Genomic DNA, 161,840 nt, shown 5'->3' on the forward strand with positions numbered 1-161,840 from the left:
TAATAGTGATAAAGAGAAAATCCGACTCTCGCAGACCACCACGGCCGAAAGCACCAACCCGCCATTGACCACGACCACTAGCCCAGAACCGACCACCCCAGCACCGCCCCCGCCCACTAACCCCTAAACCGACCATCGCGGCATAGACCCCGACCACTAACACCCAGACCCCCCCAAAGTGCGAACGAAAACCCCCTCGCGCAGCGCCCCCCCCTCTCGCGCTGCGCGCGCCCCCTGGTTACGTCCCGCTCTTCGTCACGATCGGCACCCACGCGCCGCCCTTGACCTGATACATCGTCGACGACGCATTCTTCAACGCGCCATTACTGTCGAAGGCAATCGTGCCCGTAATGCCCGGGAACGAAATAGCCTTCAGCACCGGACGATACACGTTCGGATCGATGGAATTAGCCTTCTGCATGGCATTGATCGCGGCCCACGCAGCGTCATAACCGAACGGCGCATACGAGAGAATCGCCACACCGAAATGCTTCTGGAATTTCTCGGCGAACGCCTTGCCCTGCGGCAGCTTCTCAAGCGGACTGCCGTATTCCCATGCCATCGCACCATCAGAGGCTTCGCCGGCAAGCTTCAGGAAATCCGCATCCATCACGCCACCGCCGCCCACGAACTGCGCATTAATGCCAAGCTGTCTCATCCGCTTCGCCACCGCCGCCGCTTGCCGGTCGAGGCCGCCAAAGAAGATCAGGTCGGTGCCCACACCCTTGAGCGCGGTGAGCTGAGCGCTGAAATCGACGGTCTGGTTGTCACTGTACTGACGCGCGACGATCGTGCCGCCCGCCGCCTTCACCGCTTTCTCGAACTCATCGGCTTCACCCTGGCCGAAGGCCGTCCGGTCGTCGATGATCGAAATCTTCTTCGCCTTCGTCACCGTTACCGCGTACGTTCCGGCGGTCCCGGCGTTCTGGGCATCGCTGGAAATGACAGTAAAGACGTTGTCGAACCCGCGCTGCGTAATGGTCGGATTGGTCGCCGCAGGATCGATCACAGGAATGCCGGCGGTCTGATAGACCTGCGACGCCGGAATCGTCGTGCCCGAATTGAAGTGGCCGACGACAACGGCTACACCGCCATCCACCAGTTTTTGCGCCGCCTGCACGCCGATCCGCGGGTCGGCCTGGTCGTCTTCCGCCTGAATGACAAAGTTGGCCGTCTTGCCGCCAATCTGGATCTTCTTTGCATTCGCTTCATCCAGCGCCAGTTGCACGCCGTTTTGCAGGTCCTTCCCGTAACCGGCGTTCGCGCCCGTCAGCGGGGCGGCAAAGCCGACCTTGACGTCGAACGTGTCGGCAGCGGCGGACAGCGGCAACCCGCCCAAGGTGGCGGCGGCACACGCAAGAATCCAGGCAAGCGGTTTGAGATTGGTTCGAAGATGCATTTTTATTCTCCTTCGGGGTTGAACAGGTCCGGCGAGCAGGGCGGTTAAGTTTCGCTTTCGCGTTTTGGTCTTATCTACACGTTTTCAACTCCATTTCCCGATACACGACTGCACCACGGCGAGCTTCCCGCAAGCAAGACGGGGTTTGCCCGTGCGCCATCATTATCGTGTGGACGAAAAAACCGGTTGAGCTTGTTGAACGAACTCGCGGACGACCAGCAGCAGATGCAATTTAGGAAGCCAAATTAGCGGCGTCTTGGCAGTTCATCGCATCGGCAATGCGGATTTCGGCATAGCGGGTTTAAGCGGATTGCCGAGGCTCGCGGAGCTGGCACTGCCGCCGCCGTGGTTGACGTGCTCCGGCAATACCCTGATGCACCCGATCACCTACCCGGTTCGACCCTGAAGATTGCGGCACAAACCGAACGCGCTTAAACGACAAAGACGTGTGATCTCCTCGTTATTCATATATATCGAATACATTACTAAATTATTTCAAATAAATATGTTAGTAAGCCGTAATAAATTGCTTTTGTAAGGGATTTTTCACCTCTATGTAATTATAATGAGAATCGTTCTCATTTATATTGACGTTCAAACTTTGCGTGGGTACGATTCGCTTCGCCGGTGCCTTCTGGATGGTGGCCCGGAGGACGTTTCAGCGCTGATGTGCGGGGTTATCGCGCATGTCGTCGTAACGTCTTTAGAACAATCAACACGACGCGTTAGTGCCGTCGCAACAAGAAGAGGATTTCGATGCAACCCGTCCAGCTCGCTCCGCGCAAATCGCGACACGATTCGCGCCCTGACGCGACCCTGCGCGCTGCCAACCAGCGCCGTGGTGCGCCTTTTCGCCGGGCAGTGCTCGGTACCAGCCTGGCGTTGTTCGCGCTGGCTTCATCGGCGGCATTCTCGGCGGCATTTGCCGCGGGCGCGCCGGCCAATCCGGACGCAACCCCTTCCGATGCCCCCGAAGCCGACCTGAACATCCAGGCGCAACAGGCGGGTCAGTGGACCGGCACATGGGGTCGCTCCACCCTGCTCGGCGACATGGGCGGCATCCGCTCATTCCTCGGCCAATATGGCGTGACGCTGCAAGCGACGGAAGTATCGGAATATCTGGACAACACGCGCGGTGGCCTGAAAACCGGCGGCACGTATGACGGGCTGACCACCGTTACCCTCGGTCTCGATACGCAAAAGGCCTTCGGCCTGCCGGGCGGCACGTTCAACGCGAGCGCGCTGCAAATTCATGGCCGTAACCTGAGCGAGTTCAACCTCGGTACGCTGAACACCGCGAGCGGGATCGAAGCGCAGGACACCACGCGCCTGTGGGAGCTCTGGTACCAGCAGTCGTTCCTGAACAAACGCGTGGACGTGAAGGTCGGCCAGCAAAGTATTGACCAGGAATTCATGGTCAGCAGCTATGCCGCCACGTTCGTGAACACCATGTTCGGCTGGCCGGGCCTGCCGTCGTATGACATGCCTTCGGGCGGTCCGGCGTATCCGCTGTCCGGACTTGGCGTGCGCGTACGCGGCCAGATCTCGCCTTCATTGACGGCGCTCGCAGGCGTGTTCGACGCAGATCCGCTCGGCAACAACCCGAACAATCTCAGCGGCACGAACTTCAACGTGCATAACGGCGCGATGTATATCGGCGAATTGCAGTACTCGATCAATCAGCCGTCCGATGGCGAGATGGTCGGCGTGCCGCAAAACGGTTTGCCCGGGACGTACAAGATCGGCTTCTGGTACAACAACGAACGCTTCGCTGACCAGAGCACTGACAACACTGGCCTGTCGCTCGCGAATCCGCTGAGCACGGGTACGCCGCAAAACCATAACGGCAACTACAGCTTTTACGCCGTCGCGGATCAGATGATCTGGCGTCCGGACCCCGACGAGCCGCGTAGCATCGGCGTGTTTGCGCGCGTGATGGGCGCGCCGGGCGACCGCAACCTGGTGAGCTTCAGCGCCAACGCGGGCATTGTGATGAAAGCCCCGTTCGCCGGCCGCGACAACGACAGCGTGGGCCTTGGCCTCGCCTACATCAAGGTCGGCAACCACGTGCATGACCTCGATATCGCGGCTGCAGCCGCAAGCGGCGGCCCGTACGGTATCCGCACGCAGGAAACCGCGGTCGAGGCGACCTATCAGTACCAGGTCAATCCGTGGTGGGTCATGCAGGGCGATCTGCAATACACCTTCAACGCGGGCGCCGGCCAGAATCCGAACGATCCCACGCAGCCGTTGCGCAACACGCTCGTCGTCGGCGTGCGCACCACTATCACTTTCTGATCGGCGTGATCTTGAACGCACGCACCCGAGGCTTTTGTATGAAACAACTTATCAAATCCAGAGCGCTTTCGGCCACGCTTTCGACCGCGCGTTTGGCCCTTACGTCAGCGGCGTTGCTGGCTGGCGGTCTTGTCAGCAGCGTGGCGCACGCAGCGCCGATCGGCTTTCTCGAGACGCTGCACAAGCACACCACGCTCATCAACACCGTGCCGTCCAACGGCGACCAGAACCCGTATGCAATCGTGGTCGCGCCGGTATCGTCGGGCACGGTCAAGCAGGGTGACGTGCTGGTAGGCAACTTCAACAACGCCGCGAACCTGCAGGGTACCGGCAGCACGATCATCAACTATCATCCCGACACCAATCAGATGACGGTGTTCGCCACCGTGCCGCGCGACCTGAAGGACTGTCCGGGCGGTATCGGCCTGTCCACCGCGATGACCATGCTGAAGTCGGGCTGGGTGATCATCGGCAGCACGCCAAGCAATGATGGAACGACCGGCACCAAGGGCGCGGGCTGCCTGATCGTGCTCGACAACCAGGGCAAGGTGGCGTCCACTATTGTGAGCGCGAACATCAATGACCCGTGGGGCAACATGGCGGTCGTCGATAACGGCGATCACGCGACGCTGTTCGTGAGCAATGCGGGCTTCGGCGTGGGCGGAGCGGACGGCAACCCGCCGGTGTTCAAGCAGGCGACCATCCTGCGTCTTGACCTCGATATCCCGCAAGGCAAGGCGCCGGTGGTCAAGCAGGAAACGGTGATCGCCAGCGGTTTCGGCGCGCAGGCTGACAAGGGCGTGTTCCTGGTTGGTCCGACGGGCTTGGCGTTATCGCAGGATCAGAAGCTGCTGTATGCGTCCGATGCCATCGGCAACCGCGTGACGGAAATCGATGAACCCATGACCCGCGATACCAGCGCGGGTGTCGGCCGCGAACTGACCGCCGATGGTTTCCTGCATCGGCCGCTCGCGATGGTGACGGCGCCCAACGGTCACTTGTTGGTCACGAATGCGTTGAACGGCCAGGTGGTGGAGATCGATCCGGCGACGGGCAAGCAACTGTATGCACGCTGGATCGATACCGACAAAGCGCAATCGCCGCCGGGCAATGGTGACCTGTTCGGCATCGCGATGACGCCTGAAGGCGATGGTTTTTATTACGTACAGGACGATGTAAACACGCTGGTCCTGGCGAAGTAACGCAAAGCAAGTAAAGTCAAGCAAAGCGAAGTAATTAGCAAAGCAGGGCGACATCATGGCAAACGATCAAGATTCACCACGCCGGCGCTTTCTGAAAGCCGGCGTTGCTGCGGGTGCGGCGTTAGGCGCAGGTTCCGTCGCGCACGCCGCGACCAAGGCACAGTTCAAGCAACCCGTCGACCCGATGCTCGTGGTCGAGCCGTTTTTCGGCGAGCACCAGGCGGGTATCGTGACGCCGCAGCAGAGCCACACCTATGTGGCGTCACTCGATCTGACGACCGACAAACGTGAGGAAGTGATCGGCCTTCTGAAAACGTGGACGGACGCGGCCGCGCGCATGTCGCGTGGCGACACGGCCAAGCCTTTGCCGACCGATGACAAAGCCGCACCCGATTCCGGCGATATCCTCGGCCTCGGTGCAGCGGGCCTCACGATCACGTTCGGTTTCGGCCCGGGGCTTTTCACGCACGAAGGCAAGGATCGCTACGGCCTGGCGAAGCGCCGGCCTGCCGCGCTGGTCGACCTGCCGCGCTTTAACGGCGACCAGTTGCTGCCGCAGAAAACCGGCGGCGACATCCTGATCCAGGCTTGCGCCAACGACGCTCAAGTTGCATTCCATGCCGTGCGCCAACTCTCACGCATGGGCTACGGCATTGTCGCCATGCGCTGGGGTCAGGCGGGTTTCCTCTCCGGTCCGCGTGGCCAGACACCGCGCAACCTGATGGGCTTCAAGGACGGCACCAACAATCCATCGACCGCGCAACCGGCGCTGATGAATCAGTTCGTGTGGGCCAACGCGCCCGACGCGCCGTGGATGAACGGCGGCACGTACACCGTCGTGCGCCGTATCCGTATCACGCTGGAACATTGGGACACAATGGAGCGCGGGTTCCAGGAACAGGTGATGGGCCGCGAGAAATACAGCGGCGCGCCGATCGGCAAGAAGAATGAATTCGATGCGCTGGACCTCGATGCCGCCGATAAAGACGGCAACCAGGTGATCCCGGAAAACTCGCATGTGCGTCTGTCGAACCAGGCGACGAATAACGGTGCGCAGATCCTGCGCCGTTCGTATTCCTACAACGACGGCACCGATTTTTATATCGAGCGGTGGCCGCCGTGGCGCCAGGAAACCGAGTACGACGCGGGGCTGATCTTCGTCGCGCATCAAGCCGATCCGCGCACCGGTTTCATTCCTATCAATGACCGGCTGGCGAAGTTCGACATGATGAATCAGTTCACCACGCACGTGGGCAGCGCGGTGTTCGCGTGCCCGCCGGGCGTGCGGCCGGGGTCGTTTATCGGCGCGGGGCTGTTTGAAGCCTGAATTGAGGCAAGTTGAAGTAATAAAGCACACGCCGGCGGCAAGCCGGCGCACCACAACAAAAGGAATGACTTTAATGAACTCCACACGCTCCCTGCCCGTGCTGCGCACGCTTTGCGGCATCGCGGTGCTGGCTGCCGCAGCGGCATTGCCGCTGAACGCAGAAGCGGCGACGCTGACCCTGTACAACGCGCAACACGAGCAGGTCGTGGCCGCGCTGGCGAAGGACTTCGAGAAGCAAAGCGGCATTTCGGTGAAGGTCCGTAACGGCGAAGGCCCTGCCATGGCGGCGCAACTGGTCGCGGAAGGATCGGCTTCTCCCGCCGATGTCTACTTCACCGAGAATTCGCCCGAACTGATGTTGCTCGACGAGAAAGGCTTGCTCGCCAAGACCGATGCCTCCACGCTCTCGACCATCCCGTCGCGCTACAACTCGCCGCAGGGCGACTGGGTCGGCGTGCTCGCGCGTGAAAACGTGCTGGTCTACAACACGAAGAAGATCGATGCGGCGCAACTGCCGGCATCGCTGATGGATCTGGCCAAGCCGGAATGGAAAGGCAAGGTCGGCATTGCTCCGAGCGATGGCGATTTCCTGCCGGTGGTCAGCGCAGTGATCGCGATGAAGGGCGAAGCGCAAGCGCTGGACTGGCTCAAGGGCCTGAAGAAAAATTCGCAGATCTTCGATGACGACGAAGGCGTGGTGGCAGCAGTGAATCGCGGCGGCGTGGCGACGGGCGTAGTGAACAACTACTACTGGGCGCGCCTGCACGTGCAACTCGGCGACAGCGCGACTCGCAGCGCGATCTATCACTTCGGCAACGGTGACGTGGGCGCGCTTGTGAACGTATCGGGCGCGGCGGTATTGAAGTCGAGCCAGAACCAGAAGGAGGCGCAGCAATTCCTGGCGTATCTCGTCAGCGAGCGAGCGCAGGACCTGATGGCCAAGGGCAAGATCGCGTTCGAATATCCGCTGCATGCAGGTGTTTCTCCCGATCCGCTGCTCAAGCCTTTCGACCAGTTGAGCCCGCCGTCGTTGACGGTTGAACAACTCGGCGATGACAGCAAGGCCGCGAAGCTGATGCGCCAGGCCGGATTACTGTAAGCGTATGCAAGTATGAGCGATGTCGTGAAGGCGGTTGGCGTATCCGCGCTGCCTGAACCCCGCAGCCGCAAACGCGCGCCGCGGGGTTTGCTCGTGGCGGCGGGATTGTGCGCGCTGCTCGTGCTGATGCCGCTCGCCTTCACGGTGTATCGCGCCGTGACGTTCGGCTGGGATGACGCCATCGAGCTGATTTTCAGGCCGCTGGTGGGCGAGCTGCTTATCAACACGCTGTCCATTACCGTGAGCGCCACGCTCGTGTCAGCGGTGGTGGGGACGGCGGCCGCATGGTTTATCGAACGAACGCGTTTGCCGGGGCGGCGTCTTTGGGCTGCGCTCACGGTCGCGCCGCTCGCCATGCCTGCGTTCATCACGAGTTACGCGTGGGTATCGCTGAGCCTCGATTTGCAGGACTTCGCGGGCGCGTTGCTCGTGATTTCCACCGCGTATTTTCCCCTCGTTTATCTGCCTGTCGCCGCCGCCTTGCGCGGCATGGACCCGGCGCTTGAAGAAAGCGCCCGCTCGCTAGGTTGCGGCCGTGTTGGCGTGTTCATGCGTGTGGTGTTGCCGCAATTGCGGCCCGCGCTGCTCGGCGGAATGCTGCTGGTGGCGCTGGGCGTGCTGTCGGAATTCGGCGCGTTCACGCTGCTGCGCTTTCGGACCTTCACTACCCAGATCTACGCCGAATACAGGACGAGCTTCGACAGCAGCGGCGCGTCGGTATTCGCCTGCATCCTCATCGCAATGTGCCTGTTCTGCCTCGCGCTGGAAATGCGCGTGCGCGGCGGCGCACGCTATGAACGCGTCGATCGGGGCGTGAGGCGTGCCGCATTGCGCTACGAACTCGGCGTATGGCGATGGGCGGTGGTCGCCGCGTTTGTCGCGCTGGCGATCGTGACGCTGGGCGTGCCTATCGGCATGATCGGCTTCTGGCTGACGCAAAGCGGCGCTGCGGCCATCACGCCGGCGGAAGTGTCGCCGGAACTGCTGCTCGAATCGACGTTGTCATCGATTGGTTATGGTTGCGCCGCGGCGGTCGTTACCACGCTCGCGTGCGTACCGCTGGCGTTCCTCCTGGTCCGTTTTCCCAGCAGGATCGCGACTACATTCGAACGTATTGTGTTCCTCGCGCAGGGTTTGCCAAGCCTCGTGGTCGCACTGGCGATCGTGTCGCTGGCCGTGCACGCGTTGAGGCCTCTGTATCAAAGCGCTGAACTGCTCGTTGTGGCCTACGCCATTCTGTTCTTGCCGCTCGCGTTGGTCAGCGTGCGCGCGGCGTTTACGCAAGCGCAACCGCGTCTGGAAGAGACCGCTCGGTCGCTTGGGCTAAGCTGGCGCGAAACCGTGCGGCGCGTGCTCTTGCCATTGGCAGGTCCGGGTCTGGGCGCGGGCGCGACGATGGTCTTCATCTCGGTCGTCACCGAACTCAATTCCACGTTATTGCTGTCACCCAGCGGTACACGCACGCTCGCCACGCAAGTCTGGATCGATACGTCCACGCTCGCGTTTGCCGCCGCCGCGCCGTATGCCGCATTGCTCGTGGGCATTTCGCTGGCGGCATCGATCGCGCTGTTTACGTTGCTCGGTCGATCGGCGGTAGCGGGGCGTGCGGCTGTTATAAAAGAAGGTCTACAGGCCGGTTCGCCGCCTGACAAGTAAATCGATATGAGCGAACTTCGCGTTACCAGCCTGACCAAATCCTTCGATGGTCAACCCGTGCTTCATGGCGTCGATTTATCGGTGGAACGCGGCACCCTGCTTGCCCTGCTCGGGCCGTCCGGCAGCGGCAAGACCACGCTGTTGCGGGTGCTCTGCGGCTTCGAACGGGCGGACGCCGGCACGGTTGAAATCGATGGCGTGCGGGTGGCCGGGCCGGGCATTCATGTACCGTCGGAAGCGCGGCGGATAGGCTATGTGCCGCAGGAAGGCGCGCTTTTTCCCCATCTTTCTGTGGCCGATAACATCGTCTTTGGCTTGCCGCGGCAGCAGCGAAGAGCACGGTATCGTGTGGATGAATTGCTGGCGCTGGTCGGCCTGCCCGCTGCGTACGGCGACCGGCCGCCGCAGGCATTGTCCGGTGGCCAGCAGCAGCGCGTTGCGCTTGCGCGCGCACTTGCGCCTTCGCCCTCGCTCGTGATGCTCGACGAACCGTTTTCTTCCCTCGATGCCGCCTTGCGGATCGAAACGCGCGAGGCCGTGACGAACGCGCTTGCGGCCACGGGCGCAACCGCGGTGCTGGTCACGCACGATCAGGCCGAGGCGTTGTCGCTGGGGCACGAGGTCGCGGTGTTGTGGCGCGGCCGTCTCGTGCAGACGGATTCGCCGGAGGCGGTGTATCGGCGGCCGGTGTCGCGTGAGCTGGCGAGTTTTGTCGGCGACGCGGTGATCGTGCCGGGATCGATCGATCATGCGAATTCGAAGCAGGTGGTGTGCGAGTTCGGCACCTTGCCGATCGCACGCGCGATGGCCGCAAGCGATGTCGATGTGATGATCCGGCCGGAGCAGATCCGGATTGTTTCCGATCATCGTTTGAACGGCGATGGTGTTCACGCAGTGGTCGAGAAAGTCGTGTTCTATGGCCACGATGCCAGCGTCATGCTGCGTTCCCTCACGGGCGAGCGCGGGGTGCAGATTCGCGTGGCGGGGCATTCGCATCCGCGTGTCGGCGAGCGCATCGTGCTGTCGGTCGAAGGCGATGTCGTGGCGTATCCCAAGGGGTAATTGAGGGCCGATTCTAATCGCCGGCCGTGTTCCTGGTTTGACAAAGTGCATATACACAACTATTATTGCGTGTATGACTACCCCCGATTTGTCCTACCTCGACTGCAACTGCTTCGCCATCCGTCAGGCGGCACGGTTTGTGTCGCAGCTTTATGAGCGCCACGTCAGCCAGGCAGGCGTGACGGCAGCGCAGTTCACGCTGCTTGCGGCAATCCATCGGCGGCCGGGCGTGACCATGGCGGAACTCGCGGATGCCATGGTGATGGAGCGCACCACGCTGGTCCGGGCGTTGAAACCGTTGCAGCGTGACCGCCTGGTCACGGTCGCGCAGCAAGACGCGAGTACGCGCGCCGTTGCGTTGTCCCTCTCCGACGTCGGCAGAAAGACGCTCGGCGAGGCATCGCTGCGCTGGCGCGAGGCACAGCAGGAATTCGAGGACAAGTTCGGCCGGGAACGCGCCGGGGAACTGAGAAAGTCGCTGCTTGAACTGACATCGATGGAATGAAACAGTCGCCGGCCGTGATGGCTGGCGTTTTTTTGCCTTATTAAGTGCATATGCACTACGGAGATTGGCATGGAAATCAAAGGAAAAGTCGTATTAGTGACGGGCGCGAATCGTGGCCTTGGCGAGCAGTTTGCGAAAGCGTTGCTCGCGGCGGGGGCATCGAAGGTATATGCATCGGCGCGCGATAAAAGCCAGGTCAAAGTGCCCGGCGCGGAAGCGGTGCAGCTCGACGTCACGAATGCGCAGAGCATTGCGGCTGCGGCCGACCGTCTGACCGACGTGCAGGTCGTCATCAACAATGCCGGCGCAATCATTGGCGGTTCGTTGCTCGATAGCGCGTCCATCGACGCCGTGCGCTCGCAGGTCGAGACCAACGCGATCGGTCCGCTTGCCATCACCCAGGCCTTCGCACCGATCCTGAAGCGCAACGGCGGCGGCGCGGTGGTCAACATTCTGTCGGTGCTGAGCTGGCTCACCATCGACAACACGGGTTCGTACAGCGCGTCCAAGTCCGCCGCGTGGGCGATCACGAACGGGTTGCGCACCGAACTGCGCGGGCAGAACACGCTGGTGGTCGGCGTGCATCCGGCGTTTATCGATACCGATATGACCGCGGGAATCGACGCGCCGAAGACATCGCCGGAAGAAGTCGTGCGTCAGGTGCTTGAGGGCATCGAGCAGGGCAAGGAAGAGATTCTTGTCGATGAAGTCGGACGCAGCGTGAAGGCGTCGTTGTCGTCGGCAACACCTGCGTATCTCACGCCGGCGCATTGAGATACGCAGATCAACCAGGAGCGATGAACCATGAGCCAACAACGTGAAATCGTGCTGTGCGAGCCGGTCAGGACCGCGATCGGCGCATTCAACGGCGCGCTGAAAGGCACGCCCGCGACGGAGCTTGGCGCGGCTGTTGTCCGTGAAACCCTGCGGCGTGCCGGGGTTGCGGGACAGGACGTGGACTCCGTCACCTTGGGCAACGTGATCCAGGCGGGCAACCGCATGAATCCGGCGCGTCAGGCGGCGGTGAACGGTGGTTTGCCTGTGGCAGTTCCTGCGCTGACCGTGAACCGCGTGTGCGGCTCGGGCGCACAGGCGATTGTATCGGCGGCTAACGAGATCACCGCCGGTTTCGTGCAGCTCGCGGTGGCGGGCGGCATGGAGAACATGGACCGCGCGCCGTATCTGCTCGATAACGGCCGTTTCGGGTATCGGATGGGCAACGCGGAAATCCACGACAGCATGTTGCGCGATGGTCTCGACGACGCGTTCTCCGGCAAACATTCCGGCTGGCATACGGAAGACCTGGTGACGCAGATGGACATTACGCGCGAAGCGCAGGACCGCTTCGCCGAGCGCTCGCAGCAACGTTTCGCTGCAGCGCAGGCGAAGGGTTGGTTCGCGGCGGAGATTGTCGGCGTTGAGGTGAAGGCGGGCAAGCAAAACGTTATCTTCAATATCGACGAACAGCCGCGCCCGGACACCACGTTCGCGACGTTGAGCAAACTGCGGCCGGCATTTCGCCCCGACGGAACGATCACCGCAGGCAACGCGCCGGGCCTGAACAGCGGTGCAGCGGCGATGCTCGTGGCGGATCGCGCGTTTGCCGAGCGCAAGGGGATCGAGCCATCGGTGCGGCTGGTCGCGTATGGCATTGCGGCGGTCGAACCGGGCATGTTCGGCCTGGGACCGGTGCCTGCCGTGCAGCAGGCGCTGGATCGTGCAGGCTGGAAGCTGGGAGATCTTGAACGTATCGAAATTAACGAAGCGTTCGCCGCCGTGCCTATCGCGGTTGCGCGCAAGCTTGGTTTGCCTGATGACGTCGTGAACCCCGAAGGCGGCGCGATTGCCCATGGCCACGCGATTGGCGCAACCGGCGCGGTGCTGGTCACGCGTCTCGTCCACGCGATGAAACGCGAGGGACTCAAGCGAGCGATGGTGACGTTGTGTATCGGCGGCGGCCAGGGTATTGCGCTGGCGCTGGAAAGCGTTTGATCCGGGTGGGTGAGGGCGAGTTCAGCGCGCTGTCGCTCCAACTTGCTCGACCGCGCGCGCACCCTGGATCCCCACCCGGTGATTGCGGGAAGGCGATCACTGGCCGACGCCGGAACTCCAGCCGATCGTACCGGGCATTTCGGTGGTTCGAGCCCTCTCAGTCAGTCGAACATAGCGGCGTGCTTTCGAATAAACGCCTCGACGGTCATTGGTGGCGTGCCGGTAAGATCCTCGACGACCGTATTCGTGCCTGCGAATACACCGTTCTGGTAATCGACGGCGACTGACATTAAATGCTGGGCAAACGTGTCGCTGAACTTGTCATCGTTATCTAGCCGTTTCTTGAAGAGTTCCAGGTCTATTGGCCGATATGCCACTTCGCGCTTCAAGGCTTTGCTCATCTCCGCTGCAATCTCGTAATGGTTCATCTCTACGGGGCCATGCAATGGATATATCTTTCCTGCGTGCGGCGCAGGATCCCGGAGGATGGCTGCAATGACGCGGCCCTGGTCTTCCGCTGCAATAGGCGCATGCCGCCCCTCGCCGAAAGGAAGTTGCAGCACGCCATCCTTCCTGATGCTTGCCACCTGCCCGGGATAGGTCAGCCATTGCGCGAAAAAGGTAGGGCGAAGGTGCGTAACCGGCGTATCGGACCAGTCAAAGATCCTTTCGGAAATCCAGTGATCGCGCGCGGCATGGCTCTTCGCCTCGCGGCGCGCAGAAATCTGCGACATGTTCACGATTGCGCTGATCCCCGTCTCGCGCGCAGCCTGCGCAAAATAAGCGCTGGCCGAGACGCCGCCTGATTCGATAGGGAACACAAAATAGGCAGAATAGATTCCGTCGAGCGCGCCGCAGACGTCGTCGATATCCGAGAGGTCTCCAACGACGATCTCGACACCCCGCGCCTTCAGCCGTTCAGACCGGTCGTCCTCCTTCCGGACCAATGTCCGAACCAGTTCACCCGCAAGCAGAAGCGCATCCGCCGCGGCCCCGCCGGTATCGCCTGTCGCGCCCGCTACAAAAATTGTCCGGTTAGTCATGGAGCATCTCCAAAAAAATTCTAGTTGGTCCGCGACATCCAGTCGATCCTCAATGAAGGGAACGAGAAGTGACGTCGCAGCTTATGCCTTTCGGTGTAACTTACCTGAGCCTCTTGGGAACGACTCGACAAGACGAGGGAAACAACAGGCCGCGTCGCCTTCTATAGCCCTTTTGCCTCAAGCCACGAACGGATCGCCTGGACAAGTTCGGTCTTGCGCTCGAGCGGGAGCCAGTGGCCGGCGGGCAGGTTCGTTACGGAAAGGTCCTGGCAGGCGCCGCGCATGGGTTCTCCGAGGCGACTGCGGTTGATGTCGGAGATGGCGTCCCAATCGCTGTTGACGAACAACACAGGCTGGCTTATGCGGCCGCCGTCGGGTGCAGCATGGGCATAGGCGATGTTGGCGGTGTCGTTCAGGTACCAGGCATTGACCGAACGGAAACCACTGGCCTGGAACGCCGCGACCAAGGCGTTAAAGTCAGCGGGCGTCCAGAGCGCTGGGTCAGGCGGTGTTGCCGGGGCGCGATGAGCCGAGCCATAACGACCTCCGTTTTTTGTGATCAGGGCGGACGGCGAGACCTGGCCCACGGACGCGGGGTTGCCGCGCCGATAGATCGACGCGAGGGTTGCCGGGATGTCCGCCTCGAAATCGCTAACTGTCTGGCTGAAGTGCGTCAGGTAAAAGCGGAAGTAATCCCACTGCCCGTCCGGATATTGATCGGCGGGATACAACTGACGGTCGATCAGCGGCACGAGATTAGGCAGCGCGAAGCCCTCCGGAAAGTAAGGGACTGAGATCAGCACCACGCCGCGACTGCGCTTCCCGTGGTGCGCGGCTAGCGCTCCGGCCACAGGGCTTCCCCAGTCGTGGCCAACCCAGATTGCCGGGCGCGCGCCCAAATGATCGTGAAGCTCGACCATGTCGTCGACGATCTCGTTCAAGGCGTAGGACTCAGAGGCGGCCGGCGCCGATGAGCCGCCGTAGCCACGCATGTCCGGTGCAACGCAGCGCCAGCCTTCGGACGCGAAGGCCTCGATCTGCGTGCGCCACATGAGGCCGATCCCGGGCCAGCCGTGGAGAAAGATTATCAACGGCCCGTCGGCCGGGCCGGCCTCCAGGTAGCGTGTCGTGTGGCGGCGCGTGCTGAAGCTACGCACGGTCAGGTTAGAGACGTTACTTGAATTAGCGGCGGGGTTTACCGTGCCGCCGGCAGCCACAGATCCAGCCCCAAAAGCTGCTTTACTCATCAGCAGGCTTGCACCAAAGGCGGTTCCACTTTCGAGGAGAGCGCGGCGCGACATAGCTGACATAGCTGACATAGGGAGGTCCCATTTAGTCACGATTGATTATAGGAAAGGCCTGCGGACTCACCTGCTCCGGGTCTGGTCCGCCGCGTTCGCCGGTGTCGCGCGCGCTGATTGCCCGAACTTCCTCTGATACAAAGTACTGGGGATTAATGCCATGACGCCGGATAGATGTCCTTTCCGGGTACCAATCCCGTTGCGAGTCAGGTGGGGATGACGGTTCGCAGGAACTTCACGAGTTGGTCATTGACCACGTCAGGGGCTTCGTGCTGTACCCAGTGGCCGACACCATCGAGTTCGAGACCCCCGACGAGACCGGGAACGCCGGCGCGCATCTGGTCCACGGTAAGCGGATAAAGCTCTTTCAAGCCATCCGCCTTCCCCCAAATGAAAAATGAAGGTTGGGTAATCCTGGCGCCCTTCCACGGAGCGGACAAATAGAAGTACGGTTCGGCGGCTCGATAGTAGTTCAGACCACCGTGAAAGCCGGTGCGCTGGAATTCCGCGACGTTATGAGCGACGTAATCAGGTTCCGCCCATGACGGCAACGGTCCGGGGGCCGCACGGTGAAGGCTTCGTGCGGAATCCATGGGACTCCACCGCGTGTCTGCCGGAGCGGAGCCCGAGGCCCAATACAGAATTCCCGGAATGGTCACCGTGGCGTCGGCCCAGATCTGATCGGCGTCCGGTCGGATCTGTTCGAACATGTAGAAATCATCTTGATGGCCGGACTTCCGCATCTTCTCGAAGACGCTGACATCCCCACGAGGAACGAAAGGCACGCTCAGGCAGAACACAGCCTTAAATCGATCGGGACGCATCAGCGCCGCTTGCCATACGTGGGTTGCACCCCAGTCGTGACCCACGAGGACGGCACTCGGGATCTTCAGCGCATCGAGCAGACCAACCAGGTCACCGACCGTTTGCAGTGGCGTGTACAAGGCTGCGTCCGCCGGAGCCGAGCTGCGTCCGTAGCCGCGCATATCAGGAGCAATTGCTCGATATCCGGCAGATGCGATTGCTTTCATCTGTCGGCGCCACGTATAGGAGGTATCTGGAAATCCGTGGCAGAAGAGAACGGCAGGCCCTTCCCCTTGTTCAGTTACGTGCAAGGTGACGCCATTGGTAGCAATGTCGTACTCCTTGAGGCCCTCGTCGCCGCCAGGGCTCTCTGCTTCAGCCTGTTGACCCAGCAGCAGGCTTGCAGCAACGGCAGTCCCACTCGCGAGGAACGTGCGGCGAGAAATAATTGACCTGGAAACTGAAGCGGATGCTGTGATATTGCCAACCATAGGGTTGCCTCGAATAGAGATGCGTGAACTCGGGAACCCGCTCATGGTAGAACCTGGCAATACAGTCGGAAGGCCGTATATCCGACAATTCTGGCCATACTTGCGCAGTCGTGCGCATCACGTCAGTATCGACAGTAGAATCGCCGCGCGTCAGGCGTGATCGCGAAAGCAATGCCTGAGCGCCGGTTGCCAGCCGCACCAGTGGAATTATTGTGGAAGCTGGCAGATGTGGCGCGTTCGCATCAGTGATATCGCTGATCAATGTGATTCGACAGTCGGCACGGCTCGCGCACTGCGCCGGCATGCAAGGCTTAAAGTTGGCTGTACAACCTTCCAGGATTTGTCATGTTGCGCATCGGCTACATCGTCGTTCCAAACTTCCAGGTCATGATCTTCGGCGGCCTGACGGTGTTTGAAATGGCGAACCGGATGACTAAAGAACCGCACTACGACATACGTCTGATATCTGAAGGCGGAGGACCGGTTCGAAGTTCTCTTGGATATTCGGTTTTGACGGACAGTTTCGATGATGGCGGTTTCGACACGGTAATCATCGGCGGCGTCATTGATGGCGTTTACACGGCGAGCCCCGCACTGGTCGATTATTTAAGAGGAGCGGTGAAAAACACTCGCCGCGTTGCATCAATGTGCACGGGAGCCTTCTTTTTGGCTCAGGCCGGCGTTCTTGACGATCGGCGCGCCACGACCCACTGGGCGCACGCACGCGAATTGCAAACGACGTATCCGAGAATCAACGTCGAAGAAGATCGTATATTTATCGTGGATGGTCCGGTATGGACATCTGCGGGCATGACCGCGGGAACTGATCTCGCGATTTCGATGGTAGAACGGGATCTTGGTGTAAAAATAGCGCGGACTATTGCCAAGCGAATGGTCATGTTCCATCGACGTGCCGGCGGACAGTTACAGCACTCGACGTTGCTGGATCTCGATGCGAAGACCGATAGAATCCAGACCGCATTGGTCTATGCGAAAAGCAATTTGCACACCCCACTGACGGTCGACAGACTCGCTGAAGCTGCCAATTTGAGTGTGCGGCAGTTCACTCGCGCATTTCGTGAGGAGACGGGGCAGTCACCCGCGAAGGCTGTCGAGAATTTGCGGCTGGAAGCTGCGCGTCTCATGGTTGAGCAGGGAAGGTTGCCAATTGACGTCGTTGCACGAGAAACCGGTTTTGCTGATCCCGACAGAATGCGTCGCGCGTTTTTGCGAGCCTTCGGTCAACCGCCCCAGGCTATCCGCCGCAACGCGCGTGGCCATGCGAACGGTTGATATATAAATTCCTCTTCCCACCGGTGGCGACGTACCGTCGCGCCCGGTTAAGCACGAATTGTCGTTCGGTGTACACGGAATTCAGGGTGGGGAACTTACGCTGGTCTAACTGTAACGCGCACAACCTATCTGTCGTCGGCGGCACTATCCTGCCTCCGCGATTTTCATGTTCTGCGGCACAAGCAACGGCATTTTCCGCTTTCGCGTGACGCGGGTCGGTGATAGCGATCGTTAAAAAATCCTACTAAATCAAGGCGTATTTTTTCACCATTTACGGCAACTGACAGCTCCGGGATCGCTCAGGATTGTTGGAGAAACGCGGTCCAGCGCGCTAAGCGGACGAATAACGCGAGAAGTTGGCGGATTACAGCGATAGTCTTTCGCATGGGGACGGGACGCGGACAGTAAGGTGAAAGCTCGTTTGGCGGCCCTTCGGAATCGGCTAGAGCCGGGTGTCGTCATTCTTGTTTTTCGGAGTGCACGAGCTATGAGAATCCCCCTGTCCGCCGGCATTGCCGCGCTGTTCCTGAGCACCAGCGCGCTTGCGCAACAACCGATCGCTTTTCCGATGCGCAGCCAGAGTCCGGCGCAAACCAGTATCGATACCGCCATGTGCTACAGCTACGCCAATCAACATACCGGCGTGGTGATGGCACGCGTGTCCCAGGCGCCTGAAAAGCCGAAGACCGTGAAGCCTGGTGTGGTGCATCCGGTTGCGGTGGCGGCGCCGTTGCCATCGTCGGCGATTGCGATTTCGCCTGGGTCGGCGCCGGTTGCTGCATCGGCGATGGAGGCATCCTCGACGCCCACGCCCGGGGTTGCTGCGGATGCTCGCGCGGCCGCGCACGCAAGTTCGACTTCCGCCGATGCACCTATGCCCGCGTTGCCACCGCCCGAGCCGCCGATGGTTCAGTACTGGCGATCATATGGCGAATGTATGACCGACCGTGGGTATATGGTGCGGTGATTTTTCGCTCGCGCCGGTGGACGGGGATGGGTTTTGGGGTTTTGGGGTTTTGGGGTTAGTGGTTGGGGTTTATGCTGGGGTGGTCGGTTCTGGGGGTGGTGGTCGGGGTCTATGCCGGGGTGGTCGGTTCCGGGGTTAGCGGTCGGAGTCAATGCTGGGTTGCTGCTTTCGGCCGTGGTGGTCTGCAAGAGTCGGATTTTCTCTTTATCACTGTTAGCCACTGTGCGTGGCGGCACGTCATTTCTTTGTCCAAAGCGACAAAGAAACGAAGCAAAGAAAGCGCTTTCAACCACGCTACCCTAAGTGTCCACAGCGTGCAGTTTTGATTCATAGGTGCCCCAAAAGCACGGTGCTCGCCAGAGCGGAGGATGTGTGAACCCCTCCTTCTCCGAACACCGATACCCACACGCTTCGCCACCAGTGATTGAACCTGCCCAAGGGACACCCCGCGCTATCCGCGGACGACCTCCCTCCAAATATGTACGCGACGGACCACGTCGCTAACCACCAAGACACGGCCCACGCGGATGCATCGGGCCGTAGCTGGCGAGAAGAATCGTGCATGCCGCGTAACAACCCACCAAACATGAAGCCGTAAATATGCGTTCGGTCGTGTAGCCCACCAAAAAGCAGCGCACGGTCGGCCAACGCACCAAAAAACGCGGCAGCGAATACGCGTGAGGCCGTGCGGGTCCCTCGGCAATTCGTGCTTGCCCGAGAGCGTACGGGGCGAAGCGTGTTCGTGTCAGGATTCGCGAGAAGGAGGGGTTCAAACATTCTTCGCTCTGGCGAGCACCGTGCTTTTGGGGCACCTATGAATAGAAACTGCACGCTGTGGACACTTAGGGTAGCGGGTTGTAAAAGCGCTTTCTTTGCTTCGTTTCTTTGTCGCTTTGGACAAAGAAATGACGTGCCGCCACGCACAGTGGCTAATAGTGATAAAGAGAAAATCCGACTCAGGCAGACCGCTAACGCCGAAAGCAGCAACCCGGCATAGACCGCGACCGCTAACCCCGGAACCGACCAACCCAGCACTGACCCCGCCCACAGCCCCTGAAAGCATCAACCCTGAGCCCCTAAGCATGTCATGTCAACTCAATACCACCCGTATTACGCTATATTTACAAAAATATAGCGCAGCAAAAAAACGCGAAATACCCGCGGCGGTATCCACAGACCGGTCAAACGAATTTAATGGGTCACGTGTAACCGGCCATCACCCCTGGACGAACTAACAAACAGACGCGCAGAGAATAGTGGGGTTGATAAACCGCGCCACACACCGGTTGAAATAGTCCACAGGCCCTTCAAAATTCATCACGATTTTCCCGTTCCGAGGGATTAAAGCCGTGATTGAAGTGTTTGCCTGTTAGAACCACAACCGCGGTTCCCTGTAGCGAACCCCGAAAGCCGATCACACAAAGAACGGCCTTCCTTGAAAAGTTGGTTTTGTTCAGGAGCACATCATGCAGACCCGGCGTCGATTTATTTTCGCAGGCAGCGTTTTTGCGGCAGCGGCGTTTGCCGCGTTTAATCAACGTCGCGTGTTGGGTGCAACCGGAAAAGGCAGCAGCACCGCCGATGAATCGTTCGAGGTCGTTCACCCTGACGACCAATGGCGCCGTCTGCTGACGCCTGCGCAATACAACGTACTTCGGCACGAAGGCACAGAACGTCCTTACAGCAGCCCTTTGAACGACGAACATCGCAGCGGCACGTTCGCGTGCGCCGGATGCGAGCTCGACGTCTTTTCGTCGCGTACGAAGTTCGACAGCCACACCGGCTGGCCGAGCTTTTGGGCTCCGCTCGACCACGCGGTGGGAACGCATGAGGACTTGTCTTTCGGCGTCTCGCGTACTGAGGTGCATTGCCGGCGTTGCGGTGGGCATCTGGGCCATGTCTTCGATGACGGTCCAAAACCCACAGGTTTGCGCTATTGCATGAACGGCCTGGCAATGACGTTCAAACCCGCCGCTGCCTGAGCGTTATCTAAGCGTTACCCGAGTACGCCGCCTGATCCGCTGCACAAGCTATCGAAACTGCTTTGCGCTGAATCCCGACCACCAAAAGACCTAAGAACCTTCACGCTCATGTTACTCATTGTCCTGGCTTATCTTGGCGGCGCGCTCACTATCCTGAGCCCCTGCATCCTGCCCGTGTTGCCCTTCGTGTTCTCGCGGGCGGATCAACCGTTCGTGCGTAGCGGCCTGCCCTTGCTTGCCGGCATGGCCATCACCTTTGCAGCGGTCGCGACGCTCGCGGCAGTGGGCGGCGGCTGGGTGACGCAGGCGAACCAGTACGGCCGCTGGCTTGCTGTCGCATTGCTGGGTATCTTCGGCTTGACGTTGCTGTTGCCAAGCTTCGCCGAACGCCTCATGCGTCCGTTTGTCAGCGCGGGCAACCGGCTGACCGAATTTGCCCAGGCCGATGGACAACAAGTGCGCGCGAGTTCGTCGTTCCTGCTGGGCATTGCGACCGGCTTGCTGTGGGCGCCATGCGCCGGCCCGATTTTGGGCCTTGTACTGACCGGTGCGGCATTGCGCGGCGCGAGTGTCGGCACGACGCTGCTGCTGGTCGCTTACGCGGCAGGGGCTGCGACGTCGCTGGCGGTGGCGTTGCTCATCGGCGGCCGGGTGTTTGCTGCAATGAAACGCTCGCTGGGGGCGGGCGAGTGGATTCGTCGCGGTATTGGCGCTGCGATGTTGCTCGGTGTTGTCGCCATCTCGTTAGGACTCGATACCGGCGTGCTCGCGCGCGTGTCGACTGTTGCCACGGGCGGCATCGAACAGAAACTGGTGGACCTGTTATCAGGCGGTACGGCGCAGGCCAAGGCTGTCAACAACGAAACGGCGACACCCGCCCAGACCGCCACGGCAACCGATGCCGCCGCCGGACCCGCGATGATGCGTGCAGCCGCTCCCGCCGACGCGCCGCTGTCGCTGCCGGTGGAAGGCGAATTACCGTCGTTGTCCGGCGCCGTTCAATGGCTCAATTCGCCGCCGCTGACGGCGCAGGATTTACGCGGCAAGGTCGTGCTCGTCGATTTCTGGACTTACTCGTGCATCAACTGTTTGCGCTCGTTGCCTTACGTGAAAGCGTGGGCGCAGAAGTATCGTGATCAGGGGCTGGTCGTGATCGGCGTGCATGCGCCCGAGTTTGCATTCGAGCGCAACGTGGACAACGTTAAGCGAGCGACGCACGATCTGGGTGTCGACTATCCGGTTGCCATCGATAACAACTACGCAATCTGGCGTGCATTTGGGAACCAGTACTGGCCGGCGCATTATTTTATCGATGCCAAGGGGCAGATTCGTTTTCATCACTTTGGCGAAGGGGACTACGCGCATTCGGAACAGGTGATCCAGCAGTTGCTGGCGGAAGCCGGTCACGCGAATGCGGGCGCGATGGTCAGCGACGAAACCGTAGCGAAGGGCGTGCAAATGGCCGCCGATAACGCCGACATGCAGTCGCCGGAAACCTATGTAGGCTACGAGCGTGCGGAGAACTTTGCTGACCACGGCGGCGAGTCGCATGACCGCGTTCACACGTATGCGGCGCCTGCTCAACTCGCGCTTAACGACTGGGGTCTGGCGGGTGCATGGAAGGTAGAAGCCGAGCAAGCGACGCTGGCGGCATCGACGGGAACTATCGTTTATCGATTCCACGCGCGTGACTTGCATCTCGTGCTCGGACCAGGAAAGGACAACAAGCCGGTGAGGTTTCGCGTGAGCATCGACGGCGCGGCGCCGGGCGACGCACACGGGTCGGATGTCATGGCCGATGGCACCGGCACGGTCACGGAGCAGCGCTTATATCAACTCGTACGCCAGCCGGGCGATGTAAAAGATCGCACCTTCACCATTGAATTCCTGGATCCTGGTGTCGAGGCATATGCGTTCACGTTCGGTTGAGTGGCGAGAAGCGAACGCATAGGGCGCGGCCTTATGCGTCGTTGAAGCGATAAATCAGCAGGCGGCCTTTATAGGCGGCAGTATCGTCGAAGGCGATTTTATCCAGCCGTTCCTCGCGCATCTGGAAGCCGCGGTCGCCCATTTGCCGGTTGAACGCGGCTCGATTGCCCCGGTCGGGGTCCACGATCCAGACCTCCGCCGCCGCCGACGCATGCAGTCCGATGAACGCGGCGAGCGTTGCGTTGGCATCGCGTTCGTAGAGCAGGTCGCTGCCCATGATCAGGTCGAAGCGGCCATCGACAATACGGCGTCCTGCCTCATCTTCCAGCGTGTCTTCCAACTCGGGGATGGACCAGTTGCCGTGCCGGTATTTCATGGGCGGCAGGTGATTCAGGCGCAGGTTTTTATCGAGGAAGTCTGCGGTCAGTGGATGGCAATCGCTGGCGGTTACGTCCGCGCCGCGACGGTGTCCGACGAGGCTGGCGAGTGCCAGTCCGCAGCCGATTTCGAGAATTCGTTCGTCCAACAATACTGGCCGCAGGGCGAGGCGTGCGGCGAGATGTGCGCCGGATGGCCACAGCATGCCGAATAGCGGCCACATGGCGGAAGAGATGCCGATTCGTTCGGCGTCGCCGGTGGGGTCGGAGAATTGCTGAAGATCCAGCAGCGAGCGAATGATGAGGTCTTCAACGCCAGCAACGGCGATGTTTTGTTGCTTGGTCAGGTAACCGGGCATCAGGGGGGCGCAAAGTGAAGCCGCGCGGGGAGACGGGGACGTAGTATGCGCCAGTTTGGGCGTCGGGGGCCGGGATGTCCCGCGTGCGTGCTGTTTTGGGTGTTCGTGTGAACGACCTTCCTTCGTGTTTGTCCCTATCGCGCCCGCCGGCCTCCACTCCAATAATGTAATCCATTACATCCTGCGGGCTGTGAGTTGAAACAAATGACGGATTCATTTCGCACCGCCGATGAAATCTCGATCTCCGATGTCGCCCAGAAGGCGGGCGTATCGGTCGCGACTGTTTCCCGCGTCCTCAACGGCCACACCAACGTACGTGAACCCACCCGCGACAAAGTGCTCGCAGCGGTTGCGGCCAGCGGGTATCGAATCAATGAACTCGCCCGCAATTTGCGCACTGCCGAAAGCCGCATGCTGCTCACCATGGTTCCCGACTTCGGTAACCCGTTCTACGCCGCCATCGTTCGCGGTATCGACAGCGTCGCCCGTCAAAACGGCTATTTCATGCTGCTCTGCGATACAGGCGCCGATCCTGGCCGCGAGCGCAGTTACTTCGACCTGCTGCGAGGCCGCCGCGCCGACGGCGCCATCTGTCTCGATCCTGCCGCCATTCAGCAGGCGCTAGTCGAGGAAACTGCCACGCTGCCCTGGGTAGCGTGTTGCGAGTTTGATCCCGCGGCAGGCGTGCCGTATGTAGGCATCGACAACTATCAAGCCGCCGGCGATGCAGTACGCTACTTGCTCAGCCAAGGCCACCGGAAAATCGCGCTGATTAATTCGGGCCGAGGCTATTTATATAGCCGCCAGCGCGCAGAGGGCTATCGCGATGCGCTGAGCGCTGCGGGGATCGACGCTGATGCCGCCTGGCAGATCGACCTCGATACCCTCGATTACGCAGCCGGTGAAAGCGCCGCGCGCAAGCTGACACGCCTGCGGCGCAACCGACCGACTGCTGTGTTCGCCGTCTCCGATACCCTCGCCATCGGCGTAATCAACGGCTTGCGGGGCGTCGGCTTGCGCGTGCCGGACGACATGGCCGTAATGGGCTTCGACGATATCGCCGTCGCCGCGCAAATCGATCCGCCGCTGACGACGGTCGCTCAACCCATGCGCGAACTCGGCGAAACCGCCGCGCGCCTGCTGCTCAAACGCCTGCGCGAACCAAACGTACACGTGCCCGGCGTGCTGCTCCCGCACAAGCTGATGATAAGAAGGAGCGCGTGATCATGAGCCTGGCCGTCAGCTTCGACAACATCGAAAAACAGTTCGGACCGGTTCGCGTGCTGCACGGCGTGAGCTTCGACCTCGCACCTGGACGCATCTACGGCTTGCTTGGCGAGAACGGCGCGGGCAAGTCGACGTTGATGAAAATCCTCGCCGGCTATGAACGCCCGAGCGCGGGCACGTTCTCCATCGACGGCGTCGTCAAGTCCTTCGACAGTTCGCGCGATGCCGAAGCCACAGGCATCGTGCTGATCCATCAGGAGCTGAACCTCGCGGATCATTTGAGCATTGTGCAGAACATGTTTCTCGGTCATGAGAAACGGCGCGGCTTCTTCCTCGATGAACCCGCCATGCGCGAAGACGCACGCGCGCGTCTCGCCGATGTCGGCCTGCACAAGCACCCGGATACACGCGTGCGCGACCTGATCGTCGCGGAGAAGCAACTCGTGGAAATCGCCAAGGCCATGCTGCGCGATGCCCGCCTCTTGATCATGGATGAGCCCACCGCCACGCTCACGCCCGCTGAAACGCAACGCCTGTTCGCGTTGATGGCGCGGCTGAAGGACGACGGCGTGACCATCGTTTATATCTCGCACAAGCTCGATGAAGTGGAGCTTGTCACTGACGAGGTCATCGTGATGCGCGATGGCCGTTTCGTCACGCGCGGGTTGACTGCCGAGACCACGCGCCAGCAGATGGCGAACCTGATGGTCGGGCGCGAAGTGTCCGACATGTTCCCCGATAAACCCGTCATCGCCACCGATGCCCGCGTTGCGTTCAAGGTGGATAACGCCTATGTGCCGGGATGGGCGGAGAACGTGAGCTTCTCGGTGCGGGCAGGCGAAGTGTTCGGTTTCGCGGGACTTGTAGGCGCGGGACGCACGGAACTCTTCGAGGGACTGGTCGGCCTGCGGGCGCGCACAGCGGGACGCATCACGCTCGACGGCGAGAGCATCAATCCGCGCGATCCCCGCACCGCGATGAAACATGGCATCACGTACCTGAGCGAGGACCGCAAGGGACGTGGCCTGCACGTCGACATGGAGTTGAAAGACAACCTCACCATGATGACGCTGGAGCGCTACGCGCATCCGCTGCTCGACGCACAAGCAGAACGCGATGCGCTTAAAAAGGCGGTCGGCGATTTCGGTATCCGCACGGGCAACCTGGCGAGCCGTGCGCGCATGTTGTCGGGCGGCAATCAGCAAAAGCTCGCGCTCGCGAAGTTCCTGCACCCCGATCCACGCGTGGTTGTTCTCGACGAGCCCACTCGCGGTGTCGATGTCGGCGCGAAACGCGATATCTATTTCCTGATCCACGCGCTCGCCGCTGAAGGCCGTGCGGTGATCGTCATCTCATCGGAACTGATCGAGCTGATTGGTTTATGCCATCGCGTGGCGGTGATGCGCGGCGGCCAGCTTGTCGCCACGCTTGGGCCCGGACATCTGACTGAAGAGAGGTTGATCGCGCATGCGACCGGCACACACTGAAGGCGTTGAAGGATCGAGCCGGCTGGGCAACATCGCGCGGCGGCTGCACGGCGTCGGGCCACTGCTCGGGCTGGTCGCGCTATGCATAGGCGGCACGCTGCTGAACCCGGATTTCGCCACCTTCGACAACGCGATGAACGTCCTCACGCGAACCTCGTTCATCGGCATCATTGCCGTGGGGATGACCTTCGTGATCATCTCGGGCGGTATCGATCTGTCTGTCGGATCGATGGCCGCATTGATCGCGGGCAGCATGATCTGGATCATGAACGCGCTCGCGCACGGCGTGGGCGGACGCACCCTTGCGCCACTCGCCATTATCGCTGTCGGTGTTGTTTTAGCCCTTGTTTTAGGGGGTCTTTTCGGTTTGGCACATGGCCTGCTCGTGACCAAGGGGCGGATAGAACCGTTCATCGTGACACTGGGGACGCTCGGCATTTTTCGTGCGGTGCTGACGTGGCTCGCGGATGGCGGCGCGCTCACGCTCGACAACAATTTGTCCGATCTCTATGGCCCTGTGTATTACGCCAGCCTCTTCGGCATTCCCGTGCCGATCTGGGTGTTCCTGATCGTCGCAGCGGGCGGCGTGATCGTGCTGAACCGGACCGTGTTCGGGCGGCATGTGCAGGCTATCGGGTCGAACGAACAGGTCGCGCGTTATGCGGCCATTCGCGTCGATACCGTGAAGATAGTCACGTATGTGCTGCTTGGGCTGTGTGTAGGCGTGGCGACCGTGCTGTATGTGCCGCGCCTCGGGTCCGCAACCCCTACGACCGGCCTGCTCTGGGAGCTTGAAGCGATTGCGGCGGTGGTCGTTGGCGGAACCGCGTTAAGGGGGGGCGAAGGGCGCGTGATCGGGACGGTGATCGGCGCGATCCTGTTGTCGGTGATTGCGAACATCCTGAATCTCACCAGCATCATCAGCGTGTATCTCAACGCGGCAGTGCAAGGCGCCGTGATTATTTTCGTAGCGTTTTTACAGCGTGGACGTCGTTGAAGTGTGTTCGAACCGTGCCCTGACATCCTCTCAGGCGCCTGTCAAAACAATGGAGACACAGCATGAAAAACATTCTTCGCGCACTCGGCGCCCCACTCGTTACATTAGCGCTGGCGGCGGGCGCCGTCTCGGCCAACGCTGCCGATAAAGTCACGCTCGGCGTCGCTATCCCGACGGCGACGCACGGCTTCACCGGCGGTATTGTCTGGTGGGCCAACGAGGCTAAAAAGGAACTGGAACAGGCGCATCCTGACCTGAAGATCATCATCAAGACCGCGGCCGGCGCGCCGGAACAAGCGAATCAGTTGCAGGACCTGGTGACGGTGAACAAGATCAACACGCTGGTGATTTTCCCGTTCGAATCGGCTTCCTTGACGCAGCCGGTGGCGCAGGTCAAGAAGAAGGGCGTGTACGTGACCGTGGTGGATCGCGGGCTCACCGATACCAGCGCGCAGGACGCGTACGTAGCCGGCGACAACACCGCATTCGGCAAGCTGCCGGCTGAATATCTCGCGAAGACGATGGACGGCAAGGGCGATATCGTGGCGTTGCGCGGCATCCCGACCACGCTCGATAACGAACGCTGGGCTGCGTTTGAATCGGTGATCAAGCAGCATCCCGACATGAAGATCCTGGATGCCAAATACGCCAACTGGAATCGCGACGACGCGTTCAAGGTCATGCAGGATTACCTGACGCGTTTCAAGCATATCGACGCGGTCTGGGCGGCCGATGACGACATGATGATCGGCGTGCTGAAGGCCATCGATCAGGCGAAGCGTACGGACATCAAGCAGGTATTTGGCGGCGCGGGATCGAAGGAAGCGGTCAAGCGGATCATGGACGGCGACAAGCTCGTGCAGGCGGATGTGTCGTACTCGCCCAAGTTCATCTATGACGCGATCAAGCTCACAGCTGAAGCCCGTTTGAAGGGCGAAAAGTTGCCGCCGACGACCATCATTCCTTCGGTGCTGATCACGAAAGACAACGCCAAACAGTTCTATTATCCGAATTCGCCGTTCTGAATTCCGGGCGGTTTGAACACAGCTACGTTAGCGGATCGATGCTCATGAAAACCATCAAAGGCCCCGCCATTTTCCTGGCGCAGTTTCTAGGCGACACCTTGCCCTTCGATAACCTCGCGCATCTTGCGGGCTGGGCGAAGGGCCTGGGTTACGAAGGTATCCAGGTGCCGTGCGATCCGCGGCTGATCGATCTTGAGCAGGCTGCAAAGAGCGATGCATATTGCGACGATCTGCTTCGCGTAGTGGGCGACGCGGGCGTTAGCATCACGGAGTTATCGACGCATTTGCAGGGGCAGCTCGTCGCGGTTCACCCGGCCTACGACACGCTCTTCGATGGTTTTGCCGCCGCGCATGTCCGCGGCGATCCCAAGGCTCGCACGGCTTGGGCGATCGAACAGGTCGGGTTCGCGGCGGCGGCATCGAAGCGCCTGGGGTTGAGCGCCCATGTGACGTTTTCCGGGGCGTTGGCGTGGCCTTATTTGTATCCGTGGCCGCAGCGTCCACAGGGTCTGGTGGAGGCCGCGTTCGAGGAACTGGCGCGGCGCTGGCGGCCGTTGCTCGATGCCTTCGATCAGGCTGGCGTGGATGTTTGCTACGAGTTGCATCCGGGTGAGGATTTGCATGACGGCGTGACCTTCGATCGTTTTCTTGCTGCTGTCGACCATCATCCGCGCGCGAACATTTTGTTCGATCCGAGTCACTTCTTGCTGCAGCAACTGGACTACCTTCAGTTCATCGATATCTATCACGAACGCATCAAGGCTTTCCATGTGAAGGACGCCGAGTTCCGCCCTAACGGCCGGCAGGGCGTGTACGGCGGTTATTCGGGGTGGGTGGATCGGGCAGGGCGATTCCGGTCGCTGGGCGACGGGCAGATCGACTTTGGAGCGATCTTTTCGAAGATGGCGCAGTACGATTTTCCCGGCTGGGCTGTGCTTGAATGGGAGTGCGCGTTGAAGCATCCGGAGGATGGCGCGCGGGAGGGGGCGGACTATATCCGCAAGCATATTATTCGCGTAGCGGATCGAGCGTTCGATGACTTCGCCGGAAGCGGCGCGAACGGTGAGCAAATACGGGAGGTGCTGGGGTTCGGGCCTTAAAACTCGGGCTTTAAGACTCGGGCCTCAAGACCCGGGTCTTGAAGCACCGAACGCCAGTCCATCACCCTGTCTCCAGGCCGGCCCCGAATTTTCTTAGCCAAGACCCGGCCCAATCAGGATAAAGCTCGTCACGTCGGTCATCGTACGCGGTTGACGACCGGGACGCAGGCGTCCCGCGATTCGAACCAGGGTGCGATCATCAAGGTGAGCAGTGACTGCTCTCGCATACTGTTCCTGATCGAGTACGACGCGGGCCTTGACGATCTCGCCCTCACGCAAGAGCAGCGCCACGACTACCTCGCCGGCCCGATTTCCTTCAATATCGAATTCACCGTTCAGATGCTCGACTGTTCCGATGAAGACGTCGTCGCGGTCACGCTCGACCGCACGCAGTTCCCGGCGCACGTCGTCAATACGCCCGAAGTAATCGCTTCGAATCCTGATGTTCTCACCGGGCGTGGCGTCCTGCGGTAAGGCCACAGTTGTCGCCCAACGAAACGACATATCGATGTTGTTGCGCACGTCGTCATTGTGAAGACGAGTCAGCGCTTCGCAAAGATTCGACGAAACGACTGGCGAGGCCGCTGCCTTTTGCGAATCCACGAAACGGCTCAGCCCGTCCTCTTCGATGGCCCTGACGAGTTGGCGCACGCCATTTCTGGCGGTAAGCATGGTCATGCGCACAAACGAGTCGTTCGCCTGCGCGAGGTCGGGCATGGAAGGCGTTTCCATAGCGTCGACAGGACACGACACGCGGACCACGAAGCTGCCTCGCTCGGTATGTCCGAACCGTGCATGACCGGCAAGCTGTGTAGCTTCCGCCCTGTGCAGACGCGGGTGATGAGTCTGGGGACGCAATACGGTACAGGCCGACGCGAGCAAAATCTGCTCAGCGCCCAGCAGCAACGAAGCGGCGAACGACAAGGGCAGGCCGTCATCAATCGAGCCGCCGCTCGTCACGCGGTAGTAAATGGAGTCGTCACGCGAGATGGCAGCGAGCTGAACCAGATCCGCCAGCTTCATACCCTGCAGGTCTGCGAGCTTGGACAAGGCGAGTTCGCATGCCTCGGCGTAGTCCGGCGCATCCTGATCCATCGGAATAACGATCTGGCGACGCGGCGCGGCGGCGTGATGCATGACGTAAAGACGGTCCACGATGCCATCGGGCAGCGACTCCCATCCCAGCGATTTCACGAAATCACGCAGGCCTGACGGTGATAAATCTTTAATCGCCATGAGGAACTCGATGAGCGGGCGCTTTATAAGCAGGAATTTCGCGGCGCGAGATGCTCGCCATGAGTTTCATAAGACCGGTACCGTCGAACACTTGGTTCTTCGGAATTTTTACCGTAACGCCTGCGTGGTTGTCTGTGGGCGGCGCGCCGCGCAGACTGACCCAGTACGCGCATTTTCGCAGCACGAGTTGCTCGTGGGAGTGTGTCAGCCAGTCTTCGGCTTTCGGCGGCAGGAACAACACGGCAAGTATCCGCGGCGACGCGTGTGTTTCGCGGCGCAGATCGTCGTATTGCTGCGTGCCGGACAGGAAATAGGAGAGCGAGTCGCCGTCGTCGAATGGCGGCTTGATGCTTGCCTTCAGCTGGACCTTGATGTCGACTTCGGTCAGGCTTCCGCCATTCGGAAATGGCTCCCAACCGGTGAGCATGGCATCGATGCCGGCATTGTCATCGTGCCGGTTGCTCGTCTTGCAGTTGACGCCCGCGTGGGATGCAATTGCGTGGAGGTAAGCGTAACTCAACTCCGATTCCCGATTTACTGCTGTGAGCGCTGTTGCCATGATCTTCCCGCAGTTCTGTTATCCATCGACAGGAAAGCATAGGGGAAACATGATTTTTCGACTTGTGGAAAAATTCGCTGCGACAAAATTTGACGCTTTGCTCAGGGCAAAAGAAAACGCCGACGCGAATGCGTCGGCGCAGAACTACCGGAAAGACCAGCCGCTTTTCAGCGGCCTCAGCTTCTTACGACCAGTCGGCGTGGAAACTACCCTTCTTATCCACGCGTTCGAACGTATGCGCACCGAAGAAATCGCGCTGTGCCTGAACCAGATTCGCCGGCAACGTCTCCGACCGGTAACTATCGTAATAAGCCACCGCCGACGAGAACGCCGGCACCGGCACACCCGCCTTCACCGCGGCCACGACCACGTCGCGCAACGCACCCTGATACTTCGTCGCGATGTCGGTGAAATACGGATCGAGCAGCAAGTTGTGCAAGTCCGGGTTGGTCTTGTAAGCGTCCGTGATCTTCTGCAAAAAGCCCGCACGGATAATGCAACCTGCCCGGAAGATCTTCGCGATCTGGCCATATTGCAGGTCCCACTTGTACTCTTCCGACGCCGCGCGCAACTGCGCAAACCCCTGCGCATACGAGACAATCTTGCTCAGGAACAATGCGCGCCGCACGGATTCGACAAACGCATCACGATCGCCATCGAACTTCGGCGACGGTCCCGTCAACTGCTTGCTTGCTTCAACGCGCTGATCCTTCAGCGAAGACAGCACGCGCGCAAACACAGCTTCGGTAATCAGCGGCAACGGAGCGCCAAGGTCAAGCGCATTCTGGCTGGTCCACTTGCCCGTGCCCTTTTGCGCCGCGCGGTCGAGAATGACATCGACCAGATCCTTGCCCGTCTCCTCATCCTTCTTCGAGAAGATCTTCGACGTGATCTCGATCAGGTAACTATCCAGTTCGCCCTTGTTCCACTCGACATACACGCGGCCCAGTTCTTCGTTCGACAAGCCTGCCACGCGCTTGAGCACGTCGTAGCTTTCGGCGATCAACTGCATGTCGCCGTATTCGATCCCGTTATGCACCATCTTCACGTAATGTCCCGCGCCGTCCGGGCCCATGTACGCGACGCACGGTTCGCCGTCCGGCGCCTTGGCAGCGATCTCGGTCAGGATCGGCGCTACCAGGTCATACGCTTCCTTCTGGCCGCCCGGCATGATCGACGGGCCTTTCAACGCGCCTTCCTCACCGCCGGACACACCCGTGCCAATGAAGTGCAGCCCCGACTTGGCAAGGTCGGTGTTGCGGCGGATGGTATCGGTGAAATGGGTGTTGCCGCCGTCGATCAGGATGTCGCCCTTGTCGAGGAGAGGCCGTAGCGAGTCGATGGTGGCGTCGGTGCCCTGGCCGGCCTTGACCATCAGCAGGATGCGGCGCGGTTTTTCAAGCGACTCGACAAATTCTTCCAGCGTGTACGAAGGCACGAGTTTCTTGTCGGGATGCTCGGCTATCAGCTCGTCGGTTTTTTCGCGGCTGCGGTTGTACACGGACACCGCATGTCCGCGGCTCTCGATGTTCAACGCCAGATTGCGTCCCATGACGGCGAGGCCTACAACGCCGATTGCTTGCTTGCTCATGTTTCTCTCCGAATGACCGAAGCGCGGGCGGCTCGTGGCTACACACGCGACGGATGCGATTTGTCAATTGGGGCGGTGCCCGCGACGGCGTTCCGGACAGGCTCTCGCGCCGGGAAACAATGGCGAAAGCGGCACGGACACTACGCGATCGGCCAGTCTGGCTGGCTTTTCTCGCGCGAACGCCGCGCGGAACGCGCAGACGGAGCGAGATTACCACTTTGACACGGCGCTGGCAGACATCGCACGCGCCCGCACGACCGGACAGCGGCTGGACAGCACGTCGGCAGCACGCTGGCCGCAACCGGGCAACACGCCTGACACCGGTCTAGAATGAGCACCCGCGACCCGTTTCAGGCGCGGCGCGACTCGCTTGAACCCAGGCGAAACAGGGCAACCGCATGGCGCTTCGGAAAAAGACTCAGGAAAAGACTCACCCAAGGACTCACCATTACCACGTCTACGTGATCGAACTGGCCGACACCGTCTGGAACGAAGCGCGTTTCCGGCGCGCGAATCCGGGTTACGTGCTCGGCATGCCCTTCGTCTACGTAGGCATGACGGGTATTGATCCTGACGTTCGTTTCGACAAACACAAGGCCGGCATCCAGTCGAACCGGTATGCGCGGGAATTCGGGCTGCGACTGTTGCCGCGGCTCTACGAACTGTATAACCCGATGCCTTACGAAGGTGCGCGGGAGATGGAAGTGGAATTGGCAATTGGCTTGCGGGAAGCCGGATACGGCGTCTGGCAGGCGTAGAAACCAGGCGGCGCCGTCGCATCCGCGGCCGGCGTTCTGATCAGACTAAATGCAAGGAGCGGGACATGCGGATTCTGGTGGTGGGTGCGGGCGCGATTGGCGGCTATTTTGGTGGACGGCTGCTCGACGCGGGCCGCGACGTGACATTCCTCGTGCGCGAGCGGCGGGCCGCGCAACTCGCGCAGACCGGCCTCAACGTGCGCAGCCCGAACGGCGATCTGTCCATACCCAATCCGCCCATCGTGCTGGCGAAAGACGTACGCGAGCCGTTCGACCTGATCCTGCTTAGTTGCAAGGCTTACGACCTCGACGGCGCCATCGAGTCGATAAAAACCTCGGTCGGCCCGAACACCGCCATCCTGCCGATGCTCAACGGCATGCATCACCTCGATGTGCTCGAAGCGCAATTCGGTGCGGAGCGCGTGCTTGGCGGTCAGTGCATCGCGGCCGTGACGCTTGATGCCGACGGCACCATCGTTCACTTGAACAAGCTGCATTCCATGGCGTTCGGCGAGCGCGCAGGGGGTTTATCCCCGCGAATTGAAGCCATCTCGGCACAGTTGTCAGGCGCGCAATTCGACGCGGTAGCCAGCCCCGAGATCATTCAATCGATGTGGGAAAAGTGGGTGTTCCTCGCAACGCTCGCGGCCGGTACGTGCCTGATGCGCGCACCGGTCGGCGACATCATCGCGGCGCCGGGCGGCCAGAAGCTGCTGCTCGATCTCTTCGATGAAGCCCGCGCCATTGCAACCGCGAACGGTTTTACGCCGGGGGAAGCCGTGGTCGCGCGTGCGCGAGGGATGTTCACGGAGCCCGGCTCCACGATCACCGCCTCGATGCTGCGCGATCTGGAGAACGGCGCGCGGATCGAAGCGGACCACGTGGTGGGCGATCTGATTGCGCGTGCCAAAGGGGCTAAAGATGTCCAGGGACCGATCAGCACGCCGGTTTTCTCGACGGCCTACACGCACTTGAAAGCTTACGAATCCCGCCGCGAACGTGGCGACGTCAAGGCTTCGTAAGCCGAATCGGGCGATGAGAACGGGATGGATGCCGTGCTGTTGCCTTTGTTGCCTTTGTTGCCTCGTTGCCTGAAAAAATCCGCATCGCGCTTTAAACAGCCATTCCGTACTTTGAAGCAACGGGCATAACGCGTTACGCTTTGCGCTTCTCAAAAGTAACGCTCGCCGAACCATGCACGATCATGCCTTGCAAGAGCCGCTCGCCCCGCCGACTGTCGCGGAAATTTTTATCGGCTTCCTCACGCTCGGGCTGATCGCGTTCGGCGGCGCGTTGCCGCTTGCACGGCGCGAAATCGTCGAGCGGCGCAAGTGGCTCACCCCCGACGAATTCGTCGATCTGCTGGGCCTGTGCCAGTTTTTGCCGGGCGGCAACGTGATCAACTTCTCGGTTGCGGTCGGCATGAAATTTCGCGGCGTGGCGGGGGCGCTGGCCGGGCTGCTCGGGTTGATCGTGGGGCCTTCGCTGATCGTGATCGGACTCGGCGTGCTGTATCAACGCACGCATCAAGACCCTCATATTCGTCATTTGTTCGCGGGACTCGCTGCGGCGGCCGCTGGCTTGCTGGTGTCGATGGCGATCAAGGTAGCGTGGCCGCTGCGGCACAAACTCTCCATGGCGGCGATCGCAGCCGTAGCGTTCATCGCGATCGCGTTGCTGCGCTTGCCGTTGTTGCCGGTCATGCTCGTGCTCACACCGGTTTCAATTTTCATCGCGTCGCGGGTGAATCGCGAAGTGAAGCCCGAAGCGAATCGGGAAGCGAAGCGCGGGGAGGGCCAATGAATCACGATCTCGTTTCGCTTGCGGCCATTTTCAGCCAGCTTTCACTGCTCGCTTTCGGCGGCGGCAATACCATCCTGCCCGAGATGCAGCGGCAGGTAGTGGACATACATCAGTGGATGTCGAAGGCGGATTTTTCTGCGCTGTTCGCGCTCGCGCAGGCGGCGCCCGGACCGAACATGATGATCGTGACGCTGATCGGCTGGCATGTGGCCGGCTGGCCGGGCGTGCTGGTGACATCGATTGCCAAGTTCGGGCCGTCGTCAATCGTGACGGTCGCGGCCATGCACGCCTGGGAACGCTTCAAGGATCACCCATGGCGTCGGTACGTCCAACTCGGTCTCATACCGATGACAGCCGGCCTGGTCGCGGCGAGTGCGTCGTTGATTGCCGAAGCATCGGACACCCGCTGGATACTCGCGGCCATCACGGCGGTCATCGCGTTCCTGTCGTTCAAGACCAAGCTGCATCCGCTGTGGTTGCTGGCCTTGGGCAGCCTGATCGGGCTGACCGGTTTCGGGCAGTTCTAGACCGGCGTCGACTTTGAAGGCGAAAAGCCGGGCCGGTTGCGGATATGGGCCTTGGGAACAAGGGAGGCGTTGGTCACGCGGCATCGACGAGTTCAGCTATGGCATGAACATCGCGGAAAGTGAATTTGCCGTGCGCAAGCGGCGGTATTGAGAAGGGGAGCAGGACCTTTGCCGCGTCGCTGTGATCGGGCGAAAAGCCGCATCGAGCGCGTCAGGCCGTTGCTGAATAGAATGGCCTGAGTTTCGTTTCGAGGAGAAAGAACTGATGGCGATGACCACTGAATTCGCACTTACTGCGCCGTCTCGCGATGAGATCGACGCACTCGCCGGGCCGACGGTGATCGAATTCGGCACCGCCTGGTGCGGCTATTGCCGTGCGGCCCAGCCGCTGATTGCGGAGGCCTTCCAGGACCACGCCGGTGTCCGGCATTTGAAGATCGAGGATGGCAGCGGCCGCCCGCTCGGCCGCTCATTCCGGGTCAAACTCTGGCCAACGCTGATCTTCCTCGACAACGGGCTGGAGGTCGCGCGGGTCGTGCGGCCGAAAAGTACATCGGAAATCCGCGATGCTTTCGCGCTGATCGACCATCCGGTTTCGCCATGACGAGGGTTTTTACCGATCATTCGGGGCGTGGTGTCCGGGAATATCATCGCTTCGAAGGGTAAAACGGACCACGGGCAAACCGGGCGCGGGAGTTGCGCACGCTGTCTTGCGCGCCGCTTCGGCAATGCGTGCGCGCGACGCCGTCCGCTCCGGCGTTACCCTGACCAGCAGGAGGTTCACCATGCCGCGTTTCGCCGCCAACCTCACCATGATGTACAACGAACACGCGTTCCTCGACCGTTTTGGCGCGGCGGCGCGTGATGGTTTCAAGGCGGTGGAATTCCTGTTTCCCTATGAATTTCCGCCGGCGGAGATCAAGGCCCAGCTCGTGGACAATGGCCTGAAGCAGGTGCTGTTCAACGCGCCACCCGGCGACTGGACGGGCGGTGAACGCGGCCTTGCATCGTTGCCGGGACGCGAGGAGGAGTTCAGCCGGAGCATCGAGATCGCGCTGGACTATGCCGCGGCGCTCGGCAACGACCGGCTCCATGTAATGGCGGGGCTGATGGAAACGCCACAGGCAATGCAACATTCGCGCGAACAGCATCGCGATGTCTATATCAAGAACCTCACGCTGGCCGCCAGCATGGCGCAAACGGCTCGTGTCACCATCGTGATCGAGCCGATCAATACGCGTGACATGCCCGGCTATTTCCTGAACCGGCAAGATGACGCGCAAGCGATCTGCGAAGAGATCGGCTTGCCGAATCTGCAAGTCCAGTTCGATTGCTATCACTGCCAGATCGTCGAAGGCGATCTGGCAGTCAAGCTTCGCCGCGACATGAAACGGCGCAACGCGGGTATCGGCCATATTCAGATTGCCGGCGTGCCCTACCGCAACGAGCCGGATACGGGCGAAGTCAACTATCCGTACCTTTTTGATCTCATCGATTCACTCGGCTATGGCGGGTGGATCGGCTGCGAATATCGGCCGCGCGCAGGCACGTCCGACGGCCTGGGCTGGCTCACGCCGTATCGTCATGCGGGCCGCGCATCATGACCATGCCGATAAGCTCCGATGCGCCATGTCGGGGCCGGTGGTTCGCTTTGATAGCGCTGAATCAAGCGTTGAAACCACCCGCACGACGCTGAAACTTTCTGTGCGGCGTGATAGTCCACGGCAAAAAGCGAGTTCGCTTACGCTTCACGTCACCTGTTTTTTTTCACCCGCGGCGCCCATCGCGATTCGCGATAGATGCTGCTTTCAGGAGAGTTCACATGCAGATCACCGGAGAAATGCTGATCGGTGCCACGGCGGTGCGCGGAAATGACGCTACGCTGCATGCCTTCGATCCGGCGCGCGGCGTTGACTTGAAGCCGGCTTTTAGTGGCGGCGGAGCGTTGGAAGTCGCCCGCGCGGCCGAGCTTGCCGAGCGGGCATTCGATACCTACCGGCTCGCACCGCTCGAAACGCGTGCGCAATTCCTGGAAGCGATTGCGGACAACATCGCTGGGCTCGGCGATACGCTGATCGAACGCGCTCAAGCCGAATCCGCGTTGCCGAAAGCGCGCCTGGAAGGAGAGCGCGCCCGCACGATCGGGCAATTGAAACTGTTCGCATCGCTCGTGCGCGAAGGCCGCTGGCTTTCTGCCACCCTCGATTCACCGCAGCCCGAACGCAAGCCGTTGCCGCGTCCCGACTTGCGTTTGCAGAAGATTCCCGTTGGACCGGTTGCCGTGTTCGGCGCCAGTAATTTTCCGTTGGCGTTTTCGGTAGCGGGAGGCGACACAGCTGCCGCGCTTGCCGCGGGATGCCCCGTGATCGTGAAGTCACATCCGGCGCATCTCGGAACATCGGAGCTGGTCGGGCGCGCGATCCAGAAAGCGGTGGCGGATTCAGGGTTGCCCGACGGCGTGTTCTCGCTCGTAGTTGGCGCGGGCAACGCGATAGGCGAAGCGCTGGTGGCGCATCCGGCTATCAAGTCGGTCGGGTTCACGGGCTCGCGGCGGGGTGGCCTGGCGTTGATCGAGATCGCATCCAGGAGGCGCGAACCGATTCCCGTGTTTGCCGAGATGAGCAGCATCAATCCGTTCTTCGTGCTGCCGGGTGCATTGGCGGCGCGGGCCGAATCGCTCGCGAACGGTTTCGTTGATTCAGTGACGCTCGGGGTCGGTCAGTTCTGCACGAATCCGGGTCTGGTGCTGGCGCTGGAGGGACCGCATTTGCAGGCGTTTATCGATTGTGCCGTGAGTGCTTTCGAAAAGAAGGGCGCTCAGACGATGCTGACGGCGGGCATCGCAGCCGCGTATCAGGAAGGCATTGCGCGGCGCGATGAGTCGGGCGTGGAGCGCGTTGCAACCGGCGCCGAATCCGACGCGTCGTGTCCGGCGCTGCCCGCGCTTTATACCGTGAGCGCCGAGAAATTTCTCGCCACGCCGCAACTCGAGGATGAAATATTCGGACCGACGTCGCTGATCGTGATTTGCCGCAGCGAGGACGAGCTACTGGACTTGGCACGGCGTATTGAAGGCCAGTTGACGGCGACGCTGCAAATGGAAAGCGACGACGTGCCGCTCGCTCGCCGCCTCCTGCCCATCCTAGAACGCAAGGCCGGGCGGATCCTGGCGAACGGTTTTCCGACCGGCGTTGAAGTATCGTATGCCATGGTGCATGGCGGACCGTATCCCGCAACTTCCGATAGCCGCGCGACCTCAGTCGGCGCGATGGCGATCGAACGCTTCTTGCGGCCGGTGTGTTACCAGGACCTGCCGCAGGCTTTGCTGCCGCTTGCACTTCAGGATGACAATCCGCTAAACCTGTGGCGCCTGCGCGATGGCGAACTCGGACCCAACTGAACACGCGAATCAAATGAATCAAACTCAAACAACCAGGAGATGAAAACAGATGGAGCGCCGTTATCCCGATCCCGCCGTCCGAGTACTCGACTCGCGCTTTAACGCGCTGCGTGTCGGCATGGCGTCGGTCGAATGTTTGTATCAGGGGGCTCGCTGGTCGGAGGGCCCGGTCTGGTTCGGCGACAGCCGCACGCTGGTATGGAGCGACATTCCCAACAACCGCATGCTGCGCTGGGACGAGGAAACGGGCGAGGTCCGCCCGTTCCGCAAGCCCTCGAACAATGCCAACGGCAACACTCGTGATCGTGAAGGACGGCTGGTCACGTGTGAGCATCTCACGCGTCGCGTAACACGCACGGAGTACGACGGTTCGATCACCGTGCTTGCCGATCAATACAACGGCAAGCCGCTCAATTCACCGAACGACGTGATCGTGAAATCCGATGGCTCGATCTGGTTCAGCGACCCGACCTTTGGTATCGACGGCTTTTATGAAGGCGAGCGCAAGGACGCTGAGTTGAAACCGGCGGTGTATCGCGTCGATGGCAAGAGCGGCGAGATCACCCTGATGACCGACACGCTCATTGGCCCGAATGGACTCGCATTTTCGCCTGACGAGTCGGTGGTTTATATCGTCGATTCGCGTGCGTCGCCGCGCAAGATCCTCGCCTTCGATGTCTCTAACGATGGCCTTAAGCTGACAAACGAGCGCGAGTTAATCGATGCCGGGCAGGGCACGCCCGACGGTTTTCGCGTGGATGTGCACGGCAACCTGTGGTGCGGCTGGGGCATGGGCAGCGACGAGCTGGATGGCGTCAGGATATTCACGCCGCAAGGTGAGGCGATTGGACATATCGCGCTGCCCGAACGCTGCGCCAACGTGTGTTTTGGAGGCCGTTATCGCAACCGCTTGTTCATGGCGGCGAGTCACGGCCTGTACTCGCTTTACGTCAACACGCAGGGCGTGATCGGCGGTTGAGGTTTCATTGAGGCGCGTGTTTTTCCATCAGCTTTTCCGGCTGCGCAGGCACGACAAAACCGAAGCGGGCGTATAGCGTGTGAGCGCTCGTGGTGGTCAGCATCATCTTGCGCAAGCCCTGCAAGTCCGGATGCGCCAGCAGGCATTCCACCAGCCATGTGCCCAGGCCGTCGCGTTGACGGCCCGGAAGCACAAACACATCGGCGAGATACGCGAAGCTCACGGTATCCGTGATCGCACGCGCATAACCAATCTGCGTGTCGCGATGGAACAGGCCGAATGCCAGCGAATGCGCGGCAGCCCGCTCGACCTGCTCGCGCGAGATGCCGGGTGACCAATAAGCGACCTCGCTCAAGTAGCGGTGCACAACGTCGAAATCGAACGTCCTGATGTCCGTAGTGACGCGATAATCGCCCCTCGACCATTCGGCAGCCATTCAACGCACCTTGTAGATACGGCCGGTTTCAAGACCCTCCACGCTGCGGCTGTATGCCAGCGCAACGCGCGCACCGGACGCCGCTTCGAAGCCGCGAAAATACGGCCCGAACGCTTCACGTGCTTCTTCGAGCATGGTCGCATTCACGACATTGATGCGCAGGCCGCGCGGCAGTTCGATCGCGGCTCCCCGCACGAAACCTTCAATGGCGCCATTGACCGCCGCCGCGCTTGCGCCGTATTTGATGGGTTCGTCGCCCACGATTCCGCTGGTCAGCGTGAACGAGCCGCCATCGTTCAGATAACGTTGCGCGACCAGCACGAGGTTGACCTGGCCCATGAGTTTGTCGTCGAGACCAATGCGGAATTGCTCGGGAGTCATCTGCGAGAGTTCGCCGAAGTGAACATGCCCGGCAGTGGCAACAATGGCATCGACCTGACCGATCGATTTGAACAGCGCATGGATACTGTCGATCTTCGTCAGGTCGACGCGGTGCGCACCTCGCGTGGCGCCGATCTCGATGACTTCGTGACGCGGCTGGAATTCAGAGAAGACGGCGCGGCCGACTGTGCCGGTTGCACCAATGACGGCAATTTTCATGAGAGGCTCATCGAAGAAGAAACGGGCTCTCATTGTGCGTTTTACAGGCGGCTTGAACAAGCATCCCGTCGGTCTTTCTCAAGCGGACTTCAACGTCAACGGGTCGCGTGCGACGCGTCCGGCGAGAGCAGGAAGATCGATGCCGCCAGCTTGAACACCAGCACGACGCCGGTCACGAGCGCGGCAACAGGGAAGGCGCGCCATTCGGCGCCAAGCATGGGGCCAACCAGTACGACCGATGCGAAGCCGAGCACAACGGTAATCCAGCGTGCCCATTGCAGGCGAAACGCCACGCAAACATATAGGCCGCCAATCAACGCACGCGATGCAATCAGCGCGGCAACGGGCTCGCCCGGACCGGTCATCAGCGCCAGCCCCATCTCGGCCCATGACAGGGCGTACGCCAGCCCGAGGCACACCAGTGCAGTGGAAAGCGCACGCTCACGCCACGGTGCGCGCACGCTTTGCGTCTGCTGTAACGCTTCGTTGGAATACGTATTGGTTGTGTTCATGCCGCCCCCCGCCGCCTGGTTTTTCGATGCATCGTGCTGCATTCGTCTGATTCGTGGAAGTCTTATGCATGGGTCGTGCCAGATCGCACGAACGCTGGGAACATCGCTTGCTTTCAACTACCTGGAGTCCGCGCGGCGGCGATTTGCCTGACGAAAGGCCGCCGCTCTTTTCGCGGGTTTATCGGGACTACAGGGCAAAACAACGCAGAAAACAGCGACACGACGCCACGACATTGCAACGATGCTGCATCCGATGGCAGGCTTTACACAGTCCACCGACCAGGAGTCCGGCATGACCACGACGAAACCGAAGGAACAGCACCCGCATTCGCATCGAGAGGAGGAGGACGTCGATCGCGCCGTGGAAGATACCTTTCCCGCCAGCGATCCACCCTCGACGGGCGGCGTGACACGGATTGAATCCGACGACGAGAAGGGCAAGCGCGAAAAGAAATAAGGGAAAATCTCCAAGACAGGAAAGGACCGGAAGCCGCATTGACTAGCTGCTTCCGGTCCTTTCCTTTCACAAACCGCGCCGAGTTATTCCTCGCGCCGCTGGATCTCGATCAGGCGCGATGGCCTGACGTGGTTGATCGCGAAATGCTTGCGGCCTCGCAAGTTGTAACCGTGGGGATCGCGCTCAACGAATTCATACTGCCGCTCCACCTCTTCCACGTCGGGCGCGACCATGCCCTTATCCACCACACTGAAGCCTTCCTCTAATGCGAGCGCCAGCCCGTTGCGCGCCGGACGGCTGTCGAAACCGCCAAGGCCGTCACCTTGTTCAAAGCGCGAATTCACTAGCGTTGCATCCACGCCGACATATGCGTTGGGGTTGTACTCAAGCATGGCTTCGTCGCGCGAGGCGTCGCGATTTTTTCCGTCGGCATCGACGGTATCGTCCAGCGTGCCGTCGTTGAGAACATCCATTGCCTGATGTTCGATGTTGGTCTTGCCGACCGGCCCGGCATGTTCCAGCGATAAATCAGATGTGCCGCCACCCGCTTGCCCGAGCCCGGCTTCGCGTCCCTGCGCTGCTGCCGCCACATCGCCGGGTTTGGCCTTGGCGGTTTCAGTTTCAGGCTTCTTCAGCGGGCTGTCCGCCGCGCGCTGCGTTTGCTTGTCCTGCGATTCGTTGTTCTGTGCGTTGTTCATGGTTCGCTCCGCCTGGTTCAGGTTAACAAAGAGACATCACGCAAGAAGCATTCCGGATGACGGAGTCGGGTCAACCCCGCATTGGAATAAACCACGGGATAAAACAGCAGTAAATGTTCTAAGCCAAATTGATTTTTTTCAACCCAACGAGAGTTTTCTCAAGAGTATGATTTGTTGTTCGCCAGGCCTGCGTGCGCCACCGGACGGCCCCGTGCCGCTTGCCGGATTCGCGCGTTTCAAGCGAGCGGGAGACGACCATCGCGAATCCAGCGGGGCACTTAAAATCAGGGTGACTCATGCAATTTGACGCGGCATTTTCACATCGCGGCTACTTACTCAATTGTGCACCGGCACGTCAGGGCGACGGTTGTTTCCAACCCTACGTGGTCATCTCGCGATCGAGCGACGGTGAACTCGTGGCCAATCGTTTTTTCCCCGCCGACCTGCGCTTTGGCAACGCCGACGAAGCCATTGCACATGCCCGCGACTGGGCGGTCCGATGGATCGATGCCAGCCACGTGAAGGTCGACCCCAAGTCCTGAGCGCGCGCCCGAACGGGTTTCGCGAACAGGCGGCAGTCTTGCAGAAAAACGGTTAATCTCGGGGCATCGTTCAGATCGTGCCGTTCAACGCGGCGTCATCCGCCCAAGCTCCCGACATGCCCAAGACTGTTTCCGTAGAAGATCAATTGCCCTCCCACGAATGGGGCCTCGACAAGATCGTGGCCGACTTGCGGGCATCGCGCGAGCAATTGCATCGCACGCGCCATCCGCTTGGAATCCGCGAATTGCCGTCGCGTGAAGCGATCGTGAAGATCGTCAACGGGCTGCGCTCGGCGCTGTTTCCCACCCATTACGGCGCCGCCGACCTGACCGCCGAAAGCGTGGACTATTACGTCGGCCACACGCTTGAGAGCACCTTGCGCCTGCTCTCCGAACAGATCCGCCGTGCCTTGCGTTTCCTGCCGGAGAACCACGACCTGAGCGATGCCGAACTCGGCGCGCACGCGTTCGGACTGGCGCGTGAATTCGGCACGCAGTTGCCGGCCATCCGGGCGCTGCTGGTAAGCGATATCCAGGCCGCGTTCGCGGGCGACCCCGCCGCGCAGCACATCACGGAGATCCTGCTTTGCTATCCCGGCATCTGGGCCATGACGCATCATCGTCTGGCGCATGCTTTGCATAAGCTCGGCGTGCCCTTGCTCGCGCGCTTTATCAACGAGATCGCGCACTCAGCTACGGGGATCGACATCCATCCGGGCGCGACCATCGGGCCAAGTTTTTTCATCGATCACGGGACGGGCGTGGTGATCGGCGAGACGGCGGTGATCGGCCAGCACGTGCGGGTGTATCAGGCAGTGACGCTGGGCGCAAAGAGTTTTCCGGCGGGCAACGACGGCGTGCTGGTGAAGGGCAACGCGCGCCATCCGGTAGTGGAAGATGACGTGGTGATCTATGCCGGGGCGACCATTCTCGGACGTGTGACCATTGGCCGCGGTTCGGTGATCGGCGGGAACGTGTGGCTTACGCATAGCGTGCCGCCGGGCAGCAACGTCTCGCAAGGCAAGGTCCGCGAAGGCGGTGCGGGCGACGCGCCGGACGATGGCCGCGGCGCGTGAACGTTACATGAGCCTCAGCGAGCTTTTTAGCTGTTCGATACGCTGAACGCGCTCGGATGTCCGACGATGGAAAGGAATTCGCGGCGCGTGGAAGGGTCGTCGCGGAAAGTGCCCAGCATCCGCGATGTCACCATCGACGCACCCGCTTTATGCACACCGCGCGTGGACATGCATTGATGCGTGGCTTCCAGGATGACGCCAACGCCTAGCGGTTGCAGGACTTCTTCCAGCGTGTCGGCAATCTGCGCCGTCATCTTTTCCTGGATCTGCAGACGCTTCGCGAAGGCATCGACCAGCCGCGCCAGCTTCGAAATACCGACCACTCGCTCACGCGGCAAATACGCCACGTGCGCCCGGCCAATGATCGGCACCATGTGATGTTCGCAGTAACTTTCGAAGCGGATGTCCTTGAGGACGATCATCTCGTCGTAACCCTGAACCTCCGAAAAGGTGCGGGCGAGTATCTCGCGAGGATTCTGCGAATAACCCGCGAAGAACTCTTCGTAAGAGCGGATGACGCGCGAAGGAGTATCAACGAGTCCTTCGCGGGCAGGGTTGTCCCCGGCCCAGCGGATCAGAACGCGAACGGCGGCTTCGGCTTCTTCGCGGCTCGGACGATCGGCGTGATCCGTTTGATCGTGGATGTCCGAAGATGCGTTAGGGGAGTTTCGCGTGGCGCTCATCGAGGGCTCCAGATGCAGGGTGCAAAGTCGTGAAGTCCTCATTGTTCCACGTTTTACCGCATGGAAGACCCCGGTGGGATGTCGGGTATGCCTGGGTTAGTCAGGCGGGTAATCAAGTTTTCCCGCCGCCATCGATTCCCGAGCCGGTCTGCCAGACCTTTTTCCCTTCCTCCGACAGCTTGCCCGAACTGTGATGCTTATCCGGTTCTGTCCCTTCCTGCGCAAGATGACCGCCGGGTTGTTCCTGCGCGCGCTGCTTTTCGCCCTTGCGTTGCGCCCGGCGTTCTTCTTGCGATCGGCCTGCGTAGTTGGTGTCTGTCTGCTTGTCCGTCATGTCGCCCTCCTTGAGTGAGTGACATGCAAAGCGGCGCAAGAGCCGTTCCATCGGCGATGGTTGCCCGATGCGCGGTATCAGCGATAGCGGGATAAACGCTCAGGCTGGTTGTCGTGCGCGGGCTTATATAGAGTGGCCGGGCACTCAACCACCGAACCCGAATTGGACTTCCAATTTTCCGCGAAACAGACGTCCGATCTCGTAGAGTTCGTGACCGTTCCTTAACCGCTGGCTTCTGTCAGCGTTTGTGAGCAGTCCGCGGAAGGAACCAACCAACCAGTAGAAGTGCGAATCCGAACGCGAGATTTAACCAATCCATCTGGATTTGCCAGTGCAATTCTGGGTATTGTGCTGCCGTCACCGTGTTACAGATCGAGTGGTATTTTGATCCAATGCAGAATTCGGCATGTCCGTATACCAGCGCATCGACTAAGGCTTTAACGGCGTAAGCAATGATGGCGAGACCTAGCATGAACCGTATCAAGGCTATCCACGAAAAAATAGCAACGAACTGTTTTTGATCCATGCTCAACTCGGCGAGAACGTGCCATACAACGGCGCGTCTGATTGACGCGCTTCACTCATGAACAAGCCGAGCGTGTTAGCCAGTCGACAAGTGCGGGCCACCAGGTGGTTGCGGCCCGAGGCACTTAAGGCAATTACTGACCCGACGCGTGTGCCCTGAGAAACGCCGCGTATCCATTCTGGGTCTTGAGGATCTTTTCGGCGCACTTGTCATAGTCCGACCCTTTCGCGCTGTCCGGGCCATACATGCCGCGGCACTGCGCAAAGAGGGTTAGCGTCGTGCTCGCACCTTTCGCAGCACGAGTTGCCGAAAAGCTGGCCTTGCCCGAACCCGAAGGCACATCGGTGTCGATTGCGACCGCGTCCGCGCGCGTCACAGGCGTATCGGAATGCTGCTCGATGTAGCGTTTGGTGAGCGCCCAGGCGGCGTCGCAGTTCGCCGGTTCGCAATCGACAGCCGCATTGCGTTGAGCGTCGGTAAGGCCGGCTTCGTTGTGGAGGAATTGCTGGGCTTGCGCCGCCTGTTTTTCGGGGGACGAGCAAGCAGTGAGCACAAGCGCAACGAGCGCAAAAACAACGATCTTTTTCACGAATAAAACTTCCCTAGCCAAGTTCGACCACGATTATAGCTGCGCGCCCGAAGCGTTCGCAGTTGCGCTCGAACGACTTGCGCCAAGCATTTCTTGGCCGGGCTGGGCCGCCGTCTCGAAGGCGTGCAATGCATGAGCCAAGGCACTCCCTATTTCATTCGAGATAGTTTATCTAACTCGAACAGCCAATTTATCTGGTTTGTTAGCCCGTCATAAGATAGATATCCTGCTCATAGCGGCGCCGATTCTGGCGTTGGCAACCATAAGCCAGCAAGCGGACACGGAAAGGCATCTTCGAGTCCGCTGACACTTCGCGGTGCTTGACGGTGCTTGTGCCCCCGAAGCCCAATCTCTCTTACTCTTTCCGGCCCGGAGCCGCATGCTCAGTTTTACCGGCGGTCTCGTCCTCTTTGCCGCCCTGCTTCACGCGAGCTGGAACGCGATGCTGCACGGTAACCGCGACCGGTTCCTGTCCATGACTTGGATGAGCATCGCCATCGCGGCGGTCGCAACGCTTGTGGTCCTGTTCACGCCGTGGCCGGCTGATGCAGCCTGGCCGTATATCGTCGCATCGGGGCTCGTGCATATCGTCTACAACGTGAGCCTCGTGCGGTCGTATCGACGCGGCGATCTGGCGCAGGCGTATCCGATCGCGCGCGGTTCGTCGCCGCTGCTTGTCACGATCGGCGCGGCGCTCTTCGCACATGAGGCGATCGGCCCCTTGCACGCGCTCGGCATCGCGATGATATCGGGCGGCATCATCGCGCTCGCGCTGCAGGGACGTCACGTGTCGCGCGCGGGTGTGGTGGCCGCGCTGACGACCGGCGCGACGATCGCGCTCTATACCGTGATCGACGGCATCGGCGTGCGGTTATCCGGCGGCCAGGCGCTCGCTTATACCGCGTGGATGTTCCTGTTCTATTGGCTGATGCCGTTGCTGTTCGTCGCGATGCGTGGGCTCGCGGCGCTGTGGACACCGGTACGCGCGGCGCCAATGGCGATCGGCTCATCGCTTGTCGGCGGCCTGGTGTCGATCGCGGCGTATGGCATCGTGATCTGGGCGTTGCAGTCGGGCGCGATGGGCGCGGTATCGGCGTTGCGCGAGACCAGCGTGGTGTTCGCGGTGCTGATCGGGCGGGTGTTTCTGCGGGAAGAGGTAAGTGGAAAGCGCTGGATCGCGTGCGTGATCGTCGCGGCAGGGGCAGTTTGTCTGGGGCTGTGACCCGGCAAAATTTCAAGTTGCATCCGACGCATTGCTTTGCGCGCAACGATAGAAACTGAGAACCCCTCGCAACCTGTAAACTCTCCTTACGCCCAGCACTTTTCCAGGAGATAAACCACATGCAATCCCCGTGGCGCACCATGGACCGCGCGACCCTCGACGCTGCCTACAGCAATGGCGATCCCCCCGCCGATTTTGAGACCCGCAGCGCAGCCTTCTACGCATCGCATCCCGGGGAACTCGACGTCAGGTACGGACCCGCCCGTCGCGAGCGCTTCGACTTTTTCCCGGTGTCGAGCGCCAAACAATCCTCCGTGCCGACTTTCGTTTTTGTCCACGGCGGTTACTGGCAAAGCTGCGATAAAGAGCTCTGCGCCTTCGTCGCGCAGGGACCGCTTGCCCGTGGCATGAACGTGGTCGTAGCGGAATACACGCTGGCGCCCACCGCTCCGATGACGCAAATTGCCGGCGAGATCGGACGATTACTCGACTTCCTCGTCGAGCAAGGCCACACGACACTCATACTCGGCGGCCATTCCGCGGGCGGTCATCTCACGGCAATGCATCGTCATCATCCGGCGGTCAAATACGCACTGCCCGTTAGCGGCCTCTTCGATCTCGAACCCATCAGCGCAGGCCGGCTGAACGACAAGCTCGGGTTATCGGCGGAGGAAATCACGCGCTTCAGCCCGATGCGGCACATCGCTCACGGAACACCGATGGTCGTCTCCGTCGGCGACGCGGAACTGCCCGAACTCATTCGCCATTCGCATGACTATGCCCACGCATCCGCTGAGGCGGGCGAGCGTGTGACTTACGTGCCGGTGCCTGGAGCAGACCACTTTTCCATTCTCTACGATCTCGCCGACCCCGATGGTGTGCAACTCAAAGCGCTGGCTCAATTGATGGAGAGTTGAAACTAATTCGGAACCCTGATCAAATTTTTTTGATCAGACTTTCGGGAACGGCTTGCTGAGAAATTTCGATCCGGCGAGCCCGAAACGCCAGGGCACGTCCATTGCCTTGGTGATGCCGATGCGCGGTCCGGTCGCGAGCGGATATTCCTCCTCCGGCGCTTCGATAAGAAACGGCGCTTCGAGCAGCGACATGCCGTTATTGCCGTGCGTGATGCCCAATGCTTGCGCGACGCGTCCTGGTCCCGAGCACAAGAGCCTTGATGGTTCGAGGCCGCGCCGTTGACGCATGGCATCGAGACCGGTGAGTGGTTCGATCGCGCGGATCAATACCCCTGCGCCGTGGCCTTCCTCGCGGCAAACGAAGTTCAGGCACCAATGAATTCCATATGAGCGATACACATATGCATGGGCAGCCGGGCCGAACATGACAGCGTTGCGCGGGGTGGGCCCGGAGAAGCTATGCGAGGCCGGATCTTCGCGATCGTAGGCTTCTGTCTCGACGATTCTGCCGCCGACGCCATCGACGGTGAAGATCGCGCCGATCAGGCGGCGCGCGACCTGTTCGGACGGCGCGTTGAAGTCGATGGGTGTCACAGTGCGGGATGATTTGGGCATGATTGAAGGAGGGGTTCACACCGACGGAGTGCTGTGCTGAGTTCGCCATGGCGGCCAGGATTTTTCGTTTGCAGCGAAGGTCCGGCACCTTGATTTTGCCGCCGACGGCATTCTCCGTCCACTAGCGCGCGTGAATCCGCGCGGCAAGGGCACCAGCGGCCGGCCGAATCTCTCAAGCGCCAACACCACCAACCTCTAAACAGCCCGGCTAAACCGCTCCCGCGCCATCACTTTCGATGCAAACCACCAGGCCAGCGCCGCTGTCAGCGACACGGCCGCAGCCATTGCCATCGCCGCATGCATGCCCCGCTCAAACTGATCCGGCGTTGTGAGCATCGCGCCGAAAACCGCGACACCCGGCGCCGCGCCTGTCTGCCGCGCCGAGTTCAGCACGCCGGCCGCAATCCCGGCGCGGTTTTTATCGACGGTATCCATGAGCGAACGCGTGGCCATCGGGGTAATGAGACCGGCGAAAAAACCGATTGCCGGCACCCGGCGCGGGCTCGCGCGGCAATGCCTCGACTGGACCGAGCGGCGGCATCATTTGGCCGGGCCGTTGGGCGGCGCGTTCATGACGCAGCTTTGCGCGAAGGGGTGGCTACGCCGCTTGAAAAATTCCCGGGCCTTGCAGATGACGCCGAAAGGATGGGCCGGGCTCAAAGAACAACTGGGCATTGATGAGCGATGTGTTGAGAAAACCGCTTAGGCTTCAACCTCCCAACCGCACGATATGGCACGCGCGTTGCTGCGCTCGTTACTGGTAATTCAACGACGTTCTCTCAAAGGAGTGTGATCATGCCTGAGAAGAAAACCATCGAACGTGCCCACGCGGCCAAACGTGCGGGGAAATCGTCCAGCACGCAGGCTGGCGCGTTCGTGAAGGAACAGATCGATCACGTGCGCGAAGGCAAGCACGGTGCGAAATCCGCGAAGCAGGCGATCGCGATCGGGTTATCGGAGGCGCGCAGGTCGGGGGTGGGCGTGAAAGCGCCGAAGAAGGGCGCCGCGTCTGCTGCCACTCGCAAGAAAGCCGCGAAGGACACCCACGCCGGTCAGCACAAGACCCAACGCAGCGCGAGCACGGAATCGAAGTCGAAACGTTCCGCGACGTCCACGCGCGTTCTCCAACGTGAGGGCACCAAGGCCGCTTCGCACAAGTCGCTGTCGAAGCAGACGCATGCGAGCGCAAGTCGGCGTTCCGCGACTGACCGCTCGGCTTCCGCCAAGAAGGGCTGGCAGACGCGCCGCAAGGCGGCGTCGAAGGCGGGCGCGGCGCGGCATGCGCGCTAGAGCGTGGTTCGCGCACGTGCGGCGCTTCCACGAAGAAAGGCCGTTCCGGATCAACCAGAACGGCCTTTACGCTTGCATGCCTGCTGGCAGTCGCATGGATCAATGACCGTATGCGGCTATCGAAACCGCGTTATTTCACCGTTTCGAGCACCTTGCGAACTGTGCTGAAAATCTGCTCGATCTGGTCATCTTCAATGATCAGCGGTGGCGAGAACGCAAGAATATCGCTTGTGTAGCGCACCAGAACGCCTGCCTCGAAGCATTTCACGAACGCTTCGTAGGCCCGCGCGCCCGGCGCGCCATCGCGCGATTCCAGTTCGATACCGGCCACCATGCCGAGATTGCGCACGTCCTTCACGTGAGGCGCGTCGCGCAACGCATGAGCGGCGGCTTCGAATTTCGGTGCCTTCGATGCCGCCCGTTCAAACAATTGATCGCGTGCGTACAGGTCAAGCGTGGCGATCGCGGCGGCGGCGGCCATGGGGTGCGCCGAATACGTGTAGCCGTGGAACAGCTCGATACCGTTCGTCGCACCCGCATTGACGATGGTGTCATGCACGTTGCGATGCGCAGCCACCGCGCCCATTGGAATGGCAGCGTTGTTGATAGCTTTTGCCAGCGTCATCAGGTCCGGCGTCACGCCGAAATATTCGGCCGCTGTCGCTTTGCCAAGCCGGCCGAAGCCGGTGATGACCTCATCGAAAATCAGCAGGATGCCGTGCTTCGTGCAGATTTCACGCAGCTTTTGCAGATAACCCTGCGGCGGCACGAGCACCCCCGTCGATCCCGCCAGCGGTTCCACGATCACGGCAGCGATTGTCGATGCATCGTGCAGCGCGACGATGCGTTCGAGTTCATCGGCGAGATGCGCGCCCCACACGGGCTGGCCCTTCGAGAACGCGTTGTGTTCAGGCGCGTGCGTGTGCGGCAGATGGTCGATGCCAGGCAGCAACGCGCCTGAAAACGTCTTGCGGTTCGGCCCAATGCCGCCGACCGAGATGCCGCCGAAACCCACGCCGTGATACCCGCGCTCGCGGCCGATCAGCTTCGTGCGCTGGCCTTCGCCGCGTGCGCGGTGATAGGCGAGGGCGATTTTCAGCGCGGTATCGACGGATTCGGAGCCGGAATTCGTGAAGAAGATGCGGTCGAGGCCTTCCGGCATGATCGCCGCCACCTTCGTGGCCGCTTCGAACGCGAGCGGATGGCCCATCTGGAAGGTCGGCGCGAAGTCGAGCGTGGCGGCTTGCTGCTGGATCGCGGCGACGATTTCATCGCGGCAATGGCCTGCATTCACGCACCACAGGCCGGCGCAGCCGTCCAGAATCTCGCGGCCATCGGTCGCGCGGTAGTACATGCCCTTGGCGCCCTCGATCAGGCGCGGTGCAGCTTTGAACTGCCGGTTGGAGGTGAAAGGCATCCAGAACGACGAAAGGTCGTCGATGACGGGGCGCGAAGTCATGGGAAATCTCCTGTTAGAACACGCAATGTAGTCCTCGATAAAAACCCGCGGCATAGACAGTTGTCCTGTCGCGGAGAGAACTGTGCTGGCAAAATGGTGCAAACTGTATTGGTCATCCATTTTGGGCGGTCAACCTTGATCATCCCTTGATCATCCTCTTCCTGCCGACTCATGATCGAACTTCAGCTGGACCGTGACCGCGCGCAGGCGACGCTCGTCGAACAACTGGTGCGGGCGTTTTCCGGCGCCATCGAGCAGCAGGCATTGCGCGCCGGCGCGTTGCTGCCTTCGGTGCGCCAGCTCGCGCAGGCCGAGCGGCTGAGCACCTTCACGGTAACGGAAGCGTATGGACGTCTCGTGTCGATGGGCCTCGTCATCGCGCGGCGCGGCTCGGGTTATCGGGTGGCGCCGCGAGCGCCGGCCGCTCACAAGCGCGCCGTGGCATGGCAACCGCCGAGCCTCACGGCGACCTGGCTCCTGTCCGATGTCTTCGCCGATCATTCCGTGCCGATCAAAGCCGGCTGCGGCTGGCTGCCCAACGAATGGGTCAATGAAAGCGGGCTGCATCACGCGTTGCGCTCGATCAGCCGCGTGCCGGCGGCGCGCATGGCCGACTACGGGCACCCGTACGGTTTTGCGCCGTTGCGCGAGCGGATTGCCGAGCAACTGGACCGCTATGGTTTGCCCGCCGACCCGGCTACGAACGTGTTGCTGACCGCCGGGGCTACGCAGGCACTCGACCTGATTGTGCGCACGTTACTACGTCCCGGCGATACGGTCATTGTGGAAGATCCGGGTTACTGCAATCTGCTGCAGATCCTGCAACTGGGTGGTCTCGTCGTGCGAGGCGTGCCGCGCACGCCGGCAGGAATCGACAACGACGTGCTTGAGCAACTGGTGATCGAGCATCGTCCCAAGGCCATCTTTCTCAACACGACGCTGCAGAACCCGACCGGTGCGACCTTCGGCATGGCGGCGGCGTTTCGCCTGTTGCAGATCGCGGAACGCTATGGCCTGTGGGTGGTGGAAGACGATGTGAACCGCGAACTCGCGCCGCCCGGTGCGCCGCTTCTGGCCGCCATGGAAGGCTTGAACCGCGTGCTGTACGTCGGCGGATTTTCGAAGACGATCACGCCGGGATTGCGCTGCGGGTATGTGGTCGCCGAGCGTGATGTGCTGCGTGAACTGGCGCGTACAAAGATGGCGGTGGGGCTGACTTCATCGGCGGCGACGGAACGCATTGTCGAGAAGGTGCTGACTGAAGGGCGTTATGCGCGTCACGTGGAATCCGTCACCGAAAAACTCAAGGACGCGCACGTGCAGGTCGAGGACCGGATGGACGCGCTCGGGCTTGAGCTGTTTCATCGGCCGCGTGCAGGCTTGTTCGTGTGGGCACGGTTACCAGTTGAACCCGAACAAGCGAGCGACCTGGCTACGCAGGCGCTGGAAGACGGCATCTGGCTCGCGCCGGGTTCGTACTTCCGTCCGGGTGATGCCGCGAGCAACTGGTTTCGCTTCAACGTGCCGTATTCCACCGACGACGCGTTGTGGGGGTTTATCGAGAAGTGGATCGAACGCTAAAGCGTGATTGCCTGTGATCGTCTGATCCGCCAAATGAAAAAGCCTCGCGAGAATCGAGATTCAAGCGAGGCTTTTTCGCCTTGTGCAACCAGCGTTCGGGCATTGGATCAATCGATCAAACGCCGGCCTGCTGCTTCATCTCCGGAACACGCCGAGCAACAACGTTGCCAGGAAGATCACGATGAAGATGAAGAACAGGATCTTCGCAATTTCGGTTGCACCACTCGCAATACCGCCGAAGCCAAAAAACGCCGCGATAATCGCGATGATGAAAAAGATGACAGCGTATCGAAGCATGAAGCCCTCCAAAGGGTCGATTATCGGATTGGTTTGCGTGCTGGCTTGACGCCTTCGCCGCCTTGACTGCTTGAACTGTGCCGCCAGTGTGCCGCTGTATCCCGCGACGCCCGAACTTAGAGCAACCGCCGTGCCCAGAACCCTCTGCCCCGGAAAATAGGGCGCAAAAAGACTCACGCGCAAAAAAGCCGCACTGCGTTGCGCGAGTGCGGCCTTGGAATACGCGCCAACCGGCGCGGGAATGGAGGAGAAATGTTATCGGCGGGGCTTGCCGTTGTCGGGTTCGTCGTCGAGGTCGTCATCGTCGGCGTGGTTTAGCGCATCCGGCAGTTGGTTCTCGAGTTCATCGCGTTCAATTTGATCGGCGAGATCGAGGGACTTGCGTGTTGCGGGACCGGACGGGCGGTTTGCTCCAGACATGGCGTAACTCCTTGGGAGATTTCAAAGCTGCGCCAACAGCGGCGCGAGTTGATCGGGCAGCAAGCTTCGTACATGCCTGTCGATCCCCCGGGATAACGGAGTGTGCGCATTTCTTGCCGCTTTTTACGGCCAAAGTTGCAATCAGGCTGCATATTTTGCGCGACGGCAGGCATGAACCAGTATGCGCCGCCTACGAAAAAATAGGCTGGATCTGAACCCGGAACCACCAAATCGGCGCGCCGCGCGTGCAACGCCGGAACCACTGGTTACGTGGTTACTTCAATACGTCCGTTATCACGTAACCATGCCATTACGCCAACGCACGCTCGACGATCGGATACAACGACAACACGAGCAGCGTAGCCATTGTCCAGTTGAAAGCGCGCAGCCAGCGCGGTTGCGTGAGCAGGCGCCGCATGGATGTGCCGAACGCGGCCCACAGGGTGATGCACGGCAATCCGACGACGATGAACACCACCGCCATGAAGACGGCATTGAGCGAAAAGCTTGAATGCAAATGGATAGTGGTCGCGGCTGTCAGCACCATCATCCATGCCTTCGGGTTGATCCATTGAAACGCGGCTGCTTCGATAAACCGCATGGGCCGACGCTCGCCGTCGCGAACCTGCATGGTCGCGGAGGTTGCGATCTTCCACGCGAGATACAGCAGGTACGCCACGCTTAAGGTTTCAAGCAACGTGTAAGCCCAGGTGAAACGCGCAAATGCCTGCCCCACGCCGAGACCGACCAGCACCATCAGAATGGCGACGCCAACGCTGATGCCAAGCACATGCGGCACCGTGCGGCGCAATCCGAAGTTCACCCCCGACGCAAGCAGCATGGTGTTGTTCGGACCGGGCGTGATAGTGGTGACGAGCGCGAACAGCACGGCGGCGGGGAGGGCTGTAAGCAAGGCGGCAGTGTCGAGATGCATGGTGTTTCCTGATGTTTCCTGATGTTTCCCTAAGGCGAGAGCTGAGTCGGAATCGGTAGTCCGCTGGCGTCAGTGTATGAGATGTGATCTGTACAGTACCGGTACAGATTATCGAATCATTTCCTGTACGGTGCGGCAGGTTTTGCACAGCGCGCAATCGGGCACTGTGCTTGCAAAAAATTGTCATAGGAACTCTTACTTGATCGACACGATCCATCTCACGTTCAGCGCTTTTTGCGGCCGACAAATCCTTTCGAGGATCCGTTCGAACCCGGTGGCCGCATGAGCACTGAAGCGTTTTTCAACCGGGCTGCAATTGCGACAGCGTTCGGCAAGCTGATCGTTTTAGCCCGCCGATCGACGGCTCGGATTATTTTCCTATCCTTACGAAGGCGATCACGCGGCCATCATGCATGGTGTTCATCTTCGGCTGGGATATCGTATCGACAGCCGCATGCAACTCACGCCGAAAGGTGCCGGCGATGGTTACGCCGACGCGCTCGGCGACTTCCTGCATGATGTTGCGGCGACCCAAAAACGGCTGCGCATTGACATGCTCGCGTGGGATTGCGCGATGCTTCATGCGTTCGGGCGCGAGTGGTTGCCGGTCTGCAAGATGGGATGGCGGACGCACCGGCGGGTCTCGTTCCAGATGGACGGCAAACATCCAATGAGGGCATCACCAGAAGAGGGTGATGATCGACGACAAGCTTGCATTCGTCCACGGCCTCGATCTGACGTGTTCGCACCGGGACACGCCCGAGCATGCCGTTGCGAATCCGCATCGCCGCGATGTGAACGGGCAACCGTATCAACTCTTTCACGATGTCCATACCATGTTCGATGGGCGACGCCGCGCGCGCCATCGGGCCGCTTGCGCGCGAGACGCTTGAGAAGCCCGATGGTCTCGATCTCGCCATTGTCGCGGCAGGCAAGCAGCGCGCACGGCTGCACGGATTTCTCACGACCGGTATCGCCTGATGTTGCCGAGCGTGCCGCGGCTTGAAACGGGTTGCGTGAATGTGCACAGCAAATTGATGGTGATCGACGACGAGCCGATCGATATCGGGGGAGACGGTAGGGTTCACGCGCTCGAGTATGTGAAGTCGCGCGGGATCCTGTGCCGCCCGAAGCGTTGATCGATCCGGAGAAACCGGTCGAGCCGGACGAACGCGTTGGACAGTTCGTGCCGGTCGAGACGCCGCGTCGTTTGATTGGCGGGTTTGTATTGCTCGCGATGGCGATCGTCGGTTTTGCGGCGGCCTGGCATTGGACGCAGCTTGGGCGATACGCTCAATCCGAAAGCGCTCACACAAGTGGCCCAACGTATTGATGTCTTGGCGCTCGCGCCGCTCGCGATCATGCCAGCTTACGTGCTGACCGCAGTGATATCCGTGGCGATCACGCTGCTGACTACATCCACGGGTCTGGTGTTTGACGCAGCCTGGGGCAGCTTTTATGCGCTCGCGGGACGCTCGCTACGGCTGCGGTCAGCTATCTGATGGGCCAATGTCCCGGTCGCGACATCGTGCGGCGCGTGGCGGGAGCGCAGGTGAACAAGTTCAGCGAATGAGGGGTAAAACGCGGCTTGATCGTCGTCGTGATCCTGCGGATCCTGCCATCCGTTGTTCGCTTTGGACCGCATCTGGGTGCATCCGGGCGAGCGTCTTGTACGGGTGGATGTGCATCGAAGTTCGCTTGTCTCAGGTGGTATCGGATCACTATCCGTTGATCGCGCAGCTATCCTTGTCGCCTTAAAAAAGACGGTTGTAACGAAAACCCCTTAAAAAAAGGCTTAGAAACACAAAAAGACTCGCACGAAGTTCAATGGCGCTTGTAGAATCCGGCGTTGATACGGATGCATTCACGCGACCGTATTCTAAAAACACTGACCTCAACAGGTAGGAGAAACATGCCGACTTCCGCAAAAACCGCCGCCAAGAAAGCTGCGACCAAAGCTGCTCCCAAGGCTGCAACGAAGACTGCAGCAGCGCCCGTCAAGAAGGTAGCTGCCAAGAAGGCCGCATCGACGCCGGCTACTGTGGCGAAGAAAGCGGCCGTGAAGACGACGGCAACGCTGTCGCCGATCAAGGACACGTTCACGAAGGCATCGCTCGCCGCGCATCTGGCGGACCGTGCGACTGTCGACCTGAAAGCAGTGAAGGCCGTCTTGTCGGCACTCGAGGACACCATCCTCGGTGCGGTTCACAAGAAGGGTGCAGGCGAGTTCACGCTGTCGGGCCTCTTGAAGATTACGGCGCAAGTCGTGCCGGCGAAGAAGAAGCGCTTCGGCAAGGACCCGTTCTCGGGTGAAGACCGTTGGTTCGATGCAAAGCCGGCGAGCGTGCGTATCAAGGCACGTGCGTTGAAGAAGTTGAAGGACGCCGCAGCGTAAGCTGACGGAACAGCATCGAAGGACTATGGCAGCGCAGGAGTAGAGGCGAACCGTAGTCGAAAAAAAATGGCCGGTTTCCGCGAGGAAACCGGCCATTTTTTTGCCTTCTTCCGATGATGCGAGGCTGGATGACAACGACGTTCGAACGTGACGACTGATGTCCAAACAGCAATTCCTGTCGAGCTCTGCCCGGGTTTCGCGTAACAAAGTGTGGCTTAGCGTGGCGCGAAGGCTCGGCTCAAACCGGCTCTTCAAGGATCACCGTCGACGGTCCCGGCTCACTTTGGCAGCCCGCGTCATAGTCGATGGTATGCGCATCGAAGCGCTGGATCGCGCGCAGGAGGCGAGGCGAGAATGTGGCGCCGAAGCGAGCGATGAGTTGATCGCGTTGTGCGGGACTTGCATGCGCGAGCGTTCGCAGTTCGTCTATCGGGATGCCGACGAAAAGATTCAGCGGAAACGGCGGCGCGGAATCGATGGAAAAATTCGGTGCGCGGATACGCAGCCCGGGTTGAAGATGCGTTCCGAGTTCCATGGTGAAGATGAAGCTGGCGTTATCGGGCGAAGCAGTTTTAGCTTCACTGAGAAGGCGCGGCGCGACGTCTTGAAGCGATGAGATTTCCTGGTCGGTCAGCATGACGAAATCCTTCGAAGAAAAAGCGGTGAGATAGTTTTCGAGCCCACACGCAACACCGCGCTGGAAGTTCGAGAAGGAAAGCAACACCGATGCCGGATAAAAAGCGCGGGTAGGAACGCGCTGTCAATGTCACATTTACGCGGCCATTTACCTGAAACAAGCGCAGTGAGGCAGAGCGTCCAGCCAAGCATAAAAGGCGTGGAAGCCGTACGGCTTTCGCGCCAAAACAGGGGCAACACAATAAAGACCCTTGAAACCTGGGCCGAATTGAATGTCCCCGGCGCGGGTATAACCATCTGAAAACAAACTGAAAGCGGCTCAACCGTCACTCAGTAATGACGGCACGTGGCTTGCTTAAGGCTTGCCCTTACGCTGAACCGTCGCGTGAAAAGAAGAAAAAAGTTCAACAGCAAGAGATTCCCATTCTGTCGACCTGCGACCTGGGGAGTGGCCAGACACTTGTGTCATTCCGCGTTTCAATGAGTGAGAGAGGGCCTGATGCCAGATCAAGACGCACGACCTGACCATAACGAAGACAAGGCCGGGGATGATTCAAACCGCGGCGAGCAAAAAAGCGATAACGATAAAAACGGCGGCCAGGACAAGTCCAACGACAAGTCCAACGGGGAAAAGAAAGGCCCGGGCAAAAAGCCGCTGATCATCCTGGCGATCGTTGTGGTGCTGCTGATCCTGGGTGGTTTGATCTGGTGGTTCGCGACCCGGAATCAGGTCAGTACCGACGATGCGTACACCGACGGCGACGCAGTGACAATCGCGCCGAAGGTCTCGGGCTACGTCGTGGTCATGAACCTCGGCGACAACAAGTTCGTTCACAAGGGCGATCTGCTGATCAAGATCGATCCGCGCGACTATCAGGCTCAACTGGACCAGGCGAATGCCCAACTTGGTCTGGCGAAGGCGCAACTCAACGCGGCTCAAGTGCAACTGGATATTGCCCGCGTGCAATATCCAGCGCAACTGACTCAGGCGAAGGCTCAGGAACAAAGCGCGCAAGCGAGCCTGGCGCAGACCCGCGCGGCTTACGAACGGCAGCGTGCCGTCGATGTCCGGGCGACATCGCAGCAAAATATCGACACTGCGACGGCTCAGCAAAAGAGCGCGCTGGCCAACGTCGCGCAGGCACAGGCGCAGGTGAAAACCGCGAGCCTGGTTCCCCAGCAAATCAGCCAGGCGCAGGCAACGGTAGAGGAACGCCGGCAGCAGGTTGAACAGGCCGAGGCGCAGGTGGAAGCGGCGGCGTTGAACCTGTCTTACACGGAACTGCGCGCGCCTGCGGACGGCTGGGTTACCAAACGCAACGTGCAGTACGGTACTTTCCTGCAGGCGGGCACGTCGATTTTTTCACTCGTGACCACCACGGTCTGGGTCACGGCCAACTTCAAGGAGTCGCAACTCGAGCGCATGCGCCCGGGTGATTCGGTGGATGTATCCGTCGATGCATATCCTGATCTGAAACTGCACGGTCACGTGGATAGTATTCAGCTCGGCAGTGGCTCGCGTTTTTCGGCTTTCCCCGCTGAGAATGCGACGGGAAACTTCGTGAAGATCGTGCAGCGCGTGCCGGTGAAGATCCTGATCGATAGCGGGATGCAGCCTGACCTGCCGCTGCCGCTCGGACTTTCCGTGGTGCCGAAGGTGATGTTGAAATGAGCGACCATTCCGGCTGGAAACCGAAGTCGAATCCCTGGCTGATTGCGGTCGTGGTCACGCTTGCGGCGTTCATGGAAGTGCTCGACACCACCATTGTGAACGTCGCGTTGCCGCACATTTCGGGCGCGATGTCCGCGAGTTACGACGAAGCCACCTGGACGCTGACCGCGTATCTTGTCGCGAACGGCATTGTGCTTCCCATCTCCGCTTTTTTCTCGAAACTGCTGGGACGTAAGCGATATTTCCTGATCTGCATCGGCGCGTTCACGGTCTGTTCGCTGCTGTGCGGCCTGGCCACCGACCTGTGGCAACTGATCGTATTCCGGGTCTTGCAGGGCTTCTTCGGTGGTGGATTACAACCGAACCAGCAGTCCATCATCCTCGATACCTTTCCGCCCGAGCAGCGCGGCCGGGCGTTCTCGATCTCGGCCGTGGCGATCGTGGTGGCGCCGGTGATTGGGCCGACGCTCGGCGGCTGGATCACCGACAACCTCACGTGGCGCTGGGTGTTCTTGATCAACGTGCCGATCGGCGTGATCACGACCATTGCCGTGATGCAGTTTGTTGAAGACCCGCCGTGGGAGCGGAAAAAGGATCGCAAGGAACTGGGGCTCGATTTCATCGGCATTGGATTGATTGCGCTGGGTCTCGGCTGCCTGCAAGTGTTCCTCGATCGCGGCGAGGACGACGACTGGTTCAAGTCGGGTTTCATCACGACCTTCGCGATCCTGTCGGCGATCGGCATAGTCGGCGCGATCTTCTGGTTGCTTTACGCGAAGAAACCGGTGGTCGATCTACGAGTATTCAAGGACAGGAATTTTGCGCTGGGTTCGGTATGCATGGCGGGTTTTGCAACGATCCTTTACGGAAGTGCGGTGCTTGTGCCTCAGCTTGCCCAGCAGCAACTGGGTTATACCGCGACGCTCGCGGGGCTGGTGTTGTCGCCGGGCGCGATGATGATCGTGGCCATCATTCCTGTGGTGAGCAAGCTGATGCCGATCATACAAACCCGCTACCTGGTCGGTTTCGGTTTTTTCCTCATGGCGTGTGCGTTGTTTTATACGCATCACCTGGTGCCGAACATCGACTTCAAGACGTTGACCATGATGCGAAGTTCGCAATCCATCGCCATCGCGTTCCTGTTCGTGCCGATCACCACGCTGGCTTATCTGACGCTGAAAGCATCGGAGAATGCGGACGCTTCCGCGTTGTTCACCATGTTCCGCAACGTGGCGGGATCGATTGGGATTTCGCTCTCCACCGCAGCGATTGTCGAGCGCACGCAGGCGAACATGGCGCACATGGCCGTGCATATGACGCCGTTGAACCCGAACTACAACGATTCGATACAACGTCTCACGCACACGTTGATGGACATGGGGCAGACCATGCAGCAGGCCATGACCACGGCGACCGGGCTGATGTACAAGCAATACATTTCGCAGTCCACGATCCTGGCCTATCTGGACGTGTTCGGCGCGGTGGCGATCTTTGCGTTGTGTTTCGTGCCGATCACCTTTTTCTTTTCGCCGGTGAAAGCCGCGGGTGGCGGGGGAGGGCATTGAGATGAGCAAACGCTTGATTCCGCTGCTGCTTTCCATGCTCGCCGGCGCGTGTTCGGTCGGTCCGAATTTCACGCCGCCCGACGCAAAAGCGCCGGACAACTGGCACGATCTGCAGCGCGCGCAGAACCCGCCCGACGACATGCGCTTCCCCCATGCCAGCGTGCCGTCGCTGGTCGATACCAATGCGGACCCCGATCCTCGCTGGTGGCGGCAATTCAACGATGCCACGCTGGACTCGCTGATCGACCGTGCGGCGGCGGGCAATCTGGATTTGCAGGGCGCGGTGCTGCGCATTGCGGCGGCGCGCGAACAGGCGGTGGTATCGGGGGCGCAGGGGTTGCCGCAAGTCAGTGCGAACGCGAGCTATAAGCGTGAGCAACTGGGCTTGAAGGGCTTGCTGCAATCGCAGGGTGTCTACGACAAGGTCAATGCGCTCGGGTCGAACAGCGCGAGCGCGACCAGCGCCCTGAATTCCTTGACGGCTCCGGTGAACCTGTTCCAGGATGGTTTCGATGCCTCCTGGGAACTTGATCTGTTCGGGCGAGTGCGGCGCTCGGTGGAGTCTGCGAATGCGCAGACGGAGTCGGAGATAGAAAACCGTAACGACGCGCTTGTCTCGCTCGAAGCGGAGGTTGCGCAGACCTATTCGCAGCTGCGCGGGGCGCAACTACTGAAGCGGATCACGCTGGCCGAGATCGATTCGGAGCAGCAGATCCTTGATTTGACCCGTGAACAGGCGCGTGTGGGGCTGACGAGCCAGAGCGACGTGGAGAGCGCGACAGCGCAGGTGGGATCGTTGCAGGCGCAGTTACCGCAGTTCGATGCACAGATTGCGCAGGCGATGAATGGCCTTGCCGTATTGACCGGCAGTGCGCCGGGGGCACTGGATGCGGAGTTGGAGGTGGCGGGGGCTGTGCCGCCGGTGCCGCCGAGCGTACCGATTGGTTTGCCGTCCACGTTGGCGCGGCGGCGTCCTGACGTTCGCCGGGCGGAGAGTGATTTGCATTCGGCGACTGCTGAGATTGGAGTGGCGGTGGCGCAGATGTACCCGGATGTATCGTTGACGGGGACTGTGGGTACGCGTGCTACTCAGGCGAAATATCTGGCGCACTGGTCGAGTTTGTTCTGGACGGTTGGGCCTAGCATTTCGCTGCCGATTTTCGAAGGTGGCGCGTTGCGGGCGAACGTGCGGATAGCGAAGGTGCAGGCGGGTCAGGCGGCGCTGCAATATCGCTCGACGGTGCTGAAGGCGTTGCAGGACGTGGATAACGCGTTGGTATCGTACCGGACGGACCAGGACCGTCGCGAGGCGCTGACGCGTACGGTGGAGGCTAACCGGATCAGTTTGCAGCTTGCGACCGACAGTTACCGGAAGGGGCTGGTGAGTTTCATTACTGTTCTGGATGCGGAGCGGCAGTTGGCTGAGACGCGGCAACAACTGGCGCAATCGACGGTAAGTGTGACGACGGATTTGATCGCTGTATATAAGTCGCTGGGAGGCGGATGGCAGGGCACGCCGGAGGCGGTGGGAGTTCGGTGAGGGGGCAGACAGCACGATGAAAACACTCGCCGAACACAGTTAAGGCCGTGCCGATTCCTTGGCAACTGGTGCTTGCCCGAGAGCGTTGGGGGCGAAGCGTGTTCGTGTCAGGATTCGCGAGAAGGAGGGGTTCAAACATCCTTCGCTCTGGCGAGCACCGTGCTTTTGGGGCACCTATGAATGAAAACTGCACGCTGTGGACACTTAGGGTAGCGGGTTTTAAAAGCGCTTTCTTTGCTTCGTTTCTTTGTCGCTTTGGACAAAGAAATGACGTGCCGCCACGCACAGTGGCTAACAGTGATAAAGAGAAAATCCGACTCACGCAGACCACCACGGCCGAAAGCACCACCCCGGCATAGACCCCGACCGCTAACCCCAAAACCGCCCAACCAAACCACCCCAAACCCCAAGTGCGAACGAACATCCCCTCCGCACCAAAACAGGGCACCCCTTCCACCCCATCACCCCCCCACCGCCCCCACCGCACTCATTTGAAGCAAACTCCCCCCTAACCCGCCAAAACAATGAGTAAAAACAAGTAGTAGAAAAAATGGCACGTCTGTTGCTTAATTGTAGATACTGAAACTACCGAAGCGTCGGACAGGCGTGGCCCAGCTTGAAGAGCGGTATCGAGCGGCATTTCCACGCACAGGCGGCACCAGGCCGCGATCAAAAAAGGACGCAAGATGCAGATCTACGACGAAATGCGTCACGAGGAAACCGTGCGGGCGCACTACGCACGTTTCTCCCGGTGGCTTTCCACTCAAAGCCCCGAAACCATCGCACGCAAGCGCGCGGAAGCCGATCTGCTGTTCAGGCGTGTCGGCATCACGTTTGCCGTGAACGGCGATCTGTCGGGCACTGAGCGCCTGATTCCCTTCGACATGATCCCGCGCATCATCCCTGGCGATGAATGGCGCAAGCTGGAAGCTGGCCTCCGACAGCGGGTACGCGCGTTGAACATGTTTATCCGCGACGTCTACCACGATCACGACATCGTTCGGGCGGGGAAGATTCCCGCCGAGCAGGTGTACACGAACGCGCAATATCGCCCGGAGATGCAGGGCGTGGATGTGCCGCTCGACGTCTACGCGCACGTCGCTGGCGTGGACGTGGTGCGCGCCGGTGACGCAGGCGAGTTCTACGTACTTGAAGATAACCTCCGGGTGCCGTCGGGCGTGTCGTACATGCTCGAAAACCGCAAGATGATGATGCGGCTCTTCCCCGAATTGTTCGTGCAGAACCGCATTGCCCCGGTCGCGCATTATCCGGACCTGCTGCTCGAAACGTTGCGCTCGATCGCACCCGCCGGCGTGGACGACCCCAACGTGGTGGTGCTCACGCCCGGCATGTACAACTCGGCGTACTTCGAGCACTCGTTCCTCGCGCAGCAAATGGGCGTGGAGCTGGTGGAGGGCAAGGACCTCTTCGTCGATGAAAACTACGTGTTCATGCGCACGACGCAAGGGCCGAAACGCGTCGACGTGATCTACCGGCGCCTCGACGATGACTTCATGGACCCGCTCGCGTTCCGCACTGACTCGGCGCTCGGCGTGCCGGGCCTGCTGACGTCGTATCGCGCGGGCCGCGTGGCATTGGCCAACGCGATGGGCACGGGTATCGCCGACGATAAATCCATCTATCCGTTCGTCCCGGACATGATCGAGTTCTATCTCGGCGAAACCCCGATCCTGAACAACGTGCCGACGTTCCAGTGCCGCAAGCCCGACGATCTCGCCTACACGCTCGCGCATCTGCCCGAGCTGGTCGTGAAGGAGGTTCACGGAGCGGGCGGTTACGGCATGCTGGTCGGGCCGGCATCGACGAAAGCCGAAATCGAGGCATTCCGCGAACGCCTGATCGCGCGGCCGGATGGGTATATCGCCCAGCCTACCTTGGCGCTCTCCGCCTGCCCGACCTTCGTGGAATCGGGTATCGCGCCGCGCCATATCGACTTGCGGCCGTTCGTGCTGTCGGGTAAAGAAGTGACGATGGCCGCCGGCGGCCTGACTCGCGTGGCGTTGAAGGAGGGTTCTCTCGTCGTGAATTCGTCGCAGGGCGGCGGCACGAAAGACACCTGGATGGTGGACTAAGCACCCACCGGGATTGTTCGCACGGGCGTGCTTCCAAGCGCTGCGCCCGCGCGCGCCACACAACAACGGAACGCCATCATGATGCTAAGCCGCACAGCCGATCACCTTTTCTGGATGGCTCGCTACATGGAGCGAGCGGAAAATACCGCCCGCATGCTCGACATCAACCTGAAGGGCATGCTGCTGCCGCAGACGCCGGATCAGGCCGCCCGCGCACAACGCTCGGTACTCCGTATTTCGGAACTTGAATCCAGGTTCGAGGAGCGTTTCCCGGGCTCGGATTCGCGCGAAGACATGCTGCACTTCATGGTCGCCGATACCGGCAATCCGTCGAGCATCATTTCGTGCCTGCACGCGGCTCGCGAAAACGCGCGTGCCGTACGCGGGACCCTGACCACGGAAGCGTGGGAGACCATCAATTTCACGTGGCTCGAATTCGGCGAAAAACTCGCCGTGGGCGAGCTGGGAAAAAGCCCCGACATGCTGTTCGAATGGGTCAAGTACCGCTCGAATCTGTGTCGCGGCGTGATGGTCGGCACCGCGCTTCAGGACGACGCCTTCTGGTTCATCCAGCTCGGCATGTACCTGGAACGCGCGGACAACACGGCGCGGATCCTGGACGTGCGTTTCGCCGATGCCGAACCGAACTCGCGCGAAGCCGCCCGTCAACTGGAAGACTTCTACTACTGGACCTCCATCTTGAGTTCAGTGTCCGCGCTGGAAATCTACCGGAAGGTGTATCGCGACGTCGTGACGCCGTCGCGAGTAGTGGAACTGCTTATCCTCAACTCGCAGATGCCGCGCTCGCTGCTGGCGTCGCTGGACGGGGTCTGCGCGACGCTCGACAAGTTGCGCACCAGCGGCTCGAACGAGTGTGAACGTTTCGCCGGCAAGCTGCGCGCGGACGTGCTGTACATGGATATCCGCCAGATCCTTGAAACCGGAGTGCACGCCTATCTGACGCAATTCCTGAAACGGGTCGATGAGCTCGGTGTTCGCGTGATGCGCACCTTCCTCATGTTGCCTCTCGCCTGAACGCATCCGTCCTGGAAACCATCATGCTTCTGACCATTCGTCATCACACAAGCTACCGTTACGCCGTGCCCGTGCAGTACTCCATCCAGCAACTGCGCATGACGCCCGCCAACGGGTCGGCGCAGATGGTGCGGCGCTGGAATATCGACACAGTGGGCAAGCTCGACGTCACCCGCGATGCCTACGCCAACACGCTGCATACGCTGGTGCTGACGAAACCGCATATGGAGATCCATCTTTCCGTGACCGGTCAGGTGGAAACCACGTTGCTCGACGGCGGCCGCCTCAACGACGGTCCCGGCCGGATTCCGCTCCAGCACTACACCTGTGCGACCGCGCTGACCGAGCCGGACGCAGTGATCCGCGAACTCGCGAACTCGGTGCCCAAGCTCGACTCACCGTCGGCGCTGATTGCGCTGGCGGAGAATATTGAAGCCAGGGTGCAGTTCAAGGCGGGCGTAACCGAGGTCACGAGCACGGCTGCTCAGGCGCTGCAGCTCGGTAACGGCGTGTGCCAGGATCACGCTCACATCATGTTGGCGTGCTGCCGCGCCCGGGGCCTCCCGGCGCGCTATGTGAGCGGTTACATCGATCCAGGCGATGTCCCGCACGCGGCAAGCCACGCTTGGGTCGATGTGTGGATCGACGACGGATGGGTGTCGGTGGACGTTACACACACAGCGTTCGCCAGCGGCCGCTACTGCCGGCTCGCGGTTGCGCGCGACTATGAGGCGGCCGCACCTGTGCGCGGCTCGCGCGTGGGCGGCAAGGAAGAGCGCATGAGCGTTGACGTCTCCGTGCAGGCCTCGGCCGACCAGTGAGTGACACGTCGCGGCGCTCGTATTCCTCAGGCGCCGGAACATTCAAGCCGCGCCCCCATCTGCCGATAACTATTAGAAGGTGAGGTGGCGCGGCTTTGTTGACCGCACCTTGACCTGATGACGGGAGGCGGCGCGTTTGGCGGGGGACTCATGCCTGTGCACGAGTCCTCTCAATCAGCCCGATCCGGGCGATGACCCGATTACCCGATTACAATACGTATTTGCTTCTTTCAGGAATTGGACGCATGACTTATTGCGTGGCAATGCGCGTCGACGAAGGACTGGTGTTCCTGTCCGACACCCGCACGAATGCCGGGGTCGACCATGTGAGCGCCGCCCGCAAGATGGCAGTCTTCGAGCAGCCCGGCGACCGCGTCCTCGTGCTCCTCGCCGCGGGTAATCTCGCCCTGACGCAGGCAGTCATGCAACTGCTGTCGGAACCGGCGCCCGAAGATAAACCCACGCTGTATAACGTACCCACCATGGCGGAAGCGGCGCGGCTGGTGGGCGATGCGGTGCGCGAGGTACATCGGCGAGATGCGGCTACGCTTGCGGAATTCAGCGTCGACTTCAATTGCAGCTTCATTCTCGGCGGCCAGATCCGCGGGGCGAATACGCGCCTGTTCATGATTTACTCGGCGGGTAACTTCGTGGAGTCGTCGCAGGTCAGCCCGTATTTCCAGATCGGTGAATCGAAGTACGGCAAGCCGATCATCGATCGCGTTGTCACACCGTCCACGCCGCTGGACGAAGTCGCGAAATGCGCGCTGGTGTCAATGGACTCCACGCTACGGTCCAATTTATCAGTGGGATTACCGCTCGATCTGCTCGTGTATGAGAAGGACGCGTTGCGGGTCACGCGCTTCTCCACAATCGATAACGACAACCACTATTTCCAGATGATTCATCGCACCTGGGGTGAACGGCTGCGGCAGATTTTCGGGGAGATTCCTAATCCGACCTGGGCCGATCCTGCCAATGTGCCGCTACGGGCGCGCGAAACGGTATCGAACGTGCCGCGCGTGACAGGCAGCGATCTGCGGGCCGAACCCGATACGTCAGCGCCGCCGTTTCAGACCTTGATGCAGCCGGAAAGCGGGCAGTCGCAGCATTGAACCGGACTGGGATTGGTCAATTAGTAGATTAGTAGAGGCGGTTTGAGAGCGCGTGCTGGAAACTCTGCAAGACAGGTAGCCTGAACAAGAACGGCCCAATCGGCTTTACGCAGATTGGGCCGTTCTTGTTTTTGGCGTTGTTTTTAGCTTTGGCGTATTGATTGCCGTGAACCGGCGATCAATACCCTGCGCGCATAAAAAAACAGCCATCGGTTTCGCCGATGGCTGTTTTTGAACCGCAGTCGAAATCGGCGCGCTATGCAGTGAACCGCTTGCGCGCCGGGTCCGGCTTTAGAACTTGTGACGAATACCGACGAGCACCATTTCTTGCGAACTCGTACCGGCGAAGCCGAACGAACCGATCGATGCTTGCGCTGCTTGATCTACGCGAACCGTCTGGCCTGCCGCGTTCGTGGTGTACACAGCTTGCGTGCCGCTTGCGTGCTGGTAAGCGCCGACTGCGTAGAAGTCCGTACGCTTGGACACCGTGTAGTCCGCGCCGATACCCACTTGATGGTACTTGGCAGCCGTGTCGCCGCTAGCTTTCTCGTACGTGTAGCCTGCACCGACCAGCAAAGCCGGCGTAAGCTGGTAGTTCGCGAACACGCTGCCGATGTTGTACTTCTGCGTCGACGTGAATGCCGACAAGGCGTCCGGAGCGTATTGCGCATTGCTGTACGAAGCGCCGAGCGTTACCGGGCCGATAGCGTACTGAGCTGCTGCACGAGCGATGCTGAGCGAGTGAGCCGAGGTGTAGCCGCTGTTGATCGGACCGTCGAAAATCGAGTCCGACGACTGGTTGGCGCTCCAGACCGATCCTGCTGCAGCCGTACGGCCTGCGCTCGGGTTGCTTGCGTAGAAGTAACCAGCAGCCAAGCCCAACGGGCCGTTGTTATACGCAACTGCACCGCTCCACGTCTGGCCTTGACCCGTCGTGCCAGCCAGGTTGCTGAAGCCATACAAGCCTTCGAATTGCAGGCCGGCGTAGTTCGGCGAAACATACTTCACCGTGTTCGAAACACGCAAGCTGTTGTCGTAGTTGTCAACGTCGCCCGGCGTACCGACGATCGACGCCCAGTAGTTGTCACCCGTGATGCCTTGCACCATGTCAACAAGCGGATCGTATTGACGACCGATCGTGACGGTACCGAGCTTATCAGCCGTCAAGCCGACGAATGCCTGGCGGCCAAATTCGCGACCACCTTGACCCAATCCGCCCGTATTGAGGTTGAAGCCGTTTTCCAATTGGAAAATTGCCTTCAAACCACCGCCCAAGTCTTCCGTACCCTTCACGCCCCAACGGTCACCGGACAAGTTGCCGGCAAAGAGGCCGACCTGCTTCTCGTTGCCGGACGCGTGGCCAACATAACCAACAGCCTCATCGATCAAGCCATACAGAGTTACGCTGCTTTGCGCGTGAGCCACGCCAGCCGTGCCGAGCAGTGCCAGCGAAAGGGAAGTCAGTGCGAAACGTTTCATCAGGTTCTCCACGCTAGGATTAAATTCGTTGTTGCCGGCGCAGAGAATAACGCAGCGTTACAAAACTTAAGAACTGAAAAATTAAAACATGTCTCGAAAAAAAGACACTTTATGGTCGACCGTGTGATGTCTTGTAAGGCAAGCCTGTCAAGGCTTTAGCCGTTGATTCATCTAGCGAAAGCGCATTAGCATGGATGCCGTCATAAAGTTCCTTTTAACGCAATTGGTTCAGCGAGAATGGGCGCTTTTTATTAGTTTTTTACTAATTCGGCGTTATAAGCGAGGTATGCCGGGAGGCCCTTGCGAGGAAGGCTTTTACAGGCGAGAGGAGCGCTGCGCATGGCTCGGCGAGGGTTTACGCCGGGAGGCGGCCCGACGCAGCCGCGTAGCGTCCGACACCGCGAGATGAGTTCGCGCGTGGCGTATTACCAACACCTTTACTCATTGAGAGCGCCATTTTTGCGTCCAGCGCAACAAACGCGCTGTGCTCACTCGTCGCGGCGAGTCCATGCGACTTGACGAAGTTTCGGCAGTCAAGCTTTTGACACGGAAAACTGTCGTGTCGCGGATTACTCTGGTTTGCGACTTGATTCCGCTCCTGATCCCGCTCGGCTTGACGGCGTTATTCGTCGTTTGCCGCAGGATGATCACGTCCGGCTTCGCGTCCGGTTTCACGTCCCGATAACAGCGCGAGCGCCAAACCTGCGCCGCCGGCCAGCAACACGGCGCGCCACGGATACCGCTTCACCAGGTCATTTGCCTGGACCGCCTTGCGCCCGCAATCCCGCATGGCTTGCGCCGTCACCCGGGTAGCCACGGTCTCCGCACGGGCCAGCTTGCGGCTGAGGGTCAACGCGGTGCTCAACGCCGATACCCGTTTGCGCGCCTGCTGCGTCAAATGCTGCGCGTGTTCAGCCCTTCTTTCGATGGATGCTCGCGAACGTCCCGGCACGACCGTAAAGGCTTTTGTGTTTCCGGGGTTGTCCGTGTCCACACGGCCGGCTCCGGGAACTGTCGAGCCCGCCAGCATCGAGCCGATCTTGGCGCGGCTGCCTAGGGGGACCCGGGTGCTTTGCTGGCCCCACGCACCGCGGGGATCGTGCAAACGTGCTCGCGCGGCTGAAAACTCCGCGCCAAGCAGCAGGACTGCTGCCGAGAAGTACAGCCACATCAGCAACACCGCAAGCGAGCCCGCCGCGCCGAATGAATTCGCCGTGCCCGCGTGAGTCAGGTAGAACGCAAACAGTTTTTTGCCGACCGAAAACAGGATCGCGGCAACAAACCCGCCGACCAGTGCGTCCCGCCATTGCACCCGGCCGTCGGGGAGGAACTTCAGCAGCGCTCCGAACGCAAGCGAGAGAATCACCAGTCCGACCAGCAACTGCACAATGTCGCCGACGATCACGAACGGCGAATTACCCCAAAGCCATTTGCCCACGGCCTGGATGGCGGTATCGAGGACTAGCGAGACGATCAGCAGGAACGCCACCCCCAGCACCAGGCCGAACGAGATCAGCCGCACCCGCACCAGCGCGAAAACGCTGGATTTCTGCTCGCCGGTAAGTGGCCATACGAGGTTCAGCGCGGTGTTGAGCGATGAAAATGTCGCCGATGCACCCAGCGCCAGCAACACGAACGAGATCACGGCGGCGACTCCCGTGCCGCCGCTACGGTGGGCATTCTCGACAATGCTCTGCACGCTCGCCGCGGCCTGATCGCCGAGCAGTCCATTGACGTGATGAAACAACTGACCGCGCGCGGCGTCGGCCCCGAACACCCAGCCGGCCACGGCGATGACCATGACCAGCGTCGGCGCCAGCGAAAACGCGGAGTAGAACGCGATGCTCGCCGCCATGGCGGCACAGCGATCCTCGCCAAATTTCCTGAGCGCGCCCATCACCCAGGATGCGTCCTTTTTCACGGCAGCCTGAATTTTCTCGGTGGACAATGTGCTCATGGAAACCTCAACTTCGCTGATGGTAATGATGATCTTGACGGTTTGTAACGCGTCGGAGCACGATGCGTTCCCACGGCCGTTAAGCCTGCGATCGCGCCACTGCGCGCCGGGACTCATGGAGCATCCGTCATCCCGTCGCAGCTTGGCAACCCAAATCGGGCTCATAGGCCGTTCGGATGCCTTTGGCGCGCACTTTCGTCACCAATCGTTAACTTTGTTTTACGTAGTTCTACGTTTGGGGGCAGTGGGGTTTTCAATCGGCGCGGGAATGGGCACATGTGGGCATGTGAATGGGCGAATGAACGAATGAACGCCACGCCGTCACGAGGTGACATGCATCGCCGAGCCGTTGCAGCCAGCGACAAAACGGACAAACGGACAAACGCGCCCACAACGTCAGGCACGCATGGCGAACCCGTCGAGATAGGCGGCGGGATCTTGTCCGTCCCAGATGCGCCCATCGATCAGCATGTCCGCGCGAATCTCGTCCGGCACGCGAACGTCCGCCAAGGCAGCGGCCTCGCGATACAGCGCCGTCTGGCTGATCGCCGATGCAATGGCGGCGTCGTCGTGAGCGCCGCTCAATAGACCCCATCGGCGATATTGCGTCAGGAACCACAGGCCATCGGACGGTCGTGGATAGTTGACGGCGCCTTTATCGAAGAAGCTAACGGCGAGGGGGCGCTGCTGCCCGGGGAATTGCGCTGCGTCGTACTCGCCGAGCAGCCGCGGCGCGATCAATTCCTGAGGCACACCTAACAGTTCCGGCGCGGCGAGCCACTTGGATATCTCGGCCCGATGCGCGGGGTCGTCAAGCCACCGGCACGCCTCGAGCATGGTCTGGACCAGCGCGCGTGCCGTGTTCGGATAAAGCGCGACAAAATCGCGCCGGCTGGCAAGCACCTTTTCCGGGTGGTCCGGCCAGATCTGGCTCGAAATCGCGACGGTCCTGCCCGCTTGACGCGCCTCGGCAACCGCGTTCCACGGCTCACCGGCACAGAATCCGTCGAGCTGGCCTTCGGCCAACGCATCGACCATTTGCGGCGGCGGGATCACGATGCTGCGAATGTCGCGCAGCGGATGCACGCCAAGAGCTGCGAGCCAGTAGTACAACCACATCGCGTGCGTGCCGGTCGGAAAGGTCTGTGCGAAAACAGGAGGACGGCCGAGCGTCGCAAGCGCCTCCTTCAAATTGCCGCTCCTGCTCAGCGCATCGGCAAGCGGGTTCGACAGAGTGATGGCCTGGCCATTGCGGTTCAGCACCATCAACACAGCCATGTCGCCCTGCGGTCCGCCAATACCGAGCTGCACGCCGTACACGAGCCCATACAGCGCGTGCGCCGCATCGATCTCGCCGGACAACAGCTTGTCGCGCACAGCCGCCCAGGAAGGCTGCCGGCACAACTCGAGCGTCAGGCCGTGGCTGTGGCCAAACTCGAGGATCTTGGCAACGGCGAGCGGGGCGGCATCGCTCAGCGCCACGAAACCCAAACGAATGTGGGTCTTCTCGGGTTGCGCGGACGCGCGGTTCAAAACGGCTTTGGGCGTATTCATGTAGTAGGGCTACCCTAGTAAATCGACCATCGACACCAACTGGCGCGCAACCTCGGCAAGCTTCAGTCCCTCGTCCATCGCGCGCTTGCGCAGCATGGCGTAGGCCTCAGGTTCCGACATCTTGCGCCGGTCCATCAACAGGCGCTTGGCCCGGTCGATCAGCTTGCGGTCGGCGAGTTCATTTTCGGCTTTGGCGAGCCGCTTGCGCAATTGCTCCTCGCGGGCGAAACGCGCCAGCGCGACTTCGAGAATGGGGGCGAGACGCGCGGCCTCCAGGCCTTCGACAAGGTAAGCGCTCACGCCTGCACCGACCGCGGCGTGAATCAGTTGCTGGTCGCCGTCGTTGCTGAACATCAGGACCGGGCGCGGCGCGGTCTCGTTCATCACGGCAAGTTGTTCGAGCGTATCGCGTGAAGGCGATTCAGTATCGATGATGACCACATCCGGGCGCTGTTCCTCCACCACCTTGGGCAATGCCGCGGGGGTCGCGACCTCGGCCAGCATGTCGTAGCCCAGGCGTGCGAGTGCCTGGCGAAGATCGCCAATGGGTTTGTCGGTGTCGGTGACGAGCAGTACGCGAAGCATGGGTCAGGCGCCGGGATAGCTCATGCATGGAATGCTTGACGCAACGCTCTCTGGCGGACGATCAGCGCGCGCCATAAAGACCGCTTTCGCCGCTCGATGCCGTTTGCGCCGGTCAGGCTGCATGCTGAACCGCTTCAGTGATGTCTTGCCATGCGTTGAAGGCGGCATGCTTGTCCACGGCAAGAGCGCCGCTTCCGTTGTGAGTCACCCAATCTACCGCTTCGCTGATCGCATTGCCAACGAGGATCACGGCGGGGCTTCCCAGCCCTTCCTTCACGGCGTCGATAGCCAGGCGGTCCAGCGGTCCAAGCCAGCGCCGCTCGGATGCGGTACCGGCCCATTGAACCACGGCGGCAGGGGTGGATGCCGGTAACGCCGAGAGCAGCGCATGGCAGAGGCTTTCGATGCGCGTCATGCCCATGTAGATCGCGAGCGTCGTGCCGGTCGCAGCGAGTGCGGCCCAGTTGGGTTCGCCATGATCCTGCTTGTGTGCCGTGACGAAGGTCACTCCCTGGCAATGTTCCCGATGCGTCAGCGATATCCCGAGACTCGCGGCCGCTGCAAAGCCCGACGAAATGCCGTTGATGATCTCTACCGGAATCTGCGCGTGGCGCAGTGCTGTGAGTTCTTCGCCCGCGCGTCCGAACAGCAGCGCGTCGCCGCCCTTCACGCGAACCACGTGCAACCCTTTGAGGGCATAACGTTGCATCAGCCGTTGAATGAACGCTTGCGGTGTCGACTTGCAGCCACCGCGCTTGCCGACGCGGATCACGCGCGCGCGGGGCGCAAGCGAGACGATGTCGGGATTGGCGAGATCGTCCAGCAACACGATATCCGCCAGCGCCAATGCTTTGGCGGCTTTGATCGTGAGCAGGTCCAGATCGCCGGGACCGGCGCTAAGCAAGGTGACCTTGCCAGTTGTCATCGTGATGTCCTTTGGCGGCTCGTGAAAGCTTGAGAAAAGCGCAGCCACCGCCGCGTTGCTTAAAAGACCGAAGTTCGGAATGAGCCGCATGGGTCGCGCGTCGCGCAGATCAGATGACCTGCATTCGGGCAATGCGACAACACGGCGCCCCAACGAAAAACGGCATCCGCTCGTGCTCTTGCACGAAGGGACGCCGTTGTCCTGAGTCGCCGATGGTGACCGGCATTCAATCGATAAAACTGTATATCCAAGCGCCCGACATCGTTGCCGCGCACAGCCAGTGACAGGCAATATCCAGGCCAGACGAGTATTGCCCTGGCGCGCCCGGCAACGAACGATGCGGGCAATAACGCGTCCGCCGCACGAAGCTGCGCTCCTTAAGCGTGCCCGCACGAAGAAGGCCCTCTTTGATCTTGCGTAGCGGACCGGAACGCCCCAAGCAGGGTGCCGTTCCACTCGCACGCGGACAGTGCTGCGTCGCACCGCGAGTGTGCGGCGTTGCATCAAAATGCATCGCCCGTAATCGGCTGACAAACGCGCCGCCGAGCGCAAACGCCCGCCAAATATAGAAACGCCGCGTATGGCATGGCCCTTGCAATGAGAGCGTCCATGGACCAACGGCGGTCCGGTTTCATCGCAAGGCTTCAGCAGCGGCCCGTGACGGGCTTTTTGGACAATGGCGTCCCCTGAACTCAGTCATCGGCTGGGTTCACGGGACGCCTTTTTGTTTTGTGGAAAGACAATGGCAGACAAAGCAACCCGGATCGATCTCTTCAGCCTGCGCACCGTGCCCATGCGTGCCTTCCACCTCACGTGGATGGCGTTCTTCGTCTGCTTCTTCGCGTGGTTCGCCTGTGCGCCGCTGATGCCGTTGATCAAGCGCGAGTTCGGCCTGTCCATCGATCAGGTCGCCAATATCAACATCGCAGCGGTTGCCGCGACGATTCTGGTAAGGCTCATCATTGGCCCAATGTGCGACCGCTACGGTCCGCGCAAGGTCTATACGGGGCTGCTGCTCCTCGGTGCATTCCCCGTGTTCGGCGCGGCGCTCTCGGGCGGTTACGAAAGCTTCCTGCTGTGCCGCCTGGGCATTGGCGCCGTGGGTGCGAGCTTCGTTATTACGCAGTACCACACATCTGTGATGTTCGCGCCGAACGTGGTCGGCACGGCCAACGCGACCAGCGCCGGTTGGGGTAATGCCGGGGCCGGCGCGGCGCAAATACTGGTGCCGTTGCTGCTCGCGGGCATGCTCGCGCTCGGCGCCGCAGATGCATCCGCGTGGCGCCTCGCGCTCGTGGTTCCCGGGCTGGCCATGCCGGTGATGGCCTGGTTCTACTGGCGCTTCACGCAGGACTGCCCGCAAGGCAACTTCACGCAGTTGCGTGCGCAAGGCATCACCATCGACGGTGGCAAGAAAGGCGGCTGGGCGAGCTTTCGCACGGCCTGCGCGAACTATCGCGTATGGATGCTTTTCATCACCTATGCGGCTTGCTTTGGCGTCGAAGTGTTCATCCACAACATTGCCGCTATCTATTACGTCGATCACTTTCATCTCTCGCTGAAAGCCGCCGGTGCCGCTGCCGGCAGCTTTGGACTGCTCGCCCTGTTCGCCCGTGCGCTCGGCGGCTGGATATCGGACAAGGCCGCTGCACGTCGCGGTCTGGAAATTCGTTCGACTTTGTTGTTCGCGCTCATAGCGGGCGAAGGTCTTGGGCTGTTATGGTTTTCGCATGCGGATAGCGCGGCGCTCGCCGTGGTCGCCATGCTGAGCTTCGGCCTGTTCACGCACATGGCATGCGGCGCGACGTATGCGCTTGTGCCGTTCATCGACCGCAAGGCGCTGGGCGGCGTGGCGGGGATTATCGGTGCGGGCGGCAACGTGGGAGCGGTGGCCGCCGGCTTCCTGATGAAGGGCTTCGGCAGCGTCCAGCAGACCCTCGCCATGCTCGGCGTGCTGGTCACGTTGTCCGCGCTGTGCGCACTCGCCGTGCGCTTTAGCTCCGAGCACAAGGCACAGGAAGCCGCGCTGCGTGCAGACGCGTTGGGTGTCAATAACAGCATTGCCAATTGAGAGCGTCCGGATCATGAAAATCGTCGTCGTCGGTCATGGCATGGTCGGCCATAAACTCCTTGAATGCCTCGCTGAAAACGCAGCGCACGAGCTTGATATCACCGTGCTATGCGAAGAGCCGCGGCCGGCTTACGACCGCGTGCATCTGTCGGAGTTCTTCTCGGGCAAGACGGCGCAGGACCTGTCGCTGGTCGAGCCGGGATTCTTCGAGCGCGCGCGCGTGCGGCTTGAGCTCAATGCGAAGGCGGTGTCGATCGATCGCGCGGCGCGCACCGTGACGGCGTCGACCGGCGAGGTGCTGGCGTACGACAAGCTGGTGCTCGCTACCGGTTCTTACCCGTTCGTGCCGCCGGTGGCGGGCAATGAGCGTCGTGATTGCTTCGTGTACCGCACCATTGAAGATCTCGAAGCCATGAAGGAATGCGGCGCGCGCTCGAAAACGGGCACGGTGGTAGGCGGCGGACTGCTGGGGCTTGAGTGCGCCAAGGCGTTGCGCGACATGGGCTTGCAGACGCACGTGGTCGAGTTCGCGCCGCGCTTGATGGCCGTGCAGGTTGACGACAGCGGCGCGCGCGTATTGCGCAGCAAGATCGAAGAGCTGGGGGTGACGGTTCATACGCAGAAGAACACCGTAGCCATAGTCGATGGCGAGAACGGCACGCACCGCATGGAGTTCGCCGACGCAAGCCATCTCGACACCGACATGATCGTGTTCTCCGCCGGCATCCGCCCGCGCGATGAGATTGCGCGAATCAGCGGCCTTGAAGTCGGTGCGCGCGGCGGCATTGTGATCGACGACAACTGCCGCACGAGTGACGCCGATATCTATGCGATCGGCGAATGCGCACTCTGGAACGGACAGATATTCGGGCTGGTCGCGCCGGGTTATGACATGGCCCGTGTTGTTGCAAAACAGTTGGCTGGCGAACAGGCTGGTTTCACCGGCGCCGATATGAGCACGAAGCTCAAGCTGATGGGCGTGGACGTGGCGAGTATCGGCGACGCGCACGGCAAGACGCCGGGCAGCCGTGCATACCAGTTCAGCGATGAACGCAAGCAGGTCTACAAGAAACTGGTGGTGTCCGAGTGCGGCAAGTATTTGCTCGGTGGCGTGATGGTCGGCGACGCAGGCGAATACGGCACGCTGTTGCAGATGATGCTGAACCGCATCGAGTTGCCTGATGCACCCGAATTCCTGATTCTCCCTTCCGCCGATGGCAAGCAAAAGCCTGGTCTTGGTGTCGAGGCGCTGCCTGAAGCTGCGCAGATCTGTTCGTGCAACAACGTGTCGAAAGGGCAGATATGCGAGGCGGTCTGCGCGGGTGCAACCAGCATTGGTGCGTTGAAGTCCGCGACCAAGGCCGGCAGTTCGTGCGGCGGTTGTGTGGCGCTGGTCACGCAGGTGATGAAGGCCGAGATGAAAAAGCAAGGGCTCGCAGTTAATAACCACGTATGCGAGCACTTCCCTTACTCGCGTCAGGAGCTTTATCACATGGTGCGCGTCGAGCGCATCGAGACGTTTGGCGCGTTGCTCGCGAAGCATGGCCACGGTCTTGGCTGCGATATCTGCAAGCCGGCTGCCGCCGCGATTCTTGCATCGTGCTGGAACGAGTTCGTGCTGAAGAAAGAGCATGCAAGCCTGCAGGATTCGAACGACTACTATCTCGCGAATATCCAGCGCGACGGCACCTATTCCGTCGTCCCCCGGATGCCCGGTGGCGAGGTCACGCCGGACGGTTTGATCGCCGTCGGCCAGGTCGCAAAAAAGTATGGCCTGTACACCAAGGTCACGGGCGGGGCACGTGTTGACCTGTTCGGCGCGCGGGTTGAACAGCTGCCGCTGATCTGGGAAGAACTGATCGCGGCCGGCTTCGAGTCCGGTCATGCGTACGGCAAGTCGGTGCGGACCGTGAAGTCCTGCGTGGGTTCGACCTGGTGCCGCTATGGCGTGGGCGATTCGGTCGGTCTCGCGATCGACATCGAGAACCGCTACAAGGGTTTGCGCACGCCCCACAAGATCAAGTTCGGCGTCTCCGGATGCACACGCGAATGTGCGGAGGCACAAGGCAAGGACATCGGCGTGATTGCGACCGAGAAGGGGTGGAACCTCTATGTATGCGGCAACGGTGGCATGAAACCGCGCCACGCCGAGCTGCTCGCCTCCGATCTCGACCGTGTCACGCTGATCCAGTACATCGACCGCTTCCTGATGTTCTACATCCGTACCGCGGACCGCCTGCAGCGCACGAGCGTCTGGCGCGACAACCTGGAAGGCGGGCTCGAATACCTGATCGATGTCGTGGTGCGCGACAAGCTTCAGCTTGCCGCGGAACTCGAAGCGGAGATGCAGTACGTGGTCGACACCTACGAATGCGAGTGGAAAAAGGCAGTCAACGATCCGGACACGCGCAAGCGCTTCCGTCATTTCGTGAACAGCGATGAAGCCGATGCGAACGTGAGTTTCGTCGAAGAGCGCGGCCAGATTCGCCCCGCGACGCCGGCTGAGCGGCAACTGAAGCGAATCGACATTCCGGTGGTTGTCGAGACCGTTTGAAGCGCCCGCGAAACACACTGAGGACATCATCATGAACAACGATCGAATCTCAAGCTCATGGGTGCCTGTGTGCCCGCTTGACGACATCGTGCCGAACACTGGCGTCTGTGCGCTCATCAACGGCGAGCAGGTCGCCGTGTTCCATCTCTTCGATGGAACCCCAAGCGTGTACGCGATCGATAACTTCGACCCGGGCTCACAGGCGTCTGTATTGTCGCGCGGACTGATCGGCAATCTGGGCGAGCGCATTGTGGTGGCATCGCCGATCTTCAAGCATCACTATGATCTTCGCACGGGCGAATGCATCGAGATACCGGCGAACTCGGTCAACGCTTTTGCCGCGCGCGTAGAGGACGGCCACGTGTGGGTCGCGGTATGAAGGTGAGCGGGTTCGAGCGTCGGTCATGATCTCCGGCAGCGTAAAAACCGTGTGTCCATACTGCGGCGTTGGCTGCGGCATGGTCTTGCAAGTCGAGAAGGGAGAAGTGGTCAAGGTGTCCGGTGACAAGGAGCATCCGGCCAACTTTGGACGCCTCTGTACCAAGGGTTCGTCGGCGCATGTGGTCTTGCGCAAATCGGGCCGTCTGGAGGGCGCTTTCATTCGCCGCGAACGGGATCGCGACCCGATCCCGTTACCCATGGCGCAAGCGATTTCCGACACCGCTCAGCGCCTGCGTGGGCTGCTTGACGAGCACGGCCCGGACGCGCTTTCGTTCTATGTGTCGGGGCAGATGTCGATCGAGGCGCAGTACCTCGTCAACAAGCTCGCGAAGGGGTTTGTCGGCACCAACAACATAGAGTCCAATTCTCGGCTCTGCATGGCGAGCGCCGGCAGCGGCTACAAACTGTCGCTGGGTGCTGACGGGCCACCGGGCTCGTACGAGGACATCGACCGGGCCAACCTGTTTTTTGTGATCGGCGCGAATATGGCCGACTGCCACCCGATCCTGTTCCTGCGCATGATGGATCGCGTGAAGGCCGGCGCGAAGCTGATCGTGGTGGACCCGCGCCGCAACGCGACTGCCGACAAAGCCAGCCTCTTCATGCAGATCAAGCCGGGCACCGATCTCGCGTTGCTGAACGGCCTGCTGTATCTGCTGCATCGGAACGGTCATACCGATGCTGATTTCATCGCCGAATCGACTGAGGGCTGGGACGCGATGCCTGCCTTTCTGGAGGACTATGCGCCGGATAAGGTGGCTGAGATCACCGGTATTCCCGAAGCGGACATTCGCCGAGCGGCGCAATGGATGGGCGAGGCGCCCGAGTGGATGAGCTGCTGGACCATGGGCCTCAACCAAAGCACGCACGGGACCTGGAATACGAACGCCATCTGCAACCTGCATCTCGCCACGGGCAAGATATGCCGGCCGGGTAGCGGGCCGTTCTCGCTCACGGGGCAGCCCAATGCCATGGGCGGGCGCGAGATGGGTTACATGGGCTCCGGGCTTCCCGGACAACGTTCGGTGCTGGTAGCGGAGGACAGAGATTTCACGGAAGACCTGTGGGGCGTTCCGAAGGGCACACTCAAGACTTCGCTCGGCCAAGGCACCGTGGACATGTTCTCGCGCATGTCGACCGGCGAGATCAAGGCCTGCTGGATCATCTGCACCAATCCTGTTGCAAGCGTGCCGAACCGGCAGACCGTGATTGCGGGGTTGCAGGCCGCGGAGCTGGTCATTGCACAGGACGCCTTCCTCGATACTGAAACCAATCGCTACGCCGATGTCCTTCTGCCGGGCGCGCTGTGGGCTGAGGCCGAAGGCGTGATGATCAACTCCGAGCGCAACATGACGCTCACGCAGAAGGCCATCGAGCCGCCGGGCGCCGCGTTGCCGGACTGGCAGATCATCGCGCGCGTCGCGTGTGAAATGGGTTTCGCCGATGCATTCAGTTATGCATCGGCAGAAGAGGTGTTCGCGGAGATCACCCGGACGTCGAATCTCAAGACGGGCTACGACCTGCGCGGCGCGAGCCATGAACGCTTGCGCGAGACGCCGTTGCAATGGCCCTGTGCACCGGACGTTGCAGCCGATCGCAATCCGGTGCGTTATATCAACGACGGCGTGAGCCAGACGCTCAGGCAAATGCCTGACGGCAGCCGCCCGCGCCTGAGCTTTCCCACTTCAACCGGCAAGGCCGTTTTCTTCGCTCGCCCGCATGTGGCTCCTGCGGAAATGCCTGACAGTGAACGGCCTATCGTGCTGAATACGGGCCGCTTGCAGCACCAGTGGCACACCATGACCAAGACCGGCAAGGTGCCCATGCTGAACAAGCTGAATCCCGCCCCGTTCGTGGAAATTCATCCCGAAGATGCGGCGGCGCTGGGTATCAAGGCGAAGGACGCGGTCGAGATTCGCTCGCGCCGCGGCCGCGCCGTTTTGCCGGCAGTGGTCACCGATCGGGTTCGTGCCGGCAACTGCTTTGCTCCCATGCATTGGAACGACGTCTTTGGCGAAGAACTCTGCATCAACGCCGTGACGAACGACGCGATCGACCCGATATCGCAGCAGCCTGAATTCAAGTTCTGTGCTGTTGCGCTCAGCCGCGTAGCGCCTAAAGCTGACACGGCGAATCCTGAGACGCGTGACGATGCCGCCAGCTCGGAACGCGTTGAGCCCGTCGTTGCCGATCACGCCCGTCCGAACCAGGAACTGGACATGTCCCGTATTGATGCCCTTGCCACGCTGCTCGGTATTCCGAAAACGCCGCCACCCGAACTTAGCGAGACCGAACGCATCTACGTCGACGGTTTCATGAGCGGCCTGCGCTCGACGGAAGGCCGCGGAACAGGTGGCGTGCCGACGTTGCCGCTTGGTGCGCCCGTCGCCCCTGCTACGCGGCTTTGGCTCGATGGTGTCCTCGCGGGGCTCTTCAGCCGCGCTGAAACGGCTATGCCTACGTTGACCGCACCGGTTGCAGCAACCATCGCCGAGTCCTCTGTACGCATTGCGCGGGCGCGGCCAAAAGTCGTGTTGCTGTGGGCTTCTCAGACGGGGAATATCGAATCGTTGACCGAGCGATATGCGACCCAGTTGATGGAGTCCGGCTTCGAAATACGCACCACGTGTATGGCCGACTATGCGGTTTCCGACCTGGAGAAAGCGCAGTACGTTTTGCTGATGACGAGTACGTTCGGCGACGGCGATGCCCCCGATAACGGCGCGAGTTTCTGGACCGGGATCAGTGCCGATAACGCCCCGCGCCTGGATGGCGTGCGCTACGCCGTGCTGGCTTTTGGCGATCGCAACTACGATGCGTTCTGCGGTCACGGCCGCAAGCTCGATGCCCGTTTGCTCGAACGCGGCGGGATACCTTTGCTGGAGCGGGTCGACTGCGATGCCGATTACCAGCCCGCAGCCGACGCTTGGCTCGAGCGGATCGTCGCGCGTATCAAGGAAGAAGATGCGGCCCTGCATGCAGTCCCGGCCGACGGCATGATTCCGGCCGTGCTGCCTGGCACCGCGCCTTCGAAGACCCATCCGGCAGCGTCGCGGCTGGTGAAGAATCTGCGGCTGAACAAGCAGGGCGCGACGAAGGACACGCGTTATTTCTCGCTGGATACCGCTGACTCGGGTCTTGATTATGAGGTCGGCGATGCGCTCGGGGTGTGGCCGAGAAACTGTCCCGAACTGGTCGATGAACTCATCGGACTGAGTGGCCTTAGCGCTGATGCCGCCGTCAATGTGGCGGGCGCGGGTGAGATGCGGCTGGCCGACGCACTCGGCAAGCACTATGAAATAGCGCGCCCGAATCACGACGCGTTGGCGTTCATCGCAGCCCGGACGCGCAACGGTGCAGAGGGTGCGAATGGTGCGAATAATGCATTGGGCAGGCTGCTTCGCGAGGACAACAAGGCGGACTTGAAGAAATGGCTCTGGGGCCAGCAACTGGCTGACGTGCTGCATGAATTCCCGGTGGAGCTTTCAGCCACGGAACTGATCGGCATGCTCAAGCGCATGCAGCCGCGCCTTTACTCGATTGCATCGAGTCCCAAGGCCCACCCTGGCGAGATACACCTGACCGTATCGGCGGTCCGGTATAACAACGGCCGGCGTCAGCGCAAGGGCGTGTCCTCGACCTTTCTGGCCGATCGCGCGGGCGATGCCAGCGTGCCGGTATTCGTGCAGAAATCGGCGCATTTCCGTCTTCCCCATAGTGGCGATGCACCCATGATCATGGTCGGCCCCGGCACCGGCGTGGCCCCGTTCAGGGGCTTCCTGCATGAACGCCTCGCGCGCGGCGACACCGGCCGCAACTGGTTGTTCTTTGGCGAGCAGCATGCCGCCACGGATTATTACTACGGCGATGAACTCGATGAGATGCGCCGCAAGGGTCTGCTGAACCGTCTCGATCTCGCGTTCTCGCGGGATCAGGCCGACAAGATCTATGTGCAGGATCGTATGCGTGAACACGGGGCCGAGCTGTGGTCGTGGCTTGAGGCCGGCGCGCATTTCTATGTCTGCGGTGACGCGGGCCGCATGGCCAAGGACGTTGACGCAGCGCTCAAGTCTGTCGTGGCTCAGCATGCCGGCATGAGCGACGACAAGGCTCAGGAATATGTTAGTGGCATGGTCAGGGACAAGCGTTATGTGCGGGACGTGTATTGAGTTTCGCTTGAGTCACGTGCGAGTTCGGTGATCTCGCTAATCGCGCAACTGCTGCGCCGCGATGTCTTCAAGCGATCTTCCGCGCGTTGGCACGCCCATCAGCACCACTGCCGCCGCACCGATCAGCAGTACGAATGTGGTTGCCCCAAACACGCCTGGAAAGCCCAGCAACGGATACACATACCCAACCAGGATAGGGGCGGCGATCGCGCCTAGCCGACCAATCGATGAAGCCAGCCCTGTGCCGGTTGCGCGGACATCGGTTGGAAAAACCTCGGGCGTGTAGGCGTAGACACCCGCATACGTGCCATTCATGAAGAACGACAGCAGCACGCCGGATAGCATGATGCCCCCGTCGCTACGCGTGAGCGCAAGTCCTAATGCCGAGACGCCTCCCAGCACCATGTACGACGCAATGGTCGCTTGCCGGCCGATCTTTTCGTTCAGCCACGCGCCTGAAAAATAACCCGGTATCTGCGCGATATAGATCACGAGCGAGTAAGAAAAGCTGCGTGTGATCGTCATGCCGTTCTGCACGAGCAGGCTTGGAATCCACGTGAAGAACGCGTAGTAGCTGAAGGTGATCGAAAGCCACATGAGCCACGTCATGGTGGTGATGCGCGCGAGCTTGCGCGACCAGAGGGCCTTCACGTTCGCGAGCACCGAAGCACGTTGCGCCGCGATGGGAACCTCCGCTTCGGCGGCCGCATCGGTTGCCGGCAGGGGTTCCAGTTTCACGCCCGCAGCCATCAATTCGGCTTCCGCCCGCGCGACGATTACCTCGGCTTCCGCGTGCCGCCCGCGCGCGACCAGCCAGCGCGGCGATTCGGGCAACGCGCGTCGCCACCAGAGCAACATTACGATAGGCAAGGCGGTGATTACCATCACCACGCGCCACGCGTTTGGTGCAAGCGGAATCACGAGATAACCAAGCAGCGCAGCCGCCACGAAGCCAAATGAGAAGAAGCCGGCGAGACTGCCCGTGAACGCACCGCGATATCGTCGCGCCACGAACTCCGACAGGAACGGTGCGACGATCGCGCTTTCGGCGCCCGTGCCGAGTCCGGCGACAATGCGTGTCGCGAGAAAGAACGGCCAGTCGTGGGCGGTTGCGCTGGCAAGCGATGCGACGCAGTAGATCACCAGCGCAACCATCATCACGCGCCGCCGTCCGATCAGATCGCCGAGCATGCCTGCGAGCATCGCCCCGAGGAAATAGCCGATGAACGTACCGCTGCCGAGCACGCCCGTCTGCACGCTGCTGAGCGACCACTGCGTGCGCAGCACCGGTAGCAGGAACGCGAGCACGGCGGCGTCCATGGCGTCGAAGGTGTAGCCGAGACCGCCCATCAGCAATAGCCGTCGATGAAACGAAGAAAACGGCATGCGTTCGATACGGGCGGAAATCGTCGACATTGGGTAACGCGCCTCGCTGTCAGGAATGAACGGATTCGGCTGGGGATCCAAGCGTGCTCGGGTCAAGCGTGCTCGAGTTCATCGAAGTGGATGTGACCGCCTTTCATCACGAACGGAATGTGTTCGCCCTGACCGAGCAGGCAGTCGATGGATCGAAGTGGATTGCCGTCCACAACCAGCACATCGGCGAACGCGCCCGGCACGAGGCGGCCGAGTTTGCCCGTCATGCCAAGCACGTCGGCGCCTACCACCGTTGCACTTGCTATGGCTTCAGCCGGCGATAAAACCTCGGCGCGCAGCCGGAATTCATCGCTTTGCAGACGTTGCGATTCACCCAGCAGATCCGTGCCGAAGCCCATGCGCACGCCCGCGCGTTTCATGATTTCGAGCGACCTGAGGCCGGCCTCGTGGACGTCGGCCACCTTCGCCAAGCTCGCTTCGGGCAGGCCGTATTTGCCGCCCTCGCTGGCGAGCGCTTCGTACGTCACCAGCGTGGGAACTACGAAGGCATCGTGCTCGGCAACCAGACGTGCAGTCGCGTCGTCGATGAGATTACCGTGCTCGATCGTGCGCACGCCGCAGCGCACCGCGCGTGCAATCGCGTCGGGCGTGTAGGCGTGAGCCAGTACGTAGGTCTGGCGGCCGCGCGCCTCGGCAACGATCGCGCGGATCTCGTCCTCGGAGTATCCCCATGCACCCACGGGGTCGGTCGGCGAGGCAACACCGCCGGATGCCATGATCTTGATCTGGTCCGCGCCCATCTGGAGTTCTTCACGAACGGCGCGTCGCACCTCGTCTACGCCGTCCGCTACCCGTGTGAGCGCACCGACGCGTACGCAGCAGCCGCAAGGCGCGGCCGGTGGCATGTAGTCGGTGCGCGTACGCATGTCGCCGTGACCGCCGGTCTGGCTCAGTGCGCGGCCGGAGACGAACATGCGTGGGCCTTCGGCAAGTCCGGCTTCCACTGCCTGCTTGAACGGGTAGCCGGCGCCGCCGGCGTCGCGGATGCTGGTAAAGCCGCGACGCAGCATTGCGCGCATCAACGGCACGGCGCGTAGCGTGACAAGCACGTTGGGCAAGGTTGCCACGCGTGGCAGGTTGAACTCGACCGCGATGACATGCACGTGGAGATCGATCAGGCCGGGCATCAACGTCTTGCCTTTCAAATCGATCACGCGGGCACTGGCGGTTTTGATCGGGCGGTCGGAGACTTCCTTGATTCGGCCCTCTTCGACCAATACCTCGTGGCCGGGGATTAGTTCTGGCTGCAACGGGTCCAGCAGCGCGCCGTTGCGAAACAACACCGACGTCATCGCGACTCTCCTGAGAAGGCGGAATCCGGGGCGCGGACTGCGGGAGTGGACGCGCCAGGTTGGCTCGATTGCACGAGCAGGAAACTATACGCCGCGCGTGGGCGAGCGCGCTAGCGTGTCATTAATTGCATAAGAAGTCGTCGCGGAATTGGGTTTCGTTCGCACTCGGGGTTTGGTTTTGGACTTGCCAGATGTGGCTTAGGGCGATGCCAGGTTTTGGGGTTGGCGGTTGGGGTTAGTGGTCGGGGTTGATGTCGGGTTGGTCGGTTCTGGGTTAGCGGTCGGTCGGGTTCAATGCCGGGTTGGTGCTTTCGGCCTTAGTGGTCTGCGTGAGTCGGATTTTCTCTTTACCACTATTAGCCACTGTGCGTGGCGGCACGTCATTTCTTTGTCCAAAGCGACAAAGAAACGAAGCAAAGAAAACGCTTTCAAACCACGCTACCCTAAGTGTCCACAGCGTGCAGTTTTGATTCATAGGTGCCCCAAAAGCACGGTGCTCGCCAGAGCGAAGGATGTTTGAACCCCTCCTTCTCGCGAATCCTGACACGAACACGCTTCGCCCCGTACGCTCTCGGGCAAGCACGAGGCGCCCAGGAACCTGCACGGCCTCACGCGTATCGCTGCCGCGTTTCTTGGAGCGTTGGCCAAGCGTGCGCTGCTTTTTTGGTGGACTACACGGCCGAACGCATACTTACGGCTTCATGTTTGGTGGGCTATTGCGCGACATGCACGATTCTTTTCGCCAGCTACGGCCCGATGCATCCGCGTGGGCCGTGTCTTGGCGGTTAGCGACGTGGTCCGTCGTGTACAAATTCGGCGGGAGGTTGTCCGCGGATAGCGCGGGGTGTCCCTTGGGCAGGTTCAATCACTGGTGGCGAAGCGTGTGGGTATCGGTGTTCGGAGAAGGAGGGGTTCACACATCCGTCGCTCTGGCGAGCACCGTGCTTTTGGGGCACCCATGAATGGAAACTGCACGCTGTGGACACTTAGGGTAGAGCGGTTAAAGCGCTTTCTTTGCTTCGTTTCTTTGTCGCTTTGGACAAAGAAATGACGTGCCGCCACGCACAGTGGCTAATAGTGATAAAGAGAAAATCCGACTCTCGCAGACCACTAACGCTGAAAGCAGCAACCCGGCATAGACTCAGACCGCTAACCCCGGAACCGACCACCCCGGCATAGACCCCGACCACTAACCCCAAAACCGACCAACCCAGCATCGACCCCTGACCACCAAGCGCCAGCAGACCTCATCCACCCCGAGTGCGAACGAAAACCAATTTCGTAGCAACCTCTAAGGAAAAGTGGCAGCGGCTCAATGACCAGCCGCCCGACGTGGAACCGCGCTTAATTTTCTTTGGAAGTCGGCGCGGCAAACGCAGCACTCAGGCGATCCTTGTTAACGACCGGCCTCGAAATGGCCGAGAATCGCGCCCGGATGCGCTTGCGCAGGGGCTCTTCGTAAAACGTGAAAATCACCAGGCTCACCACGACGGCGAACACCATCGCGATCCAGCCATTCGATTGCCTGAACCCCGCTATGTACGCGAGATAGGCAATCGGCACGTGAATCAGATACAGCGAATAACTTGCCTCACCCAGCTTGATAAATGCCCGCCGGTTCAAGACATTGATCACCGGCCGCTCAAGTAGCGCGAGCCCCAGGATCAACGCGGCGAACCACGGCGAGGCGAGATAGAACGCAGGAGAAACCGGCCGCCAGAGCCCAAGAACCGTTAGCGCGATCAACGCGATGCTGACGAGCTTGATGCCCAGTGCGTGGCGACTCACGTCTTGTTGGCGCAATTGATGAAACAGGATGGCGGCGTAGATGCCAACGACGAATTCGAACAGGCGCGTCAGCGGCAGGCCAACGACAAGAAAGCCGCTGCGCGATAGCGGCAGGAAAGTTTGCAGGAACACGATCCAGAGCCCCTGCATCAGGAAGAAGCCGATGCAAGCGAATGTCAGCCAGGCCAAACGCATGGACATCATTTTTCGCAGCATGAGCGGAAACATCAGATAGAAAAACGCTTCGCATGAAACGCTGTCGGATGGTCCGTTCCAGGGCTGGTTGACCGCAGCAAACGGGAACCACGCATTCAGCAACAACAACTGGCACGCGAGACTCACGCCGAGCGACAGGTACACGTGATTCTTCAGCGCATACCACCGCGTGAGCAAGGTCGGATCGTTGCCGTTCAGCAGGTACAGCGTGGTCGGCACGCACAACGCCAGGCCAAGCAATATGCCTGGATAGATACGTGCAAACCGCGCCTGATAGAAGGGCCGCGGGCCCTTCACCGGCAGCTGGTCGCGGTAGGTAAAGGTGAGGATAAATCCGGACAGCACGAAGAACAGGGAAACGGCGGGACGACCCCCATCGACGAAATCGAAGATCTGCGACGAGAGAGGGAGCAGACCAAGTTCTGAGTAATGCGAAACAACTACCGTGATTGCCGCAAGAAAACGGACGCTGGTCAGCGCAGGTAGAGAACCGCCAGACTGGTTTATCGGCGCATGCAAAGTGTTCTCCCGTTTCCCCGCTGTTTTAGCACTTCGGCAGGTTATCACCGTGCGGGCGGGATCAATGTCCGGGAACGCTCACACAGCGAAATTGGCGGACCATTGCGTAACTTTGGCGGCATTCAACGCCATCATGGTGCCCGGCGAACGAGCACTCGAACAGGGCTATGATTGTCCTCGGATAATTCGATTGCAGCATGACCGCTGCATTACTCGCCGGTCCGGCGCATCGCCATCACGATGGCGACAGGCAACGTCCCGGCGTCGGCGCAGCTTGACCGATCAACCCGAATATGGCGTCACGGGTCGTGTGTGGCGCAAAAAAGGAGACCCTGCAATGAGCAGCATGGATGTTGTACAGACAGAGCGTGCGAGCGAAATAGCCAAGCGTGTGGAAGAGTTCGTGCGCACGGTAGTGGTTCCATACGAACGCGATCCGCGTTGCGGCAGTCACGGCCCGAGCGAGGAACTGGTGCGCGAACTGCGCGCCAAGGCGCGCGCTGCGGGCGTTCTCACGCCGCATATCCTTGCCGGAGGCGATCATCTCACGCAACTCGAAACCGCAACCGTCCTGAAACGCTCAGGCTTGTCGCCGCTTGGCCCGGTCGCTGTAAATACCGCCGCGCCGGACGAAGGCAACATGTACCTGATCGGCAAGATCGGCACCGCAGCGCAGAAAGAACGGTTTCTGGCGCCGCTCGTAGCGGGCGATGCACGCTCCGCTTTCTTCATGACGGAACCCGCGTCCGATGGCGGCGCGGGCTCCGATCCCTCCATGCTTCAGACCACGGCCAGACACGATGGCGAGCACTGGGTTATCGATGGCACGAAGGCCTTTATCACCGGTGCCGAAGGGGCGTCGGTCGGCATTGTGATGGCGCGCAGCAACACGGGCGAAGACGGAGACCAGAAGGACGGCAAGGTCAGGGCGACCATGTTTCTTATCGACTTGCCGCATCCCGCCGTTCACCTTGAGCGAATTCTCGACACCATCGACAGTTCAATGCCCGGCGGCCACGCGGTGGTCCGTATCAACGGGTTGCGCGTGCCCGAGAGTCAGGTGCTGGGTGAAGTGCACGAAGGCTTTAAATATGCGCAGATCAGGCTGTCGCCCGCGCGGCTGTCGCATTGCATGCGCTGGCATGGCGCGACCACGCGCGCGCATGAGATCGCGACACACTACGCCTGCACGCGCCGCGCATTCGGCAAGTTGCTGATCGATCACGAAGGCGTGGGGTTCATGCTCGCGGAGAACGTGATCGATTTGCAGCAGGCGGAACTGATGATCGACTGGTGCGCGGCGGTACTCGATGGCGGCTCGCCAGGCACATCCGAAAGTTCGATGGCAAAGGTCGCCGTGGCCGACGCGCTGTTCCGCGTGGCCGACCGCTGCGTGCAGGTCATGGGCGGCACCGGCGTGTCGCGCGACACGGTAGTCGAGCAAGTGTTCCGTGAGATTCGCGCGTTTCGTATCTACGACGGCCCCACGGAAGTACACAAGTGGTCGATCGCCAAGAAGATCAAACGCGACACCCTTTCAGGGCTTAACAGGACTTAAAGCAGCTAACATGCGCTGAAAAGCGCCAGGAGTCTGCCGCCGTCCAAGCAGGGTGTCCATGCTCGCGCCAGATCAGCCGAACAACGCGCGCGCTTGCGAATAGCCGAGCGCGCGATGGGACTCCCACTGGACATCGTCGAAGAACTGGTCAGCGGTTGTTTCATGCGGGAAGTCGGGACTGGTGTTCTTATATTGACGTACGTCGTGAGGGGCGGTCGCGGTCAGGCGGGGTTTGATCGCGAGGATCTGACCGGTGCGCCCGTCCGGAAACGCAACCATCAGGCGAATCGCGAGATAGTCGGGACCTTTTGCAAAAGCATCAAACGATTTGGCAATCAGGCTGGTGTTCAGCCGCAGGCCATCGGGCGAAGAGATCTTGCATGATGACTCGAAAATTTCGATGCCGAAGTCGACGCGAACACGCCGCATCAGGTTGGCCAGGTCGTCGAATACATAATCCGGATCGCACCCGTTGTCGAAGATGACAATGAACGCCAACTGGCGGCGCAGCAATTCGTACGCGCCGGTGTTCTCGAAATGGCCGCCGTCCGTCAGATACCAGCGCCGGCCTCGCGGCCCGTCGAATTGCCCGAGCAGTTCGCTGGTCAGGCAGAACTGCGTACCGAATACCTTCTCGCGAAAAATACGCTTCGGGTCCTTGTCGTCCGGAAGCGGTACACGTGTGCGCGGGCTGCTTTTCGTGCCGTGGCGAAACGGCGCAGAGTACGTGTCCCACCAGTAACCAAGGCGAATGTTGGCAATGCCCAGCAGCAGCGAATAACCCGGACGCGTCATTTGTCCAAGTCCGGTGCTCACCGCCGCGCCCGAGATCGCGATCCAGTCGCCCAGCGTCAGCGACTCGAGCCAGATGTCCGGCGTCGGGTGGCCGGACAGGATGTGCGTAGCGCGCGTGGAGATGTCGTTCGCGCGGTCCCATTCGCATTTCAGCACGCCCAGTTTGGCGCCCACGGTCATGCCGGCTGGCCCGATGCTCATGATCATGCCGCGCGCGCCGCGCTGCACCAGCGACGAATTCCAGTCGATGGTCTTGTTGATCGTCGTGTTGATCAGATGCACCGGCGCGCAACTCTCGCCGTGGTAATAGTGGCCCATCGCAATGTTGTCGCCGGGGACGAGTGACGTGACGTCGCGGCGGTTCGCATGATCGAGCCGGACGCGGTTCGTGGCGCCAATAAACGCGCGCGTCAGGCGCGTGCTATAGAAGCGCTGGTAGGTCGAGAGATTGAGAAATTGGATGCAAAGGCCATCGACGACTGCGAGTATCAGGATGACGAAGCAGGTAAGTCCAAGGAATAGCAGGCCGCCGTGATTGGCATCCCGCCAAGTGCCCGATAAGCCGTCGAGGAGCGCGGTCTTGCTCGCATAGTGCCTTAACGCGGTGTCGGCGGCGCGCGCGGCGATCGACCAGAATGTCAGCGTAATCAACGCGGCGAGTATGGCGGCGACCGAGGCGAGCACGATCTTCGGCACCTTCATGATCTGATCCTTGACGGTGCTGCCCTCCGACAAAAGGAACTTGGCCGCCGCCCAGATCGCCGCGCCGGAACCCGCCAGCACGCCGAGCGAAGCGGGCACGGACGAGGTATCGGCAGAGGTGGCGGCGGTGGCCGCGGCATCGCTCGACGCCAAGAGCATGCACATGTGGCCAGAGAGGACCGGTGCGCATGCATAGCCTATTTGACCGAGAGCATCGATCGCCGCGATGGCGGCAGCCCAGATCATGACCTGGACGGGACCGGAGAAGAATCGATGCCGGCCGATGCGAAGCGGCGTGGTGTACGCGTTCGTCAATGCGTTGCGCAAGCGGTCCGCGAACGCGCGGCTATCGAGGCGGGATGCGGGGCTCGCTCTCGGACCGGCGCGCCACGCAATGCCCGACGTGCCCGGCGAGGCATTGCGGTTCACAAAGGCCCATGCAATAGCGAATGCGATGACGGCAAGAATCTCGGTCAGGATAACGAACCATGAGCCTATTCCAACAAACGAGTAATTAATCGGGGACGATGAGACAGTCGTGGAATGCACCGGAAAAATTGTCCCCGGACGATTGATTTCCACGCTGATCACCGCGATCAAGGTCACCAGGATCAGCGAGGCGGCCGGCAATACTTTGTAGGCCGAGCGGGTTCCCTGGGCGAGATTTTGCGTGAGCCAGTATGCGCGGCTCAAAGGTGAAATGAGCAAGATGGAAATGCCTATTGCGAGGAGGCCCGGAACGGATTTGAGCAACGGATGCCAATGGTAGGCGAAGCGTGCGAAATGAAAGATCGTTTGATTCGCGAGACTGATCGACAGCAGGACGGTCAGCAGCGATACACCAATGACGTATTGCAACGCGAACCAGTTGCGCAGCGAGAACGCAACGGATTGCAGCAGGTCGCTCATACCGTTCGGCACGAGGTAGTTGCAGTTATCGCGCAGGTACGCAATCGGCGTGACCGAGGCGGGCGTGGCCGGGCCTGTCTTTGGGGCGAGCGTAGCGGCTGCCCTCTGTGCGCGCGTTTCGAACTCGCTAGCGGGTGTTTGCGCTTCGCCGCTGCGCAACGTATCGGGAACAAAGAGGCTGCCATAGAACGCGCCGATGTAGCTGCCGCCCGATACCGTCGATACATAGCCGAAGTGCTTCAGCACTTGTTGATCCGCCATGGCTTGAAGGAGGCCGAGCGAGAAGACCGCGCTGCGAATACCGCCGCCCGAGATGGCGAGGCCGGGTATGCCGGCGGCATCGTGCGAGTTGTCGGGATGGTCGTGAGGCAACGGGTCGAGCCCGACCGCTCGCCGATGACGCCGCGCTTGCGCAATTTCGATGCCAATGAAGTCCCGTGGCAGCATGGAGGACGTATCGTTTTCGGCGTTAGCGGCAGAGGGGGCCGATGCAAGCAAGGCCCTGCGCTTTGCAAGCAGGTGGCGTCCGAACAAACAGGCGATGAGCTTCAGCATGGCGGATTTTCCCGAAAAACTTTCGTGAGTCGGACGCTCTAATGCTTTGACGTGTATTCGGTGTTCGTACGGCGCAGACAGGTAAACCGTTGCCATGGCGCGCAATTGTCTGAACAATAACCAGGCTGTTTGCGGTTATTGCGGCGCTTGTCGAATGTACTGCAAAGTGTTTTACGTGGGGAAGGTTTCACGATGACGCGGCAGTGCGTCGATCGATATTGAGCGAATAGCGAGGGGTGATGGCGAGGCTTGGTTCAAGCCCGGACTCGCGCCGCGAGCCGGAGCTTGAACCTTGGTTGAAGCTGTACCGTTCTAGCCGTTCTGCGTGCTGCTTTTGTAGCTTCCCGTGCTGGCGAATCCCTTGAGGATCAGCATCAGGTGGAAGTAGAGCCGTTTGCTGAGCCCGTGGTTGTACGCGTACAGATGCGCAAGGGCGATGCTCAGGGCCTGCATGGGTTGATGGTTGCGTGCATACACCGACACGACAATTGGCACTATCCGCTTGAGCGCCAGTTCACGCGCCGGCTCAAGACTGCTGTCAAGCTTCAGCGACTTAAGAAAGTCGTACGCCAATACAGCTGCGGCGGTGGTCGAGCGCGCCGTGGTCTTGGACATGGATACGTCGGTCTTTCTATAAAACGACACGTACTCCTTGAGGTAATACACCTTCCGGGCTGCAATGCAAATCTGCGCGCCGAACACGAATTCACAGCCGATGCCGTATTGTTTCCTATAGCTGATTTTCTTGACCAGATCCGCATTGGCGAGCCAGCCATTGTTCGGCATCATCTGGATCAGGCCAGTGCGTCCGGGATTGGCTTGCAGGCCAACCACGGCTTCCGTGCGGTGGTAATCCGTATTGAGCTTACGGCTGGCTTCCAGGTCGACGTGCCCGTTATCGTCCATTTGATATTGGTCGCCGAATGCAATTTCCAGATCCGGATAGAGGTTCCAGACGGACAGCAGACGTTCTATGCAGTCCGGGGCGAGCGCATCGTCATCGTGAATCAGGAGGATTTTATCGCCTGTGGCACGCTCGAAAAGGCTGGCGATATTGTCCGCCTGCCCGAGCGGCGGTTCATTCTTGACATAGGAGATACGCGTTTCGTGCAAATACGTTGTATCGATCAGGTTACGCGTGCGGTTATCGCTGGAATCATCACCAATGACTATTTCAATGCTCGCGTGAGTTTGCGCAAGACACGAGGTCAGCGATTCCATCAGCAGTTCGGGGCGGTTGCACGTTGGCAGGCAAATCGAGATTTTGGTCTGTCGCATGATGTCTTCACCGTGGGCTGAATGATTGGATCGACCGGGCGCATTCGGGCTAAGCTAAACCAGGAATAGCGGCGTCGGATGATGGAAAGACTGCGCAAGGACGGGCGGCGTTGATGGTTTTATACGGTTGCGCATTTATTTCGTCAACGCGATTAAATGGCGATAAAATCCGGACTGATTTATTTTTATTTTTTTACCCAACAAACGCTTAAAAATCTTTCATATCTTTGCACGGGTGAATGAGCGCTCGAACGGAGGAGCATTCGAGCGTCCGTGCCGGCGCGATTGCGTTTATTCGCCTTCCAGGTTGTAACCGCTGAACCCCATGAGCGCGGACAAGCGCCCGGTCATCTCGCCGACCATCCTGCAGACCTCGTCGAACTCGGGATTGATCTTTTTATCGATACGTTCCAGATACGGCACGTTGACCGCCGCCACGGCGTCGCCGGCGCTTCCGATCACCGGGAATGCCACATTGGTCACGCCGCGCATTTGGCGGCTGGGCACGATCTCATGTCCGGTCGCGCGAATCTCGTCGAGCAACGCCAGCAAGACCGCCGGTTCCACGTCGTTTTCGCCTTCCACGCGTGTATGCGCGGCGAGCATTCGCTCCCGCTCGGCGAGATCGCGGAAAGCGAGCAACACGTGGCCTGACGAGGTATCGGTTAGCCCCATCACCGCGCCGACTTTCAGCCCGAAGGACCATCGCTCGGGACTATCGACTTGCGCGATGACCGCTACGCGGCCGCTGTGATAGATCGACAAATGACACGACTGCCGCGTCACGTTCGCCAGATCGCGTAACAGTGGCAGCGCCATGGCGGTCAGCGATCGAATGGGCTGTTGCCGGTGCGCCATCTCGAACAGCTTGAGCGTCAGCGTATAGCGGTCGTTGTGATCACCCTGCACATAACCGCGGCGCTCGAGCGTCACGACCATGCGAAAGATTTCGCTTACGGTGCGGCCGAGTTTCACGGACAGTTCGTTGAGCGTGTAACCCTCGGCGGTGTCTACGAGCACGTCGAGAATATCGAGTCCTTTTTCGAGGGCGGGCGCGGCGTAGCGCGGGCCGTCGGTGCTCTCGTCGGACGCGTTCCGGGAAGGTTTTAGAACTGTATTCATGGCAATGTCTTGAGCGAAAGGGAGCGCATCGTCATCAAGCTGAGTGAGATCATCAAAGCGCTTGATCGCGGTTGGCAATACGAGCGGGCAAGCCGAACAGGATCAGCAGGGCCGCGAGGATCAGGACCGCCGCGATAGCGTACAGGCCGCCTGACGGTACGCCTGTCATATCCACCACCTTGCCGACCAGATACGGGCTGATGATGCCGCCCAGATTGCCAATGGAATTGATCAGCGCAATCCCGCCGGCCGCTGCCGTGCCGCTCAGGAACGCAGGCGGCAAGGTCCAGAACACCGGAAGGCAACCGATCGCACCCACTGCGGCAATCACGAGCGAGATCATGGCAAGCGTGGTGTCATGGGCGAAATACGCACTCAGCATGTAACCGATGCCGCCCACGCCGACCGCCAGCCCGAGGTGCCAGCGGCGCTCGCCATGCCGGTCCGAACTCCTGCCGAGCGCCACCATGCCAATGCCCGCTGCCGCATACGGAATCGCGGTCAGCAAACCGATGGTCATCGGACTGGTGATGCCGGTGTTCTTGATCAGTTGCGGCATCCAGAACGTCAGCCCATAGAGTCCCATCAGCATGAAGAGATAGATCAGCGAGAGCAGCAGCGTGCCGGGCTGGCGCATGGCGTCGATGAATTTGTGCGACGTGCCGTGGTCCTCGCGATCCAGATTGGCTTGCAGTACAGCCTTCTCTTCAGCGCTGAGCCACTTCGCGCTGGCAATGCGGTCATCGAGAATGGCCAGCACCAGCAAGCCGAGCAGGGCGGTCGGCAAACCTTCGAGCAGGAACAGCCACTGCCAGCCCGCCAATCCGCCGAGTCCGGCAAAACGGGTCATGATGAAGCCCGACAACGGGCCGCCGATCACGCCCGAGATGGAGATCGACGTCATGAAAAGCGCATTGATACGCGCTCGCCGCTTGGCGGGGAACCAGTACGTGAAGTACAGGATGATGCCCGGCAGAAAGCCTGCTTCGGTCGCGCCAATCACGAAGCGCAGCACGTAGAACCACGTTTCCGAGGTAACGAACATCATCGCGGCCGAGGCGATGCCCCACGAGATCATGATGCGCGCGATCCAGACGCGTGCGCCTACCCGGCTCAGGATCAGGTTGCTGGGAATCTCGAAGATGAAATAGCCCACGAAGAAGATGCTGGCGCCAAAACCGTACGCCGCGTTCGAGAGGCCCAGGTCGCCCTGCATCTGCAGCTTGGCGAAGCTGATGTTGACGCGATCGAAGTAGGCAAAGATGAAGCAGACGATCAGCAACGGCACGATCCGCCACACCGCATTGCGATACGCATTTTCTTCAAGCGCGGCGGCGGTTTCCGGGCTCGCCGCCAGCGGAATAGATCCTGACATGAAGGCATTCTCTTTTTATATTGATAAGCTATACGAATCAATCAGGCTTAATTCGACCAGCCGCCGTCGATCATGTGAATTGTACCGGTGGTGAACGCGGATTCATCGGAGGCAAGATAGGTCACCAGCGCCGCGACTTCTTCCGCCCGCCCAACCCGTCCAATAGGCTGACGTGCGACGAACGCAGCGCGGACCTGCTCCTCGTCCAGATGCGACGCCGCCGCCTGACTCGCGATCCGGCCTCGCAGCGACGGCGACTCGATGGTGCCGGGGCAAATCGCGTTGCAACGAATGGCCTGGCCGATGAAATCGGCGGCCACGGACTTGGTCAAACCGATCACGGCTGCTTTCGATGCGCCATAAACGAAGCGATTCGGCACGCCTTTCACGCTCGACGCCGCGGAGGCCATGTTGATGATCGATGCCCCCTTGCCTGCGTCGATCATGGCCGGGAGGAACGCGCGAATAGTCCGGTACATGGCTTTGACGTTCAGGTCGAAGCTGAAATCCCAGTCCTTGTCCTCGCACTTGAGGATGTTGCCGTCGTGGACGTAGCCGGCGCAGTTGAACAGTACGTCGAGCGGACCGGTTGTCGCGGCGAACGCCTCGACATCGGCGGAATCCAGCACATTCAGGCGCGCAGTGCGCAACGTGGAGCCAGCGCCTGCGTCGTGGGCGAGCTCGGCGAGGGCGCTTTCGTCGATATCGGTTGCCCAGACGTGGGCGCCTTCGGCGGCGAGCATGAGCGCGGAAGCTCGTCCGATGCCTTTGCCGGCAGCCGTCACTACGATGTTTTTGCCTTCGACACGCTTGACCATTGATGCTCCTTTTTCGGTAGTTGGTCCCGTCGATGCGGTTCCCCGCATGGGTTTCGTGTCCAATTTTCACATATGAAAAGAATTTTTATAAGTGAAGGTAAACGCGGAGAGGTATTGCAGGAGGGGTTTTCCGCTTGGGCCGGCAGACGGGATAGGGCGTTCAGCCGATGCGGGCAACAAGCGGCGCCAACGAAAACGACCGCGCGTGATACCGTTCCCCTTTTTCCAGCCAGGAGACGGCCATGCCGACCGGACGAGTAAAGTGGTTCAGCGATGCAAAGGGTTTTGGTTTCATCACGCCGGACGACGGCAGCGAAGAGTTGTTCGCCCATTTCTCGGAGATCAAGACTGAAGGTTTCAAGTCATTGCTCGAGAACCAGAAAGTAAGTTTCGATATTGGCCAGGGCCCAAAGGGCAAGCAGGCGTCGAACATTCAGCCTGCCTGAAACTTCTTGAAGCCCCTTGGAACTCTGCTGAATCCGCCGGCGCGGCTGTTCAGCGTCGTGCCGAGCTGCTAGCTCAACCGACGCCGCACGCTTATCCCGCGTGCCGCTCCGGATGCCGCAGCCGCGAGTTATTGCGTCCATATGAGAAGTAGATCACGAGCCCGATCACCAGCCAGACCACTAGCCGCATCCACGTGACGAGTGGCAAGCCGGTCATGAGCAGCACGCAAAAGAGGATGCCGAGAATCGGTACGACCGGCACGCCTGGCACGCGAAACGGCCGGTTCGCGCCGGAGTCGCTGCGCCGCAGATAGATCACCGCGCCGCACACCAGGACAAAGGCGAAGAGCGTGCCGATGCTCACCATTTCACCCAGCACGCTGATTGGCGTGAACGCCGCGACGATTGCAACAACAGCGCCAATCATGGTCTGGCTGAGGTGGGGCGTCTTCAAACGCGGATGAACCCGCGCGAACAATCCCGGCAGCAAGCCATCCTGCGACATCGTGAAGAAGATGCGGCTTTGCCCATACAACAGCACGAGGATCACGGTCGTCAAACCGGTCAGCGCGCCGATCTTGATGAGGATGGAGAACCAGGTTAGGCCAATCACGTCCACGCCCTTCGCAATAGGATCGGGCACGTTCAATTCGCCATAAGGCACAAGTCCGGTGAGCACCCCCGCCACCGCTATATACAGGATCGTGCAGATCACCAGTGAGCCGAGAATGCCGACCGGCATGTCGCGCTGCGGTCTTTTGGCTTCCTGGGCGCAGGTCGACACCGCATCGAATCCGATGAACGCAAAGAACACGACCGCGGAGCCGCGCAGGATTCCGCTCATGCCGAAGTTGCCGAACTCGCCCGTGTTCGCGGGAATGAACGGATGCCAGTTCCCGGGATGCACGAAGAACACGCCCAGCGCGAGAAACGCCACCACGACAACCAGCTTGATCGCGACCATGATGTTGTTGAGCCGCGCCGACTCCTTGGTCCCCATCACCAGCATGAGCGTAAGGGCGGCGACGATGAAGACGGCCGGCAGATTAACCATTCCCGCCACCGACGTGCCGTCGGCAAGCTTCACCATGGTGCCGGGAGCAGCTGCCAGTTGGGGTGGAAAGGCAATCCCCACGTTACGCAGCAGGCTGACAATATAACCCGACCATCCGACCGCAACGGTGGCCGCGCCCATTGCATATTCGAGGATCAGGTCCCAGCCGATGATCCACGCAAACACTTCGCCCAGCGTGGCATACGTGTAAGTGTAGCTGCTGCCGCAGACGGGCAGCATGGCCGCGAGTTCGGAATAACACAGGCCGACAAACGCGCACGCAATACCGCCCAGTATGAACGACAGGATGATGGCCGGTCCCGCGAACTGCGCAGCGGCCGTGCCTGTCAGCACGAAGATGCCGGCGCCGATGATGGCGCCAATGCCCATTGCCGTGATGCTGAGTGCGCCCAGTGTCTTCGCTAGCGGGCGCTCGCCGCCGTCAGCACTCTTGACGATATCTGCGACGGATTTACGCGCCATGTAACTCGTGTCAGCCATGATGTGTCGCCTCGGTCGTACGTTGGTGGGCACGAATTGAACGGGACGCAATGCCCGGATCAACTTGCGGATCACTACGAAAAACGCTTGATGCAAGACGACTCACGACCCTCACTGCAACGAGTGAATGACGCTGACGGATTAAGTCTATGCCTAATGAAATTTAATGTGAAGCAACGCAATAACCCTATCTTGCGCGGGGCAGCGTGCAAGACAGGTGTGGCATGCGCAGTGCTACGGGGGAGAGTTGATCATCGCGTGAGCACGCGATGTGTTTGCGGCAACGCAGCGTTCCACGAAACCAGGGGAGCTTCGTGGTGAGTCCGTATCAGTGCTTGCGGCGCTCACGTACTGCAGCAGCGAGCGTTTGCAATACCGGTTCGGTTTGCGTCCAGGCGAGGCACGCATCGGTAATGGAGACACCGCGGCGCAGCGGTACACCCGGTTTCAGATCTTGCCGGCCTTCTTCCAGGTGGCTTTCGATCATCACGCCAATAATGCGCTTGTCACCGCCGTTCAGTTGCCGCGCGATGTCCTGACCTACCTCGATCTGGCGAAGATGCGACTTGCCCGAATTCGCATGCGAGCAATCGATCATCACCTGCTCGCGAAGTCCGACTTCCTTGAGTGCGGCACAGGCGGCAGCGACCCCTTCGCTATCGTAGTTCGGTCCCGTCTTGCCGCCGCGCAGGATCACGTGCGCGTCCGCGTTGCCGCGGGTTTCGAAGATGGCAGCCATGCCCATCTTGGTCATGCCCATGAACGCATGGCTCGCATGGGCCGCAACAATGGCGTCTGCCGCGATCTGCACGCCGCCGTCGGTGCCGTTCTTGAAACCGATCGGGCAGCTTAGTCCCGAAGCTAGTTGCCGATGGCTCTGGCTCTCCGTCGTTCGTGCGCCGATAGCGCCCCAGGCAATCAGGTCCGCAATGTACTGCGGGCTTAGCAAGTCGAGAAACTCGGTGCCCGTTGGCAAGCCGATGCCGCTGATGTCGAGCAGCAACTGGCGTGCGCGGCGCAGGCCTTCGTTGATACGAAACGTGCCGTCCAGAAGCGGGTCGTTGATGTAACCCTTCCAGCCCACGGTGGTACGTGGTTTTTCGAAGTACACGCGCATTACGATCAGCAGGTCGTCGCGGAGTTCGTCAGCGGTGGCCTTCAGCAGATGTGCGTATTCAAGCGCCTGGTCATGGTCGTGAATCGAGCACGGTCCTACGACAACGACCAGCCTGTCGTCGCGGCCTTGAATAACGTCGGCAATTTCAACGCGGCTTTTTTCAACCAGCGTCTGCACTGAAAGTGGCACAGGCAGGTCGTCTTGCAGGAGCGCAGGGGAAATCAGCGGACGGACGGCGCCGATGCGGACGTCGTCGATGCGGGTCGTATCTTGCGTCGAGTCGGCACGGCCGGCCTCCTGGTCGTGAAACGGGTTGTCGAGGCGGCTCATGGGATGGTTCTCCGGAAACAGGGTGACAGCCTTGGATTATCGCATTCGGGCCGCGTTTTGGGCGGCAGCCAGGACTGGAACACTGGGTCGTGCGCGGGGTCGGACTTGCTGAAATCCAGTATGTCCGTGAGCGCGAGTGAAATAATCGGCTGGCTGGATCCTGATTCCGTTCAGACCTGTTTCGATAACAACCTCGCAGGTTTACCCTCAATTTAGTCATACTATTTGGAGCTTTTTGCCGTCGTGCTTATGCTATGCGTACGTCGGCCGAGACCGAGGCATCTTTCACTGAACATGGACTATCGACATCTCCAGCAAGGCAAAAGCATGCACGGGCGCATCGTGCAGAACCTCGGCATGGATATCGTCGGCGGCAAGGTTGCGCCCGGCGAACGCCTGCCCGCCGAAGTGCTGCTGTGCGAAACCTATGGCGTGAGCCGCCCGGTCTTGAGGGAAGCAACGCGTGTGCTTGTGGCAAAGGGACTGGTGGTGTCGAAGCCGCGGGTAGGCAGTGTCGTCAGGCCACGGGCCGACTGGCACATGCTTGATCCCGACGTGCTCTACTGGACGCTCAGCAGCGTGCCCGAAGGTGAGTTCTTCCGGTCGCTGCTCACCGTGCGGCGGATCATCGAACCGGCTGCTGCGGCGCTCGCGGCGACAAGCGGCAGCGGCGAGGATCTCGCCCGGATCGAAGCCGCTTACACGCGCATGGAAGCGGCCGCCACCGCGCCCGAATTGCTCGAACCGGATCTGGAGTTTCATCGCGCGATCATGGCCGCCACGCACAACGACATGCTGGCGTACATCGGCAATATGTTGTCGCTTGCCTTGTCCGAATCCATTCGCCTGACCAGCCGTCATCCCGATACTCACGCGCTCTCCTTACCGCGGCACAAGGCGATTCTCACGGCCATTCAAAGCCGCGATCCGCTGGGCGCGCGTCAGGCGAGTCTGGTGCAACTCGAAAGCGCGCGGGTCGATGCGGACAGCGTGCTTGATGAGGGCGATACACGGCACGCTTGAGTCATTGCGTCAGTCTCCATTTAGTGGGAAATATAGTAAGACTATTTGATGGTCGGCCCGGGTTTACTCCGCTGCCTCCCCGAATCGTTGCGAAATATAGTGTGACTATTAAAAACCCCTAAAAGGGCGTCCATTCGACGGCGCCCATTGGCATAGACAAGGAGACGGATGTGGCTGACAAGCTCGTATCCCCCGCTGAAGTTGCAACCGGCACCGGCATGAATTTTCGCTGGACCGTGCTGATATGGCTGGTGGCGGGCGGCATCATCAATTACATCGATCGCGCCAGTCTCTCCATCGCGGCGCCGGAAATGATTCGCGAACTCGGGTTGTCGCGAACGGAGATTGGTTTGCTCGGCACCGTGTTCGCATGGACCTACGCCGTGATGCAATTGCCGGCGGGATGGGTGATCGACCGCTTCGGCGCGAAGAAGGCCTACGCCGTTGCCATGATCTGGTGGAGTGTCGCGACCTACATGACCGGCGTGGTCGGATCGGTCAGCGCGCTGCTCGTGATGCGCGCGCTGCTCGCCGTCGGCGAAGCGCCGTGCTGGCCAACCTCGGCGAAGATCACAGCCGCGTGGTTCCCGACCAAGGAGCGCGGGTTCGCGACGGGCATCTGGGATTCGTCATCGAAATGGGGCCCCGCGCTTGCGCCCGCTGTGCTCGTTGCGTTGATGGTTGCGTTTGGATGGCGCTCGCTATTTCATGTGGCTGGGTTTGTCGGCATCGCGTTCGCCATTGTGTTTCTCTTTCTTTATCGAAATCCCGAGCAGAGCAAGCGGCTTTCGAAGGAAGAGTTCGCTTATATAGAAGCGGGCGGAGGCGGGCGTGAGCGGTCGATCAGCAATTCAACCCACGAGTGGCGCGGACTGTTCACGCACCGCAGCGTGTGGGGCATGATCCTCGGCTACTTCTGCGCGATCTGGCTGTGGAACCTGTTCCTCGTGTTCCTGCCGCTGTATTTGCTTGATCGCTTTCACATATCGTTCGTACAACTGGGTATCTACGCGAGCATTCCGTGGATCGGCGGCGCGGTGGGCGAGATTATCGTGGGGTATCTGACGAAGAAGATGGTTGATCGCGGAATGGCGACGCCCATTGATGCCAAACGCATGTGGATCGTGATCTGCGCGATCGGCGCGGCGGTTTCGGCGGTGGCGATTCCTTTCGTTGACTCATTGGGTGTCACCATCACGCTGATGACGCTGGGCCTTGCGTTCCTCGCGGCGATTATTGGCGCTGCATGGGCGCTGGCGTCGGACGTTGCGCCCAAGTCGATGGTCGCGTCCGTCAGCGCGATCCAGAATTTCGGCGGGTATTTCGGCGGCGCGTTCTCGCCGGTGGTGGCAGGGTTTATCGTCGATAAAACCGGCTCGTATTCGAGCGCGTTGATTTCAGGCGGGTTGATTGCGGGATGCTCGGCGCTGTTTTACTGGTTCATGGTGCGGCGGGTGGTGCCGGAGCGGGGAATGGTTGTTTAACGACGCGGACGAGCCTTCTGATTGCCTGCAATTGTGAATCGCGGCCGAGGTATGTCTTGGCTTAGATGCTGAGTAATCTCAGGTTGAGGGTCTCCTCCAGATCCTGGGTTTGTCCGCAGATCACATGGATAAATATCTGATCGCCTGCAATTTCGTAAATGATGCGTTGCTGATTGGTCAAGACTTGTCTGTATCGATCTGGATAGCCGAGCAGTTCCGGAGGACATGCGCCCGACAAGGGGAAATCTTCAATCTGGAAAATTTTGCTTTGGAGTTGGGTCTTGATCTCGCTCCAGGTTCCCTTCGGTTTGTGTCTGGCGATGTAATCCCGCAGATCAGCCAAGTCTCTTTTGGCCGAGTCGAGGATGGTGAGATTCATTCCCTATCCTTTTCGTCAAGGCAATCCAGCTCGGCAAAAACATCAGTTGCAGATGAAAACTTACCCTCAGCAATCTCTTTTTGGCCCAATGCCAGGATGCGAAGCAGGGCGTTCGTTTGCCGCTGTCGCTCGAATGTATGGATGTCTTGCACCACCAGTTTCGCTTCCCCATTTTGAGTAATGATCAAAGGCTCATGTGTTTCCATAAGTTCCGTCACAATCTTCGCCGCATCACTCTTGAGGTAACTGATGGGTTTGATATTCGAGAGCTTCATATTGGGTCTCAACGATTTTTGCATGAGTCTAAATATAGACTAAATTTAGTCTCATGTCGATCGGTCTTCGCTAAACGCATTGCCCGACAAGCTGTTTTTGCCCTCGATTGATCACGCAAGAAGGCAGTCTCAACGCAGATTGAGACTGCCTTCGCTCTTGCTTTGCCTAAGGCATGCGCTGCAAGGGAGAGAGACTTGATCACGCTCACTGCAACGGCTTTTAGGGGAGCCTACGCGGTCCGCAACGTACCGGATTTTCCCCGATCACGAGCGCCGCGCTGTTAGACCCTCAAACCGCCGTCGCTTTCCCCGATCCAAGATCGGCGCCGGTCGTCGGATCCGAACTCTTGTCCGATGCCGTGCGCGCGGCCATTGCCTGTAAAACATCCACCTCTTCCGCTGACACTCCCACGGTCGCGAGTCCATCTCCGCCATCCACGGCGGGTTGCGGATCTTCCACGAACCTCCAGTCGCCGCCTTCGTTCCACGGTCCGCGCACTGCCGGCTCGTTGCCTTGCGACATGTTGTAGTAGACGCTTGTAAATTCCGGCACCCCCGGTAATTTGCCTTGCGGGAAATTCGGCTGGATGGAATGCAGCGCTTTCTCGAACGACTTCTGATGCGCAATTTCACGCGTCATGAGGAACCCGAGCGCTTCCTGGATACCAGGGTCGTCGGTGACATTGATCAGGCGCTCATACACGATCTTGGCGCGCGCTTCAGCCGCAATATTGGAGCGCAGATCGGCAGTCGGCTCGCCAATGGTGTCAATATAGGCCGCCGTCCACGGCACGCCTGCCGAATTCGTGAGCGCAGGACCGCCGCCGTAGAGAAGGGCGGTGGTGTGAGAGTCGTTGCCGCCAGAAGTCATCGACCGATACAACTCCGCCTCCTGCTCGACCGCTTCGGCCAGTTGACCCTTTGCGCCTTTGTTCAGCATCGCGACGATTGAACCGATGATTTCCAGATGGCTCAGCTCCTCCGTGGCGATATCGAACAGCATGTCCTTGCGGCCCGGATCGTCTTCCCCTACGGCTTGGGTGAAGTAGCGACAGGCTGCGGCGAGCTCGCCCTGCGGGCCGCCGAACTGCTCGAGCAGCAGGTTGGCGAGACCCGGATTCGGCGCGGCGACACGGACGGTGTATTGCAGGCGTTTGTTATGGACAAACATAGGTAGTACTCCTTTAATAGTTTATCGTTCGGCTTTTTTAAGCGCGCGAAAGGCGTGCAGAAGCACGCGAAATCGTCGCGATAAAAACAGAACGAAGGTGGCGAATTGCTCCGGACAGCAACGCGATACAAAAACCTCGTCACACCCAACCCTGGGCGCCCGGGTCTCAGAGCGGCGAAATGCTCTGGCGTACAAGCGGCAATTTCGCCGCGAGGGAAAAGGGACTGCGATGACAACTTCAGCATGGCCCGTTCCTGAGGCGCCGCGGCCCGATTTCCGGCTTCTCCAGACCATGGTGAGTTGGCTAAAAACCTTGACGCACTGCAAAAACCAGCCTATAACCATCTCATTGGATGGTAATGGGATGTTTTTGATGATTCAAAAAATTGAAGTGCTCAGGCCGAAGGGCGGTGAGACGGAGAAGATCACGATCAACCTGGGTCCTGTGGACCTGGGGCAGATCGACCTGCTGGTGGAAGAGGGTTTCTATTCCAACCGCACGGACCTGATTCGCACGGCTATCCGGAATCAACTGGCGACGCACTCTCAGGTGGTGAGCGAAACGGTGACACGGCGCGCGCTGGTGCTGGGCGTGCAGCACTTTTCCAGGCGCGATCTTGAAGCGGCGCGCGCGGCGGGTGAGCGGTTCGACATTCAGGTGCTCGGACTCGCGAGCATTGCTGCCGACGTGTCCGCCGAACTGGCGCTGGACACGATCGCATCGATCGTTGTGCTCGGCGCCTTTCATGCCTCGCCTGCGGTGAAAACTGCGCTGGCCGGCCGGATTGCCTAGTGATGCGGGTAGACAAGCAATAGCAGGGAACAACGGGAAAGATAATGAAAATCAACGAAGCATTCCTGCATTCGATGCAGGATGCAATGAAGCTGCTGCGCGCACGCGGCCCGAAGGAAGCGACGGCGGCGCTGCAGCGTGCACTTGGGGCGCACGCTCAGCCAACACCTCAATCGAATACAGACGTCCCGGCTGTCAAGTATCCGGGAACGTTCACGACTCATACGTTCGCGAACGCCGCAGGTCATCGGAACTACAAGCTCTATGTGCCGAAGCAGCACAGCGGCCAGTCGCTGCCTCTGGTGGTGATGCTGCATGGCTGCACGCAGGACGCCGACGACTTCGCTGCCGGCACGCAAATGAACGCGCTGGCGGAGCGGGACGGATGCATCGTGGTGTATCCGGTGCAGCCGCAGGGGGCGAACGCATCGAAGTGCTGGAACTGGTTCAAGCCCGCCGATCAACGGCGCGACAGCGGCGAGCCGGCACTGATTGCAGGCATCACGCGCGAAGTGATGTCAAAGCACGCCGTGGATTCGTCGCGCGTATTCGTGGCGGGTTTATCGGCGGGTGGGGCGATGGCCGCCATCATGATCCAGGCGTATCCGGATCTTTATGCCGCTGCGTGCGTGCATTCAGGGCTGGCAGTGGGGTCGGCCCACGATTTGCAATCGGCGCTGGCGGCCATGCGAGGCGGGAAGTCATCGGGCGCTCGTCGCGCGGCGGCGCCGAAGCGACCGCTGATCGTGTTTCACGGCGATGCCGACGCAACCGTGCATCCATCAAACGCGGCTGATTTGTTGCGCGGCTTCGGCGCTGAGGCTGTTGTCTTCGACGAGACTTCCCATGTAGAAGCGGGCAAGCGTACGAGCACGGTGGAGCGGCTGAAATCAGTGGACGGAGTTGATGCCGAGTTGTGGCTCATCCATGGCGCGCCGCACGCCTGGGCAGGTGGGAGTGGAAATGGTTCGTACACCGATGCAACGGGTCCGGATGCGAGCACGATCATGATGCGATTTTTCCTCGATCATCCATTTAAAATTTGACCGTAGCATCTTTTAAAAAAGGGGGAACGAGAGCATGCACGAACACGCAAGCGAACGCGATATGGCGCTGTTGCGCGAGGTTATCGCGTTATCGGAGAAGTCAAAACGCGATGGACGGCATCCGTTCGCCGCGCTGATAGCCGATGAAAACGGCCACGTAGTTGCAAGCGCAGGAAACAATTCGATGCCCCCGCTCGGCGATCCGACCCAGCACGCCGAACTGCGCGCCGCGGCTCAGGCAGCGAAAGATCTGACGCCGGAGCAATTGCTGACGTGCACGCTTTATACGAATGCCGAGCCGTGTTGCATGTGCTCGGGCGCGATCTATTGGTGCAACATCGGGCGCGTGGTGTATGCCATGTCCGAGCGGCGCTTGCTGGAGATCACCGGCGATCACCCCGAGAACCCGACGTTCTCGTTACCTTGCCGCGAAGTTTTTGCGCGAGGGCAGAGGACGGTGAGTGTGGTTGGACCGCTTATTGAAGATGAAGCGGCGGTCGTGCACGAAGGATTCTGGACGCGCGAATGACGTGTAATCAGAAACGCGTGCAATAGAAAAGTCTTGTCGATGCAAGACGAAAGGGCCATGCGAGTGGCCCTTTCGTTCATTTGCAAAATTCAACCCGGCAGCGAAAAGCTCCCGATCGCTTCACGCAGCACATCGACCTGATCCTTTAGCGAATGCGCCGCCGCTGCGGCTTCTTCCACCAGCGCCGCGTTCTGCTGCGTCACCTGATCCATTTCACCCACTGCGCGATTCACCTGTTCAATGCCCGCGCTTTGCTCATTCGAAGCGTGGCTGATTTCATCGAGGATCTCGTTCACGCGGCGCACCGAATTCACGATCTCGCCCATCGTCGCGCCCGCGTTCGACACCAGCGACGCACCTTCCTTCACCGTCTCCGTCGATGTCCCTATCAGCGCCTTGATCTCCTTCGCCGCCGTGGCCGATCGCTGTGCGAGACTGCGCACTTCCGCTGCCACCACCGCAAACCCGCGTCCCTGTTCGCCGGCACGCGCAGCTTCCACGGCGGCGTTCAGCGCCAGGATGTTGGTCTGGAACGCGATGCCATCAATCACGCCGATGATGTCGCCAATCTGCTTCGAGCTTTCCGTAATGCGCGTCATGGTGTGAATGACTTGCTCGACTACTCCGCTGCCCCGTTGGGCCACGTCGGCGGCTTCGCCGGCCAGCTTGGCGGCTTGCGTCGCGCTGTTGGCGTTCTGCTTCACGTTCGCCGTCATCTCGTCCATGCTCGACGCGGTCTGTACCAGCGCGGCGGCTTGCTGCTCGGTGCGTTGTGACAGGTCGGTATTGCCCGCTGCAATCTCCGATGCCCCCACGTTGATATTCTCGGTCCCGGTGCGCACCCGCGTGACGGTTTCCACCAGGCCGCTTTGCATCTCGCTCAGCGCGAACATCAGGCTATGCGAATCGCCGATGGCAAGCGGCACGTGCGTGGTCAGGTCGCCGCGCGCAATGCGCTGCGCCGCGCCGACAGCAATCGACGGATCACCGCCGAGTTCACGCTTGATGCTGCGCAACACCAGCAGCATGGCCAGCGAAGCGAGCACGCCGAGCACGGCGGTAATCGCGAACCAGCGCAATGCGCTGGCGTAGAACGCGGCCTCGATGTCGTCGGTGTACATGCCGGTCACGATGTACCAGTCCCACGGGACAAAGTGCTGGGAGAAGCTGAGCTTGGGCACGGGTTTGTCGCTGCCGGGCTTCGACCACAGATAGCTGACAAAGCCACCCTCGGGCGTCGAATTACCGGCGTTCACAATATCGACGAAAAGTCTGTTGCCCGCCGGGTCGGTAAACCCCGCCATGTTCTGGCCATTCATGGACTTCTTGATCGGATGCATGATCATCACCGGGCGCGAGTCGTTGACCGAGATGTATCCGTCTGTACCGTAGCGCATGGCGGCAAGTACTTCCAGCGCCCGCGTTTTGGCTTCTTCTTCCGTGATCGTTTTAGCCGCGGCGAGGCTCTGGAAATGGGCCGTCATGCTCGCGCCCTGGGCAACCAGGGCTTTCAATTGATCACGACGATCGTCCATAGTCGATGAACGGCTTTGCCATGCCCCTATAAATCCGATCGCGACCAGTCCGAGCCATAGCACGGCGATCATCGATCCGAGCTTCTGATTCAATGTCATCTTCTTCATGTTTCCGCCGTTGCCTAGTGTTGAGCCGTCTGATTGAATTTGCGGCGTCGGGCGTTGCCGAACGCTATGCCTGACTTCTTTACGGCAAAGCGGTGGCGGAATGTAGGGGTGGGATAACCCGTACCAAGAGAAATAATCGGTCTGTTCTGGAAGTGTGCGCGTCAGGTTATTCATCAGACAATAAGCATCGTGCGGCGCGTTTAGTCGCGTGTCCGGTCGCACGGCCTCATCAAGCAACCGGACACGTATCGTCTTAACGCTCAGTGGTCAGACGTCGAATCAAAAACTGCTGCGAATCCCCACTCGGCCAACCGCCTGCTTCTGATTGCTTGAAGGATTGAAGCCTGCGATCTGAGCGGCCTGTGCGTCGCCGGCAGCTTTCTGGAATACGCCCAGCGCATACACCGACGTCCGCTTCGACAACGCATACTCGGCCGTCAGGTTGAACTGGTTGTATTTGGGCTGTGCGCCGGTCGCGTGGTCGCGGCCGGTGGTGTAGGTGTAACCCGCGCCTACCGTCACGTCCGGGGTTGGATTAAACAGGCCCGACAACTCGTAGTTCTGGAACGTCGCATCATGTCCGGCGCTGCCTTGCTGGAAAATCGTGTTCGTAAAATCGGCAAGCACGCGCAGCGACGCCAGCACCTGATACGAAGCCCCTACGCCCAGTACCTTCTGCGCCCGCGCTGCGGCGAGGAAGTCGCCATAGACCGCGTTCGTGAAGCCCGGATAGTTCTGGTAGCCCTGTGTGGAGACACCCGGATCGTTGATGCGCAGATATCCCACGCCCGCGCTGACCGGTCCAGCGGCATAGGTCGCTCCCGCGCTGAACGTGGCGTTGTTCGAGAACTGCCCAGCGATGCCGCCTAGTGAATACAGTCCACCGAACGTGAACCCGGCAAAGGTGGGGCTGCGATATTTGATCGCGTTCGAGATAGGGAAACCGTTGTCGGTGTTGTCCATGTCGTTCGGGTGGGCGAAATAATAACCGCCGACGTTGCCGTTGAGCGTATACGGCTCGACGAAATCCACAACGGAGTCCCATTGGCGTCCGAGCGTCACCGTACCGGCCTGTTCGCTCTGAAGACCCACATAAGCATTGCGTGAGAACGCGAGACCGCTGCCAAGGCGTCCCGAGTTGAGGTTGAAGCCGCTTTCAAGGCGGAAGAGGGTTGAAAGGCCGCCGCCCAGATCCTCGGTGCCGCGCACGCCCCAGCGGCTGCCTGCGGTCACACCGGATGCAAGCTGGACGAGATGGCTACCCTGCACGTTGCTGACGATATCGATACCGTCCTCCACGATCCCGTATAACGTGACCGAACTCTGTGCGTGCGCCACGGAGGCAGTGGCCATGATCGGGATGATTGCGGCAAGTTTTTTAATCATATGAACGCCCGTTTATAAAGTTCGACGATGGATTTATTTCGAGGGCATACACTTAGTACAACAAATCTGAAAAAGCGAGCGAATGGCGTGTCAAATTTCGTCCATTCGTTAATTCAAGAGTTGCGTGTTAAGATCGCGAAATTTTATTTCGGATAACTTATGTACTGGGGTATAAGAAAACTCTGAGTTTCCGCTCGACGTTCTTTTGTGAGCGCTCAAACGTGTTCCATCACCAGGCTAGACGCGGCAAACCTCGCGAACACCGGCAATGCCCCGTTGCAGTCCTGCATCGGTCAGCGCGAGCGTCGCGCCAACGCAGGCGCCGAGCGTGGTGCTCGCAACGTGACGGGTATTACGAATGTGGCGAATGGCTGGGAGCTCACGCTTGCGGTTTCATCGACCTGGCGAGCCATTCCCGGCCCTTCAACATGCCGTTCCAGTAGAGCCATGGAAAGACGGCAGTTTTCAGGTACCACGCGAGGGCACGTGGCACGGTCGGGTCGAGCGGGAAGGTCGGCAGCAGCTTGCCGCCATAGCCGAATTCCGCCAGTACAACCTTGCCTTTTTCAACCGTCAGCGGACATGCGCCGTAGCCGTCGTAGTGGGCGGGTAGAGGCTTTTGCTCCCGCGCGGCCAGCAGGTTTTCCGCCACCACGACAATCTGCTTGCGAACGGCCGCGGCCGTTTTTGCGTTAGGCGCTGAACAGGCGTCGCCGAGCGCAAAGATGTCCGGATAACGGGGGTGAATGAGCGTGGCGTGATCGACTTCGCACCAGCCGGCCTTGTCGGCGAGCACGCTCTTGCTGATTACGTCCGGCGGAAGCTGGGGCGGGACGACGTGCAGCATGTCGAACGGTTTGTCGATACGAACTACGTTGCCGGCATTGTCTTTGACGTTGAACGAAGCGACCCGGCGAGCGCCGTCGACGCTCACCAGGTTCGATCCGAACGCAAGCGACGCGTGATACCGCTCGACATATTTCATCAACGACGGCACGAACGCAGCGACTCCGAAAAGGATATCACCGGCAAGGTTGAACTCGACATCGATATGATCGAGCACGCCTTGCTTGAGCCAGTTATCGCAAGACAGGTACAGCGCTTTTTGTGGCGCACCGGCGCATTTGATCGGCATGGCCGGCTGCGTAAAGAGCGCCTTGCCACGCTTGAGTTCATTGACCAGCTTCCACGTGTACGGCGCAAGATCGAATCGATAATTCGACGTCACGCCGTTCTTGCCCAGTGTGTCTTCCAGACCTTCAATTTTCTCCCATGCGAGCCGCAAGCCGGGACAGACGATCAGGTGCCGATAACTGGCGGTTTGCCCATTGTCGAGCCGGACAAGACGCTGCTCGGGCTCGATCGCGCTCGCACTGGCCCGCAGCCAGTGCGCTTTCTTCGGCATGACCGACGACGTCAGCCGCATGGTGTCGTCTATGTTGAAAGCACCGCCGCCGACCAGCGTCCACGCGGGCTGATAGAAATGCCGGTCACTCGGCTCGATGACCGCGATGCGAAGATCGGGCCGTCGGCGCAGCAAGCTCGCCGTCACGCCGATACCCGCAGCGCCGCCGCCAATGACCACCACGTCGAAGGTCTCTGTGTTGCCTGAAGATGCTGCATTCGTGCTCATTGCGGTATTCCTGCTTCCAAGTTCATTTTCTTACCCTGCCCGACTGCCTTAAAACGTGTTCAGCGGAAATTTCAGATAACTTACGCCGTTGGATTCGGCCGGCGGAAAAGCACCCGCGCGGATGTTCAGTTGAATCGAGGGGATGATCAGCGCCGGTGGACCAAGCGTCGCGTCGCGGGCCGTGCGCATGGCGACGAATTCGCTGACAGTGATGCCATCGCGGACGTGGATGTTTGCTGCGCGCTGATCAGCGACCGTGGTTTCCCAGCGCGTTTCACGGCCATCGGGCGGATAGTCATGGCATGCAAACAGACGCGTTTGTGGCGGCAAGCCAAGCAGTTTCCCGATTGATTCGTATAACGTGCCGGCGTCGCCACCGGGAAAATCGCAGCGCGCCGTGCCGACGTCCGGCATGAACAAGGTGTCGCCCATGAACGCCATGTTGTCGAACACGTAGGCGACATCGGCCGGCGTGTGACCGGGAACGTGCATCACACGGCCGGTCAGCGCACCGACCTGGAACGTGTCGCCGTCAGCAAACCATCGGTCGAAAGGCGCGGGGCCGGGCGATATTGACGACATCGGCGGCTCAAGGTTAAAAAGCCGTTCGAACACGACCTGCACCGACCGGATATGTTCGCCGATGGCAATAGCGCCACCCAGTTGTTTCCGGAGATATGCCGCAGCCGAAATGTGGTCGGCATGGGCGTGCGTCTCGAGCAGCCATTGCACCTGCAAGTCCTGCTCGCTTACGAAACGGATCACGCGATCCGCCGAATGTGTCGAAGTGCGGCCGGATTGCGGTTCATAGTCGAGCACCGCGTCGATGATCGCGCAGGGTGAACCGGCTGCCTCATACACCACGTAGGTGATGGTTGAGGTCACCGGGTCCGGGAATGCTTCAACGCATGGCGTCATGACATGCTCCAAAAATTAACAAGAATCGGCCGGATAACTGTGCAGCAAGGTCGCCGCCGCCCGGAAATCCGGCGTCAGCGGCCGGTCGCGATCGAGGAGCGCAAGCTTTCCGGGCAGCGCATGTAGAGGCCCGCGGTGGCCGGCGACAGCGTGAAGCCCGGTTGCTGCTGGCGGCGCAAATCGATGGCCTGGTCCGCGTGAATCCGCTCGATATCCAGCAGCGTGAAGCGGTTGCCGATCTGCTGTCGCACCCGTTCCACCACACGCGATGCATTGGCCACCATGTCCTCGATGTCACCCGCCACCGGCAGATAGTCCACGGATACCGGCATGGCCAGTTCCTTGTTTTCCATAGCCAGCGCGACCGGCGATTTTTCCATCGCCGAACGCGTGCAGGGTTTGATCGATGCCGAGGAAGCGCGACAAGCCGGTCATATGCGGATCGTTCAGCTTGATGATACGTTGCGCCGACGCCAACGAGTTATGAGCAAGGACAAGGCCCGTCTCTTCGAACGACAATACCCACGGCAACGGCTCGAAATTCGCGCTGCGCAGCACCGCGCTGGTCACGCCATTGACCTTCACATAACTGCGCGATTCCTGTGCACGTGCCGAAGTGCAGCGTGACGCCTATGGCGACGCGGGGGCATGGTCTGACGAGTGGAGCTGGACGTCGAGCAGCGTCGTCGATGGCACGCGCGTTTTGTATCAAACCATTCGCGAGCTGGATGCAGTGCCGGCGCCTGCCCGGACGATAACAAGCGGGCATGAGCCCGTAGCGTTCACCAACTGTGAATCCCGCCGCCGCGAGTGTGCTCCTTGAGCGGCATCTGCCAACTGTTTCTCTGGCCGAATCCTTCGGATGCGCGAAGGCAAAGACACGGCTCCCGAGTAATCCGGCGGGAGCCATTGGATCTGAAAAACGTCCACGGTATTGACGCCGAGACTCAAGTCCGAATCCCCCTGTGCCGATAAACAAACATGGCAAGTCGCCGCTGATTTAAACAACCATTGCAAAGCCATGGCGATCAATCCGGCGCTTTTCCCTTTGCGACAAAGTGTTGCGATTTTGCCGACAACCCGCCCAAACGGGCGATCCAGGCATACAGTTAAAGTGTTTTATCAAGTTCAGGTTGCAGTGCGGGAGGTGTGCCATGAAGCGCAGGACAGCTAGACAACTTGTTGCTCAACTTGCAGATTTAAGGTATTCCGCGCGGTGCAGCGCACTGAGAGCGGCGGCGCTCAGCAGGACGATAGCTCAAAGCCCGGATGAAGAAATGGGGCGGAAAGCGGACAGCGTCAAGCAGGAATCGTTTGCCGGAGCAGCACATGAAATCCACGCATGAATATTCGCTACGTACTCAGGTCGACAAATGGCTGGCTCCCGGCCTTTCGACACCGGTTCGTGTCACTGAGTTCAGCCGCACGCGCTTGGGTGGAAGGCGGTATGTCTGCGTAGAAACCGCATTGCCGCCTGGATCGCGCGCGCTGCTTTTCTTTCGACACGACGATGGCTGCTGGTGCGTATTCCCACCGGCGTTGGATAGGCCTAATATGAGTATGGGACGTTTCATAGAACATTGACCGGCGTTGCAGAGATTGAGGGGCGCCAATAGTTCGGGATGCTTATTTCGTTAGACCGTTGGTATAGAGATCGTTGGCCACCAGACGGTGGCAACTAACCGGCTAACTGGCTAACAAAGCGAAAGGCTGATAAGCGGAAAGAAGGAGGATTATGCAGAAACGACAACAACTATATACGCCAACCCCTTAATTAGCGGAAGCGAATAAGCCCATGTCGCCGCGCGAATGCGCGTTCGAACCCCGAGCTGCCGACTTTCCGTGAACTCAAAAGTCCAACGTTGGGAGAGTCACCATGTACATCGGGCTGCTGGTCTCGCAGGTTCGGCAGGTTCAGGAAGTTCACTACCATCCTGACGAAGCATTGTTGATCGATGTCCCGCCCCCGCACCGGCTCGCGTTCTGGCAAAGAATCAGACGTTTGTTCGCGTGAAGCTTGTCTGCGGGAGCGTCATCTAGTGAGTATTAAAACGTCGCAGCGATGCTTGCAAAAGCCGTTTCAGCCACCGGGAAGAAACGCATTCGCTGCGGCGTTCGGTTGCGGCGTCCGGTTTACCGGGCCAAGTTCCACGTTCGAAGTTTTCATTTCAACCCCCGCCAGCGCATTGACTTACGAAACAGTCAGCGAGTCGCCAGAAACACGCAGGGTTAGCGACGCAAGAGATTCGGCATGGTCCGGTCGACCGCAAAAACACGCGACGCCGGATCAGCGAACGTCTCCATTGGAGGTGGGTTCGACAATCGATCGATCCGCAGCCTTGCGCTCGCCATTGGCGGCCGGCGATTGCTGCGGGTGGTCCCGTTCATATTTCTCGTTCTGTTGAACCACGCGGTCCAGCGCTCTTGGTCCATCGGCTTGGGCGCCAAACGATACGGCGGGCAGGATCACGACCGAAGCGGCAATAACCACGGACATAAGCTGTTTCATGATGGGCTCCCGGACCACGCGTTTCATGCAAAGCGTTGCGCGCGTCGAGGAAGATAACGACCCGGCCACTCTCGCACTTCCAACCTATACAAGAGAAATAGCCGTTCAGAACGTTGAGCGATCTCATTGTTCATGACGACGTCTGTGTACGGCTGGTATGACAAGAGTAGACGGAAATACTTAAAAAAACCTTGCAAATATCCGGTGAGTCGAACGAATGCACCGCTCGTGAATGGACAAGCTGCCGGGCTGGTTATCCGGCGTTCTCGGCATCCTCGGCATTCTCGGCGAGCTCAGGCCGCAGCATGGCGCGGCCCAGTAGCTTGCGGGCCTGATCGGTCTGGACATGCTCAAAGGCATCCTCGAAGTCATCGAGCTCCTGAGCGCCAAGTCCGACGTCCGGCGTAACGGCCACTTGCCGCCAGTCCATTACCGCGTCCAGGACTTCCCCAAGGATCCCCTTGGCCTGAGCGTCGGTCAGCGAAAAGTAGGCGCACGTATCCAGAAGCATCTGGACCGATTCAATGGGGCCCGCATCTTCAGTGAGCCACGTCTTGGACTCTCGTACCTTGCCGGGCATCGGGTTCACGTCGAACGCCGGTGAGATGCGCCACAGGCCGTTGCCGTCGTATAGAAAACCGAGGTTCTGCAGATGGTCGTCGGTGTTGGTGATGAGCAGGTTGAACATCAGGCGACGCCATAACTCTCGCGCGTCGTCGTCCGGATGCGAGCACTTTTGCTGCATGACATCGACGATCTCGGTGTACGCGTGGACATTCTGCCGCGAGGCCTGAAGCATGGACGCAGCCGAGAGATAAGGGACGCGCAGGTCGCCGTCCTCCCGGTCAAACCGTTCGATGATCGCGACTGGCGTGTCATTGAGGGTGACGCACCGGGCGTTGGCCGTCGTAATGCCGGCCTGACGCGCGAGCTTGAGCGCCAGCACTTCGGCCCGGGTGACATTGATGGTGTCATTGACGCTTGGAAACTTGCCGATGGCGAGCTTGCCGTTTTCATCCAGTACGGTGCATTTGGGGCGCATCCCGCCGAGCGAGGTGCCTTTGCCTTGCAAGTAGCGCAGGTCCTCAGTGGTTTCCCTGGTCGTCTCGACCGCACGCGTGGCCTTGTACATGCGTTCGAGCTCGATCATTGGCGGCGTTGTGCGCCGGCCTTCATCAACTGTCCTCAGATAGATCCCTTCCTTGCAAAGGCGAAGCGCGCCGATGCGGCTGAAGTCGTCCACTGCACACAGGTAGTCGAGTTCGTTCAGAGGGAGCAGGCGAGGATTGTCCTTGCGGGCCCGCGCGTGGATCCGGTTGATGACACGACGCCCCCATGCGTCAGGCGCCGTGTCGGCCAGTGCGAAGTGAAACACCGAGTCCACGGGGTTGGGCGCTCGACGTGGCTGATAGCCAGGTTCGAGAGGCAGGTCGGGCGAAACGTCAAACCGGTCGGGGTTGGTCAGCCACGTCTCGTCATAAGCAAACTGCGACACTTCGCGCCGTCCCTGGCTTACGTAGTTCAGATGGCCGACAAGCGTACCTGTGGCCCCGAGGTGAACCTCCAGGGCGGTACTGATACCGGGCTTGCCGGACCTGGCAGGTTTGGTTTTCATTCGCTTATGCCGTTAGAACGCTTTGGTGGTTTTCTTGGCGGTTCGTACCCGCTGCGGTAGCTTTTCATCCATCAATGCAAGGCCGATATCGTCCTGGCCGCTGTCGAGGAGGTCATTGAGCCGCTGCAACTCACCGAAAAAATGGAGCGCTCGCACGAGGAAATGCAACTGCACGTGCGGATCACCGTTCTCCATGCGCTTGACGGTATTGAGTCCGGCACCGATGCGCGCGGCGAGCGCTTGCTGCGTCAGCCCTCTGCGGCGGCGCGCTCGATTGAGGTCTTCGCCCAGCTTTGCGAGTGACCGCTGCACTGGAATGGGAAGCGGCTTACCGGCTTTACGGACTCCAGAAGGGCTTTTAAGGGATTTAGTAGACTCCATGTGGGCCATTATAGCAATTTAAAGTGAACGTCATGTGATATTGCGTTTAAAGAACCCCACATGGGCTTTTAAAGGATTTTGTGGCCCTTATGAGGGTCTTTATAGGGATTCTGGTACTTGGCAGCAAGTTCTTCGTTTCCGGTGGTTTTCTCACCGTTTCGACACGCCCAGGCAGAGGAGATCAGACTCTCGCATTCGCCTCCATCGGCCCGTTGGCACAGACACGCCAACGCCTTGCACGATTGCAGGCGCTTGCGAACGATCCGCTCTCGTTGCTAATCGCCAGATCGGTTTCGTTTATCCCGGAAGAGGTTTCGTTAGTCTGCAACCAAAAGAAAACGTCATTGAAAAAAACGTGAGCGCGTGTTTAAGTGCCCGCTGAACGTCGTTTTTCTCGCTCGCCACGAGCGTCACGCGACGGACCTTGGCCGCCAACGTGAATTTCAATGAACGCCGTATTCAAGACTTTTCTCGCGCTGATCCGTCTTCCCGGTTATCCCGGCATTTCCCTCGCAATGTTCCTGTCAGGCATCGCGTCCTCATTCGCGGTGCCGTACACGTCGCTGTTCGGCGCGACCGAGGCGCACATGACGCCGGTTCGGCTAGGCATCTTCATGACGCTGACCGCGGTGAGCAGTGTGATCGTGAGTACCTATCTCGGACGTATCGCCGATCGCCGGACCGATAAAAAACGCATTGTGTTGCTATCCATCGCGGGGTCGGCGCTGGGTTACGCATTGCTGTGCGTCACGCGCAACTACGTGTTGCTGACGATCTTCGGCTGTGTCTTCCTGAGCATCGGCGCGGCGGTGTTCCCGCAACTTTTCACGTTCGGCAAAGCGAGGCTGCACGCGGAAGGCATCGAACATACCGAACTGCCGATGGCCACCTTGCGCACCACACTGTCCTGCGCGTGGGTGTTCGGCCCGGCGGTGGGCGCGATCGTACTGGGGGTATCGGGATTTAATGGACTGTTCTTGTCGGCGGCGGGCGCGTTCGCGGTGGCTGGTTTCATCGTGCTGTGCATGCGTGAACCCAAGGCCTATGACACCTTTGAAGCCGCCGATAAAACCACCAGCGAAATTCCGCCGCAAGCCAAAAACGCGCATGTATATGCCGCGCTGGTGAGTTTTACGCTGATCGGCATGGGCTCGGCGATCGCGACCATCATGCTGCCGGTGCTGATTGTCGATCAGCTGCACGGCACGACCGCGCACGTCGCGCAGATGGTCGGCCTTGGCGCGTTCGCCGAGATTCCGATGATGCTCTTTCTCGGCGGTGCGTCCCGGCGCATCAACAAGGCGAACATGATCGCGTTCGCGTCGCTGTCGCATATCGTGTATTTCGCGGGCATCGCGCTCGCGCCCAACCTGTGGGTGCTCGTGCCGCTACAGATTCTTAACGCCGTCGTGGTCGCGGTGACGTCATGTCTTGGCATGTCGTACTTTCAGGAACTGATGCCTGGCGCGCTGGCCCGGGCGACCACGCTGTTTTTCAACACCATGCGCACCGGCTCCGTGCTGGCGGGCGTTGCGTCGGGATTCGTGGCAGCAACGTGGGGTTATCGCGCGGTGTTCATGTTTTGCGTGTTGCTGGCATCTACCGCGTCGATTGTGCTGTTCATTTTTAACTATCAACGCGGTGCGAAGATTTTCTTCGATCCCACCCGGGAATCTGCCGCCGAAGGCAACGCGGTCACCTCGGTGGTCGCCGTTGGCGAGCAAAACGGAAGCCGTGTCATAACAATGGTTGATAACGAGTCTATTTAGATAGGATGCCCATCCGGTGGCGCGTCGGGATGCTGTGGCTCATCCGGCCGATGTCCGGGCGACGGCGGCGACAGCGGGTCTGCCTCGGGATCGCGGTTTGGATCGGCGAGCGGGTCGGGGATGGGGTTGGTCTGCATGTCGTATCTCGGGTACTGGAAGTTGTTCACGTGGTTCATGAGTGCGCCTCGGTTTGTTCTGTCGTCGATAGTGAATGCCGTGTCCTCCAGCATAGACGCATGCGGACTGAAAGGCAGGTCCGCAAACTCTGGCCGTGCACGTTAAACACGGCCGGGCGCCATGCGGGCAACGGTTCACGCCTGATGGCTCGCGTCCCGCAGCCCGATGGCAATTAAAGGAGTGCCGCTTTCATCCCCGGGACGTCCCTCTAGCTACTACCTTCAGACTACCTTCAGGCCGCCATTTTCCGCAGGCGCACAGGGATCGCCTTGGCCGCCGGCACCTTGCTGCGTTTCGCGTGATGCGACACCGGTATCAGACGATTGCACTCCGGGTAATAGCCCATCACACAGCCGGCGGGGATGTCGAACGCATGCACGCGCAGACCGCCCAATTCGCGCAATACCTCATCCTGCGCGACTGTGATTGCCGTGACCGCGTCGTTTTCGGCTAAGCCCAGCCGGGTCATATCGGCTTGATTCATCAGCAGCACGTCACGCGTGTCATACACGCCGCGGAAACGGTCATCGAGCGAATACACAGTCGTATTGAACTGGCTGTCGCCGCGTGTGGTCATCAGACGCAGCGTGCGTTCGCCGTCGAAGTCCATGTCCGGGTCTTCACCGAAACCATCCGGCACGATGAAATTCGCCTTGCCGGTTTTTGTTTTCCACTCGCGTTTCGCAGCCGGCAACGGCCGATGAAAACCACCAGGCTGCGTCATGCGCCGGTTGAAATCCTTGAACTGCTCGGGGTAGGTGCGCTCGATGGCATCACGAACCAGCCCGTAATTGCCTACCCACGCATCCCAGTCGACATTTGGATTCGGCGGCAGGATCGCCTTCGCCAGCCCGGCGACAATAGCCGGCTCCGACAGCAAGTGTTCACTCGCCGGCTCAGCCATTCCCTTCGATGCGTGAATGCACGCCGTGCTGTCCTCCACGGTCACCGTCTGCTCGCCGCTCGCCTGCCGGTCCATCTCGATCCGGCCAATACAGGGCAGCAAATATGCCGCGCGCCCGTGCACGATATGGCTGCGGTTCAGCTTGGTCGCGATCTGCACGGTGAGCGGCAGTTGCATCCACGCCGGGTCCATTACGCCCTGATCGGGAGTTGCGCGCGCGAAATTGCCACCGAGCCCGATAAACGCGTCGAGATTGCCGTCCCTGACGGCCTCGCAGGTATCCACGGTGGTCAAGCCGGTTTCCTGGGGCGGCTCGAATTGATACAGATCCTTGAGCTTGTCCATGGGGACGAGCTCAGGTTTTTCGGTGATGCCAACGGTTCGCTGCCCCTGCACGTTCGAGTGGCCGCGAATCGGGCAGATCCCGGCTCCCTTCTTGCCGATATTGCCGCCAAGCAGCATCAGGTTCGTGAGCATCTGCACGGCAAGCACGCCTTCCCGATGCTGCGTGATGCCCATGCCGTACAAGATGATCACGGCCTTCGCGCGCGCATATTCGGCCGCGGCCGCTTCGAGTGCGGAGCGGGTTAGCGCTGACATCGACTCGATCTCTTTCCAGTCGGCGGCCCGCATGGCGTCGGCGAACGCGTCGAAACCGTGCGTATGTTCCGCGATGAAATCCGCATCCAGCACGCGTGGTTTGTAGGCTGCACGGGCTTTGTCGTCGGCTTCTATCAGCGACTTGCAAATGCCCGTGATCGCCGCTATGTCGCCGCCGATCTTCACCTGATGGTATTGCGTGCTGATGCAGGTTTCCTCGGTCGAAAGCATTTCCTTTGGCGACTGCGGGTTCGCGAAGCTCACCAGCCCGCGCTCGCGCAATGGATTGAACGTGATGATCTGCGCATTGCGTTTTCGCGCTTCTTGCAGCGGATGCAGCATGCGAGGCGCGTTTGTGCCGGTGTTGTGGCCGAAGAAAAACAGGCAGTCAGCGTGCTCGAAGTCCTCGAGCGTCACTGTTCCAACCGGCACGCCGATGGTGTCGGGCAACGCCACCGACGTGCTCTCGTGGCACATGTTCGAACTGTCCGGCAGGTTGTTGCAACCGTATAAACGGGCAAGCAGCGCGTACATGTAGGAGGTTTCCAGCGACGCGCGGCCCGATGCGTAGAACACCACGCGTTTCGGATCGAAGCTGCGAAGCTTTTCGCCGATCTCATCGAAGGCTTGTTGCCACGGGATGGGCAGATAGCGATCGGTCGCGGCGTCGTAGCGCATGGGGTGGGTCAGCCGGCCTTGCGACTCGAGCTCGAAATCGCTCCAGGCTTCCAGCGCGGCCAAGGTGTGGTGGTCGAAGAACTCGGGCGTCGCGCGTTTGGTCGTGATTTCCCAGGCGGTGGCTTTTGCGCCGTTTTCGCAGAACTCGAACAGATGCGGATCGGCTGGTTTAGCCCACGAGCAACTCACGCACGCAAAACCGTCCGGCTTGTTCTGCTTGAATAGCACCCGCGTGCCGTTCACGGCGACGTGCTCTCGCATAAGTATCGATGAAACGGCTTTGACCGAGCCCCAGCCGCCGGCCGGATGGTCGTATTGCTCGATGCGAGGTTGCTTGCTCATGGCTGTGTCGCTCCGCGGGTGAACAGGGCGAACGGCGGGAATGCGTTCGCGGACGTAATTCATCCAGCAAAAAACAGACTCGCCGCGCGAGCATAAAAATGAAAGCCGCCGGCCCGCGAATGCGGGGCGGCGGCTTTCAAATTCGTTCACATCCGGATTTTCACCCGGTAAACGGTGTTTTTTTGCGATGTCTTTCGCCGCGGTTTATCCGGCGAAACGCACGACGATCAGCTTTCTGCCGGTTCCAGACCTTCGGCTTGCGGTTTGAATGCATCGGCGCGACGGCGAATTTCTTCCGCTTCCACGGTCACGAACGTCCGGTTGTCGGCGGCGAGGGCGTTTTGATACGAGATGCCTTCGGGGACACGATGCAGCAGCGCGCGCAGCTCACCCTGGGTGGTCTGTTCGACAGGTTCGTAGTTGTAGAGCCGCAGCGTGAGTTCCGTGCGCTCATGCAGCAGGAACAGGCACGCCGCAAACACCGCCACGCCGACCACTTCCTGGGCACCGAAACTGAAGTCGTCGGGGATGGACGAGAACGGCAGCACGGCGACGACGATCACACCCAAGATAGCCAGCGCGATGGTCGCATGGAGGAAAAATTGCGCGCGCCCGACGATGCGGTCGTGTTCCGCCTTGAGTTGCCCGGCGGATCTCGGAACGAGCGCCGCGTGGCCTTGTTTTTGCCGACGGTGCTGGAGTGCTGAAAGCGGAAGGGCGGCCATGGAGTCGGTTGCCTTGAAAATCGTCGCCAGGATTGGCGCTGTCCACGGGTTAACGCCAAGCTTTCAGGAAAGTTGACTCTGGTTACGTGTTGTTTCAGTTGGATCTCAAAATGTTTCGGGCGGTTTTACTCGTTAGCCATTCGGACAGCTATCAGAGGTCGATTGCTCGTGTGTAATATTTACCACGTCGGGATGCTTATTTCGCCGATAGTTGTTAGCAACCTTCGCGCAAACAAGGGAGAATAAAATCGATGAAAGTGGGTCAATATAAGGGGAGGCGAATCGCTGTGCTCACAAGAGACGAGCATTGTCCGCCGCATGTGCATCTGGATGGCGGCGACTGGTCCGCACGGTTTGAATTTTCGTTCTGGCACAACGGGGTGAGTCTGTTGGATGTCATTCCGGATACCGCCAGGGTGCCTTCTCAAGTGAAAAGCGACGTCATTGCCATTGTCAAGGATCGCTTGCCCGTGGCCAGGGAAAGTTGGATGGAAGCTATAAAAAACACCTGCCTGGAAAATCAGGCGTGGGACGACGCAAAACAGTACGTTGTGAAGCCGAATCTGGCGGGAAGGACGCTGGTCAACATCCAGGCGGGAACGTACGATCCCGCCGAGCGTCTGACTGTGCTGCACTTGGCAGACCGCACGCAAGTAGGGATCAAGTTATGAAAATCATCAACGCGCCTGACGAGAAACCTGTCGATCTCGACGAGGGAAGCGACACGCTTTTCGTTTTGGAGCGTCGGCCGGTCGGCGCAATGTTCAAGCTCAACGCTGCTTTCGAGACCATCCAGAGCGCCTTGCATGGCGCTCGTTCCGGTGCTTTCCCTAGTATTGCGGACGGTGTGAAATATCTCCCGGAACAGGCCGTGATCATGATCCATTTCCCGCGTGGAAAGAGTGTCGTGATCCCGGTGAACCAGATATCGGAACTGGATAACGTCCCGGCTGACGCGCTCGCGTCAATTGCGCTGTCCTTTGCTGGTACGGCGCTCACCCTGATAGATCACAATATCGACATATCCGTACAGGGGCTAATGAAATCCCGTCAAGGTAAGGATGGCTCAGGATCGCCGGAAGATCGGTTCAATGGAAACGCCGCCAAGCACTTCGGTTGAGGCTGAAGCCTGCAAACCTCGGCGGCAGTAGCAACATGGTAAAAGTCCAAAGTCGAATGCTTCCATGGTGGTTATGGTCGAGCTAAGGGCTGCCAACAAGTTTCACGATCAGATGGCCGATTGAGCCGCCCGATGCTGTTTTCTGCGAAAACGGCCTTCTCGTGGAACAGGCGAAGCCGGCCCACTCGCTGCTTCGTTTTCTGAGTGCGTGTGTACTCCAGGCACGCCTGCGCCATCTCAGTATTGTCCGCGGTTCAAACGTCTACCCCTTCCAATGTTCGCTTGCCCACATTTCGCCTGGGTGCCGGCAGATCTTTCAATTCACTGGGAATAGCCATTGCTGTGTCCTTCGGCAACCGTGTCCGGGCAATCTGGACGCCAAAAATGCGAAGGGAGAAAACAACATGCTTGGCATCGTCATTCCCGCTCATAACGAAGGGGCACATATCGGGGCGTGCGTAAGCGCGGCAAAACGCGCGGCGAATCATCATGAATTGCTGGGGGAGGACGTGCGCGTGATCGTGGTCGTCGATCATTGCACCGACGATACCGCCGCTATCGCTGCCTCGCTGGGGGCCGACGTGCTCAGTGTGAGCGCGCGCAATGTAGGCGTGGCGCGGGCGGAGGGGGCGCACCGCGCGTTGTCGCTGGGCGCGCGCTGGCTGGCGTTCACCGATGCAGACAGTGTCGTCGCCGATGACTGGCTGGCCCGGCAGCTCGATTGTCGCGCCGATGCGGTGTGCGGCGTGATCGCCGTCCACGACTGGTCGCCGCATCTGGCGGCCGTGCGGGAACATTTCGCGCGCACTTATACCGATGCCGACGGTCATCGGCACATTCATGGCGCGAACATGGGGGTATCGGCGGAAGCGTATGTGCGGGTAGGCGGCTTCGCGCCGCTCGAACACAGCGAGGACGTGGCGCTGGTGGAAGCGTTGATTGCGGACGGGGCATCGATCGCATGGAGCGCTTTACCGAGAGTGGTCACGAGTGCGCGCACGGATTTCCGCGCGCTGAAGGGGTTTGGCGCGACGCTGGTGGATGTGAGTCGGCGATGTTTTTTGGCGGAGACAGACGAGGATGGGGCGTTGGCGGCTTGAGAGATTGGGGATCGGATGCGCGAGCCAATGTGATTTGCGTCTTGCCGACAGCGTGACTGTTGCGGCATTTTTATCGCAATGGAGCAATCAGATCTCCCATGAAGTTCGGTTCCGGATGCTATATGGACGGATAGCGCTCGATCGCTTCAACATCTCAATGCAACTGCAAATCCTCCGGTAAATCCACATCGCGCAAAATGTTCGCGTCCTCAACGTCGATGCGCTGAACCGCTTCCGACATAAACAACGCCCTCGCGCCGGCGTCGCCGTCGAGCGCGCTGAGCGCCTCCAGATGCATGGCGCCAAACCCCGCAGGATGTCCCCTTTGCCCGCGGTAAAACGGCGCAACAATCGAGGCCCCCGCGTCCAGCGATCGCGCCACCGCCTCGACCGTCCCGGGCTCGATCCACGGCATATCGCCAAGCGTGACCAGCCAGCCTTCCGCGTCCTGCGTCGCGCGAACTGCAGCGGCAAGCGTCGCGCCCATGCCGCGCTCGGCATCGATGGAAAACATCACGTCGCAGCCCGCTTCGTTCAACACCTCCGCCAGCTTCTCCGACCCCGGCCGCACCACGGCCACCACCCGCGACACCGCCGACAGCAACCGTCGAGCGGACTGAAATACAACCGGCGTGCCGTCCGGAAGCGTGGCGAGAAGTTTGTTGTGAAGACCGCTTGGATCGAAGCGGGAACCGTAACCGGCTGCAAGCAGAATGCCGGTCGCACTCGATGAATAACTCATGGCCGGCTTCCTGATAGTAAGAATCGTCGATTTTGACAAGCACCACGATACACCGCAAGCACGAAAAAAAGCCGCGCGGCAAGCGCCGGAGCGCAGCCGCGCGGTTTTCCCGGCAAAAACGTCACACCGTTGTTTTCGGCATCACCTTGTCGAGCGTGATCGGCAAATCGCGCACCCGCACGCCGGTCGCGTGATACACGGCATTTGCTATCGATCCCGCCGCCCCCGTAATGCCGATCTCGCCAATCCCGCGCGCGCCGAGCGGGTTGATATGCGGATCGGGTGTGCCCAGCAAAGTAATGTCGAGCAAACCGATATCAGCGTTCACCGGCACGTGATACTCGGCAAGGTTGGCATTGGTGTAGCGGCCATAGCGCGTATCGAGTTCGCTCTTCTCGGTCAATGCCGAGCCGATGCCCCACACGAGACCGCCCATCAACTGGCTATGAGCGGTTTTTTCGTTGAGCAGGCTGCCGACGTCATACACCGCCACAATGCGCGGCACGCGGATCGTGCCCAGGTCTGCATCGACGTGAACTTCCGTGAACACCGCGCCGAACGAGTGAAACGCGAACTGCTGTTTCTCATCGCCGGGCTTGGTGGTCGCCAAGGCTTCGATCGGTTTGCCGCCGTTGCGCGCGATCACCGCGGCAGCCGGATCGTGCTTCGATGGGTCAGCGCGACTGATGACCCAGCCGTTGTTGACGGTGATGTCGTCGATGGAACCCCCGCTTAGCGGCGATCCCGAGTCCGCTATCGCCATGGCAATCAACTTGGCGCGTGCCTGCGACGCCGCCTCACGCACTGCGGGCGACACGCTCGCCGCCGACTGCGAACCGCCCGACACCGGCGCGTGCGGCAGCGACGAGTCGCCGAGCGCGAACTCGACCTTGTCTACCGGGAAACCTAACGCGTCGGCGGCGACTTGCGTCATCACGGTATAGGTGCCGGTGCCGAGATCCTGCGTACCCGATGCGACTATCGCCGTGCCGTCCGGCAAGATGCGCGCAATGGCGGATGCCTCGCTGCGGTTCGCCGGATACGTTGCGGTCGCCATGCCGAAACCGATCAGCGTGTTGCCGTCGTGCATGGAACGCGGCTTGGGATTACGCCGCGACCAGCCGAATTTATCGGCGCCGATTTGATAACACTCGCGCAGTGACTTCTCCGACCACGGTTTCTTTTCCTGCGGTTCCATCTCGGCATAGTTCTTTAGCCGGAACGCAAGCGGGTCCATGTTCAGCTGGTAGGCCATTTCGTCCATCGCGGATTCGAGCGCGAATGAGCCGCTCGTTTCGCCGGGCGCGCGCATGAACGTCGGTGTGCCGACATCGAGTTTCACCAGTTTGTGCGTGGTCGCCTGGTTCGGCACGGCATACAGCATGCGCGTGAGGATGGCCGAGCTTTCGTTCCAGTCTTCAAACGTCGATGTGGTCGAGATCACATCATGGCGCATGCCGGTGAGCGTGCCGTCGTCGCGGGCCGAGAGCTGGATGTGCTGATCCGTGAACGGCCGGTTGCCGACCATGCCGAACATTTGCGGACGCTCCAGCACGAGCCGAACCGGCCGGCCCGTTTGCTTGGCGGCCATGGCCGCAAGCACGACATGCGACCACGCAGAGCCCTTGCATCCAAAACCGCCACCAACGAACGGGCAGAGCACCCGCACGTTTTCTTCCTTGATGCCGAGCGTTTTCGCCACCGCGCCGCGTGCGCCGGAGACGCCTTGGGTTGCATCGTAGAGGGTTAGGTTTGGGCCGTCCCAGCGGGCGAGCGTGGCGTGCGGCTCCATCGGATTATGGTGTTCGTTCGGCGTGGTGTAGACCACGTCGAGGCTCGTCGTGCCCTGACGCAGGCCGGCTGCGACATCGCCGCGCTGGGTGTTGATCGGCCGCCCCATCATTTTTTCCGGCTGGTAAGCGGTGCCTTTCGCGCGCTGATAGTCCGCGTTGGGCGTCGCGGCTTCGTATCGAATCGATGCCTGGAGTTTGCGGGCGCCATCGGTTGCACGTTCCAGCGTATCAGCAACGACTACGGCCACCGGCTCATTGCTGTAGCGCACTTCGTCGGTTTGCAGGAGCGACAACCTGCGCACGGCCGGCGGCTCGGCATTCGGTTTGCCGCCATTGGGCAGGCGCATGGCGGTTTCGTACGTCATCACGAGCAGCACGCCGGGCATGGCCTGTATGCGCGCGGTATCCATTGAAGCCACCCTGCCATGCGCGATCGTGCTTGTCACCAGCACCGCATGCGCGAGCTTCGCTTCGGGGTTATCGGCGGAATATTTTGCCTGGCCCGTGACTTTCAGAAGACCGTCGGTGCGGTCGAGCGGTTGTCCAAGAACACTCATGCCACACCTCCTGCAGTCGACACCGCGCGGATAATCGCGCGCTGCGCCAGTTCGATCTTGAAGCCATTCTCGCGATAACTCCGCGCGTCGCGAACGGCAAGCGCCGCGGCGCTACGCAACGTGTCGCGTGATAACGGCTGGCCAGTGAGCGCTTGCTCGGTCGCCGTGGCACGCCACGGTTTGTGCGCGACGCCGCCCAGCGCGATACGCGCTGTCCTCACCGTGTTGCCATCCATCTGCAAGGCGGCGGCCACCGACACAAGCGCGAACGCGTAGCTCGCGCGGTCACGTACCTTCAGATAATGCGAGTGCTGTGCAAAGAGCGGCGGCGGCAGATCGACGGACGTGATCAGTTCGCCGGGTTGCAGCGTGGTATCGACTTCAGGATGATCGCCCGGCAAACGATGAAACTCTGCGAACGCAATCGTGCGTTCACCCTGGGGACCGTTCACGTGCACCAGGGCATCGAGTGCGGCGAGCGCCACGTTCATATCGGATGGGTTCGTCGCAATGCATTGCGCGCTCGCACCCAAAATTGCGTGGATGCGACTGTTGCCTTCTATCGCCGCACAGCCGCTTCCGGGCGTGCGTTTGTTGCATTGGGGAAAGCCGGTGTCGTAGAAGTAATAACAGCGTGTGCGTTGCATCAGGTTGCCGCCGACGGTGGCCATGTTGCGCAACTGCGCCGATGCACCCGCGAGGAACGCCTGCGACAGCAGCGGATAACGCCCGCGAATCCATGCATGATTCGCGGCGTCGCTGTTGCGAACCAGCGCACCGATCCGCAGGCCGCCGTCGGGCAGTTCGCTCACCGTGTTCAAGCCGGCTATATGGGTGATGTCGACAAGCTTCATTGGCCTTGCGACGCCGCCTTTCATCAGGTCGAGCAGATTCGTTCCGCCGCCGATAAACGCGACACCCGGCTGCTGCGCTGCCTTGATCGCCGCGCTTACGTCAGTGGCGCGTTCGTAGGAAATAGCATCCATTTTGCGCTCCTAAGCTTTATTGATCGCGACGGTTTTCACCGCCGCGACAATGTTCGGATACGCACCACAGCGACAGATATTGCCGCTCATGCGTTCGCGGATTTCATCGTCGGAGAGTTGGGGCGGACGGTAGCGGACATCGGCGGTCGCGGCGCTGGCGTCGCCGGCCCGGAATTCATCGATCAGCGCGGTGGCCGAACACAGTTGGCCGGGCGTACAGAAACCGCACTGGAAGGCGTCGTGATCGATGAAAGCCTTTTGTATCGGACTGAGACTGAGCGTTTGCGCGTTGGCGAGTCCTTCCACGGTCACGATCGATTCCCCCTCGTGCATGACGGCGAGCGTCAGGCACGAGTTGATGCGGCGGCCGTTCGCGATGACCGTGCACGCGCCGCACTGGCCCCGGTCGCAGCCTTTCTTCGTGCCGGTGAGGCTCGCGTATTCGCGCAATGCGTCGAGCAGGGTCGTGCGTGCTTCGAGTTGCATTTCGTAAGCATGGCCGTTGATGGTCAGCTTCACGGGCATGAGCGGCGCGGCGGTGGTGGGCGTTGGCGGCGGTGGTGCGGAAGTCGCCGCCGGTTGCTGCGCATGGGCGAGCGGCGCGGCGGTGACGGCTGCCGCGGCTGCTGCGGATTGCAGGAACCTGCGCCGGGACGGTTTTATTGCTTCGGATGATTCGGGGTCCGCGTTGCTGTTACGGGGGACGTTGATGTGGCGCATGGCGATATGAAGCTCCTCGCTCGGTCGAGTTGGCGCTGCGTTGGCTGGACGCGTCTGGGGTGGCGGCGTGTCTGGCTGACAGGGGCGCTGGCACCACTCGCTTGGGCGTTGCCGGGTGCAAGCCAATGAGGCGAATGGAGACGATGAGAGTCAGCAAATCCAATGCCATCGACGCGCGCCGCGCCCCTGCGGTGTTTGCCGTTCAGGATTGCAGGTAAGGGCTACATTCATCGGTAAATCGCGGAGCGGGAAAGGTTGGGGTTCTCTGCGCTTACTACGCGTTGGCAGGTTCGATGTCCGTTTCCCGGTTCCATCCGATCACTCATTTGATGGCGCGAAAGTGACCTGGAAGTGCCGCAGAAGTGGCGCCTTTGTCATATCGGAAAATCGGCCAACACACCCTTGCTAAAAATAACCAAATAGGTTATTTTGATTGCATGGAAAAAGGCGTCCCGCACTGCAAACTGTCTCTCATTATCGCCTTGATCGAAGCGGGTAAAGTCCGCTCAACTTTGTCGGCACTCGCCGGCGGAGCTGCGCTGGGCTTTGACTTCGAGGGAGTCATCGGCGTAGTCAAAGCGCTGGTCTCAACCGACTTTTACAAAAGCATGACCACGCACGCCGATCACCGTGTCTGGCAGGACGTGTATCAACCGACTACGCCCGCAGGACCGGTCTATCTGAAATTGACGGTCATTGATGACGTGCTCGTCGTGTCCTTCAAGGAGCTATGAACATGAAGTGTCCAATTTGCGCGGCGGCAGAGCTGGTGCATGACACGCGCGACGTGCCATACACATACAAGGGCGAGTCGACCGTCATTCCAGATGTGACCGGTGATTTCTGCCCCGCATGTAGCGAGGCTATTTTTGATTTATCCGAGTCGACGCGCGTCAGCGCGGCAATGCTTGAATTCAACAAACAAGTGAATGCATCGATTGTCGATCCGGCTTTTATTGCAGGCGTCCGTAAGAAGCTTGCACTGGATCAACGCGAAGCTGCTGAAATATTCGGCGGTGGCGTCAACGCGTTTTCGCGCTACGAGAACGGTAAGACCAAACCGCCGTTGGCCTTGGTCAAGCTATTGAAGATACTGGATCACCACCCTGATTTGCTCGACGAGGTAAGGGCGGCTTAAAGTTGATCTCGGTACCACCACAACCAGAAATGCAAACTGCCACCTCGCGGTGGCAGTTTCACATCGACAACACTGAGCTTGCTTACAAATCGCTCGGATACGGCGCTTTGAGCCACTTCGTCGAGAGCTTGTTCAGCGTGCCGTCGTTCTTCGCTTTCAGCACAGCCCCATCCACTTCCTTCAGCAGGCGTGTCTCGCCTTTGTTCACGGCAACATGGTCGGGTGAACTAAAAAGCTGGAATTTCTGCTCGGGCGCGATCGGCGGATTACGCGCGATGATCGTTGCGCCGACGTCGTTACCCACCACCAACAACTGAACCTGCCCCGACAGAAACGCCGAAATGGCGCCATTGGGATCGTCGAAACGCTTGATGGTCGCGTCCGGCGGCGCGACCTTCGTCACGCTCAAATCTTCCAGCGTGCCGCGCGCCACCGAGATCGTCTTGCCTGCGAGATCCTTTTCGCTTTTCACCGGCAACGACTTCGGTCCGAACACCGCGAGATAGTACGGCGCATACGGCCGCGAAAAATCGAGCACCTTGTCGCGCTCCGGCGTCTGGCCCACGCTCAACAGCACGTCGGCCTTGCCGGTGGCGAGATAGGCAATGCGGTTTTCGCCGGTGATGGGTACAAGGTCGACCTTAACCTTCATCGTCTTGGCCAGATAGTCGGCCATCTCGATGTCATAACCCTGGGGTTTCATGTCCGGACCGATAGAGCCGAACGGCGGATAGTCCATGAATACGCCAACCCGGAGCACGCCGTTTTTCTGGACGGTATCGAGGGCATCCGCGTGGGCGAAGGTGGCCGTGACCGCCAAGGGCACGGCGAAAGCCGCAGCCACGAAGAGGCGCCGGGCGAGGCGGGAAAGGCGAGTCGTCATGATGGTGGCCTTGGGCAGAAAAGTCGGAGAGCGGGAAATCGGTATCTACTCGCGGTATTGACTTGCGGTATCCACTCGACATCCCGGAGCGCTACGTGACCGTACGCGTGCAAGCACTCTAGGCAGGCCAAAAACCCGCAACAATCGAAATCTGCTCATGCCAGCCATGACTGGCGTGCATGGCTCGCGGCGCATTTCCCGATGCTATTTGATCAGCGCCAATGCGTCCTTGAAACGCGGATGCCGGCAGCTTCCCAACCAGCCGAAGATCGCGGTTTCCGTGGTGGTAGGAAGCGCGCCCTCGCGCTGCGCTCGAGCCAGCGCGATTGCCTTATTCTCCGGGGCGCGTGAACCGACCGCATCGGCGATCAGTTCCACCGTATAGCCCAGTTTCAGCAAGCCGGCCACGGTCAGCAACACGCACACATGCGCTTCGCAACCGGCCACGAACAGCACAGTTTCCTTCGACGGCAACGCTGCCACGAAGTCCGGGCACAGCGTGGCGTCGAAGGTGTCCTTCTCGATCGCGCGCTGCCGCTCGCCAATCAGGCCATCGACGCACGCGCCAAGGCGGAGCGGATTCTGCTCGGTGACAAGGACCGGGATATCGAGCAAACCGGCTGCTTTCACCAGCGTTAAGCAACGCTTCAGCACAGCCGCGCCGTTATCGATATGCGGCAACAATCTCGCCTGCATATCGATGACAACAAGCACCGGATCAGGCTTCACTTTCCATGATCCGGTCGATCAGCCGCGCGTTTTCCCCCGCCGACCCAATGCCTTCGTGCTTGGCCATCGGGATGAAAAAATGCGTCTTCACGTTCGGCAGGTTTGCATGATCCAGCCATTCGGTCAGATGCCGGGTGAGCCTTTGCGCGGGCGCGTCGACCTCGGCTCGCAATGCGGGCGGCAACTGACTGAGATAACGCGCTTCGGTCTGATAGGGCTCGGGCGCGACGCATAACGCATCGGGACGGCCATCGGGGTCTGCCGGCAGGCGTTGCAACGCCTCACGCAGCAACGCGACCCCCAAGCCTTGACCGCGCCACGGTTTCCTCACTTCCCACGTGCTGATATATACCACCCGGTGCGTATTGAACACGCTGCACAGGCGCTCGGCCCCGAGCGCTTCGGTCGCGGCGAGCGCGAGAGACAGCATCTCGCCGGAGTAGGTATCGAGGACATAAACGAGGTCCGCGCTGCTCTGGATGGGCGGCACTTTCACGAGTTTCAGCTCGAGCGCCGCCGCGACGATATCCGTGCCCGCCTCGTGAAACACCGCGAACGCGGTGCCGAGCCGTTCGTCGTCCACCTGCGGATATTCATGGCGATAGGTCATGGTCAGCAGGAACGGGCCGATCTTTTCACCCGCTTTTTCACCGGCTTTTTCACGATACGCCAATGGCTTGTCGACGTCGTAATCGCTTGTGCCCTGCAGCCCGTAGGGGTCGTAGTCCTGCGTGGCCGATGCCGGCGCCAGATCCGCAGCCGCTTTCAGCACCACGGCCGGCCGGCGCGACTTGGGCACCAGGTCTTCCGGCAAACCTTCCCAGCTCAGGCGGAGAAATTCGCGAGCGCCGCGATAGTGCGTTTCGAATAACGACGCAACCGGCGCCGCTTCGAACGGCGCAAGAATGCGTTCCGCGGATTCGAGCGCACGGTCCATCAACTGATCGGCTTCAGCGGGATCGGGTACGTGCCGCGTGCCGTCGCTGTCTGCGCCACCATTGGCCGCGTGCTGTTCGCGCGCGAGTTCGAGCCATTCGTCGGCGGCCCGTTCAGCGAGAAATCCTGCCGCAAGCTGGTAACCCGACAGCACGATCGACTTGCCGGTTTCTCCGAGCGGGAACACATATTCGTCGGTCAAGATATCCGCGACGTGCACGTTTTTGTAATCCTTGCGCGCAGACGGCGCGTTAACGGCCGCGTCATAGCGTTCGTGCGACAGCACGTAGGCCGCGAGATCGGACGCGGCCGGTGTCGCGTACGGCCCGCTCGCTGCGGTAACCGTTGCGCCGGAGGGGAGCAGAGCCAGCAGGGATACGTGCTTCATGAGTGCCATCTCCGTCTCGTGGGGTGTCATCGTAGCAAAACCGCACTTTTTTGCACGTCGCAAAGCCGATGCGGCGCGCAGGTTGCTACCACGCGGATTGCTACTAAGATTGTTGCCATGGCCGCCGCTGCCAGCGGTGTCAGGGTCCTGCATGCCAGTAGATAACAGATACCAGATTATAGGGAGGCTGCGATGAACGACATGATTCAGGACACGGATCAGGAAGTTCGACATGAAGGGGGCTGCGCGTGCGGTGCGTGGCGTTTTACGGCGACGGCCGCGCCGGATCGCGTCGGACTTTGCCATTGCATGACATGCCGACGCGTGCATGGTTCGGCGTTTGGCGCGTACGCGGTGTATGCGGAGGAGCAGGTCACCATGTCGGGTGTGACCAAAGCCTGGCAAAGCTCCGCCGATGCCCGCCGTCACTTCTGTCCGGTATGCGGGTCGGTCGCCTACATGGCGTATGTCAACAATGACGAAATCGACTTGCCGATTGGCGCCTTCGACGAAACCGGTTTTCTCGACCCATCCTATGAACTCTGGTGCATCCGTCGCGAGCCGTGGCTGTCCGGCGGTGGACGGCGGGAATATCTGGAAGACCGGTCCTGACGGGTGCATTGGATGGCCGGACCAATCGACCGCCAGATGAACGGGCCTTTTTTCACCATTGGTCATTCGACGCGTCCGCTGGCGGAATTTACCGCCTTGCTGAAAGAAAGCGAGATTGAAATGCTGGTCGATATCCGCAGCATTCCGAGATCGCGGACCAATCCGCAATTCAACCTGGACACGCTGCCGGCTTCGCTCCGTGCAGAGGGTGTTGCCTACGTGCATATGGCAGCGCTGGGCGGCCGGCGCAGCAAGCGCGACACGGACCAACCGTCGCCGAACACCTACTGGACCCATCCGGCGTTCCGCAATTACGCCGACTACGCACTGGGCGACCCTTTCCGCGAAGCGCTGGAAGAATTGCTAGACCTCGGCCACGCGCGGCGGTGCGCGGTCATGTGCTCGGAAGCCGTGTGGTGGCGGTGTCATCGGCGGATTGTGGCGGATTATCTGCTGGCACGAGGTGAGACCGTGCTGCACATCATGGGCCCTCATCAGGTCAGGCCCGCGACGCTTACGCCGCAGGCTTTACCCCAGCCCGACGGCACCGTGATCTACCCCGAATCAAGCGCAAAACCGGGGGCGACGCCGAATTGACAGTCTCCCTGCAACCGATGCATAAGCAGAAGGCAATCGTTTGCGTATGCTGGAACTGCGCCCGTCGCGCCGTGTCGGATAACAGGCTGAAGCAGGCAAAGATCACCTGGAATCGGGGTGATCGCTGGCAAGTCATCTCGAACTCCGAATCCGCGCGACATGAATTTTTCCGTACCAGCAAGGAGCCACAAGCCATGAGCAAGCATCCGATAACCGGCAGTGACAAGTCGCAACCCGAAGGCGCACGTTGCATCGGCGCATGCAATCCGGACGAAAAAATCGAAGTAGTAGTGATGCTTCGGCGGCAAAACGAGGACGCGTTCCGACAGTTGATGCAAAAGATCAATACGGGCGCCGCCGACGCCGTGCCGGTTTCCCGGGAGGAGTTCGGCAAACGTTTCGGGGCATCGGCCACCGATGTGGCCAAGACGGAAGCCTTCGCGAAGGCGCATGGCCTGGGCGTGGTCCGCTCCGATGCAGGCTCCCGCAGCGTGGTGCTGTCGGGCACCATCGCCCAGTTCAGCGCGGCCTTCGGCGTGAAGCTGGAGCGCTTCGAACATCACGCGATCGGCGAGTATCGCGGGCGCACGGGACCGGTGAACGTGCCGGACGACATGAAGGACATGGTGACCGCGGTGCTGGGTCTGGACAGCCGTCCGCAGGCGCGCCCGCATTTCCGCTTCCGGCCGCCGTTCAAGACAGCGCGCAGCGAATCGAGCACGTCGTACACGCCGCTCGATCTCGCGCGGCTCTACGACTTCCCCAGCGGCGACGGCAGCGGCCAGTGCGTCGGCATTATCGAACTGGGCGGGGGGTATAGCGAAAGCGACCTGAGCGCCTATTTTTCGCAACTGGGCGTGGCCCAGCCGACCGTGGTTGCGGTTGGCGTCGATCAAGCCAAAAACGCGCCGACGGGCAACCCGAACGGGCCCGACGGCGAGGTGGCGCTGGACATCGAAATTGTCGGCGCGATTGTTCCGGGCGCGCGCATCGCGGTGTATTTCACGGCCAACAGCGACGCGGGTTTTATCGATGCCGTGAACCGCGCGATCCACGACGATACCAACAAGCCATCGGTCATCTCGATCAGTTGGGGCGGACCGGAAACCAACTGGACGTCGCAATCGCAAAACGCCTTCGACGAAGTCCTGCAATCGGCCGCGGCACTGGGCGTGACCGTGTGCGTGGCCTCCGGCGACAGCGGGTCCAGCGACGGCGCCACGGACGGGCAAGATCACGTCGATTTCCCGGCGTCGAGCCCGTACGTGCTCGCGTGCGGTGGAACGCAACTGCGGGCATCGGCGAAAGGGATCAGCAGCGAAGTGGTATGGAACGACGGCGAGCAGGGCGGCGCGGGCGGGGGCGGCGTGAGCGCCGTGTTTGCGTTGCCGGTCTGGCAGGAAGGCTTGAGCGTCACGCGGGTCAGCGGCGGCAAGTCGGCACTGACCAGGCGCGGCGTGCCTGATGTCGCAGGCGACGCGTCGCCGGTCACGGGCTACGATGTGATTATCGGCGGGACGCAGACGGTCGTGGGTGGCACGAGTGCGGTCGCGCCGCTATGGGCGGGACTGATCGCCCGGATCAACGCGGCGGCCGGCAAGCCGGTGGGTTTCCTCAACCCGAAGCTGTACGCTGCGAAGACGGCGGGCCACGACATCACGCAGGGCAACAACGGCAGCTTCGAGGCGACGGCGGGATGGGATGCCTGTACGGGGCTGGGCAGCCCGGACGGCGTGAAAGTCGCGGCTGCGCTGAAGTAAAGTTTTAGTTGATTGGTTCAGTTTTGATAGTGCTATGACGATGGGCCAGGCAAGAACTCCAACAACACCGGCAAGGGAGCAATCATGACGAACTCCAGTTCAGCGGCGAAAAAATCTTCAACCCCGTCTTCAACCGCGGGGGATCAGCCTTACTTCGATCCCACCGCTTACGGCAACGGTCCCGACGATTCCATCGACGCGACCCAGACCGACGAAAACGCTGCCATCACGCATCACTCGACCGTCATAGGCGGCAAGACGATCGACTACACGGCGACGGCCGGGCATCTTGTGATCGTCGATCCAAGCAGTTCCAAGCCCGACGCGAAGCTGTTCTACGTCGCGTTCACGCAGGATCATCAAACTGAAGAATCGCGCCCGGTCACGTTTTTCTACAACGGCGGACCGGGATCGTCGTCAGTATTCGTGCTGCTCGGATCTTTCGCTCCGCAACGGATCAAGACCTCCACGCCCGCGTTCACGCCGCCCGCGCCCTACCAGATGGAGGACAACCCGGACAGCTTGCTGGACAAGAGCGACCTCGTGTTTATCAATCCGGTCGGCACGGGTTATTCGGCGGCCATCGCGCCGAACAAGAACCGCGATTTCTGGGGCGTTGATCAGGACGCGAATTCCCTCAAGCAATTCATCAAGCGCTTCCTGACGAAAAACAATCGCTGGAATTCGCCGAAATTTCTATATGGCGAGTCGTACGGCACGGCGCGCAGTTGCGTGCTCGCGTACCTCTTGCACGAGGACGGCGTGGACCTGAACGGCATTACGTTGCAGTCGTCCATTCTCGACTACACGCAATCCGGCAATCCGGTCGGCGCGCTGCCGACCGCCGCCGCCGATGCCTGGTTTCATCGCAAGCTGGGGGTGCATCCGCGGCCCACGGATCTGCTGACGTTCGCCGAGGAAATCGCGCAATTCGCGCGCACGGATTACCTCGCGGCGCTGCGTAAATTTCCGCAGACGGACAACGACACCGTGGAGAAACTATCCGAATACACGGGCATCGACAAAGCCACGCTGATCGCGTGGAGTCTCGACGTAGCTTCCTACGACAGCCGCGGCAACTCGCTCTTTCTCACCACGCTGCTGAAGTCCAAAGGCGTGGCGCTAGGTTCCTACGATGGCCGCGTGACCGCTATTTCGACGGGTATCGCGGGCAAGATCGATCCGAACTCCGGCGGCAACGATCCCACCATGACAGCCGTGACCGGGGCTTACACGGCGATGTGGAACGAGTACCTGAACGAGCAGTTGAAGTTCACGTCCACGTCGTCGTTTACGGACCTCAACGACCAGGCTTTCGCCAACTGGGACTTCCATCACACGGACCCGACGGGCGCCCAGAAGGGCGTGGACGCGAAGGGTAACGTCATTCTCTATACGGCCGGTGATCTGGCTGCGGTAATGGCGCTCAACATCGACTTGAAGGTGTTGTCGGCGAATGGGTTCTACGACTTCGTGACGCCGTTCTACCAGACGGTGATCGATCTGCAGCAAATGCCGCTCATCGATAAAACCGTGCGGGAGAATTTAACGGCAAAGTTCTATCCGTCGGGCCACATGATTTATCTCGACGGCGGTTCGCGCACGCAACTGAAGGCGGATCTCGCCAAAATGTATCAGGCTGCGACGACCGATCATGAAGCCATGGGCCGGATTCGCGCACTGCAGCAACGCAAGGTTGAAGCGAAATAACGGGCAATCAGCGGGCAATTGCCAAGGGTTTGACGAGGGTTTGAATCGGCGTCGGCGGGAACACAAGTTGCGAACGGACGAACGAGCGCATGTCGAATGCGCCACTTCAACTGCACACTGGAGTCCTCCCGATGCCAACCTCGAAGAAGAATGCTGGCGCGTCCGCGCCCTCAAAAAACACCAGCGCAGTTGCGCGCACCCCCTCACAAAACAACACCAATCCCAAGCTCGACAGTCTTGAGCCGTTTCGCTCGGACGCGACGGATCAAGCCCTGACGACCAACCAGGGCGTCAAGGTTTCCGATAACCAGAACACCCTGAAAGCGGGTCCTCGCGGACCCTCGCTGCTCGAAGATTTCATCATGCGTGAAAAAATCACGCACTTCGATCACGAGCGGATTCCCGAGCGCATCGTCCATGCACGCGGGTCAGCCGCGCATGGCGTGTTCAAGCCGTACAAGGCGCATACGGACCTGACGAAAGCGGCATTCCTGCTGGACCCGAACAAGGAAACGCCGGTGTACGTACGATTCTCGACGGTGCAGGGCTCACGTGGTTCGGCGGACACCGTGCGCGACGTGCGGGGGTTTGCCGTCAAGTTCTACACCGAAGAAGGCAACTTCGACCTGGTCGGCAACAACATGCCCGTCTTTTTCATCCAGGACGCAATCAAGTTCCCGGACTTCGTTCATGCAGTCAAACCGGAACCGCATAACGAAATGCCGCAGGGCGGCTCAGCACACGATACGTTCTGGGACTTTGTCTCGCTCGTGCCGGAGTCCGCGCACATGGTGTTGTGGACCATGTCGGACCGCGCCATTCCGCGCAGCCTGCGGACCATGGAAGGATTCGGTATCCATACGTTTCGTCTGGTGAATGCCGAGGGCAAGGGCAGGTTCGTTAAATTCCACTGGCGCCCGACTATTGGTTCGGCCTCGCTCTTATGGGACGAAGCGCAGAAGCTGGCCGGCAAGGATGCGGATTTTCATCGGCGCGATCTGTGGGAAGCGATCGACATGGGCGACTACCCGGAATGGGAGCTGGGCGTACAGATTGTGGAGGAGGACGACGAGCATTCGTTCGACTTTGATCTGCTCGATCCGACCAAGATCATTCCAGAGGAAATCGTGCCGATCACGATGCTCGGCAAACTCACGCTGAACCGCAATCCGGATAATTTTTTCGCGGAAACGGAGCAGGTGGCGTTCTGTCCCGGGCACATTGTGCCGGGCATCGACTTTTCGAATGATCCGCTGCTTCAGGGCCGTCTGTTTTCGTATACGGACACGCAGATCAGCCGCCTCGGTGGCCCGAACTTTCACGAGATCCCGATCAACCGCACCATCGCGCCGATGCACAACAACCAGCGTGACGCGAAACACCGGATGACGGTGAATCGCGGGCAAGCTTCGTACGAACCCAATTCCATCGATAGTGGCTGGCCGAAGGAAACCGAAGCGGCCGCTATTGGCGGCGGGTTCGAGACCTATCCGGAACGCGTGGATGCCGTGAAGATCCGCCAGCGCAGCGAGTCCTTCGCCGATCATTATTCGCAAGCCACGCTGTTCTGGAACAGCATGACGAAGCCGGAGAAGGATCACATCGTAGGCGCGTATTCCTTTGAGCTGAGCAAGGTCGAGCGCAAGTTCATCCGCGAGCGGCAGCTTGGAATCCTGGCGAATATCGATAGTGAACTGTGTGCGCGTGTCGCCGATAACCTCGGTCTGCCGGCGCCGAAAGCGAGCGCCGGCGCGGAGGAATTGGGCAAGTCGTCGCTGGCTGAGTCGCCGGCGTTGAGCATTGTTGCGAAGACCAAGCCGTCGGTGAAGACACGCAAGGTCGCCATTCTCGCCGCGAAGGGGGCGGATATTGCCACCATCAAGGCGATCAAGGATGCGCTGACGGCGGAGGGTGCGCATGCGAAGGTGGTCGCGCCGCAGTTGGGCACGTTAGGCGACGGCGTGGAAGTCGATGCAACCATTCTCGGTTTGCCATCGATAATGTTCGACGGCGTGGTGGTAGCCGGCGGCGCGGCGAGCGCGAAGCTCTTGTCGGAATCCGGCGATGCCCGCCACTTCGTACTCGAATCGTTCAAGCACCTCAAGGCGATCGGCGCGGTGGGTGACGGCGAGGACGTGCTGGCCGCCGCCCATCTGCCGACCGGTGACGAGGGCATCAGCGTAGGCAGCGACGCGAACAAGGTGATGAAGGCGTTTATTGCGGCGTTGTCGAAACATCGCGTATGGGCGCGGGCGGAAAAGGCAGAAAGCGTACCGGCGTGATGGGCGCTGAGCGCATGGGTATGTGAAAGGAACCTGCGGCGCCCAGTCGCGGGTTCCTTTTCAATGCAGTTCTTGCAGAGCCTGCCACGCTTTTACAGGTAAGCACCGGCACGCAGGCGGCGCTCGTCTTATGATCGATGAACGCGTTCCCAAACGGCAGACGCGATTCCACGGAGGATGACATGGTCAAGACAGCATTGTGGGTCCGGTTGGAAGCAAAACCCGGCAAGGAGAAAGATGTCGAGGCGTTCTTGCTGGGCGGCCTCGCGCTGGTCGAACAGGAGCCGGCCACGACCGCGTGGTTCGCGCTGCAGTTGAACGCAAGCACGTTCGGAATCTTCGATGCCTTCCCCGACGAAGCCGGTCGCGACGCGCATCTTTCCGGCAAGGTCGCCGAAGCGCTGATGGCGAAGGCGGGCGAACTGTTCGCCTCGCCCCCGCAGATCATGAAGATCGATGTACTGGCAGCAAAGCTGCCGGGCTGAATTCACGCTATACGTGGGTCATTTGCTGCGGCGTTCAGCGCCAGCCGCAGCAAACCTCACATCATTTCAATGATGGTCGTTCGTGAAGGCCGCGCGGGTCTTCGGCGTGGCGGGCATCTTCGCGTATTCAAATTCCGGCAGCGCCTTGATCGCCGCCTTCGTCGCGCCCGCCAATACGATCTTGCCGCCGACTATATCGAGTTGCTCAATGGGAATGGCAACGTCGTGATGCGAGACGCCTGCGAACTGGCTGGCTGCGACGATCGCAAACGACACCGCCTTGTCCGGCGCCACGATGATGTCGTGAATCACGCCGACCCGATCACCGTTCTCGTTGACAACCGGCTTGTTCAGGATGGATTTCTTGATGCTCCACCCGTCCAGGATGGCCGTGGATTCTTCCACGCTGATGCCGATTGTCTGCGAGCCGGCAACTTGCGCCTGCGAAGGAAGGGCGACTTGGGCTAGCGCTGCTGCGAGTAGCGCTGCGATGAGTTTCGTCTTCATGTGTGTCCTCTTGCGCGAGTGAATGAGCAGGCAGGCGGCGTGCGCATGCACGGCTACGGGCTGGAAGACCGGAGACACGCCTGCACCGACCGCCGGAAAAACCATCGGCTGAGAGTCGATAGCTGATGGTCATGGGTGGAGCGTTATACGAACGACTAACGAACGACTACGCGACGATTGCCAAACGGACAGCTTGGTACGAGCAACACGAAACGCATTGGGGAAAGCGAACGAGCATGGTCACGCCGACAATGAACGTTGGCGCCTGGCCGGTCAGGTTGAATGTTGCGTGGCCCGGATGGCTCGTTTGAGCGATGTGTCATGTATCGGCACGAGCGAGCTGATTGGATACGGCAACAAAACCTTGCTGAATGGTAGCGGTGAAATCAGTTTCTGTCAGAAACCTGCTAGCGGGGGGGCTAAGAGAATGGGGCGGCCTGGGATAGAGAAGACTATTCGTAAAGTGCGATCGAGATATTTGTAAGGTTGAAACGAAGAAAGCCACTAACTAGATAGCGGCTTAGCGGCTCTCTTCATCGACTCAATTTAACTAAGGCGTTAATTTTACTCGATGGCAGTCCGGTCATTAATGTCGAACTTAGTGCCCGATGTACAGCGAACGTGTTCCGTCGAGGTGCGCATGCCGGCCCTGGAATAACCGGACGCAGCGCCCGTCCTGCATGCTCAATGTGACTGTGTCATTTAGGTTAACTGACCGTTTCAATTTCCCCAATTGGCGCGGCCGCTCGTATTTGCGACACTGGCGCTCTTTTCAGGAACGCGTGTCTAGCGCTGTGCGCAGGCAATCACCCAATGAGTTCGCTAAGGACACACGTGGCGATACAAAGCATCAGGGCGTTGCATCAGGCAATAGCGTTCGCCTGTCTGCTGGCACTTTCCGTTGCAGTCAATGCCGCAACGCCCAAGCCGTTTATCGTGGGCGCGGTCCCGGGCGCGTTGCCGCCCATGGAAATGAATGATCCGGATGAATCCGGTCCGGGAGTCAGCGGCGTCTCTGCCGATTTCGCGCAACGCGTGGCTATCGCGTTGCAAAGGCCGCTTGAATGGCGGACCTTTTCTGATCGTTCTGCCATGATGGACGCGCTGCGCCACCATCGCATCGATGCCGCGACCAGTGCGACCGGCAATGACGCAGGACCGGCGCTGCGTTACAGCCGGCCTTATGTCGCGACCAAACAGGTCTTTGTTGAACGGCGGGTTGCGGGCGGTCGCACGGGACGTCTTGCTTATGTCGAGCAGCAAACATCGGCGCAACGGCTGCACGACGCTTATCCCGCGCTGCGACCGGTCGGCTATCGCGATACGCTGAGTGCGCTGCTGGCTGTGTCGCTAGGCGATGCGGACGCATTTGTGGGTGACCTGGCCACGGCGGGTTACACAATCGATCACCTGGACCTGGTGAGCCTCACTATCTCGGGCTTTGCGGCATTCGATGAAGCCGGCTACAGCTTCGCCTTCGCTGGCGACGCCGCAGGAGACATCCAGCGTCAACGCGTGGATGCGGCGCTTGCCGCGCTGTCCCCCCGCTTTCTGCTCGAAGTGCGTGCGCGATGGGCCGCTGCCGCCGCGGTGACGTTCACCCGGCCGCTGACGTTAAGCGATGCGCAACGTGCCTGGATAACCGCGCATCCCGTGATCGACTACTCCATGTATGCCGATGCCGCGCCCATGACGTTCCGTGATTCAAGCGGCAAGCCCGCGGGTCTGGCCATCGATATGCTTGCGGCTATCGGCGCGCTCACGGGCCTTAGCTTCGAAGGCCGGCTGCGCGGTTCGACAGAGCGGGTGACCGATGACCTGGGCGACGGCCGCGCGAGCCTGATCGCCTACGGTCTGAGCGCGGGACAGATCCCGCCGCAGTTCGCGCCAAGCAAACCGTATGGCGAAGGTGTGCTTGTCATCCTCACGCGGGCGGGAGCGGAGCCGCTGCGCGACGCGCAAGCGCTTGCTGGAAAACGCGTTGCGCTGTGGCGCAACCATGCGCTCATGAACATGTTGCGCGAGCGCATGCCTTCGGTGCGTATCGTGGAGACATCGCCGATCAATGGCCAGTTCGATGCCGTGGTGAACGGCCAAGCCGACGCCACCATCATTGACATGACCTTCGCCAACTATGCTGTCGGCAATCCGTATCGCAACAAGCTCGTCATCACGGGCGCGTTCTCGGATCAGCCCGTGCAGCACGGTTTTCTCGTGGCGCGTAACCAGCCCATGCTGCTGTCGATCATGAACCGCGCGATCGAACACATGCAGCCCGGCGAACTTGATGCCATCCGCCGCCGCTGGATGCTTATCGAACATCCGGAAAGCCAGTGGGAACGGCGGCGTCCGCAAGTCATTTTCGGCGCGCTGCTGGGTGCGGCGCTGCTGGCCCTGTTGATCGGCTGGGCGGTGTCGTTGAAAGCGCAGATCGCGCGCCGGCGGGCGGCCGAACATGCGATGCGCTTGGCAAAGGAAGAAGCCGAAACCGCGAACCGCGCGAAGTCGACGTTCCTCGCCACCATGAGCCACGAAATCCGTACGCCGATGAACGCCGTGCTCGGACTTCTCGAACTCGAATTGCGCAGTCCGGGGGACCGCGCATCGACAGAGCGGGCGTTGGGCACGGCGCATCAGGCAGCGCATGATCTGCTTGGAATGATCGACGATATCCTCGACATGGCGAAGATCGAAGCCGGCCGGCTCGTGTTGACCGCTGCGCCGCTGGAATTTGGCGAATGGGTGAAAAGCGTGGTGGCGATCTATGAGCCGGCGGCGCGCAGCAAAGGCGTCGCGCTGGTTGTGCGCGTGCGTGGCCATCAGGAGCACGAGCGCATGTGGGTGATGGCGGACGGGCTGCGCCTGAGGCAAGTGCTGGGCAACCTGTTATCGAATGCAATCAAGTTCACGGATGCGGGACAAGTGACGCTCGAGTATGCGATCGGGGCGGTGAGGAAGGGCCACGCGCATAGCCCTTCAGGTGACGATGCACGCATCGCGCGTCGCGAACTGTTGCTGGCCGTCTCCGACAGCGGCATTGGTATCCCGGCGGATCAGCAAGCGTTGCTGTTCGCGCCGTTCGTGCAGGCGCGACAGGAGCGGCCCGGCCGCTTTGGCGGCACCGGTCTCGGCCTCACCATCTGCCGGCGCTTGATGGACATGATGGGTGGCACGATCCGGTTGTCCAGCAAACCCGGGCAGGGAAGCCGCTTCACCGTGCGGGTCCGCTTGCCTGTAGCCCGGCCGCCGCTGAAAACGCTTGCGGCCGCGCACACGCCGGAACTCGATACGCATGACGTGCTCGGCCTGCATGTACTCGTTGTCGACGATCATCCGGCCAATCGCATCCTGCTGGCGAGCCAGTTGACTACGCTCTGCTGCGTGATTGAAACCGCGAATGACGGCGGGGCTGCTTTTGCGCGTTGGGAACAGCAGCGGCAAGAAGGCGCTCCGTTCGACCTGATCCTGACCGATTGTTCGATGCCCACGATGAGCGGCGAGGACCTTGCGCGTGCAATTCGCGCGCGCGAACTGGCGCTGACGCGTGCGAACGCCGATCCGAAGCTGACGCCCATCGTAGGCGTGACCGCGAACGCACAACCCGAGGCGCTGACTCAAGCGCTCGACGCAGGCATGACGCTGTGCCTCGTCAAGCCGCTGGGGCTCGATGCGCTGCACCGCGCGCTGGTACTTGCCATGCAGGATCAGCGGGCGTCCAAGGTCGTCGCGCCGAGCGCCGTCTTGCCGGTTGCTGCCCGCAGCACTGAGCATCCGACGCCGCCATCGGATTCCAGATCCTTCTTCGATCGCGTATTGGGCGCCGCTGCGCCCATGCATGTGTCGACCGCATCGATTGGTTCTGCCAGGTCCTTCGCGTCAGGCCGTGCGCACGCCGATACCTATGGCCCCACGCAAAACTTCCCGGCGAACAGGGCCGTCGGCAGCGGCGTTTCAGCTGCGCTCAGTATGTCCGTTTCCTATCCGGGGCAATTGAACAGCGCGTTCGACGGCCCCTCGGATATCACGCACGAACCTGCTCAACCTGTCGATCACGCCGTTGCGGAACCCGGCGCCGTTGCTTTCCCATCCACGGTCCCGCGTTTTAACGTGGACCGGCTCAACGGCTTCGGGGACCAGGCCGCCGCCCTGGTCGATGCATTGCAGTCGGAGAACCGGCAGGATCTCGATGAGGCGCGCCGGGCATTCGCATCGGCGGACTTCCATCGTCTGCTCGAACTGGCGCATCGGATGAAGGGCGCGGCGTTCGTGGTCGGCGCCACCTCTTTCTCCGACGCCTGCCTGGACCTGCAGCACGCATGCGCGATAGCGCCAGGACAAGGCTACGACACCGCGGCGATCCGCGCGGCCTATGCACGTTTTTACGACGAAGCAATAGCGCTCCATACGGCGCTTGAGCAGCACGCGGTCTAAACGCTCCAGCACGATTTACTCTCGATTGGCGCCGATCGGCGCGGGTCGTTTCACGTTCGTGATTAATGTCCGATTCCGTTCCCGGAACGCGCATGTGTTTTAATTAGCCCCTCCTCTCGCTCCGACACATGGCCGTTGCGTCTCCGGCGCGGCCCGATCGCCGAATGAATAGAAGGTTTTTTTCGCGTCACCGTCACCGTCACCGCCGGCATGGTCGCCGGCGTGTTGCCATCGTGTGGTTCCTGCTTGCGCTTTCGGCCGGCGGTGTGCCGGTTCACGCGCAAAAAGCGGAACTGCTTGATCCGCGCGTGACCCAGTCGAGCATTGTGGACACGATCTGCCGCCCCGGTTATGCCGACGATGTCCTGCCTCCCTTCGACACCTTGCAGCGCCAGAAGGAGCAACTGCTGAGTCAACGCCATGTGAACCCGCAGAATGCTTCCGACTACGCGCTCGATCACCGCATGCCGATCCTGCTGGGCGGCTCCCCGACCGCTGAGGCGAACCTCGATATCCGCCGCTGGGACGGGCGTGCTGGGCAGCGCCGCAAGGAACGGCTGGTGGTGTTTCTGAAGCGCTGCGTGTGCACGGGAGATGTGCCGCTGGCAGCGGCACAGGCGGCGATATCGGGGGATTGGCCGAACCGTTTCCGCAATCTGTCGAGCCCCACTTGCAACGGAGAGTGAGCGGACGGTCGTTTTCCCCGGGCCGTTGGTAGCTAGTCGCACCCCAAAACCCGGTCGAGTGCGAACGACGGCTTATTCCATTGTGAACGTATCGAGCGGCTGGTTCGCCTGCGCCTCGCTTGCAAAGCGCCTTGCAAGCTGGTCGTGGAGACGGCGGGCTTCGTCGAGCGTCAGGTCGATCCAGTACGGGTCTCCCGCGCCGTCATTCAGACGCTCGGGCGGAAACTGGATCTCCAGCACAATGCCTTTCTTGTAGCTCATCGATCAACACTCCGCGCGGTCGCAGAAAAGAACAGGCGTCGAGTTTACCGGGCGGGGATGCTTTCATTGCCGTGCAGCGAGGAAATAGACTCTTGCCGCTGGCTTAATGACGCTGCTTCATGTGGCCACTGGTGCTGCGGGCTCATGACACGCGGCCGCGTCGCCAAGGTGCCGCGTCTGCGACAAGTTGTCACGCTGTGGGTAGCGCCGCCCCGTCAATCAGATGACTGACTACGCGTTCTCCCAGCGCCGGTCCGACGCTCATGCCCACGCCGCTATGCATGTACACACCGGTCACATTCGGCGCGGCCCGCAGGACAGAAAACGGCGCGCCCGACATCTCGGTGCGCGCGCCATACACGCCCTGCCACCGTTCGATGACCCGCAACGTACCGCCGAGCGTGTCCTCAGCCAGACCGAGCAGGATTTCATCGATAGCCTGCGAATTGAACGGTGACGGATCGTCACCATAATCGTGCGAGTCACCCACGATCAGATCACCCCCAGGCGTCGGGCTCGCCAGCAGATGAATACCGTGCTCGATTAACGCGGATTCCCGCGCAGCCACTTCCGCTTGCAGCGCGGCGGCTTCGGGAAGGTCCGAGAACGCGCCGTAATGCAGGCAGCTCAACCCGGTCAGCACGGCATGATCGAGGGCGAAAGGCGTGGTTGGCCGCACGCGCAACATCTGCAACCGGCACACCCGCGGTTCCAATGCAGCGAGTTGCGGCGCGAGCAGCGAAAGATAATCATGTCCCGCGCAAACCACAACATGCTCCGCCCGCCACTGGCCTGCAGTTGTCTCGACCCGTCCGCCATCCACATCCTGCACGAGCGTCCCGAAGCGGAATTCCACGTTGAACACACACCGCAAATAGTCGATGAGCGCAGGCACCGCCTCGCGCGAAAACACCTGCAAATCGGCACGCCCATGCAGTGCAGCGCGATGTTTCCGGAAGCGGCCATCGTAGAGATCATCGAGCGCGGCGCGCGAAAGCAACGCGGCGTCGTAGCCCGCGGACTCGGCGCGCGTTGCCGCGAACGCCTCCATTACCTGAGCTTCGGCTGCGCTGCGGGCGAACATCAGCGAGCCGGAGCGCCTGACATGCAGCGCCGCGCCGGATGCCCAGTCGAGCCATATTTTCCGCGATGCCTGCGCAAGCGCATGCATCGCGCCCGGCGGCTGGCCGGTCACCAGCACCATGCCAAAATTTCTGATGGACGCACCGACCGGCGTGCCGCTGCGCTCGAATACGGTCACGCGCAAGCCGCGTTTAGCGAACGCATAGGCATGCGCCAGGCCGAGAATACCCGCGCCGATAATCGCAACGTCGGTGCGATGGGGAGTAAGTGTCGTTGTCATGGTCATCCGTGTAGTGGCCCTCGCGTACTACAATACGCGCGGTCCCGGGTTTATCTTCGGGGCTATCCTGTCTATCCATTCGCTCGTTCATTCATTGCCGGCATGCCCGGCCGCACTCGATGCTCGCCGAACAACGTCATCAATACATCCTGTCCGAGTTGTCGAAGAACGGCGCGCTGTCGGTCGCCGAACTCGTGCGCGCACTCGACGTGTCGCGCGAGACGATCCGTCGCGACCTCAATGCTCTCGCTGAACGCGGCCTGATCGCGACCACCCACGGCGGCGCGCTGTCCAATGATCGCCGGGAGCCGGACCTCGACGTGCGGGAAGCTGCGAACGCCGCTGCCAAGCGCGCGATCGGCGAGCGTGCCGCGCAGCTCGTACCCGACGGCGCGTCGGTGATCATCGACTCGGGCAGCACGACCCAGGCCGTCGCCCGCGCACTCGGCGACCGGCACCGCTTGGCGGTCTATACCAACGACTGGCGCATCGCGCTTCTGCTTGGGCGCCGCAACGACAACAAGGTCACGCTGTTCGGCGGTGAACTCTCGGACCACGAGGACGCGGTATTCGGGCTGGATACCGTGCAGCAACTCTCGCAATATCACGTGGATTTCGCGTTTGTCGGCGCGGGCGCGATCACGCCCGAAGGCTTCCTGACCGACTACTCGCGCCTCGCCGCCGAAGTGCGCAGCCGCATGATCCTGGCGGCGAGCGCGGCGGCTATCGTCGCGGACAACTCGAAGTTCGGCAACGTCACGCCCGTGCGTATTCGCGACTTCGAGAAGGCGCGTTACCTGATCACCGAAGTCGCGCCCGACAAAGCCATGCGCCGCGCAATCGCCGCACGAGGGCCGGAGCTGGTGATCGCCTGAATGCCCGGGCTTCACGCTGATCTCACGCTGCCGTCAAGTCTGCCGGCAGCACGTGCAGCGTGCCCAGCGCCCGCCCGATGGCCGCTACCGCGTTAAACATTTCGTTCGTATCGATTGCGCCGATGCAGCCCACGCGGAACGTCTCCACTTCCGTCAGCTTGCCCGGATAGAGCACATAACCCATATCGCGGACGGCTTCATAAAAGCGCTTGAAATCGTAGGCCGGATCATGCGGCGCGTGGAACGTAACGATCACCGGCGCCTGCACCGCGGCATCCAGGAACGGCTTGAAACCCAGCGCCGCCATGCCCTCGATCAATGCCGCGCAATGGCGGCGATAGCGCGCGCCACGCGCCGGCTGCCCCCCTTCCGCGATGAACTGATCAAGCGCCGCGCGCAACGCGGCGACCACATGCGTAGGCGGCGTAAAGCGCCATTGCGTGGTCTTCATCATGTACGCGTATTGATCGTGGAGATCCAGCGCGAGCGAGCGCGAGTTGCCCGCCGACGCTTCCAGCAGCGTGCGTCGCACGATCACGAAACTCATCCCCGGCACGCCTTCAAGGCACTTGCCGCTGGCGGAAATCACCGCGTCGATACCGCCCTTCGATACATCGATAGGCAACGCGCCGAACGAACTCATTGCATCGACGATCAGGCTCTTGCCGTGTTGCTTGCACAGCGCAGCGATGTCGTCGAGCGGGTTCAGCAAACCCGCGCTCGTCTCCAGATGCACCTGCGCCACGTGCGTGATACGCGGCTCGCGGCGAAACATGTCCTCGATCCGCGCGACGCTCGCCGGCTCATCATCGCGAAACGTCAGTTCGACCGACGTCACGCCCAGCCGCTCCAGTATTTTCAGCAAGCGTGTGCAATACGCGCCGTTGTTCGGCACGAGCACCACGGCGTCGCGCGGCACGAGTGAACCGAGCGCGGCCTCCACGGAAAACGTGCCGCTGCCTTGCATCGGAACGCACACAAAATCTTTTTGGCCGGACACGATCGCAAGCAGGTCGCGGCAGATATCGCTTGTCATGCTGTTGAAAGCCGCATCCCAGGAACCCCAGTCGCGCAGCATCGCCTGGCGGGTGGCAGGCGATGTAGTCAGTGGGCCAGGGGTCAGCAAAATCGGGTCACTTCCGTTGATCACGTTTTCCTCCATTCATGGCAACAGGCGCCGCTCGACGGTCGGGTTGAGGCTTTAGCCGACAACTCGGCATCGTTCGGCAGGCATGAAATAGTCTAAGCGGAATTTTGGCGAAATGTGTTCTTTGTTGGAAAAATGTGGCATCGTCACGTCGCTGTCACGAAGTTCTGTGATGCTTCGTTCGGGTTGCTCGCGCACTGAAATTCAGGACGCTGCGCCAATGAATCATCCGACGCATCGGACCCAAAAGAATCCAGCCGATGCCTGGAAAAATGTGTGTCTACCTTCACGCCACCTGGTTGTATCCGCCTTCCCGGAGAAACAAGCACCATGACAAAAAATCGCTTTCCCGCTTCCCGTTTCGTCGCGCAGCGCGTGCTGCCGGCGCTGGCCGTGGCCGCGTTTGCCGGTGCCGTGACGGCGCCGGCTTTTGCCGCCGATGCAGTCGTGCTGTACAGCGCCGATGGTCTGGAAAACCTGTACAAGGATGTATTGCCGGCCTTTGAAAAGAAGGAAGGCGTGAAGGTCAATATCGTGATTGCGGGTAGCGGGGAAGTCGTGAATCGCGCGACGGTGGAGAAGGATTCGCCGAAAGCGGACGTGCTCGTCACGCTACCGCCATTCATTCAGCAGGCGTCGCAAAGCGGCTTGCTGCAGCCGTACCAGAGCGTCAACTACAAGAACGTACCGGCAATCGCCAAAGCCTCGGACGGCGCCTGGGCGACCTTCGTGAACAACTATTTCTCGTTCGCGATCAACCCGGAAATCACGAAGACCGCTCCGAAGACGTTTGGTGACCTGCTGCATCCCGACTTCAGCGGCAAGATCGCCTATTCGAATCCCGCCACCGCCGGCGACGGCATGGCCGTGATCATCCTGACGAGCGCGCTGATGGGCGAAGACAAGGCGTTCGACTACCTGAAGGATCTGGAAAAGAGCGCGAAATTCCACACCAAGGGCACGGGGTACCTCGATGTCCTGCTCTCACGCAACGAGATCGCGTTTGCCAACGGCGACCTGCAGATGGACCTGGACGACTCAACCAACGGCGGCCTGTCGCTCAAGCCGATCTTCCTCTCGGCCAAGCCCGGCGACGCACCGACCACGTTCCAGTTGCCCTACGCAATCGGCCTGATCAAGGGCGGCCCGAACCAGGCGGAAGGCAAGAAGCTGGTGGACTACCTGATGTCGAAGGAAGTGCAGTCGAAGGTGCCGGATATCTACGGCATTCCGGGCCGTACCGACGTACCGCTCGCGGGTAAGAACGGCGAGACGGTCAAGCAGGCTATTGCAGGCGTAAAGCTGATTCCGGTGGACTGGAACCAGGTGATGGAGAAGAAGGCCGCATGGACCACGCGCTGGAAAAACGACGTGATCGGCAACTCCGACAAACAGCTCGAGGTCGTCAAGCCGAAGTCCTGAGCGTCTGAGCTTTAGTCTGCTTTGATCTTCGGGCTCGTCCTGTTTTCCCCAAGCTCTCAAGGATGCGAACCGTGAACACTTTGACGCTGGCTCCGGCCACTCGCGACGCCGCCGCCGTGGATTCAAATCAGCACGCGCACGGCGGCGTGCGTATTGACCGCCTGAGCGTGCGCTTTGGCACACGCACTGTGCTCGATGACCTGTCGCTGACCATCGAGCGCGGGGAACTGCTCACCGTGCTTGGCCGCAGCGGCTGCGGCAAGACCACGTTGCTGCGGTTTATCGCGGGCTTTATCGAGGCGGACGGGCTGGCGGGGACGTTGACGGTGGCGGGGCGTGACCTCACGCATGTGCCGCCGTTCAAGCGCAATCTCGGCTTGCTGTTTCAAAGTTATGCGCTGTTTCCGCATCTGTCGGTGTATGACAACGTCGCGTTCGGTTTGAGGGCGCGGCGTCTGAAAGCAGGGGAGATCGCACGGCGCGTAGCCGATGCGCTCAAGCTCGTGCAACTCGGCGATGCGGGGCACGTGATGCCCGCGCAGTTGTCGGGCGGCATGCAGCAGCGCGTGGCGTTGGCGCGGGCGCTGGTGATCGAGCCGGACGTGCTGCTGCTGGACGAGCCGTTGTCCGCACTCGATGCTAACCTGCGCGCCTCCGTGCGTACCGAACTCAAGGCGTTGCATGAGCGTTTGCCGAACCTGACCATCGTGTGTGTCACGCACGATCAGGACGACGCGCTCGTGCTCTCCGACCGCACGTTGCTGATGCGCGATGGCCGCATTGCGCAACTCGGCACGCCGCGCGAACTCTACGACAACCCGAAGGATGCATTCGTCGCGCGCTATCTTGGCGCGGCGAACCTGTTGCCGCCTTCCATCATGTTCCCCATCGGTGATCCTCGTCACGACGATCGCGACCATGTTGCATGCGTGCGTCCCGAGTGCCTTTCGATCGTACCGCTGGGCGATGCCCAACTGCATGGCACCATCGCTTCGGTGGAGTGGTACGGCGCGGCCTTGTCGATATCGGTCATGATCGACGCACTGCCCGATCAACCTGTGCTGGTCACCATGCAGCGTGCCCACGGCCCGATGCCCGTGAAGGGTGCGCGCGTTTCCCTACGCCATGAGGTTGACGATGTCGTCCTTATCAGTGAGTGACCACGTAGTCGACGACGTTGCGCATACCGCCGCCAAGCGGCGTCGCGAACGGCTGGCGCAGTGGCATTTGTGGTTCATTCTCGTGGTCGTGCTGGGACCATTGGTCATCTATCCGCTGGTGCAGCTCCTGCGGCTGAGCGTGGCCGGCGCGCACGGTCTGAGCTTGCACGCGTACACAGCGTTTTTCACCAATCCCGAGACGAGCGGCGTGATCGGCACGACGCTCGGCATCTTGTTCGGCAGTGCGACACTCGCTTCAGTGCTCGGTGTGCTGCTCGCGGCCATGCTGTTTTTCAAGCCATTCCCCGGGGCGAAGCTTGTCACCCGGTTCCTCGAATTGTTCGTCGCATTCCCATCGTTTCTGGTCGCGTTCACGCTGATTTTTTTATATGGTTCGCAAGGCTCGGTGAGCATTGGATTGCAGCGGCTTTTCAACCTGCAAGACCCGCCGCTCAACTTCCTGTTCGGTATCGGCGGCGTGATTTTGGCGGAGGTCGTGTTCTACGCGCCGTTCGTCGTGCGGCCCACGCTCGCGTCGTTCGCTACGCTCGACATGCGCCTGATCGAAGCCGCCAAGAGTCTTGGCGCGAGCGGCTGGATGGTCGCGTTCAAGGTCATTTTGCCGCTCGCGTGGCCGGGCATTGCAGCGGGCACGATCCTGTGTTTCCTGCTGACGCTCAATGAATTCGGCATCTTGCTGGTGCTCGGCAGTGCGCATCTGATCACGTTGCCGATGGCGATCTACAGTTCGGCCACGGTCGATCTCGACTTGCCGACGGCAGCCGCCGGCGCCGTCGTGATGCTGGCGATGTCGCTCTCGCTGTACGCGCTGTATAGACGAGTCAATCGACGCACGGGAGGCCGCAATGGCAACTGAGTTCACGCTGCCCGTAACGACGTCGAAGCCGCATTCGCTGAAGCGGATTGGCGCATGGGCATTCACGGCTTTTGCCGCGCTGCTGTGCTTCTGGCTGTTCGTGTTGCCGGTGATCGTGGTGGCGTTGTCCAGCGTGGCGTCACACTGGTCCGGAACTATTTTCCCCGATGGTTTCAGCATGCGCTGGTTCGAACGTTTGGGCTCCAGCGACTTCGATGCGTTGACTACAAGCTTGGAAGTCGGCTTCGGCGTCGCGGTGCTGGGTACCGTGCTTGGCCTGTGGCTTGCACTGGCGCTGGAAGGCCGTGACCGCCGCGGCGTGGGCGCGTGGGTCGACACCATCGCGATGATGCCCAACGGCGTGCCGAGCGTCGTGCTCGGGCTGTCCGTGCTGATCGCGTATCACAAGAAACCGCTGGATATCTCGGGCTCGGCGGCAATCGTGGTGCTGGTTCAACTCGCGCTCGTGCTGCCCTTTTGTTATCGATGTGCAGCCGCCGCGCTGCGCCCCGAACTCACGATCTTGCGTGAAGCGGCAGCGAGTCTCGGCGCGCCGCCTTCGATGGTCCTCTCGCGTGTTGTCCTGCCGCAGCTTGTCCCCGCGATCCGCGCGAGCCTCGCACTGGGGTTTGCCTTATCGCTGGGCGAACTGGGCGCGACATTGACCGTCTATCCGCCGGGTTTTGCGACCGTGCCAATTGTGGTCGTCGGGCAGGTGAATCGCGGTTATTACTTGCCGGCGTCGGCGCTTTCGCTGATCTTGCTGGCGGTTTCGCTCGCTGCATTGTTGCTGATCGCGGCAAAAGTGCCACGGCGGCGAATGGCCTGATCCAGCCTGGTTCTCCCGGAAATCCCATTTTTCGGGACTTTTTTGCGCCGAAAAATGTGGCAAATATTGGCGTTGTGCATCAAAATATGGAATCACACGCTTAGCCCTGACGGTAACAAACGGGCTGGCAAACCGCTGGTTCATCACGGAAAGGAAGCTCATGTCCACGTCCACCGAAATGCTCATGGAAGTTAATGGCCGCGCTTATGGTCCGGCGCGCGCGCTGACTGTTGTCGTCTGCGTCGACGGCTGCGAATACGATTACCTTGAAGCGGCCGTTGCGGCGGGTGTCGCACCGTTTATCGGCACGATGCTGCGTGGCGGGTCCGCTTTCCGAGCCGACTGCGTGATTCCATCGTTCACCAACCCGAACAACTTGTCGATCGTGACGGGCGTGCCGCCTTCGGTGCACGGCATTTGCGGCAACTATTTCTTCGACCCGCAAGCGAACGGCGGCAAGGGTGCCGAAGTCATGATGAACGACCCGGCCTACCTTCGCGCCGGCACGATCCTCGCGGCTGCTGCGCGGCGCGGCGAGAAGGTGGCAGTGGTTACGGCGAAGGACAAGCTGCGCCGACTGCTCGGCTGGCAACTCGACGGCATCTGTTTCTCGGCGGAGAAAGCGGACGCGGTGACGTTCGCGGAGAACGGCATCGAGAACGTGCTTGAACTGGTCGGCAAGCCCGTGCCGGACGTGTATAGCGCCGGCCTTTCCGAGTTCGTGTTCGCGGCTGGCGTGCGGCTTGCCGAGACCCGCAAGCTTGACCTCATGTACCTGTCGACGACCGACTACGTGCAGCATAAATGCGCGCCCGGCACGGACGGCGCGAACGCGTTCTACGCGATGATGGACGGTTACCTTGCGCGCCTGAACGAACTTGGCGCGGTGATCGGCCTCACTGCCGACCACGGCATGAACGCGAAGCACGACGCCGCAACGGGCGAGCCGAACGTGGTGTATCTGCAAGACTGGCTGGATGAAACGCTGGACGCTCCGAATGCGCGTGTGATCCTGCCGATTACCGATCCCTATGTGGTCCATCACGGAGCGCTTGGTTCGTTCGCGACCATCTACCTGCCGGCTTCCGTCGATGCAAAAGCGCTGGCGGCGCGCATTGCTGAGTTGCCGGGTGTGGATATCGTGCTCGATAACGCGGCTGCATGTGAACGCTTTGAATTGCCCAACGATCGCGTGGGCGATCTCGTGGTCGTGAGCGGACGCAACACGGCGCTCGGCACCCGGCGCGCGGAGCATGACCTGTCGGGATTGACCGTACCGTTGCGCTCGCACGGCGGCGTGTCCGAGCAGGAAGTGCCGTTGTTGTTCAATCGTCCGACCGATGGTTTCGAGTCGAAGCAGGACGGGAAACGCTTGCGCAACTTCGACGTCTTCAGCATCGCGTTGAACCACCTGGAGCTTGCATCATGAGCGCCGTTCTCGCGGTTGAGCAGCATGCGCTGCGGGTCGAAAAGCTGCGACTCAAAGGCGAGCGTGTGGCGCGTGCACGCACTATCGATGTTTTCGATCCTTACACGAATACCCGCGTTGGCACCGTGCCGATGGCAAGCGTTGACGACGTGCGCGACGCATTCGAGTACGCGGTGAACTACCGCTCGACGCTGACGCGTTATGAGCGCTCGCAGATTCTCGAACGCGCTGCCGGGTTACTGCGTGAGCGCACGGAAGAAGCGTCGGATCTTATTTCGCTTGAATCGGGTTTGTCGAAACAGGATTCGCGTTATGAAATTGGCCGCGTAGCCGACGTGCTCAAATTCGCCGCGATGGAAGCGTTGCGCGACGACGGCCAGAGTTTTTCCTGCGACCTTACCCCGCACGGCAAGGCCCGCCGCGTGTTCTCGCAACGCGAGCCGCTGGCCGGTGTGATCGTCGCGATCACGCCGTTCAATCATCCGATGAATCAGGTCGTGCATAAACTTGCACCGGCTATTGCAACGAACAATCGCGTGATCCTGAAGCCGTCGGAGAAGGTGCCGTTGTCGGCTTATTACCTGGCCGATGTGTTGTACGAAGCCGGTTTGCCCGCGCCCATGCTGCAGGTTTTAACGGGCGACCCGCGCGAGATCGCCGAAGAACTCGTGACGAACCAGCATGCCGACCTCGTCACTTTTACCGGTGGCGTGGCAATCGGCAAGGAGATTGCGGCGAGGGCGGGGTATCGGCGCGTGGTGCTGGAACTCGGCGGCAACGACCCGCTGATCGTGCTCGACGACGCCGATCTGGACCGCGCGGCAACGCTGGCCGTGCAGGGCTCGTACAAGAATTCCGGGCAACGCTGCACGGCGGTCAAACGCATGCTCGTGCAGAAGGGCGTCGCCGCCCGGTTCACGGAACTCGTGGTGGAAAAAACGCTTGCGTGGAGTCACGGCGATCCCTTCGATCCCGCCAACCAGATGGGCACGGTGATCGACGCGGCCGCCGCCGAATTGTTCGAAGCGCGCGTGAACGAAGCGGTATCGAAGGGTGCGCGACTGCTCTGCGGTAATCACCGCAATGGCGCACTGTATTCGCCCACGGTGCTTGATCGTGTTGATCCGTCCATGACGCTGGTGCGTGAGGAAACCTTCGGGCCAGTGTCTCCGATCATCGAATTCGATACCATCGACGACGCCATTCGTATCAGCAACGGTACGGCGTTTGGCTTGTCGTCCGGCGTGTGTACAGACAGGGCGGACCTGATCACGCGCTTCGTGAACGAACTGCGCGTGGGCACGGTGAACGTGTGGGAAGTGCCAGGTTACCGGATCGAGCTGACGCCGTTCGGCGGCATCAAGGACTCGGGTCTGGGTTACAAGGAAGGCGTGCAGGAAGCGATGAAAAGCTTCACGAACCTCAAGACTTTTTCTCTACCCTGGGCATAAATCATGGCGCTCACGCTTACTGATATTCGTCATCTCTTCGATACCTACGGCGCCATTGCCTATAGCGGCGAACCCGTCACTCAACTCCAGCACGCATTGCAGACGGCGGCGCTGGCCGAGGAGTCGGGCGCCGACGAAACACTCGTTGGCGCGGCGTTTTTGCACGACCTGGGCCACTTGCTCAATCTCCAGGGCGAGACGCCGACCGAGCGGGGTATCGACGACCTGCACCAGTATTTCGCGCTGCCCTTCCTGCGGCCGCTGTTCGGCGATGCCGTGCTCGAACCGATCCGCCTGCACGTGGACGCGAAACGCTGTCTATGTGCAATCGATACCGATTATTTTTCGACATTATCAGCGGATTCGCTCCGTAGCCTGAAACTGCAAGGCGGCATTTTCAGCAAGGAAGAGGCAGATGATTTCATGCGCAAACCTTTCGCGCAGGACGCGCTTTCATTGCGCCGTTGGGATGATCTTGCCAAGCGCCCGGAGCGCGTTACGCCGCCGATCGACCACTATATTCAGCTAATCGAAAGGCTCGCGGAAAGCCACAGCGCGGTGTCATCAAATCGCGTTTGAACAAGACCATGATCAGGAAACCAAAGTAATTAACAATTCTGTTTCCGGATCAGCCACGCTGTTCCCGATGACGGAAATGCGACAAAAGGACGGACCGCCGGCGGATGTCGTGCCGATTCCACGGCCGCCGGGGCCAATACCCAAAAAAATAAAAATAGCGTAACCTGCCTGTTCACCCGGCCCCGTCCCGCTTGACAGAACGCGGCTCGTACCTAGCGCGTTGTCCAGCGATGCATTTCTGGAGAGTTCGATGACATCCGTCGACCTGGAATTCGAACAGCTGAACAGCACCGTCGATGCGCTCAGGCGCTCCATTTCCAACCGTCTCATGTACGGAGTCGGCAAGGACGCCGTCACCGCGCAGCCGCGCGACTGGCTCCATGCGGCCGAACTGGCGGTCCGCGACCGGCTGGTGGCGCGCTGGATGAAAACCACGCGCCAGCAGTACGAGCAGGATGTAAAGCGTGTCTACTACCTGTCGATGGAATTCCTGATTGGCAGGACTTTTACCAACGCGTTGCTTGCGCTCGGCATTCACGACGAAGTCCGGGACGCGCTCGCCGGCCTTGGGATCGACCTCAATACGTTAGAAAACCTGGAGCCGGATGCGGCGCTTGGCAACGGTGGCCTTGGCCGCCTTGCCGCGTGTTTTCTCGACTCCATGGCGACCGTCGGCATTCCCGGTTTTGGCTATGGCATCCGCTATGAATACGGCATGTTCCGGCAGACCATTGTTGACGGCAATCAGGTCGAAACGCCCGATTACTGGCTGCGCGCGGGTAATCCGTGGGAGTTTCCGCGGCCGGAAGTGAACTATGTGATCCATTTCGGCGGCCGCACGATACGTCATGGCGACCGGACCGAATGGATAGACACGGAACACGTGAACGCCATGGCGTACGACACCGTGATCCCCGGTTTTGCCACGACCGCGACCAATACGTTGCGCCTCTGGTCGGCGCGGGCGACCGATGAATTCGACTTGTCCGCGTTCAACCAAGGCGATTATCGCCGCTCGGTGGAAGCGAAGAACACCTCCGAACATGTGTCGCGTCTGCTGTATCCGGACGACTCCACGCAGGCCGGCCGCGAACTGCGTTTGCGCCAGGAATACTTCTTTGTTTCCGCGACGATGCAGGATCTGATCCGCCGATATCAACGCACGCACACGCATTTTGGGCGGCTGGCGGAGAAGGTGGCGGTGCATCTGAACGACACCCATCCGGTGCTGGCTATTCCCGAGCTGATGCGTTTGCTGGTCGATACGCATCATTTGCCGTGGGACAAGGCGTGGAAGCTGATTCAGCAAATGTTCTCGTACACGAACCACACCTTGATGCCCGAGGCGCTGGAAACCTGGGACGTGGAAATGCTGTCGCGGCTGTTGCCGCGCCACCTTGAGATCATCTTCGACATCAACGCGGATTTTCTCAAGCAGGTGGGTGAGAAGTTCGGGCGCGACATGGACCTGATCCGCCGTATTTCCCTCGTCGATGAATATGGTCAGCGGCGTGTTCGCATGGCGCACTTGGCCATTGTTGCCAGCCACACGGTAAATGGTGTGTCGAAGCTGCATTCGCAGTTGATGACGCAAAATATTTTCGCCGATTTCGCGCGCATGTACCCTGAACGTTTCACGAACGTGACGAACGGCATTACGCCGCGGCGGTGGTTGTCGCAGGCGAGTCCAAAGCTGTCGTCATTGATCGATGAACGGCTTGGACCGCGCTGGCGGACTGATTTGTTCGAGCTGGCCCGGCTGCGTGAATGGCGCGATGACCCTGAATTCACCAAAGCCTTTCACGATGCGAAGTTTGCGAGCAAGGTACGGCTCGCCGCGCGTGCGAAGCTGGAGACGGGGGCGATTATCGACCCGAATGCGCTGTTCGATTTGCAGGTCAAGCGCATTCACGAATACAAGCGGCAGTTGCTTAACATCCTGCATGTGATTGTGCGGTACAACCGGATTCGCGAGCAGCCGGAGAAGGCGTGGACGCCGCGTGTGGTGATGTTTGCCGGCAAGGCGGCGTCGGCGTACAAGATGGCCAAGACGATCATCAAGTTGATTAACGACGTGGCGGAGAAGGTTAACAACGATCCGTTGATTGGTGACCGGTTGAAGGTCGGTTTCATTCCGAACTATGGTGTGAGCGTGGCGGAACTGATCATTCCGGCAGCGGATTTATCGCAGCAGATTTCGATGGCGGGGACTGAAGCGTCGGGTACGGGCAATATGAAGCTCGCGTTGAACGGGGCATTGACCATTGGCACGCTGGATGGCGCGAACATTGAGATTTGCGACGCCGTTGGGCGCGAGAACATGTTTATCTTTGGGCACTCGACTGAAGAGATTGATGCGTTGCGGGCGACGGGATACCGGCCGCGGCATATTTACGAGGAGAATCCTGAACTGAAGTTGGCGCTCGATCAGATTCGCCTTGGGCATTTTTCGCCGGACCAGCCGCATCGGTTCTATGACATTTTCCATACGCTGGTGGATTGGGGCGACCATTACATGGTGTTGGCGGATTTTGAGAGTTTCGACAAAGCTCAGGCGGACGTCGATGCGAAATTCCTCGATAAGGAAGCGTGGACGCGCAGTGCGATTGAAAACGTCGCGGGGATGGGGATTTTTTCGTCAGACCGGACGATTGCGGAGTATGCCAGGCATATTTGGCATGTTGAGCCCTTGGTCGTTTAGTTTTTGCTCGCGCCGGTGGACGGGTTTTGGGGGGGATGGTGCGAGGGGGGCTTGGTGGTCAGGGGTTGGTGCTTTCGGCGTTAGTGGTTGGGGTCAGTGCTGGGGTGGTCGGTTCTGGGGTTAGTGGTCGGGGTCAGTGCCGGGTTGGTGCTTCGGCCTTAGTGGTCTGCGAGAGTCGGATTTTCTCTTTATCACTATTAGCCACTGTGCGTGGCGGCACGT

At 60.5% G+C, this 161,840-nt stretch carries 144 protein-coding genes and 2 pseudogenes; 81 read left to right on the forward strand and 65 right to left on the reverse strand.

What is annotated here, in order from left to right; translation table 11 throughout:
* Positions 1–238: 238 nt before the first annotated feature.
* Positions 239–1,399, reverse strand: coding sequence for a branched-chain amino acid ABC transporter substrate-binding protein (locus HB376_RS23330; RefSeq protein ID WP_213766039.1), 1,161 nt, complete (start codon positions 1,397–1,399; stop codon positions 239–241).
* Positions 1,400–2,155: 756 nt separating this feature from the next.
* On the opposite strand from HB376_RS23330, the gene HB376_RS23335 reads away from it, so the two are divergent.
* From HB376_RS23335 to HB376_RS23375, 9 genes are all read left to right on the forward strand, one after another.
* Complete coding sequence (locus tag HB376_RS23335) at positions 2,156–3,697, forward strand: carbohydrate porin (protein WP_213766040.1); 1,542 nt, start codon at positions 2,156–2,158, stop codon at positions 3,695–3,697.
* 38 nt (positions 3,698–3,735) lie between these two features.
* On the forward strand, positions 3,736–4,899 hold the full coding sequence (locus tag HB376_RS23340; protein WP_255631524.1) for an SMP-30/gluconolactonase/LRE family protein: 1,164 nt from the start codon (positions 3,736–3,738) through the stop codon (positions 4,897–4,899).
* A 55-nt stretch (positions 4,900–4,954) separates the two neighbouring features.
* Positions 4,955–6,226 carry an iron uptake transporter deferrochelatase/peroxidase subunit gene (gene efeB, locus HB376_RS23345; protein WP_213766041.1) on the forward strand — a complete coding sequence of 424 codons (1,272 nt, stop codon included), beginning with the start codon at positions 4,955–4,957 and terminating at the stop codon, positions 6,224–6,226.
* A gap of 73 nt (positions 6,227–6,299) precedes the next feature.
* A complete protein-coding gene (locus HB376_RS23350) occupies positions 6,300–7,325 on the forward strand; it encodes an iron ABC transporter substrate-binding protein (RefSeq protein WP_213766042.1) in 1,026 nt (341 codons plus the stop codon).
* 12 nt (positions 7,326–7,337) lie between these two features.
* Entirely contained in the window at positions 7,338–8,981 is a 1,644-nt protein-coding gene (locus HB376_RS23355) for an iron ABC transporter permease (protein WP_213766043.1), read from the forward strand.
* Between the two features lie 6 nt (positions 8,982–8,987).
* The gene (locus tag HB376_RS23360; protein ID WP_213766044.1) at positions 8,988–10,043 is read left to right on the forward strand and encodes an ABC transporter ATP-binding protein; all 1,056 of its coding nucleotides are present in this window, start codon (positions 8,988–8,990) and stop codon (positions 10,041–10,043) included.
* A 73-nt stretch (positions 10,044–10,116) separates the two neighbouring features.
* On the forward strand, positions 10,117–10,548 hold the full coding sequence (locus HB376_RS23365) for a MarR family transcriptional regulator (protein WP_213766045.1): 432 nt from the start codon (positions 10,117–10,119) through the stop codon (positions 10,546–10,548).
* Between the two features lie 69 nt (positions 10,549–10,617).
* On the forward strand, positions 10,618–11,322 hold the full coding sequence (locus HB376_RS23370; RefSeq protein ID WP_213766046.1) for an SDR family oxidoreductase: 705 nt from the start codon (positions 10,618–10,620) through the stop codon (positions 11,320–11,322).
* A gap of 30 nt (positions 11,323–11,352) precedes the next feature.
* Positions 11,353–12,540, forward strand: coding sequence for a thiolase family protein (locus HB376_RS23375; protein WP_213766047.1), 1,188 nt, complete (start codon positions 11,353–11,355; stop codon positions 12,538–12,540).
* A 161-nt stretch (positions 12,541–12,701) separates the two neighbouring features.
* Here the strand turns inward: HB376_RS23375 and HB376_RS23380 are convergent, their stop codons facing one another.
* From HB376_RS23380 to HB376_RS23390, 3 genes are all read right to left on the reverse strand, one after another.
* On the reverse strand, positions 12,702–13,583 hold the full coding sequence (locus HB376_RS23380) for an NmrA family NAD(P)-binding protein (protein ID WP_213766048.1): 882 nt from the start codon (positions 13,581–13,583) through the stop codon (positions 12,702–12,704).
* Between the two features lie 161 nt (positions 13,584–13,744).
* Positions 13,745–14,902 carry an alpha/beta hydrolase gene (locus HB376_RS23385; RefSeq protein WP_255631525.1) on the reverse strand — a complete coding sequence of 386 codons (1,158 nt, stop codon included), beginning with the start codon at positions 14,900–14,902 and terminating at the stop codon, positions 13,745–13,747.
* Between the two features lie 188 nt (positions 14,903–15,090).
* Positions 15,091–16,179, reverse strand: coding sequence for an alpha/beta hydrolase (locus HB376_RS23390; protein ID WP_213766049.1), 1,089 nt, complete (start codon positions 16,177–16,179; stop codon positions 15,091–15,093).
* Between the two features lie 345 nt (positions 16,180–16,524).
* On the opposite strand from HB376_RS23390, the gene HB376_RS23395 reads away from it, so the two are divergent.
* The 4 genes from HB376_RS23395 to HB376_RS23410 all read left to right on the forward strand — a co-directional run bounded on the left by HB376_RS23395 (position 16,525) and on the right by HB376_RS23410 (position 22,350).
* Positions 16,525–17,472 carry a GlxA family transcriptional regulator gene (locus HB376_RS23395; RefSeq protein WP_213766050.1) on the forward strand — a complete coding sequence of 316 codons (948 nt, stop codon included), beginning with the start codon at positions 16,525–16,527 and terminating at the stop codon, positions 17,470–17,472.
* A gap of 487 nt (positions 17,473–17,959) precedes the next feature.
* Complete coding sequence (locus HB376_RS23400; protein ID WP_213766051.1) at positions 17,960–18,439, forward strand: hypothetical protein; 480 nt, start codon at positions 17,960–17,962, stop codon at positions 18,437–18,439.
* Between the two features lie 1,466 nt (positions 18,440–19,905).
* Positions 19,906–20,421 carry a peptide-methionine (R)-S-oxide reductase MsrB gene (gene msrB / locus HB376_RS23405; RefSeq protein WP_213766052.1) on the forward strand — a complete coding sequence of 172 codons (516 nt, stop codon included), beginning with the start codon at positions 19,906–19,908 and terminating at the stop codon, positions 20,419–20,421.
* A gap of 108 nt (positions 20,422–20,529) precedes the next feature.
* Positions 20,530–22,350, forward strand: coding sequence for a cytochrome c biogenesis protein DipZ (locus tag HB376_RS23410; protein WP_213766053.1), 1,821 nt, complete (start codon positions 20,530–20,532; stop codon positions 22,348–22,350).
* A 31-nt stretch (positions 22,351–22,381) separates the two neighbouring features.
* Here HB376_RS23410 and HB376_RS23415 read toward each other — a convergent pair whose 3' ends face one another.
* Entirely contained in the window at positions 22,382–23,086 is a 705-nt protein-coding gene (locus HB376_RS23415) for an SAM-dependent methyltransferase (protein WP_213766054.1), read from the reverse strand.
* A 204-nt stretch (positions 23,087–23,290) separates the two neighbouring features.
* On the opposite strand from HB376_RS23415, the gene HB376_RS23420 reads away from it, so the two are divergent.
* The 5 genes from HB376_RS23420 (at position 23,291) to HB376_RS23440 (ending at position 28,922) form a co-directional block, all read left to right on the forward strand.
* A complete protein-coding gene (locus HB376_RS23420) occupies positions 23,291–24,310 on the forward strand; it encodes a LacI family DNA-binding transcriptional regulator (protein WP_213766055.1) in 1,020 nt (339 codons plus the stop codon).
* 2 nt (positions 24,311–24,312) lie between these two features.
* Positions 24,313–25,800 carry a sugar ABC transporter ATP-binding protein gene (locus HB376_RS23425; RefSeq protein WP_213766056.1) on the forward strand — a complete coding sequence of 496 codons (1,488 nt, stop codon included), beginning with the start codon at positions 24,313–24,315 and terminating at the stop codon, positions 25,798–25,800.
* On the forward strand, positions 25,781–26,797 hold the full coding sequence (locus HB376_RS23430; RefSeq protein WP_213766057.1) for an ABC transporter permease: 1,017 nt from the start codon (positions 25,781–25,783) through the stop codon (positions 26,795–26,797). The genes HB376_RS23425 and HB376_RS23430 overlap by 20 nt, the downstream gene beginning before the upstream one ends.
* Before the next feature lie 62 nt (positions 26,798–26,859).
* Positions 26,860–27,822 (forward strand): substrate-binding domain-containing protein, encoded by a 963-nt coding sequence (locus HB376_RS23435; RefSeq protein WP_213766058.1) that lies wholly within the window; start codon positions 26,860–26,862, stop codon positions 27,820–27,822.
* 44 nt (positions 27,823–27,866) lie between these two features.
* Positions 27,867–28,922 carry a sugar phosphate isomerase/epimerase gene (locus HB376_RS23440; RefSeq protein WP_213766059.1) on the forward strand — a complete coding sequence of 352 codons (1,056 nt, stop codon included), beginning with the start codon at positions 27,867–27,869 and terminating at the stop codon, positions 28,920–28,922.
* Between the two features lie 93 nt (positions 28,923–29,015).
* Here HB376_RS23440 and HB376_RS23445 read toward each other — a convergent pair whose 3' ends face one another.
* The 3 genes from HB376_RS23445 to gndA all read right to left on the reverse strand — a co-directional run bounded on the left by HB376_RS23445 (position 29,016) and on the right by gndA (position 32,308).
* Positions 29,016–30,158 (reverse strand): hypothetical protein, encoded by a 1,143-nt coding sequence (locus HB376_RS23445; RefSeq protein ID WP_213766060.1) that lies wholly within the window; start codon positions 30,156–30,158, stop codon positions 29,016–29,018.
* Entirely contained in the window at positions 30,148–30,717 is a 570-nt protein-coding gene (locus HB376_RS23450) for a DUF4365 domain-containing protein (RefSeq protein ID WP_213766061.1), read from the reverse strand. The genes HB376_RS23445 and HB376_RS23450 overlap by 11 nt, the downstream gene beginning before the upstream one ends.
* A 184-nt stretch (positions 30,718–30,901) precedes the next feature.
* The gene (gene gndA / locus HB376_RS23455) at positions 30,902–32,308 is read right to left on the reverse strand and encodes an NADP-dependent phosphogluconate dehydrogenase (protein ID WP_213766062.1); all 1,407 of its coding nucleotides are present in this window, start codon (positions 32,306–32,308) and stop codon (positions 30,902–30,904) included.
* A gap of 398 nt (positions 32,309–32,706) precedes the next feature.
* On the opposite strand from gndA, the gene HB376_RS23460 reads away from it, so the two are divergent.
* The 8 genes from HB376_RS23460 to HB376_RS23495 all read left to right on the forward strand — a co-directional run bounded on the left by HB376_RS23460 (position 32,707) and on the right by HB376_RS23495 (position 39,775).
* A complete protein-coding gene (locus HB376_RS23460; RefSeq protein WP_213766063.1) occupies positions 32,707–33,066 on the forward strand; it encodes a hypothetical protein in 360 nt (119 codons plus the stop codon).
* 65 nt (positions 33,067–33,131) lie between these two features.
* Positions 33,132–34,088, forward strand: a complete 957-nt coding sequence (panE, locus tag HB376_RS23465) for a 2-dehydropantoate 2-reductase (protein WP_213766064.1) — start codon at positions 33,132–33,134, stop codon at positions 34,086–34,088.
* A 172-nt stretch (positions 34,089–34,260) separates the two neighbouring features.
* Positions 34,261–34,869, forward strand: a complete 609-nt coding sequence (locus tag HB376_RS23470; RefSeq protein WP_213766065.1) for a chromate transporter — start codon at positions 34,261–34,263, stop codon at positions 34,867–34,869.
* Positions 34,866–35,396 carry a chromate transporter gene (locus tag HB376_RS23475; protein ID WP_213766066.1) on the forward strand — a complete coding sequence of 177 codons (531 nt, stop codon included), beginning with the start codon at positions 34,866–34,868 and terminating at the stop codon, positions 35,394–35,396. The genes HB376_RS23470 and HB376_RS23475 overlap by 4 nt, the downstream gene beginning before the upstream one ends.
* A gap of 265 nt (positions 35,397–35,661) precedes the next feature.
* Entirely contained in the window at positions 35,662–36,000 is a 339-nt protein-coding gene (locus tag HB376_RS23480; RefSeq protein WP_213766067.1) for a thioredoxin family protein, read from the forward strand.
* Between the two features lie 181 nt (positions 36,001–36,181).
* On the forward strand, positions 36,182–37,000 hold the full coding sequence (gene otnI, locus HB376_RS23485) for a 2-oxo-tetronate isomerase (protein ID WP_213766068.1): 819 nt from the start codon (positions 36,182–36,184) through the stop codon (positions 36,998–37,000).
* Positions 37,001–37,218: 218 nt separating this feature from the next.
* On the forward strand, positions 37,219–38,796 hold the full coding sequence (locus HB376_RS23490) for an aldehyde dehydrogenase (NADP(+)) (protein ID WP_213766069.1): 1,578 nt from the start codon (positions 37,219–37,221) through the stop codon (positions 38,794–38,796).
* Between the two features lie 49 nt (positions 38,797–38,845).
* A complete protein-coding gene (locus tag HB376_RS23495; protein WP_213766070.1) occupies positions 38,846–39,775 on the forward strand; it encodes an SMP-30/gluconolactonase/LRE family protein in 930 nt (309 codons plus the stop codon).
* Between the two features lie 4 nt (positions 39,776–39,779).
* Here HB376_RS23495 and HB376_RS23500 read toward each other — a convergent pair whose 3' ends face one another.
* The 3 genes from HB376_RS23500 to HB376_RS23510 form a co-directional block, all read right to left on the reverse strand.
* Positions 39,780–40,211, reverse strand: a complete 432-nt coding sequence (locus tag HB376_RS23500) for a GNAT family N-acetyltransferase (RefSeq protein WP_213766071.1) — start codon at positions 40,209–40,211, stop codon at positions 39,780–39,782.
* The gene (locus HB376_RS23505) at positions 40,212–40,811 is read right to left on the reverse strand and encodes a short chain dehydrogenase (RefSeq protein WP_213766072.1); all 600 of its coding nucleotides are present in this window, start codon (positions 40,809–40,811) and stop codon (positions 40,212–40,214) included.
* A 95-nt stretch (positions 40,812–40,906) separates the two neighbouring features.
* The gene (locus HB376_RS23510; protein ID WP_213766073.1) at positions 40,907–41,323 is read right to left on the reverse strand and encodes a hypothetical protein; all 417 of its coding nucleotides are present in this window, start codon (positions 41,321–41,323) and stop codon (positions 40,907–40,909) included.
* A 292-nt stretch (positions 41,324–41,615) separates the two neighbouring features.
* Between HB376_RS23510 and HB376_RS23515 the strand changes: the two genes are divergently transcribed.
* A complete protein-coding gene (locus HB376_RS23515) occupies positions 41,616–41,780 on the forward strand; it encodes a hypothetical protein (protein ID WP_213766074.1) in 165 nt (54 codons plus the stop codon).
* Between the two features lie 83 nt (positions 41,781–41,863).
* Here the strand turns inward: HB376_RS23515 and HB376_RS23520 are convergent, their stop codons facing one another.
* The gene (locus HB376_RS23520) at positions 41,864–42,478 is read right to left on the reverse strand and encodes a DUF3005 domain-containing protein (protein ID WP_213766075.1); all 615 of its coding nucleotides are present in this window, start codon (positions 42,476–42,478) and stop codon (positions 41,864–41,866) included.
* A gap of 296 nt (positions 42,479–42,774) precedes the next feature.
* Between HB376_RS23520 and HB376_RS23525 the strand changes: the two genes are divergently transcribed.
* Both HB376_RS23525 and epsC read left to right on the forward strand, forming a co-directional pair.
* On the forward strand, positions 42,775–43,020 hold the full coding sequence (locus HB376_RS23525; protein WP_213766076.1) for a hypothetical protein: 246 nt from the start codon (positions 42,775–42,777) through the stop codon (positions 43,018–43,020).
* Positions 43,021–43,136: 116 nt separating this feature from the next.
* Positions 43,137–44,096 carry a serine O-acetyltransferase EpsC gene (gene epsC, locus HB376_RS23530; RefSeq protein WP_213766077.1) on the forward strand — a complete coding sequence of 320 codons (960 nt, stop codon included), beginning with the start codon at positions 43,137–43,139 and terminating at the stop codon, positions 44,094–44,096.
* A gap of 26 nt (positions 44,097–44,122) precedes the next feature.
* On the opposite strand, the gene folE is transcribed toward epsC, so the two are convergent.
* From folE to HB376_RS23550, 4 genes are all read right to left on the reverse strand, one after another.
* Entirely contained in the window at positions 44,123–44,779 is a 657-nt protein-coding gene (gene folE / locus HB376_RS23535; RefSeq protein WP_213766078.1) for a GTP cyclohydrolase I FolE, read from the reverse strand.
* Positions 44,780–44,891: 112 nt separating this feature from the next.
* Complete coding sequence (locus HB376_RS23540) at positions 44,892–45,113, reverse strand: hypothetical protein (RefSeq protein ID WP_213766079.1); 222 nt, start codon at positions 45,111–45,113, stop codon at positions 44,892–44,894.
* A gap of 238 nt (positions 45,114–45,351) precedes the next feature.
* Positions 45,352–45,639, reverse strand: coding sequence for a hypothetical protein (locus HB376_RS23545; RefSeq protein ID WP_213766080.1), 288 nt, complete (start codon positions 45,637–45,639; stop codon positions 45,352–45,354).
* 133 nt (positions 45,640–45,772) lie between these two features.
* A complete protein-coding gene (locus HB376_RS23550; RefSeq protein ID WP_213766081.1) occupies positions 45,773–46,228 on the reverse strand; it encodes a hypothetical protein in 456 nt (151 codons plus the stop codon).
* A 379-nt stretch (positions 46,229–46,607) separates the two neighbouring features.
* Here HB376_RS23550 and HB376_RS23555 point away from each other — a divergent pair, with 379 nt between their 5' ends.
* Both HB376_RS23555 and HB376_RS23560 read left to right on the forward strand, forming a co-directional pair.
* Positions 46,608–47,450: a DMT family transporter gene (locus HB376_RS23555; protein ID WP_213766082.1), complete on the forward strand. Its 843-nt coding sequence runs from the start codon at positions 46,608–46,610 to the stop codon at positions 47,448–47,450.
* A gap of 119 nt (positions 47,451–47,569) precedes the next feature.
* Entirely contained in the window at positions 47,570–48,367 is a 798-nt protein-coding gene (locus HB376_RS23560; RefSeq protein WP_213766083.1) for an alpha/beta hydrolase, read from the forward strand.
* A gap of 33 nt (positions 48,368–48,400) precedes the next feature.
* Here the strand turns inward: HB376_RS23560 and HB376_RS23565 are convergent, their stop codons facing one another.
* Both HB376_RS23565 and HB376_RS23570 read right to left on the reverse strand, forming a co-directional pair.
* Positions 48,401–48,982 (reverse strand): DNA-3-methyladenine glycosylase, encoded by a 582-nt coding sequence (locus tag HB376_RS23565; RefSeq protein ID WP_213766084.1) that lies wholly within the window; start codon positions 48,980–48,982, stop codon positions 48,401–48,403.
* 195 nt (positions 48,983–49,177) lie between these two features.
* On the reverse strand, positions 49,178–49,417 hold the full coding sequence (locus HB376_RS23570) for a hypothetical protein (protein ID WP_213766085.1): 240 nt from the start codon (positions 49,415–49,417) through the stop codon (positions 49,178–49,180).
* Here HB376_RS23570 and HB376_RS23575 point away from each other — a divergent pair.
* Together HB376_RS23575 and HB376_RS23580 are read left to right on the forward strand one after the other, a co-directional pair.
* Positions 49,416–49,688 carry an ArsR family transcriptional regulator gene (locus HB376_RS23575; protein ID WP_218627356.1) on the forward strand — a complete coding sequence of 91 codons (273 nt, stop codon included), beginning with the start codon at positions 49,416–49,418 and terminating at the stop codon, positions 49,686–49,688. The genes HB376_RS23570 and HB376_RS23575 overlap by 2 nt on opposite strands.
* 89 nt (positions 49,689–49,777) lie before the next feature.
* A complete protein-coding gene (locus HB376_RS23580; RefSeq protein WP_213766086.1) occupies positions 49,778–50,272 on the forward strand; it encodes a DUF6496 domain-containing protein in 495 nt (164 codons plus the stop codon).
* A 130-nt stretch (positions 50,273–50,402) separates the two neighbouring features.
* On the opposite strand, the gene HB376_RS23585 is transcribed toward HB376_RS23580, so the two are convergent.
* The gene (locus HB376_RS23585) at positions 50,403–51,731 is read right to left on the reverse strand and encodes an aspartate aminotransferase family protein (protein ID WP_213766087.1); all 1,329 of its coding nucleotides are present in this window, start codon (positions 51,729–51,731) and stop codon (positions 50,403–50,405) included.
* A gap of 171 nt (positions 51,732–51,902) precedes the next feature.
* Here HB376_RS23585 and HB376_RS23590 point away from each other — a divergent pair, with 171 nt between their 5' ends.
* Positions 51,903–53,312, forward strand: a complete 1,410-nt coding sequence (locus tag HB376_RS23590) for a PLP-dependent aminotransferase family protein (RefSeq protein WP_213766088.1) — start codon at positions 51,903–51,905, stop codon at positions 53,310–53,312.
* Positions 53,313–53,447: 135 nt separating this feature from the next.
* On the opposite strand, the gene HB376_RS23595 is transcribed toward HB376_RS23590, so the two are convergent.
* From HB376_RS23595 to HB376_RS23610, 4 genes are all read right to left on the reverse strand, one after another.
* On the reverse strand, positions 53,448–53,609 hold the full coding sequence (locus HB376_RS23595) for a DUF1328 family protein (RefSeq protein WP_031363615.1): 162 nt from the start codon (positions 53,607–53,609) through the stop codon (positions 53,448–53,450).
* 255 nt (positions 53,610–53,864) lie between these two features.
* Positions 53,865–54,029 carry a hypothetical protein gene (locus HB376_RS23600; protein WP_213766089.1) on the reverse strand — a complete coding sequence of 55 codons (165 nt, stop codon included), beginning with the start codon at positions 54,027–54,029 and terminating at the stop codon, positions 53,865–53,867.
* Positions 54,030–54,339: 310 nt separating this feature from the next.
* The gene (locus tag HB376_RS23605) at positions 54,340–54,963 is read right to left on the reverse strand and encodes a LysE family translocator (protein WP_213766090.1); all 624 of its coding nucleotides are present in this window, start codon (positions 54,961–54,963) and stop codon (positions 54,340–54,342) included.
* A gap of 370 nt (positions 54,964–55,333) precedes the next feature.
* Positions 55,334–55,546 (reverse strand): hypothetical protein, encoded by a 213-nt coding sequence (locus tag HB376_RS23610; protein WP_213766091.1) that lies wholly within the window; start codon positions 55,544–55,546, stop codon positions 55,334–55,336.
* 242 nt (positions 55,547–55,788) lie between these two features.
* Between HB376_RS23610 and HB376_RS23615 the strand changes: the two genes are divergently transcribed.
* From HB376_RS23615 to HB376_RS23625, 4 genes and pseudogenes are all read left to right on the forward strand, one after another.
* Positions 55,789–55,944, forward strand: a complete 156-nt coding sequence (locus tag HB376_RS23615; RefSeq protein ID WP_213766092.1) for a hypothetical protein — start codon at positions 55,789–55,791, stop codon at positions 55,942–55,944.
* Positions 55,945–56,243: 299 nt separating this feature from the next.
* Positions 56,244–56,465 (forward strand): hypothetical protein, encoded by a 222-nt coding sequence (locus HB376_RS23620; protein WP_213766093.1) that lies wholly within the window; start codon positions 56,244–56,246, stop codon positions 56,463–56,465.
* 120 nt (positions 56,466–56,585) lie between these two features.
* Positions 56,586–56,721 (forward strand): annotated as a pseudogene (locus HB376_RS41175) (endonuclease); the annotation flags it as partial.
* A gap of 154 nt (positions 56,722–56,875) precedes the next feature.
* A complete protein-coding gene (locus tag HB376_RS23625) occupies positions 56,876–57,358 on the forward strand; it encodes an HU family DNA-binding protein (RefSeq protein WP_213766094.1) in 483 nt (160 codons plus the stop codon).
* A gap of 238 nt (positions 57,359–57,596) precedes the next feature.
* Here HB376_RS23625 and HB376_RS23630 read toward each other — a convergent pair whose 3' ends face one another.
* The gene (locus tag HB376_RS23630; protein ID WP_213766095.1) at positions 57,597–57,995 is read right to left on the reverse strand and encodes a hypothetical protein; all 399 of its coding nucleotides are present in this window, start codon (positions 57,993–57,995) and stop codon (positions 57,597–57,599) included.
* Between the two features lie 498 nt (positions 57,996–58,493).
* Between HB376_RS23630 and HB376_RS23635 the strand changes: the two genes are divergently transcribed.
* From HB376_RS23635 to HB376_RS23665, 7 genes are all read left to right on the forward strand, one after another.
* A complete protein-coding gene (locus HB376_RS23635; protein WP_213766096.1) occupies positions 58,494–59,666 on the forward strand; it encodes an HlyD family secretion protein in 1,173 nt (390 codons plus the stop codon).
* Complete coding sequence (locus tag HB376_RS23640; protein WP_213766097.1) at positions 59,663–61,231, forward strand: DHA2 family efflux MFS transporter permease subunit; 1,569 nt, start codon at positions 59,663–59,665, stop codon at positions 61,229–61,231. The genes HB376_RS23635 and HB376_RS23640 overlap by 4 nt, the downstream gene beginning before the upstream one ends.
* 1 nt (position 61,232) lies before the next feature.
* Positions 61,233–62,771 carry an efflux transporter outer membrane subunit gene (locus tag HB376_RS23645; protein ID WP_213766098.1) on the forward strand — a complete coding sequence of 513 codons (1,539 nt, stop codon included), beginning with the start codon at positions 61,233–61,235 and terminating at the stop codon, positions 62,769–62,771.
* Between the two features lie 686 nt (positions 62,772–63,457).
* Entirely contained in the window at positions 63,458–64,864 is a 1,407-nt protein-coding gene (locus tag HB376_RS23650; RefSeq protein WP_047847114.1) for a circularly permuted type 2 ATP-grasp protein, read from the forward strand.
* 81 nt (positions 64,865–64,945) lie between these two features.
* On the forward strand, positions 64,946–65,899 hold the full coding sequence (locus HB376_RS23655) for an alpha-E domain-containing protein (protein ID WP_213766166.1): 954 nt from the start codon (positions 64,946–64,948) through the stop codon (positions 65,897–65,899).
* A 23-nt stretch (positions 65,900–65,922) separates the two neighbouring features.
* Complete coding sequence (locus HB376_RS23660; RefSeq protein WP_213766099.1) at positions 65,923–66,720, forward strand: transglutaminase family protein; 798 nt, start codon at positions 65,923–65,925, stop codon at positions 66,718–66,720.
* 245 nt (positions 66,721–66,965) lie between these two features.
* A complete protein-coding gene (locus tag HB376_RS23665) occupies positions 66,966–67,835 on the forward strand; it encodes a proteasome-type protease (RefSeq protein WP_213766100.1) in 870 nt (289 codons plus the stop codon).
* 291 nt (positions 67,836–68,126) lie between these two features.
* Here HB376_RS23665 and HB376_RS23670 read toward each other — a convergent pair whose 3' ends face one another.
* The 5 genes from HB376_RS23670 to cobA all read right to left on the reverse strand — a co-directional run bounded on the left by HB376_RS23670 (position 68,127) and on the right by cobA (position 74,335).
* Positions 68,127–69,314: a porin gene (locus HB376_RS23670; protein ID WP_213766101.1), complete on the reverse strand. Its 1,188-nt coding sequence runs from the start codon at positions 69,312–69,314 to the stop codon at positions 68,127–68,129.
* Positions 69,315–69,936: 622 nt separating this feature from the next.
* Complete coding sequence (locus HB376_RS23675) at positions 69,937–71,271, reverse strand: YihY/virulence factor BrkB family protein (RefSeq protein ID WP_213766102.1); 1,335 nt, start codon at positions 71,269–71,271, stop codon at positions 69,937–69,939.
* A gap of 396 nt (positions 71,272–71,667) precedes the next feature.
* The gene (locus tag HB376_RS23680; RefSeq protein WP_213766103.1) at positions 71,668–72,825 is read right to left on the reverse strand and encodes a CmpA/NrtA family ABC transporter substrate-binding protein; all 1,158 of its coding nucleotides are present in this window, start codon (positions 72,823–72,825) and stop codon (positions 71,668–71,670) included.
* A gap of 9 nt (positions 72,826–72,834) precedes the next feature.
* The gene (locus HB376_RS23685) at positions 72,835–73,410 is read right to left on the reverse strand and encodes an ANTAR domain-containing protein (RefSeq protein ID WP_213766104.1); all 576 of its coding nucleotides are present in this window, start codon (positions 73,408–73,410) and stop codon (positions 72,835–72,837) included.
* Positions 73,411–73,522: 112 nt separating this feature from the next.
* Complete coding sequence (gene cobA / locus HB376_RS23690) at positions 73,523–74,335, reverse strand: uroporphyrinogen-III C-methyltransferase (RefSeq protein ID WP_213766105.1); 813 nt, start codon at positions 74,333–74,335, stop codon at positions 73,523–73,525.
* Positions 74,336–75,077: 742 nt separating this feature from the next.
* On the opposite strand from cobA, the gene HB376_RS23695 reads away from it, so the two are divergent.
* Genes HB376_RS23695 through HB376_RS23710 form a run of 4 tightly spaced genes read left to right on the forward strand, consistent with a single transcriptional unit; the run spans position 75,078 to position 83,570 of the window.
* Entirely contained in the window at positions 75,078–76,406 is a 1,329-nt protein-coding gene (locus HB376_RS23695; protein WP_213766106.1) for an MFS transporter, read from the forward strand.
* Positions 76,407–76,419: 13 nt separating this feature from the next.
* Complete coding sequence (gene nirB, locus HB376_RS23700) at positions 76,420–78,960, forward strand: nitrite reductase large subunit NirB (RefSeq protein WP_213766107.1); 2,541 nt, start codon at positions 76,420–76,422, stop codon at positions 78,958–78,960.
* A 31-nt stretch (positions 78,961–78,991) separates the two neighbouring features.
* The gene (gene nirD, locus HB376_RS23705) at positions 78,992–79,339 is read left to right on the forward strand and encodes a nitrite reductase small subunit NirD (RefSeq protein WP_213766108.1); all 348 of its coding nucleotides are present in this window, start codon (positions 78,992–78,994) and stop codon (positions 79,337–79,339) included.
* Positions 79,340–79,364: 25 nt separating this feature from the next.
* Positions 79,365–83,570, forward strand: coding sequence for a bifunctional nitrate reductase/sulfite reductase flavoprotein subunit alpha (locus HB376_RS23710; RefSeq protein ID WP_213766109.1), 4,206 nt, complete (start codon positions 79,365–79,367; stop codon positions 83,568–83,570).
* 36 nt (positions 83,571–83,606) lie between these two features.
* On the opposite strand, the gene HB376_RS23715 is transcribed toward HB376_RS23710, so the two are convergent.
* The 3 genes from HB376_RS23715 to HB376_RS23725 all read right to left on the reverse strand — a co-directional run bounded on the left by HB376_RS23715 (position 83,607) and on the right by HB376_RS23725 (position 88,822).
* Positions 83,607–84,986 (reverse strand): MFS transporter, encoded by a 1,380-nt coding sequence (locus HB376_RS23715; RefSeq protein WP_213766110.1) that lies wholly within the window; start codon positions 84,984–84,986, stop codon positions 83,607–83,609.
* Positions 84,987–85,048: 62 nt separating this feature from the next.
* Positions 85,049–86,299, reverse strand: coding sequence for an amidohydrolase family protein (locus HB376_RS23720; RefSeq protein ID WP_213766111.1), 1,251 nt, complete (start codon positions 86,297–86,299; stop codon positions 85,049–85,051).
* Positions 86,300–87,643: 1,344 nt separating this feature from the next.
* Entirely contained in the window at positions 87,644–88,822 is a 1,179-nt protein-coding gene (locus HB376_RS23725) for an acyltransferase (RefSeq protein WP_213766112.1), read from the reverse strand.
* 346 nt (positions 88,823–89,168) lie between these two features.
* Here HB376_RS23725 and HB376_RS23730 point away from each other — a divergent pair, with 346 nt between their 5' ends.
* On the forward strand, positions 89,169–90,380 hold the full coding sequence (locus HB376_RS23730) for an acyl-CoA dehydrogenase (RefSeq protein WP_213766167.1): 1,212 nt from the start codon (positions 89,169–89,171) through the stop codon (positions 90,378–90,380).
* Between the two features lie 72 nt (positions 90,381–90,452).
* On the opposite strand, the gene HB376_RS23735 is transcribed toward HB376_RS23730, so the two are convergent.
* The 5 genes from HB376_RS23735 to HB376_RS23755 form a co-directional block, all read right to left on the reverse strand.
* Positions 90,453–93,341: a patatin-like phospholipase family protein gene (locus HB376_RS23735; RefSeq protein WP_213766113.1), complete on the reverse strand. Its 2,889-nt coding sequence runs from the start codon at positions 93,339–93,341 to the stop codon at positions 90,453–90,455.
* A 312-nt stretch (positions 93,342–93,653) separates the two neighbouring features.
* Positions 93,654–94,619 (reverse strand): glycosyltransferase family 2 protein, encoded by a 966-nt coding sequence (locus HB376_RS23740; protein WP_213766114.1) that lies wholly within the window; start codon positions 94,617–94,619, stop codon positions 93,654–93,656.
* Positions 94,620–94,910: 291 nt separating this feature from the next.
* On the reverse strand, positions 94,911–95,741 hold the full coding sequence (locus tag HB376_RS23745; protein ID WP_213766115.1) for an IclR family transcriptional regulator: 831 nt from the start codon (positions 95,739–95,741) through the stop codon (positions 94,911–94,913).
* A gap of 52 nt (positions 95,742–95,793) precedes the next feature.
* Positions 95,794–97,116 carry an MFS transporter gene (locus HB376_RS23750; protein ID WP_213766116.1) on the reverse strand — a complete coding sequence of 441 codons (1,323 nt, stop codon included), beginning with the start codon at positions 97,114–97,116 and terminating at the stop codon, positions 95,794–95,796.
* Positions 97,117–97,163: 47 nt separating this feature from the next.
* On the reverse strand, positions 97,164–97,934 hold the full coding sequence (locus HB376_RS23755; protein WP_213766117.1) for an SDR family oxidoreductase: 771 nt from the start codon (positions 97,932–97,934) through the stop codon (positions 97,164–97,166).
* A 242-nt stretch (positions 97,935–98,176) separates the two neighbouring features.
* On the opposite strand from HB376_RS23755, the gene HB376_RS23760 reads away from it, so the two are divergent.
* On the forward strand, positions 98,177–98,380 hold the full coding sequence (locus HB376_RS23760) for a cold-shock protein (RefSeq protein WP_031363642.1): 204 nt from the start codon (positions 98,177–98,179) through the stop codon (positions 98,378–98,380).
* A 91-nt stretch (positions 98,381–98,471) separates the two neighbouring features.
* Here the strand turns inward: HB376_RS23760 and HB376_RS23765 are convergent, their stop codons facing one another.
* Complete coding sequence (locus HB376_RS23765; RefSeq protein WP_213766118.1) at positions 98,472–99,935, reverse strand: amino acid permease; 1,464 nt, start codon at positions 99,933–99,935, stop codon at positions 98,472–98,474.
* 328 nt (positions 99,936–100,263) lie between these two features.
* Positions 100,264–101,382, reverse strand: coding sequence for a 3-deoxy-7-phosphoheptulonate synthase (locus HB376_RS23770; protein ID WP_213766119.1), 1,119 nt, complete (start codon positions 101,380–101,382; stop codon positions 100,264–100,266).
* 294 nt (positions 101,383–101,676) lie between these two features.
* On the opposite strand from HB376_RS23770, the gene HB376_RS23775 reads away from it, so the two are divergent.
* Both HB376_RS23775 and HB376_RS23780 read left to right on the forward strand, forming a co-directional pair.
* Entirely contained in the window at positions 101,677–102,405 is a 729-nt protein-coding gene (locus HB376_RS23775; RefSeq protein ID WP_213766120.1) for a FadR/GntR family transcriptional regulator, read from the forward strand.
* 170 nt (positions 102,406–102,575) lie between these two features.
* Entirely contained in the window at positions 102,576–103,889 is a 1,314-nt protein-coding gene (locus HB376_RS23780; RefSeq protein ID WP_346730558.1) for an MFS transporter, read from the forward strand.
* Positions 103,890–103,950: 61 nt separating this feature from the next.
* Here the strand turns inward: HB376_RS23780 and HB376_RS23785 are convergent, their stop codons facing one another.
* The 3 genes from HB376_RS23785 to HB376_RS23795 form a co-directional block, all read right to left on the reverse strand.
* Positions 103,951–104,268, reverse strand: a complete 318-nt coding sequence (locus HB376_RS23785) for a type II toxin-antitoxin system RelE/ParE family toxin (protein WP_213766121.1) — start codon at positions 104,266–104,268, stop codon at positions 103,951–103,953.
* The gene (locus HB376_RS23790) at positions 104,265–104,543 is read right to left on the reverse strand and encodes a type II toxin-antitoxin system Phd/YefM family antitoxin (RefSeq protein WP_213766122.1); all 279 of its coding nucleotides are present in this window, start codon (positions 104,541–104,543) and stop codon (positions 104,265–104,267) included. The genes HB376_RS23785 and HB376_RS23790 overlap by 4 nt, the downstream gene beginning before the upstream one ends.
* A gap of 289 nt (positions 104,544–104,832) precedes the next feature.
* A complete protein-coding gene (locus tag HB376_RS23795) occupies positions 104,833–105,714 on the reverse strand; it encodes a manganese catalase family protein (protein ID WP_213766123.1) in 882 nt (293 codons plus the stop codon).
* 373 nt (positions 105,715–106,087) lie between these two features.
* On the opposite strand from HB376_RS23795, the gene HB376_RS23800 reads away from it, so the two are divergent.
* The 3 genes from HB376_RS23800 to HB376_RS23810 are packed head-to-tail and all read left to right on the forward strand — an operon-like array spanning position 106,088 to position 108,082.
* Positions 106,088–106,507 (forward strand): CopG family transcriptional regulator, encoded by a 420-nt coding sequence (locus HB376_RS23800; protein ID WP_213766124.1) that lies wholly within the window; start codon positions 106,088–106,090, stop codon positions 106,505–106,507.
* A 44-nt stretch (positions 106,508–106,551) separates the two neighbouring features.
* Positions 106,552–107,553, forward strand: a complete 1,002-nt coding sequence (locus tag HB376_RS23805) for a PHB depolymerase family esterase (RefSeq protein ID WP_213766125.1) — start codon at positions 106,552–106,554, stop codon at positions 107,551–107,553.
* Between the two features lie 34 nt (positions 107,554–107,587).
* Positions 107,588–108,082: a nucleoside deaminase gene (locus tag HB376_RS23810; RefSeq protein ID WP_213766126.1), complete on the forward strand. Its 495-nt coding sequence runs from the start codon at positions 107,588–107,590 to the stop codon at positions 108,080–108,082.
* 89 nt (positions 108,083–108,171) lie between these two features.
* On the opposite strand, the gene HB376_RS23815 is transcribed toward HB376_RS23810, so the two are convergent.
* The 6 genes from HB376_RS23815 to HB376_RS41185 all read right to left on the reverse strand — a co-directional run bounded on the left by HB376_RS23815 (position 108,172) and on the right by HB376_RS41185 (position 114,247).
* The gene (locus HB376_RS23815) at positions 108,172–109,716 is read right to left on the reverse strand and encodes a methyl-accepting chemotaxis protein (protein ID WP_213766169.1); all 1,545 of its coding nucleotides are present in this window, start codon (positions 109,714–109,716) and stop codon (positions 108,172–108,174) included.
* Positions 109,717–110,004: 288 nt separating this feature from the next.
* Positions 110,005–111,108 carry a porin gene (locus tag HB376_RS23820; protein WP_213766170.1) on the reverse strand — a complete coding sequence of 368 codons (1,104 nt, stop codon included), beginning with the start codon at positions 111,106–111,108 and terminating at the stop codon, positions 110,005–110,007.
* A gap of 382 nt (positions 111,109–111,490) precedes the next feature.
* Entirely contained in the window at positions 111,491–112,744 is a 1,254-nt protein-coding gene (locus HB376_RS23825; protein WP_213766127.1) for an FAD/NAD(P)-binding oxidoreductase, read from the reverse strand.
* A gap of 48 nt (positions 112,745–112,792) precedes the next feature.
* Positions 112,793–113,662 carry an MBL fold metallo-hydrolase gene (locus HB376_RS23830; RefSeq protein WP_213766128.1) on the reverse strand — a complete coding sequence of 290 codons (870 nt, stop codon included), beginning with the start codon at positions 113,660–113,662 and terminating at the stop codon, positions 112,793–112,795.
* Between the two features lie 74 nt (positions 113,663–113,736).
* Entirely contained in the window at positions 113,737–114,042 is a 306-nt protein-coding gene (locus tag HB376_RS41180) for an aromatic amino acid lyase (RefSeq protein ID WP_255631526.1), read from the reverse strand.
* The gene (locus HB376_RS41185) at positions 113,957–114,247 is read right to left on the reverse strand and encodes a hypothetical protein (protein WP_255631527.1); all 291 of its coding nucleotides are present in this window, start codon (positions 114,245–114,247) and stop codon (positions 113,957–113,959) included. Before HB376_RS41185 ends, HB376_RS41180 begins: the two co-directional genes overlap by 86 nt.
* A gap of 744 nt (positions 114,248–114,991) precedes the next feature.
* Between HB376_RS41185 and HB376_RS41190 the strand changes: the two genes are divergently transcribed.
* Both HB376_RS41190 and HB376_RS23840 read left to right on the forward strand, forming a co-directional pair.
* Entirely contained in the window at positions 114,992–115,246 is a 255-nt protein-coding gene (locus HB376_RS41190) for a hypothetical protein (RefSeq protein ID WP_255631528.1), read from the forward strand.
* A gap of 292 nt (positions 115,247–115,538) precedes the next feature.
* Positions 115,539–115,676 (forward strand): hypothetical protein, encoded by a 138-nt coding sequence (locus tag HB376_RS23840; RefSeq protein ID WP_213766129.1) that lies wholly within the window; start codon positions 115,539–115,541, stop codon positions 115,674–115,676.
* A gap of 273 nt (positions 115,677–115,949) precedes the next feature.
* Here HB376_RS23840 and HB376_RS23845 read toward each other — a convergent pair whose 3' ends face one another.
* The 3 genes from HB376_RS23845 to HB376_RS23855 all read right to left on the reverse strand — a co-directional run bounded on the left by HB376_RS23845 (position 115,950) and on the right by HB376_RS23855 (position 118,176).
* The gene (locus tag HB376_RS23845) at positions 115,950–116,171 is read right to left on the reverse strand and encodes a hypothetical protein (RefSeq protein WP_213766130.1); all 222 of its coding nucleotides are present in this window, start codon (positions 116,169–116,171) and stop codon (positions 115,950–115,952) included.
* A 253-nt stretch (positions 116,172–116,424) separates the two neighbouring features.
* Positions 116,425–117,786 carry a type II toxin-antitoxin system HipA family toxin gene (locus HB376_RS23850; RefSeq protein ID WP_213766131.1) on the reverse strand — a complete coding sequence of 454 codons (1,362 nt, stop codon included), beginning with the start codon at positions 117,784–117,786 and terminating at the stop codon, positions 116,425–116,427.
* Positions 117,787–117,798: 12 nt separating this feature from the next.
* A complete protein-coding gene (locus HB376_RS23855; RefSeq protein WP_346730559.1) occupies positions 117,799–118,176 on the reverse strand; it encodes a helix-turn-helix domain-containing protein in 378 nt (125 codons plus the stop codon).
* Positions 118,177–118,613: 437 nt separating this feature from the next.
* Between HB376_RS23855 and HB376_RS23860 the strand changes: the two genes are divergently transcribed.
* A complete protein-coding gene (locus tag HB376_RS23860) occupies positions 118,614–119,936 on the forward strand; it encodes a sugar efflux transporter (RefSeq protein ID WP_213766132.1) in 1,323 nt (440 codons plus the stop codon).
* Here HB376_RS23860 and HB376_RS23865 read toward each other — a convergent pair.
* The 3 genes from HB376_RS23865 to HB376_RS23875 all read right to left on the reverse strand — a co-directional run bounded on the left by HB376_RS23865 (position 119,933) and on the right by HB376_RS23875 (position 123,362).
* The gene (locus tag HB376_RS23865; protein ID WP_213766176.1) at positions 119,933–120,112 is read right to left on the reverse strand and encodes a hypothetical protein; all 180 of its coding nucleotides are present in this window, start codon (positions 120,110–120,112) and stop codon (positions 119,933–119,935) included. The genes HB376_RS23860 and HB376_RS23865 overlap by 4 nt on opposite strands.
* 233 nt (positions 120,113–120,345) lie before the next feature.
* Positions 120,346–122,637 carry an FdhF/YdeP family oxidoreductase gene (locus tag HB376_RS23870; RefSeq protein WP_213766133.1) on the reverse strand — a complete coding sequence of 764 codons (2,292 nt, stop codon included), beginning with the start codon at positions 122,635–122,637 and terminating at the stop codon, positions 120,346–120,348.
* Positions 122,638–122,864: 227 nt separating this feature from the next.
* Complete coding sequence (locus tag HB376_RS23875; RefSeq protein WP_213766134.1) at positions 122,865–123,362, reverse strand: hypothetical protein; 498 nt, start codon at positions 123,360–123,362, stop codon at positions 122,865–122,867.
* A 251-nt stretch (positions 123,363–123,613) separates the two neighbouring features.
* Here HB376_RS23875 and HB376_RS23880 point away from each other — a divergent pair, with 251 nt between their 5' ends.
* The 3 genes from HB376_RS23880 (at position 123,614) to HB376_RS23890 (ending at position 125,582) form a co-directional block, all read left to right on the forward strand.
* Complete coding sequence (locus tag HB376_RS23880) at positions 123,614–124,033, forward strand: DUF4160 domain-containing protein (protein ID WP_213766135.1); 420 nt, start codon at positions 123,614–123,616, stop codon at positions 124,031–124,033.
* Complete coding sequence (locus HB376_RS23885; RefSeq protein ID WP_213766136.1) at positions 124,030–124,482, forward strand: DUF2442 domain-containing protein; 453 nt, start codon at positions 124,030–124,032, stop codon at positions 124,480–124,482. The genes HB376_RS23880 and HB376_RS23885 overlap by 4 nt, the downstream gene beginning before the upstream one ends.
* A 404-nt stretch (positions 124,483–124,886) precedes the next feature.
* A complete protein-coding gene (locus HB376_RS23890; RefSeq protein WP_213766137.1) occupies positions 124,887–125,582 on the forward strand; it encodes a glycosyltransferase in 696 nt (231 codons plus the stop codon).
* Between the two features lie 154 nt (positions 125,583–125,736).
* Here HB376_RS23890 and HB376_RS23895 read toward each other — a convergent pair whose 3' ends face one another.
* From HB376_RS23895 to HB376_RS23910, 4 genes are all read right to left on the reverse strand, one after another.
* Positions 125,737–126,324, reverse strand: a complete 588-nt coding sequence (locus tag HB376_RS23895; RefSeq protein ID WP_213766138.1) for a nucleotidyltransferase family protein — start codon at positions 126,322–126,324, stop codon at positions 125,737–125,739.
* Between the two features lie 121 nt (positions 126,325–126,445).
* Positions 126,446–128,674, reverse strand: a complete 2,229-nt coding sequence (locus HB376_RS23900; protein WP_213766139.1) for a xanthine dehydrogenase family protein molybdopterin-binding subunit — start codon at positions 128,672–128,674, stop codon at positions 126,446–126,448.
* Positions 128,671–129,660 (reverse strand): xanthine dehydrogenase family protein subunit M, encoded by a 990-nt coding sequence (locus HB376_RS23905; RefSeq protein WP_213766140.1) that lies wholly within the window; start codon positions 129,658–129,660, stop codon positions 128,671–128,673. Before HB376_RS23905 ends, HB376_RS23900 begins: the two co-directional genes overlap by 4 nt.
* Positions 129,661–129,669: 9 nt before the next feature.
* Entirely contained in the window at positions 129,670–130,380 is a 711-nt protein-coding gene (locus tag HB376_RS23910) for a 2Fe-2S iron-sulfur cluster-binding protein (RefSeq protein WP_213766141.1), read from the reverse strand.
* A gap of 437 nt (positions 130,381–130,817) precedes the next feature.
* Here HB376_RS23910 and HB376_RS23915 point away from each other — a divergent pair, with 437 nt between their 5' ends.
* Positions 130,818–131,114, forward strand: coding sequence for a type II toxin-antitoxin system MqsR family toxin (locus HB376_RS23915; protein ID WP_213766142.1), 297 nt, complete (start codon positions 130,818–130,820; stop codon positions 131,112–131,114).
* 2 nt (positions 131,115–131,116) lie between these two features.
* Positions 131,117–131,518, forward strand: coding sequence for a type II toxin-antitoxin system MqsA family antitoxin (locus HB376_RS23920; RefSeq protein ID WP_213766172.1), 402 nt, complete (start codon positions 131,117–131,119; stop codon positions 131,516–131,518).
* Positions 131,519–131,600: 82 nt separating this feature from the next.
* On the opposite strand, the gene HB376_RS23925 is transcribed toward HB376_RS23920, so the two are convergent.
* The 3 genes from HB376_RS23925 to HB376_RS23935 all read right to left on the reverse strand — a co-directional run bounded on the left by HB376_RS23925 (position 131,601) and on the right by HB376_RS23935 (position 134,454).
* Positions 131,601–132,401, reverse strand: a complete 801-nt coding sequence (locus tag HB376_RS23925; RefSeq protein ID WP_213766143.1) for a transporter substrate-binding domain-containing protein — start codon at positions 132,399–132,401, stop codon at positions 131,601–131,603.
* 204 nt (positions 132,402–132,605) lie between these two features.
* Positions 132,606–133,130 carry an isochorismatase family protein gene (locus tag HB376_RS23930; protein WP_346730560.1) on the reverse strand — a complete coding sequence of 175 codons (525 nt, stop codon included), beginning with the start codon at positions 133,128–133,130 and terminating at the stop codon, positions 132,606–132,608.
* Positions 133,120–134,454, reverse strand: a complete 1,335-nt coding sequence (locus tag HB376_RS23935; protein WP_255631529.1) for an inositol monophosphatase — start codon at positions 134,452–134,454, stop codon at positions 133,120–133,122. Before HB376_RS23935 ends, HB376_RS23930 begins: the two co-directional genes overlap by 11 nt.
* A 192-nt stretch (positions 134,455–134,646) precedes the next feature.
* On the opposite strand from HB376_RS23935, the gene HB376_RS23940 reads away from it, so the two are divergent.
* From HB376_RS23940 to HB376_RS23965, 6 genes are all read left to right on the forward strand, one after another.
* On the forward strand, positions 134,647–135,066 hold the full coding sequence (locus HB376_RS23940) for a GFA family protein (protein ID WP_213766144.1): 420 nt from the start codon (positions 134,647–134,649) through the stop codon (positions 135,064–135,066).
* A 36-nt stretch (positions 135,067–135,102) separates the two neighbouring features.
* A complete protein-coding gene (locus HB376_RS23945; protein ID WP_213766145.1) occupies positions 135,103–135,663 on the forward strand; it encodes a DUF488 domain-containing protein in 561 nt (186 codons plus the stop codon).
* A gap of 194 nt (positions 135,664–135,857) precedes the next feature.
* Positions 135,858–137,423 (forward strand): S53 family peptidase, encoded by a 1,566-nt coding sequence (locus tag HB376_RS23950; RefSeq protein WP_213766146.1) that lies wholly within the window; start codon positions 135,858–135,860, stop codon positions 137,421–137,423.
* A gap of 84 nt (positions 137,424–137,507) precedes the next feature.
* On the forward strand, positions 137,508–139,133 hold the full coding sequence (locus HB376_RS23955) for a peptidase S1 (protein ID WP_213766147.1): 1,626 nt from the start codon (positions 137,508–137,510) through the stop codon (positions 139,131–139,133).
* A 131-nt stretch (positions 139,134–139,264) separates the two neighbouring features.
* On the forward strand, positions 139,265–141,415 hold the full coding sequence (gene katE / locus HB376_RS23960) for a catalase HPII (RefSeq protein ID WP_213766148.1): 2,151 nt from the start codon (positions 139,265–139,267) through the stop codon (positions 141,413–141,415).
* A 182-nt stretch (positions 141,416–141,597) separates the two neighbouring features.
* Positions 141,598–141,900 carry an antibiotic biosynthesis monooxygenase gene (locus HB376_RS23965; RefSeq protein WP_213766149.1) on the forward strand — a complete coding sequence of 101 codons (303 nt, stop codon included), beginning with the start codon at positions 141,598–141,600 and terminating at the stop codon, positions 141,898–141,900.
* A 66-nt stretch (positions 141,901–141,966) separates the two neighbouring features.
* On the opposite strand, the gene HB376_RS23970 is transcribed toward HB376_RS23965, so the two are convergent.
* Positions 141,967–142,407: a PRC-barrel domain-containing protein gene (locus HB376_RS23970; protein WP_213766150.1), complete on the reverse strand. Its 441-nt coding sequence runs from the start codon at positions 142,405–142,407 to the stop codon at positions 141,967–141,969.
* An 834-nt stretch (positions 142,408–143,241) separates the two neighbouring features.
* Here HB376_RS23970 and HB376_RS23975 point away from each other — a divergent pair.
* Both HB376_RS23975 and HB376_RS23980 read left to right on the forward strand, forming a co-directional pair.
* Positions 143,242–146,838 carry a transporter substrate-binding domain-containing protein gene (locus HB376_RS23975; RefSeq protein ID WP_213766151.1) on the forward strand — a complete coding sequence of 1,199 codons (3,597 nt, stop codon included), beginning with the start codon at positions 143,242–143,244 and terminating at the stop codon, positions 146,836–146,838.
* A 233-nt stretch (positions 146,839–147,071) separates the two neighbouring features.
* Positions 147,072–147,524: a hypothetical protein gene (locus HB376_RS23980; protein WP_346730561.1), complete on the forward strand. Its 453-nt coding sequence runs from the start codon at positions 147,072–147,074 to the stop codon at positions 147,522–147,524.
* Positions 147,525–147,596: 72 nt separating this feature from the next.
* Here the strand turns inward: HB376_RS23980 and HB376_RS23985 are convergent, their stop codons facing one another.
* Both HB376_RS23985 and HB376_RS23990 read right to left on the reverse strand, forming a co-directional pair.
* Positions 147,597–147,785, reverse strand: coding sequence for a hypothetical protein (locus HB376_RS23985; protein ID WP_213766152.1), 189 nt, complete (start codon positions 147,783–147,785; stop codon positions 147,597–147,599).
* Between the two features lie 190 nt (positions 147,786–147,975).
* Positions 147,976–149,157: pseudogene (locus HB376_RS23990) on the reverse strand (TIGR03364 family FAD-dependent oxidoreductase); the annotation flags it as partial.
* A 110-nt stretch (positions 149,158–149,267) separates the two neighbouring features.
* Here HB376_RS23990 and HB376_RS23995 point away from each other — a divergent pair.
* Positions 149,268–150,023: a DeoR/GlpR family DNA-binding transcription regulator gene (locus tag HB376_RS23995; RefSeq protein ID WP_213766154.1), complete on the forward strand. Its 756-nt coding sequence runs from the start codon at positions 149,268–149,270 to the stop codon at positions 150,021–150,023.
* A 22-nt stretch (positions 150,024–150,045) separates the two neighbouring features.
* On the opposite strand, the gene HB376_RS24000 is transcribed toward HB376_RS23995, so the two are convergent.
* Complete coding sequence (locus HB376_RS24000; RefSeq protein WP_346730562.1) at positions 150,046–151,173, reverse strand: 2-aminoethylphosphonate--pyruvate transaminase; 1,128 nt, start codon at positions 151,171–151,173, stop codon at positions 150,046–150,048.
* A 327-nt stretch (positions 151,174–151,500) separates the two neighbouring features.
* On the opposite strand from HB376_RS24000, the gene phnS reads away from it, so the two are divergent.
* From phnS to HB376_RS24040, 8 genes are all read left to right on the forward strand, one after another.
* A complete protein-coding gene (phnS, locus tag HB376_RS24005) occupies positions 151,501–152,592 on the forward strand; it encodes a 2-aminoethylphosphonate ABC transporter substrate-binding protein (protein ID WP_213766156.1) in 1,092 nt (363 codons plus the stop codon).
* A gap of 71 nt (positions 152,593–152,663) precedes the next feature.
* Entirely contained in the window at positions 152,664–153,752 is a 1,089-nt protein-coding gene (phnT, locus tag HB376_RS24010) for a 2-aminoethylphosphonate ABC transport system ATP-binding subunit PhnT (protein WP_346730563.1), read from the forward strand.
* Positions 153,730–154,629, forward strand: coding sequence for a 2-aminoethylphosphonate ABC transporter permease subunit (locus HB376_RS24015; protein WP_255631531.1), 900 nt, complete (start codon positions 153,730–153,732; stop codon positions 154,627–154,629). Before phnT ends, HB376_RS24015 begins: the two co-directional genes overlap by 23 nt.
* Positions 154,619–155,458 carry a 2-aminoethylphosphonate ABC transport system, membrane component PhnV gene (gene phnV, locus HB376_RS24020; protein ID WP_255631532.1) on the forward strand — a complete coding sequence of 280 codons (840 nt, stop codon included), beginning with the start codon at positions 154,619–154,621 and terminating at the stop codon, positions 155,456–155,458. The genes HB376_RS24015 and phnV overlap by 11 nt, the downstream gene beginning before the upstream one ends.
* 160 nt (positions 155,459–155,618) lie before the next feature.
* Positions 155,619–156,887 (forward strand): phosphonoacetate hydrolase, encoded by a 1,269-nt coding sequence (gene phnA / locus HB376_RS24025; protein ID WP_213766159.1) that lies wholly within the window; start codon positions 155,619–155,621, stop codon positions 156,885–156,887.
* On the forward strand, positions 156,884–158,338 hold the full coding sequence (gene phnY, locus HB376_RS24030; RefSeq protein ID WP_213766160.1) for a phosphonoacetaldehyde dehydrogenase: 1,455 nt from the start codon (positions 156,884–156,886) through the stop codon (positions 158,336–158,338). The genes phnA and phnY overlap by 4 nt, the downstream gene beginning before the upstream one ends.
* A gap of 3 nt (positions 158,339–158,341) precedes the next feature.
* Positions 158,342–158,917: a phosphonate degradation HD-domain oxygenase gene (locus HB376_RS24035; protein ID WP_213766161.1), complete on the forward strand. Its 576-nt coding sequence runs from the start codon at positions 158,342–158,344 to the stop codon at positions 158,915–158,917.
* A 250-nt stretch (positions 158,918–159,167) separates the two neighbouring features.
* Positions 159,168–161,618, forward strand: coding sequence for a glycogen/starch/alpha-glucan phosphorylase (locus tag HB376_RS24040; protein WP_213766162.1), 2,451 nt, complete (start codon positions 159,168–159,170; stop codon positions 161,616–161,618).
* The last annotated feature ends 222 nt before the right edge of the window (positions 161,619–161,840 follow it).

The sequence above is a fragment of the Caballeronia sp. dw_19 genome (genome assembly GCF_018449515.1).
Taxonomy (GTDB): Bacteria; Pseudomonadota; Gammaproteobacteria; order Burkholderiales; family Burkholderiaceae; genus Caballeronia.

What these genes read in the sequence shown, in the direction of transcription:
- HB376_RS23330 (WP_213766039.1), bottom strand. Translation starts at nt 1,399, where the DNA reads ATGCATCTTCGAACCAATCTCAAACCGCTTGCCTGGATTCTTGCGTGT.
- HB376_RS23335 (WP_213766040.1), top strand. Translation starts at nt 2,156, where the DNA reads ATGCAACCCGTCCAGCTCGCTCCGCGCAAATCGCGACACGATTCGCGC.
- HB376_RS23340 (WP_255631524.1), top strand. Translation starts at nt 3,736, where the DNA reads ATGAAACAACTTATCAAATCCAGAGCGCTTTCGGCCACGCTTTCGACC.
- efeB (WP_213766041.1), top strand. Translation starts at nt 4,955, where the DNA reads ATGGCAAACGATCAAGATTCACCACGCCGGCGCTTTCTGAAAGCCGGC.
- HB376_RS23350 (WP_213766042.1), top strand. Translation starts at nt 6,300, where the DNA reads ATGAACTCCACACGCTCCCTGCCCGTGCTGCGCACGCTTTGCGGCATC.
- HB376_RS23355 (WP_213766043.1), top strand. Translation starts at nt 7,338, where the DNA reads ATGAGCGATGTCGTGAAGGCGGTTGGCGTATCCGCGCTGCCTGAACCC.
- HB376_RS23360 (WP_213766044.1), top strand. Translation starts at nt 8,988, where the DNA reads ATGAGCGAACTTCGCGTTACCAGCCTGACCAAATCCTTCGATGGTCAA.
- HB376_RS23365 (WP_213766045.1), top strand. Translation starts at nt 10,117, where the DNA reads ATGACTACCCCCGATTTGTCCTACCTCGACTGCAACTGCTTCGCCATC.
- HB376_RS23370 (WP_213766046.1), top strand. Translation starts at nt 10,618, where the DNA reads ATGGAAATCAAAGGAAAAGTCGTATTAGTGACGGGCGCGAATCGTGGC.
- HB376_RS23375 (WP_213766047.1), top strand. Translation starts at nt 11,353, where the DNA reads ATGAGCCAACAACGTGAAATCGTGCTGTGCGAGCCGGTCAGGACCGCG.
- HB376_RS23380 (WP_213766048.1), bottom strand. Translation starts at nt 13,583, where the DNA reads ATGACTAACCGGACAATTTTTGTAGCGGGCGCGACAGGCGATACCGGC.
- HB376_RS23385 (WP_255631525.1), bottom strand. Translation starts at nt 14,902, where the DNA reads ATGTCAGCTATGTCAGCTATGTCGCGCCGCGCTCTCCTCGAAAGTGGA.
- HB376_RS23390 (WP_213766049.1), bottom strand. Translation starts at nt 16,179, where the DNA reads ATGGTTGGCAATATCACAGCATCCGCTTCAGTTTCCAGGTCAATTATT.
- HB376_RS23395 (WP_213766050.1), top strand. Translation starts at nt 16,525, where the DNA reads ATGTTGCGCATCGGCTACATCGTCGTTCCAAACTTCCAGGTCATGATC.
- HB376_RS23400 (WP_213766051.1), top strand. Translation starts at nt 17,960, where the DNA reads ATGAGAATCCCCCTGTCCGCCGGCATTGCCGCGCTGTTCCTGAGCACC.
- msrB (WP_213766052.1), top strand. Translation starts at nt 19,906, where the DNA reads ATGCAGACCCGGCGTCGATTTATTTTCGCAGGCAGCGTTTTTGCGGCA.
- HB376_RS23410 (WP_213766053.1), top strand. Translation starts at nt 20,530, where the DNA reads ATGTTACTCATTGTCCTGGCTTATCTTGGCGGCGCGCTCACTATCCTG.
- HB376_RS23415 (WP_213766054.1), bottom strand. Translation starts at nt 23,086, where the DNA reads ATGCCCGGTTACCTGACCAAGCAACAAAACATCGCCGTTGCTGGCGTT.
- HB376_RS23420 (WP_213766055.1), top strand. Translation starts at nt 23,291, where the DNA reads ATGACGGATTCATTTCGCACCGCCGATGAAATCTCGATCTCCGATGTC.
- HB376_RS23425 (WP_213766056.1), top strand. Translation starts at nt 24,313, where the DNA reads ATGAGCCTGGCCGTCAGCTTCGACAACATCGAAAAACAGTTCGGACCG.
- HB376_RS23430 (WP_213766057.1), top strand. Translation starts at nt 25,781, where the DNA reads ATGCGACCGGCACACACTGAAGGCGTTGAAGGATCGAGCCGGCTGGGC.
- HB376_RS23435 (WP_213766058.1), top strand. Translation starts at nt 26,860, where the DNA reads ATGAAAAACATTCTTCGCGCACTCGGCGCCCCACTCGTTACATTAGCG.
- HB376_RS23440 (WP_213766059.1), top strand. Translation starts at nt 27,867, where the DNA reads ATGAAAACCATCAAAGGCCCCGCCATTTTCCTGGCGCAGTTTCTAGGC.
- HB376_RS23445 (WP_213766060.1), bottom strand. Translation starts at nt 30,158, where the DNA reads ATGGCGATTAAAGATTTATCACCGTCAGGCCTGCGTGATTTCGTGAAA.
- HB376_RS23450 (WP_213766061.1), bottom strand. Translation starts at nt 30,717, where the DNA reads ATGGCAACAGCGCTCACAGCAGTAAATCGGGAATCGGAGTTGAGTTAC.
- gndA (WP_213766062.1), bottom strand. Translation starts at nt 32,308, where the DNA reads ATGAGCAAGCAAGCAATCGGCGTTGTAGGCCTCGCCGTCATGGGACGC.
- HB376_RS23460 (WP_213766063.1), top strand. Translation starts at nt 32,707, where the DNA reads ATGGCGCTTCGGAAAAAGACTCAGGAAAAGACTCACCCAAGGACTCAC.
- panE (WP_213766064.1), top strand. Translation starts at nt 33,132, where the DNA reads ATGCGGATTCTGGTGGTGGGTGCGGGCGCGATTGGCGGCTATTTTGGT.
- HB376_RS23470 (WP_213766065.1), top strand. Translation starts at nt 34,261, where the DNA reads ATGCACGATCATGCCTTGCAAGAGCCGCTCGCCCCGCCGACTGTCGCG.
- HB376_RS23475 (WP_213766066.1), top strand. Translation starts at nt 34,866, where the DNA reads ATGAATCACGATCTCGTTTCGCTTGCGGCCATTTTCAGCCAGCTTTCA.
- HB376_RS23480 (WP_213766067.1), top strand. Translation starts at nt 35,662, where the DNA reads ATGGCGATGACCACTGAATTCGCACTTACTGCGCCGTCTCGCGATGAG.
- otnI (WP_213766068.1), top strand. Translation starts at nt 36,182, where the DNA reads ATGCCGCGTTTCGCCGCCAACCTCACCATGATGTACAACGAACACGCG.
- HB376_RS23490 (WP_213766069.1), top strand. Translation starts at nt 37,219, where the DNA reads ATGCAGATCACCGGAGAAATGCTGATCGGTGCCACGGCGGTGCGCGGA.
- HB376_RS23495 (WP_213766070.1), top strand. Translation starts at nt 38,846, where the DNA reads ATGGAGCGCCGTTATCCCGATCCCGCCGTCCGAGTACTCGACTCGCGC.
- HB376_RS23500 (WP_213766071.1), bottom strand. Translation starts at nt 40,211, where the DNA reads ATGGCTGCCGAATGGTCGAGGGGCGATTATCGCGTCACTACGGACATC.
- HB376_RS23505 (WP_213766072.1), bottom strand. Translation starts at nt 40,811, where the DNA reads ATGAAAATTGCCGTCATTGGTGCAACCGGCACAGTCGGCCGCGCCGTC.
- HB376_RS23510 (WP_213766073.1), bottom strand. Translation starts at nt 41,323, where the DNA reads ATGAACACAACCAATACGTATTCCAACGAAGCGTTACAGCAGACGCAA.
- HB376_RS23515 (WP_213766074.1), top strand. Translation starts at nt 41,616, where the DNA reads ATGACCACGACGAAACCGAAGGAACAGCACCCGCATTCGCATCGAGAG.
- HB376_RS23520 (WP_213766075.1), bottom strand. Translation starts at nt 42,478, where the DNA reads ATGAACAACGCACAGAACAACGAATCGCAGGACAAGCAAACGCAGCGC.
- HB376_RS23525 (WP_213766076.1), top strand. Translation starts at nt 42,775, where the DNA reads ATGCAATTTGACGCGGCATTTTCACATCGCGGCTACTTACTCAATTGT.
- epsC (WP_213766077.1), top strand. Translation starts at nt 43,137, where the DNA reads ATGCCCAAGACTGTTTCCGTAGAAGATCAATTGCCCTCCCACGAATGG.
- folE (WP_213766078.1), bottom strand. Translation starts at nt 44,779, where the DNA reads ATGAGCGCCACGCGAAACTCCCCTAACGCATCTTCGGACATCCACGAT.
- HB376_RS23540 (WP_213766079.1), bottom strand. Translation starts at nt 45,113, where the DNA reads ATGACGGACAAGCAGACAGACACCAACTACGCAGGCCGATCGCAAGAA.
- HB376_RS23545 (WP_213766080.1), bottom strand. Translation starts at nt 45,639, where the DNA reads ATGGATCAAAAACAGTTCGTTGCTATTTTTTCGTGGATAGCCTTGATA.
- HB376_RS23555 (WP_213766082.1), top strand. Translation starts at nt 46,608, where the DNA reads ATGCTCAGTTTTACCGGCGGTCTCGTCCTCTTTGCCGCCCTGCTTCAC.
- HB376_RS23560 (WP_213766083.1), top strand. Translation starts at nt 47,570, where the DNA reads ATGCAATCCCCGTGGCGCACCATGGACCGCGCGACCCTCGACGCTGCC.
- HB376_RS23565 (WP_213766084.1), bottom strand. Translation starts at nt 48,982, where the DNA reads ATGCCCAAATCATCCCGCACTGTGACACCCATCGACTTCAACGCGCCG.
- HB376_RS23575 (WP_218627356.1), top strand. Translation starts at nt 49,416, where the DNA reads ATGAGCGAACGCGTGGCCATCGGGGTAATGAGACCGGCGAAAAAACCG.
- HB376_RS23570 (WP_213766085.1), bottom strand. Translation starts at nt 49,417, where the DNA reads ATGGATACCGTCGATAAAAACCGCGCCGGGATTGCGGCCGGCGTGCTG.
- HB376_RS23580 (WP_213766086.1), top strand. Translation starts at nt 49,778, where the DNA reads ATGCCTGAGAAGAAAACCATCGAACGTGCCCACGCGGCCAAACGTGCG.
- HB376_RS23585 (WP_213766087.1), bottom strand. Translation starts at nt 51,731, where the DNA reads ATGACTTCGCGCCCCGTCATCGACGACCTTTCGTCGTTCTGGATGCCT.
- HB376_RS23590 (WP_213766088.1), top strand. Translation starts at nt 51,903, where the DNA reads ATGATCGAACTTCAGCTGGACCGTGACCGCGCGCAGGCGACGCTCGTC.
- HB376_RS23595 (WP_031363615.1), bottom strand. Translation starts at nt 53,609, where the DNA reads ATGCTTCGATACGCTGTCATCTTTTTCATCATCGCGATTATCGCGGCG.
- HB376_RS23600 (WP_213766089.1), bottom strand. Translation starts at nt 54,029, where the DNA reads ATGTCTGGAGCAAACCGCCCGTCCGGTCCCGCAACACGCAAGTCCCTC.
- HB376_RS23605 (WP_213766090.1), bottom strand. Translation starts at nt 54,963, where the DNA reads ATGCATCTCGACACTGCCGCCTTGCTTACAGCCCTCCCCGCCGCCGTG.
- HB376_RS23610 (WP_213766091.1), bottom strand. Translation starts at nt 55,546, where the DNA reads ATGAAGCATCGCGCAATCCCACGCGAGCATGTCAATGCGCAGCCGTTT.
- HB376_RS23615 (WP_213766092.1), top strand. Translation starts at nt 55,789, where the DNA reads ATGTCCATACCATGTTCGATGGGCGACGCCGCGCGCGCCATCGGGCCG.
- HB376_RS23625 (WP_213766094.1), top strand. Translation starts at nt 56,876, where the DNA reads ATGCCGACTTCCGCAAAAACCGCCGCCAAGAAAGCTGCGACCAAAGCT.
- HB376_RS23630 (WP_213766095.1), bottom strand. Translation starts at nt 57,995, where the DNA reads ATGCTGACCGACCAGGAAATCTCATCGCTTCAAGACGTCGCGCCGCGC.
- HB376_RS23635 (WP_213766096.1), top strand. Translation starts at nt 58,494, where the DNA reads ATGCCAGATCAAGACGCACGACCTGACCATAACGAAGACAAGGCCGGG.
- HB376_RS23640 (WP_213766097.1), top strand. Translation starts at nt 59,663, where the DNA reads ATGAGCGACCATTCCGGCTGGAAACCGAAGTCGAATCCCTGGCTGATT.
- HB376_RS23645 (WP_213766098.1), top strand. Translation starts at nt 61,233, where the DNA reads ATGAGCAAACGCTTGATTCCGCTGCTGCTTTCCATGCTCGCCGGCGCG.
- HB376_RS23650 (WP_047847114.1), top strand. Translation starts at nt 63,458, where the DNA reads ATGCAGATCTACGACGAAATGCGTCACGAGGAAACCGTGCGGGCGCAC.
- HB376_RS23655 (WP_213766166.1), top strand. Translation starts at nt 64,946, where the DNA reads ATGCTAAGCCGCACAGCCGATCACCTTTTCTGGATGGCTCGCTACATG.
- HB376_RS23660 (WP_213766099.1), top strand. Translation starts at nt 65,923, where the DNA reads ATGCTTCTGACCATTCGTCATCACACAAGCTACCGTTACGCCGTGCCC.
- HB376_RS23665 (WP_213766100.1), top strand. Translation starts at nt 66,966, where the DNA reads ATGACTTATTGCGTGGCAATGCGCGTCGACGAAGGACTGGTGTTCCTG.
- HB376_RS23670 (WP_213766101.1), bottom strand. Translation starts at nt 69,314, where the DNA reads ATGAAACGTTTCGCACTGACTTCCCTTTCGCTGGCACTGCTCGGCACG.
- HB376_RS23675 (WP_213766102.1), bottom strand. Translation starts at nt 71,271, where the DNA reads ATGAGCACATTGTCCACCGAGAAAATTCAGGCTGCCGTGAAAAAGGAC.
- HB376_RS23680 (WP_213766103.1), bottom strand. Translation starts at nt 72,825, where the DNA reads ATGAATACGCCCAAAGCCGTTTTGAACCGCGCGTCCGCGCAACCCGAG.
- HB376_RS23685 (WP_213766104.1), bottom strand. Translation starts at nt 73,410, where the DNA reads ATGCTTCGCGTACTGCTCGTCACCGACACCGACAAACCCATTGGCGAT.
- cobA (WP_213766105.1), bottom strand. Translation starts at nt 74,335, where the DNA reads ATGACAACTGGCAAGGTCACCTTGCTTAGCGCCGGTCCCGGCGATCTG.
- HB376_RS23695 (WP_213766106.1), top strand. Translation starts at nt 75,078, where the DNA reads ATGGCAGACAAAGCAACCCGGATCGATCTCTTCAGCCTGCGCACCGTG.
- nirB (WP_213766107.1), top strand. Translation starts at nt 76,420, where the DNA reads ATGAAAATCGTCGTCGTCGGTCATGGCATGGTCGGCCATAAACTCCTT.
- nirD (WP_213766108.1), top strand. Translation starts at nt 78,992, where the DNA reads ATGAACAACGATCGAATCTCAAGCTCATGGGTGCCTGTGTGCCCGCTT.
- HB376_RS23710 (WP_213766109.1), top strand. Translation starts at nt 79,365, where the DNA reads ATGATCTCCGGCAGCGTAAAAACCGTGTGTCCATACTGCGGCGTTGGC.
- HB376_RS23715 (WP_213766110.1), bottom strand. Translation starts at nt 84,986, where the DNA reads ATGTCGACGATTTCCGCCCGTATCGAACGCATGCCGTTTTCTTCGTTT.
- HB376_RS23720 (WP_213766111.1), bottom strand. Translation starts at nt 86,299, where the DNA reads ATGACGTCGGTGTTGTTTCGCAACGGCGCGCTGCTGGACCCGTTGCAG.
- HB376_RS23730 (WP_213766167.1), top strand. Translation starts at nt 89,169, where the DNA reads ATGGATGTTGTACAGACAGAGCGTGCGAGCGAAATAGCCAAGCGTGTG.
- HB376_RS23735 (WP_213766113.1), bottom strand. Translation starts at nt 93,341, where the DNA reads ATGCTGAAGCTCATCGCCTGTTTGTTCGGACGCCACCTGCTTGCAAAG.
- HB376_RS23740 (WP_213766114.1), bottom strand. Translation starts at nt 94,619, where the DNA reads ATGCGACAGACCAAAATCTCGATTTGCCTGCCAACGTGCAACCGCCCC.
- HB376_RS23745 (WP_213766115.1), bottom strand. Translation starts at nt 95,741, where the DNA reads ATGAATACAGTTCTAAAACCTTCCCGGAACGCGTCCGACGAGAGCACC.
- HB376_RS23750 (WP_213766116.1), bottom strand. Translation starts at nt 97,116, where the DNA reads ATGTCAGGATCTATTCCGCTGGCGGCGAGCCCGGAAACCGCCGCCGCG.
- HB376_RS23755 (WP_213766117.1), bottom strand. Translation starts at nt 97,934, where the DNA reads ATGGTCAAGCGTGTCGAAGGCAAAAACATCGTAGTGACGGCTGCCGGC.
- HB376_RS23760 (WP_031363642.1), top strand. Translation starts at nt 98,177, where the DNA reads ATGCCGACCGGACGAGTAAAGTGGTTCAGCGATGCAAAGGGTTTTGGT.
- HB376_RS23765 (WP_213766118.1), bottom strand. Translation starts at nt 99,935, where the DNA reads ATGGCTGACACGAGTTACATGGCGCGTAAATCCGTCGCAGATATCGTC.
- HB376_RS23770 (WP_213766119.1), bottom strand. Translation starts at nt 101,382, where the DNA reads ATGAGCCGCCTCGACAACCCGTTTCACGACCAGGAGGCCGGCCGTGCC.
- HB376_RS23775 (WP_213766120.1), top strand. Translation starts at nt 101,677, where the DNA reads ATGGACTATCGACATCTCCAGCAAGGCAAAAGCATGCACGGGCGCATC.
- HB376_RS23785 (WP_213766121.1), bottom strand. Translation starts at nt 104,268, where the DNA reads ATGAATCTCACCATCCTCGACTCGGCCAAAAGAGACTTGGCTGATCTG.
- HB376_RS23790 (WP_213766122.1), bottom strand. Translation starts at nt 104,543, where the DNA reads ATGAAGCTCTCGAATATCAAACCCATCAGTTACCTCAAGAGTGATGCG.
- HB376_RS23795 (WP_213766123.1), bottom strand. Translation starts at nt 105,714, where the DNA reads ATGTTTGTCCATAACAAACGCCTGCAATACACCGTCCGTGTCGCCGCG.
- HB376_RS23800 (WP_213766124.1), top strand. Translation starts at nt 106,088, where the DNA reads ATGATTCAAAAAATTGAAGTGCTCAGGCCGAAGGGCGGTGAGACGGAG.
- HB376_RS23805 (WP_213766125.1), top strand. Translation starts at nt 106,552, where the DNA reads ATGAAAATCAACGAAGCATTCCTGCATTCGATGCAGGATGCAATGAAG.
- HB376_RS23810 (WP_213766126.1), top strand. Translation starts at nt 107,588, where the DNA reads ATGCACGAACACGCAAGCGAACGCGATATGGCGCTGTTGCGCGAGGTT.
- HB376_RS23815 (WP_213766169.1), bottom strand. Translation starts at nt 109,716, where the DNA reads ATGACATTGAATCAGAAGCTCGGATCGATGATCGCCGTGCTATGGCTC.
- HB376_RS23825 (WP_213766127.1), bottom strand. Translation starts at nt 112,744, where the DNA reads ATGAGCACGAATGCAGCATCTTCAGGCAACACAGAGACCTTCGACGTG.
- HB376_RS23830 (WP_213766128.1), bottom strand. Translation starts at nt 113,662, where the DNA reads ATGACGCCATGCGTTGAAGCATTCCCGGACCCGGTGACCTCAACCATC.
- HB376_RS41180 (WP_255631526.1), bottom strand. Translation starts at nt 114,042, where the DNA reads ATGGAAAAATCGCCGGTCGCGCTGGCTATGGAAAACAAGGAACTGGCC.
- HB376_RS41190 (WP_255631528.1), top strand. Translation starts at nt 114,992, where the DNA reads ATGAAATCCACGCATGAATATTCGCTACGTACTCAGGTCGACAAATGG.
- HB376_RS23840 (WP_213766129.1), top strand. Translation starts at nt 115,539, where the DNA reads ATGTACATCGGGCTGCTGGTCTCGCAGGTTCGGCAGGTTCAGGAAGTT.
- HB376_RS23845 (WP_213766130.1), bottom strand. Translation starts at nt 116,171, where the DNA reads ATGAAACAGCTTATGTCCGTGGTTATTGCCGCTTCGGTCGTGATCCTG.
- HB376_RS23850 (WP_213766131.1), bottom strand. Translation starts at nt 117,786, where the DNA reads ATGAAAACCAAACCTGCCAGGTCCGGCAAGCCCGGTATCAGTACCGCC.
- HB376_RS23855 (WP_346730559.1), bottom strand. Translation starts at nt 118,176, where the DNA reads ATGGCCCACATGGAGTCTACTAAATCCCTTAAAAGCCCTTCTGGAGTC.
- HB376_RS23860 (WP_213766132.1), top strand. Translation starts at nt 118,614, where the DNA reads ATGAACGCCGTATTCAAGACTTTTCTCGCGCTGATCCGTCTTCCCGGT.
- HB376_RS23865 (WP_213766176.1), bottom strand. Translation starts at nt 120,112, where the DNA reads ATGAACCACGTGAACAACTTCCAGTACCCGAGATACGACATGCAGACC.
- HB376_RS23870 (WP_213766133.1), bottom strand. Translation starts at nt 122,637, where the DNA reads ATGAGCAAGCAACCTCGCATCGAGCAATACGACCATCCGGCCGGCGGC.
- HB376_RS23875 (WP_213766134.1), bottom strand. Translation starts at nt 123,362, where the DNA reads ATGGCCGCCCTTCCGCTTTCAGCACTCCAGCACCGTCGGCAAAAACAA.
- HB376_RS23880 (WP_213766135.1), top strand. Translation starts at nt 123,614, where the DNA reads ATGAAAGTGGGTCAATATAAGGGGAGGCGAATCGCTGTGCTCACAAGA.
- HB376_RS23885 (WP_213766136.1), top strand. Translation starts at nt 124,030, where the DNA reads ATGAAAATCATCAACGCGCCTGACGAGAAACCTGTCGATCTCGACGAG.
- HB376_RS23890 (WP_213766137.1), top strand. Translation starts at nt 124,887, where the DNA reads ATGCTTGGCATCGTCATTCCCGCTCATAACGAAGGGGCACATATCGGG.
- HB376_RS23895 (WP_213766138.1), bottom strand. Translation starts at nt 126,324, where the DNA reads ATGAGTTATTCATCGAGTGCGACCGGCATTCTGCTTGCAGCCGGTTAC.
- HB376_RS23900 (WP_213766139.1), bottom strand. Translation starts at nt 128,674, where the DNA reads ATGAGTGTTCTTGGACAACCGCTCGACCGCACCGACGGTCTTCTGAAA.
- HB376_RS23905 (WP_213766140.1), bottom strand. Translation starts at nt 129,660, where the DNA reads ATGGATGCTATTTCCTACGAACGCGCCACTGACGTAAGCGCGGCGATC.
- HB376_RS23910 (WP_213766141.1), bottom strand. Translation starts at nt 130,380, where the DNA reads ATGCGCCACATCAACGTCCCCCGTAACAGCAACGCGGACCCCGAATCA.
- HB376_RS23915 (WP_213766142.1), top strand. Translation starts at nt 130,818, where the DNA reads ATGGAAAAAGGCGTCCCGCACTGCAAACTGTCTCTCATTATCGCCTTG.
- HB376_RS23920 (WP_213766172.1), top strand. Translation starts at nt 131,117, where the DNA reads ATGAAGTGTCCAATTTGCGCGGCGGCAGAGCTGGTGCATGACACGCGC.
- HB376_RS23925 (WP_213766143.1), bottom strand. Translation starts at nt 132,401, where the DNA reads ATGACGACTCGCCTTTCCCGCCTCGCCCGGCGCCTCTTCGTGGCTGCG.
- HB376_RS23935 (WP_255631529.1), bottom strand. Translation starts at nt 134,454, where the DNA reads ATGAAGCACGTATCCCTGCTGGCTCTGCTCCCCTCCGGCGCAACGGTT.
- HB376_RS23940 (WP_213766144.1), top strand. Translation starts at nt 134,647, where the DNA reads ATGAACGACATGATTCAGGACACGGATCAGGAAGTTCGACATGAAGGG.
- HB376_RS23945 (WP_213766145.1), top strand. Translation starts at nt 135,103, where the DNA reads ATGAACGGGCCTTTTTTCACCATTGGTCATTCGACGCGTCCGCTGGCG.
- HB376_RS23950 (WP_213766146.1), top strand. Translation starts at nt 135,858, where the DNA reads ATGAGCAAGCATCCGATAACCGGCAGTGACAAGTCGCAACCCGAAGGC.
- HB376_RS23955 (WP_213766147.1), top strand. Translation starts at nt 137,508, where the DNA reads ATGACGAACTCCAGTTCAGCGGCGAAAAAATCTTCAACCCCGTCTTCA.
- katE (WP_213766148.1), top strand. Translation starts at nt 139,265, where the DNA reads ATGCCAACCTCGAAGAAGAATGCTGGCGCGTCCGCGCCCTCAAAAAAC.
- HB376_RS23965 (WP_213766149.1), top strand. Translation starts at nt 141,598, where the DNA reads ATGGTCAAGACAGCATTGTGGGTCCGGTTGGAAGCAAAACCCGGCAAG.
- HB376_RS23970 (WP_213766150.1), bottom strand. Translation starts at nt 142,407, where the DNA reads ATGAAGACGAAACTCATCGCAGCGCTACTCGCAGCAGCGCTAGCCCAA.
- HB376_RS23985 (WP_213766152.1), bottom strand. Translation starts at nt 147,785, where the DNA reads ATGAGCTACAAGAAAGGCATTGTGCTGGAGATCCAGTTTCCGCCCGAG.
- HB376_RS23995 (WP_213766154.1), top strand. Translation starts at nt 149,268, where the DNA reads ATGCTCGCCGAACAACGTCATCAATACATCCTGTCCGAGTTGTCGAAG.
- phnS (WP_213766156.1), top strand. Translation starts at nt 151,501, where the DNA reads ATGACAAAAAATCGCTTTCCCGCTTCCCGTTTCGTCGCGCAGCGCGTG.
- HB376_RS24015 (WP_255631531.1), top strand. Translation starts at nt 153,730, where the DNA reads ATGTCGTCCTTATCAGTGAGTGACCACGTAGTCGACGACGTTGCGCAT.
- phnV (WP_255631532.1), top strand. Translation starts at nt 154,619, where the DNA reads ATGGCAACTGAGTTCACGCTGCCCGTAACGACGTCGAAGCCGCATTCG.
- phnA (WP_213766159.1), top strand. Translation starts at nt 155,619, where the DNA reads ATGTCCACGTCCACCGAAATGCTCATGGAAGTTAATGGCCGCGCTTAT.
- phnY (WP_213766160.1), top strand. Translation starts at nt 156,884, where the DNA reads ATGAGCGCCGTTCTCGCGGTTGAGCAGCATGCGCTGCGGGTCGAAAAG.
- HB376_RS24035 (WP_213766161.1), top strand. Translation starts at nt 158,342, where the DNA reads ATGGCGCTCACGCTTACTGATATTCGTCATCTCTTCGATACCTACGGC.
- HB376_RS24040 (WP_213766162.1), top strand. Translation starts at nt 159,168, where the DNA reads ATGACATCCGTCGACCTGGAATTCGAACAGCTGAACAGCACCGTCGAT.